Source organism: Flavobacterium ammonificans, assembly GCF_020885975.1.
GTDB classification, from domain to species: domain Bacteria; phylum Bacteroidota; class Bacteroidia; order Flavobacteriales; family Flavobacteriaceae; genus Flavobacterium; species Flavobacterium ammonificans.
The window spans coordinates 173,014-403,699 of the sequence record NZ_AP025183.1 but is presented as its reverse complement, the minus strand read 5'-3'; the positions used below and the strand labels follow the sequence as shown (position 1 = coordinate 403,699).

General features: G+C 33.9%; 212 protein-coding genes and 5 tRNA genes (2 of these 217 running past the window's edge). 114 read left to right on the top strand and 103 right to left on the bottom strand.

Going from position 1 to position 230,686, the window contains the following annotated elements; genetic code table 11:
• The 5 genes from LPC23_RS01880 to LPC23_RS01860 all read right to left on the bottom strand — a co-directional run.
• Positions 1 to 1,124, bottom strand: the 5' portion of a protein-coding gene (locus LPC23_RS01880) for an aminopeptidase P family protein (protein ID WP_229330621.1). 169 nt of this gene lie to the left of the window's left edge; 1,124 of the gene's 1,293 nt are visible here — the first part of the coding sequence; the start codon lies at positions 1,122 to 1,124; the stop codon falls past the left edge of the window.
• Between the two features lie 195 nt (positions 1,125 to 1,319).
• A complete protein-coding gene (locus LPC23_RS01875) occupies positions 1,320 to 1,640 on the bottom strand; it encodes a type II toxin-antitoxin system RelE/ParE family toxin (protein ID WP_229330619.1) in 321 nt (106 codons plus the stop codon).
• Positions 1,637 to 1,867, bottom strand: a complete 231-nt coding sequence (locus LPC23_RS01870; protein ID WP_229330617.1) for a hypothetical protein — start codon at positions 1,865 to 1,867, stop codon at positions 1,637 to 1,639. The genes LPC23_RS01875 and LPC23_RS01870 overlap by 4 nt, the downstream gene beginning before the upstream one ends.
• 188 nt (positions 1,868 to 2,055) lie before the next feature.
• Positions 2,056 to 2,697, bottom strand: a complete 642-nt coding sequence (locus LPC23_RS01865) for an IPT/TIG domain-containing protein (protein WP_229330615.1) — start codon at positions 2,695 to 2,697, stop codon at positions 2,056 to 2,058.
• A 243-nt stretch (positions 2,698 to 2,940) separates the two neighbouring features.
• Complete coding sequence (locus tag LPC23_RS01860; RefSeq protein ID WP_229330613.1) at positions 2,941 to 4,302, bottom strand: hydroxymethylglutaryl-CoA synthase family protein; 1,362 nt, start codon at positions 4,300 to 4,302, stop codon at positions 2,941 to 2,943.
• Positions 4,303 to 4,651: 349 nt separating this feature from the next.
• Between LPC23_RS01860 and LPC23_RS01855 the strand changes: the two genes are divergently transcribed.
• Genes LPC23_RS01855 through LPC23_RS01845 form a run of 3 tightly spaced genes read left to right on the top strand, consistent with a single transcriptional unit; the run spans position 4,652 to position 8,277 of the window.
• Positions 4,652 to 5,479 carry a succinate dehydrogenase cytochrome b subunit gene (locus tag LPC23_RS01855; protein ID WP_229325984.1) on the top strand — a complete coding sequence of 276 codons (828 nt, stop codon included), beginning with the start codon at positions 4,652 to 4,654 and terminating at the stop codon, positions 5,477 to 5,479.
• Positions 5,480 to 5,498: 19 nt separating this feature from the next.
• Positions 5,499 to 7,508, top strand: coding sequence for a fumarate reductase/succinate dehydrogenase flavoprotein subunit (locus LPC23_RS01850; protein WP_229330611.1), 2,010 nt, complete (start codon positions 5,499 to 5,501; stop codon positions 7,506 to 7,508).
• Positions 7,509 to 7,515: 7 nt separating this feature from the next.
• On the top strand, positions 7,516 to 8,277 hold the full coding sequence (locus LPC23_RS01845; protein ID WP_229325980.1) for a succinate dehydrogenase/fumarate reductase iron-sulfur subunit: 762 nt from the start codon (positions 7,516 to 7,518) through the stop codon (positions 8,275 to 8,277).
• 57 nt (positions 8,278 to 8,334) lie between these two features.
• Here LPC23_RS01845 and LPC23_RS01840 read toward each other — a convergent pair whose 3' ends face one another.
• Positions 8,335 to 8,895 (bottom strand): hypothetical protein, encoded by a 561-nt coding sequence (locus tag LPC23_RS01840; protein ID WP_229325979.1) that lies wholly within the window; start codon positions 8,893 to 8,895, stop codon positions 8,335 to 8,337.
• 73 nt (positions 8,896 to 8,968) lie between these two features.
• Here LPC23_RS01840 and LPC23_RS01835 point away from each other — a divergent pair, with 73 nt between their 5' ends.
• Positions 8,969 to 9,733, top strand: coding sequence for an amidohydrolase (locus LPC23_RS01835; RefSeq protein WP_229330609.1), 765 nt, complete (start codon positions 8,969 to 8,971; stop codon positions 9,731 to 9,733).
• Between the two features lie 79 nt (positions 9,734 to 9,812).
• Here the strand turns inward: LPC23_RS01835 and LPC23_RS01830 are convergent, their stop codons facing one another.
• The gene (locus tag LPC23_RS01830; protein WP_338032150.1) at positions 9,813 to 11,507 is read right to left on the bottom strand and encodes an Ig-like domain-containing domain; all 1,695 of its coding nucleotides are present in this window, start codon (positions 11,505 to 11,507) and stop codon (positions 9,813 to 9,815) included.
• A gap of 114 nt (positions 11,508 to 11,621) precedes the next feature.
• Here LPC23_RS01830 and mce point away from each other — a divergent pair, with 114 nt between their 5' ends.
• Both mce and LPC23_RS01820 read left to right on the top strand, forming a co-directional pair.
• Positions 11,622 to 12,026: a methylmalonyl-CoA epimerase gene (gene mce, locus LPC23_RS01825; RefSeq protein ID WP_229330607.1), complete on the top strand. Its 405-nt coding sequence runs from the start codon at positions 11,622 to 11,624 to the stop codon at positions 12,024 to 12,026.
• Positions 12,027 to 12,145: 119 nt separating this feature from the next.
• Positions 12,146 to 12,219: transfer RNA gene (locus LPC23_RS01820), tRNA-Ile, on the top strand.
• A gap of 184 nt (positions 12,220 to 12,403) precedes the next feature.
• Here the strand turns inward: LPC23_RS01820 and LPC23_RS01815 are convergent.
• Positions 12,404 to 12,991: a riboflavin synthase gene (locus tag LPC23_RS01815; protein ID WP_229330605.1), complete on the bottom strand. Its 588-nt coding sequence runs from the start codon at positions 12,989 to 12,991 to the stop codon at positions 12,404 to 12,406.
• 61 nt (positions 12,992 to 13,052) lie between these two features.
• Between LPC23_RS01815 and pdxA the strand changes: the two genes are divergently transcribed.
• The 8 genes from pdxA (at position 13,053) to mtgA (ending at position 19,431) form a co-directional block, all read left to right on the top strand.
• Entirely contained in the window at positions 13,053 to 14,117 is a 1,065-nt protein-coding gene (gene pdxA, locus LPC23_RS01810; protein WP_229330603.1) for a 4-hydroxythreonine-4-phosphate dehydrogenase PdxA, read from the top strand.
• A 66-nt stretch (positions 14,118 to 14,183) separates the two neighbouring features.
• Positions 14,184 to 14,726 (top strand): YceD family protein, encoded by a 543-nt coding sequence (locus tag LPC23_RS01805; protein WP_229330601.1) that lies wholly within the window; start codon positions 14,184 to 14,186, stop codon positions 14,724 to 14,726.
• A gap of 9 nt (positions 14,727 to 14,735) precedes the next feature.
• The gene (rpmF, locus tag LPC23_RS01800; RefSeq protein ID WP_031455170.1) at positions 14,736 to 14,930 is read left to right on the top strand and encodes a 50S ribosomal protein L32; all 195 of its coding nucleotides are present in this window, start codon (positions 14,736 to 14,738) and stop codon (positions 14,928 to 14,930) included.
• Positions 14,931 to 15,101: 171 nt separating this feature from the next.
• On the top strand, positions 15,102 to 16,100 hold the full coding sequence (locus LPC23_RS01795; protein ID WP_229330598.1) for a beta-ketoacyl-ACP synthase III: 999 nt from the start codon (positions 15,102 to 15,104) through the stop codon (positions 16,098 to 16,100).
• A gap of 23 nt (positions 16,101 to 16,123) precedes the next feature.
• Complete coding sequence (accB, locus tag LPC23_RS01790) at positions 16,124 to 16,612, top strand: acetyl-CoA carboxylase biotin carboxyl carrier protein (protein ID WP_229330596.1); 489 nt, start codon at positions 16,124 to 16,126, stop codon at positions 16,610 to 16,612.
• A gap of 98 nt (positions 16,613 to 16,710) precedes the next feature.
• Positions 16,711 to 18,057 (top strand): acetyl-CoA carboxylase biotin carboxylase subunit, encoded by a 1,347-nt coding sequence (accC, locus tag LPC23_RS01785; protein WP_229325930.1) that lies wholly within the window; start codon positions 16,711 to 16,713, stop codon positions 18,055 to 18,057.
• A 206-nt stretch (positions 18,058 to 18,263) separates the two neighbouring features.
• The gene (locus tag LPC23_RS01780) at positions 18,264 to 18,731 is read left to right on the top strand and encodes a hypothetical protein (RefSeq protein ID WP_229330594.1); all 468 of its coding nucleotides are present in this window, start codon (positions 18,264 to 18,266) and stop codon (positions 18,729 to 18,731) included.
• A gap of 22 nt (positions 18,732 to 18,753) precedes the next feature.
• Positions 18,754 to 19,431 carry a monofunctional biosynthetic peptidoglycan transglycosylase gene (gene mtgA, locus LPC23_RS01775; protein ID WP_229330592.1) on the top strand — a complete coding sequence of 226 codons (678 nt, stop codon included), beginning with the start codon at positions 18,754 to 18,756 and terminating at the stop codon, positions 19,429 to 19,431.
• Positions 19,432 to 19,613: 182 nt separating this feature from the next.
• Here mtgA and LPC23_RS01770 read toward each other — a convergent pair whose 3' ends face one another.
• The 3 genes from LPC23_RS01770 to LPC23_RS01760 form a co-directional block, all read right to left on the bottom strand.
• Positions 19,614 to 20,105, bottom strand: coding sequence for a hypothetical protein (locus tag LPC23_RS01770; protein ID WP_229330590.1), 492 nt, complete (start codon positions 20,103 to 20,105; stop codon positions 19,614 to 19,616).
• A gap of 33 nt (positions 20,106 to 20,138) precedes the next feature.
• Positions 20,139 to 20,630: a DUF4468 domain-containing protein gene (locus LPC23_RS01765; RefSeq protein WP_229330588.1), complete on the bottom strand. Its 492-nt coding sequence runs from the start codon at positions 20,628 to 20,630 to the stop codon at positions 20,139 to 20,141.
• 161 nt (positions 20,631 to 20,791) lie between these two features.
• Complete coding sequence (locus LPC23_RS01760) at positions 20,792 to 21,130, bottom strand: hypothetical protein (RefSeq protein WP_229330586.1); 339 nt, start codon at positions 21,128 to 21,130, stop codon at positions 20,792 to 20,794.
• A 600-nt stretch (positions 21,131 to 21,730) separates the two neighbouring features.
• Between LPC23_RS01760 and LPC23_RS01755 the strand changes: the two genes are divergently transcribed.
• Entirely contained in the window at positions 21,731 to 22,783 is a 1,053-nt protein-coding gene (locus tag LPC23_RS01755; RefSeq protein ID WP_229330584.1) for a tyrosine-type recombinase/integrase, read from the top strand.
• 43 nt (positions 22,784 to 22,826) lie between these two features.
• Here the strand turns inward: LPC23_RS01755 and LPC23_RS01750 are convergent, their stop codons facing one another.
• The gene (locus LPC23_RS01750) at positions 22,827 to 23,060 is read right to left on the bottom strand and encodes a helix-turn-helix domain-containing protein (RefSeq protein WP_229330582.1); all 234 of its coding nucleotides are present in this window, start codon (positions 23,058 to 23,060) and stop codon (positions 22,827 to 22,829) included.
• Between the two features lie 112 nt (positions 23,061 to 23,172).
• On the opposite strand from LPC23_RS01750, the gene LPC23_RS01745 reads away from it, so the two are divergent.
• Complete coding sequence (locus tag LPC23_RS01745) at positions 23,173 to 23,760, top strand: hypothetical protein (protein WP_229330580.1); 588 nt, start codon at positions 23,173 to 23,175, stop codon at positions 23,758 to 23,760.
• A 126-nt stretch (positions 23,761 to 23,886) separates the two neighbouring features.
• Positions 23,887 to 24,924, top strand: a complete 1,038-nt coding sequence (locus LPC23_RS01740; RefSeq protein ID WP_229330578.1) for a type I restriction enzyme HsdR N-terminal domain-containing protein — start codon at positions 23,887 to 23,889, stop codon at positions 24,922 to 24,924.
• A 368-nt stretch (positions 24,925 to 25,292) separates the two neighbouring features.
• On the opposite strand, the gene LPC23_RS01735 is transcribed toward LPC23_RS01740, so the two are convergent.
• Both LPC23_RS01735 and LPC23_RS01730 read right to left on the bottom strand, forming a co-directional pair.
• Positions 25,293 to 25,700, bottom strand: coding sequence for a hypothetical protein (locus tag LPC23_RS01735; RefSeq protein WP_229330576.1), 408 nt, complete (start codon positions 25,698 to 25,700; stop codon positions 25,293 to 25,295).
• Between the two features lie 343 nt (positions 25,701 to 26,043).
• Positions 26,044 to 26,117: transfer RNA gene (locus LPC23_RS01730), tRNA-Ala, on the bottom strand.
• Positions 26,118 to 26,244: 127 nt separating this feature from the next.
• On the opposite strand from LPC23_RS01730, the gene LPC23_RS01725 reads away from it, so the two are divergent.
• From LPC23_RS01725 to LPC23_RS01710, 4 genes are all read left to right on the top strand, one after another.
• Positions 26,245 to 27,012 (top strand): enoyl-CoA hydratase/isomerase family protein, encoded by a 768-nt coding sequence (locus LPC23_RS01725; RefSeq protein ID WP_229330574.1) that lies wholly within the window; start codon positions 26,245 to 26,247, stop codon positions 27,010 to 27,012.
• A 258-nt stretch (positions 27,013 to 27,270) separates the two neighbouring features.
• Complete coding sequence (locus LPC23_RS01720; protein ID WP_229330572.1) at positions 27,271 to 27,438, top strand: hypothetical protein; 168 nt, start codon at positions 27,271 to 27,273, stop codon at positions 27,436 to 27,438.
• Positions 27,439 to 27,473: 35 nt separating this feature from the next.
• Positions 27,474 to 27,926: a 6-pyruvoyl trahydropterin synthase family protein gene (locus LPC23_RS01715; protein ID WP_229325923.1), complete on the top strand. Its 453-nt coding sequence runs from the start codon at positions 27,474 to 27,476 to the stop codon at positions 27,924 to 27,926.
• A gap of 10 nt (positions 27,927 to 27,936) precedes the next feature.
• Positions 27,937 to 28,692 carry a UDP-2,3-diacylglucosamine diphosphatase gene (locus tag LPC23_RS01710; RefSeq protein ID WP_229330570.1) on the top strand — a complete coding sequence of 252 codons (756 nt, stop codon included), beginning with the start codon at positions 27,937 to 27,939 and terminating at the stop codon, positions 28,690 to 28,692.
• 9 nt (positions 28,693 to 28,701) lie between these two features.
• Here the strand turns inward: LPC23_RS01710 and LPC23_RS01705 are convergent, their stop codons facing one another.
• The 8 genes from LPC23_RS01705 to LPC23_RS01670 all read right to left on the bottom strand — a co-directional run bounded on the left by LPC23_RS01705 (position 28,702) and on the right by LPC23_RS01670 (position 35,929).
• Positions 28,702 to 29,064, bottom strand: a complete 363-nt coding sequence (locus LPC23_RS01705; protein ID WP_229330568.1) for a DUF2200 domain-containing protein — start codon at positions 29,062 to 29,064, stop codon at positions 28,702 to 28,704.
• Positions 29,065 to 29,087: 23 nt separating this feature from the next.
• A complete protein-coding gene (locus LPC23_RS01700; protein ID WP_229330566.1) occupies positions 29,088 to 29,747 on the bottom strand; it encodes a hypothetical protein in 660 nt (219 codons plus the stop codon).
• Between the two features lie 132 nt (positions 29,748 to 29,879).
• A complete protein-coding gene (locus LPC23_RS01695; protein WP_229330564.1) occupies positions 29,880 to 31,151 on the bottom strand; it encodes an MFS transporter in 1,272 nt (423 codons plus the stop codon).
• Entirely contained in the window at positions 31,151 to 32,839 is a 1,689-nt protein-coding gene (recJ, locus tag LPC23_RS01690) for a single-stranded-DNA-specific exonuclease RecJ (RefSeq protein WP_229330562.1), read from the bottom strand. The genes LPC23_RS01695 and recJ overlap by 1 nt, the downstream gene beginning before the upstream one ends.
• Before the next feature lie 19 nt (positions 32,840 to 32,858).
• Entirely contained in the window at positions 32,859 to 33,203 is a 345-nt protein-coding gene (locus LPC23_RS01685) for a HopJ type III effector protein (protein WP_229325911.1), read from the bottom strand.
• Between the two features lie 12 nt (positions 33,204 to 33,215).
• Positions 33,216 to 34,271 carry a flavin monoamine oxidase family protein gene (locus LPC23_RS01680; protein WP_229330560.1) on the bottom strand — a complete coding sequence of 352 codons (1,056 nt, stop codon included), beginning with the start codon at positions 34,269 to 34,271 and terminating at the stop codon, positions 33,216 to 33,218.
• Positions 34,272 to 34,985 (bottom strand): 16S rRNA (cytidine(1402)-2'-O)-methyltransferase, encoded by a 714-nt coding sequence (rsmI, locus tag LPC23_RS01675; RefSeq protein WP_229330558.1) that lies wholly within the window; start codon positions 34,983 to 34,985, stop codon positions 34,272 to 34,274. It abuts the gene before it with no gap.
• A 32-nt stretch (positions 34,986 to 35,017) separates the two neighbouring features.
• On the bottom strand, positions 35,018 to 35,929 hold the full coding sequence (locus LPC23_RS01670) for a hypothetical protein (protein WP_229330556.1): 912 nt from the start codon (positions 35,927 to 35,929) through the stop codon (positions 35,018 to 35,020).
• 191 nt (positions 35,930 to 36,120) lie between these two features.
• Between LPC23_RS01670 and LPC23_RS01665 the strand changes: the two genes are divergently transcribed.
• Positions 36,121 to 36,711 carry a thymidine kinase gene (locus tag LPC23_RS01665; protein ID WP_229325904.1) on the top strand — a complete coding sequence of 197 codons (591 nt, stop codon included), beginning with the start codon at positions 36,121 to 36,123 and terminating at the stop codon, positions 36,709 to 36,711.
• Positions 36,712 to 36,860: 149 nt separating this feature from the next.
• Here the strand turns inward: LPC23_RS01665 and rpoN are convergent, their stop codons facing one another.
• The 3 genes from rpoN to LPC23_RS01650 all read right to left on the bottom strand — a co-directional run bounded on the left by rpoN (position 36,861) and on the right by LPC23_RS01650 (position 42,421).
• The gene (gene rpoN / locus LPC23_RS01660) at positions 36,861 to 38,327 is read right to left on the bottom strand and encodes an RNA polymerase factor sigma-54 (RefSeq protein ID WP_229330554.1); all 1,467 of its coding nucleotides are present in this window, start codon (positions 38,325 to 38,327) and stop codon (positions 36,861 to 36,863) included.
• A 68-nt stretch (positions 38,328 to 38,395) separates the two neighbouring features.
• Entirely contained in the window at positions 38,396 to 39,829 is a 1,434-nt protein-coding gene (asnS, locus tag LPC23_RS01655; protein WP_229330552.1) for an asparagine--tRNA ligase, read from the bottom strand.
• 171 nt (positions 39,830 to 40,000) lie between these two features.
• Positions 40,001 to 42,421, bottom strand: coding sequence for an efflux RND transporter permease subunit (locus LPC23_RS01650; RefSeq protein WP_229330551.1), 2,421 nt, complete (start codon positions 42,419 to 42,421; stop codon positions 40,001 to 40,003).
• Between the two features lie 190 nt (positions 42,422 to 42,611).
• Here LPC23_RS01650 and LPC23_RS01645 point away from each other — a divergent pair, with 190 nt between their 5' ends.
• Positions 42,612 to 44,882: a cation:proton antiporter domain-containing protein gene (locus LPC23_RS01645; RefSeq protein ID WP_229330549.1), complete on the top strand. Its 2,271-nt coding sequence runs from the start codon at positions 42,612 to 42,614 to the stop codon at positions 44,880 to 44,882.
• Here LPC23_RS01645 and LPC23_RS01640 read toward each other — a convergent pair.
• The 3 genes from LPC23_RS01640 to pyrH form a co-directional block, all read right to left on the bottom strand.
• Positions 44,871 to 47,357: a DUF5686 family protein gene (locus tag LPC23_RS01640; RefSeq protein WP_229330547.1), complete on the bottom strand. Its 2,487-nt coding sequence runs from the start codon at positions 47,355 to 47,357 to the stop codon at positions 44,871 to 44,873. The genes LPC23_RS01645 and LPC23_RS01640 overlap by 12 nt on opposite strands.
• A 93-nt stretch (positions 47,358 to 47,450) precedes the next feature.
• Positions 47,451 to 48,014, bottom strand: a complete 564-nt coding sequence (frr, locus tag LPC23_RS01635) for a ribosome recycling factor (RefSeq protein ID WP_229325893.1) — start codon at positions 48,012 to 48,014, stop codon at positions 47,451 to 47,453.
• Between the two features lie 81 nt (positions 48,015 to 48,095).
• A complete protein-coding gene (gene pyrH, locus LPC23_RS01630) occupies positions 48,096 to 48,803 on the bottom strand; it encodes a UMP kinase (RefSeq protein ID WP_229330545.1) in 708 nt (235 codons plus the stop codon).
• A 155-nt stretch (positions 48,804 to 48,958) separates the two neighbouring features.
• On the opposite strand from pyrH, the gene LPC23_RS01625 reads away from it, so the two are divergent.
• Entirely contained in the window at positions 48,959 to 49,552 is a 594-nt protein-coding gene (locus LPC23_RS01625) for a thioredoxin family protein (protein ID WP_229330543.1), read from the top strand.
• Between the two features lie 17 nt (positions 49,553 to 49,569).
• Here LPC23_RS01625 and LPC23_RS01620 read toward each other — a convergent pair whose 3' ends face one another.
• The 6 genes from LPC23_RS01620 to LPC23_RS01595 all read right to left on the bottom strand — a co-directional run bounded on the left by LPC23_RS01620 (position 49,570) and on the right by LPC23_RS01595 (position 52,823).
• Entirely contained in the window at positions 49,570 to 49,902 is a 333-nt protein-coding gene (locus LPC23_RS01620; RefSeq protein ID WP_229325886.1) for a type II toxin-antitoxin system RelE/ParE family toxin, read from the bottom strand.
• Complete coding sequence (locus LPC23_RS01615) at positions 49,878 to 50,042, bottom strand: hypothetical protein (protein WP_229325884.1); 165 nt, start codon at positions 50,040 to 50,042, stop codon at positions 49,878 to 49,880. Before LPC23_RS01615 ends, LPC23_RS01620 begins: the two co-directional genes overlap by 25 nt.
• 55 nt (positions 50,043 to 50,097) lie before the next feature.
• Positions 50,098 to 50,805: a tRNA pseudouridine(55) synthase TruB gene (truB, locus tag LPC23_RS01610; protein WP_229330541.1), complete on the bottom strand. Its 708-nt coding sequence runs from the start codon at positions 50,803 to 50,805 to the stop codon at positions 50,098 to 50,100.
• Between the two features lie 5 nt (positions 50,806 to 50,810).
• A complete protein-coding gene (locus LPC23_RS01605) occupies positions 50,811 to 51,620 on the bottom strand; it encodes an undecaprenyl-diphosphate phosphatase (protein WP_229330539.1) in 810 nt (269 codons plus the stop codon).
• Positions 51,621 to 51,866, bottom strand: a complete 246-nt coding sequence (locus tag LPC23_RS01600; protein ID WP_229330537.1) for a DUF3098 domain-containing protein — start codon at positions 51,864 to 51,866, stop codon at positions 51,621 to 51,623.
• 81 nt (positions 51,867 to 51,947) lie between these two features.
• Positions 51,948 to 52,823 (bottom strand): cell division protein FtsX, encoded by an 876-nt coding sequence (locus tag LPC23_RS01595; protein ID WP_229330536.1) that lies wholly within the window; start codon positions 52,821 to 52,823, stop codon positions 51,948 to 51,950.
• Positions 52,824 to 53,018: 195 nt separating this feature from the next.
• Here LPC23_RS01595 and leuS point away from each other — a divergent pair, with 195 nt between their 5' ends.
• On the top strand, positions 53,019 to 55,895 hold the full coding sequence (gene leuS, locus LPC23_RS01590) for a leucine--tRNA ligase (RefSeq protein ID WP_229330533.1): 2,877 nt from the start codon (positions 53,019 to 53,021) through the stop codon (positions 55,893 to 55,895).
• 105 nt (positions 55,896 to 56,000) lie between these two features.
• Here leuS and LPC23_RS01585 read toward each other — a convergent pair whose 3' ends face one another.
• From LPC23_RS01585 to LPC23_RS01575, 3 genes are all read right to left on the bottom strand, one after another.
• The gene (locus tag LPC23_RS01585; protein WP_229330531.1) at positions 56,001 to 56,471 is read right to left on the bottom strand and encodes an Lrp/AsnC family transcriptional regulator; all 471 of its coding nucleotides are present in this window, start codon (positions 56,469 to 56,471) and stop codon (positions 56,001 to 56,003) included.
• A gap of 243 nt (positions 56,472 to 56,714) precedes the next feature.
• The gene (locus LPC23_RS01580) at positions 56,715 to 57,464 is read right to left on the bottom strand and encodes a uroporphyrinogen-III synthase (protein ID WP_229325870.1); all 750 of its coding nucleotides are present in this window, start codon (positions 57,462 to 57,464) and stop codon (positions 56,715 to 56,717) included.
• A 13-nt stretch (positions 57,465 to 57,477) separates the two neighbouring features.
• Positions 57,478 to 58,149 (bottom strand): DUF4271 domain-containing protein, encoded by a 672-nt coding sequence (locus tag LPC23_RS01575; RefSeq protein ID WP_229330529.1) that lies wholly within the window; start codon positions 58,147 to 58,149, stop codon positions 57,478 to 57,480.
• A 105-nt stretch (positions 58,150 to 58,254) separates the two neighbouring features.
• Here LPC23_RS01575 and LPC23_RS01570 point away from each other — a divergent pair, with 105 nt between their 5' ends.
• The 3 genes from LPC23_RS01570 to LPC23_RS01560 are packed head-to-tail and all read left to right on the top strand — an operon-like array spanning position 58,255 to position 60,791.
• Positions 58,255 to 58,980, top strand: a complete 726-nt coding sequence (locus LPC23_RS01570; RefSeq protein WP_229325866.1) for a polyprenol monophosphomannose synthase — start codon at positions 58,255 to 58,257, stop codon at positions 58,978 to 58,980.
• Positions 58,981 to 58,992: 12 nt separating this feature from the next.
• Complete coding sequence (locus LPC23_RS01565) at positions 58,993 to 60,333, top strand: dihydroorotase (RefSeq protein ID WP_229330527.1); 1,341 nt, start codon at positions 58,993 to 58,995, stop codon at positions 60,331 to 60,333.
• A 5-nt stretch (positions 60,334 to 60,338) separates the two neighbouring features.
• The gene (locus LPC23_RS01560) at positions 60,339 to 60,791 is read left to right on the top strand and encodes a DUF4296 domain-containing protein (RefSeq protein ID WP_229330525.1); all 453 of its coding nucleotides are present in this window, start codon (positions 60,339 to 60,341) and stop codon (positions 60,789 to 60,791) included.
• A gap of 33 nt (positions 60,792 to 60,824) precedes the next feature.
• Here LPC23_RS01560 and LPC23_RS01555 read toward each other — a convergent pair whose 3' ends face one another.
• Positions 60,825 to 64,106 carry a glycosyltransferase family 117 protein gene (locus LPC23_RS01555; RefSeq protein ID WP_229330523.1) on the bottom strand — a complete coding sequence of 1,094 codons (3,282 nt, stop codon included), beginning with the start codon at positions 64,104 to 64,106 and terminating at the stop codon, positions 60,825 to 60,827.
• Between the two features lie 226 nt (positions 64,107 to 64,332).
• Here LPC23_RS01555 and LPC23_RS01550 point away from each other — a divergent pair.
• Positions 64,333 to 64,403, top strand: a tRNA-Gln gene (locus LPC23_RS01550).
• Positions 64,404 to 64,436: 33 nt separating this feature from the next.
• On the opposite strand, the gene LPC23_RS01545 is transcribed toward LPC23_RS01550, so the two are convergent.
• On the bottom strand, positions 64,437 to 65,438 hold the full coding sequence (locus LPC23_RS01545; protein WP_229330521.1) for an NAD-dependent epimerase/dehydratase family protein: 1,002 nt from the start codon (positions 65,436 to 65,438) through the stop codon (positions 64,437 to 64,439).
• A gap of 224 nt (positions 65,439 to 65,662) precedes the next feature.
• Here LPC23_RS01545 and tyrS point away from each other — a divergent pair, with 224 nt between their 5' ends.
• Positions 65,663 to 66,958 carry a tyrosine--tRNA ligase gene (gene tyrS, locus LPC23_RS01540; RefSeq protein ID WP_229330519.1) on the top strand — a complete coding sequence of 432 codons (1,296 nt, stop codon included), beginning with the start codon at positions 65,663 to 65,665 and terminating at the stop codon, positions 66,956 to 66,958.
• Positions 66,959 to 67,206: 248 nt separating this feature from the next.
• Here tyrS and LPC23_RS01535 read toward each other — a convergent pair whose 3' ends face one another.
• The gene (locus LPC23_RS01535) at positions 67,207 to 68,550 is read right to left on the bottom strand and encodes a deoxyguanosinetriphosphate triphosphohydrolase (protein ID WP_229330517.1); all 1,344 of its coding nucleotides are present in this window, start codon (positions 68,548 to 68,550) and stop codon (positions 67,207 to 67,209) included.
• A gap of 82 nt (positions 68,551 to 68,632) precedes the next feature.
• On the bottom strand, positions 68,633 to 69,016 hold the full coding sequence (locus LPC23_RS01530) for a DUF3127 domain-containing protein (protein WP_229317761.1): 384 nt from the start codon (positions 69,014 to 69,016) through the stop codon (positions 68,633 to 68,635).
• A gap of 162 nt (positions 69,017 to 69,178) precedes the next feature.
• Here LPC23_RS01530 and LPC23_RS01525 point away from each other — a divergent pair, with 162 nt between their 5' ends.
• A complete protein-coding gene (locus LPC23_RS01525) occupies positions 69,179 to 70,333 on the top strand; it encodes a sensor histidine kinase (protein WP_229330514.1) in 1,155 nt (384 codons plus the stop codon).
• A 21-nt stretch (positions 70,334 to 70,354) separates the two neighbouring features.
• Here LPC23_RS01525 and LPC23_RS01520 read toward each other — a convergent pair whose 3' ends face one another.
• Together LPC23_RS01520 and greA are read right to left on the bottom strand one after the other, a co-directional pair.
• Complete coding sequence (locus LPC23_RS01520) at positions 70,355 to 70,744, bottom strand: HIT family protein (RefSeq protein WP_229330512.1); 390 nt, start codon at positions 70,742 to 70,744, stop codon at positions 70,355 to 70,357.
• A gap of 10 nt (positions 70,745 to 70,754) precedes the next feature.
• On the bottom strand, positions 70,755 to 71,231 hold the full coding sequence (greA, locus tag LPC23_RS01515) for a transcription elongation factor GreA (protein WP_229325848.1): 477 nt from the start codon (positions 71,229 to 71,231) through the stop codon (positions 70,755 to 70,757).
• 168 nt (positions 71,232 to 71,399) lie between these two features.
• Here greA and LPC23_RS01510 point away from each other — a divergent pair, with 168 nt between their 5' ends.
• Entirely contained in the window at positions 71,400 to 71,813 is a 414-nt protein-coding gene (locus tag LPC23_RS01510) for a Rieske (2Fe-2S) protein (RefSeq protein WP_229330510.1), read from the top strand.
• A 39-nt stretch (positions 71,814 to 71,852) separates the two neighbouring features.
• Here LPC23_RS01510 and LPC23_RS01505 read toward each other — a convergent pair whose 3' ends face one another.
• The 5 genes from LPC23_RS01505 to LPC23_RS01485 all read right to left on the bottom strand — a co-directional run bounded on the left by LPC23_RS01505 (position 71,853) and on the right by LPC23_RS01485 (position 76,703).
• Entirely contained in the window at positions 71,853 to 73,988 is a 2,136-nt protein-coding gene (locus LPC23_RS01505; RefSeq protein ID WP_229330508.1) for a TonB-dependent receptor, read from the bottom strand.
• A 272-nt stretch (positions 73,989 to 74,260) separates the two neighbouring features.
• Positions 74,261 to 74,665: an alternative ribosome rescue aminoacyl-tRNA hydrolase ArfB gene (gene arfB, locus LPC23_RS01500; RefSeq protein WP_229330507.1), complete on the bottom strand. Its 405-nt coding sequence runs from the start codon at positions 74,663 to 74,665 to the stop codon at positions 74,261 to 74,263.
• Positions 74,666 to 74,827: 162 nt separating this feature from the next.
• Positions 74,828 to 75,457 carry an AAA family ATPase gene (locus LPC23_RS01495; RefSeq protein WP_229330505.1) on the bottom strand — a complete coding sequence of 210 codons (630 nt, stop codon included), beginning with the start codon at positions 75,455 to 75,457 and terminating at the stop codon, positions 74,828 to 74,830.
• A complete protein-coding gene (pnuC, locus tag LPC23_RS01490) occupies positions 75,409 to 76,041 on the bottom strand; it encodes a nicotinamide riboside transporter PnuC (RefSeq protein WP_229330503.1) in 633 nt (210 codons plus the stop codon). Before pnuC ends, LPC23_RS01495 begins: the two co-directional genes overlap by 49 nt.
• Before the next feature lie 2 nt (positions 76,042 to 76,043).
• Positions 76,044 to 76,703, bottom strand: a complete 660-nt coding sequence (locus tag LPC23_RS01485) for a 4'-phosphopantetheinyl transferase family protein (RefSeq protein WP_229330501.1) — start codon at positions 76,701 to 76,703, stop codon at positions 76,044 to 76,046.
• A gap of 244 nt (positions 76,704 to 76,947) precedes the next feature.
• On the opposite strand from LPC23_RS01485, the gene ahcY reads away from it, so the two are divergent.
• Positions 76,948 to 78,264 (top strand): adenosylhomocysteinase, encoded by a 1,317-nt coding sequence (gene ahcY / locus LPC23_RS01480; protein ID WP_229330499.1) that lies wholly within the window; start codon positions 76,948 to 76,950, stop codon positions 78,262 to 78,264.
• A 156-nt stretch (positions 78,265 to 78,420) separates the two neighbouring features.
• On the opposite strand, the gene rpmA is transcribed toward ahcY, so the two are convergent.
• A complete protein-coding gene (rpmA, locus tag LPC23_RS01475) occupies positions 78,421 to 78,681 on the bottom strand; it encodes a 50S ribosomal protein L27 (RefSeq protein ID WP_007805051.1) in 261 nt (86 codons plus the stop codon).
• Between the two features lie 25 nt (positions 78,682 to 78,706).
• On the bottom strand, positions 78,707 to 79,150 hold the full coding sequence (gene rplU, locus LPC23_RS01470) for a 50S ribosomal protein L21 (protein WP_229325831.1): 444 nt from the start codon (positions 79,148 to 79,150) through the stop codon (positions 78,707 to 78,709).
• Positions 79,151 to 79,404: 254 nt separating this feature from the next.
• Here rplU and LPC23_RS01465 point away from each other — a divergent pair, with 254 nt between their 5' ends.
• Together LPC23_RS01465 and LPC23_RS01460 are read left to right on the top strand one after the other, a co-directional pair.
• Entirely contained in the window at positions 79,405 to 80,730 is a 1,326-nt protein-coding gene (locus LPC23_RS01465; RefSeq protein WP_229330497.1) for a M16 family metallopeptidase, read from the top strand.
• An 8-nt stretch (positions 80,731 to 80,738) separates the two neighbouring features.
• A complete protein-coding gene (locus LPC23_RS01460; RefSeq protein WP_229330495.1) occupies positions 80,739 to 82,787 on the top strand; it encodes a M16 family metallopeptidase in 2,049 nt (682 codons plus the stop codon).
• A 47-nt stretch (positions 82,788 to 82,834) separates the two neighbouring features.
• Here LPC23_RS01460 and LPC23_RS01455 read toward each other — a convergent pair whose 3' ends face one another.
• Positions 82,835 to 83,701, bottom strand: coding sequence for a DMT family transporter (locus LPC23_RS01455; protein ID WP_229330493.1), 867 nt, complete (start codon positions 83,699 to 83,701; stop codon positions 82,835 to 82,837).
• Between the two features lie 95 nt (positions 83,702 to 83,796).
• On the opposite strand from LPC23_RS01455, the gene LPC23_RS01450 reads away from it, so the two are divergent.
• Positions 83,797 to 84,174: a heavy-metal-associated domain-containing protein gene (locus LPC23_RS01450; protein ID WP_229330491.1), complete on the top strand. Its 378-nt coding sequence runs from the start codon at positions 83,797 to 83,799 to the stop codon at positions 84,172 to 84,174.
• 48 nt (positions 84,175 to 84,222) lie between these two features.
• Here the strand turns inward: LPC23_RS01450 and gldD are convergent, their stop codons facing one another.
• Genes gldD through mutY form a run of 3 tightly spaced genes read right to left on the bottom strand, consistent with a single transcriptional unit; the run spans position 84,223 to position 86,284 of the window.
• Entirely contained in the window at positions 84,223 to 84,783 is a 561-nt protein-coding gene (gene gldD, locus LPC23_RS01445) for a gliding motility lipoprotein GldD (protein ID WP_229330489.1), read from the bottom strand.
• 24 nt (positions 84,784 to 84,807) lie between these two features.
• Complete coding sequence (locus LPC23_RS01440; protein ID WP_229330486.1) at positions 84,808 to 85,221, bottom strand: single-stranded DNA-binding protein; 414 nt, start codon at positions 85,219 to 85,221, stop codon at positions 84,808 to 84,810.
• Positions 85,222 to 85,252: 31 nt separating this feature from the next.
• Entirely contained in the window at positions 85,253 to 86,284 is a 1,032-nt protein-coding gene (gene mutY, locus LPC23_RS01435; protein WP_229330484.1) for an A/G-specific adenine glycosylase, read from the bottom strand.
• A gap of 134 nt (positions 86,285 to 86,418) precedes the next feature.
• Between mutY and LPC23_RS01430 the strand changes: the two genes are divergently transcribed.
• Positions 86,419 to 86,709 (top strand): HU family DNA-binding protein, encoded by a 291-nt coding sequence (locus LPC23_RS01430; protein WP_039112429.1) that lies wholly within the window; start codon positions 86,419 to 86,421, stop codon positions 86,707 to 86,709.
• A gap of 381 nt (positions 86,710 to 87,090) precedes the next feature.
• Positions 87,091 to 88,635 (top strand): Rne/Rng family ribonuclease, encoded by a 1,545-nt coding sequence (locus LPC23_RS01425; RefSeq protein WP_229325816.1) that lies wholly within the window; start codon positions 87,091 to 87,093, stop codon positions 88,633 to 88,635.
• 178 nt (positions 88,636 to 88,813) lie between these two features.
• Here LPC23_RS01425 and LPC23_RS01420 read toward each other — a convergent pair whose 3' ends face one another.
• A complete protein-coding gene (locus LPC23_RS01420; RefSeq protein WP_229330482.1) occupies positions 88,814 to 89,257 on the bottom strand; it encodes a nucleoside deaminase in 444 nt (147 codons plus the stop codon).
• A 37-nt stretch (positions 89,258 to 89,294) separates the two neighbouring features.
• On the opposite strand from LPC23_RS01420, the gene LPC23_RS01415 reads away from it, so the two are divergent.
• Both LPC23_RS01415 and LPC23_RS01410 read left to right on the top strand, forming a co-directional pair.
• A complete protein-coding gene (locus tag LPC23_RS01415) occupies positions 89,295 to 91,067 on the top strand; it encodes a 1-deoxy-D-xylulose-5-phosphate synthase (RefSeq protein ID WP_229330480.1) in 1,773 nt (590 codons plus the stop codon).
• A 19-nt stretch (positions 91,068 to 91,086) separates the two neighbouring features.
• Positions 91,087 to 92,040 (top strand): DUF3078 domain-containing protein, encoded by a 954-nt coding sequence (locus LPC23_RS01410; protein ID WP_229330478.1) that lies wholly within the window; start codon positions 91,087 to 91,089, stop codon positions 92,038 to 92,040.
• Here the strand turns inward: LPC23_RS01410 and LPC23_RS01405 are convergent.
• The 4 genes from LPC23_RS01405 to LPC23_RS01390 all read right to left on the bottom strand — a co-directional run bounded on the left by LPC23_RS01405 (position 92,026) and on the right by LPC23_RS01390 (position 95,339).
• On the bottom strand, positions 92,026 to 93,006 hold the full coding sequence (locus LPC23_RS01405) for a LuxE/PaaK family acyltransferase (protein ID WP_229330476.1): 981 nt from the start codon (positions 93,004 to 93,006) through the stop codon (positions 92,026 to 92,028). The genes LPC23_RS01410 and LPC23_RS01405 overlap by 15 nt on opposite strands.
• Before the next feature lie 81 nt (positions 93,007 to 93,087).
• Complete coding sequence (locus tag LPC23_RS01400; protein WP_229330474.1) at positions 93,088 to 94,077, bottom strand: glycosyltransferase family protein; 990 nt, start codon at positions 94,075 to 94,077, stop codon at positions 93,088 to 93,090.
• A 5-nt stretch (positions 94,078 to 94,082) separates the two neighbouring features.
• Positions 94,083 to 94,904, bottom strand: a complete 822-nt coding sequence (locus tag LPC23_RS01395) for a UDP-2,3-diacylglucosamine diphosphatase (protein ID WP_229325805.1) — start codon at positions 94,902 to 94,904, stop codon at positions 94,083 to 94,085.
• 102 nt (positions 94,905 to 95,006) lie between these two features.
• Positions 95,007 to 95,339: a T9SS type A sorting domain-containing protein gene (locus LPC23_RS01390; RefSeq protein ID WP_229330472.1), complete on the bottom strand. Its 333-nt coding sequence runs from the start codon at positions 95,337 to 95,339 to the stop codon at positions 95,007 to 95,009.
• 261 nt (positions 95,340 to 95,600) lie between these two features.
• Between LPC23_RS01390 and LPC23_RS01385 the strand changes: the two genes are divergently transcribed.
• Positions 95,601 to 95,945, top strand: a complete 345-nt coding sequence (locus LPC23_RS01385) for a toxin-antitoxin system YwqK family antitoxin (RefSeq protein WP_229330470.1) — start codon at positions 95,601 to 95,603, stop codon at positions 95,943 to 95,945.
• 77 nt (positions 95,946 to 96,022) lie between these two features.
• On the opposite strand, the gene LPC23_RS01380 is transcribed toward LPC23_RS01385, so the two are convergent.
• The gene (locus LPC23_RS01380; protein ID WP_229330468.1) at positions 96,023 to 97,183 is read right to left on the bottom strand and encodes a hypothetical protein; all 1,161 of its coding nucleotides are present in this window, start codon (positions 97,181 to 97,183) and stop codon (positions 96,023 to 96,025) included.
• Between the two features lie 166 nt (positions 97,184 to 97,349).
• Positions 97,350 to 100,118 (bottom strand): TonB-dependent receptor, encoded by a 2,769-nt coding sequence (locus LPC23_RS01375; RefSeq protein ID WP_229330466.1) that lies wholly within the window; start codon positions 100,116 to 100,118, stop codon positions 97,350 to 97,352.
• Between the two features lie 203 nt (positions 100,119 to 100,321).
• On the opposite strand from LPC23_RS01375, the gene LPC23_RS01370 reads away from it, so the two are divergent.
• From LPC23_RS01370 to LPC23_RS01345, 6 genes are all read left to right on the top strand, one after another.
• On the top strand, positions 100,322 to 101,005 hold the full coding sequence (locus LPC23_RS01370; protein ID WP_229325794.1) for a response regulator transcription factor: 684 nt from the start codon (positions 100,322 to 100,324) through the stop codon (positions 101,003 to 101,005).
• Between the two features lie 66 nt (positions 101,006 to 101,071).
• Complete coding sequence (locus LPC23_RS01365; RefSeq protein ID WP_229330464.1) at positions 101,072 to 102,142, top strand: sensor histidine kinase; 1,071 nt, start codon at positions 101,072 to 101,074, stop codon at positions 102,140 to 102,142.
• Positions 102,143 to 102,233: 91 nt separating this feature from the next.
• Positions 102,234 to 102,515, top strand: a complete 282-nt coding sequence (locus tag LPC23_RS01360; protein WP_229325790.1) for a hypothetical protein — start codon at positions 102,234 to 102,236, stop codon at positions 102,513 to 102,515.
• Positions 102,516 to 102,605: 90 nt separating this feature from the next.
• Positions 102,606 to 104,246, top strand: a complete 1,641-nt coding sequence (locus LPC23_RS01355) for a SulP family inorganic anion transporter (RefSeq protein ID WP_229330462.1) — start codon at positions 102,606 to 102,608, stop codon at positions 104,244 to 104,246.
• A gap of 33 nt (positions 104,247 to 104,279) precedes the next feature.
• Entirely contained in the window at positions 104,280 to 104,915 is a 636-nt protein-coding gene (gene can, locus LPC23_RS01350) for a carbonate dehydratase (protein ID WP_229325785.1), read from the top strand.
• 4 nt (positions 104,916 to 104,919) lie between these two features.
• Complete coding sequence (locus tag LPC23_RS01345; RefSeq protein ID WP_229330460.1) at positions 104,920 to 105,399, top strand: hypothetical protein; 480 nt, start codon at positions 104,920 to 104,922, stop codon at positions 105,397 to 105,399.
• 56 nt (positions 105,400 to 105,455) lie between these two features.
• On the opposite strand, the gene LPC23_RS01340 is transcribed toward LPC23_RS01345, so the two are convergent.
• The 3 genes from LPC23_RS01340 to LPC23_RS01330 all read right to left on the bottom strand — a co-directional run bounded on the left by LPC23_RS01340 (position 105,456) and on the right by LPC23_RS01330 (position 107,842).
• Positions 105,456 to 106,709 carry an aspartate kinase gene (locus tag LPC23_RS01340; protein WP_229325781.1) on the bottom strand — a complete coding sequence of 418 codons (1,254 nt, stop codon included), beginning with the start codon at positions 106,707 to 106,709 and terminating at the stop codon, positions 105,456 to 105,458.
• A gap of 10 nt (positions 106,710 to 106,719) precedes the next feature.
• Positions 106,720 to 107,199 (bottom strand): GNAT family N-acetyltransferase, encoded by a 480-nt coding sequence (locus LPC23_RS01335; protein ID WP_229330458.1) that lies wholly within the window; start codon positions 107,197 to 107,199, stop codon positions 106,720 to 106,722.
• Positions 107,200 to 107,410: 211 nt separating this feature from the next.
• The gene (locus LPC23_RS01330; RefSeq protein WP_229325777.1) at positions 107,411 to 107,842 is read right to left on the bottom strand and encodes a TerB family tellurite resistance protein; all 432 of its coding nucleotides are present in this window, start codon (positions 107,840 to 107,842) and stop codon (positions 107,411 to 107,413) included.
• 170 nt (positions 107,843 to 108,012) lie between these two features.
• Here LPC23_RS01330 and LPC23_RS01325 point away from each other — a divergent pair, with 170 nt between their 5' ends.
• Both LPC23_RS01325 and LPC23_RS01320 read left to right on the top strand, forming a co-directional pair.
• Positions 108,013 to 108,606 carry a HupE/UreJ family protein gene (locus LPC23_RS01325; protein WP_229330456.1) on the top strand — a complete coding sequence of 198 codons (594 nt, stop codon included), beginning with the start codon at positions 108,013 to 108,015 and terminating at the stop codon, positions 108,604 to 108,606.
• A gap of 2 nt (positions 108,607 to 108,608) precedes the next feature.
• Entirely contained in the window at positions 108,609 to 109,040 is a 432-nt protein-coding gene (locus LPC23_RS01320; protein WP_229330454.1) for a deoxycytidylate deaminase, read from the top strand.
• On the opposite strand, the gene LPC23_RS01315 is transcribed toward LPC23_RS01320, so the two are convergent.
• The 3 genes from LPC23_RS01315 to LPC23_RS01305 all read right to left on the bottom strand — a co-directional run bounded on the left by LPC23_RS01315 (position 109,041) and on the right by LPC23_RS01305 (position 110,536).
• The gene (locus tag LPC23_RS01315; RefSeq protein ID WP_229330453.1) at positions 109,041 to 109,664 is read right to left on the bottom strand and encodes an FAD-dependent oxidoreductase; all 624 of its coding nucleotides are present in this window, start codon (positions 109,662 to 109,664) and stop codon (positions 109,041 to 109,043) included.
• On the bottom strand, positions 109,657 to 109,854 hold the full coding sequence (locus LPC23_RS01310; protein ID WP_229325769.1) for a hypothetical protein: 198 nt from the start codon (positions 109,852 to 109,854) through the stop codon (positions 109,657 to 109,659). Before LPC23_RS01310 ends, LPC23_RS01315 begins: the two co-directional genes overlap by 8 nt.
• Positions 109,855 to 109,954: 100 nt before the next feature.
• On the bottom strand, positions 109,955 to 110,536 hold the full coding sequence (locus LPC23_RS01305; protein ID WP_229331609.1) for a MarC family protein: 582 nt from the start codon (positions 110,534 to 110,536) through the stop codon (positions 109,955 to 109,957).
• A gap of 158 nt (positions 110,537 to 110,694) precedes the next feature.
• Between LPC23_RS01305 and LPC23_RS01300 the strand changes: the two genes are divergently transcribed.
• The 4 genes from LPC23_RS01300 to aat all read left to right on the top strand — a co-directional run bounded on the left by LPC23_RS01300 (position 110,695) and on the right by aat (position 115,804).
• Complete coding sequence (locus tag LPC23_RS01300) at positions 110,695 to 111,261, top strand: DUF3109 family protein (RefSeq protein ID WP_229330451.1); 567 nt, start codon at positions 110,695 to 110,697, stop codon at positions 111,259 to 111,261.
• Between the two features lie 267 nt (positions 111,262 to 111,528).
• Complete coding sequence (locus tag LPC23_RS01295) at positions 111,529 to 112,506, top strand: ribonucleotide-diphosphate reductase subunit beta (RefSeq protein WP_229325765.1); 978 nt, start codon at positions 111,529 to 111,531, stop codon at positions 112,504 to 112,506.
• 110 nt (positions 112,507 to 112,616) lie between these two features.
• Positions 112,617 to 115,043 (top strand): ribonucleoside-diphosphate reductase subunit alpha, encoded by a 2,427-nt coding sequence (locus LPC23_RS01290; protein ID WP_229330449.1) that lies wholly within the window; start codon positions 112,617 to 112,619, stop codon positions 115,041 to 115,043.
• 125 nt (positions 115,044 to 115,168) lie between these two features.
• Complete coding sequence (gene aat / locus LPC23_RS01285; RefSeq protein WP_229330447.1) at positions 115,169 to 115,804, top strand: leucyl/phenylalanyl-tRNA--protein transferase; 636 nt, start codon at positions 115,169 to 115,171, stop codon at positions 115,802 to 115,804.
• Positions 115,805 to 115,935: 131 nt separating this feature from the next.
• Here the strand turns inward: aat and LPC23_RS01280 are convergent, their stop codons facing one another.
• The 6 genes from LPC23_RS01280 to rplM form a co-directional block, all read right to left on the bottom strand.
• Positions 115,936 to 116,496 carry a DNA-3-methyladenine glycosylase I gene (locus LPC23_RS01280; protein ID WP_229330445.1) on the bottom strand — a complete coding sequence of 187 codons (561 nt, stop codon included), beginning with the start codon at positions 116,494 to 116,496 and terminating at the stop codon, positions 115,936 to 115,938.
• Position 116,497: 1 nt separating this feature from the next.
• Positions 116,498 to 117,154: a queuosine precursor transporter gene (locus LPC23_RS01275; RefSeq protein WP_229330443.1), complete on the bottom strand. Its 657-nt coding sequence runs from the start codon at positions 117,152 to 117,154 to the stop codon at positions 116,498 to 116,500.
• A 115-nt stretch (positions 117,155 to 117,269) separates the two neighbouring features.
• On the bottom strand, positions 117,270 to 118,094 hold the full coding sequence (tsf, locus tag LPC23_RS01270; RefSeq protein ID WP_229325755.1) for a translation elongation factor Ts: 825 nt from the start codon (positions 118,092 to 118,094) through the stop codon (positions 117,270 to 117,272).
• Between the two features lie 110 nt (positions 118,095 to 118,204).
• Positions 118,205 to 118,999 (bottom strand): 30S ribosomal protein S2, encoded by a 795-nt coding sequence (gene rpsB / locus LPC23_RS01265; protein ID WP_229325753.1) that lies wholly within the window; start codon positions 118,997 to 118,999, stop codon positions 118,205 to 118,207.
• 173 nt (positions 119,000 to 119,172) lie between these two features.
• The gene (gene rpsI, locus LPC23_RS01260; protein ID WP_229317674.1) at positions 119,173 to 119,559 is read right to left on the bottom strand and encodes a 30S ribosomal protein S9; all 387 of its coding nucleotides are present in this window, start codon (positions 119,557 to 119,559) and stop codon (positions 119,173 to 119,175) included.
• Positions 119,559 to 120,014 (bottom strand): 50S ribosomal protein L13, encoded by a 456-nt coding sequence (gene rplM, locus LPC23_RS01255; protein ID WP_229317673.1) that lies wholly within the window; start codon positions 120,012 to 120,014, stop codon positions 119,559 to 119,561. The genes rpsI and rplM overlap by 1 nt, the downstream gene beginning before the upstream one ends.
• Before the next feature lie 302 nt (positions 120,015 to 120,316).
• On the opposite strand from rplM, the gene LPC23_RS01250 reads away from it, so the two are divergent.
• Positions 120,317 to 121,345 (top strand): LacI family DNA-binding transcriptional regulator, encoded by a 1,029-nt coding sequence (locus LPC23_RS01250; protein WP_229330441.1) that lies wholly within the window; start codon positions 120,317 to 120,319, stop codon positions 121,343 to 121,345.
• 40 nt (positions 121,346 to 121,385) lie between these two features.
• Here LPC23_RS01250 and polA read toward each other — a convergent pair whose 3' ends face one another.
• Positions 121,386 to 124,214 carry a DNA polymerase I gene (gene polA, locus LPC23_RS01245; RefSeq protein ID WP_229330439.1) on the bottom strand — a complete coding sequence of 943 codons (2,829 nt, stop codon included), beginning with the start codon at positions 124,212 to 124,214 and terminating at the stop codon, positions 121,386 to 121,388.
• A gap of 154 nt (positions 124,215 to 124,368) precedes the next feature.
• Between polA and LPC23_RS01240 the strand changes: the two genes are divergently transcribed.
• The 5 genes from LPC23_RS01240 to infB all read left to right on the top strand — a co-directional run bounded on the left by LPC23_RS01240 (position 124,369) and on the right by infB (position 130,769).
• Positions 124,369 to 125,592, top strand: a complete 1,224-nt coding sequence (locus tag LPC23_RS01240; RefSeq protein ID WP_229330437.1) for a metallophosphoesterase — start codon at positions 124,369 to 124,371, stop codon at positions 125,590 to 125,592.
• A 74-nt stretch (positions 125,593 to 125,666) separates the two neighbouring features.
• Entirely contained in the window at positions 125,667 to 125,963 is a 297-nt protein-coding gene (locus tag LPC23_RS01235) for a thioredoxin family protein (protein ID WP_229325738.1), read from the top strand.
• Between the two features lie 216 nt (positions 125,964 to 126,179).
• Entirely contained in the window at positions 126,180 to 126,644 is a 465-nt protein-coding gene (rimP, locus tag LPC23_RS01230) for a ribosome assembly cofactor RimP (protein WP_229325736.1), read from the top strand.
• Positions 126,645 to 126,657: 13 nt separating this feature from the next.
• Entirely contained in the window at positions 126,658 to 127,905 is a 1,248-nt protein-coding gene (gene nusA / locus LPC23_RS01225; protein ID WP_229325734.1) for a transcription termination factor NusA, read from the top strand.
• A gap of 89 nt (positions 127,906 to 127,994) precedes the next feature.
• The gene (gene infB / locus LPC23_RS01220) at positions 127,995 to 130,769 is read left to right on the top strand and encodes a translation initiation factor IF-2 (RefSeq protein ID WP_229330435.1); all 2,775 of its coding nucleotides are present in this window, start codon (positions 127,995 to 127,997) and stop codon (positions 130,767 to 130,769) included.
• A 54-nt stretch (positions 130,770 to 130,823) separates the two neighbouring features.
• On the opposite strand, the gene LPC23_RS01215 is transcribed toward infB, so the two are convergent.
• Complete coding sequence (locus LPC23_RS01215) at positions 130,824 to 131,213, bottom strand: SPOR domain-containing protein (protein WP_229330433.1); 390 nt, start codon at positions 131,211 to 131,213, stop codon at positions 130,824 to 130,826.
• 217 nt (positions 131,214 to 131,430) lie between these two features.
• Between LPC23_RS01215 and LPC23_RS01210 the strand changes: the two genes are divergently transcribed.
• From LPC23_RS01210 to queG, 10 genes are all read left to right on the top strand, one after another.
• Positions 131,431 to 132,753: a c-type cytochrome gene (locus LPC23_RS01210; RefSeq protein WP_229330431.1), complete on the top strand. Its 1,323-nt coding sequence runs from the start codon at positions 131,431 to 131,433 to the stop codon at positions 132,751 to 132,753.
• A 29-nt stretch (positions 132,754 to 132,782) separates the two neighbouring features.
• Complete coding sequence (locus tag LPC23_RS01205) at positions 132,783 to 135,836, top strand: TAT-variant-translocated molybdopterin oxidoreductase (protein WP_229330429.1); 3,054 nt, start codon at positions 132,783 to 132,785, stop codon at positions 135,834 to 135,836.
• Positions 135,837 to 135,874: 38 nt separating this feature from the next.
• Positions 135,875 to 137,275, top strand: coding sequence for an NrfD/PsrC family molybdoenzyme membrane anchor subunit (nrfD, locus tag LPC23_RS01200; protein ID WP_229325724.1), 1,401 nt, complete (start codon positions 135,875 to 135,877; stop codon positions 137,273 to 137,275).
• On the top strand, positions 137,268 to 137,792 hold the full coding sequence (locus tag LPC23_RS01195) for a DUF3341 domain-containing protein (RefSeq protein ID WP_229325722.1): 525 nt from the start codon (positions 137,268 to 137,270) through the stop codon (positions 137,790 to 137,792). Before nrfD ends, LPC23_RS01195 begins: the two co-directional genes overlap by 8 nt.
• A gap of 8 nt (positions 137,793 to 137,800) precedes the next feature.
• Positions 137,801 to 138,346 (top strand): c-type cytochrome, encoded by a 546-nt coding sequence (locus LPC23_RS01190; RefSeq protein ID WP_229325720.1) that lies wholly within the window; start codon positions 137,801 to 137,803, stop codon positions 138,344 to 138,346.
• 27 nt (positions 138,347 to 138,373) lie between these two features.
• Positions 138,374 to 139,783 (top strand): cation-translocating P-type ATPase, encoded by a 1,410-nt coding sequence (locus LPC23_RS01185; RefSeq protein ID WP_229330426.1) that lies wholly within the window; start codon positions 138,374 to 138,376, stop codon positions 139,781 to 139,783.
• Positions 139,784 to 139,803: 20 nt separating this feature from the next.
• Complete coding sequence (locus LPC23_RS01180; protein WP_229330424.1) at positions 139,804 to 140,958, top strand: cytochrome c oxidase subunit II; 1,155 nt, start codon at positions 139,804 to 139,806, stop codon at positions 140,956 to 140,958.
• A 30-nt stretch (positions 140,959 to 140,988) separates the two neighbouring features.
• Positions 140,989 to 142,773, top strand: coding sequence for a cytochrome c oxidase subunit I (locus tag LPC23_RS01175; protein ID WP_229325714.1), 1,785 nt, complete (start codon positions 140,989 to 140,991; stop codon positions 142,771 to 142,773).
• Between the two features lie 92 nt (positions 142,774 to 142,865).
• Entirely contained in the window at positions 142,866 to 143,888 is a 1,023-nt protein-coding gene (gene ruvB, locus LPC23_RS01170) for a Holliday junction branch migration DNA helicase RuvB (protein WP_229325711.1), read from the top strand.
• Between the two features lie 10 nt (positions 143,889 to 143,898).
• Entirely contained in the window at positions 143,899 to 144,822 is a 924-nt protein-coding gene (gene queG / locus LPC23_RS01165) for a tRNA epoxyqueuosine(34) reductase QueG (protein ID WP_229331607.1), read from the top strand.
• A 1-nt stretch (position 144,823) separates the two neighbouring features.
• Here the strand turns inward: queG and LPC23_RS01160 are convergent, their stop codons facing one another.
• The 7 genes from LPC23_RS01160 to LPC23_RS01135 all read right to left on the bottom strand — a co-directional run bounded on the left by LPC23_RS01160 (position 144,824) and on the right by LPC23_RS01135 (position 152,118).
• The gene (locus LPC23_RS01160; RefSeq protein ID WP_229330422.1) at positions 144,824 to 145,846 is read right to left on the bottom strand and encodes a LacI family DNA-binding transcriptional regulator; all 1,023 of its coding nucleotides are present in this window, start codon (positions 145,844 to 145,846) and stop codon (positions 144,824 to 144,826) included.
• A 232-nt stretch (positions 145,847 to 146,078) separates the two neighbouring features.
• Positions 146,079 to 146,426: an alpha-glucosidase C-terminal domain-containing protein gene (locus tag LPC23_RS10285; protein WP_338032148.1), complete on the bottom strand. Its 348-nt coding sequence runs from the start codon at positions 146,424 to 146,426 to the stop codon at positions 146,079 to 146,081.
• Positions 146,401 to 147,831 carry an alpha-glucosidase gene (locus LPC23_RS01155; protein WP_338032147.1) on the bottom strand — a complete coding sequence of 477 codons (1,431 nt, stop codon included), beginning with the start codon at positions 147,829 to 147,831 and terminating at the stop codon, positions 146,401 to 146,403. Before LPC23_RS01155 ends, LPC23_RS10285 begins: the two co-directional genes overlap by 26 nt.
• Before the next feature lie 21 nt (positions 147,832 to 147,852).
• Positions 147,853 to 148,269, bottom strand: a complete 417-nt coding sequence (locus LPC23_RS01150) for a VOC family protein (protein ID WP_229330420.1) — start codon at positions 148,267 to 148,269, stop codon at positions 147,853 to 147,855.
• Positions 148,270 to 148,272: 3 nt separating this feature from the next.
• Positions 148,273 to 149,172 (bottom strand): carbohydrate kinase family protein, encoded by a 900-nt coding sequence (locus LPC23_RS01145; protein ID WP_229330418.1) that lies wholly within the window; start codon positions 149,170 to 149,172, stop codon positions 148,273 to 148,275.
• Positions 149,169 to 150,497 carry a sugar porter family MFS transporter gene (locus tag LPC23_RS01140; RefSeq protein ID WP_229330416.1) on the bottom strand — a complete coding sequence of 443 codons (1,329 nt, stop codon included), beginning with the start codon at positions 150,495 to 150,497 and terminating at the stop codon, positions 149,169 to 149,171. Before LPC23_RS01140 ends, LPC23_RS01145 begins: the two co-directional genes overlap by 4 nt.
• 46 nt (positions 150,498 to 150,543) lie before the next feature.
• On the bottom strand, positions 150,544 to 152,118 hold the full coding sequence (locus LPC23_RS01135) for a glycoside hydrolase family 32 protein (protein ID WP_229330414.1): 1,575 nt from the start codon (positions 152,116 to 152,118) through the stop codon (positions 150,544 to 150,546).
• Between the two features lie 488 nt (positions 152,119 to 152,606).
• Here LPC23_RS01135 and LPC23_RS01130 point away from each other — a divergent pair, with 488 nt between their 5' ends.
• The 23 genes from LPC23_RS01130 (at position 152,607) to LPC23_RS01020 (ending at position 186,430) form a co-directional block, all read left to right on the top strand.
• Positions 152,607 to 155,600 (top strand): SusC/RagA family TonB-linked outer membrane protein, encoded by a 2,994-nt coding sequence (locus LPC23_RS01130; RefSeq protein ID WP_229330412.1) that lies wholly within the window; start codon positions 152,607 to 152,609, stop codon positions 155,598 to 155,600.
• Between the two features lie 11 nt (positions 155,601 to 155,611).
• The gene (locus LPC23_RS01125; protein WP_229330410.1) at positions 155,612 to 157,129 is read left to right on the top strand and encodes a RagB/SusD family nutrient uptake outer membrane protein; all 1,518 of its coding nucleotides are present in this window, start codon (positions 155,612 to 155,614) and stop codon (positions 157,127 to 157,129) included.
• Positions 157,130 to 157,320: 191 nt separating this feature from the next.
• Positions 157,321 to 160,620: a CRTAC1 family protein gene (locus LPC23_RS01120; RefSeq protein WP_229330408.1), complete on the top strand. Its 3,300-nt coding sequence runs from the start codon at positions 157,321 to 157,323 to the stop codon at positions 160,618 to 160,620.
• Positions 160,613 to 163,867, top strand: a complete 3,255-nt coding sequence (locus LPC23_RS01115) for a VCBS repeat-containing protein (RefSeq protein WP_229330406.1) — start codon at positions 160,613 to 160,615, stop codon at positions 163,865 to 163,867. Before LPC23_RS01120 ends, LPC23_RS01115 begins: the two co-directional genes overlap by 8 nt.
• Positions 163,868 to 163,876: 9 nt before the next feature.
• Complete coding sequence (locus LPC23_RS01110; RefSeq protein ID WP_229330404.1) at positions 163,877 to 165,235, top strand: vanadium-dependent haloperoxidase; 1,359 nt, start codon at positions 163,877 to 163,879, stop codon at positions 165,233 to 165,235.
• A gap of 13 nt (positions 165,236 to 165,248) precedes the next feature.
• Entirely contained in the window at positions 165,249 to 166,160 is a 912-nt protein-coding gene (locus LPC23_RS01105) for a GyrI-like domain-containing protein (RefSeq protein WP_229330402.1), read from the top strand.
• 137 nt (positions 166,161 to 166,297) lie between these two features.
• Positions 166,298 to 167,605 carry an MFS transporter gene (locus tag LPC23_RS01100; RefSeq protein WP_229330400.1) on the top strand — a complete coding sequence of 436 codons (1,308 nt, stop codon included), beginning with the start codon at positions 166,298 to 166,300 and terminating at the stop codon, positions 167,603 to 167,605.
• A 27-nt stretch (positions 167,606 to 167,632) separates the two neighbouring features.
• Positions 167,633 to 168,571 (top strand): carbohydrate kinase family protein, encoded by a 939-nt coding sequence (locus LPC23_RS01095; RefSeq protein ID WP_229330398.1) that lies wholly within the window; start codon positions 167,633 to 167,635, stop codon positions 168,569 to 168,571.
• A 62-nt stretch (positions 168,572 to 168,633) separates the two neighbouring features.
• Entirely contained in the window at positions 168,634 to 169,059 is a 426-nt protein-coding gene (locus LPC23_RS01090; protein ID WP_229325686.1) for a CBS domain-containing protein, read from the top strand.
• Positions 169,060 to 169,184: 125 nt separating this feature from the next.
• On the top strand, positions 169,185 to 171,455 hold the full coding sequence (locus LPC23_RS01085; protein ID WP_229330396.1) for an NADP-dependent malic enzyme: 2,271 nt from the start codon (positions 169,185 to 169,187) through the stop codon (positions 171,453 to 171,455).
• 31 nt (positions 171,456 to 171,486) lie between these two features.
• On the top strand, positions 171,487 to 172,068 hold the full coding sequence (ruvA, locus tag LPC23_RS01080) for a Holliday junction branch migration protein RuvA (RefSeq protein ID WP_229325683.1): 582 nt from the start codon (positions 171,487 to 171,489) through the stop codon (positions 172,066 to 172,068).
• A gap of 24 nt (positions 172,069 to 172,092) precedes the next feature.
• Complete coding sequence (gene sov / locus LPC23_RS01075) at positions 172,093 to 179,256, top strand: T9SS outer membrane translocon Sov/SprA (protein WP_229330394.1); 7,164 nt, start codon at positions 172,093 to 172,095, stop codon at positions 179,254 to 179,256.
• Positions 179,257 to 179,332: 76 nt separating this feature from the next.
• Positions 179,333 to 179,713 carry a glycine cleavage system protein GcvH gene (gene gcvH / locus LPC23_RS01070; protein WP_229325679.1) on the top strand — a complete coding sequence of 127 codons (381 nt, stop codon included), beginning with the start codon at positions 179,333 to 179,335 and terminating at the stop codon, positions 179,711 to 179,713.
• Positions 179,706 to 180,110, top strand: a complete 405-nt coding sequence (locus LPC23_RS01065) for a VanZ family protein (RefSeq protein ID WP_229330392.1) — start codon at positions 179,706 to 179,708, stop codon at positions 180,108 to 180,110. Before gcvH ends, LPC23_RS01065 begins: the two co-directional genes overlap by 8 nt.
• A 24-nt stretch (positions 180,111 to 180,134) precedes the next feature.
• Positions 180,135 to 181,274 (top strand): MFS transporter, encoded by a 1,140-nt coding sequence (locus LPC23_RS01060; protein ID WP_229330390.1) that lies wholly within the window; start codon positions 180,135 to 180,137, stop codon positions 181,272 to 181,274.
• Between the two features lie 81 nt (positions 181,275 to 181,355).
• Entirely contained in the window at positions 181,356 to 182,258 is a 903-nt protein-coding gene (cyoE, locus tag LPC23_RS01055; RefSeq protein ID WP_229331605.1) for a heme o synthase, read from the top strand.
• A 3-nt stretch (positions 182,259 to 182,261) separates the two neighbouring features.
• Entirely contained in the window at positions 182,262 to 182,843 is a 582-nt protein-coding gene (locus LPC23_RS01050; protein WP_229330388.1) for a cytochrome c oxidase subunit 3, read from the top strand.
• 43 nt (positions 182,844 to 182,886) lie between these two features.
• Positions 182,887 to 183,864, top strand: coding sequence for a cytochrome c oxidase subunit 3 (locus LPC23_RS01045; RefSeq protein WP_229330386.1), 978 nt, complete (start codon positions 182,887 to 182,889; stop codon positions 183,862 to 183,864).
• A gap of 18 nt (positions 183,865 to 183,882) precedes the next feature.
• Positions 183,883 to 184,233 carry a cytochrome C oxidase subunit IV family protein gene (locus tag LPC23_RS01040; RefSeq protein ID WP_229325671.1) on the top strand — a complete coding sequence of 117 codons (351 nt, stop codon included), beginning with the start codon at positions 183,883 to 183,885 and terminating at the stop codon, positions 184,231 to 184,233.
• A 73-nt stretch (positions 184,234 to 184,306) separates the two neighbouring features.
• Positions 184,307 to 184,948: a hypothetical protein gene (locus LPC23_RS01035; protein WP_229330383.1), complete on the top strand. Its 642-nt coding sequence runs from the start codon at positions 184,307 to 184,309 to the stop codon at positions 184,946 to 184,948.
• Between the two features lie 9 nt (positions 184,949 to 184,957).
• Positions 184,958 to 185,641: an SCO family protein gene (locus tag LPC23_RS01030; protein WP_229330381.1), complete on the top strand. Its 684-nt coding sequence runs from the start codon at positions 184,958 to 184,960 to the stop codon at positions 185,639 to 185,641.
• 2 nt (positions 185,642 to 185,643) lie between these two features.
• Positions 185,644 to 186,189, top strand: coding sequence for a DUF420 domain-containing protein (locus LPC23_RS01025; RefSeq protein ID WP_229325665.1), 546 nt, complete (start codon positions 185,644 to 185,646; stop codon positions 186,187 to 186,189).
• A gap of 25 nt (positions 186,190 to 186,214) precedes the next feature.
• On the top strand, positions 186,215 to 186,430 hold the full coding sequence (locus LPC23_RS01020; protein ID WP_229330379.1) for a hypothetical protein: 216 nt from the start codon (positions 186,215 to 186,217) through the stop codon (positions 186,428 to 186,430).
• Between the two features lie 2 nt (positions 186,431 to 186,432).
• Here LPC23_RS01020 and LPC23_RS01015 read toward each other — a convergent pair whose 3' ends face one another.
• Positions 186,433 to 187,830, bottom strand: coding sequence for a DUF4403 family protein (locus LPC23_RS01015; RefSeq protein WP_229330378.1), 1,398 nt, complete (start codon positions 187,828 to 187,830; stop codon positions 186,433 to 186,435).
• A gap of 181 nt (positions 187,831 to 188,011) precedes the next feature.
• Between LPC23_RS01015 and LPC23_RS01010 the strand changes: the two genes are divergently transcribed.
• From LPC23_RS01010 to tsaB, 3 genes are read left to right on the top strand one after another with little or no spacing between them, the layout of a single operon-like run.
• Entirely contained in the window at positions 188,012 to 189,376 is a 1,365-nt protein-coding gene (locus LPC23_RS01010; RefSeq protein WP_229330376.1) for a TolC family protein, read from the top strand.
• Between the two features lie 6 nt (positions 189,377 to 189,382).
• Complete coding sequence (locus LPC23_RS01005) at positions 189,383 to 190,663, top strand: efflux RND transporter periplasmic adaptor subunit (protein ID WP_229330374.1); 1,281 nt, start codon at positions 189,383 to 189,385, stop codon at positions 190,661 to 190,663.
• Positions 190,664 to 190,669: 6 nt separating this feature from the next.
• Entirely contained in the window at positions 190,670 to 191,344 is a 675-nt protein-coding gene (gene tsaB, locus LPC23_RS01000; protein ID WP_229330372.1) for a tRNA (adenosine(37)-N6)-threonylcarbamoyltransferase complex dimerization subunit type 1 TsaB, read from the top strand.
• Here tsaB and LPC23_RS00995 read toward each other — a convergent pair.
• Positions 191,322 to 193,343 (bottom strand): thioredoxin domain-containing protein, encoded by a 2,022-nt coding sequence (locus LPC23_RS00995; protein ID WP_229330370.1) that lies wholly within the window; start codon positions 193,341 to 193,343, stop codon positions 191,322 to 191,324. The two genes, tsaB and LPC23_RS00995, sit on opposite strands and share 23 nt — an antisense overlap.
• Positions 193,344 to 193,395: 52 nt before the next feature.
• A complete protein-coding gene (locus LPC23_RS00990) occupies positions 193,396 to 194,295 on the bottom strand; it encodes a NifU family protein (RefSeq protein WP_229331603.1) in 900 nt (299 codons plus the stop codon).
• A gap of 117 nt (positions 194,296 to 194,412) precedes the next feature.
• Between LPC23_RS00990 and LPC23_RS00985 the strand changes: the two genes are divergently transcribed.
• Both LPC23_RS00985 and LPC23_RS00980 read left to right on the top strand, forming a co-directional pair.
• On the top strand, positions 194,413 to 195,396 hold the full coding sequence (locus tag LPC23_RS00985) for a PorP/SprF family type IX secretion system membrane protein (protein WP_229330368.1): 984 nt from the start codon (positions 194,413 to 194,415) through the stop codon (positions 195,394 to 195,396).
• 19 nt (positions 195,397 to 195,415) lie between these two features.
• Positions 195,416 to 195,931: a gamma carbonic anhydrase family protein gene (locus LPC23_RS00980; protein WP_229330366.1), complete on the top strand. Its 516-nt coding sequence runs from the start codon at positions 195,416 to 195,418 to the stop codon at positions 195,929 to 195,931.
• A gap of 7 nt (positions 195,932 to 195,938) precedes the next feature.
• Here LPC23_RS00980 and murI read toward each other — a convergent pair whose 3' ends face one another.
• The 8 genes from murI to LPC23_RS00940 all read right to left on the bottom strand — a co-directional run bounded on the left by murI (position 195,939) and on the right by LPC23_RS00940 (position 204,383).
• Positions 195,939 to 196,715: a glutamate racemase gene (gene murI / locus LPC23_RS00975; RefSeq protein WP_229330364.1), complete on the bottom strand. Its 777-nt coding sequence runs from the start codon at positions 196,713 to 196,715 to the stop codon at positions 195,939 to 195,941.
• Positions 196,716 to 196,825: 110 nt separating this feature from the next.
• On the bottom strand, positions 196,826 to 197,323 hold the full coding sequence (locus LPC23_RS00970) for an OmpH/Skp family outer membrane protein (RefSeq protein WP_229330362.1): 498 nt from the start codon (positions 197,321 to 197,323) through the stop codon (positions 196,826 to 196,828).
• 20 nt (positions 197,324 to 197,343) lie between these two features.
• Positions 197,344 to 198,549 (bottom strand): OmpH/Skp family outer membrane protein, encoded by a 1,206-nt coding sequence (locus LPC23_RS00965; RefSeq protein ID WP_338032145.1) that lies wholly within the window; start codon positions 198,547 to 198,549, stop codon positions 197,344 to 197,346.
• A gap of 34 nt (positions 198,550 to 198,583) precedes the next feature.
• Complete coding sequence (locus LPC23_RS00960) at positions 198,584 to 201,253, bottom strand: BamA/OMP85 family outer membrane protein (protein ID WP_229330360.1); 2,670 nt, start codon at positions 201,251 to 201,253, stop codon at positions 198,584 to 198,586.
• A gap of 7 nt (positions 201,254 to 201,260) precedes the next feature.
• The gene (locus LPC23_RS00955; protein ID WP_229330358.1) at positions 201,261 to 202,001 is read right to left on the bottom strand and encodes an isoprenyl transferase; all 741 of its coding nucleotides are present in this window, start codon (positions 201,999 to 202,001) and stop codon (positions 201,261 to 201,263) included.
• Between the two features lie 2 nt (positions 202,002 to 202,003).
• Complete coding sequence (gene porG / locus LPC23_RS00950; RefSeq protein ID WP_229330357.1) at positions 202,004 to 202,690, bottom strand: type IX secretion system protein PorG; 687 nt, start codon at positions 202,688 to 202,690, stop codon at positions 202,004 to 202,006.
• Between the two features lie 126 nt (positions 202,691 to 202,816).
• A complete protein-coding gene (locus tag LPC23_RS00945; RefSeq protein ID WP_229330355.1) occupies positions 202,817 to 203,701 on the bottom strand; it encodes an NAD kinase in 885 nt (294 codons plus the stop codon).
• Between the two features lie 22 nt (positions 203,702 to 203,723).
• A complete protein-coding gene (locus tag LPC23_RS00940; RefSeq protein ID WP_229325634.1) occupies positions 203,724 to 204,383 on the bottom strand; it encodes a CBS domain-containing protein in 660 nt (219 codons plus the stop codon).
• Positions 204,384 to 204,497: 114 nt separating this feature from the next.
• Here LPC23_RS00940 and LPC23_RS00935 point away from each other — a divergent pair, with 114 nt between their 5' ends.
• The 7 genes from LPC23_RS00935 (at position 204,498) to serB (ending at position 211,404) form a co-directional block, all read left to right on the top strand.
• Positions 204,498 to 205,211 carry a pyridoxine 5'-phosphate synthase gene (locus tag LPC23_RS00935; RefSeq protein WP_229330353.1) on the top strand — a complete coding sequence of 238 codons (714 nt, stop codon included), beginning with the start codon at positions 204,498 to 204,500 and terminating at the stop codon, positions 205,209 to 205,211.
• Between the two features lie 137 nt (positions 205,212 to 205,348).
• On the top strand, positions 205,349 to 206,110 hold the full coding sequence (locus tag LPC23_RS00930) for an alpha/beta fold hydrolase (RefSeq protein ID WP_229330351.1): 762 nt from the start codon (positions 205,349 to 205,351) through the stop codon (positions 206,108 to 206,110).
• A 9-nt stretch (positions 206,111 to 206,119) separates the two neighbouring features.
• Positions 206,120 to 206,464, top strand: a complete 345-nt coding sequence (locus LPC23_RS00925) for a phage holin family protein (protein ID WP_229325628.1) — start codon at positions 206,120 to 206,122, stop codon at positions 206,462 to 206,464.
• Between the two features lie 114 nt (positions 206,465 to 206,578).
• The gene (locus tag LPC23_RS00920; RefSeq protein ID WP_229330349.1) at positions 206,579 to 207,904 is read left to right on the top strand and encodes a trigger factor; all 1,326 of its coding nucleotides are present in this window, start codon (positions 206,579 to 206,581) and stop codon (positions 207,902 to 207,904) included.
• A gap of 122 nt (positions 207,905 to 208,026) precedes the next feature.
• Entirely contained in the window at positions 208,027 to 208,701 is a 675-nt protein-coding gene (gene clpP / locus LPC23_RS00915) for an ATP-dependent Clp endopeptidase proteolytic subunit ClpP (RefSeq protein ID WP_229330347.1), read from the top strand.
• 76 nt (positions 208,702 to 208,777) lie between these two features.
• Complete coding sequence (gene clpX, locus LPC23_RS00910) at positions 208,778 to 210,010, top strand: ATP-dependent Clp protease ATP-binding subunit ClpX (protein ID WP_229330345.1); 1,233 nt, start codon at positions 208,778 to 208,780, stop codon at positions 210,008 to 210,010.
• Positions 210,011 to 210,168: 158 nt separating this feature from the next.
• Complete coding sequence (serB, locus tag LPC23_RS00905; protein WP_229330343.1) at positions 210,169 to 211,404, top strand: phosphoserine phosphatase SerB; 1,236 nt, start codon at positions 210,169 to 210,171, stop codon at positions 211,402 to 211,404.
• A 59-nt stretch (positions 211,405 to 211,463) separates the two neighbouring features.
• On the opposite strand, the gene LPC23_RS00900 is transcribed toward serB, so the two are convergent.
• Entirely contained in the window at positions 211,464 to 212,975 is a 1,512-nt protein-coding gene (locus LPC23_RS00900; RefSeq protein ID WP_229330341.1) for a GH3 auxin-responsive promoter family protein, read from the bottom strand.
• Between the two features lie 197 nt (positions 212,976 to 213,172).
• On the opposite strand from LPC23_RS00900, the gene LPC23_RS00895 reads away from it, so the two are divergent.
• On the top strand, positions 213,173 to 213,967 hold the full coding sequence (locus LPC23_RS00895) for a DUF2797 domain-containing protein (protein ID WP_229330339.1): 795 nt from the start codon (positions 213,173 to 213,175) through the stop codon (positions 213,965 to 213,967).
• Between the two features lie 42 nt (positions 213,968 to 214,009).
• Here LPC23_RS00895 and sppA read toward each other — a convergent pair whose 3' ends face one another.
• Positions 214,010 to 215,770, bottom strand: coding sequence for a signal peptide peptidase SppA (gene sppA / locus LPC23_RS00890; RefSeq protein WP_229330337.1), 1,761 nt, complete (start codon positions 215,768 to 215,770; stop codon positions 214,010 to 214,012).
• Between the two features lie 123 nt (positions 215,771 to 215,893).
• Here sppA and folK point away from each other — a divergent pair, with 123 nt between their 5' ends.
• Positions 215,894 to 217,033 (top strand): 2-amino-4-hydroxy-6-hydroxymethyldihydropteridine diphosphokinase, encoded by a 1,140-nt coding sequence (gene folK / locus LPC23_RS00885; RefSeq protein ID WP_229330335.1) that lies wholly within the window; start codon positions 215,894 to 215,896, stop codon positions 217,031 to 217,033.
• Between the two features lie 2 nt (positions 217,034 to 217,035).
• On the opposite strand, the gene LPC23_RS00880 is transcribed toward folK, so the two are convergent.
• From LPC23_RS00880 to LPC23_RS00870, 3 genes are all read right to left on the bottom strand, one after another.
• Complete coding sequence (locus tag LPC23_RS00880; protein ID WP_229330333.1) at positions 217,036 to 219,168, bottom strand: T9SS type B sorting domain-containing protein; 2,133 nt, start codon at positions 219,166 to 219,168, stop codon at positions 217,036 to 217,038.
• 36 nt (positions 219,169 to 219,204) lie between these two features.
• Complete coding sequence (locus tag LPC23_RS00875; protein ID WP_229325608.1) at positions 219,205 to 219,741, bottom strand: RNA methyltransferase; 537 nt, start codon at positions 219,739 to 219,741, stop codon at positions 219,205 to 219,207.
• 67 nt (positions 219,742 to 219,808) lie between these two features.
• Positions 219,809 to 220,237, bottom strand: coding sequence for a DUF1573 domain-containing protein (locus tag LPC23_RS00870; RefSeq protein ID WP_229325606.1), 429 nt, complete (start codon positions 220,235 to 220,237; stop codon positions 219,809 to 219,811).
• A gap of 161 nt (positions 220,238 to 220,398) precedes the next feature.
• Here LPC23_RS00870 and mutS point away from each other — a divergent pair, with 161 nt between their 5' ends.
• The 4 genes from mutS (at position 220,399) to LPC23_RS00850 (ending at position 223,754) form a co-directional block, all read left to right on the top strand.
• Positions 220,399 to 223,005: a DNA mismatch repair protein MutS gene (gene mutS / locus LPC23_RS00865; RefSeq protein WP_229331601.1), complete on the top strand. Its 2,607-nt coding sequence runs from the start codon at positions 220,399 to 220,401 to the stop codon at positions 223,003 to 223,005.
• Positions 223,006 to 223,150: 145 nt separating this feature from the next.
• Positions 223,151 to 223,226, top strand: a tRNA-Gly gene (locus tag LPC23_RS00860).
• 12 nt (positions 223,227 to 223,238) lie between these two features.
• Positions 223,239 to 223,324, top strand: a tRNA-Leu gene (locus LPC23_RS00855).
• 82 nt (positions 223,325 to 223,406) lie between these two features.
• A complete protein-coding gene (locus LPC23_RS00850; RefSeq protein WP_229325604.1) occupies positions 223,407 to 223,754 on the top strand; it encodes a DUF1508 domain-containing protein in 348 nt (115 codons plus the stop codon).
• Between the two features lie 104 nt (positions 223,755 to 223,858).
• Here LPC23_RS00850 and LPC23_RS00845 read toward each other — a convergent pair whose 3' ends face one another.
• Both LPC23_RS00845 and LPC23_RS00840 read right to left on the bottom strand, forming a co-directional pair.
• Positions 223,859 to 224,041 (bottom strand): hypothetical protein, encoded by a 183-nt coding sequence (locus tag LPC23_RS00845; protein WP_229325602.1) that lies wholly within the window; start codon positions 224,039 to 224,041, stop codon positions 223,859 to 223,861.
• Between the two features lie 171 nt (positions 224,042 to 224,212).
• Positions 224,213 to 225,439: a 3-deoxy-D-manno-octulosonic acid transferase gene (locus tag LPC23_RS00840; RefSeq protein WP_229330331.1), complete on the bottom strand. Its 1,227-nt coding sequence runs from the start codon at positions 225,437 to 225,439 to the stop codon at positions 224,213 to 224,215.
• Positions 225,440 to 225,594: 155 nt separating this feature from the next.
• Between LPC23_RS00840 and LPC23_RS00835 the strand changes: the two genes are divergently transcribed.
• The 4 genes from LPC23_RS00835 (at position 225,595) to LPC23_RS00820 (ending at position 228,354) form a co-directional block, all read left to right on the top strand.
• Positions 225,595 to 226,728 carry a DegT/DnrJ/EryC1/StrS family aminotransferase gene (locus LPC23_RS00835; protein WP_229330329.1) on the top strand — a complete coding sequence of 378 codons (1,134 nt, stop codon included), beginning with the start codon at positions 225,595 to 225,597 and terminating at the stop codon, positions 226,726 to 226,728.
• A 23-nt stretch (positions 226,729 to 226,751) separates the two neighbouring features.
• Positions 226,752 to 227,765 (top strand): UDP-glucose 4-epimerase GalE, encoded by a 1,014-nt coding sequence (gene galE, locus LPC23_RS00830; RefSeq protein ID WP_229330327.1) that lies wholly within the window; start codon positions 226,752 to 226,754, stop codon positions 227,763 to 227,765.
• Between the two features lie 86 nt (positions 227,766 to 227,851).
• Positions 227,852 to 228,046, top strand: a complete 195-nt coding sequence (locus tag LPC23_RS00825) for a hypothetical protein (RefSeq protein WP_229330325.1) — start codon at positions 227,852 to 227,854, stop codon at positions 228,044 to 228,046.
• Positions 228,031 to 228,354: a hypothetical protein gene (locus LPC23_RS00820; protein WP_229330323.1), complete on the top strand. Its 324-nt coding sequence runs from the start codon at positions 228,031 to 228,033 to the stop codon at positions 228,352 to 228,354. Before LPC23_RS00825 ends, LPC23_RS00820 begins: the two co-directional genes overlap by 16 nt.
• A gap of 10 nt (positions 228,355 to 228,364) precedes the next feature.
• On the opposite strand, the gene LPC23_RS00815 is transcribed toward LPC23_RS00820, so the two are convergent.
• The 3 genes from LPC23_RS00815 to LPC23_RS00805 all read right to left on the bottom strand — a co-directional run.
• On the bottom strand, positions 228,365 to 229,039 hold the full coding sequence (locus tag LPC23_RS00815) for a peptidoglycan DD-metalloendopeptidase family protein (protein WP_229330321.1): 675 nt from the start codon (positions 229,037 to 229,039) through the stop codon (positions 228,365 to 228,367).
• Between the two features lie 82 nt (positions 229,040 to 229,121).
• Complete coding sequence (fabD, locus tag LPC23_RS00810) at positions 229,122 to 229,994, bottom strand: ACP S-malonyltransferase (protein WP_229330319.1); 873 nt, start codon at positions 229,992 to 229,994, stop codon at positions 229,122 to 229,124.
• A gap of 96 nt (positions 229,995 to 230,090) precedes the next feature.
• Positions 230,091 to 230,686, bottom strand: the 3' portion of a protein-coding gene (locus LPC23_RS00805; RefSeq protein ID WP_229330317.1) for a pirin family protein. Its footprint extends 121 nt past the window's final position; 596 of the gene's 717 nt are visible here — the last part of the coding sequence; the start codon falls outside the window, past its right edge — the gene reads right to left on this strand; it ends in the stop codon at positions 230,091 to 230,093.

The following is a 230,686-nucleotide window of genomic DNA, read 5'->3' as shown; positions in this document are numbered from 1 at the left end:
ATTGGCTCTGTTAAGATTCCGTAATCGTGTGTGTCCAATCCCATATGATGGGAAGTGCCGTGCATAAAATATTTTTTGTAAGCAGGCCAATCAGGATTTTCGTTTTGCACATCGGCTTTGTCAATTAAACCTAAGCCTAATAGTTCAGACGTCATTACTTTGCCTACTTCAATATGGTATTGTTTCCATAAAGCGCCTGGAGTTAGCATTTGTGTTGCTTCGTTTTTGACACGTAAAACAGCATTGTAGACTGCTTTTTGTCTTTCGGTAAATCGACCCGAAACTGGAATTGTTCTGGTCATATCACTTGAATAATTAGCATATTCAGCAGCAACGTCTAGTAATATCAAATCACCCGCTTTGCACACTTGATTGTTCTCGATATAATGCAACACATTGGCATTATTTCCTGAAGCAATAATAGGTGTATAAGCAAAACCTTTGGAACGATTGCGAAGGAATTCGTGAGCAAATTCGGCCTCGATTTCATATTCGGTTACGTCAGGTTGAACAAAAGATAAGACTCTTCTAAATCCTTTTTCGGTAATGTTGCAGGCTTTTTGGATTAACTCCAATTCTACATTTTCTTTTACCGAACGAAGGCGTTGTAATATCGGATTGCTTTTGGCTACAGCATGTGCAGGGTATTTCTCTTTCCACCATTTTACAAAACGGGCCTCACGAGTTTCGGTTTCAACTGTGGCGCGATAGTGTTCGTTGGTGTTAATGTAGATGGTTTCAGAATGTGTCATCAATTCAAACAACACTTTTTCAAATTCAGTTAACCAATACACGGTTTTAATTCCAGATACTTCAAAAGCACGTTCTTTGGTTAGCTTTTCACCTTCCCAAACAGCAATATGTTCGTTGGTTTCTCTCAAGAAAAGCATTTCTCTTTGATGCTCGTAAGGCGCATCTGGGAAAAGCAACAAGATACTTTCTTCTTGATCCACACCACTCAAATAAAAGATGTCTCGGTGCTGAGCAAAAGGCATCGTACTATCAGCACTGATAGGATAAATATCATTCGAATTGAAAACCGCTACACTTTTTGGCTTCATTTGAGCCGTGAATTTAGCGCGGTTTTTTATAAATAAATTGCGGTCTATTGGATGGTATTTCATAAAAAATAGAAATTATTAGATTACAAATCTAATCAATCCATTTGTATTAGCGCAATCTGTTTTTCGATTTGTTAAATGCTGAAATTCTTGTTTTGAACTAAGCTGTAAGGTTTTTTGAACCTTGTGGCTTTTGATTATATAGTACACTATTTTAGTTCGAAGTCGGGAGACTTCGAAGATCTGGGGCGGAAGGTGTTATTTAGTTCGTTTGATTTTAATAGGGTTTTGTCTAGAATCAAATACGTCAGCAATTTTGATTTGTTTTGCGTTTGTATCTACGGAGTAAATGATCTTATAATTTTTACAAACCAAATACCTGTATTCATTTTCTCTATCCAAAAGCAGTTCTTCTCTTTGGCTGATTTCTGGATTTAAAAGTAATTTGTTTGGTTCTGCAAGAATGTCTTGAATCAGTTTTTTAGCGACACGAACGCTGGCAAATTCTGAATAATAATTGAATATGGAGTCCAATTCATTTTCAGCATGATTGGACCAAATTATTTCAAAAGATTTCATTTGTATTTGGCCAAAAGTTGCTCGGTGGTTTTGAATTTCCCATTTTTAAAATCAACTTCTGAAGCGTCAATTCTTGAATTTAATTTCTTGATTGACATGGGTTTTACGCTAGTTTTTTCAGGAACAGACTTATTTTTCAATAAACTCTCCAATTGAGCAATGAGTTCTTCGCTTTGAAGTTTCAAAAACTCTTGAATAAATTCGTTTTTTCTAGTTTGTAAATCCATCTTAAAAATATTTGATTCAAATATACAAAATTTACCGTTTTGTAAAAACTCATTGTACAAAGTTAGGAAAAGGAGGGCTTGTGGAGTAGAAAAGCTCCCAGCTTTTGAAGGCTGGAAGCTTTGGTTTTAAACTTACTTTAGTTCGAAGCTGGGAGACTACGAAGAGCGGGTTACGAATTTGAATAATATTATTTGTTTAATAATAAACCTGCATATTTTGAATTTTCGCCTACATTATTCAGATTTATAATTGAAGTATTTCCGTTTGCAAGATCTACCGTTAATAGTGATTGCGAAACATTTCTGTCGTCTACATCATAAATTCCAATGATTTTATTTGTCGAACTATCAAAAACGAGATTTTCAAGATAAGTACTATTAATGTTAAGTGTAGCGATAATTTTAGAAGAACCATTTGCTTTGTCAATTTCTACAATTTGTTTTTTTTCAGAACTGTTACCTGAAGGTGCTCCAAAATATTTGTATCCATAAACTTTTGTAATATTAATTTTTATATTTCCAATAACTGTTGAATTTTTGTCATAAAGTAATACAATATTGCCTGATGTTGCTCCGTCTGGGATTTTAACTTTTATAAAAGTAGAACTTATTTCAGTTATTATTCCATCTATACCATTAATCTGTACTTTATAATTTATTTTTGGGTTAAAGTTTTTACCACTAATAGTAAATATATCTCCGACATTTCCAATTTCAGTTGAAATGTTACTGATAGATGGCGATTCAATTTGATTAATCTCGGAGTTATTATTACTTGAGCAACTAATAAATAAAATTACTAAAGCGATAATTGATAAAATTTGTTTCATTATAGATAAAGGTTTAATATGTTACAACTTTCTATAAGCCATGTAAACACTAATCTTATTCAAATGAATAGATCAGGAGTAGTATTTAAATACGACTAAAATTTAATTTTTTTGTCTGTAAAGGAAATTGATTTGGGGTCTATTGCAGTTACAGGGCATCACAAATGTAGGAAATTAATTGAATAATTCCCTACATTGAAAATGAATTAATATGAAAATTTGAAAAGGGGGAAAACTAAGAAATTACTCCACCCATTCGTAATATCTAGCACCGATTAAATTTGGATTTTCATTTTCTATACGGTCTAATACCCATTCGCTTTTAGGAGACTTGATACTTTGTCTCTGCTCTTTTTTATGCAGTTTTTCGTAAGTAATAAAATCAATTTCATGGCTTACTTCTAATATTTCAAACAATTTTGCTTTGGCTACAGCTAATTGCCAATCGGGTTGAATTGTACCTTCAAAAACTTTGGATTTTGACCCACTTCCGTAGGCTAAGAAACCAAATTTCTTTCCTGAAATTGGTGCGTTTGTATTGGCAAAATGCGCCAAAGTAGACAGGAATCCCATGAAAATGGAACCCGTATATAAATTTCCAATTAGTGAAGAAGCAATTTCTGCAGGCTGTAATTTTTGCATTACAAAAGCACGATACTCATCTGATTTGCTTACTTCTTTCAATTTGTTTTGGTAGTCAGCAGGAGCTTCATTGCCTGAAAGAATTGGAGTAGCGGCATCTAGCGCATAAATTTCAGTCAACATGCGGCGTCCTTGAAACGAATACGGCAAGTGCATGATGATGCTTTCCCAAGTATTGTAAATTGTTTCGGTAGTGTTTTTTAGTTTTTTGAATGAAAAATACGCATTGCGCGTACGATCCATATAGCATTGGTTGGAATATTGTCCGTCAAAAACCGGTTGATCTTTGTGAATTTCTATTTCGGCTTCTAAATTATTAAACCAAGAATCATTTAATTGGTTGCCAGTTATATCTTCTTTGGAAAGAGTTCGGTAGGGCTTGAAAAAATCAAAAACCCCTTTAGTACTGGTTGCCCATTCGTTTTCAAAAGCAATTATTTTAGGATTTGAAGTCACTAACATCGCTACAGCTCCTGCACCTTGGGTGTATTCGCCTGTCGAATTCAAATCGTATTTGGCAAAATCAGTGGTAACGACAATGGCTTTTTTATTTGGATTGAGTTGTACGAAGTCCAAGCAGTTTTGTAAAGCATCCACTCCGCCAATACAGGCAAAAGTAAAATCGACCACATCGCATTCGGCTAAAATTCCTTCGCCAAATTTTTGCTCCATCAAGGCAATTAAAAAGGAACTAATGGGTTTTGAACTATCTATCGCACTTTCAGTACCGACATAAATTCTGGAAATTTCGTTTAGATTGATTTGGTTTTCTAAAACTAATTTGGTCAAGGCATTAGCACCAAAAACAACAGTATCTTGATGTACATCGGGCAATGTCATTTTAAGTAAGCCTAGCCCTTTTTCTAGTTTTTCGGGTTCAATATTTCGCCCTTTTGCCAAAGATTTTATCGGTAAATGTAGTTGAGCAACGTCAAAAGCAATAGCGTCAATTCCTGTTTTCATTAGTTTTTTTAGTTTGTGTAAATTTAAAATTAGGGACTCAAAAAACAATTGTTTTTGACTATTAAAATCGGCGGTTTTATAATTTTTACGGATAATAAAATTAAAAGTAATTTAAACTACTAAATCTATAATTTTAGGCGCTTTCATTGCTGTATTTATAAGAATTATTAATTTAGATAGTTTTGTGAAATGTTTATGTATTGATAGGATTTAAGTCTTATTTTTATTGATTTGTTAGTATATTTTATAGAACACTTTAAAATCATTATAAATAAGAACGAAAAGGTTGTAGTTGAATTTGATTTCTCCTATTTTTGTACAACTTTTAATAAAATTTATATAAATTATTATGGCAAAATCTGCAATTCTTAAGTCTTCTATTGCTAAGAAATATTGGATGGCTTTTACAGGTTTATTTTTATGTGTGTTCTTACTAGGGCATTTAGCAGGGAATCTTCAATTAATATTTAGTGACGCATTACACTTTAATCAGTATGCGTTGTTTATGACGACCAACCCCGCTGTAAAAATTTTATCTTACGTTACCTATATTTCTATTTTATTCCATGCTATCGATGGAATTGTTTTAACTATTCAAAACAAAAAAGCAAGACCTGTTGCTTATGCGAAAACAGATGGTTCTTCCAGTTCATTTTCTTCAAGAAATATGGCGGTTTTAGGAACTATTATTTTGGTTTTTATAGTTACGCACATGGTCAATTTTTGGGCTGTAATGCATTTTGATAAAAATATGCCGTTGCAAACCATTTCGATTGGTGTTCAAGGCCAAGAACAGGAGTACTATTTAACTACAGACGGAGGTTATCTTCCAAAAGCTCAAGTAGATCAAAAAATGATTAAGATTGAAAACAGAACTGAATTCTTTGATGCTGCTGCCAATGTTAAAATTAAAGAAGGATATAAAGATTTGCACAAAATTACTGTAGCGTTCTTTAAAGATCCAAAAACAGGATTGATTGCTACTATTTTATATGTTTTGGCAATGTTTACTTTAGCATTCCATTTATTACACGGATTTCAAAGTGCGTTTCAATCGATTGGTTTGAATAGTCCAAAATATACGCCAACAATCAAAAAAGCAGGAGTTTTATTTTCAATTATTGTTCCGCTATTGTTTGCTATTATTCCTGTTTACATTCACTTTTTCTTAAAATAAATCAACATCAGAAGATATTATGAAGTTAGATTCTAAAATACCAGAAGGTCACATTTCACAGAAATGGACTGATTATAAAAATCACTTAAAATTAGTTGCTCCAAACAATAGACCAAAAATTGATATTATTGTTGTAGGAACTGGTTTGGCAGGTTCATCTGCTGCGGCATCGCTTGCAGAAATGGGTTACAATGTTAAAGCATTTTGTTTCCAAGATTCACCACGTCGTGCGCACTCTATTGCAGCACAAGGAGGAATCAATGCAGCGAAAAACTATCAAAATGATGGAGATAGTATCTATAGATTATTTTATGATACCATTAAAGGTGGAGATTATAGAGCGCGTGAGGCTAACGTTCACCGTTTAGCTGAAGTATCTGGAAATATTATTGACCAATGTGTAGCACAAGGAGTTCCTTTTGCAAGAGAATATGGCGGAATGTTAGACAACCGTTCTTTTGGAGGAACACAGGTACAACGTACTTTTTATGCTGCAGGTCAAACAGGACAACAATTATTACTAGGAGCTTATTCAGCTTTATCAAGACAAATAGGTTTAGGACGTGTTGAAATGTTCAATCGTCACGAAATGTTAGACTTAGTAAAAGTAGACGGAAAAGCTCGTGGAATTATCGCTCGTAACTTAGTTACAGGAGAAATCGAAAGGCATTCAGCTCATGCAGTAGTAATTGCTTCTGGAGGATATGGAAATGTTTATTTCCTTTCTACTAATGCGATGGGAAGTAACGTAACAGCAGGATGGAAAGTACACAAACAAGGGGCTTTATTTGCCAATCCTTGTTATGTTCAAATTCACCCAACCTGTATTCCTGTTCACGGAACTAACCAAGCGAAATTGACTTTGATGTCAGAGTCTTTGCGTAACTCAGGTCGTATTTGGGTACCTAAGAAAAAAGAAGATGCAGAAGCGGTAAGAGCAGGAAAGTTAAAGCCTTCAGATATCGCTGAAGAAGATAGAGATTATTATTTAGAGCGTAAATATCCTTCTTTTGGAAATTTAGCTCCACGAGATATTTCTTCAAGAGCCGCAAAAGAAGTGTGTGATGAAGGAAGAGGTATTGAATCTAACGATACTAATGAAGGCGTATTTTTAGATTTCTCTTCTGAAATCCAAAACAAAGGAAGACAAGCGGCTTTCGCCAAAGGAAATCATAACCCAACTGCGGAAGAAATTACTACTTTAGGAAAAGAATGGTTGAAAGAAAAGTACGGTAACTTGTTTACTATGTACCAAAAAATCACCGATGAGAATCCATATGAAACGCCAATGAAAATCTATCCGGCAGTTCACTATACTATGGGTGGAGTTTGGGTGGATTATAACTTACAATCTACTATTCCAGGATGTTTCGTTGCTGGAGAAGCTAACTTCTCTGACCACGGAGCGAATCGTTTAGGAGCTTCGGCTTTAATGCAAGGTTTGGCTGATGGTTATTTTGTATTGCCTTATACTATTTCAAACTATTTAGCAGATGATATTCGTACAGGTAAAATCTCAACTGACTTACCAGAATTTGCTGAGGCAGAGAATAGGGTGAAAGAAACAATCAACCAATTCTTGAATAATAAAGGTTCTAAATCAGTGGATCATTTCCACAAACGTTTGGGATTAATTATGTGGAATAAAGTGGGTATGAGTAGAAATGAAGCAGGTTTGAAACAAGCAATTGAAGAAATATCAGCTTTGAAAGCAGAGTTCTACAAAGAAGTAAACGTACCGGGAAGTGCAGACGAGTTAAATCCACAATTAGAGAAAGCACTTCGTGTAGCTGATTTTATTGACTTAGGATTATTGATGGCTATGGACGCTCTACAACGTAACGAATCTTGTGGAGGTCACTTCCGTGAAGAATACCAAGATGCCGAAGGTGAAACACTACGTGATGATAAAAACTTCTCATTTGTAAGTGCTTGGGAATACAAAGGGGACGATATTACGAAGGCGGAGCTTCATAAAGAAGAATTGAAATACGAGTTTATCAAAATTGCAGCTAGAAATTATAAATAATAGAATTATGTCTTCAGCAAAAAACATCAATATAACCCTTAAAATTTGGCGTCAAAAAGACTCTAAAGCAAAAGGACAATTAGAAACGTACAAATTAAATGACGTTTCTACAGCAAGTTCATTCTTGGAAATGTTAGACCAATTGAACGAGCAATTAATCAATGAAGGGACAGAACCAATTGCATTTGATCACGACTGTCGTGAAGGTATTTGCGGCATGTGTTCGTTATTTATCAACGGACGTGCTCACGGACCCGATTCAGGTGTAACTACTTGTCAATTGCACATGCGTATGTTCAATGATGGCGATACTGTTTTTGTTGAGCCATGGAGAAGTAGAGCGTTCCCAGTTATTAAAGATTTAGTAGTAGACAGAAGTGCATTTGATAGAATCCAACAAGCTGGTGGTTTCGTATCTGTAAATACTTCTGGAAATACTATTGATGCTAATGCAACGCCAATTCCTAAAGAAGATGCAGATAAAGCGTTTATGGCAGCAGCTTGTATTGGTTGTGGAGCTTGTGTAGCAACTTGTAAAAATGGTTCAGCTATGTTATTTGTTGGTGCTAAAGTATCTCAATATGCATTATTACCACAAGGTAAAGTAGAAGCAACCACTCGTGTATTGAATATGGTACGCCAAATGGACGAAGAAGGTTTCGGTAACTGTACGAATACAGGAGCTTGTGAAGTAGAATGTCCTAAAGGAATTTCACTAGAGAATATTGCTCGTATGAATAGAGAATACTTGGTAGCAAGTGTAATCTAACTCAATACCGCTTACAATAAAAAAACGCATTCCGTAATTGGGATGCGTTTTTTGTTATTAGTCTTTCCAACCCCAAGGCGCGGGAGGATTCGGAACTGTTTTTGTCAAATCAAAATGCACTGTAAATAATCGATCTGAGCCTATGCGTCTCAGATTATAAGTAAATGAAGTTTCGCTTAGAGTAATCCACCAAACGTTAGCAGCAGCATTTGGGATAGTATTATACGTTTCCTGGTCAGCTGGAAAAATTTGTACCGAAGCAGAACCTGGATTTGTACTCGTACCACCATATTGTGTTACTTTATCTTCTGATCCATCTTCATGACGGTGATCGTGTTTTAATTTGATTCGGTTGTTTTCTAATGTTAGCACCCATGTTCTGGATCTATCTTCACCAACAAAAAACGGAATTCGGATGGTTTTTGCATCACAATTTCGAACGTGCATAACGAGTTTTTTATCTTTAAAAGTGTCGTTGTTTCCTTCCTTAACTTCTCCTTCAAACGATTTTCCGCATTGTTTTTTTAGGTTTTCGAAAAATAATTCAGCACCTGATTTTTCTTGAGCAGTAAGAAATACAGTGCTTAACATTAGTAAAGCCAATAGAGTTTTTTTCATAGTATAATTTTTTACTAATATAAGTAAGTTTTAGTTAGCTGACATTTCTTATTTTTATAGAAAATAAAAAAGTATGAAAGTAGCAGTCATTCAATCGTCATTGGCTTGGGAAGACCCAAAATCCAATAGAAATTATTTCGAAGCCAAAATCAACGGAATTGCCTCGGCCGTCGATATAATCGTACTTCCTGAAATGTTTACCTCTGGATTTACCATTAATCCTCAAGTTGTAGCCGAAACTATGCAAGGCGAAACGATTTTATGGATGCAATCTTTGGCAAAAGCCAAAAACTGCGCCATTACAGGCAGTTTAGTTATAGCCGAAGGTGCTACTTTTTATAATAAAATGGTGTTTGTTTTTCCTACGGGCGAAATTCAACAGTACGACAAACGCCATTTGTTTACTTTGGCAGATGAACATGAAGTATATACGGCGGGAACACAAAAAACAATTATTGACTACAAGGGATGGAAAATTTGTCCACTCATTTGTTACGATTTGCGTTTTCCTGTTTTCTCACGCAATGTTGAGAATTACGACTTGCTGATTTATGTAGCTAGTTGGCCAAAAACTAGAATTGCCGCTTGGGATACTTTATTAAAAGCGCGCGCTATAGAAAATATGAGTTACACTATTGGTGTGAATCGTTTGGGAGTTGACGGTAATAATTTAGAATACCTTGGACATAGCCAAGTAGTTGATTATTTAGGAAATTTAGTACTAGAGCCTCAAAAAGAAGAGGGTGTTTTTATTGCGGATTTAAACAAAGAAGCGATGTTGGACACACGAAAAAAATTAGATTTTCTTAAGGATAAAGATACATTTGAATTAAAGTAAATTCGGATTTAAAATAATACTACCGCAGATTCACAGAGTATCAAAAATTTGCGAATTTGCGGTTTTTTTTAGAGGTTAATTATTTACGATTGGTATCTGTTTTCTTTTTCTCCGTTTTCTTTTTTGGTTCTGGAGCGTACGTAATACTTAAATCAAAAGCTTGCACGACATCCCAATTAGCCCGAACTTCTACTTCCTTGGAGAAGTAAATAACTTCTTCTGCGTATTGTTTTGCCAAGAAATTTCCTGGGTCGTATTGCTTATTTTTATTGTCGTCATATATAGCACGCAAAGTATATTTAGCTGGCTGAATCAAGCTAAAATCTAGTGTAGTCTCTTTTTCAGTATAGTTCGAAACGATAGTTTCGCCTTTGTCATTAGTTAATTCTACAAGAACAGGAAAGCGTTTCACGTTTTGAAGATTAACAATCAAATTACCATAGTTTTCTAGTGAATTACTATTGATTTTAAAATCCAAACTATCATTTACTTTATCGAATAAATCAGTTACTGCTCCGGGTGATAATTTGAATTGGTAGGCCTCATCTGCTTCCCGTTTAAAATTCAAATAGAGTAATTGATGGAACTCATCGTAATCAGTGGTAAACGGAATGGCTTTTGATAGATTGTTTACTAAGCTCATTTTGCTTTTGTCAAATTGGACTAGTGGTGTTGCGCTTTCAAGAGCAAAACGTTCTTTAGGATTCAAGCTACCTTGTTGGTTTATTTTGATATCCAAAGTGTCTTTTTTGAGTTCCCTGTATTTGAAAGTAAAACTATTTTTATACTTATTTTGTTTCACTTCTATGGTTAAAGAGTCAGCTTTAATAGGACGGTACCAAACCTGTAATGAATCTTTTTTAGGAAATTGAGTGATTATAGTTGGTATGATTTGTCCTTTATTTTTTAAAGTAATGCTGGGTCTATTTTCTTTTAGTTTTAAATTCCCTTCGTAAGCCATAAGTAAACGATTTCCTGACGCTAGTGCAGGTTTGAATGCTTTAAAAGGCAAGTTCTCTTTGAATAATTCCAATTCGAATACCGTATCATTTGGCACCGAAATGAATTGTTTCAAAAACCCAATTTTGTCTTTTTTTGAATCGAATTTATTGTTGGAATTGTAATCCTTCATAGCGACCAAAAGGTATTTTCCAGCTTTAAGATTTTCCAAACGAAAGATTTTCAAACTGTCTAACGTATTGGTAACATAACGCGGCGTTTGTTTGTAAACAATTGAGTCGTTATAATTGGCATTTACATCATACAACATAACAGAAACAAAGGACTCTACTTCTTTAAAGTAAGCGTCTTTTACTTTGCCACTAATGGCAAGAGAGTCGATCGTTTTTCCAGTAGAAAAGACATATTTAAATTGGTTCAAGGCATTTCCCTCGTTGTTATCTGTAATTCCTTGACCAAAGTTAAAACTGTAGGTTGTATTCTCTTGTAAGGTGTCTTTGATTGCAATTGTGATAATTTTACTTGCGGTACTAGGTAAAATCAAGGGCTCATTTTTCATGGGCGGCGAAATAATAAGCTGCTTTTTCAAGTCTTTTAACTTGATGAATTCATCAAAAGTTAATTTAATGGTGTTGCCTTTAAATTCGGTAGTAAAGTTTTTTGGAAAACTGGCTTTCAATACTGGAGCAATAGTGTCTTTTGCACCGCCAGTAATGTTCCCTCTTTTAGCACAACTAGCCAGAAGAACTAACAATAAAGCAATACAGTAATTTAAAAAGGACTTGCCCATAACGAATTGAAAATTTGATGTCACAAAATAACAACTATATTTAATGGAATGGAAACTTTTTAGCGAAATATTATGGGGTTGTGATTCGGAATTTGGTTTGGAATTCTGTATTTTTAAACCGAAATAGAAGTCAATACCATGAGAAAAATAGAACATATCGGAATTGCAGTAAAAGATCTAGACGTATCTAACGCGCTTTTTGAAAAGTTGTTTGGAGCGCCAGCCTACAAAGCGGAAGAAGTTGCAAGTGAAGGCGTAACCACTTCGTTTTTTATGAACGGCCCAAACAAAATCGAATTGTTAGCAGCAACTAATCCAGATAGTCCAATAGCAAAGTTTATCGAGAAAAAAGGCGAGGGGATTCATCACATTGCGTTTGATGTAGAAGATATTGTATCCGAAATTGCCCGACTGCAACAAGAAGGGTTTGTGGTATTAAATGAAATACCTAAGAAAGGTGCCGACAATAAGTTAGTAGCCTTTTTACATCCCAAAAGCACCAATGGCGTCTTGATTGAATTGTGTCAAGAAATTCCGCAATAGTACGCTCACAATCAGGAGGTTTCTTATAGACCCCAATAGAATTAGTTAGTTTTTTTAAAACTGCTTTAAAAATAGTTGCGGCAAATTAAAAATAGTAGTAATATTGCACACTCTTAACTGGTCCTATAGCTCAGTTGGTTAGAGCACCTGACTCATAATCAGGTGGTCCCTGGTTCGAGCCCAGGTGGGACCACAAAAAGCCTTTCAAGTAATTGAGAGGCTTTTTTTCTTTTTTTCCAACAGATTAAAATCCGTTGTTACGATATGGGTCGTTGCCTTCGAGAGCCTCAGGCAACGTGAAAGAGCCATAGGCTCGATTGATTTTAGAACCTGAAACGAGTTCAGGTTGACAAAAGTTCTTTTCGGTCGAAATTGCGTTATCGGTTCCCGTACAAACGACTTACATATTTCCCAATCACGTCAAATTCTAAATTAATAACAGTACCAATTTGAAAGGCATTGAAATTAGTGTGTTCATAGGTATATGGAATAATCGCTACACTAAATTGATTTTGCTTGGAATTAACTACGGTCAAACTTACTCCGTTTACGGTAATCGAACCTTTTTCGATAGTAATATTGTTCGCCGCTGAGTCATATTCAAAAGTGTAGTGCCAACTTCCGCCAGCTTCTTCAATTGCAATACAGGTTCCGGTTTGATCCACATGTCCTTGAACAATGTGGCCGTCCAAACGATCACCCAGTTTCATGGCGCGTTCTAAATTGACAGTATCGCCCACTTTCCAATGCGATAAATTGGTTTTATTGATGGTCTCTGCAATCGCGGTTACAGTATAGGTGTTGTCTTTAATCGCAACCACCGTTAGGCATACGCCATTATGCGCCACACTTTGGTCAATTTTCAACTCGCCAGTGATGCTTGATGCCACCCTAATATGAACATTTTCTTGGTCTTTTTGTATTTCTTGAACCCTTCCGAGTGTTTCTATAATCCCTGTAAACATTTCTTGTTTTATTTTACTAAATTTGCACTTCAAAATTAGTAATAAATAACCTCAGGGCAGTATGAAAAAAGCAGAAAATATAATTGTTGGAATTTCGATAGGAGATTTAAACGGTATTGGAAGCGAAGTCGTTCTAAAAACATTCGAAGATGCGAGAATGTTAGAATTGTGTACGCCGGTTATTTTTGCCAATGTAAAACAACTTTCGTTCATCAAACGCAACTTGGAATCAGAGATTCATCTTCACGGAATTGACCGTTTGGATCAATTGGTTCTTGGAAAAGTGAATGTACTCAACGTTTGGAGAGAAGGTTTTGATTTGAATTTAGGAACTAATGATGAAACGGTTGGCGAATATGCAATCAAATCATTTGTAGCAGCTACTCAAGCTTTGAAAGAAGGTAAGGTAGATGTTTTGGTCACTGCGCCAATTAACAAATACAACATACAATCAGATACGTTTAAATTTCCGGGTCATACCGATTATTTAGCACAAGAATTAGAAGGCGATGCGTTAATGTTTATGGTGCAAGACAATCTGCGCGTAGGATTATTAACGGATCATATTCCGGTGAGTGAAGTAGCTTCGCATTTGACAGAAGCCTTGATTACTAAAAAAATCGAAACGATTAAACAATCTTTGATTCAGGATTTTAGCATCAACAAACCCAGAATTGCAGTTTTAGGAGTGAATCCCCATTGTGGTGATGGTGGAGTAATAGGGAATGAAGACGATGCGATTTTAAAACCTACTTTGAAAAAGATTTTTGAAAAAGGCACTTTGGTTTTTGGACCTTTCCCGGCTGACGGATTCTTTGGAAGCAACCAATATGAGAAGTACGATGCAGTTATTGCTACCTATCACGATCAAGGCTTGATTCCGTTCAAGACCTTGTCTTTTGGTAATGGGGTGAATTATACCGCAGGATTGAATAAAATTAGAACGTCTCCAGATCACGGAACGGCATACGATATCGCTGGAAAAGGAATTGCAGATTTCAATTCGTTCAAAGAGGCGGTTTATTTAGCGATTGATATTTTTCATTCGAGAAATCAATACCATGAAATCAGCCAAAATCCTTTAAAAATAAGACCGAAACAAGAGTTTTCAAAAAAAGGAGAATAAGGCTATTGGATTTATAATAATTTTATATCTTTGCGCTCCCGTAGTTCAGGGTAAAATGTTGTTTAAATGAAGAAGACTAAAGAATATTTAATTCCGTTTGTAGGATTAAAGCTAGGGAAACATCATTTTGAATATCAAATAGACAATGCGTTCTTTGACATCTTTGATTATGACGAATTTCAAAATTCAAGTATCAAAGTAAATGTAGTTTTAGAGAAAAAGTCCAACATGCTGGAAATCAGTTTTAAGCATGAAGGAATAGTAAATGTACCCTGTGATGTAACAGGAGAAGATTTTGATTTGCCAATCAAAAGCAAAATGAAATTGATTGTTCGCTTTGGTGAAGAATTCAATAATGATAACGAAGAGTTATTGATTTTGCCTTTCGGCGAATTTGAAGTCGATATTGCACAGTATATTTATGAGATGATTGTACTTTCAGTACCTCTAAGACGAGTTCATCCAGGAGTTAAAGATGGGACTTTAGAGTCAGAAGCTTTAAAAAAACTGAATGAATTAGCAGTCAAAGAAACCAAAAAAGAGAATAAACAAGAAGAAAATATTGACCCTAGATGGGACAAATTAAAGCAACTATTAACGGATAAATAATATAGTAAAATGGCACATCCTAAGAGAAAAATCTCGAAAACAAGAAGAGATAAGAGAAGAACACATTACAAAGCAACTGTAGCTCAAATCGCTACTTGTCCTATTACAGGAGAAGCGCACTTATACCACAGAGCGTATTGGCACGAAGGCAAAATGTACTACAGAGGGCAAGTGGTTATCGATAAATCAGAGGCTGTTGCTTAATACATTTTTGTAGCTAAAATAGAACTCTCACGATGTGAGAGTTTTTTTTGTTGCCTATTATTTTCTACAAATTAGACTGTTTAAAGATTCGGATTAGAAAATTTTTTGTAATTTTCAATTCTTTTACAATTTCTCAAATGCCTAGCATTTGATAGTAATAAATGAATACTAATGAGTACAATTACAGCCGCAATTACCGCTGTTGGAGCTTATGTTCCTGATTTTGTTTTGACCAACGATATTTTACAAACGATGGTAGATACAAATGACGAATGGATAACTGCTCGTACAGGAATTAAAGAAAGACGTATTCTTAAAGACGATAGCAAAGGAACTTCCTACCTTGCTATTATGGCTGCTAAAGATTTAATGGCCAAAGCCAATCTAAATCCATTAGAAATAGATTTAGTAATTGTGGCAACTGCCACTGCCGATATGCCCGTAGCCTCAACGGCTGCTTATGTGGCAACTGAAATAGGTGCAACTAACGCATTTGGTTACGATTTACAAGCCGCTTGTTCTAGCTTCTTATTCGGAATGTCAACTGCCGCCGCCTACATTCAATCTGGAAGATATAAAAAAGTATTACTTATTGGAGCCGATAAAATGTCGTCTATCGTTGATTACACAGATCGTGCTACTTGTATCATATTTGGTGATGGTGCTGGTGCTGTTTTGTTTGAGCCTAACCATGAAGGTTTAGGTTTGCAAGACGAATACCTACGTTCTGATGGTGTGGGCCGTGATTTCTTAAAAATTACAGCTGGAGGTTCTCTAATGCCAACTACAATAGATACAGTAAAAGATAAAAAGCATAACATTATTCAAGACGGGAAAACTGTTTTTAAATATGCTGTGACTAATATGGCAGATGCCAGTGAACAAATCTTGAAACGAAATAACTTGACGAATCATGATGTTGATTGGTTAGTGCCACACCAAGCTAATAAGCGCATTATTGATGCTACTGCTCAAAGAATGAACTTAGAAGATAGTAAAGTGCTAATGAATATTGAAAGATACGGCAATACAACTTCAGCTACCCTACCGCTAGTATTGAGTGATTTCGAAAAACAATTTAAAAAAGGGGATACAATAATATTTGCTGCTTTTGGTGGTGGATTTACTTGGGGTGCTATTTACTTAAAATGGGCCTACGACAAAAAATAAATGTAAACTAAAAACAAATCATTATGGATTTAAAAGAAATTCAAAACCTAATCAAATTTGTTGCAAACTCAGGTGTTGCAGAGGTAAAGTTGGAAATGGACGATGTAAAGGTAACCATCAGAACCACTTTAGAAGGAAACACTACAGAAACTACTTATGTGCAGCAAATGCCAGCACAACCTGTTCTTCAACAAGCTGTAATACCTCAAGCGATTGCTCCAGCAGCAGCTGCTCCAGCTACTCCTGCTGCTCCAGCAGCCGAAGATTCAAAATATGTTACAATTAAATCACCAATTATTGGAACTTTCTACAGAAAACCATCTCCAGACAAACCAGTTTTTGTTGAGGTGGGAAGTACTATCGGAAAAGGAGATGTTTTGTGTGTAATTGAAGCTATGAAATTATTCAACGAAATCGAATCAGAAGTTTCAGGTAAAATCGTTAAAATTTTAGTGGATGATATGTCTCCAGTAGAATTTGATCAACCATTATTCTTAGTAGATCCATCATAATTTAATAGTTTAAAAGTTTAGGAGTTTAGAAGTTTAAGTGTTTTTTTAACCTATTTCTACTAAACCCCTAAGCCCATAAACTTCTAAACTAACAAAGTATGTTTAAAAAAATATTAATTGCAAATAGAGGAGAGATTGCACTTCGTGTTATTCGTACTTGCAAGGAAATGGGAATCAAAACAGTTGCTGTTTATTCTACTGCAGATGCGGAAAGTTTACACGTAAAATTTGCAGATGAAGCAGTTTGTATTGGCCCTCCACCAAGTAATTTATCCTATTTGAAAATGTCCAATATTATTGCAGCAGCAGAAATTACCAATGCTGACGCAATTCATCCAGGATACGGTTTCCTTTCTGAAAATTCAAAATTCTCAAAAATCTGTCAAGAGCACGGTATCAAGTTTATTGGTGCAGCTCCTGAAATGATTGACAGAATGGGAGACAAAGCTTCGGCCAAATCAACTATGATTGAAGCAGGAGTTCCTTGTGTTCCAGGTTCTGTTGGAATTTTAGAATCGTACGAACAAGCAGCTGAATTAGCAAACCAATTTGGTTACCCAGTAATGCTTAAAGCTACCGCTGGTGGTGGTGGAAAAGGAATGCGTGCGGTTTGGGCAGAAGAGGATCTATTAAAAGCGTGGGAAAGTGCGCGACAAGAATCGGCAGCTGCTTTTGGAAATGACGGAATGTACTTGGAGAAATTAATCGAAGAGCCGCGTCACATTGAAATCCAAATCGTTGGAGATTCATACGGCAAAGCTTGTCACCTTTCTGAAAGAGATTGTTCTGTACAACGTCGTCACCAAAAATTAACTGAAGAAACCCCTTCGCCATTTATGACCGATGAATTGCGTCAGAAAATGGGAGAAGCTGCTGTGAAAGCAGCTGAATATATCAAATATGAGGGAGCTGGAACAGTAGAATTTTTGGTAGACAAACACCGTAATTTCTATTTCATGGAAATGAACACGCGTATTCAAGTAGAACACCCAATTACTGAACAAGTAATAGATTACGACTTGATTCGTGAGCAAATATTAGTAGCAGCTGGTGTGCCAATTTCTGGTAAAAATTATTTGCCACAATTACACGCTATAGAATGTCGTATCAATGCCGAAGATCCATATAACGATTTCCGTCCGTCACCAGGAAAAATTACCACCTTGCACATGCCAGGAGGACACGGTGTACGTTTAGATACGCACGTATATTCAGGCTATTCTATTCCGCCAAACTACGATTCGATGATTGCTAAGTTGATTACCACAGCGCAAACACGTGAAGAGGCAATTAGCAAAATGAGAAGAGCTTTAGATGAGTTTGTGATTGAAGGAATTAAAACTACAATTCCGTTCCACAGACAGTTAATGGATGATCCTCGTTATATTGCTGGGGATTATACTACAGCGTTTATGGATACATTTAAAATGAATGATCCGGAATAAAAGACACTTATATTACATTTAAAAACCTTGCAGTAATGCAAGGTTTTTTGTTTTAAAGCATATTATTTTTGTAGTTTAAGTAAGCTTTTCAATCTTTTTGTTGTGTCTTGAGTTGCGATTGGATGACCGAATCAATTTTTCTTTTTTATATTCAACATTTTCGTATTTTTGATTGGTATACAAATCAATAGTTTACCAATTTTATTATGAAAAATAGCCTAGAATCACTAGTTGATGATGTAGCAACCTATATTCCAGGTTATACTTTTTCAAACGATCAAATTTCAAAAGTAGATATTGGTTGGCACATCGAACATATATTATTAACTATTAATGGTGTTATCAGTTCATTAGCACAATCGAACCCGACGAACTTTTCTTCTCAATTTAGTTTGCTCAAAAATATAGTTTTGTTAACCAATAGAATCCCAAGAGGAAAAGGCAGGGTGCCAAAAGTAGTAAAACCACAAGTAGCTTATACTGAAGATAGTTTGGAACAACATATAATGGCTACTAAAGAAAAAATCAGTCAATTGGAATTGATATCAGAAGATCATTTTTTTGAACATCCTTATTTTGGCAACATGAAGAAACGTCCAACCGTTCATTTTTTAGAAATACATACAAAGCATCATATTAAAATCATTCGAGAGATTGTTGCTGCTATCAAATAAGAAAAACCAAACGCCTTTATTTATGATGAAATTGAAGCGAATTCTGTATACAACAATTGTCTGGTTTTTTGGACTCTCGGTGGGTTTAGTAGTCTTTTTTAAATTTGTTCCTGTACCATTTACTCCTTTGATGGGCATTCGAATTATTGAAAATAAGTTGGATAAAAAACCCATTTATTTTGAACACAATTGGGAGCCTATTGAAAACATTTCGATGAATTTGCAAAAAGCCGTAATTGCTAGTGAAGACGGAACTTTTTTACACCATCATGGATTTGATTTTAGTGCGATGCAAAAAGCATTTCAGAACAATGCAAACGGCAAAAGGATTAAAGGCGGAAGTACCATTTCACAACAAACAGCTAAAAATGTGTTTTTATGGCAAGGCCGAAGTTATTTTAGAAAAGCCTTGGAAGCTTATTTTACGGTTTTAATCGAATTGATTTGGGGAAAAGAACGCATTATGGAAGTCTATTTAAATAGCATTGAAATGGGCGATGGAATTTATGGTGCGCATGCGGCAACCCAATATTGGTATGGTAAAGATGCTTCAAGTTTAACTAAAATGCAAGCAGCAGGAATAGCAGCTATTTTGCCCAACCCAAGAAAATACAAGGCCACCAATTCTTCCTCTTACATCAATAGAAGAAAAGATCGAATTGTCAGGGTAATGCGTCACATTGGGACAATTGAATACTAAATAATTATTTTCTAAAATTTTTAACAGACAAAGTATTTTTATTAAAAGTCAGAGAGCAGCTAAATACTATTTATACCTCCAGTTTTTTAAAAAAAGTTGGCATCTCCTATTAATAAAAATCAAGCATAAAAAAAGTCGCTTTTTAGGCGACTTGATTTTACATTATGCTCTTAATTTCAATATTATTTTTTTTTGACTTTGGGAGTAGTTAATAAGATTTTAGCGTCTTCTAAAATAGTATTGCTTTCGCTTTCAGTTATGTCTGCATCATAAATGTATAATTTTACATAAGTTATTTTTTGGGTTTTTAATAGATTAATTTCATTAAGTGTTGGCACAAAAAATGCTTTATATTGCCATCCACTGTCATTGTAGTCACTGTCTACATTTTCTTTACTTCTAATTATTTTTTTTCCATTTTCAAACAAAATAGACACGCCGTAGCAACCATAATTTAAAGTACTTCCTTTAACCCTTATTGAAACATACTGTTCAGAATTTCTTTTTCCTACTACTTTCATAAAAGAAACTATAGTTCCTCCTCCATAATATGTTTTTTCTCCACTAATTTTATCTGTTTTACTTAAATAATTGTCTAATGGATTTATTATTTCTTCTTGAGAAAACAGTATTAAATTACTCAACAATAACATACCACATAATACTTTTTTCATAATTTCTTGTATTAATTTAATTGGAAATTAAATTTACCAATCCTGTTTACTTGCAGGAATACCGTTCTCTATGTAATCTTTTAAACTTTTATTTAAATCATTTATTCCTTTAATCATTCGTTTATGGGCTCCATAAATCCATTTTACTTTACCTTCATCATTAAGCATATTTTTTATATCCATTAGAGAAACAACTATCCCTGCTGAATTAGCTTGATATGAAAGTAAACTGAATTTATACTTCCCGTCTTTAACAGCAATTTCAAAAAGAATTTCATTACCCTCATTGATTCCATTAACTCTAATTAATTCATTTTCTTTTTTTGCTGTAATAACTTTATCAGGATTTTTGTATGTAACTAAAATCCAATCTAATGCTTTAGAATATATTTCTTCTTTTTTAAGATTTTGTATTTCTTCAACTACAAATTTTGAATATCCTTCATTCGTAATAACAAATTCTTTTTCTTGAGAATAAGTATTTACAATGGCTAAAAGCATAAGAGTTAATAGTAATTTTTTCATTTTTTTTGTAATTAAGTTTCTCAAATATACATTTTTAAGTATTGGCAGCACATACCAACATTTAGTGATATTCAATTGATTAAAATATTGATTTATTAGCTAATAAAATTTTCACACTATTTCTAAATATTACTTTTGTGACACTTATTTTAATAATAAAGCTAATCATTTTCGTTTTTAAATATTAACATTCCGTCTTCATCACGAAGAAATTTAATATGATAAAAAGATGTACATCTATTAAAACTTACTGATCTTTCGCAATTTTTAATTGGAATTGGCATTTTTTCTATAGCATCTTCAAAACTCATTTGAAGACCATTTAATTCTTTACATTTACTACAAGAACCGGAATTTTTATTTGTTGAATTTACAATTTCAGCCATAGATTTTATAGGGCTTTCGAAACTTTTTAATTGTAAATTTAATAATTCTGCCCTATAGCTTTCCTTTAATAATGGGAAAAAGTCTTTTCCTTCATTATATAAAAAGCCAGCCATAGATAAATATATTTTAGATTGATTATAAAAATTGCTTGAATTCGACATGAGTAATTCATTAAAAAGTGACCAAATTACGTCATTGTCATTATTTTCTATACCTGATTTCGAGAATAATTCTTTTTTCTAACACTAAATTCTTGGTCACTTATACCAAATTCTTTTAATTCATTCAAAAACATATTTTTTGTAGATTTTTCGCTTCTCATATTTTATTTTTTAAGCTTTATTCAAATATAATTTATTTAAACCTCTAACAATCCGTTAAAGTATAATATTGTATAATAACTACTAACATTTTTTGTTGAAATTAATAAAATAGATAAGTCTTTTAGGTTACTTTTTGCCTCAATTAAAAATTGGTTTAAATCGCCATAAAATAATTAGCGCCAAATCACTGCCAAGAAATTATCTTGAATTATAATACTTGTATAGTTATTTTAAAATAAAAAAGCCTTTCAATTACTTGAAAGGCTTTGAAAGTGGAGAAGATGGGGCTCGAACCCACGACCTCTTGACTGCCAGTCAAGCGGTCAGACCTATTTAACTGACTGTTTTTAAAGTAATTAAAAGTTTTATTAATTACTAATTGCCAAATCAGTGTCAAAAACGAGTTTAAATTACCCTAAAGTTTGTAAAAGAATTGACAATACATTTTACATCGATTTTAAATTATTTGATAAACGTTATAGACTATTTAATGGAAATAAAATAGGAAGTAATCTAAATCCAAATACATTTCCTTTAAACGAAAGAAGAAAACAAGCACAAAACCTTGCTAAAGAAGTGTATAATTATTTGGTGGCTAACAACTATTCTTTTGTTAAATACACACCTAAATCTAATTTAGAATTATTTGATAGTTTAATTGCTAAAAAGCTTTCTGAACCTATGTCAAATAGTTATTCAAGAACACTAAGAGGATTAGCTAATATTATCCGAGTAGAATTAGTAGTAAAGGGAATTATTTCCTCATCTTTTATCGATTCTATATCTTTAAAACACAACAATAAAACAAGCTATAACACTACAAGAAGGCATACTAATGTGTTGGTGAATTACTTAAATTCAAATGGGTATGCTATTGAAAAATCTAAACTAAAAACAAAGAAACAAGTTGAGGTATTGAATAAGCCAATACAAGACATTGAGGGGACTTTAAATGAAATAAAGGGTTTCAATTACAATCTCTATTTATGTTGCCTTCTAACCTATGGTTGTTTACTAAGACCTCATCAAGAAGTTAGGTTACTTAAGTGGAAAGATTTTAGTCACGACTTGACTTCTATTAGTTTATCAGGAGATAGAAATAAATCTCAAAGAAATAGAATAGTTCCTGTCCCTAAATTTATTAGGGAGAACCTAATCAAAGGGTATGATGATGATAATATATTTTCAGGTAGTCAAATACCATTTAATGAGAGCTATTTTAAAAACGTTTGGAGGCGATTTAAGGCATTAAATAAATGTATAGATAAAGATGTTACGATATACTCATTTAGACACACAGGGGCTATAAATGTTTATAAGAAATCAAACTCAATATATCTCCTTAAAGAAGTAATGGGGCATTCCGATGTTAAAGTGAGTTTAACCTATTTGAGGGGGTTAGATATTCCAAAGATAAATGAAAAAGATATGCCCGAATTATAATTTAATTTTAAATGTGTATATATGATTATTATATCTGCAAAACTTAATCTTTTATATTAAAATACAACAAATCTTTGGGCTCAATTTCTAAGGCATTCGCAATTTTTATTAGTGTCCTAACAGTTGTGTTTATTTTTGCTCTCTCTATTCTTGCTATTTGAGATTTAGTAATACCACTATCATCAGCCAAATCTTGTTGAGACATATTTTTCTTTTCACGTAATTGTCTTATGTGAATTCCAAGATTTACGATAAAGGTTTCTTCTGAAATATCCATATTTCAAAAGTCAAAAGATTTATTTTTTGATTGAACTCATATATGCCTACAATTTGTTATATTTGAAAATTCATACAAAATCCTAACCTATATTATTTATAAATTAAAAATTATGAGAAATTTTATTTTAGCCTTGACTTTATTAGTAGCAACAATTTCAAATGCTCAAACTCCATTGATTGATAATGCAGTTACTTTTGAACAAGTAAAAGCAATAAAAGAAAAGAGTGAATCAAAAACATTAAATGGCTCAGGTATTACCCAATATACCGCTTTAAATGGTTCGATAATTAAGATTGGTGATAAGTTTCATATTAACAGACCTGAAGGAGGTTCTAAAGTATTTGTTTCAATTACAAATAAACCAACTGTAATGGATGATTTAAGCGGCACTTTTAACCCTTCAGTACTAACAAATATGAGTAATACTGAAATTACAATAAAGAAACTATATGTATGGGGAATGAAAAGAACAGGATTTAAAATGTTTGCGGAATTAGAAACTTGTGGCACTTGTAATAATTTATTAGTTGATATTGAATTAGCTATTGAAACTAAAGAAATTAGAAGTAATGGAATGACTAAAGAAGAAGCTATTGCAAAGTTAAAAGAGTCTAAAGATTTACTTGATTTAGGAATGATTAAGCAAGAGGAGTTTGACAAATTGAAAGCTGAACTTACACCAATAATAATGAAATAATCTTCTTAAAAAATTAATAAATAATCATTAATGATTTATTCAACCTATAAAGTTTAATAAATAACAACTTGTATACTTAAACTTTAAATGGATAAATATTACAGAAAAGGAATTAAAATTGATTAAATGGATAGTAAAAAATTAAAGCAGATAATAAACCAACTTAAAAAATCATTTGATAATTGGGACTTCAATAAAGCTATTAACCATAGTAAAGACGAAACTCAAACAAGAGATAATTTAATTCATCCTTTTTTTAATATTTTAAATTACTCAAAATTAGATGACTATACTCACGAGTATATCTCAGATATGGGTGATAAAAAAGGTCGTAAAGTTGATATTGCTATAACACTTGGTAAAAAAGAACCTTTAATACTTGTGGAATGTAAAAGTGCGACTGCTAAGCTAAACGACAATCATTTTAGACAATTGAACGAATATTGTTTGTATTCTCCATCTGCAAAAGTCGGTATATTAACTAATGGTATTATTTATAATTTCTACACAGTAAATTCAAGAGAAAAAAAAGGATTAAATACTAAACCATTTTTCACTTTTGATTTAACTAACTATGATAATTCTCAACTTGAAATGTTGGCTTTGTTTAATAGACAATCTATAGAAATTAGCGAAATCTTACAAGAGGCAGAGGACGTATATTTTTTAGATAATTTTGATAATGCATTGTTCAAAACATTGGTTGAAACTGATGAGTTAGTTAAACTGATATTTAAAAATATGGGTGGATTGAGGTCAACTGAAAAGGCATTATCTCAAATTAAAGGATTGGTTAATTCAATATCTATAAAAACTGCATTAGATAAAATTGTTCAAAAAGAAATTTCGGAATCAAATAGTGGAATAATTACTACTGTTGAGGAAATAAAGGCTTATAATGTAATTAAGACTATTCTTGCAATGTCATCAAAAATTAAAGCTGCAGATTTAGAAAGAATTAGTTATAGAGATTTGAAAAATTCGTTTTTGATAATAGTTGATGATAAACAAACAAAGAATATTTGCTCTTTAGTATTCAAAGATAAATTAAAAGCTATTGATATTAGTGGAAATAGATTTGAATTAGATGATGTTTCCGTTACATCAATTACTAAACTTAAAAAAGAACTTACAGAATCTGCCTTAAGTAATTTGTTTTCTTAATTTAACCAATATGCATATAGGTGTATTTTGATTAATCAAGTTAATTTCAAATATTGTTTTTTAATCTCATATTTAAAAAAACATTATTAATGATTATTTAATTATTCATCAAGAATTTAAAAGTCATTTTAATTTTTTTTAATTCTATAGAACCTTTAATTTAATATGTTTCTAACTAAAGTAATTTAGTTTTAATTTTATTCTTGAATTATAGGTTATAAATTTTTAGTTATTTATAGTAAATTAATTTTAAATTTTTAACTAACTGATTTTAAGGTATTTATATATAAATTGGTTTACTAACTTTAAAAAAAAAAGTAAACTAAAAAATACATATTAGATTGAAATGGATTAAGACTTTTTATTATTTAACTTTTTCTTACTTTTTTCAATTGCTTACTAATTGCCATTTTCGAAATATTTAGATATTCACCTAATTCAATTTGCGATAAAAATGGTTTAATTGTATATATTTCAAAGATTTTATCAATTGTTTTCATATTTGAATTCACGATATCATAAATCCTAACTTGGTCTATTACATCGTTTGTAATTTTATCAATTGATTCATTATCATTTGAAATCATTAAGACATATTTATTAAGCCAAAATTTAATATATTCAATTGCTTTTGAATAGTTTTTAAAAGGTTTGATACAATGTAATTCCCATTTATCTTTTTTATATGAGTACCACCAAAAATCATAACCATCAAACTCAATTTTATGGTTATAAGTTCTGCTTAAATTATCTATTTCTTTATTGCTAAATTTCATTTTTAAATATTTTATTATCAGTTTAACCAAAATAAATCAATGCAATTTGAGATTTAGTTATTAACAATTTAAGTATTACACAATAAAGTTATTATCAATATTTTTTGGAACGGTTTCTCTCAGATTTAGATTATTCTTTAAAACTTGTAAATAATATCGTTTGAAATTAAGTTGTATAAAAAAAGCCACCATTGAGATGACTTATTGACTTAATTTAAATTATTTCACATAGCCTAAAAATAATTAGTGCCAAATCACTGCCAAGAAATTAGCTTTAATTATTATATTTGTAATGTTACTTAAAAACAAAAAAGCCCTTCAATTACTTGAAAGGCTTTGAAAGTGGAGAAGATGGGGCTCGAACCCACGACCTCTTGACTGCCAGTCAAGCACTCTAGCCAACTGAGCTACATCCCCAATACAGGCAGCAAATATAGGTTAATTTGAGTTTAATTTCTTGAATGTTTGAAAAAAACCATCCCATTCTTCTTTAAAAAAGAGCAAACTAACAGAATAGTTTTAACTTTACAGTAAAATTTCTGCTATGTCATTACAAAATGCAACAGGTACTATAACCGTTTCTATCGATGCAAAAATCGGCACGATTGAATTTGGCCATCCTGCTAGTAATTCATTTCCAGCACAGTTGCTACAAGAACTAACCAAAACTATTGATGATTTAGGACATAATTCAGAAGTAACTGTATTAGTTTTAAAGAGTCAAGGGACTGCTGCTTTTTGCGCAGGGGCTTCCTTTGACGAATTGTTAGCGGTCACAAACGAATCCGAAGGGGAATCGTTTTTTTCTGGCTTTGCTCACTTGATCAATGCGATGCGAAAATGTCCAAAACTCATTATAGGCCGAGTGCATGGAAAAGCAGTTGGCGGCGGAGTTGGTATTGCCGCAGCTTGTGATTATATTTTGGCAAGCCAAGAAGCCAGTATTAAATTATCGGAATTGGCGATTGGTATCGGACCTTTTGTAATCGAACCTGCAGTGTCCAGGAAAATAGGGAAAACAGCTTTAGCCGAACTAACTTTAACCGCACAAGAATGGAAACCGGCAGCTTGGGCTCATGAAAAAGGATTGTATGCCAAAACCTTTGAATCAATCGAAAAACTAGATAAAGCATTACTAGAATTAGCACATCAAATAGCATCCTATAATCCTGAAGCTTTATCGGCAATGAAAAAAGTGCTTTGGGAAGGAACAGATCATTGGGACGATTTACTGCTTGAAAGAGCATCGATTTCTGGGAAATTAGTACTTTCTGAAGCGACTAAAACCGCATTAGCCGCTTTTAAAAAATAAGATAATTATACCCAACGGTTTATTTAGTTACAAATTATTTTAAAATATTTCCTAATTTTCGAAATGATAAATAAAATTTTAACCACATAGAAGCATAGGTTATTAATTAAACAAAAAGAATGTATAGAAACAGTACTATTTTTCACATAGCTATGTGGGTAGTGAAACGTCTATCCCCATCTTTGTAAAACTATCAAGTCTATGTTTCTATGTGGTAAAAAAAATATAATAATTTCACCCAACGGGTAAGAGAATAGTATGTTAGTAGCATTACAGCAAGCAAATATTGCACAAAAAATAAAACAAGCTCCCGATGGAGATTACCAAATAGGAGTTCTGATAGGTTCTTTTATACCGTTTGTAATTTTGGTAGTACTAGCCTATTGGATGTATAGTCATGCCAAAAAAAGAGACCAAGACCTTTAATTATTTCGTAAGTTTGCAGTCAAATACACAATGGAATGAGCAATATTAGAATCACCAAACAATTCAGTTTCGAAACCGGTCACGCTTTATATGGCTATGATGGCAAATGTAAAAACGTACACGGACACAGTTATAAATTATCTGTAACTGTTATTGGGAAACCTATTTTGGATCGTTCCAACGTCAAATTTGGTATGGTGATTGATTTTACTGATTTGAAAAAAATCGTGAAAGAAGAAATTGTGGACCAGTTTGATCACGCTACAGTATTTAATGAAACAACCCCTCATATTGAGTTGGCAAACGAATTAAAAACCCGTGGTCATCACGTAATTTTAGTCGATTACCAACCAACAAGCGAAAATATGGTGATTGATTTTGCGCAACGCATTAAGAATAGATTGCCAGAAGGAATTGCTCTTTTTTCGTTAAAACTTCAGGAAACCGAGACTTCATTTGCAGAGTGGTTTGCCAGCGATAATTTGTAATTCTACACGGATGTCATTAACTAACAATAAAAAAATATATTTTGCTTCTGATCAGCATTTTGGAGCGCCAACAGCCGAACTGAGTTTTCCTAGAGAACAAAAATTTGTGGCTTGGCTAGACGAAGTAAAACAAGATGCCGAAGCTATTTTTTTATTGGGAGATTTGTTTGATTTTTGGTTTGAATACAAAACGGTAGTTCCCAAAGGATTTGTACGTATTTTGGGCAAATTAGCTGAAATTCGCGACAGCGGAATCCCAATCTATTTCTTTGTGGGTAACCACGATCTGTGGATGGAAGATTATTTTCAGAAAGAATTGAACATCCCGGTATACCGCGACAATCAAGAATTTACTTTTGGCGACAAAACTTTTTTGATAGGGCATGGCGATGGCAAAGGACCTGGCGATAAAGGGTACAAACGCATGAAGAAAGTGTTTACTAATCCAGTGGCTAAATGGTTTTTCCGTTGGTTGCATCCGGATTTAGGTGTGGGCTTAGCGCAATACCTTTCAGTGAAAAACAAATTGATTTCGGGTGCTGAAGATGTAGTATTCTTGGGCGAAGAAAACGAATGGCTGATTCAATATGCCAAGCGCAAACTCGAAACCAAACACTACAATTACCTTATCTTTGGTCACCGCCATTTACCAATGGTATTTCCTGTAGGTGAAAATTCCGATTATGTCAATTTAGGCGATTGGATTTCCTATTTTACCTATGGCGTTTTTGATGGAGATACCTTCGAAATTAAAAAATACGAGTAAGTAAGCGATTTACGCTCTTAGAATTTTTTCCATTTTTTTGCCTTTAGCCAATTCATCGACTAACTTATCCAAATACCGGACTTTTTTTGTCAAGGGATTTTCAATTTCTTCAATTTTATAACCACAAATGGTCCCTGTAATTAATTCTGCTTTTGAGTTCAACTGCGCTCTTTTAAAAAAGGTTTCAAAAGTGACTTTTTCGTTTATGAGTTGAAGAAGTGTAGTGTCGTCAAACCCCGTCAGCCATCTTATTACTTGATGTAATTCTGCTTTAGTTCTAGCTTTTCGTTCCACTTTTGCAAGATATAGTGGATAGACTGAAGCAAAAGTCATCTTGGCAATTCTTTCGTTGTGTTCTGGTGTGGTGTTCATAGTTATTTATATAAATATAAAAGCTAAACAATTTCAAAAAATTCAACATAGACACCTAAAAGAATATGCCAAAAAAGGTAATGCCCAAGTCGAATAAAAAGACAGCTTAAAAAGCCATATTTTTTAAAGTAAATAGCTTGTAAAAAGTTCATTAGAAAACCTGTAAATAAAGAATATATAATGAGAAAAGTACCCTCTGATGGTAATTGCTCTAACGGTTCTCTAATTGCAGTTAATACAGCAGCAATCCAAAAGAAATAATTGGAATAGCTATTCTTTTTTATAACTAAAGAGAGCAATAAGATTAGTGATATCGGAATTAATCTATAAAAAACCTCAATTTCTAATGCGCCTGAAAAAAATAAAAAGAAAGAATAGGGAAAAGGCTGTAAGTAAGGAGGAAGAGATGAATAAGGCTCTGGATGCATTAAAACTTTTATCACAAAAATGTCAAGTAAGCCGAAAATAGCACCAATTGCAATTGGAAGATAAAGCTTGTGTTTGATTGCAATTTTGTTCTCCCAAAAATTTGGTATGTGCAAACGTTCAAATAAAAATAAAAAAGGAACTCCTAAAAGCAGCAACAGAATATTTGAAGTGTCCCAAATACGTAAAAATTCAAATTCGATTTTAATGGAATTACCATAGAAAATACCAATAAGTGCAATTAATAAAAAACTCAAATAAACAAATAAATTCTTAGTTCCTTTTTCAGGAAGGTCCAAATTAAATTTCATAAATAATAATTTTTTAAGATTGTGCAATTAGTATTTCTTTACTACAAATTGTTACATTCCAACTAAATTTAAATCAATCTACTCCTCTTTTCGATGCTCTTCTAAGTCTTTTTCTAAATCCAATTTTCTAAAGGTAGGCGAAGATATTCCTGTAATCAAAACAGTCAGTAATGTCATGCTTCCGCCAAAAACCACTGCGGTAACTGTTCCCATTAATTTGGCGGTCAAACCACTTTCAAAAGCCCCTAATTCGTTTGACGAACCCACAAAAATAGAATTTACAGCCGCTACTCGTCCGCGCATATGGTCTGGAGTTTTAAGTTGTAAAATAGTTTGACGAATCACTACCGAAATGCCATCTACCACACCGCTCATGAACAAGGCAAAAACCGACAGCCAGAAAATAGTAGATAATCCAAAGACAATAATGCACACGCCAAAAGCGAAAATAGCAACCAACAATTTCATACCCGCATTTTTATTCATTGGCACATAAGCCGACACGAACATCGTTAAGAAAGCTCCAATAGCGGGTGCCGCGCGCAAAATTCCAAAACCTTCCGAACCTACATTTAAAATATCTTGGGCGAAAATGGGCAATAAGGCTACTGCACCACCAAATAATACGGCTATCATATCTAATGAAAGCGCGCCTAAAATCACTTTATTTTGGAACACAAATTTGACTCCTTCCTTTAAACTTTGCATCACTGGTTCGCCAATTTTTGGATTCATAATAGGTTTGGTGCCAATTTTTGCTAAAGCAATTAATGCGATTACCGAAAATCCTAATACAATACTCATTGACCAATGAATGCCAATCCAAGTAATCGAAAATCCAGCAATGGCAGGCCCTAAAATGGAAGCTATTTGCCAAACCGAACTACTCCAAGTGGCCGCATTAGAATAGGCTTTTTTAGGGACAATTAACGATAGTAGTGAAAATATGGTAGGGCCTAAAAAAGAACGAACTATTCCACCCAAAAAAACCAAGAAATAAATAGTGTACAATATGGTTTGATTTGACCAATCTTGTACAACTGCGGGCCATGTCACTAAAAATAATCCCAAACTAATTACCGAAAAACCCATAATGCATTTGAAGAGCATGCTTTTTTTCTCCTTTTGATCGACAATATGCCCCGCAAATAAAGCCATTCCTATTGCTGGAATAATTTCCATTAGCCCAATAATTCCTAATGATAAGGCGCTTTTGGTCAAACTATAGACCTGCCATTCAATGACAATAAATTGCATTGACCAAGCAAAAACCATGGCGAAACGCAAGATTAAAAAAACATTGAATTCGCTATAGCGTAAGGCTTCGTATGGGTCGTTTTTTACTTTCATTATTGAATATCTTTTAGTCGGAGTTGTAGGCTCAATTGGCCGTTCCATTCGTTTTCATCGATGCAATACGCCATTTGAAATGGATTCCTATTGGCGACTATATCTTTTTTATGGGCTAGGTTAAAACCAATGGCAGCAAAACCTTCTGAATTATTTTGCTTTACAAAAAGGCGAATGTGTTCTAGATTAGCGCCCATGAATTTTGGATAACCCGTATCAATTGCATTTTTAGAAACAAAAACGGGCGTCATATTTTCTGGTCCAAATGGCTCAAACTGTTTTAAAATCCGAACGAGTTTTGGAGTAATTTCTGAAAAATCAATTTCGGCATCTAGCTCGATCTCAGGAGTAAGCAATTCAGGGTCAATGGTTTCTTGTACTACTTTTTCAAAAGCATTTTTGAAAGCCTCATAATTTTCAGCTTTCAAAGTCATTCCAGCCGCATACATATGTCCGCCAAATTGCTCCAAATGTTCCGAACAAGCTTCCAATGCATTGTACACGTCAAAACCTCTTACAGAACGCGCCGATGCGGCATAATAATCGCCACTTTTGGTAAAAACTAAAGTAGGTCGGTAGTAGGTTTCAATCAATCGAGAAGCGACAATCCCGATAACTCCTTTGTGCCAATTTTCTTGAAAAACTACTGTGGTAAAACGGTCTTGTTCTTGGTTTTCTTCGATTTGTAGCAGTGCTTCTTGTGTAATTTGTTTGTCCAAACCTTTGCGTTCTGAATTGTAGTCTTCAATTTCTTTGGCAAATTGTTGGGCTTGTTCCAAATTAAATTCGGTCAATAATTCTACCGCATGATTCCCGTGTTTAATACGTCCCGCTGCGTTAATTCGGGGAGCGATGACAAAAACCACATCGGTTATGGTGAGCGTTTGTTTTTTAATTTGTTGAATCAGCGCTGCAATTCCAGGGCGTGGCGCTTCGTTGATTACTTGCAAACCAAAATGCGCTAATACTCGGTTTTCACCAGTCATTGGAACAATATCGGCGGCAATAGCTGTGGCGACTAAATCCAAATACGGAATTAAATCATCAATAGTTTTATTGCGATTTTGGCTCAAGGCCTGAATCAATTTGAAACCTACACCGCAACCGCACAATTCGTCATAGGGGTAAGTACAATCGTCTCTTTTTGGATCCAAAATAGCAACGGCATCGGGCAAGGTATCTCCTGGTCTGTGGTGGTCGCAAATGATAAAATCGATATTTTTTTCTTTGGCGTAGGCCACATGATCAATGGATTTGATTCCGCAGTCTAGCGCAATGATTAACGTAAAACCATTGTCTTCGGCAAAGTCAATGCCTTGAAACGAAATTCCGTATCCTTCGGCATAGCGATCCGGAATATAAGTCGCAATATTAGGATAAAAACTTTTTAAGTAGGAAGCAACCAGGGATACCGCAGTCGTTCCGTCTACATCATAATCGCCAAAAACTAAAATATTTTCTTGGTTGGCAATGGCTTTTTCTATTCGGTTTACGGCAACCTCCATATCTTTCATCAAGAACGGATCATGCAAATGATCTAGCGATGGGCGGAAAAAAGTTTTCGCTTGGTCAAAAGTGGTAATGCCACGCTGAATCAATAAAGTAGCAACCAAAGAATCAACATTTAATTCTTGGGCGAGTTGATCTACTTGTTCTTTTGCAGGTTTTGGTTTGATTGTCCAGCGCATAGTGATTTGGGATTTGGGTTTACTTCAATGTTAATGCTTCTCCTTCAAATTGGATTCCGTTCCAGCCTGATTGCATAAAATTACGAATATTTTGGTGGTTGGTTCCTTCTGGGTCGCCCAAGACTTCTTCAAAATAATAGGCGCCAAAGCAAGCTAAAGTTTCCACTTGGGTCAATTTTTGGATTTTGGCGAAAGCAAATAACTTACAAGAACCTGAATTTTCTCCTGCGCCATTGTGTTGGTTGCCATTCTGAAAAGCAGTAGGCGTAAACTCATAATTACTTTCAATCGTTGCAATAGTCTCTGCAAAAGTAATGGCTTCAGGGGTTTGTTTTAGTTTTTCTAAAAAGGCTTGTATTGTCATGATTTCTATATTTTATGAAAATTGTGAGGCTATATTTTTTGCTGCAATTATCGCACCTTCCATATATCCTGGATGTTGCGTAGCCGTTTCGGAACCCGAAATATATAATTTATTATTTAAAAATGAATTTTGATAGAGTTGATGTCCGTTATTTTGGTGTGCCATGACTAAATGTTCGTAGTTACTAAATGTAAGCGGTTCATTGCGCCACACTTTTTCATGGTATGCCACAAAGTTTTCAGCATCTGAACCGAATAATTTTTTCAATTGCGAAATCACTTTTGTTTTTCTTTCTTCTACTGAAAGTAGGTTAGTAGCACCATTTAAAAATCCTTTCAACGCATAACCTGTGTTGTCAAATGTACTATGGTCATACATCTCGGTAATGATGCTGGCTTGGCTAAATAAGGTGCCAGAAAAATTATTTTCTTTCCAAAAAGGGGAGGCGTATTCTACAGCAAATTTTATAGATTCTCCCATCCAAGTATGGGTTTTTTTGGCCAAATTTACTAGGTTTTCTGGAAGTGGTGGGCTGAATGATAAGGTATTTGCCATTAAGTTGGGTGGTAAAGTAGTAATCACACAATCAGCGATATAGGCTGTTCCATTTTGATCCAATACTTCCATTTGATTCTCAACTTCGTTAACAGCATTTACTTTTGTTTGTGTTTTTATATTTTCATGCCCAATTCTTTCAGCTAGTTTTTCAATTAATTTTTGGGTACCTCCTTCAATGCGAAAAGAAGGTTCTTCAAATTCTGAAATTTCAAATTTTTGAGGGGGTACAAAAGACATCGTTTCAAACAAAGAAATGCCTTGAGTATGTTGTTTAAAATAGCCTAATTCTAATTCGTCTAACAATTGAAAAAGGTTGGGGTGCAGTTTGCTAAACCAGGTTGCTCCCATTTCAACTGTTGCGTCTGTTGAACCTTTTCGAGTTTCGATTCGCCCACCAATTCGTGTGTTGGCTTCCAAAAGGGTAATATGAATACCTTTTTTCTGTAATAAATAACCACATGTAAGTCCACTTAATCCAGCTCCTATGACGATTACTTTAGGGATATTCATTTATTCTTCTTCTGAAAATTTATTTTTCTTTGCTTCTTTCATTACTGGTTTCCCTCCTACCACCACAACGATTTCGCCTCTTGGAGCTGTTTTTTCGAAGTGCGTTAAGACTTCTCTAACCGTCCCTCTGACATTTTCTTCGTGGAGTTTGGATAATTCTCTTGAAACCGAAACAGGTCGGTCTTCGCCAAAGTAGGTAACAAATTCAACCAATGTTTTTACTAATTTGTGTGGCGAAACATACAAAATCATCGTTCGGGTTTCTTCGGCCAAAGCCAAAAAACGAGTTTGTCTTCCTTTTTTGTCAGGCAAAAAACCTTCAAAAATGAATTTGTCATTGGGCAAACCGCTATTCACTAAAGCAGGGACAAAAGCTGTGGCACCAGGCAAACATTCTACTTCAATGCCCTTTTCAATACACGCACGGGTCAATAAAAAACCAGGATCTGAAATGGCAGGTGTTCCCGCATCGGATATCAAGGCGATATTTTCTCCCGCTTGTAATCGCGCAATGATATTTTCCACCGTTTTGTGCTCATTGTGCATGTGGTGGCTGTGCATATGGGTGCTTATCTCAAAATGCTTTAATAATTTGCCACTCGTACGAGTATCTTCGGCAAGAATTAAATCCACTTCTTTCAAAATGCGAATGGCACGAAAAGTCATGTCTTCGAGATTGCCAATAGGCGTTGGGACAATGTATAATTTTGACATTCGGTGCTAAAAATTCAATTGATAAAAGGGAATTACAAGAATTTTTTCTCGATAATTTCCATAAAACGTTCTTCGTATTCTTCTTTTCCTTCCCAGTTATTGTAGTCTGGTTTTACCATATCTCTAATGAAATCTCGGGTTTCATAAAAGGTGTTAAAAGTGATTAATTGGTTCAACACTCGGTTGTAATCTTCAGGATCGTTTCCAAAAAGATGTTTGGTAAAAGCGATTCTATCATTCAAATCAATGTTGATTCCTTTGGCTAATTTTTCGTTTAGCGATACCGATTTAGACGTTTCTTCTTCAGGTAGTTCCATTTCGTCAAGATCAAATGCAACAGCTTCTATTTCTACCTCCTGCTCTTCTTCAATTGGAGTTTCAAAAGTGTTACTTTCTACTTTTACAAAAAGATCGTCACTAAAATCACCGCCAATTAATTCTTCGAAAGAAATTTGAACTGCTTCTTGTTTTGGCGCTTCCTCGATTAATTCTTCCTCTTCCTCTTTTTCTAATTCAAAAGCAGGGATGAATGGCATTTCGGTTTCTTCTTCATCTTCATGCTCCTCGTCTTCATCTAAGGTTTGCAAATCTTCGCTTTCTTCAAAAATAAGCTCCTCCATTTCGGTGATTGCCTCTTGTTCTTCTTCTTCCAAAATGAATTCAGGGGTAGTTTCTATTTCAAGAGTTTGAATTTCTTCTGTAGTTATGGTAGCAGGAATTTCGTTTTCGATAGTTTCAAAAGCGGCTTCCAATTTTTCTTCTATTGCTGCTTGCCCAATGGTAGGTTTGCTATCGCCAAAATGCTCGTCAACAAAACGCAATAACGCTAGTTTTTCATATAATTTTTGCGATTCCAAATACAATTGATTGATATCAGACTTGTTTTTTAATTGTAAAATTCGGTGTGCAATGCTGATTAAATCGGCTTCCAATCTTTTTTTCATCTCGTAAAAATTAAACTATATGGCTTGTTTGGTTTGAGTACTATTTTTTGTTTTTATTTCGGTAAACTAGGGACGGTGCTTTAGAATTTTTTTTTACATTTGGAATCACGTAAAAGTATAAAATTTTACAATCAATTGAAATCCTAAATAGGAATTAAAACGATTCCTTTTTTAAGTTATAAAAATAGCGCATGTTTCTTGAAAATACAGTAAATCATAAAGAACAATTTGGTTGGATTGAAGTCATCTGCGGCTCTATGTTTTCGGGTAAAACAGAGGAATTGATCCGCCGATTAAAGCGCGCTCAATTCGCCAAGCAAAAAGTAGAGATATTCAAGCCTGCTGTCGATACTCGTTATCATGACGAAATGGTGGTGTCACACGACTCTAATGAAATTCGTTCTACCCCAGTTCCAGCTGCAGCTAATATTGCGATTTTGGCTCAAGGTTGTGATGTGGTTGGTATTGACGAAGCCCAGTTTTTTGATGATGAAATTGTACGTGTTTGCAATGATTTAGCTAACCGCGGAATCCGTGTGATTGTGGCGGGTTTGGATATGGATTTTAAAGGAAATCCTTTTGGGCCTATGCCAGCTTTAATGGCTACTGCCGAATATGTAACCAAAGTACATGCAGTCTGCACCCGAACAGGGAATTTAGCCAATTATAGTTTTAGAAAAACCGATAATGATAAATTAGTGATGTTGGGTGAAACCGAAGAATACGAACCCTTAAGCCGCGCAGCCTATTTTCATGCAATGAAAAAAAATGAGGAGAAGTAAATAGTCTTCTTTTAATTATAATCAAATCTTGTACAAAAAAACTTAAAATTGTCATTCCGAATTTATTTCGGAATCTATAAATTACAATTAAATCAATTATTTATAGAAACTGAAACAAGTTCAGTTTGACAAGAATAATACTTTTCAGATTACATTTTCTTCCGCATTCTCGCCACTGGTATATCGAGTTGTTCACGATATTTCGCAATGGTTCTACGGGCAATAGGGTAGCCTTTTTCTTTTAGAATTTCAGCCAATTGATCGTCGGGAAGCGGTTTGTGTTTATCTTCTTCTTCAATGACATTTTGTAAAATCTTCTTAATTTCTAGGGTAGAAACATCTTCCCCTTGGTCGTTTTTCATGGCTTCAGAGAAAAACTCTTTAATCAATTTGGTACCATAAGGCGTTTCCACATATTTGCTATTGGCAACCCGAGAAATAGTCGAAATATCCAAGCCAACTAAATCAGCGATGTCTTTTAAAATCATCGGTTTCAACTTGGTTTCGTCTCCTTCTAAAAAGAATTCTTCTTGGTAATGCATAATCGCATTCATCGTCACAAAAAGGGTTTCTTGGCGTTGGCGAATCGCATCGATGAACCATTTAGCCGAATCTAATTTTTGTTTGATGAACTGTACCGCTTCTTTTTGCTGATTCGATTTATCTTTGGAAACCTTGTACGTCTGTAACATTTCTTGGTAATCTCTAGAAACGTGCAGGGAAGGGGCATTTCTACCATTTAAACTCAATTCGAGTTTACCTTCTACAATTCGGATAGCAAAATCTGGGACTACATTTTCAGTTATTTTATTGTTTCCTGTAAAAGAACCTCCTGGTTTTGGATTCAGTTTTTCAATTTCGTGAATCGCTTTTTTCAGTTGGTCGTTAGAAACATTGTATTTCTGTAATAGTTTGTCGTAATGTTTTTTGGTAAAAGCATCAAATTGGTTTTCGATAATATCAGTGGCCAGTTCGATGTTTTCGGTTGGAGTTTTGTGTTTGAGTTGCAACAACAAACATTCTTGTAAATCACGTGCTCCAACACCAGAAGGTTCTAATTCGTGAATCACGTGCAAGAGGCGCTCAACGGTTTTTTCATCGGTGTACACCGCTTGGGTAAAAGCCAAATCATCCACAATATCTGAGATGCTTCTGCGAATGTAGCCCATATCGTCAATGCTTCCCACTAAGAATTCTGCTATTTCTCGGTCGGCTTCCGTTAGGATAAACGTATTGAGTTGATTGATTAAATCTTGGTGAAAACTAATAGGTGCAGCAAAAGGCGCATCGTGGTCTTCATCATCATCACTGTAGTTGTTCGTTTGTGTTTTGTAATCGGGAGTATCATCGTTGCTTAAATAATCGTCTATGTTGATTTCTTCGGCATCGATGCGTTCCGATTCGGCTTCGTCATAATCGTCATAGTCTTCCGTTTCAAACTCGTCCTTTACATATTCCTCTTCTTCTTTACCCGCTTCAAGTGCTGGATTTTCGTTCATCTCTTCCAATAAACGTTGCTCAAAAGCTTGCGTAGGCAATTGAATTAACTTCATCAACTGAATTTGTTGAGGAGATAATTTCTGGGATAGTTTGAGATTTAGGAATTGCTTTAGCATTTATTTTGTTTAAAAGTTTAAAAGTCTAGCAAAATTAAACTTATAAACTATTCAACTTTTACCTTTTTTTAGAACTCCGCACTACCTGGCGTTCTTGGGAAAGGAATTACGTCACGAATATTAGTCATACCCGTTACAAACAACACCAAACGCTCAAATCCAAGTCCGAAACCAGAGTGTACCGCTGAACCGAATCGGCGGGTATCTAAGTACCACCACAATTCTTCTTCGTCAATCCCCAATGCTTTCATTTTTTCGACCAAGACATCGTAACGTTCCTCACGTTGCGAACCTCCTACAATTTCTCCAATACCTGGAAAAAGGATGTCCATAGCACGAACGGTTTTTCCGTCTTCGTTCAAACGCATGTAAAAAGCTTTGATATTCGCCGGGTAATCAAATAAAATTACCGGGCATTTAAAGTGTTTTTCTACCAAATAACGCTCGTGTTCTGATTGTAAATCGGCACCCCATTCGTCAATGATATAACTGAATTTTTTCTTCTTATTTGGAGTAGATTCTCTTAAAATTTCGATAGCCTCTGTATAAGAAACGCGTTTGAAATTGTTTTCCAAGACAAAGTTTAATTTGTCTAACAACGCCATTTCGCTACGTTCGGCTTGTGGTTTTTGTTTTTCTTCCTCTAACAAACGACTTTCTAAAAATTTCAAATCATCTGGACATTTGTCCATCGTGTATTTAATTACATACTGAATGAAATCTTCCGCCAAATCCATGTTGTCATCCAAATCATTGAACGCAACTTCTGGTTCAATCATCCAAAATTCAGCCAAGTGGCGAGACGTATTCGAATTTTCAGCTCTAAAAGTAGGTCCGAAAGTATAAATTTGGCCCAAAGCCATCGCAAAAGTTTCGCCTTCTAATTGTCCAGAAACGGTAAGGTTCGTTTCTTTTCCAAAAAAGTCTTTTTTGTAATCTACTTTTCCTTCTTCAGTTCTTGGTGTATTGTCAAAAGGCAAAGCCGTTACTTTGAACATTTCTCCTGCTCCTTCTGCATCTGACCCTGTGATGATTGGTGTATTCACATACACAAATCCTTTTTCTTGAAAATAGGTATGAACGGCATGTGCCAAAACAGAACGCACACGCATAATAGCGCCAAAAGCATTAGTACGAACTCTTAAATGCGCATTTTCACGCAAGAATTCCAAGGAGTGTTTTTTAGGTTGCATCGGAAATTTTTCTGCATCTGAGTCACCTAAAATTTCCAATTTTGAAACTTGAATTTCATATTTCTGTCCAGCTCCTTTGCTTTCTACCAAAGTTCCCGTAACCGACACCGAAGCGCCTGTTGTAATGCGTTTCAATGTTTCTTCAGCCGTGTTTTCAAAATCGACTACACACTGAATATTGTTGATTGTTGAACCATCGTTCAACGCAATAAATTGATTGTTTCTAAAAGTTCTTACCCATCCTTTTGCATTTACTTCTTGAAGTGTCGATGAACTGTTTAGTAAGTCTTTAACTTTTGTGTGTTTCATTTTTATGGTATTGATATTAAAAATCAGCTTTATAAGCTGCAAATATAATTGTTTTTGTTTTTTTATAGAAGCTATTTCCCGCTATCCGCTGTATCTTTTTATTGCGTAACCTTCGAGAACCTCAGTTTACTCAATAAAAAGGATACCGCTCCAGAGGCTTCGGGATAGGGGCTAGCGTTCTTGTTTTTCGAGATTATCTATTTCTTCATCAGAATGTTCAATGATATCGATTTTGGGTTCAATAAACTCTTGTTCGTTGGCCAAGGTTTTATTTAATGTCAAAACCAATGCCGGTAACAACATTAAATTAGACAACATTCCAAATAATAAAGTTAAGGAAATAAGTCCGCCTAAGGCAATTGTACCGCCAAAACTCGACAACATAAATACTGAAAATCCAAAGAACAAGACGATCGAAGTATAAAACATGCTTAACCCAGATTCGTTAAAAGTAGCATAGACCGACTTGCGAATTTTCCAATTGTTTTTCTTTAATTCCTCACGGTATTGAGCCAAAAATCGCAGCGTATCATCTACGGAAAGTCCAAACGCAATTCCAAAAACCAAAATAGTTGAGGGTTTTAACGGAATGTCCAAAAATCCCATAATCCCAGCCGTTAATAATAATGGTAATAAGTTTGGAATAATAGAAACCAAAACCATTTTGAACGAGCGAAACATGAAGGCTACCAAAAGTGCCGTCAAGAAAAAAGCAAAAATCAAGGAAGAAAGTAGGTTGTCTAAAAGGTAACCCGTTCCTTTTTGGAACACCAATGCTTTTCCAGTGATTGTCACATGATAACGATCAGGTGGAAACAATTTATCTGCTTTTTTGCGAATTTCTTCTTCAATTTCAGGTATTTTGCCGCCATTCTCATCGCGCATAAATGTGGTAATACGAGCATATTGACCCGTGGAATCCACATAACTCTTCATCAAATTATCTTTGTTATTTTTAGTCGCATTTTTGGCATACGATAAAATAAACGCCTGCTCTTGCGAAGTAGGCAATTCGTAGTATTCGGGATTACCGTTGTAATACGCTTGTTTCGAATATTTGACCAAATTGACAATCGACATGGTTTTGGATAATTCCGGAATTTCTTCAATGGTTTGTTCCAATTCTTCCATTCGCTTGAGGGTGGATAATTTCATTACCCCTTTTTTGCGTTTGGTATCAATCATTATTTCCAAAGGCATTACGCCGTCAAATTCTTTTTCGAAGAAAATAATATCTTCAAAGAAAGGTTCTTTTTTAGGCATGTCTTCAATCAAACTGCCTGAAATACGCATTTGGAACACTCCGATTATTCCGAAAATAAGCAACACAATTGCCGCTACATATATCGAAAAGCGATTGTATTTTACATTACGTAAAATCCAGTCCATAAAACGTTTTACGGAGCCTCGCTCTAAATGTTTGGTATGACGGTCTATAGGAGCTGGTATATAACTGTGAAAAATAGGAATTACAATAATGCACAAAAAGAAGAGTCCAATAATGTTTATCGAAGTTACAACTCCAAATTCTAATAAAAGTTGGTTGTTAGATGCTACAAAAGTGGCAAAACCGATTGCAGTGGTCACATTGGTCATTAAGGTAGCCATACCAATTTTGGTTGTAACCCGTTGTAATGCCTTGGCTTTATTGCCGTGAACCTTGTATTCTTGATGGTATTTATTGGTCAAGAAAATGCAATTCGGAATTCCGATTACAATTATTAATGAAGGAACTAAGGCCGTTAAAACCGTAATTTCATAATTGAATAGTCCTAAGAAACCAAACGACCACATTACGCCAATAATTACAATAATCATCGAGATTAGAGTAGCTCTAAAACTTCTAAAGAAGAAAAAGAAAAGTAATGAAGTTATCAATAAAGAAGCACCAATGAAAAGGCCAATTTCTTTTACAATTGTTTCTGCGTTTAAGGTTCGGATATAGGGCATACCCGATACGCGTAAATCAATATTGGTTTCTTTTTCAAAAGCTTCAACAGCAGGAACCAATCGTTTAATAACAAAATCTTTTCGCGCAGGCGTATTCACAATTTTTTTATCCAAATAGATTGCCGAACGAATACTTCCTGATTTTTTATTAAAAAGAAGACCTTCGTAAAAAGGTAAATCGTTAAAAAGTTCTTTTTTTATTTTTGAAAGATAGGCTTCGTTTATGGTTTTGGAAGGATCAACAAAAGGTACTAATTCAAATTTTTCAAGAGAATCATTGCGTTGTAATTGTTGGAGATCGTTTAACGAAATGGCTAAATCAACTGCTTGGTCATCTTTTAATTGGTTCATTAATTTGGTCCAAGAAGCAAATGCTTTGGGCGTAAAAATCGCATCATCTTTGATTCCGATAATGATAAGGTTGCCTTCTTCTCCAAATTTATTTAGGAATGCACTGTACTCAATGTTGACTACATTGTCGTCTGGCAACATATTCGCTTCGGTATGCGTAAAATGAATGTTTTTCCATTGTGTTGCCAATAATCCCGTTATTACTATCACGATAGATAGCATTAAGACCCTATTTCTAAGGACAATTCGGGCAAACAATTCCCAAAAACCGATACTAAACCACTTGATCATTAATTTGTAATTTTAACGATGCAAATGTAGGTAAATAGGCTTGATTTTCTTTATTTTGATTGGTTTGATTTTATTCTTTCAAAGATAGTAAAGTGTGTTGTATTAAATTTAGGTTACTATTTATATTACTATAATAATTGCTATATTTGATTTTTACATCTTTGTGTAGATTAAAGTAGTTTTAAGAGGTATGAAAAATTATAAAAACGGAGCATTTTACATCGCTGTAACTGGTGGGTTTTCAGCTTTGATATATTGGATAATTTCAGAAGGAAAATTTCTTGAAGCAAATAAAGAAATAAATACCGCATCAAGTCAAAACGGGTCTTGGAATGATTTTGTAGCCTCCATGGTACACAACCTACAAGATCCTTTAGCGATACTATTAGCTCAAATAGTGACAATAATTATTGTAGCTCGTTTTTTTGGTTGGGTATTTAAAAAGATTGGTCAACCTACTGTTATTGGAGAAATTATTGCGGGAATTGTTTTAGGCCCATCTTTATTGGGGATGTATTTTCCAGAATTTTCAGCTACTTTATTCCCTGCTGAATCATTAGGTAATTTAAAATTTCTTAGTCAAATAGGCTTAATTCTATTCATGTTTGTTATTGGAATGGAATTGGATTTGAAAGTATTAAAAAATAAAGCAAATGAGGCGGTTGTAATAAGTCATGCCAGCATCATGTTCCCATTTGCATTAGGAATTGGGTTAGCTTACTTTGTCTATGATAAATTTGCGCCAGAAGGAGTTAAATTTCTTTCTTTTGCTTTGTTTATGGGAATAGCTATGAGTATTACTGCTTTTCCTGTATTAGCACGAATAGTTCAGGAACGGGGATTACAAAAAACCAAACTAGGAGCTATAGTTATAACATGTGCTGCGGCAGATGACATTACAGCATGGAGTTTGTTGGCAGTGGTAATTGCTATTGTAAAAGCGGGCACTTTTGTGAGTTCGTTATATATTATTGCTTTGGCAGTAGTCTATGTTTTGGCTATGTTGTATGTAGTTAAACCTTTTTTAAAGCGTATAGGCGAGCTGTATGTTACTAAGGATACTTTGGTAAAACCAGTAGTAGCTATTTTTTTTCTTACACTAATAATCTCTTCATACGCTACAGAAGTAATTGGTATTCACGCACTTTTTGGAGCCTTCATGACTGGAGCAATTATGCCAGACGTTCCTAAATTCAGAACCATTTTTATAGAAAAAGTAGAAGATGTTTCTTTGATTTTACTCTTGCCTTTATTTTTTGTTTTCACGGGTTTAAAAACCGAAATAGGATTAATTAATGATCCTTATTTGTGGAAAGTAACTGGTTTCATTGTCTTGGTTGCTGTAGTTGGTAAATTTTTTGGAAGTGCTTTAGCGGCGAAGTTTGTGGGGCAGTCATGGCGGGATAGCTTTACGATTGGAGCCCTAATGAACACTCGTGGGTTGATGGAATTAATCGTATTAAATATTGGATTGGAACTTAAAGTATTGACTCCTGAAGTATTTACCATGATGGTTATTATGGCTTTGGTAACTACATTTATGACTGGTCCAGCTTTGGACTTCATTAATTTTATTTTCAAACAGAATGAAGCTGAAGTGCCTGAAATCATTGTGAATAGTAATAAATACAAAGTATTAATTTCTTTTGGAAATGACGAGAAAGGAAAATCATTGTTGCGCTTGGCTAATAGTTTAACAAAAAAACAAAAAAAGACTACCTCAGTAACAGCGATGCATTTATACTTAAGTGACGAAATGCATACGTTTAATACTGAAGAAATTGAAAAAGAGAGTTTTGTAAGTTTGCTTGAAGAATCGAAATCGCTAAACCAAGAAATTGATACTTTATTTAAAGCTACATTGGATATCGAAAATGAAATTACAGAGGTTGCTAATCAAGGAGATTATGATTTGTTATTGGTTGGTTTAGGGAAGTCAATTTTTGAAGGTACGCTTTTGGGGAAAGTAATTGGTTTTACCACCCGAATTATTAATCCGGATAGATTAATAGACAAGTTTACAGGAAAAGAAGGACTGTTTGAAAATTCTCCTTTTGACGAAAGAACCCGACAAATTATATCCAAAACGAAAATGCCTCTTGGTATTTTAATTGATAAAGATTTACAAAATGTAAATGAAGTTTTTGTGCCAATTTTTACTTCTGAAGACTCTTTCTTGCTAGATTATGCTCAAAAATTGATTTTCAATAACAGTTCTAAAATTGAAATTTTAGATGTTAATGGCGACGTTCAAAACAATTTTGTAATGCAAAGCGTTGTAGAGTCTTTAGAAAATAAATATCCCAATAATATTAAGTTGATGCAGGAAGATGGTGTAAAAAAAGAGTTTTTAGCTTCAAAGGATATTATGATAATTAGTCTTGAAAGTTGGAAATCGCTAGTTGATTCTCAAAGTGATTGGTTGAGTGGAATTCCTTCGGTGTTAATTTTAAAACCCTAAATTCAAGACATAACTTATTTTTATTGCGATATTATCTTCGAATTTTACCAATCCATTCGGGCCGTATCGATAAAAACCAACTAAACCAATTCCTTTATAAATTTGGTTTAATTCAATTCCGGATTCAAAATAACCTTGATTGAGTGTCTTAAAGTCTAGTCCAATATGACGCTCTTCATGATGCAAATTTCCCCACGCCATTCTGGTTACAAACACAAAAGAAGGTTTTACTTTCTTGAAAAGAGTGATGCGTTGAAAACCGTGCTTCAATTGAAAATAAACATATTCGCTGGAGAAAAATTCATTATAAAACATCGTTTCAAAACTGTTTTTACCTGCAAAAGTAACGCGCTGAATAATCGTTTCTCTTGTAATATTATTTGGTGAAATACTATATAAATGGGTAAGGGGTAATTCGCCAAAAGCATAGCCAGACTGAATAAACACACTGGTTTTTTGCCCATTAAGATGTTTTCTTTCCAACTCTGTTTTGAGGTCAATTTTTCCAAAAGAGAAATCGTTGAGTGTGCCGTTTGCTATAGATTTAGTGAATTGAAAGGTAAAATTTGGAAATCGTTTTTCTACTTCCACTCTTCCATTTGGGGTTTGCATATAATCACTAAAAGGACTCCATTTTAAAGAAACCATAGCCGTGGTCATGGCGAAGTTAGTGTATGTCTTTCCATTCAATAAATAGGCATAGTTGAATTTTGGCTCTACTTTAGCTGTTGCAATTTCCCAAATGCTTTCTGTCTTCGGAATGAATTTGGTTTCTACAAAAGCTTTCCAACTTTTGGAATTGTAAAAGGTGCTTATGTTTAATGGTCTTGGGTCATAGATTTTAAATCCTTGTTTGTCTATAGCGTAAACGGTACTTGCAATTTCCCTCACATCGTCTGTGTAGGAAACTCCAATCCAAGAATTAGTTGGTTCACTTAGTCGAGTCCCAACTCCTAAATGATATTTAAAATTACCGTCTTTTGTTCCGTAAGCGGTGTATCCATCTATTTTTAATCGTTTTGAGAAGCGATCATTAGTTACTCCTCCTAGACCAATTCGAAATCCTTCGTAGTTATTAAAACTAAACAATTTTCGCAAATCCAAATCGAAAGCACCCGTTGGTAGGAATCCATTTATTAGTCGGCGACCAATGGTAATTTTACGCTCTAGTTGATTTTTTATTGCAATACTATCTAATACAGTGTAAGTTCGTTTACTTCGAATGTCTAAGCTGTCTTTTCGGTAGGTATTCCAAAACTCATCCGTCCTGTTAATGGCATCTTTGCTAATTTCCAATGCAATAGCACCTTTTTTTAATTCGACTGGCTGATTCAATTGAATCTCGAAATTGGCACTTTTAGAAAATAAATAAATATAATCCGAAGCTCCTTTTTTTCTTGGCTTAAAATCTTTTTCAGTATCGCCCTCAAACTCAATAGTTCCTCCTAAAAGTTTTAAATCATCATCATTATTTCCCTTTACGATTTTAAATGATTTACTAGACGGGAACCAAACTTTTTCTAGAGGTAAAAAGTTAAAATCATGCGTGCCACTAATATCTAATACTCCTTTAATGCGCATTATTGCTTTGGCAATCCCAAAGGTATTTTGATCGATATACAGTACACCTTCAAGTCCCTGTGATTTATTTTTTTTCTTGTTTTTAAAATGAATTAGGTACAAATTTCTTCCGTCAATTGCAGTAGAGTCAAGCAATTGGTACTTGTACTCTTTAATGGCATCATTTGCAATTGGACTGTTGTATTTTGTTTCAAAGAGTTCGTAATTGGAATCATAAATAGAAAAAGATTGGAGTTTAAAACCTAAAATTTCATAAATAGGTTGTTTTAAACCGGCCATTTTAGAACCTAAAATAGTTTCTTTTAGGTGATTATTTTTATATTGGTAAAGGGACACTTTTTCAGTTTGAAACAAATGTTGTTTCTGAATCATTTTTTTGAATTTGTAATTCGAAGAGTCCGCTTTGACACTGTTTTTACTAGTGATTAATGTGTCGATTTTAGCACTAATTGAATCAGGATTGGCTGTAATTACTAACGAATTATAACATTTGAATTCAAAAGCAGTTACGCGTTTTTGTGGATTATTTTGCTCTTTTAAAGCAATTGTTTTTCTAATAATAGCTACTGCAGGATTTTCTCGCGGAATGATTACTTCTTGCAAATCATTGGTATTTTGTTGCAAGGAAACAAGATAAAATGACTTTCCATTTTCGATTAAAACTCTTTTTCTATCATAACCAATGTAGGAAATGGAAAACTCGTTTATTGGTGCTATGGAAGAAATAGAAAACTTTCCATCCACATCAGCAATGGTATTCTTGCCCGAAGGAGTTGTAATTGAGGCAAATGGCAATACTTTAGCAGTTGCTGCATCTTTCACAATTCCATTCAATTGAAATTGTGCATTGATAGACAACGAAAATAATATAATAATGCAATACCAATACTTCATAAACAGCGCTTTATATTTAAGCAGTACAAAAGTAAGCATAAAAAAATCCGCCTAACAACTCAGGCGGATTTTAATTTTACAGTAAAAAAGGGATTATACTTTCATGATTTCAGCTTCCTTTTCAACTAGAAGTTCGTCAATTTTTTTGATGAATGCGTTAGTTAAGTTTTGAACTTCGTCTTCGGCACTTTTGCAAATATCTTCTGAAGTCCCTTCTTTTTCTAATTTTTTAATATCAGTATTAGCGTCTTTACGCGCATTTCTAATTCCGATTTTTGCGTCTTCAGCTTCAGCTTTAGCTTGTTTCGCTAATTCTTTACGTCTTTCTTCTGTCAATGGCGGTACGCTAATAATTACCATATCTCCATTGTTCATTGGATTGAAACCTAAGTTAGCAATCATAATTGCTTTTTCAATAGGCTGCAACATATTTTTTTCGAATGGCTGTAAAGTAATTGTTCTAGCATCAGGAACACTGATTTTAGACACTTGTGAAAGTGGCGATGCCGATCCGTAATAATCAACAAACACACTTCCTAACATAGCAGGAGAGGCTTTTCCAGCACGAATATTTTGAAATGCTTTTCCTAAATGTTCTATAGAACCCTCCATAGATTCTTTAGTACTATCTAATATAAATTCAATTTCTTCAGTCATTTTTAGATTATTTAGATTTATAGATTATTTAGATTTTTAGATTCTTTTGGTCTAACTATCTAAGAAGTCTATTCTATCTTATTAAATATTTACTACAGTTCCAATGTTTTCGCCTTCGCAAATTTTGATCAAGTTGCCTTCTTTATTCATGTCAAAAACTACAATTGGTAATTGATTTTCCTGACTCAAAGTAAAAGCAGTAGTATCCATTACATTCAATCCTTTGCTCAATACATCTTCAAAAGAAATATAATCGAATTTTACGGCAGCAGCATTTTTCTCAGGATCACAATCATACACCCCATCCACACGAGTTCCTTTTAAAATTACGTCAGAATTCACTTCAATTCCACGTAATACAGCTGCAGTATCTGTTGTAAAGTAAGGGTTTCCTGTTCCTGCTCCAAAGATTACAATTCTGCCTTTTTCAAGGTGGCGAACAGCTCTCCTTTTGATATAAGGCTCTGCAATAGATTCCATTTTTAAAGCAGTTTGCAAACGCGTTTTCATTCCTTTGTCTTCCAAAGCGCCTTGCAAAGCCATGCCGTTAATAACAGTCGCTAGCATTCCCATATAATCTCCTTGCACGCGATCCATCCCAGAACTTACGCCAGCAACTCCTCTAAAAATGTTTCCTCCGCCAATTACAATGGCAATTTCCACACCTTTGTCATGAATCATTTTGATCTCATCAGCATATTCTGCTAATCTTTTAGGGTCAATTCCATAATTTAAATCGCCCATTAAAGCTTCACCACTTAATTTTAGAAGAATTCTTTTGTATTTCATGAGTTGGTTGAGTTATTTGCTGCAAATATAGTTATATTCTCATTTTTTGAAATAGTGTTTTAAAAAAATAATTGATGGTTTTTCTGTATAATGTAATAATTGTTACAGACAATATGAATACTATCGACTATCTTCGGTATATTAAAAGTAGAAAAATGAAAACATATATTGCCAAAGCTTTATTTAATAGCTATTCGTATTTAGAATACAGAAAATTAACGGCCGATTTATTGAAAGAAGGAAAATCTACAGCAACAGTACAAACAGAAGAAATGACTCATTACAGCGAATTGAATGAGTCTAGAATGCGTCGATTGGATAAGACCATTAAAATTTCTGATGAGACTATAGTTAAATTAAACAGTTTAAACCATTATTATATTTGGCTTGTGCTTACTGAGAGTTGGTGTGGAGATGCAGCTCAGATTCTACCAATTTTGAATAAAATGGCTGTAGCGTCTAATGGAAAAATCGACATGAAATTAGTGCTGCGCGATGAGCATGAAGAATTAATGAATCATTTTTTAACCAATAAAGGCAAAGCTATTCCAAAACTAATTTGTATTGATAAAGCAACAGGGTCAGTAGTTGCAGATTGGGGACCAAGACCTCAAGGAGCGGTTAATTTGATTAAAGAGTACAAAGAACAATTTGGAACTATTGATGAAACTGCTAAAGCCGATTTGCAATTGTGGTATTTACACGATAAAGGGATAAGTATCCAGAATGAAATTATGGAATTGATATGAAATAATTTATCGGGACTTTATATTTTAATCTTTTTTACAGATTTAATACTTTTCGGAGAACGACTACCATGAAAAGCTCGAAGCACTTCAATTCGGCTAGGTTTAATTCTATAAATGATTAAATAAGCACCTAAAATGATATTTCGATATAATTTAGATTTGGTTTCTAAATGCCGACACTCTGGATGAAGAAGGTATTGAGTTTCGAGATTTTTAACGATTAATTTTAAATCTTCATAAAAATTTAAAGCTGCATTTTCGCCAAATGTAATTTCTCCATATTCAAAAATATCTTGTACATCTAATAAGTAATATTTGGAACGTATTACTTCTTTTTTTCCGATCTCCATTTTTTAAATCTTTCGTCAAACTCCTTTTCAGAAATAAACTCCCCTTCCTCCGCTTCTTTAATTAAAGAAACAAATTCGTCTTGGGACATTGGTTTGCCTGGAGTTGCTAGATTTTTGGGTTTTTTGATAGATGTTTTCATTGGGATGGAGTTTTAATAATAAAGTAAAAATAAGAAAAAACGTTTTACAAAGTTCTTATTCAGTGGATTTTAACTCATATTTTTTCTCAAACTCCTCAGGGGTCAACGCATTTTGAACATCGTAGTTGCCAATTTTTGTTCTTCGTAAAGCCGTTAAATGGGAACCTGATTGCATTGCTTTTCCAAAATCAAAGGCTAACGAACGAATATAAGTTCCTTTGCTGCAAACGACTCTAAAATCAATTTCAGGCAATGCAATTCGGGTGATTTCAAATTCGTAAATCGTCGTTTTTCTCGAAGCAATTTCTATTTCAACACCCGCTCTTGCATGTTCGTAGAGGCGAACCCCCTCTTTTTTAATTGCTGAAAAAACAGGTGGTTTTTGGTCAATTTCGCCTAAAAATTGTTCTACAGTTTTATGGATAAGACTTTCATCAATATGAGAGCTAGGGTAGGTTTGGTCAATTTCGGTTTCTAAATCATAGGAAGGTGTTGTGGCTCCAATGAAAAAAGTACCTGTATATTCTTTAGGTTGTGCCTGGATTTCAGTGATTTTTTTGGTGAATTTTCCTGTGCAAATAATCAATAAACCCGAAGCTAAAGGGTCTAAAGTTCCAGCATGTCCAATTTTGAATTTTTTGGGTAAATCAAAACGACGCTTTAAAATGTATTTCAATTTATTTACAGCCTGAAAAGAAGACCAAGTTAAAGGTTTGTCAATTAAAATAACTTGACCGTTTAGTACTTCTTCAGCTGTTTTCAAAGGGACTATTTTATAAATGAAAAATAAAACAATAAGAAAGTTCCAACAACAATTCGGTACCAACCCCAAGGTTTGAATCCGTATTGTTTGATAATTTCTATAAAGAATTTGATAGCTAAAATTGCGACAACAAAAGCCACAATATTGCCAATTAGAAACAATTGAATGTGGTTGTCCGATTTTAAAATTAATTCATAGCCTTTCATTTGAGAAGCTTCGTATGTTTTTAAAAAAACCGAATAACAAGTAACCGCAAGCATAGTTGGAACCGCAAGGAAGAAAGAGAATTCTGCTGCCGCATGACGACTTAAACCTTGTTGCATTCCGCCAATAATGGAAGCTGCAGATCTGCTGGTGCCTGGCATCATGGCTAAACATTGCCAAAAACCAATGGTAACTGCTTTTTTAATTGTGATATTTTCTTCTTGCAAAACAGTTGGGTTCTGAAATTTGGAATCGATAAAAAGCAATACGATACCTCCAACAATTAATACAATGGCAATTGGAATCGGGTTGCCTAAAACAGCTTCAATAGCATCGTCAAATAATTTTCCTAATACTAAAGCAGGTAATACTGCAAAGGCTAATTTGATAAAAAAGTTGAATTTAGAAAAGTCAAAAAATTTTCTCCAATACAATGCAACAACAGCCAAAATAGCACCAAATTGAATGGAAACCTGAAAAAGTTTTACAAAATCATCTTCTTGGATTCCAAAATACGAACTCAAAAAAACCATGTGTGCTGTAGAAGAAACAGGAAGATATTCTGTTAATCCCTCAATTATAGCAATTAAAATAGCTTGTAAGGTATTCATTTATGCTTTTTTTGGATTTTTCAAAATAGCATAAATGGTAATTCCAAAACCAATTAAAACAGTAGTTGGAGCCAATCGAATGCGTCTAAAACTAAACACATCTTCGTTAAACACATTTGGATCATCACTACCTCCGCCAGACATTAGAATAAATCCCAAAGCAATTACGGCAATACCAATTAGTAAGATTTTATAATTTACTTTTTCAAAAAGAAATTCTTGTTTGTGTTCGCTATTGTTTTTCATTGACATTGAAAATTATTTTTTTAAAATAGTGACTAGAATTGGTTGAAATAACCAACTAACCCAATCAACAACTACACTTTTTTAGTACAAATCGTCTGTTCGTAAATTCAAGAAGCGTTGTGTTGCAAAATAGGTACTCAACCAAGTGATCAATACTCCAATTGCAAATACAGCAACCAAAACTAGAGCAATCAGTAATTGATCATCAAGTAGTCCAAGGTCTGGGAAATTACTTTCCAAATAAATTAATACTCCGATTAGCGCTATAATTGCTAATCCAGCACCAATCATTCCTAGACGAACACTTCGCAACACAAATGGTTTTCTAATAAACGCTTTGGTAGCACCTACCATCTGCATGGTTTTAATGATAAAGCGATTCGAATGAATTGACAATCGCAATGAGCTATTGATTAACAATACAGCAATAATGGTAAAAAATCCGCTTATGATTAGAATCCACATGCTGACTTTCTTGATATTGTCATTAACTAAATTGACTAATTGTTTGTCGTAAACAATATCTGAAATCATTGGGTTTTTTCGCAATTGACTTTCCACTTTTGCAATACTGTCTTTGTAGACATAGTCGGCCTTTAAGTGAATGTCAAAGGAGTTCTGCAAAGGATTTTCACCAAGAAAAGTCACAAAATCTTCTCCAATAATATCGGTATGTTGTTTAGCAGCAGCATCTTTTGAAACGTATTCGAAAGTTTTTGCAAATGGCGCTCTTTTTAATTCGGCATTAAAGGATTTGATAATAGTATCATTAGCTTCATTTTTAAAGAACACAGTCATTGCAATGTTTTCTCTAAAATCGTCGGCTAATTTTTTAGAATTGATAATGAAAAGCCCTAACATTCCTAATAAAAAAAGTACTAAGAATACACTTAACACTACTGAAAAATAAGAGGAAATTAAACGGCGTTTTTGAAATTTATCGTAAGAAGAACTCATAGTTTGTGAAAATTATGTGGTAAAAATAATAAAGAATTTCTTTATTTAAAGTTAATATCGTTCAAAGTTTTAACTTTCGTACAATAAACGTAAATTTGGCAGCTGAAATGGTAAAAGTAATAGCAACCTTTTCTTTTATATTTAAAAACCAACACATTTTTAGTTGACTCAACAACTGAGATAAATTGATATACAATGAAATACAATCCGAACGAAATTGAAGCGAAATGGCAAAAGTATTGGGCAGAAAATCAAACTTTTGCAGCGCAAAATAATTCTGATAAACCCAAACATTATGTGTTAGATATGTTTCCTTATCCATCAGGAGCAGGCTTGCACGTAGGACATCCTTTAGGGTATATTGCTTCAGATGTGTATTCAAGATACAAAAGACACCAAGGATTTAATGTGTTGCACCCAATGGGGTATGACAGTTTTGGACTACCAGCAGAGCAATATGCTATTCAAACGGGGCAACGTCCAGAAGATACTACTTCAGTAAATATTGATGGTGGTGTTGACAAAGAAGGAAATCAAATTGCGGGTTACAGAAAACAGTTGGATAAAATTGGATTCTCGTTTGATTGGAGTCGTGAAGTGCGTACGTCTAATCCCGATTATTACAAACACACCCAATGGATTTTCATTCAATTATTTAATTCTTGGTACAATAAAAATTCAGATAAAGCAGAAGACATTTCGACTTTAATAGCTGTATTCGAAAAAGAAGGGAATACAAATGTCAATGCGGTATGTGATGATAACATTGCTCCATTTTCAGCTTCAGAATGGAATGCATTCTCAACAGAAGAACAACAAAAAATACTCTTGCAATACCGTTTAACTTACTTGGCAGAAACTGAAGTAAATTGGTGTCCAGGATTAGGAACCGTTTTGGCGAATGACGAAATAGTAAATGGCGTTTCTGAACGTGGTGGTTTTCCGGTGATTCGTAAAAAAATGACCCAATGGAGTATGCGAATTTCAGCCTATGCTGAACGTTTATTGCAAGGTTTAGATACCATTGATTGGACCGAAAGTATCAAAGAAAGTCAACGCAATTGGATTGGGAAATCGGTTGGGGCTATGGTCTCTTTTGGCCTTGTGCCTACAGCTCACAGCTCTGAGTCGAAAGCCATAGAAGTCTTTACTACTCGTCCTGACACTATTTTTGGAGTAACGTTCATGACTTTGGCACCAGAGCATGAGTTAGTAGCTCAAATTACAACTCCAGAACAAAAACAAGCAGTTGAAGAATATATTGAAAAAACAGCCAAGCGTTCTGAGCGTGAAAGAATGGCTGATGTGAAAACTATTTCAGGTGTTTTTACTGGAGCTTATGCTGAACATCCTTTTACAAAAGAGCCGATTCCGGTTTGGATAGGCGATTATGTATTGGCAGGATATGGAACAGGAGCAGTAATGGCTGTGCCTTGTGGAGACGAAAGAGATTATGCGTTTGCTAATTTCTTCAAAGGTCAAAACGGAATGCCAGCGATTAAAAATATTTTTAACAAAGACATATCAGAATCTGCTTATGGAGACAAAGGCGGCTTTGAATTAGTAGATTCCGACTTTTTAAACGGTTTAGGATACAAAGAAGGAACGAAAAAAGTAATTGAGGCTTTAGAAAAAATTGGACATGGAAAAGGAAAAACAAATTACCGTTTGCGTGATGCTGTTTTTTCTCGTCAGCGTTATTGGGGAGAACCATTTCCAGTTTATTATGTCAATGGATTACCTCAGATGATTGACGCACAACATTTGCCTATTATTTTACCTGAAGTGGCTAATTATTTACCTACCGAAGACGGTTTGCCTCCTCTTGGGAACGCAACTACTTGGGCGTGGGACAGTGTTCAGTGTTCAGTAGTTAGTAATCAGTCGATAGACCATAAGACAGTTTTCCCTCTTGAGTTAAACACCATGCCGGGTTGGGCCGGAAGTTCTTGGTATTGGATGCGTTATATGGATGCACACAACGAAAACGAATTTGCAAGTCAAGATGCTTTGAAGTATTGGGGAAGTGTGGATTTGTACATTGGTGGAAGCGAACATGCAACAGGACATCTATTATATTCTCGTTTTTGGAACAAATTTTTAAAAGACAAAGGGTTTGCGCCAACAGAAGAACCGTTCAAAAAACTGATTAATCAGGGGATGATTTTGGGAATGAGTGCTTTTGTATATCGTTTGGACGGAACGAATACCTATGTTTCGAAAAATCAGATTAAAGGTCAAAATGTACAACCCATTCATGTGGATGTTACTTTGATTAACAGTTCTGATGAGTTGGATATTGAAGCGTTCAAAAATTGGAGAGAGGATTATGCAAATGCTGAATTTATAACAGAAGAAAATGGGAAATACATTGTAGGTCGCGAAATCGAAAAAATGTCTAAATCCAAATACAATGTCGTTACGCCTGATTTGATTTGTGCCGAATATGGTGCTGATACCTTGCGTTTGTATGAAATGTTTTTGGGGCCATTGGAACAAGCCAAGCCGTGGAATACTGCTGGAATTTCAGGAGTTTTTGGTTTTTTGAAAAAACTATGTCGTTTGTATTTTGACGATAATGGTTTGATCGTAACGAACAATGAGCCAACAAAAGACAATTTAAAATCCTTACACAAGACAATTAAAAAAGTCGCCGAGGATATTGAGAGTTTTTCATTCAATACGTCTGTTTCACAATTTATGATTTGCGTAAACGAATTGTCTACTCAAAATTGTCACGAAAGAGCGATTTTAGAGCCATTAGCGATTTTAATTTCTCCCTATGCACCCCATATAGCAGAAGAATTATGGTCATTATTGGGTTATACTGATTCAATTGCAACAGTAGCTTTTCCTGAATTTGAAGCGGCACATTTGGTTGAGAGTAGTAAAGAGTATCCAGTTTCTTTCAACGGAAAAATGCGTTTTACAATTGAATTGCCTTTGGATTTAACCAAGGAACAAATCGAAGAAATTATAATGAAAGACGAACGCACCTTGCGTCAGTTGGATGGAAGAACGCCAAACAAAGTAATTATTGTGCCTGGAAAAATTATCAATTTAGTAGGGTAGAAAATTATAGCTTATAAATTAATCTGCGAATTTGTGGTTCAAAATTGACCTCAGATTCGTAGATTTTTTATTTTCAAATAACCCATCAATCCATAACCCAATAACCTACAACTGGATTTGCCTGTCGATTTGTTGGTCTAAAGAAATAAAGGTTTCTGTTCTGGAAACGCCTTCAATTGCCTGAATTTTGGTATTTAATAAATGCATCAAATGTTCGTTATCCGAACAGATGATTTTAATTAAAATCGACCAGTTTCCAGTGGTATAGTGACATTCCAAAACTTCAGGAATTTTCTTTAAGTCGCGAACGGCCTCCGAATTTCGTGCTGCTTTGTCTAAATAGATTCCAACAAAAGCCATAGTATTGTATCCTAAAACTTTTTGGCTGACAACGAATTTAGATCCTGAAATCACCCCAGATTGTTCTAGTTTTCGCAAACGTTGGTGAATGGCAGCGCCTGAAATCCCTATTTTATTGGCAATTTGGAGAATGGGTTTGCGAGCATCTTCCATTAAATCGCGCAAAATTTCTTTGTCGATTCCGTCTATTTCTACTTGAAGTGAATTGATTTTCATAAATGTAAAAGTTATTGATTAGCGGTCATATAAGTTATCGCTTTTTTATTTTAAGGTGTTTGCATGTACAAACTTATTTTTAATAGCGATTTGATAAATTGATAATTGTAACCAAATTTCATTTTTTGGTTTGGATTGAAAATCAAAAATAGATAATTTTAATGAATTATATTGTTATTGATCGTTTTAGCTTATAAAAAAACCATCCGAAAGGGATGGTTTTTAAATTGTATATGTGGATTTTTATTTTCCTTTATTTGCTTCAGCGACATATTTTTCTAGAGCCATTGTCATGGAGGGTGTTCCAGGAGTTGGAGCCATAATGTCAATTCGCAATCCGTGATCTAACGCTTCTTTTTGAGTTGTACTTCCAAAAACAGCAATACGAGTGTCATTTTGTTTGAAATCAGGAAAATTCTTGAATAATGATTTTATTCCTGTTGGACTAAAGAATGCTAAAACATCATAATAAACGTCGGCCAAATCAGATAAGTCACTCATTACTGTCTTATAAAAAGTAGCTGGAGTCCAATCTACTTTTAAACCGTCTAAAGTAACCGGAATATCAGCATTCAATTGGTCTGAAGCAGGCAATAAGAATTTTTCGTCTTTGTATTTTTTGATTAACGGAGATAAATCGGCAAAATCTTTTGGTCCTACGTAGATTTTACGTTTTCTGTAGACTACATATTTTTGTAGGTAAAACGCAATGGCTTCTGACTGACAAAAATATTTTAATCCTTCAGGAACTTTATAACGCATTTCTTCAGCCACTCTAAAAAAGTGATCTACTGCATTTTTACTTGTCAAAATAATCGCACTGTAATTATTCAAGTCAATTTTTTGCAGTCTAATTTCTTTTGCATTAACTCCTTCTACATGAATAAAAGGTCTGAAATCAATTTTTACTTTATGCTTTTGTTGCAGCTCAAAGTAAGGAGAATTCTCCACTTTAGGCTCTGGTTGCGACACCAAAATTGTTTTCACTTTCATACTATAACTTTTTCTATGCGACTCCTTTTGTAAACCAATAATAAATGAAATAGTAAGGAGCTATTTCAAGAGCGCAAAGATACAAAATAAAATAAAACAACTTGCTGAATATTAAATTTTGATAGTTTTTAACAGAAACCACGTAAGTTGCTAGGTTTGCAGCTATTACGATGCCAATAATTATAGTAGGTAACACTGTAGAAGTGTTTTCGTAATAGAAAAATAACATATTAATTGGCAATAAAATAAGGCCAATATATGTGCGGTAGGTTACCTTTTGATGATTGAATTGTTCTACAAATTCTTCAATATGGAATGAGGTCGCTATTATTTTTTCGACTAACACTTTTGATAAAATGAAGAAAAGTAAAAAATTAGCAATCTGAATGTATTGCATCCAATCGTTTTTTTCTCCAAAACCAAAAATGTAAAGTGAAAGCTGAATGAAAAATGTAAATGAAATTATTTGAACAAAAAACAAGGCTATAGTGAAACCATTTTTTAAGTTGCTACTTTCTCGATGTATTTTAATGTATTTGTCTGAAAAAAGTAAGTTGGCAAAATCGCTAAATCGATTTTCAAAAACAGATTTTGTGATAGCGATAGTTGCAAAACAAATCAAAAACAAGAGTGTGACCCAGTCAGAGTTGTCAGTTAATCGGGGATGAAGTACAAATTCATTCATAGTATCGCAAAATTACTAATTTTTTATTTCATTCTTTTTATTATAATTTTTTTATGATTCAAATGGCATAAAAAGCTTACTTTTGCACTGAAATTACTCAAAATTATGAATGATTCCCTAGTTATAATCCCTACCTATAACGAAATCGAGAACATTGAAAGCATCATTAGAACGGTGCTCACGCTACATAAGCCTTTTCATGTTCTGATTATCGATGATAATTCGCCAGATCATACTGCGGATAAAGTCATTGCTTTACAGTCAGAGTTTTCAGGGAAGTTATTTCTAGAAAAAAGAGCTAAAAAATCGGGATTAGGTACAGCCTATGTTCATGGTTTTAAATGGGCTTTAGCCAATAAATACGACTATATATTTGAGATGGATGCTGATTTTTCTCATAATCCAACCGATTTAGAAAAATTATACCAAGCGTGTCACCTTGGAGATGCTGATTTAGCTATAGGTTCTCGCTATGTTACAGGAGTAAATGTGGTGAATTGGCCTTTAAGCCGTGTATTATTGTCTTATTTTGCTTCTGTATATGTTCGTTTTATAACCGGAATGAAAATTCACGATGCTACAGCAGGTTTTGTTTGTTACAAAAGACAGGTTTTAGAAAGTATTCATTTGGACCAAATCAAATTTGTAGGCTATGCATTCCAAATTGAAATGAAATACCGCACGTTTTGTAAAAAATTTAAAATTTCTGAAGTTCCAATTATATTTACAGATCGTACAAAAGGGCAATCAAAAATGAGCAATTCGATTATTGTAGAAGCCGTTTTTGGAGTTATTGCGCTTCGATTAAAAAGATTAGTCAACACATTATAAGAAAAAGATAGAATGAATAGGGTTTTAATTAAGAATGCCAAAATAGTAAACGAGGGAAGGATTTTTGAAGGCGATGTTTTAATAGAGGACGACTTAATTGTTGAAATCGCTGAAACAATTAGTGCTAAATCTGCTGATTGTAAAATTGTGGATGCCGAAGGGAACTATTTAATGCCCGGTGCAATTGATGATCAAGTGCATTTTAGAGAGCCAGGTCTAACTAATAAAGGAGATATAGAATCGGAATCTAGAGCTGCAGTTGCAGGAGGAATCACCTCATTTATTGAACAACCTAACACGGTGCCTAATGCTGTCACTCAAGAAATTCTTGAGGAAAAATATGAAATAGCTGCTCAAAATTCATTTGCGAATTATTCGTTTATGATGGGAGCAACAAACGATAATTTGGAGGAGGTATTAAAAACTAATCCAAAAAATGTAGCTGGAATTAAAATCTTTTTAGGTTCATCTACTGGGAATATGCTAGTAGATAATGAAGCTGTTTTAGAAAAAATATTCTCAAGTACACCCATGTTGATAGCAGTTCATTGTGAAGACGAAACAACTATAAAAAATAATTTGGCACAATACAAAGAAGAATATGGTGATGAGGTTCCGGTAACGGCTCATCATCTAATTCGAAGTACTGAAGCCTGTTATCTTTCGTCTTCAAAAGCAATTGCTTTAGCAAAAAAAACGGGAGCGAGATTGCACATATTTCATTTGTCAACGGCAAAAGAAATGGATTTGTTTACCAATAAAATTCCATTGGAAGACAAAAAGATTACTGCTGAGGTTTGTGTACATCATTTGTGGTTTACCAATGACGATTATGCTACCAAGGGTAATTTCATCAAATGGAATCCTGCGGTGAAAACGGCTAAAGATAAAGAAGCACTTTGGAAAGCGCTGTTAGATGACCGAATAGATGTTATTGCAACAGATCATGCGCCACATACGTTAGAAGAAAAACAACAATCGTATTTAAATGCTCCTTCTGGTGGGCCTTTAGTTCAACATGCAGTAGTTGCATTGTTTGAAGCCTTCCATCAAGGTAAAATAAGTGTAGAAAAGATTGTCGAGAAAATGTGTCACAATCCTGCTAAAATCTTCAAGATAGAAAAGCGCGGTTTTATAAAAGAAGGTTATTATGCCGATTTAGTAATTGTGAATGCTGGTTTGCCTTGGAGTGTAAAAAAAGAAAATATTTTGGCTAAATGTGGGTGGTCTCCTTTTGAAGGCTATACTTTTAAATCAAGAATTACGCATACATTTGTAAACGGACAATTGGTTTACAATGCTTTTAAAGTAAAAGACATTCGTGCTGGAAAGCGTTTGTTATTCAATAGATAAAATAGATGAAAAAGAGTATTTCATTATTGGCGATTTTAGCTCTTTTAGGGTGCAAAGAAGATTTGGTTAAAAAACCAGACCTGCTTATTGAGAAATCGAAGATGATGAATATTATGTATGATTTAGCCTTATTAGAGGCTATTAAATACCAAAATCCAGCTGTTTTGGATTCTAATCAAATTCGACCAAAGCAATTTATCTATAAGAAATACAAAATAGACAGCCTGCAATTAGCGCAAAACAATAGGTATTACGCTGCCGATTATAAAAGCTATAAGGCAATGTTTGAATCAGTAGTTAAGCGAATCGAAAATGAAAAGAAACGAGCAAATGCAATTATTAAATTAGAAGAGAAAAAGAGAAAAATCAAAATCGCTCAACTAAAAAAGAAAAGACAGCTTGCTAAAAAAAGTAAAGATTCAATTACAGTAGTTAAAACAAAAAAAGGCAGTATTTAAATACTGCCTTTTTTTGTTTTACAAGGATTTACCTTATTCTTTATCTCTTCCAAAGCGTTCAAAAATACTGATGTAATTGTTGAATGTCTTTTTCGATTTTTCGTATAAAGCAGTGTCACCACTTTCTTTCATAATTTCTAATAACCCACGATAACGCTCTATATCGGTTACAATTTCTATAGCTATGTCCACTTGCTCTGTTGAAGACAAATGGCTGTAATAGTTTAAGTTTTCAGTGTATTTACCAATCAATTGATTTAATAGCTTTTGCGCTTTAGCCTTTTCGCCCACATCATAATAGCCTTTTGCAAAAGGATCCACTAATGAATAGTACTCAAATTGATCTACAGGCATTTTTGTCATTGCTAAATCAATTACTTTTTTAGCCTTGTCCATTTTACCTTCTGCAATAAGTCTAGTCATTAATCGAGATAAATTCATTCGATAGGTAATGCTATTTCTTCGTGTTTCTGGATCATGATAAATAGATAAACTTTCACTGTTACCCCATTCCCATTGCATTACTTTATCAAACATGATATCAGTATCAATTTGACCCATGTCAATTTGGCTAGAACCTTTTGGTAATCGTGTTCTAACAGGAACTAATTTATAAACCATTCCTTCTAATTGAAGGAATTCTTTCATCCAAAGGTAATCTTCGTTATCAAAAGCCCCGCCGCTAAAATAAATTGGACGTTTCCAATTATTATTAGCCACAATATCTAACATCATTAACCTGTTTTTGTAAACAGCATTTCCTTTAATATCAATATCAATCGCCGATACGATAGAGTCATTGTATTTTGGATTCACCACTTTGTTTTTAATAATGGTGTTTTTATCAATAGGAATTCTAATTTTATTAGTTGGATAAAAATGGATAGTTTGCCCATTTTGCATTTCAACGGTTGACTTAGGGTTTTTAATAAACGAAATAAAATCTTTAACCTCCCAGCGCGTTTCGATTTTTGGGATATGCGCTACATAATCTAATTTATCACCAACATATTCGTTATGCGTAAATGAAATTGGAAGCGGATCTGATTCGTAACTTTTCATTTTCATTTGGTCTATGTACCAATCAGTCATAAAAAGACTTGTATTGACAATCTTAACATCCGTTCTGAAATTTTCAATTTCTTGTGCATACCAAAGTGGAAAGGTATCATTATCTCCAATAGTAAATAAGATGGCATTTTTATCACACGAACTTAAATAGGCTTTAGCCATTGCAACTGCCGTATATTTATCAGAACGGTCGTGGTCATCCCAATTTTGGAATCCCATTAAAATAGGTGCAGCTAATAAACTACCAGCAATAATAACCGGTCCAGCAATTTTTGGTGCCAAATATTTTTTGGCGCTTTCATATAGTGAATACACACCAAAACCAATCCAAATAGCAAATACATAAAACGATCCTACTAAGGCATAATCGCGTTCACGAGGTTCGAATGGTCTTTCGTTTAAGTAAATTTTTAAGGCTATTCCTGTAAATAAGAATAAGGATAGTAATACATAAAAACTTTTTCGGTCTTTGCTAGCGTGGTACATCAATCCAATTAACCCTAGGATAAAAGGCAAGAAGAAATAAGTGTTACGTCCTTTGTTGTTCAAAACATCGGTTGGTAAATTGTCTTGAGAACCAAGATGTATGCTATCCATAAACGGTATACCACTAATCCAGTTTCCATTCAAATTGTCGTAACGCCCTTGAATATCATTTTGGCGACCTACAAAATTCCACATCAAATACCTCACATACATATAGCCAAATTGGTATTCAAACATAAAACGGAAATTATCAACCGTTGATGGTTTTTCAACAATCAAATAATCGCCATAGTTTTTTAAGAAAGCAACATAACCTTCATTGTCAATTTCTTTTTGAGCGTAAGCTTGTCTAAACTCAAGCACTACTTTTTCAATTTCGCCTTTTAGTTGGGCTATGGCTTTATTGTACTCTTCTTCGCTTAATTGTCCTGCTTCGATTCCGTATTTGGCTAAATCCTCTTCGAAAGGATAGTCGTAATTAATTCTAAACTCAGGCGGATTAGTGAAGTTGATATAATTTTCTACATGATCTCCACTCCATAATCTTGGTAAAATGGTCTTGTGACTATCATCGCTATTTTGCACAGCATTTTTGAAATTATTAGTAATTTCATATTTGCCTGTGGTGTAGTCTCTTTCGTAGTTTGGCGCTTTATCTAAATACGGCTTGTCTTTATCTAAACCTGCAAAAGCTTCTGTGTATTGTGGTCCGTAAAAAAGGGGATTGACACCATATTGTTCTCTGTTGTAATAGGCAAGTACTTCGGCAGCATCCGAAGGTTTATTTTCGTTAATTACAGTATTAGCATTAGCACGAATAGGCAACATCATCCAAGTGGAAAATCCAATTAAAATGAAAAGTGTACAAAGGATAATGGTATTATAGAAAACTAAACCTTTTTGTTTGGTGTAACGCAATCCAAAATTGAAAAATGCAATTAGCAAAAGGGTTACAAAAATAGTTCCTGAATTAAATGGTAATCCCATTTCATTAACCATGAAAATTTCGGTTTTTCCAAAGAAAGCCATAGTTAACGGCAATAACATTTTGAAGATGAACAACAAAATTGAAATTACTACCACATTGGCAATGATGAAATTCTTAACGGTAACGGTTTTGTAATTTTTGAAAAAATATAAAAATCCAATCGCTGGAATTGTCAATAAAGCCATAAAGTGAACTCCAAATGAAAGTCCGATAACAAGTGAAATGATCAACAACCATTTATCGCCTCTTGGCGTATTCATTTCTTGTTCCCAACGCAATCCCAACCATAGCAATAAAGCAATTAATAAGGATGCCATAGCATACACTTCGGCTTCTACAGCATTGTACCAAAAACTATCTGAAAACGTATAAGCCAATGCACCCACAAACGAACTTCCTAGAATAACAATCGAATTGTCTTTATTAATTTCATTATACGAACCAATGATTTTTTTCAAAATCATACTCGATGACCAGAATAAAAACAAAATGGTGAAAGCACTAGAGACTACTGAAGTCATATTAACCATCAAGGCAATATGCTCATTGTCTATGGCAAACAGTGCAAAAAATGCCCCAATCATCTGAAATAAAGGCGCTCCAGGAGGGTGACCCACTTCTAATTTTGCAGCTGTAGCAATGTATTCTCCACAATCCCAGAAACTCATCGTTGGTTCAACGGTTAGGGTATAGGTTATTAATGCTATTGCAAATGCAAACCAACCTAAAATAGTATTCCATTTATTAAAATTGAAATCGGCCTTATTCATGATTCAAATTGGGTTATTATTTAAAGATGCAAAGAAAATGTTTTTTTGCGTAATGAGACGAGCATTAACAAAAAATTCTATTAATGAAAATTGAGTAGTAATGAATTGGTTTTTAGTTGGTTTCTTCTTGCCTTTTGGCGAAGCCAAAAGTTTTTTGATAAAAACAATCCAAAAGTTTGCGCAAAATAAAATTTGTATTAAATTTGCACTCGCTTAACAGCACTGCTGGTCTATGGTGTAATGGTAACACAACTGTTTTTGGTGCAGTCTTTCTAGGTTCGAGTCCTAGTAGACCAACATAAAGCCTCTCAATTTCTTGAGAGGCTTTTTTTATTTAACAAAATGAATTGGAGCAATTGTTTCAATATATTCGGTTACCGATTTAAATTCAATATTCAAAACAGCTTTTATTTTAGAATTATCATAGTTGCTTTTCGAAAACGAAGCTTTAGCACTATCTCGAGACAGTTTTCTTTTTTGAAAGAAAAAAGTAGATAATAACCAATCGATTCTCCAAAATAGATTCACTAAAAATGGAGTAGCATGCCATTTAGGTCGTTTCACATTGAAACTTTCAGCGATACAATTCAGGATTTCTCTGAATGAATAATTATTTTCTATCAAGGTAAATCGTTCGTTTTTGATGTCGCTATTCATCAATTGAACACTTGCTTTAACAACATCAGTAACCGCAATAAATCCTGTTGTACCAAGAGTGTAAAATGATAATCCTTTGGCAACAGCCGAAAACAAAGCGCCACTTCCTTGTTCTGGAAATCGAGGGCCTAAAATAATTCCTGGATTGACAATGACTACGCTTAAGCCTTCTTGTTGACCACGCCAAACTTCCATTTCGGCACCGTATTTAGAAATGGCATAATCGCTATGTGGTTTTTCGGGATTCCATTCGGTGGTTTCTGAAATAGTGGTTTCAACTGCATTTGGATCTCCCAAAGCGGCAATTGAACTCACAAATAGCATTTTTTTAATTCCGAATGCCAAGCAAAAATTAACGATGTTGGCCGTTCCTTCAATATTAGTCTTCCGAATCGCATCTTCCTCTTTTGGATCGAAAGAAATCAAAGCAGCACAATGGTAAACGAATTCAATATTTTGAAAAGCGATTTCCAAAGAAGGAATGTCAAGAATATCGCCTTCGATCCATTCAATTTTTTCAAATAAATGGGGTTTGTGGTAAAGGGAAAATAAATTTTCGGTTTTCTCAATGGAAGATTTAGTTCGACACAAGGCACGAACATTTTCTCCTTGCTCCACTAAATGAAGTAAGAGATGTGCGCCTACTAAACCCGTTCCACCTGTGACTAAAATCATGTGGTAAAGATACTTTTTTTTGGTATTGCCACGAAGACGCAAAGCCGCAAAGTTTATTTGTCATTGCGAGGAGAACCGACGAGGCAATCTTTTTAGTCACTGATTCACAGATTTTCATTTTGTTTTTTGCCATTGAAATTGATTTTTGAAATTGCCCTTGATTTTTGATGTTGCAATTGCCATTGCCATTGAAATTTCTATCTTTGCTCAAATTGATTATAAAAATGAAAAATTTAGTAGAAGAATTACAATGGCGTGGCTTGGTTCATGATATCATGCCGGGAACTGAAGACCAACTTTTGAAAGAAATGACAACGACCTATATTGGATTTGATCCAACTTCAGATTCGTTGCATATTGGTAGTTTGGTTCCGATTTTATTGTTAGTTCATTTGAAAAATTTTGGACATAAACCGATTGCTTTGGTTGGTGGTGCAACAGGTATGATTGGAGATCCATCAGGAAAATCAGACGAAAGAAATTTGTTGGATGAAGCTACGTTGGCACACAATGTAGAAGGCATCAAAGCGGTACTGTCTCGTTTCTTAGATTTTAATTCAAAGGATGTGAATGCACCTGTTTTAGTGAATAATTACGATTGGATGAAGGATTTATCATTCATCAATTTTGCGCGTGATGTGGGTAAACGTATTACCGTAAACTACATGATGGCAAAAGATTCGGTTAAGAAACGATTGTCTGGAGAAGGCGAAGGAATGTCGTTTACGGAATTTACTTACCAATTAATTCAAGGATACGATTTTTACCATTTGCATAAAGAATACAACTGTTTGCTACAAATGGGAGGATCGGACCAATGGGGAAATATTACTACGGGAACCGAATTAGTTCGTCGTATGAATGCCGAAGGAGCCAAAGCGTATGCGATGACTTGTCCTTTGATAACTAAGGCAGATGGTTCTAAATTCGGAAAATCAGAGGGCGGGAATGTGTGGTTAACGGCTGATAAAACTTCGGTGTATAAATTTTACCAATTTTGGTTGAACACGACTGATGTAGATGCAGAAAAATACATTAAGATTTTCACGTTTTTAGATAAAGCAACTATTGATGCTTTAATTGTTGAACATCAAGTAGCGCCTCATTTGAGAGTGTTGCAAAGAAAACTAGCGGAAGAAGTTACCACTTTGGTGCATTCTAAAGAAGAGTTAGAAAAAGCAATTAAAGCTTCGAATATTCTTTTCGGAAATGCTTCGGCGGATGATTTGAAGCAATTAGACGAAGCGACTTTCTTAGAAGTTTTTGATGGAGTTCCACAAGCTGAAATTGCTAAAAACGAAATCGAAAACGGATTGGATATTGTAACCGTTTTGAATGAAAAAACAGGTTTCTTTAAATCCAACGGAGAGGCAAGAAGAGCTTTGACAGCTAATTCAATTTCGGTAAATAAAGAAAAAATCACTGAAGAATACCAACTTTCAACTAACGATTTAATTAACAACCAATTTGTGCTTTTGCAAAGTGGAAAGAAAAATTATTTTATTGTAAGAGTGAAGTAATTCATTAATTTGGTTATTTAACCACAAAGTGCACTAAGAAGGCACGAAGTTAGCTAAGTAAATTTTAAGAGATCGAAACGAATGCTAAGCAACACAAATTAGGTTAGATTTTTATAATAGATATTTCGTGGCAAATCTTAAAAAAAATCTGCGAATCTGCGGTGTAAAATAGATTACTACGTTCTCATCACAATGATTTGTGAAATTTGTGAAATCTGTGTTTAATGAATTTGTTCTTGTGGCAAATACTATTTTTTTGTACCGTTTATCGTTTCAAATAATTCCAATGCATTTCCATCAGTGAGCATCGAAACGTAGTGACAAATGTGTAGCAATCTGTCGTATAGATTTTCTTTTTCTATATCGTGTTTTTCGGGCAACATTTTCAGAATCAATTGGTCATAATTAGAAGCCGTGCCATTGAATTTGTTGTTGTATGCCGAAATGAATTTGTCCAATAAGGTTTGGATAATTTGGTAGCCCACAATTTCTTTTTCGATTACTTCGCGACTTTGATAAATGTTTTTCACACTCAATTTAATAATGTCATCCATTTGCGCTTTGTACTTGCTTTTGTCGGTTAGCGCATACGGAAATTTTCCAGCCAAAATAGCTTCTTCGTTTTCAATAAAAACGCGTACCGCATCATTTATTAAACTGCCAATCGCTAATGCTCTCAAGTAACTGATTCGGTCTTCTTTTGTGTTTAATGTACTGTATTTAGCGCTGTCTATAGAATCTTTAACTAGTTTGATTAAATATTCTAGAGCATATTCTTCTTGGACTAAACCCAAATTGATGCCGTCTTCAAAATCAATAATGGTGTAACATATGTCATCGGCTGCTTCGACCAAATAGGCAAGCGGATGTCTTTCGAATCCAATATCTTTTCCTGATTTATTTGGAATTAATCCCATATCTGCAGCGACTTCTTCAAAGAAATTTTTATCACTTTGGAAGAAACCATATTTTTTATCAGCAATATTTTTGGTTGGTTTTTTAGGTAAACTTTCTTTTGGGTATTTCATAAAAGCACCAAGTGTAGCGAATGAAATTCTCAAACCTCCTTCTATTCCTGGACGATCCGCTGTCAAAACTGAAAATCCGTTAGCATTGCCCTCAAAATCAATTAAATCTTGCCATTGTTTAGGAGTGAGTTTGTCTTTGTATTGCTGTCCTTTTCCTATAGAAAAATATTCGCCAATGGCTTTTTCTCCCGAATGACCAAAAGGCGGATTTCCGATGTCGTGTGCTAATGATGCAGCGGCAACAATGGCACCAAAATCATTCATGTGGTAGCCGTGAACTTCTTTTAAATGCGGGTATTTTTCTAGGATTTTTTTTCCAACTAATCGACCTAAAGAACGTCCCACAACCGATACTTCTAAACTATGCGTTAATCGGGTGTGAACAAAATCGGTTTTAGAAAGTGGGATGACTTGGGTTTTATCTTGCAAACTTCTAAACGCCGCTGAAAAGATAATACGGTCGTAATCTACTTCAAATCCCAAACGGGTATCGTCTTGTTCTACGCGTAATCTTTTGCCTTTGTCGCCTTGTCTTTTTAATGATAAAAGTTGTTCCCAGTTCATCGCTTGGTGTTAATTGTGAATTACAAATGTAAATAAAAAACCCGACGCATAAGAGTCGGGTTTTGATGTATATGTAGAAAGATTAAAACGGTAAATCGTCTGGCTCTTCTTCATTTAAATTAGTAGCTGGAGCAAAAGTTTCTGCTGCTGGCATTGGAGGAGTTTGCGGAGCAGCTGCTGGAGCCTCTGCTTGTACTTTTCCAATTCTCCATCCTTGGATAGTATTGAAATAAACGGTTTCTCCTTGTTGGTTGGTCCATTCACGACCTCTTAGATTGATGTCGATTTTAACTTGGTCACCTACTTGGTAATTGTTTAATAAGTCACATTTATCTTGAACAAATTGCACCAAAATATGTTGCGGGTATTGTTCGTCAGTAGTAACAACAATATCTCTTTTTTTGAAACCACCAGAACCTACTTCTTTAGTTTGGTCAATCATTTTTACTCTTCCTGTAACTTCCATCTGTATTATTTTTTAGTTTATTTCTACTTTAGATTTACAAATATACTAACTTCTTCTAATTTAGGCAATAGGTCTTTATTTGCCAATATTAATTTTTTCATAGGCTTTGCACTAAAATTTTTTTCAAATTATTTCGTTACATTTATAATCTAAATTGAATCTATGTTTTTTTCGGATAGACGCAACACTACGCCCTGGTTCATTATCTTGGCTTCTTTTTGTATTATTTCATTAATACTTTGGAATACCTATACTTTTTTTCAAATATTTAAGAATGAAGAGCGTTTGAAAATGAATCTTTGGGCCAAAGCTCAGAAAACATTGATCAATGCGGATGAAAATACGGATGTGGAATTGCCACTGCAAATTTTCAGCACCAATTCCTCTATTCCAATTATTTTGACTGAAAACAACAAGATAATCAATGCAGTAAATGTTGAGGATAAAATAATCGCTAGTAATATAGAATCCGCTCGTTTTTTAGCCAATCTTAAAAATGAAAATGACCCTATTGTAATTGAGTATTCTCCTGGCAAGTTTCAAAAGTTGTATTATGGAAATTCGGCTTTGTTGAATAAATTAAAATACTACCCAATTGCACTGTTGCTGATTATCGTTTTGTTTGCCGCTTTGGTGTATAATTTTTATCGCAGTACCAAGATGGCGACTCAAAACAAACTTTGGGCGGGAATGGCTAAGGAAACCGCGCATCAAATAGGAACGCCTTTATCGTCTTTAATTGGTTGGATTGAATTATTGAAAGCCGAAAATGTTGCTGAATCCACTACTATAGAAATTGAGAAAGATATTGAGCGTTTGCAAACGATTACGGATCGTTTTTCTAAAATTGGGTCGGAACCCAAATTAGAGAATCAAGATATTATTGCAGCAACAAGAGAAACCTTTGATTATTTACAATCACGATTTTCAAAGCAAGTCGTGTTTTCTTTTCAAGCTCCTGACTTGCCTATTTTTGTTTTGATTAATCCTACTTTACACAGTTGGACCATTGAGAATTTGGTTAAAAATGCCATTGATGCAATGAAAGGCAAGGGTAATTTAGATTTGGTTATTGAGCAAGAAGGGGATTCGGTAAAAATTAAGGTTTCCGATACTGGAAATGGAATATTAAAAAGCCAATTCAAAAAGATATTTGAACCTGGTTTTACAACTAAAAAAAGAGGTTGGGGTTTAGGACTTTCTTTGACTAAGCGAATTGTGGAAGAATACCATAAAGGGTTTATTAAAGTAGTTCAGTCCGAAATTGGAAAAGGAAGTACGATACAATTGAGTTATAAAAAAAGCGAATCCGTTTAAATTGATTCACTTTTTTATATTTTACAAATGGCTCTGAATTTCTTTGGCTAAAGCCTCAAATTCTTCTTTGCTCATTGTTACTTTATTTTGGAAACGCATTTCATCCATTTCGTTCAATGGAATTAGGTGAATATGGGCGTGAGGTACTTCTAAACCTATTGCCGCCATTCCGATGCGTTTGCAAGGCACTGTTTTTTGCAAGGCTGTAGCTATTTTTTTAGAAAATTGCATCAAACCCAAATACAGTTCATCGTCTATTTCAAAAAGTTGGTCAATTTCTTGTTTTGGAATACACAGCGTATGTCCTTTTGCATTGGGATTGACATCCAAAAATGCCAAGAAATTAGCGTCTTCTGCAATTTTGTAACAAGGTATTTCTCCGTTTACAATTTTGGTAAAAATAGAACTCATAGGATTCAATTTAGTCTCTGGTAATTTCTAAAATATCAAATTTTAAAACCCCATTAGGAACTGTAATTTCAGCCACTTCGCCAACTGATTTTCCTAATAATCCTTTCCCGATAGGTGAGGTCACAGAAATCTTTCCAGTTTTTAAATCGGCTTCGCTTTCAGCTACCAAAGTATAAATCATTTCCATTCCGTTAGTTTGGTTTTTGATTTTTACTTTAGACAATACCAATACTTTGGAAACGTCTAAATGAGTTTCGTCTATCAAACGTGCGTTAGAATGGATTTCTTCTAATTTGGCAATACGCATCTCCAGCATACCTTGCGCTTCTTTGGCTGCATCGTATTCGGCATTTTCAGATAAATCTCCTTTATCTCTTGCATCAGCAATATCTTGTGATGCTTTTGGGCGCATAACATTTTTTAAATAATCTAGTTCTTCTCTTAATTTTTTTAATCCTTCTGCGGTGTAATAAGATACTGTGCTCATAACTTCATTGTTTATATAAAATAGAAAAAATCCCATCGGGACGGGATTTCTTTTCACAAAGATACTATAATTTTAATTAGTTCATAATTAAATTCTTTGTTACCATCTATATCAAAAGTAAATAATTTAAATTTGTTTCACTAATACTATGGTGCAAAAATGGTTGAAATGAAAAAACGCGTCTTATTGATCTATCTTTCCGTATTGTTTTTTTCTTGTTCAGATAATGGTCCAGTGAACAATAATCCATTCCTACAAAATGTTTCGTTTTCTGTAGATATCAATATGAATTTGCCGCTGTACTCTAATCTTTTATATCCTAGTAATGCAGTGTATTTTGCAGGAAGAGGAGTCAAAGGGCTAATTATTTTTAATACCGGTAGTGGCTATAACGCCTTTGACGCAGCTTGTCCAAACCAAACCCCAACAGCTTGTTCTACATTGACAATTAACGGAATTGAAGCTGTTTGCCCGTGTGATAATAAATCCTATAATTTATTTTCCGGACAAGGAAGTTTACAGTATCCAATGAAACAATACCGTGTACAAGTAAATGGAAATGTGTTGCGAGTTTATAATTAAAAAAATCCTGACATTGCTGCCAGGATTTTCAAAAATAATCTAGAATTTAAAAGTAACTCCCGCCAAAAAATTAGTTCCTGCTTGAGGGTAGTAATAAGGATAGATGTCCCACATATAACCGTTAGATACATATTTTTGGTTGAAGATATTGTTGATTAAAGCATTGAATTCAATAGTTTTAAATATTGTTTTCGGTTTTATTTCATAAGAAATGTTTAAATCGTTTACGAAATAGGCATCGAGTATAGCAACTGATGATTCTATATTATTCATAAATTGCGAACCCACATATTTTTGCAACCAAACGATTTGAACTTGATTTACGGGTTTATAAATAATGCTATTTCCTGCAATTAATGAAGGAGAAAAAGAGATGTCTGTGGTACCAAAATTTTGTCCGTCAACATTTAAGTCAATATTTTTATTGCGACTTAATGTAAAATTAGGACGCACACTTAGCTGCTCGCTAAACATCCAATTCGCATCAACTTCTAATCCTAAACGAAAACTTTTCTCACTATTGGATCGAATCGGATTTCCTACATCATCAAGGGTTCCAGTTAATATCAATTGGTCTCGGTACGCCATATAATACAAGTTAGAATTCAATTGAAATTTGTTTGAGACAAATCGCCAACCTAATTCGTAATCATTTAATTGTTCTGGTCTCACATTGCCTCCAATATAATCTGAGCGGTTAGGCTCTCTGTTTGCTCTAGCAAATGAAAAATACAAATTGCTATTACTATTTACTGTATAGTTTAATCCAGCCTTTGGATTAAAAAAAGTAAAGCTATCATTGACTAAACCTGTTTCAATAGCATTGGCTCTGTAGTGTACGTTTCTAATTTGTAGATCACCAAAGAGGCTTAATCTTTCAGTAGCTTGGTAGTTGATTTTGGAGTATAAATTACCGTCCGTTTTTGTTGCTACATCATCATAATAGCGATCGCCTAATTCTGATTGCGACGCAAAGCGAGCCCAAATTACGTTTCCGAAGTGATCTCCCTCATATTTATTAATTCCTCCTCCTAAAAATAAATCTACTTTTTCGGACTCATAATTGGCAGAGAATGTGGTTCCGTAAAAATCATTATCCAACCATTTTCGACGAACTAGGTCGGTTGTATTCATAGTTGAACCATTGATTGTAAAGGGATTTAAACCATATTCACTAAAATCAGCATCTTCTTTATAGTTTTCAAAGTAGCCTCTTCCTTTAGTGTAGTGAAATGCAAGATTCGTATTCCAGTTTTCGGATACTCTTTCGTTCCAATGCAATTGGTAGTGATCTTGTTGGTAATTGTCCGTTTCATTGTCATAAAAGCGTGTTTGTCCTGTTTCGTCAGTGAATATTCCAGCCGAATTAAAAGTTCTATTAGTTAACAATGTTTCTCCGTCTATTCCATTCCACGATTGGTAGGTTTTTTCATTTCCGCCAAAAACAAGTGCTTTTATCAAACTTGTTTTACCAACATAAGTTCCTTGTAAGAAATAGGATTTTAAATCCGAACTTGCTCTGTCAATATAACCATCTGATTCCAATTTAGACAATCGTCCGGCTATTTCAAACCGATCGTTGAGTAAGCCCGTGCTGAATTTCACAGTATGTTTCTTAGTATTGAAACTACCAAATGAATTCGAGATTTCCCCATACGCTTTCTCTGAATAGGAATCAGTTAGCATATTCAAGCTGGCGCCAAAAGCTCCTGCACCATTGGTAGAAGTTCCAACCCCACGCTGTAATTGAATACTCTGAAGTGAAGAGGCAAAGTCAGGCATATTGACCCAAAATGTTCCATGACTTTCTGAATCGTTGTACGGAATTCCGTTGATGGTTACATTGACACGAGTTGCATCGCTTCCACGAACACGAATCCCGGTATAACCCACTCCGTTTCCAGCGTCTGAAGTAGTTACCACTGATGGCATATAGTTCATTAAAATAGGAATGTCTTGCCCTAAATTACGGGTCTTAATTTCCTTTTGGGAAAGGTTGCTAAAACTAACAGGAGTTTTAGAGGTTACTCGAATTGCTGAAACTAACACTTCATCGAGTTGATTCACCTTTGTTGTGTCTTTTAGCTTTTCTTGTGAGAATGCTGCTAAAGCAAACAATAGGAAAGAGCCTAAAAATAATTGCTTTTGACTCCTTTTGAATAATACATTTTTCATTCGTAAAAAAAATTACGAATAACAGGGGTAAATTATTCTTAGTTAATAAATAAATTGGTTACTCCAAACCATAATTTAACGTGCACTTTAAATGTATGATTTGCTTTTCCCTTAGCAGCATTACCTGCCCAGGTTCATTGGGTATAATCTCAGCTCGTTATTTAGAGCACCCCGTGAGACGATGCAAAGATAAAACTAAAAACGGCAATTACAATATCAATTTAAAAATTCAAAATCAAACTTTGAGTCCTTGTGTCTTTGCGGTAAAATAGCTAATCTAAATCAGGTTTTCTCCTTGATTTTTTAATTTCGCCAAGGTTCTTTTTGTCTTTTATTCTTTTTCGGATGGCTGCTTTAGGAATTTTGGTTGCTTTACGCTCTTTGGGTACAAAAAGCCCTTTTTTCAATAATTCAAAAAAGCGTTTGATTACAATTTCCTTGTTTTTGAGCTGGCTTCGGTCTTCGTCACAGTTTAAAATTAAAACGTTTTCTGAAGTTAATCGTGAACTGAGTTTGGTAACTAATAGTGTTTTTTCTTCTTCTGATAGTCCTTGTGATTTTGGAATGTCAAAAGTTAGAACGATTTTTGAAGAAACTTTATTCACGTTTTGCCCGCCCGCTCCACTACTGCGAACGGCTTTAAAACTAAGTTCGGTAAAAAGTTGTTCTCTGTTCATTTTTTATTTATTGCCGCGAAGTATCTAAGACCAAAAGATTTTTATAAAATGTATATGTCATATAAGTTTTATCACATTGCGAACTTCGTGCCTACTTTGTGTTCTTTGTGGTTAGGTTATTTATCGTAGATTCGACTTGATGTTATTGGTTAAAAATAAGGATTATTTACTAATTCCGTTAAGATACATTTGAATAAACTCTAAAGAAGTTTGTCCATTTTGTAATGCAACGGTTAAGTCATCTATTATAGAAACTGCTTTTTTAAGTCGTAAACTAGCATCCCCTGAAAGGGTAATAAATGGTTTGTTGTTGTCGATTAAGGACTGTTTGAAAACGCTAAAAACCGTTTCACGACCTTCAGGTTTGTCTCGCAAATCATCTTTCTCCCACGGCACATCGATATCGGTTAGAAAAAACAAATCGTATTCGTGTTCGCGAGCTGCTTGGTCTAATAAAGGATCACAATAGTTGTAGTATACTTCGGAGAAAACTTTGGTCACCATTAAATTGGTGTCGCAAAACAGATACTGATTAGCAGTTGCCATTTTTTCGTTTTCGAGTTGGGTTTGGCCGTAAGCAATAGGTAACATATCATTTACATCACAAATGGCTTGTTGTTTATCCCATTTTTCTTGAAGATAGTCGCGTGCAAATTCTGGAACCCAATCGGTTTGGTAGTATTCCGCCAGCTGTTTTGCCAAGGTCGTTTTGCCGGTACTTTCGGGACCAAATAAGGCAATTTTTAGTATTCTTTTAGCGCCTGTTGGGAGCTGTTTAAGGTTTTCTTCCATTCTAAATAGCCGTATACGGCAACAATTGTAAATACTACATATTGAAAACTTGTAAAGAATAATCCTTTACCAAAATATAAAGGAATTGAGACTAGATCTCCAATAATCCAAAATACCCAATTTTCTATTTTACGTTTGGCCATAAGCCACATTCCAATAAAGAAAATTCCAGTAACAAATGTGTCCACATAGGCATACCATGTATTAAACTTATCAAAATAAAGATAAACCGCGACTACAAATGCGGTAGTAAAGATAAAGATTAAAAGGGACATACGCTTCTCGGCATTCGAAATGACAGAAATAGGAAATTCAACAATGCCGTCTTTTTTTCGTGTCCAACAATACCAACCGTATACACTCATAGTAAAGTAGTAGCCGTTAATCATCATGTCTCCCCAAAGGGTCCATTTCCAAAGTAGATACACATAAATAAACGTGCTAATCATTCCGGTTGGGAATACTAAAATATTATCCTTTTTAGCATACCAAACACTGGCAATTCCTAAAATGACGGCAATTATTTCTAAAACAATGTCGTAGGTTTGATAGTCTTTATATTGCGAAAAGAAGAATTCTATCATAATTAATGTTCTTGAATTGTGTCGTTATTCTCAAAAGCATATACTAGTGTAAAATTAGTATCCAATTCTGAAAAATGGATGTTGAATTTTTGTTCGGCTCCATTAAAATTTAAATCGGCAGTAGTTTGAGTTTGGTTTAATTCGAAAGGAGCTACTTGAATATGGTCTTTAAAACTGATTCCTTTTTCATTTTTAATTTTGAAAATAGCTTCTTTAGCGCCCCATTTTACGGTTAGTTTTTTGATATAATCGGTAAGATCTGTTTTCTGAAGTCGGCTCAATTCTTCGTCATTGACAAATTTATGAGCGATTTTTAGAATGATATCGCGTTGCATTTCAATGTCGATACCTACAGCTTCGTTACTTATAATGATAGCCGAAAAATGATGGGAATGGGTAATGGAAATCTGTTTTTCGTCTATTAAATGTGGTTTTCCAAATTCATCATAATACAAGTCGAAATCGGAATAACCTGCTAACGCCAATAATTTGCGTACGCTCAGAAAGGCACGTTGGTGCATCTGGGATTTCATACCGTTGAGGCGCAGTTGACTTTTTTCGTTCAATTGGACTTCTTGGTTCAATTGCTCGAAGGATTCGGTGATGTTCCAAATCAGGATTTGTGTGTTGGAATTGTGGTGAATGGTTTTATATAATGGCATACCGAAAACGTGTTTTAGCCCCGACAGTAGCGACATCCTTTGTTGCTGACTGAGGCTCTTGAAGGCAGTAGCAAAGATAAAGCGAATGGCGGGAATAGCTCCAAAAAGAATTGAATTTCAATTATTTTGTTGATTTTTAAAAGATTAGCGCCCTAAACAATTCATAAATGTAGGGTAATGTTTTTAAAATCATAAGTTATTATGTAATTTTGCAAAAATTTTTACAATAACAAATATACTATAAATGAGTACAGCAACGATGCCTTATGTGGCTTACAAAGTAAAAGACATTTCTCTAGCGGCTTGGGGAAGAAAAGAAATTGAATTAGCAGAAGCTGAAATGCCGGGATTAATGGCACTTCGTGCAGAATATGCAGCCGAACAACCGTTAAAAGGGGCTCGTATTGCTGGATGTTTACACATGACGATACAAACTGCGGTTTTGATTGAAACTTTAATTGCTTTGGGAGCTGAGGTAACTTGGTCTTCTTGTAATATTTTCTCTACTCAAGATCAGGCTGCCGCTGCTATTGCTGCTGCTGGAATTCAAGTATATGCTTGGAAAGGTTTGAACGAAGAGGATTTTGACTGGTGTATCGAACAAACTTTATTCTTTGGAGAAGATAGAAAACCATTGAATATGATTTTGGATGATGGTGGAGATTTGACTAATATGGTTATTGATCGTTACCCTCATTTAGTTGAAGGAATCAAAGGATTGTCTGAAGAAACTACAACTGGTGTACACAGATTATACGAAAGAGTAAAAGCTGGAACATTACCAATGCCAGCTATTAACGTAAATGACTCGGTTACTAAATCTAAATTTGACAACAAATACGGTTGTAAAGAATCAGCTGTTGATGCAGTTAGAAGAGCAACCGATATTATGTTGGCTGGAAAAAGAGTAATTGTTTGTGGATACGGTGACGTAGGAAAAGGAACAGCGGCTTCTTTTAGAGGTGCGGGTTCTATTGTAACGGTTACTGAAATCGATCCAATTTGTGCTTTACAAGCAGCAATGGACGGTTTTGAAGTAAAGAAATTAAATACAGTTATTGGTACTGCTGATATCATTATTACTACTACTGGAAATAAAGATATTGTGTTAGGATCTCACTTCGAACAAATGAAAGACAAAACGATTGTGTGTAACATCGGACACTTTGATAACGAAATTGATATGGCTTGGTTGAACAAAAACTTTGGTCATACTAAAAACGAAGTAAAACCTCAAGTAGATATCTACAACGTAAACGGAAAAGATATTATCATCTTGGCTGAAGGTCGTTTGGTAAACTTAGGTTGTGCTACAGGTCACCCAAGTTTTGTGATGAGTAACTCATTTACCAACCAGACTTTGGCACAAATCGAATTGTGGAAAAACAGTGCTAATTACAAAAATGAAGTGTATATGTTGCCAAAACACTTGGATGAAAAAGTAGCGGCTTTACACTTGGCTAAATTGGGTGTGGAATTAGAGACATTGCGTCCAGAGCAAGCAGCCTACATTGGTGTGGAGGTTCAAGGACCATTCAAACCAGAATACTATAGATATTAGTCAGACGGCTTAGACTTTTTATAAAGTTAGATTTTTAGATTGAAAAACCCTTACAGCAATGTGAGGGTTTTTTATTTTTGACACTGTATTAATTTTAAACAAAAAAACCTGTTTCGTGAGAAACAGGTTTTTTAATGATCTATAAAATCGTACAGATTATGCTTCGAATGGAAGGATAGAAACGTATGATTTGTTATCTCTTTTCTTTTGGAACTTAACAACTCCATCTACTCTTGCGTGTAGTGTGTGATCTTTACTGATGTAAACATTTTCACCTGGATTGTGTTTAGAACCTCTTTGTCTTACGATGATGTTTCCAGCAATAGCAGCTTGACCACCAAAAATCTTAACGCCTAAACGTTTTGATTCTGATTCTCTACCATTCTTCGAACTACCGACACCTTTCTTATGAGCCATGACGTATTGGTTTTAATATTGTTAATTATTCTTTAGTATCTTCTTTTTTAGCTTTTGGAGCTGCCTTTTTAGCTTTTGGAGCTGGTTTAGCTTCCTCAGTTGCTGGCGCTTCAGCTACTACTTTTTCTTTTTTAGGTGCTGCAGCTTTTTTAGCTCCACCTACTGTAATACCTTCAATTACAATTTGAGTAAGATATTGTCTGTGACCGTTTCTCTTTTTGTACCCTTTTCTTCTTTTCTTTTTGAAAATGATAACTTTGTCTCCTTTTAAGTGTTGTAACACTTTAGCTTCTACAGAAGCACCTTCTATAGCTGGGGCGCCTAAAGTTACATTACCTTTGTCATCTACTAAAAGAACTTTGTCAAAAGAAACTTTTGAACCTTCTTCGTTAGCCAAACGGTGAACATAAACCTTTAAGTCTTTGCTTACTTTGAATTGTTGCCCTGCTATCTCTACGATTGCATACATACGAAATTGTTTTTATTAATTTTAAGGTTGCAAATATACAATTAATAATTTACTGTGCAATCTCTCTGAATAAAAAGTTTTTGCATCCTGTATTTGCTAAAAAACGGATGTTAATTATTTATCAAAATGGTTGAGTTTTAGAAATACTAAATAAAAAAAACTATTTTTGATGTAACAATAGTTTCTTGGGAGTATCTAATTAGAATTCCTTAGGAGTATTAAAACCTAAATCTAACTTAAAATTATTAATCTTTATGAAAAAATCTATCATGATGTTGAGTGCTGCATTGATGCTTGGAGGAGTTGCTTCTGCTCAGAAAGTTGCTTTTGAAGAGTACAACTTAGACAATGGATTGCACGTAATTTTGCACAACGATCCTTCGGCTCCGACGGTGGTTACTTCGGTAATGTACCACGTAGGTGCTAAAGACGAACAACCAGATCGCACTGGTTTTGCACACTTTTTTGAACATTTGTTGTTTGAAGGAACTGAAAACATTAAACGTGGCGAGTGGTTTAAAATTGTTACCAGTAATGGTGGTGTAAATAATGCTAATACTACTGAAGACAGAACCTATTATTACGAGGTTTTCCCTTCAAATAATTTAGAGTTAGGTTTATGGATGGAAGCAGAGCGTTTGTTGCATCCAGTAATCAATCAAATAGGAGTTGATACTCAAAATGAGGTGGTTAAGGAAGAGAAAAGATTGCGTTATGACAATAGTCCGTATGGTCAATTGATTCCGCAAGTGAAAAAGAATATGTTTAAAAACCATCCGTACCGATGGACTACTATTGGTTCTATGGAACATTTAGACGCAGCTAAGCTAGAGGAATTCCAAGCGTTTAATAAAAAATTCTACATTCCAAACAATGCGGTTTTAGTTGTTGCTGGAGATTTCAAACCAGAACAAGCGAAAGAATGGATTCAAAAATATTTTGGGGTAATTCCAAAAGGAACACCAATTAAACGTGCCACTTTTGAAGAGGCACCAATTACCGAAACGATCAAAGCTAATTTTGAGGATCCAAACATTCAATTGCCAATGGTGGTAACTGCATACAGAACACCATCTATGAAAACTCGTGAAGCTAGAGTATTGGATATGATTTCGTCTATTTTGAGTGACGGAAAAAGTTCTAGAATGTACAAAAAGATTGTAGATGACAAAAAAATGGCCCTACAAATAGGGGCTTTCAATTATAGTCAAGAAGATTATGGAACATACATATTATATGGTTTACCTCAATCGCCATTTACTGCGGCTAATCTGTTGGCTGAAATAGACGAAGAAATAGTAAAACTTCAAACGGAGTTAATTTCTGAGAAAGATTTACAAAAATTACAAAATCAATTTGACAATCAATACGTGAATAGTAATTCAACTATTGAGGGAATTGCTAGTAATTTGGCAACCTATTATATGTTGTATGGAGATGTGAATTTAATTAATACTGAAATTGATATGTATCATTCTATTACTCGTGAAGAAATTAGGGATGTAGCAAAGAAGTATTTAAATCCAAACCAAAGAATGGTGTTGGATTATGTTCCAGTGAAAGATAAATCCCAAAACTAAGATACATCATGAAAAAATCAATTATAATTTTATCAAGCTTATTTATATCAGCGATAATGCAAGGACAAATCATTCCTCAACCCAAATCAGGACCCGCCCCAACTATTAAAATAGGGAAGCCAGAGTCGTTCCAATTAAAAAATGGGTTGAAAGTAATGGTGGTTGAAAATCATAAATTACCTAGAGTTTCATTTACACTTACTTTAGATAACGCACCCTATGCAGAAGGTGCTAAAAAAGGAGTGTCTGATTTGACGAGTAGTATAATTGGAAACGGCACCAAAAAAATCTCTAAAACCGCTTTCAATGAAGAAATCGATTTTATGGGAGCAAGTGTTAACTTTAGTTCCAACGGAGCTTCTGCAAACGCTTTGTCTAAATATGCAGCTCGTGTTTTAGAATTAATGGCAGACGGAGCTTTAAACCCAAACTTTACCCAAGAAGAATTTGACAAAGAAAAAGCCAAAATCATTGAAGGATTAAAAGCAGGAGAGAAAAGTGTGCCGGATGTTGCAGCTCGAGTTAATGATTTTTTAACTTTCGGAAAAGAGCATCCAAACGGAGAATATGTTAGCGAAGCCACCATCAATAATGTTACTTTAGCAGATGTTCAAGCCAACTATAACTCGTATTTTGTTCCAGAAAATGCCTACTTAATCATTGTAGGTGATGTTAAATTTGCAGAAACTAAAAAAGCAGTAGAAAAGTTATTTGGTTCATGGAAAAAAGCTTCGGCTCCAGTTCAGACTTATCCGGAGCCAAAAGACGTTGCTTTTTCACAAATTAATTTCGTGGACATGCCAAATGCGGTTCAGTCAGAAGTAGCTGTAGTAAACTTGGTTAATTTAAAGATGACCGATCCAGATTATTTTCCAGCTTTGGTGGCTAACCAAATCTTAGGAGGAGACTTCAATAGTTATTTGAATATGAATTTAAGAGAAGCACACGGATGGACTTATGGTGCAAGATCTAGTATTCGTGGCGAAAAACGTATTACAAAATTTGAAGCGTCTACTCAAGTTCGAAATGCAGTTACAGACAGTACGGTAGTTGAAATCTTTAAAGAATACAAAAAGATTAGAACTGAAAAAGTTACTGATGAAATGTTAGCAAGCGTTAAAGCGGGTTATATAGGACGTTTTGTAATGCAAATTGAAAAACCTCAAACTATTGCGGGTTACGCTTTACGTATTCAAACACAAAATTTACCAGCTGATTTTTACGAGAACTATATTAAAAACATCAATGCGGTAACTGCTGACGATGTTATGCGTGTGGCCAATAAGTATTTTATGGCTGACAATAGTCGTATTCTAATTGTAGGAAAAGGAGCTGATGTAGTTCCGGCACTAGAAAAATTAAAAATTCCAATTTTGTTTTTTGATAAATATGGCCATCCTGTTGAAAAACCCGTTTTCAAAAAAGAAGTTCCTAAAGGAATGACTGCTAAAACAGTTTTGGACAATTACATCAAAGCTATTGGTGGAGAAAAAGCGGCACTTGCAGTTAAAACAATTGCAATGACTGGATCTACATCTATACCACAAGCTCCTGCACCTTTGAGTTTCAATTCTAAGATTGACGTAAAAGGTAAATTAGTGGTTGAGTTGGCTATGGGTGGAATGAGTATTATGAAACAAGTAGTTAATGAAAAAGGAGGTTTTGTAATTCAACAAGGCCAAAGAATGGACTTGACAGGGAAAGATTTAGAAGAGATGAAAGCAGCTGCTACTCCAATTGAAGAATTGAATCTATTGAAAAAACCAGAAGTAACTTTGACTGGAATTGAGATGGTCAACGGAACAGAAGTTTATGCTTTGAAAAACGGAAATACCACTTTGTATTATGATGTTAAATCTGGATTGAAAATTGGGGATTTAATCACAATGGAACAAGGAGGACAAACGATGAATAAAACCAATTCTTATTTAGATTATCGTGAAGTAAAAGGGGTTAAAGTGCCATTTAACTTAGTTCAAAATGTAGGTTTTGAATTAAATATAAAAATGACTGATGTGAAGATTAACGAAGGTGTCTCTGATGCTGATTTTAAATAATAACTACTAATAAAACTTTTAAAGGCGGTCTGAAAAGACCGCCTTTTTTATTTTTTAGCAGATAGATAGACTCCTATTAGTATAATAAATGCGCCAATAAATTGGATAGGGGTTAGCATTTCGTTGTCTAACAATCCCCAGAAGAAAGCAACAATTGGAATTAAGTAGGTAACCGAAGTAGCAAAAACAGGAGAAGACAATTGAATCAATTTAAAGAAGATAATATTGGCAATTCCAGTTCCAATTACGCCTAAGATTACAATAAATAGCATTGAATGTTGAACTTGAGGCATACTTACAACATCTAAGAAGTCGGTAAAGTATAAGATCAAAGTAGCAGGCAATAGCATAACCAAAAAATTACCAGTTGTGATACTCAATGGTGCCATTCCAGACAAATGTTTTTTAACTAAATTCACATTTGTGGCATAACATACTGAGGCAATAATAACTAAAAGGGCATAATAGTAGTTTTGCTCAGGATGGTTCATTGCGCCATTCAAGATCAGTAAGGCACTTCCAATTAAACCTATGATTACACCAATAATTTGATTGCGTCTAAATTGCAATCCAAAGGCAAGGCTTCCTATGACTAAAGTGTTTAAAGGGGTAAGCGAATTTAATATTGAGCTTACGGAACTATCGATTTCGGTTTGTGCTATTGCAAAAAGGTAAGCAGGAATAAATGTTCCAAAAAGCGCTGTGAGTGCAATAAACTTCCATTGTTGAAAGCTTATTTTAGATAGGCTTTTGAATCCAACTAGTATCAAAAAAAGTCCGGCAAAAATGATTCGTAACGAACCTAATTGTATTGGTGTTAAACCGATTAGGCCTTTCTTAATTAGAATAAACGAACTCCCCCAAATTAAAGAAAGAATAGAAAGAAGTACCCATTTAAGTTGTTTGGATTCCATAAATTAAATTTTGGCTCAAAATTCTACTAATTTTTGAAATTGACCGCCTTTTTTTGATTAATTTTGTAATTATCAAAAAAATAAATTTACAGTATATGAAACTTACAAAAACAATATTGACATTTGCATTCGTTAGTTTGTTAACAGTATCATGCAAAAAAGAAGCCACTACAAAAGAAGTGACTGCTGAAAAAGAAGCGGGAGCACCTAAAAAAGAAGTAGTAATTGCTGCTGAAAATGTTCATACTGCTAGTTTTGAAATCGAAGGTATGACTTGCGCTATGGGTTGTGCCAAAACGATTGAAGAAGAATTAGGCGCTATGGAAGGCGTACAAAAAGCAACAGTGGATTTTGATTCAAAAAAAGCAACAGTGATTTTTGATAAAACAATCCAAAATCAAGACAATTTGACTAAAGTGGTTGAAGCGACTGCTGATGGGAAAACGTATAAAGTAGTTTTGCCAAAATCATAAACGAATTACAGTAATAAATTAAAAGCATCCGGAAGGATGCTTTTTTTGTTATTTCCATTTCAAAGTTTCCATAAGTCGTTGCATATCATTTTTGATATAACTAGCAGCTGGCATAATGGAATCGAAATTAGGTTTAGCATAAAAGTATACAGACCCAGTAACAAAGTTTTTAGTGCTGTCGGTGACATAAAACTGTGAATTGGTTGCCGCATTTCCATTAACTTGGTAAAACATTCCAAATACTCTTTGTTGGGAATTCAAATAGGGTTGTTCTACAATATCATCCGCTTTGATTACGTGTTCAAAGGTTAATTTTTGCGCATCACGCAGTAAATTATTGATATTTCCATTGACGCTTTTATGGGTAAGATAAATGGTGGCTTTCATCTTTGGATAAGTAATTGTAAATCCGCAATCTGTATTGCCTTTGATGATGGCATCGTTATTCATTTCGAAAGTAAACGGGCAATTGCTCTCAAATTGAGCATAGCTGGCTTCAGGGTAATCTAAGCGTAAATGACTCGAAGGTTTTGGTAATACTTCTTTTTTACAGCTTGAGATAGTCAAGGCTACAAGAATAAGTATAAAAGAATTTATTTTTTTTGACATAACAAAGTGGAGCGTGTTTAACAATTAAAAAGGTAAATCGTTAATTGGTAAATTCGTATTTTGAGGTTCTGAAGGAGTTGTTTTATTGTTCTCGGAATCTTTCTTTGTATTCAGAAAAGTAAATTCTACTACTTGAATTTCAGAAGTGTGTTTTGTAGTTCCGTCTTCGGCTTGCCATTGACGTGATTTGATGCGTCCTTCTATATAAATTTTATCTCCTTTAGAAAGGTATTTTTCGCATAATTCAGCGGCTTTATTACGCACCACTATAGTATGCCATTCTGTAGAAGTGATTTTTTCGTTAGTCGTTTTATTAATGTATACCTCGTGTGTTGCCAATTGAAATCGGCCAATACAATTACCTCCTTCGAAATAATGCAATTTCACCTCGTCTCCAAGATAGCCGATAAGAATCACTTTATTTACTGTCCCATTCATAATATAGTATTTGAATCAAAGATAGGATTTTTTATTTTGCTTCGATAAAATTGTGAAGCACTATAGGGAAAGGAAACGTTTTTAAATCGGTTGCATTAATACCATTTGGAATAGTTCCGGTAATTTTCACATTCCAAAATTTAATGTGTAAATGTTGGTGCGAAAGTTTATGAATAATGCTTTTTGGATTTTCTTCTCCTATACTTATGATATTCCAATGTTGAAAGTCGGATTTAATTTGCTTAGATATAGTGTTGAAATCTTCTTCCTTTTCGGTTTCGATTAAAGGGAATTCATATAAATTGTGCCAAATACCTTTATCTGTTCTTTTTTGGATAATGGTGTTTTCAACTTCGTCAGAAAAGATGAGGTAATTAAAGTATCGGTTTCTGACTTTTAGTTTTTTCAATTTTACAGGAAGTTGGTCTACTTTCTTTTTTTGCAAAGCAGCGCAACTTTCGTTAAAAATACAAGCTTCGCAGTTTGGACTTTTTGGAACACATTGCAAAGCGCCAAACTCCATTATAGCTTGATTGAATAAGGCTGGGTTATCTTTCGGAATCAATTCGAGAGCTATTGCGCTGAACTCCTTTTTAGCGGAAGCCGAAGCAATATCGGTCTCAATATCAAAATAACGTGACAGCACCCGAAATACGTTTCCGTCAACTACAGGAACGACTTCGTTATAAGCAAATGATGCGATGGCTGCAGCGGTGTACTCCCCAATTCCTTTTAATTGAAGTAAGTCTTTATAATTGTTTGGAAAAATACCTCCAAGTTCATTAGCAATATATTGTGCGGTTTGGTGTAAATTTCTGGCACGTGAATAATAGCCTAATCCTTGCCATAATTTTAAAACTTGTTCTTCGTGAGCATTGGCTAAATCAAAAACGGTAGGAAAGGCATTTGTAAATGAAAAAAAGTAGGGCATTCCTTGTGCTACTCTCGTCTGTTGTAACATGATTTCTGAAAGCCAAATCGGGTATGGATTGGTGGTATTTCGCCATGGTAAATCGCGTTTATTTTGTAAATACCAATCTATCAATAACTTAGAAAAATCCATTGTTAACTATTTCTTTGCAAAAGTAAAAGTTTATGTGATTAAAATTTAATCAATTAGCTTGAATAATTGTTTTTTTAATTCATATATTTGCAAACTCAAAAAAAATAGTACAACATTTATAAATAAGGAAGAAAATGACGAAAGCAGATATCGTAGCGAAAATTTCAGAGAAATTAGGTCTAGAAAAAGGAGATGTTCAAGCAACTGTAGAAACATTTATGAATGAAGTTAAAACTTCATTAGAGACTGGAGATAACGTATATTTAAGAGGTTTTGGAAGTTTTATTGTAAAAACAAGAGCTGAAAAAACAGGTAGAAACATTTCTAAGAATACAACAATTAAAATTCCTGCACACAATATTCCTGCTTTTAAACCGGCAAAAGTTTTTGTAGAAGGCGTAAAAATCAATAACGAAGCAAAATAAAATAGTAATTAATCATAAAATCTACAAGATATGCCAAGCGGTAAAAAAAGAAAGAGACATAAGGTAGCGACGCACAAACGTAAAAAAAGAGCGAGAGCTAACCGTCATAAGAAGAAAAAGTAGTTTTAAACTACTTTTTTCTTTTTAAAAGTTCATTGAAATCGAAAATTAGTAAACAGTCTTCAGTCTTTAGTATTCAGTATACTGACTTCTTAGAACTGTGCACTGCCAGCTAGTTTTCCCCGGGTTCAATACCTGTTAAAAATATTGTTTAATCCATCCTTACTAAATAGTTGATGGTTGATAGTTGTTAGCTGAAGGATTTACCAACAGCCAAAAATTTAATATCAACAACCAAAAGTTCGGATAAAAATGTACAGCGTGAATAAAGAATTAATCATTCGATCAAGTTCTGAAGCCGTAGATTTTGCCTTATTAAAAGATGGAAAACTAATTGAATTACACAAGGAAGAAGAAAAAAGCAACTTTCAAGTTGGCGATATTTTTATTGCCAAAATCAGAAAACCAGTTGCTGGATTGAACGCTGCTTTTGTAAATGTTGGCTTCGAAAAAGATGCCTTTTTACATTATCACGACTTAGGTCCAAATTTAGCTTCCCAACTGAAATTCATAAAACTTGTAAGCACAGGTAAATTAAAGGATTTCTCCCTAAAAACCTTTCAGTTTGACAATGAAATTGATAAAGATGGCACCATTATGGATGTTTTGAGTGCCAACCAATCGATTTTAGTGCAAGTCGTAAAAGAACCAATATCAACCAAAGGACCGAGAATTAGCGCTGAGCTATCTCTTGCCGGACGTTTTATTGTGTTAGTTCCTTTTTCTGATCGTGTTTCTATTTCTCAAAAAATAGAAGACAAGAAAGAAAAAGACCGTTTAAAAAGACTTGTGCAATCAGTTAAACCAAAAGGATTTGGTGTTATTGTTCGTACAGTAGCCGAAGGCAAAAATACAGCCGAATTAGAAAAAGATTTGCAGAACCTGCTCAGCAGATGGAATGCAATGTGTAAAAAATTACCAACCGCTCATCATCCGTCAAAAGTATTAGGAGAACTCAACAGAGCTTCATCTATCTTACGAGACGTATTTAACGATACCTTTAGTGGTATTCAAATTGATGATGAAGAGTTGTACCAACAAACCAAGGATTATGTGCAAGAAATTGCACCATCCAAAGAATCAATTGTGAAGTTTTATCAATCCAATGATACTCCCATTTTTGAGAAATACAATATAGAGAGACAAATCAAGACTTCGTTTGGAAAAACGGTTTCTATGAGTAAAGGAGCGTATCTTATTATTGAACACACTGAAGCTTTACACGTTATTGACGTGAATAGCGGAAATCGTTCCAATAAGGCTTCTAACCAAGAAGACACCGCCATGGAAGTGAATATGATTGCTGCCGCCGAAATAGCAAGACAATTGCGTCTTCGCGATATGGGCGGAATCATCGTAGTTGATTTTATCGATATGGCGAATCCTGAAAATCGCAAAGTATTGTTCGACTTCTTACGAGAAGAAATGAGCGATGATAAAGCCAAACACAAAATCTTACCGCCGAGTAAATTTGGATTAGTCCAAATTACACGTCAACGAGTAAGACCAGAAATGAATATTAAAACTAGAGAAGAAGATCCAAATAATGAAAGTGGCGAAATTGAAGCGCCAATTCTAATCATTGACAAGATTACTTTAGATCTAGAAAGAGTATTAAAAAGTCATTCAAATGTGGTGCTTAATGTACATCCATTTGTGGCTGCTTACCTTACCAAAGGTTTTCCATCGATACGTTCAAAGTGGTTCTTTGAACATAAAAAATGGGTGAAAATTATACCACGTGATGCTTACACGTATTTAGAATATCATTTCTTTGACAAAAAAGGGAATGGTATTTCAGAATAAAAAAGAAACCGCCTTTCGAAAGATAGGCGGTTTTTTTATGTCATATTGCGAAGAACGAATCAATCTTGTTTTAGGAGCTATTTCCAGCTATCCGCTCTATCTTTTTTGGTGCCTTCGAGAACCTCAGTCACCTAAAAAGGATGCCGCTTCTATCTGGGCTAGGATTAATTAGTAAAAATCACTTCCTGCGTTCCGCAAAAAAGCGTTTCATCAGTTCGGCAGCTTCTTCAGCTAAAATACCAGAAATTACTTCGGTTTTGGGATGCAATTGCGTTCCCATTGAAACAAATCCACGTTGCTCGTCGCTAGCGCCATACACTATTTTCGATATTTGGCTCCAATACAACGCCCCAGCGCACATTTGGCAAGGCTCCAAAGTAACATACAAAGTACAATCTTTTAAATATTTCCCACCCAAGAAATTAGCGGCTGAAGTGATAGCTTGCATTTCGGCGTGAGCTGTTACATCATGCAGTAATTCAGTTAGATTATGAGTGCGAGCAATGATGGTGTTGTTGATTACAATTAGCGCACCTACGGGAATTTCGCCTTTTTCAAAAGCCATTTCGGCTTCTTGTAAGGCTTTCTTCATAAAATAAGTGTCGTTGAAAGGGTTTTCCATTTAGCAAAAATATGAATTCAATTTGTACATTTGCACCATGTCAAACAATTTACTTTCAAGCATTAACAGTCCCGCCGATTTACGTCAACTCGATGTCAATCAATTGCCACAACTTGCTCAAGAGTTGCGCGATTTCATTATCGATGTGGTTTCGGTAAAAGAAGGGCATTTGGGTGCTAGTTTGGGAGTAGTAGAATTGACGATTGCTTTGCATTATGTTTTTGATACGCCTAACGATTCTTTGATTTGGGACGTAGGCCATCAAGCTTACGGACATAAAATACTTACTGGTCGAAGAGATCAATTTCACACTAACAGACAACTTCACGGTATTTCAGGTTTTCCAAAACGAGACGAAAGTGAATACGATGCTTTTGGCGTAGGTCATTCATCAACTTCCATTTCGGCAGCTTTAGGAATGGCTATTGCCGCAAATTTGAAAGGGAATATAGAACAACAGCATATTGCGGTTATTGGGGACGCTTCGATAGCCTCAGGAATGGCTTTTGAAGGACTGAATCACGCTGGAGTTACCGATGCTAATTTATTAGTGATTCTAAATGATAACGCTATTGGGATAGATCCAAGCGTTGGAGCATTGAAAAACTATTTGACAGCCGTTAAAGAAGGCAAAAATCCTAAGCAAAATAACATGATTAAGTCCTTGAATTTTGATTATTCAGGACCAATTGACGGACACAACATCCAGGCTGTAATTGAAGAATTAGAGCGACTTAAAAAAGTAAAAGGGCCAAAGTTTTTGCACGTAATTACTACCAAAGGTAAAGGACTGCAGCAAGCCGAAGAAAATCAAGTGCAATACCATGCGCCAGGAAAATTTGACGCTAATACAGGAGAAATAATTCCTAAATCGGAAGCTAATTTGCCGCCAAAATACCAAGATGTTTTTGGTGAAACGATTTTGGATTTGGCACAAAAAAACGAAAAAATCATCGGAATTACTCCAGCAATGCCTACTGGAAGTTCGCTTAAGTTGATGATGGATGCCTTACCCAACCGAGCTTTTGATGTTGGAATTGCAGAACAGCACGCGGTTACTTTAGCTGCTGGAATGGCAACACAAGGAATGGTCGTTTTTTGTAATATTTATTCCACTTTTTTACAAAGAGCCTATGATCAACTGATTCACGACGTAGCTTTGCAAAATTTACCGGTTATTTTCTGTTTGGATCGTGCGGGATTGGTAGGAGAGGATGGCGCTACACATCATGGTATTTTTGACTTGGCTTACCTTCGTTGCATACCTAATATGATGGTGTTTTCGCCAATAAATGAAACTGCTTTACAAAATATTTTATATACGGCTCAATTGGGATTGGAACATCCTATTGCGATTCGTTACCCTAGAGGTCGCGGACAAAATACAAATTGGAAAAGTCCATATCAAAAAATTACCATTGGCAAAGCCAACTGTTTAAAAGAAGGAACAAAAGTTGCGGTTGTATCTAATGGAACAATTGGCAATAATGTGATACAAGCTTTGGAAAATTTGCAAAATCCATCTGCTTTTGCACATTTTGATTTTCCGTTTGTAAAACCTTTGGATGAAAAGCTTTTACATACTATTTTTTCTAAATTTGAAACGATAATTAGCATTGAAGACGGGGTTATTTCAGGAGGTTTTGGAAGTGCAATTCTGGAATTCGCGGCAGCCAATAATTATCACAGTAAAATTCAAATTCTTGGAGTTCCAGATGTTTTTATCGAACAAGGAACTGTTTTGGAATTACAACAATATTGCAAAATTGACGTTTTGAGTTTAGAAAAGGTTTTTAGTCAATACCTATAATTCATTTTTTGTATTACATATGAAGCTTAAATTAAGTTGTTTGTTTTTTATTTTTTCATTGTCAGTCTTTAGTCAAGATACTATTCAATTACAACCTAAGGACTCTTTATCTCATTGGAGAAACAAAAACAAAGTTGGATTTGATATTTCGCAGATTGCCTTTGTAAACTGGAGTGCTGGAGGTAATAGTGCTATCTCAGGTTTAATAAAAGGAGATTTTTCTAGAGTGTACACCAAAGGAAATCAGAAATGGGTAAATGAATTAATTGTTCGCTATGGTCTCAACAAGCAAGATGGGGTTGATTTACGAAAAACGGATGATTTAATTCAATTGAGTTCCACTTTTGGTTATAGAAAAGACTCAATTACAAACTGGTATCATTCAGCTAAATTTAATTTTAACACACAGTTTAGTAATGGATATGCTTATCCTAATACTGAGAAAGCAATTTCTAGATTGTTTGCGCCGGCTTATATATTTTTAGGTGTGGGAACAGAAAATGCTAGTAAATCGAAACATAGAATATTTTATATCTCTCCTTTTACTTTTAAAACTACCTTTGTATTGGATCAAACTTTAGCCAATCAAGGTGCATTTGGTGTGACTGAGGCAGTTGTTGATTCGAATGGTTTAATTATTACAAATGGAAAACAAACTAGGACTGAGTTGGGTTTTTTGTTTTCAAGTTATTATAAAAAAGAAATTGCTAAAAATGTCGTTTGGGTAAATAAATTAGTCCTCTTTTCTGATTATATCAACAAATTTGGGAATATTGATATTGATTATGACTTTCGATTGGATTTAACCGTAAATCAACATGTAAAAGTAAATATTGGTGCGCAATTCATTTATGATGATGATATTAAAGCTAAAAAACAAATTGATGGCAAACAAGTAACATTGGGTCCAAAACTCCAGATAAGACAAATGTTAGGAGTTGGACTGGTTTATACATTTTTAAACCACCATTAAATTACACCCTCTAATATCAGAATGATCAAATCGGCCTAAAATTTCAAAACTACCATTAGGGTATTTTTTCCCTAAATCTTGAGTAGCAATAAATGAACAGGAATTGATATTGGCTAAATCAATTACGTTAATACCTCCAGTTTTACCCTCTCGAACATAAGATAATGCATCTTCAGTGTCTCGAACCAGAATTTGCATCCATGACGGACATTCGAAAATTCCTTCACCCAATGAATAAGCTTGTGACAATAGTTCGGTCATTCCATATTCGGAATGTATTGATTTAACACCAAATCCATTGCAGAGTTCTAGGTGCAATTCTTCGCGAATCATTTCTTTGCGTTTTCCTTTCATTCCTCCGGTTTCCATAATGATTGTGTTTTCTAATTGGAATGAATGTTTTTCAACCAAATCTAATAGGGCATACGTAACTCCAATTAAAATTACATTTTGTCCAGCATGATCTAGTTGAATTAATTTAGCAATGAGTTCGTCATAATTGTGAAGGTAAAAACCGCTTTCATCTTGATTGGAAAGTTGAATTAAATCATCAACCATATGAATTAAGGAAGAGCCTTCTCTTTCTAAATAAGACGGAAGCAATGCTACTACTACATAATCTTCAATGTTGCCATAGAATTGAGAAAATCCTTTGCGGTAGCTCTCTTCATAAATCCCTAGGTCAGTAACTAAATGTTTGCTCGTGATCATTCCTGTTGTGCCACTACTAGTAAAAGTAGTTTCTATAGGATTAGTAGAAGAAATCACTGAATGACTTTTGAAAAACTGAATGGGTAAAAACGGAATTTGCTCAATTGATTTTACTTTTTGGACATCCGTTTTTAAAAAATCACAAAATTCACGGTACACTAGATTATTCTCGTATTGAAAACGAAAAATTTTCAAAGCGATTTTGTCAAACTGCTTTTGATTACTAATGGTAAATATATCGTGAGATGAAATCAAGAATTATTTTTTCACAAAAGTAATTGAAATAAATGGGAAAATAAATGGGAATAAAAAAAGCCCCAAAAAAGGAGCTTGATTTTAATCTTTATAGGTGTCAAATAGATATTGTAATGTTGCATTGATTTCATTGGCTTGAATCAAAGGCATTGGAGTATCTGTATTTAGCCAATTTTCAATTACACTATCAAAGTCATCACCGACTTCATAAACTACTGGTACGCCCATTTTTTTCAATGCCGCAGCATTACATTCTTGTTCGTAGTGTTTTTGAATTGGGATACTCAGTATTTTTTTTCTAAGGAATAATGCTTCTGCTGGAGTCTCAAATCCCCCGCCAGTGATTATTCCATGACAATTGATTAGACTTTCATTAAAATCGGCTTGATTTACAGGATAGTATGTGATATTTCCTAATTTTTGTTTTGTTTTGATGTCATTCAGAAACCAATGAAATTCTTGGTTTGGCATATTCCGGAATGCTTTTTCTAAACAGGATATGTCAAATGAAGGTAAGTAAACAGTAATATGTCCTAAGTTTTTCGGCTTAGCTTGCTGAATTTCTTCTTTAATGATAGGAGGAACAATAAACGAATCGTATTTTTCAAAATGCAATCCAATATTTTTGGGTGCGGAAGCATAATGTTTTAAAATCATTTCGCCCATTATACTTTTCTTATCGGGTCTTGGGGTGTTTTTAGATACAAAACTGGCTTGGTGTCCCAATTGAACGGAATGTACTTTTTGCATTTTGCAAGCCAAAGAAGTAATGGAGTCAAAGTCATTGATGATTACATCATATTTCTTTAATGGTAGTGATTTGGCTTCTTTAATCATTTGTAAAGGGCGAACGTTTTTTGCGATTTTCCAATAATCCAAACCGCCACAGGTACTGTAAAATAAACTACAACCTGCACTTTTATATTTTACTGGCAGATCAATTGCAAGACTTGCATTACTACCGCTCATAAAAAAATCGACCTCTCCGAATTTCTGTAAATACGGATAGAGTTGCATCGCTCTACTAATATGTCCGTTTCCAGTAGCTTGTATGGCGTAAAAAATTTTCATAATTGTTATGCTAAAATTTTACTAACAATATCATTTATAATGCTATCCTCAATTGAGTCTTGTGTTTGATTGGTATAATCAATTTTTTGATACCGATAGATGCGCCACTTCTTTTTGTTGTATTCCAATGCACTCAAGTTTTCAACCCAGTCTCCACTATTTAAGTAAACTACTTTTCCGTTTTCGTTAGAAACCTCTTTCATTTGTGGTTTATGAATATGCCCGCAAACAACATAATCAAATTTCTTTTCGATTGCGATTTCTGCAGCAGTAGTTTCAAAATTAGAGATGAATGCCACCGCCTTTTTAACGCTGTCTTTGATTTTTTTTGAGAAGCTTCTTTTTTCTTTTCCGGTGAGAACTAATAACCAATTCACAAAACAATTGATGAGGATTAGTAAGTCATACCCTTTACCACCTAGTTTCGCAATTATTTTCGCATAGCCTTTAGTAGAAGAATCAAAAACATCTCCGTGAAAAATCCATACTTTTTTATCGTCAAGCTCTAAGATTAGTTTATCTACTAATTCAATATTACCTAAATTAGTGTCAGAATATTTTCGTAATGCTTCATCATGATTACCAGTAATATATACCACTTTGGTGCCTTGATTGGACATTTTTAAAATTTGTCGCAATACATTCATGTGAGCTGCAGGAAAATATCTTTTAGAGAAGTTCCAAATATCAATGATATCACCATTTAGAACTAGCATTTCAGGCTGAATGGATTTAAGATAATAGACTAATTCATTAGCATGACATCCATAAGTTCCCAAGTGTACATCACTTAAAACTACAAGAGGGAGTTTTCGTTTATTTTTCATGAGTTGTTTTTACGAATGTAAAAACATCATGTTAAAACTATGTTTTGTGAAGATTACTAAATCATTACAATTGTAACCTAATTGTTTAAGTTACTTCTAAATTTAGCGAATAATTAATTTTCGTGTAGCAGTATGTTCTTCCTCTCTAATCTTTATAATGTATACACCAGGAGAAAGGGATGAAAGATTTAATTCTTTAGAATTTAATTGAGTATGGATTACTTTCTTTCCTAATACATCAAAGATTTGAATTTCTTTGTCTAAATCATTTTTAGAAGAAATATATACTTTACCGTGAGTCACAGGATTAGGGTACAAGCTTAAACCTTCAATTGGTATTTCTTGAAGTTTAAATTGTTGTTTTGTTTCTTGAGCTACTATTTTTGAAGTAAACACAAGTAAAAACAAAAGACTAATGAAGTATAATTTTTTCATTTTGTTTAATTCTACATTATAAAAGTACTATTTTTTTCAACACCAATACTAAAATGAATAAAAAATCGTTTGTCGATAACATTATTTTTTTTGATAATTTAATGAATTAAATTACTGTGAATCAGTTTTTTATACTCACTAATTGAATATTTTATTAATTTTAAATTCCCCAATGTTACCAAATTGTTAAGTAAATGTTTGGTTAGTGTAAATTAATTTATATATTTGTTATGTAATTATTAACAATTAAAACCTAACAAAATGAAAAAATTAATGATGATCGCAGTGTTAGTGGTTTCTAGTGTAGCTTTTGCGCAAAATATAGAGCCTAAATTAGAAGATATTAATGGTACAGTTAAAGCAACTTATTACCATGAAAACGGTGAAATTCAACAAGAAGGATTCTTTATTGATGGAAAATTAGAAGGGAAATGGATATCCTATAATGCGAATGGTGTCAAAATTGCCATCGCTGAATATTCAAAAGGAGAAAAAGTTGGGAACTGGTTTTTTTGGAATAACGAAGGTTTATCTGAAGTAGACTACTCAAAAGATACTATTTTATCAATTAAAAAATGGAGTAAAGGGTCTGTTGCTTCAAATTAATTTTATTTAAATCAAAAAGAAAACCCATTTAGACGTTTTGTCTAAATGGGTTTTTTATTTATTATATACTAAGTATATTATTTAATAAGTGTAGCACCATTTACAGTCGCCCAGTTACCAGCTGTTAAGCTTGCTCCAGTTGCACTAGCGTTAATAGTGTAATTAGCAGTTGGAAAGTTTACAGATAGAGTTCCAGCTCCAGCAAACTGACTAGTACCATCATTTATTTTAACTGAAGTTAATTTTATTTTACCAGTATTAACTTGGTTAGTATTAGTTCTAGCATCTTGAATTCGAACTGCTGTTGCGCCAGAAGTAGTATATCCAGTAATTGTGATGTTAGTAAAATCACCATTTCCATCTTTTTTGAATTGAATCGCATCATATTCAGCTGCAGATGAACCACCTTCTGTTACTGTTCCAGGAGCTCTTTTTAAAGTGATATTAGCAATCTTTGGGAAGTAAGCGTTATCATTGTTAGATGCTTCAATCTCCATACCAAAATTTCCAATTCCTTCTTGGTAAACATACCAGTTTGAGTTATTTTGACCTTGCCATCCGTCTTGCCAGTCGAAAGAGTCATCGTAATTACCAAATGAAATTAAGTTTGTCCCACTAACAGTTCCGCCATACCACTCAAATCCATCGTCAGCACCTTTGTAAGATACTAAATGATCTAATACAGTTCCAGAACCTACTGAATAAAATGAGAAACCATTCATTTCACTTGTTCCATCAGTGATTTTTTTACCAGCATATTCCACACGAACATATCGTAATGCTCCTCCATTATGAGTAGGGTTTGAACCTCCATAAGGTAAATTTAATCCGTCTTCTGAAGTTCTTGTTGTTGTAGCACCAGAACCATTTATTGGAGCATCGCCATACATAATAATTCCGCCCCATGAACCTGGAGTAGCAGAAGGCTCAGTAAATACTACTGGTTGAGAAGCAGTTCCATTAATAATCAATTTTCCTCCTGCTTTTACAACTAATGCATCCACACCATTGGCTGCATTGGCAGTAATTTTTGAACCTGCATCAAAAGTAACTGTAACACCTGATTCAATAGTAACGATTCCACTTAGTGTGTAGTTACCAAAAGCATAGGTTTTGTTACTTGTTATTGATCCTGTGATTTCACCTTCTACTGGTTGTAATGTTTCTTCGTCATCAGTAGTTGAACATCCTGTAAATGTCAAAGCTAAAATAGATAAGCTTACAATTAATTTTTTCATTTTTGTATTGTTTATTTAAATTTGTTAAGGCAAATGTATGTTGCTAATATTTCCTTTTGATATCGAAATAGTTATAAAATTGTTAGCAGGTAATCATCAAATAGTTAATTCAATGTTTTCAAATTGTAAATAAAAAAGAGCAGTAAGTGAACTGCTCTTTATATATTTAGAATGTATAAGAAACGCTGGTAGAAAACCCTACGCCTCTTTGAAACGATTGAAGAAGTAAAGACGCTTCATCTATAGCAATCTTATTTTTAGTTCCTAGTTCTCTTCTATAAACTGGGTTTAAAATGTTATCTACTGAGAATTTTAAATTCCATTTTTTGTCAATAACACTACTCCAAACAAAGTCAAGTTTGTTAAATGGTTTTTCATAAATATGATCGTAACCAGCTACACCAACTGCAAATATTCTATCTCCATAAACACTGTAAACCAATGAAGCAGTATTTTTCCACTTATCATTGTTACTAAATTCGTATTTTAAATCAGAATTAATCAACCAATTAGAAGCACCTTGTAAATCTCTTTTTTCATAAGTATCAAAGTATCCTACACGATTTTTATTTACTACTGCTTCAGTAAGCATTAAAGAAGTATTGAACCCAAAAGACAACCCTTTTAAGTTTTCATTTATTCTTGACAATTGCAATAGTACTTCAAATTCAGCACCAAACAAAGTAGCGCTATCATTGTTAAAGTAGGTTATGGTTTGTCCACTTCCTGTTGCGCTTGCTTGAATGGTTCTTTCGATTGGATTGTCAATATATTTTGCGAATAAAGTAGCAGCAAACATTTCGTTTTTAGTTGGGAATAACTCAAATTTTAGGTCTGCATTGTAATTCTCACTATTAATTAAATTTGAATTACCAATTTCTGTAGTACCATCCGCATTAATAAGATTTATATCCAAACTTTCAAACAAAACTGGTTTTGTGTAGGTTTTAGACGCAGCAAAACGAATATTGCTTTTTTCTGTCGCTTGGTATTTTATATTTAAAGAGGGTAACACATATAATTTGTCAAGATTTTTCTTTCTGTATGGACTTGAAATTGGATCTGAAATGGTTCTGTATTTAAATTCTCTGATAGTATTTTCTAATCGGATTCCAGTGTTGAATTCTAGTTTTTCATTTAAATGAATTAACAAGTTGGTATACACCCCATCCGCTCTTTGAAAAACTTTAGTTTTATACTCACTAGAAGATTCTTCTTGGAAATAAACTCTATTTGCAGCAATGTCTTTTTGAATTTCTGCATCGATATTGTTAGCAGCAACGTTGTAAGGAATAGATGCTCCATTTGGTTTTCCAAAAGCAAAACGAAATTTAGAAATTAAATATTCTGCAAAACCATTATAACCAAAAGACAATTTGTTTTTTAAATCTTCTTTTTTACCAAATTTTAAATTGTATTCAAATTTTCCTGATAAGTGAAAATTATTATCAATATTAAAAAATTGTCTAATTAAATTATTACTTCCGTATTGGGTTTCGATTTGGTTTGCATTTACTAATCTACCAGTTACAAATTTTCTATCTGGCTGATTGTAATTTGTTCTTGTGTATGAAATACCAGCGTTTATAGAGTGCTTATCATCAGCCGTTATTTTATAATTACCAAATGCTTGGTTAGTAAAAAACTGTGTTTCTTCGTATTGATTTAGTCTAATAAATTCATTTGGATTTTGAACAGCAGTTCTTGTATAACCTACTTGATCTTGAATGATATTTTCGGTTGTTTTTAAAAACAAACTATTAGTAAACAAGTTTAAACGATCTGATTTGTACTGAAGACCAAATAAAGCAGAAGATTGTGTTTGAAATTTGAACTGTTTTCTATTTAAATTGTTATCATAAATTCCTTGTCCTTGAGAAAATGTACGATCAACACCTTCTCTAATTTGGTATTTATTTTCAAAGTTAGTAGAGAAATTATAGTACAATTTTTGATTGTTTTTGCCTATTTCAAATTTATCAGAATGACTTAAACCAAAACTTGTATTCAATGGCGACTGTTTTTTTGTTACGTCCCAAGTAGAGTCAAATTCATTGCTAATTCTAGCTGATGGAATTGTACCATATTCTTTTGGAATTGCTCTTTCTTGTCCCCCAAATCCAAAAAAACTTTTTGTGTTAGTTGCATCATTGGATAATAAAAAGTCACTTAAGTTATTGTTTGTTGTGAATCCGGTTCCAAATGAAATTTTAGTTTGACTTTCAGTTGGTTGAGATGTTGTTACATCGATTGTTGCACCTGAAAAATCCCCATAAATATCAGGATTGAATGTTTTGAAAACATCCATATAACCCACAACGTCTGTAGGTAATTGATCTAATGGAATAATTTTTTTAAATGGACTGTTAGATGGGACAGCTAAATTATTAATTAACAAGTTATTGTATCGATCTTCTAAACCTCTAATGAATAATCCTTTAGAATCTACTTTTGAAATCCCAGTAATTTTGGTTAGCCCTTCTTCTACATCGCTAATTCCTTTAGCTGATAATTCTTGAGCACCAATACTTTGTTTAATTGCAACGGCATTTTTTTGTTCTAGCAATAGAGCAGTTGCTTTTTCTCTATTTACTTTGGCACGTACTACAACATCTTTCAAGGTGTAATTCCCAGATCCCAAAGTTTTATTGATTACAACTGTTTCGTTTGATTTTATAGTTATTGGCACTTCAATATTTTCATAACCAACAAAACTAAATTGGATAATGTAATTTCCTTCATTAAGATTGATGGAATATTTACCATCCATATCTGTGTTTACGCCAATTGAAGTTCCTTTAATTACTACATTTGCAAATGGAAGAGGTTGGTTGTTGGATTCTTTATCAAGAATGGTTCCGCTAACTGTACCTTTAGATTGTGCCAAGCCTATGCTGCACATTAATAATGTAAATAATACAAATTTTAATTTCATTTTAAAGTCAATTTATTTTTTGCAAATAAACCGCTGCACTGTTATTTGTAAGTTACTAAGTTGTTATTTTTATGACAACTTAATATTACCAAATTGTTACTAGATTAAATTTAGGTTAATAAGATTTTCTGTATTTAAATTATCCTATATTTACACCACATTAAGTTTATAAAACAACAAATTTAACTGGAACCCACAACAAAATGACTAAGAGTAAAGCTAAAATCTTATTGGTAGATGACGAACCCGATATCTTGGAAATAGTTGGGTTTAATTTATCTCAAGAGGGATACAGAATAGTTACTGCAGCTAATGGCAAAGAAGCTATAACTAAAGCTAAAGCAGAACTTCCTAATCTAATCATTATGGATGTTATGATGCCTGAAATGGACGGAATAGAAGCTTGTGAGGCTATTAGAAAAATCCCTGAATTAGAGAATGTCATAATCACTTTCTTAACCGCTCGTAATGAAGATTATACTCAGGTTGCTGGATTTGATGCTGGAGCTGACGATTACATTAGTAAACCGATCAAACCAAAACTATTAGTAAGTAAAGTGAATGCTTTACTAAGAAGGTTTAATGAACAACAAAAAAGCACAGGTACATTAAGCGTGGGCGGAATCGAAATCAATCGTGAAGAATATAAAATAATTAAAAACGGTGTTGAGATTTCATTACCAAGAAAAGAATTTGAATTATTTTATTTATTAGCTTCTAAGCCAGGAAAAGTATTTAAAAGAGAAGAAATTTTGGATACAATATGGGGGAATGATGTTATTGTTGGTGGTCGTACCATTGATGTTCATATTAGAAAATTGAGAGAAAAGATAGGAGATGATTTTTTCAAAACAATTAAAGGAGTTGGATACAAAATAGAAGTCTAAACCATTTTAAAAAATAGTAGTACTTTAGACAACGCATTTTTTGCGTTGTTTTTTATTTATATGGATATGGTTGTTAAAAAAAGTTTTAAAAGAAATTATCGTTTTGCATTAAGATCTGGTTCTTTAATAAGTTTAGTAGCTACTTTATTTGGAATGATTTTGCTTCGATTTACTTTCAAAGAAGAAAAGAATGCGGTTTTATTGTATGGATTAATTTTCTTCTTGATTTTGTTTTCCTTCTCTTTTTTAGTCTTGCAATACAGAATCGAACGATTTATTTACAACAGAATTAGAAAAATTTACGACGATGTTGCAATGCTAGAATCGGCAACAGGGAATCAGCCCATAGCAACTGACATGGAGACACTATCCAGAAAAGTAAAGAAATTTGCTTCGGATAAAAAATTAGAGATCGAAATGCTTCAGGTTAGAGAACAATACCGAAGAGAATTTTTAGGCAATGTTTCTCACGAATTAAAAACACCTCTTTTTACAGTTCAGGGTTACTTATCTACTCTTAATGAGGGTGCAATGGAAGATAAGGCAATTTTAAAAAAATACTTAGAACGCGCTGAAAAAGGAGTTGAGCGTTTAATATATATAGTTGAAGATCTTGATATGATTAGTAAGTTAGAATCAGGAGAATTGAATCTAGAATTTTCCGATTTTGACATCGTAGAACTAGTTCAAAGCGTAATCGACATGCTTGAAATGAAAGCAGCAAAAAAGAACATTAGCTTAGTACTGGAGCATAATAATAAGCCAATGTGGGTATGGGCAGACAAAGATAAACTCCAACAAGTGATTATCAATTTAATTGTAAACTCTATTAAATATGGTAAAGTAGATGGAGAAACTGAAATTTCAGTTACTGGATTTACAAGCAAAAAATTGTTAGTACGATTTACGGATAATGGGGAGGGAATAGAATCGCAAAATATACCCCGTCTTTTTGAACGATTTTATAGAGTAAACAAGAGTGGCTCCAGGTCTGAAGGAGGTTCAGGGCTTGGACTCTCTATTGTCAAGCATATTATTGAAGCACATAAACAAAAAATTTATGTGGAAAGTGAGTTTGGCAAAGGTTCTGAATTTTCATTTACTGTCGATAGAGCGCACAAACAATTTAAAAAATAATTTAAGAATTAGCATTTTTTCATAAAATAATTTTATACTTATTTTAAATATTTTAAATGGTTTAAACAAGATTAATGTTAATTTTGTTTGAATGAAAAAACTGGCTAGTATATTTCTTTTTTTATTTGTTTTATTTTTAATTTCACCTACAGTTGTTAGTGCTATTGAAAATGATAGTAGTATTTCTATTGTCTGCGATTTTTCTGAAGAAGAACAAGTTCAGAAAGACATCAAGCTAGTTTTTTATTTTGAACAAATTCCCAATAGACTTTTTTTACCATCAACAATAAGCAAATTTGTATCCTCTGAAAACCCAATTAAACAAAAGGATGTTTCTTTAGGGATTTTTATACCACCTCCAGAACTAAGTTAAAATAGTATTTATTTTGAAACAAATCGTTTTAAAATCATTCTTTGCACTCTCAACCTGTGCTTTGTTTTATCTATAATTTAGTTCAATATCATGTCAAAAAAAATCAATCTTTTTTCTCACTTTAAATCCGATTTTGCCTCTGGTCTAGTTGTTTTTTTAGTAGCTCTTCCATTGTGTTTAGGAATTGCAATGGCTTCAGGTGCTCCATTATTTTCAGGGATTATTTCTGGAGTAATTGGTGGTATAGTAGTAGGCTTTTTAAGTCAATCACATATAAGTGTCTCTGGTCCTGCAGCTGGATTGACAGCAATTGTTTTAACTGCAATAACTGATTTAGGAAGTTTTAATTTATTTTTGACGGCTGTATTTATTGCTGGAATAATTCAATTAATTCTGGGGTACATAAAAGCGGGTACAATATCGAACTTTTTTCCTACTAATGTAATTGAAGGAATGCTCGCCGGAATCGGAATCATTATAATTATGAAGCAATTACCCCACGCAATAGGATTTGATAGCGATTTTGAAGGAGACCAATCCTTTCTTCAGTCAGACGGGAACAATTCAATTACATCATTACTCTCTATTTTTGATTTTATCCAAATAGGTTCAATAATAATTGCTGTAATTTCATTATTTGTTTTGATTATTTGGGATAAAGTTCCAGTTTTAAAACGATTAAAATTAATTCCTGGAGCATTAGTGGCTGTAGTTTTAGGTATAATTATCAATGAATTGTTTATTCGTTCTGGTAGTCACTTTGCCATTGGTAAAGAGCATTTAGTTTCTTTACCAGCACCAGCTTCTTTAGACGACTTTCAACAAATTATTGTGTTTCCTGATTTCACCGGAATTATGAATCAAAAAGTTTGGTTAGTGGGAATTACAATAGCAATTGTAGCTTCAATTGAAACATTATTGTGTATTGAAGCAGCTGACAGAATGGATGTGCATAAGCGCTATACAGATACTAATGTAGAGTTAAAAGCGCAAGGTGTAGGAAACATTTTAAGTTCATTAATTGGGGGGTTACCAATGACATCAGTTGTAGTTCGTTCTTCTGCAAATAGTACTGCTGGTGCAAAGTCTAAGCTGTCTGCTATCATCCACGGAGTTTTGTTATTTGTGAGTGTAATTACAATTCCTTTACTTCTCAATAAAATTCCATTAGCTACATTAGCAGCTGTATTACTTTTAGTTGGATATAAGCTAGCTAAACCAGCCACATTTATTCATTTTTGGAAAAAAGGAAAGTATCAATTTATTCCATTTATAGCTACTTTGATTGCAGTTGTTTTTACAGATCTTTTAAAAGGGGTAGTTCTTGGGATGATTATTAGTGTTATTTTTGTTTTGAAAGGAAATCTTAAACGGGCATATGTGTTTAGAAAAGAGGAGTATATCGACGGAGATGTTATTCACATTGATTTAGCACAAGAAGTTTCCTTTTTGAATAAAGCCGATATTAAAGAAACTTTAAAAAATATCCCAAATAATTCTAAGGTAATAATTGACGCATCAGATACCGTTTATATCGCTCATGACATATTAGATTTGATTCATGAGTTTAAGACAATTAGAGCTAAAGAAAATTCAATAAACGTTCAAATTAAAGGCTTTAAAAAGACTTATCAATTAGAAAACAGTGAAGAGAACCATGTCACTATTGAGCATTATTATGATGCTCTTAAAAGAAAAATGGTTGAAAAAAAAGTTGGTAATTTCAAATAGTAGGCTTTAAGTTTATTAATAACAACAATTATTATGATAGATTTTTATAAAAAGATTTTAGACAATAATGCCAAATGGGTTGAAGATTCACTTAAAAAAGACCCCAATTATTTTAAAGATTTAGCCAAAGGGCAAACCCCTCCATTATTATGGATTGGTTGTTCTGATAGTAGAGTGCCGGCTAATGAAATTATAGGAGCTAAACCAGGAGAAGTTTTTGTTCACAGAAATATTGCTAATATGGTAATTCATTCTGATATGAATATGTTAAGCGTTCTTGATTATGCGGTTAATGTTCTTAAGGTAAAACATGTATTAGTTTGTGGTCATTATGGATGTGGAGGGGTAAAAGCCGCTATGGGTAATGATTCTATTGGAATTATTGATAATTGGATCCGACACATTAAAGATGTTTATCGTTTGCATAATGAATATTTAGACTCTTTTCTCGATGAAAACGAAAGATTTAATAAATTTGTAGAACTCAATGTTAAGGAACAGGTTTTCGATTTGGCTAAAACCTCGATCGTTCAGTCTGCTTGGAGAAAAGGACAAGAATTAACTTTGCATGGCTGGGTTTATGGATTGAACTCAGGATTTGTAACTGATTTGCAAGTTAATATAAGTTCAGAGAAAGATTTAGATAATGTGTATCAACTTAAATTTTAAGAAAATGAAAAAGACAGGTATTGTATTGAGTTGTATGGTGTCGTTTTTTATGTCTGCTCAAACTCATGATTTAGTAAAGCATAATGGCGAAAAAATGGCGGTTAATTTGATTAAGCAAGAAACCAATTTGGTCTACTTTTCAATGCCAAATAGTACAGAAGTTGAAAAAATAAGCAAATATGCTGTTGCGTCACTCACAAATAAATCTAATGGAGAAGTCGCTACGATTTCAAATAGAATTAATTGTGAAGATAAAGCTAATTTTAACGAAGTTGTTTTCTTAGAACAGTCTCAAACTATAGGTTTAAAAAAAGGAGAATCAATTAACTCTTTTTTTGGCGTTACCAAAGGTCAAGCAGATTATGATGTGAAGAAGATGAAGAAAAGAAGACTTCAAGAAAAGGCAGCAAGTTTAAAAAGCCCTTTTGTAGTTATTGTATCTGAGAAACCTGACGAAACAAAAGCAGTTTTGTATCAGTATTAGTACATTTTAATAATTATAAAAAAAGCACCTAATAAGGTGCTTTTTTTATTAATGAATTATTCTTTAGTGACAATTTGCATTGTTTCTCTACTAATTTGTTTTAATAATACTGTTTTGTCTTTTTCAACAGTTGTAGCTGCCGATTCATCAAAGTGTCGAATGGTATACAAGGTAACATTTTCTTCAAAATCGACTTTAAACTTTTTAGAAAGTATAGCATTCAATTCATTGAATTGTCCAAATTTATCTTCGACACATACAGAAAAACTAATTGCCGAATTTTGAATTAGGTTCACTTTAATTTTGTGAGCATGAAATAATCCAAAAATTTCACTAATATTTTCTTCCATTATAAAAGAGAAATCAATGGAAGAAAGCGATATTAATAATTGGTTTCTTTTTACAATAAAACAAGGTAAATGCGGTTCGAGATCCACGCCTTTAGAAACACTTGTTCCTTTTAATAAAGGATTTAGAAATGACTTTACATACAAAGGAATTTCTTTTTTCTGTAAGGGTTGTAAGGTTTTTGGGTGAATTACAGATGCGCCATAAAAAGCCAACTCGATAGCTTCACGATAGGAAATTTGATTCAGTAAACTTGCGTTTTCAAAATAACGTGGGTCGGCATTCATTACTCCTGGCACATCTTTCCAAATGGTTACACTTTCTGCATTCAAGCAATAAGCAAAAATTGCTGCGGTATAATCAGAGCCTTCTCTCCCTAAAGTAGTAGTAAAATTATTTTCATCAGACCCTAAGAATCCTTGAGTAATATTTAGAATTTTTGGCGCGATATTTTTTGAAATGTTTTTTTGAGTCAATTCCCAATCTACTCCAGCATCTCTATAATTAGCATCCGTTTTAATGAAATTTCTAACGTCTAACCATTGCGTTTTTATACCCATGAAATTCATGAAGTGACTTAAAATGGTTGTTGAAATTAATTCGCCATAACTTACAATTTGGTCGTAAACAAAATTATAATTTGGGGATTTGTTGTGCGCTAAAAAATATTCTAAGTCTGAAAATTGTTCATTTACAGCAGCAAAAACTGGATCATTTTCGTTCTCAAACAAATCCAAAACAATCTGATTGTGGTACTTTTTTATTTCCTGAACAGATGAATTTAACTCATTCGATTTTTCGAAGTAATTTTTGATCACAACTTCCAATGCGTTAGTAGTTTTACCCATGGCAGAAACCACCAATAAAACATCTTCGTAGCCTGCTTTTTGTAATACGTCATACACGTTTTTGATACCATCGGCATCTTTTACAGAAGCCCCACCAAATTTGAATATTCTCATAGTTTATTTGCTATTTTAATTTATTCTCAACAAAATAATGAATACTTTCCTCATCCATTTGTGCTATTTTCCACTCGTCATAAACCTTCGCTCCAGAGTTTTTATAAAACTCAATAGCCGGTGTATTCCAATCCAGTACAGCCCATTCAATTCGTCTTACTTTATCTATTTTTCCCTGTTTAATAATTTCTGAATACAATGCATATCCAATACCTGTTCCTCTCACACTTTGTTTGACTACTAAATCTTCAAGATGAATTGTTTTGCCTTTCCAAGTAGAATAGCGGTAATAATACAAAGCAATGCCAACAATTGTTTGATCTACTTCGGCAACAAATACATGAAATAATGGATGAGATCCAAAACCGTCTCGGATTAAATCATCTACTGTAATCACTACAGCCTCTGGTTCTTTTTCAAATTCGGCTAATTCTTGGATTAAATCCAAAACCGCTTGCATATCCTCCGGTGTTCCTTTTCGTACGATCATTTTTTTTGGTTTTAGATTTAATTTTTAAAAACAAATTGCATCTTAATTGGAGTAACAAATATACAATGATAGGCCACTTCATACTATAATTTGTATCATTTTCACAAAAAACACACTATTTGTTACTTCCAATTTGAATTACTGCACTCGATTTCATTAAAAAAGCCCCTTAACTAAGGAGCTTTTGTTTTATATAATTTTTAAAATGGGATTATTTATACATATTTTTCATTTCGTATATAAAGGTATCTAAATCCGATTTTTTCTCAATTAGTTTCAATGCTTTTCTAACAATAAATTCTACGTTACTTGGAGTAAATCCTAAAGCAATTCCAAATTTTTCTAATAATTGTAATTGTCCTTCTCCTAATTCATCATCAATATAAACCATTCGGCCTAGATCAAATAAACGCTCCAATCGTTCATTGTAAGAATAAGGCGGATTTATTGGATACTTGGTTGGATTTTCTAAAATCTCCTCGTATTCTGAATTTGAAATTTCAAGATTAGCGGCTAGTTTGTCTAAAAATGTTTTCTCTTTAACTGATGAGTATCCATCAGCAAGTGCTACACGAGCTATTGCTGAAAAATGACCTTTGTTTCTTGTTTTGAATTCGCTATCAAATAAATCTGAAAATGACATAATAATTGTGTTTAATGATTACCATAAAGGTACAAATTTTTACAAAAAACAGACTACTTTCATTCGTAAATTCGGAATGTTTTTTATTTGTGAAACTATTTCTCGGGCTATTAAATTCACTTTTTCAAAATTAATTGTAAGTTTACCAATAATTAGAAATTTGAAAAAATATGTCAGAATTTTGGGTTTACTTTCAAATTGGGTTGCATCATGTTTTAGACATTCAGGCTTACGATCATGTTTTGTTTTTGATGGCCTTAGTAATTCCTTTTACTTTTAAGGACTGGAAAAAAATTATCCTCTCGGTTACTTTATTTACTCTTGGACATACCACTGCCTTGGTTTTTTCTGTGTACAAAATTTTAGGAGTCAAGGCCAGTTTTATTGAATTTCTAATTCCAATCACGATACTCTTAACCGCTATTTATAATTTAGCTAGTATTGGAAAATCAAATAAAAAAGGAAAGATTAATTGGGTTTTTTTAATTACGCTTTTTTTTGGAATCATCCATGGATTTGGTTTTTCTAATTACTTTAATACGTTGCTAGGAGGTAGCTCCAATTCTAAATTAGTTCCTTTGTTAGAATTTGCATTAGGAATCGAAGCGGCACAATTATCGGTTGTTTTGGCTGTTTTAGTATTGGCTTATATTGTGCAAACTGTCTTTAAATATTCTAGACGCGATTGGATATTAGTAGGTTCGGCATTTATCGTCGGAGTTGTATTACCGATGATTATAGAAAGTGTAATTTGGAATCAATAAAAATGGAAGATAAAAAATTAAACAAATACGATAAAGCGTATTTAAGGATTGCCAAAGAATGGAGTTTGTTGTCCTATTGTAAACGCAAACAAGTAGGTGCTATTATTGTAAAAGACCGCATGATTATTTCAGATGGTTACAATGGAACGCCTTCGGGTTTTGAAAATTGCTGCGAAGATGAAGAAGGTTTGACGCGTTGGGACGTTTTACATGCCGAAGCGAATGCTATTCTTAAAGTGGCACGTTCAACACAATCTTGTGAAGGAGCTACCTTGTATATCACTCTTTCTCCATGTAAAGAATGCAGTAAGTTAATTCATCAATCTGGAATTAAACGAGTAGTGTATCACAATGGATACCGCGATGATTCGGGACTTCAATTTTTAATTAAAGCCGGAATTGAAGTTGAACAAATTCCTGTTTTAGAACAATAATTACAGCTTTTTTTTAATGTTGTCATGTACTTGAACAGCTATACCATCATTCCATAGCGTTAGTAAATCGGTAGCTACTGCTGCTCCACTTCCTGCTGCAATTGTCAACTGACTTCGACAACCCGCTAAAGTTCCTATTACATAGATACCTTCAGTTACTTTATGGTCGGTATTTTGTAATTGAATTCGTTGTTTTTCAGCCAAAGATTTTTGGTGTGGCACCACAAATTCAGTAAGACCTTTAATATCAAATGTATTGGCAGAACCAATACCTACAATTATATATTTTGTCTGGTAAGTGTTTTTATTTGAAATAACGGTAAATTCAGGAAATTCTCCTTGAATTTCAATTATTTTTTCATTTGGAATTTGAATAATGTGCGGGTACAATTCAGAAAGATGTGCAGTACTTTCGTCTAATAATTCAGAACCTAATTTGCCTGGAGTAATTCCATAAGCATTATTGAAAACGGCTTCTTGTAATGCGGAAGATTTTTGGTGGGTAAAAATTCCAATTTTTTTATTTGAGGCAAAAGGTTTGTTTTTTGCCGAGCCTAAAACAAGTGCGCAAGATATCCCTGAAACGCCACCTCCAATAATTAGTGCGTCAAATTGATTATTCATTCATTCTTTTTTCAATATCCTTAGACATTCTGAAAATCAATAGAATTAGAATAGCACAGATTGAAGCTCCAATGCCGATTAAAGCATACATACTATCGCCTTCAAAAAAATGAGAAATATCAAGTCGGCTTATGTTAAACAATAGTAAAGCAGACGCTAAAAAAATCAAAATTGTTGTAAAAATCTTCATAAATAAAAAATTAGTAGTTAAAGATTGATGAAAATAAATCTGGAATAAACCAATTTATAATGGACTATCATCAAATACCGGTGTAAATTTATACTTTTTTTTATAAGGCAAACAAACCTTTAACATTAGCGGCAAATAATTTAACAGCAATAGCCAAAAGCACTACTCCAAAAGCTTTACGTATAACTCCCAGTCCATTTTTACCAAGCATTTTTTCTAATCTTGATGATAATTTCAATACTATATAGACTAATATTAAATTCAATATAATAGCAATAAGTATATTGATTGTGTTAAATTCAGATCGCAATGAAAGGAGTGTGGTCATTGTTCCTGCGCCTGCAATTAAAGGGAAGGCAATAGGCACGATAGAGGCAGAACTGGATTCTTCATCCCTATAGATTCGGATACCTAAAATCATTTCCAAAGCAATGAAAAACAAAACAAAGGATCCTGCAACTGCAAATGAATGGACATCGATTCCGATTATTTTCAAAAACTCTTCTCCAATAAATAAAAAGACAATCATAATTATTCCTGCAACTATTGACGCTTTTTCAGATTCAATGTGGCCGTGTTTTGTTCGTAAATCCACTATAATTGGAATACTACCTACAATGTCAATTACAGCAAATAATACCATTCCAACGGTTAGGATTTCTCTAAAATCAATTTCGAACATATCTTTTTTTTGCAAAGTTACACATTTAAAGAAATTAATGTATTGTGATACAATTAATTCACCCATAATTATACCATTTTTGTAATAGTGTTTATCAGGAGTATATTTCTTCGAGAGCTTTATTTACCTTTGCATTTCATTTGTTAATTAGGGATCCAATGTTTCAATTAGGTAAAACCATCGTTTCTGAAGAAATACTCGAAAGAGATTTTGTTTGTAATTTATCCGCTTGTAAAGGCAATTGCTGCATTGACGGCGATGCTGGCGCACCATTGAGCGAAGAAGAAACAAAAATTCTTGAGGAAATTTACCCAAAGGTAAAACCCTATTTGCGTCCTGAAGGAATTGCTGCTATTGAAGCGCAAGGAACATGGATTAAGGGTACAGACGGAGATTTGGAAACTACCTTAATTGAAGGCAAAGATTGTGCCTACGTTATTTTTGATGGCGCAACGGCTTTGTGCGGAATTGAACAAGCCTACAACGAAGGAATTGTAAGTTGGAAAAAACCAGTTTCCTGTCATTTATATCCTATTCGAGTGAAAGATTTTAGTGAGTTTACTGCTGTGAATTACGACAAATGGGACATTTGTGATGACGCTTGTAGTTTGGGCAAAGAATTGCAAGTTCCAGTCTATAAATTTGTCAAAGAAGCATTAGTTAGAAGGTTTGGCGAAGACTGGTATTTGGAACTTGAAAAAGTAGCAACAGATTTAAAAAAATAGATTATCTAACTCCTCTTTTCGCCGATAGCTAATTGCTCAGAAATCCTATATTTTACGGCACTACAACGATTTTTATTGGTTTTAAAACATTGATTTTTAGTAAATTATGTTTTTGGTTCAAAAACCCAGTTATTTTTAACTTTGTTAAAAACTAGGGCTGATTGTGAATAAGTTTGACTTTTAATAACCGCAATATTTCACAATCTTTGTAAACCCCAAACAATCCCAAATTTCATTTATTTTCAATCAAAAAAACAAACCATAATTATGTCTGCTATTGAACCAATTTTACAAGAAAACAAAGATCGTTTTGTTATTTTCCCAATAAAACACCAAGATATTTGGGAATGGTATAAAAAACAAGAAGCGTGTATTTGGACAGCTGAAGAAATTGACTTACATACCGATTTGAATGATTGGAACAACAAGTTAAATGACGATGAGCGCTATTTTATCAAGCATATTTTAGCATTTTTTGCTGCTTCTGACGGAATTGTAAATGAAAATTTAGCTGAAAATTTTGTGTCTGAAGTACAATATCCTGAAGCGAAGTTTTTCTATGGTTTCCAAATCATGATGGAAAATATTCATAGCGAAACCTATTCTTTGCTAATTGATACTTATGTGAAAGATGAAGCTGAAAAACACGAATTGTTTCATGCAATAGAAACGTTTCCAGCTATTAAAGAGAAAGCAGAATGGGCTTTAAAATGGATTAGCTCTGATTCTTTTGCAGAACGTTTAATTGCTTTTGCAGCTGTAGAAGGGATTTTCTTCTCTGGATCTTTCTGTTCTATCTATTGGTTGAAAAAACGTGGTTTAATGCCAGGTTTGACATTTTCAAATGAGTTGATTTCAAGAGACGAAGGAATGCACTGTGATTTTGCAGTTCATTTGCACAACCACCATTTGGTAAACAAAGTGCCAAAAGCTAGAATCACAGAAATTTTGACTGATGCTTTGGATATCGAAAGAAAATTCATAACAGAGTCGCTTCCAGCTAGTTTGATTGGAATGAATGCTAATTTAATGACGCAATACTTGGAGTTTGTTACGGATAGACTTTTAGTAGAATTAGGTTGTGAAAGAGTGTATAATTCATCCAATCCTTTTGATTTCATGGACATGATTTCGTTACAAGGAAAAACGAATTTCTTCGAGAAACGTGTTGGTGAATACCAAAAAGCAGGAGTTATGAATACCGATTCAGAAGCTCAAAAAATCACATTCGACGCCGATTTTTAATTCGAACTTGTTTGGATTCTAAATAGATTACCGCGCTGCGGCGCAAAAAAATAATAACAAATACTCGAAAGCAAAGAAGGGATTTTTTGTTTTCTTAAAACCACAAGATTATGTATGTAGTAAAAAGAGACGGCCATAAAGAGCCGGTAATGTTTGACAAAATCACAGATAGAATTAAAAAACTATGTTATGGTTTAAATGATTTAGTTGATGCTGTAAAAGTAGCAATGCGTGTGATTGAAGGATTGTATGACGGTGTTACTACATCAGAATTAGATAATCTTGCGGCCGAAACCGCAGCGTCGATGACGATAGCGCATCCAGACTATGCACAGTTAGCAGCGCGTATTGCAATTTCTAACTTGCACAAAAATACCAACAAATCATTCTCTGAAACGATGAATGAGATGTACCATTATGTTAATCCTAGAACCAACCAGGCTTCTCCTTTATTGTCAGAAGAAGTTCATAAAGTAATTCAAGAAAATGCCGAATTTTTAAATTCGCATATCATTTACAATAGAGATTTTAATTACGATTACTTCGGATTTAAAACTTTAGAGCGTTCGTATTTGTTGCGTATCAACGGAAAAATTGTAGAGCGTCCACAACATATGTTAATGCGTGTTTCGGTTGGAATTCACATGAATGATTTGGATTCTGTAATAGAAACTTACGACTTAATGTCGAAAAAATTCTTTACGCATGCAACTCCAACCTTGTTCAATGCAGGTACACCAAAACCACAAATGTCTTCTTGTTTCCTTTTAGCGATGCAAGATGACAGTATTGACGGAATTTACGATACCTTAAAACAAACCGCTAAAATCTCACAATCAGCTGGAGGAATTGGATTGTCAATTCACAATGTGCGTGCAACGGGTTCTTACATTCGTGGAACTAATGGGACTTCAAACGGAATTGTTCCTATGTTGAGAGTATTTAACGATACGGCTCGTTATGTAGATCAAGGAGGAGGAAAGCGTAAAGGAAGTTTTGCGATTTATATCGAAACTTGGCATGCTGATATTTTTGATTTCTTGGATTTGAAAAAGAATACAGGAAAAGAAGAAATGCGTGCTAGAGATTTATTCTTTGCCATGTGGACTTCTGATTTGTTCATGAAACGTGTGCAAGAAGATACTACCTGGACCTTAATGTGTCCAAATGAATGTCCTGGATTATATGATGTATATGGAGACGAATTTGAAGCGTTGTATACTTCATATGAAACTCAAGGTAAAGGTAGAAAAACGATTAAAGCCCGTGAATTATGGGAAAAAATCCTAGAATCTCAAATTGAGACTGGAACTCCTTACATGTTATATAAAGATGCGGCCAACCGTAAATCAAACCAAAAGAATTTAGGAACAATCCGTTCGTCTAACTTGTGTACCGAAATTATGGAGTACACTTCTAAAGATGAAATTGCGGTATGTAACTTGGCTTCGATTTCGTTACCAATGTTTGTTGAAAACGGAAGTTTCAATCACCAATTGTTGTTTGATGTTACTAAGCGTGTGACTCGCAACTTGAATAAAGTAATTGATAGAAATTACTATCCTGTGAAAGAAGCAGAAAACTCTAATTTACGTCACCGTCCAGTAGGTCTTGGTGTGCAAGGACTAGCAGATGCTTTCATCATGTTGCGTTTACCATTTACAAGTGATGAAGCTAAAAAATTAAACCAAGAAATCTTCGAAACATTATACTTTGCTGCAGTTACTGCTTCAATGGAAATGGCTAAAGAAGAAGGTCCATATTCTACTTTCAAAGGATCTCCAATATCTCAAGGAGAATTCCAACACAACCTTTGGGGAATGAAAGACGAAGAGCTATCTGGTCGTTGGGACTGGGCATCATTACGTAAAGAAGTGGTTGAACATGGAGTTAGAAACTCATTGTTAGTTGCGCCAATGCCAACGGCTTCTACTTCTCAAATTTTAGGTAACAACGAAGCTTTTGAACCATATACTTCTAACTTGTATACACGTCGAGTATTGTCAGGAGAATTCATTGTTGTAAATAAGCATTTATTGCACGATTTAGTGGAGCGTGGCTTATGGAATGAATCGTTAAAACAGCAAATCATGCGTGAAAATGGATCTGTTCAAAACATTGATGTGATTCCGCAAGATTTGAAAGAATTGTACAAAACCGTTTGGGAAATGTCAATGAAAGATATTATCGATATGTCACGTCACAGAGGGTATTTTATTGACCAATCACAATCGTTGAACTTGTTTATGCAAGATGCGAATTATTCTAAGTTAACATCGATGCATTTCTACGCTTGGCAATCAGGTTTAAAAACAGGAATGTATTATTTAAGAACGAAATCAGCAGTAGATGCGATTAAGTTTACTGTAAACAATGATAAAAAACAAGAGCCAGAAGCAGTAGTTGAATTAGAAGTGAAGGAACAAGCTGTTGCAGTAGTTAATGAAGCAGTTGAAATGACCGCCGATGAATACAGAGCGATGATTGAACAAGCGCGTAACGCAGGTCCTGAAGATTGCGAAATGTGTGGTTCATAATAATTACAATCTGCTTAAGGGCAAGTAAATAGTAAAACAGCTGTCATTTTTGATGGCTGTTTTCATTTCATCAAAAAAGCTTCCAGCCTATAAAGGTTTGTAGCTTTAAATCATTTATTTTCAAAATGCATTACCTTACTAAAGAATTAGTATTTCCTCCCGTTGCTACAGCTAGCGAAGACGGCTTTTTAGCTATTGGTGGAGACTTATCCCCTGAGCGATTAGTATTGGCATACAAAAGTGGTATTTTCCCTTGGTTTGAGCCGGGTGATCCTATATTGTGGTGGTCGCCCAATCCCAGAATGGTATTGTTTTTTGATGATTTAGTAGTTTCCAAAAGTATGCGAAACATTTTAAATCGAAACACATTTAAAGTAACCTTTAATCAAGATTTTAGAGGCGTGATTTCCAATTGTCAAAAAATTAAACGAGAAGGGCAACAGGGAACTTGGATAACCAATGAGATGATTGAAGCCTATTGCAAGTTGAATGAATTAGGCATAGCCAAATCCGTTGAGGTATGGCATGACGACGAACTAGTTGGTGGTTTGTATGGAGTTGACTTAGGAACTATTTTCTGCGGAGAAAGTATGTTTTCAAAAGTCCCGAATGCTTCCAAAGTAGCTTTTATTCATTGGTCACGCCATTTAAAAGCAAAAAATTATAAATTGTTGGATTGCCAAATTTACAATCCGCATTTAGAAAGTTTAGGTTGTCGTGAAATCGCAAGAGATGAATTCTTTGAAATTCTCAAAAGCTGAATTTAATGGTAAATAAAAATTTCAATATCAAATTGTGTTCTCGTAACTAGATGCTGAAACAAGTTCAGCATGACAAATGCGTAGTTTATACTTCACTTTGTACTTCGTATATCGTACCTCGTAAATCGTACTTAGTTAGTTCTTTTCCAACAATCCGCAACGTGATCGTCTACCATTCCGGTAGCTTGCATATGAGCATAAACTACCGTTGAACCTACAAATTTAAACCCCCGTTTTTTCAAATCTTTACTAATGGCATCCGAAAGTGGAGTAGTAGCAGAAATGTCTTTCATAGTCTGTGGTTGATTCACAATTGGCTTGCCATCTGTAAATTGCCAAATATACTTGCTGAAACTACCGAATTCTTTTTGAACTTCCATAAAAGCAATTGCATTAGTTATTGTAGCACGCACTTTTAATTGATTGCGAATAATTCCACCGTCTTGTAATAATTCTTGAATTTTTGTTTCGCTGTATAGCGCTATTTTTTGGTAATCAAATTGGTCAAAAGCCATGCGGAAGTTTTCCCTTTTTTTCAGAATGGTGATCCAACTTAGACCTGCTTGAAAGGTTTCTAGAATTAGAAATTCAAATAATTTTTGGTCGTCATAAACGGGAACTCCCCATTCGTGATCGTGATAGGCTTCGTAAATCGGGATGCCTACGCACCATTTGCATCTGTTTTTATCCATTTTAAGCTGGTAGATCGCTATCTAAATAGTTTTTTATAATTCGGTGTCCCAAATAAATTAAAGGCGTTAAAAGTATCGCTATGCCTAATTTAAAAGTATAGCCTGTTAATGCGGAGCCCATAAACGTTTCAAAGTCAATTTTTCCAGGTAGCCAAAATGCAATTCCCAATACAATAAATGAATCAAATAACTGTGACACTACTGTGGATCCTGTTGCTCTAAGCCAAATCCTCTTATCACCTGTTTTGTTTTTGAAAAACCAAAAAACAGTTACGTCAATTAATTGCGAAACTAAGAAGGCAATAATACTTCCGACAATAATCCACATGCTTTGTCCGAAAACGGCTTGAAATTGTTCGTCACTTACTGGGCTAATTCCTTTGGCAGCCGGAATGGCAATTCCAAGTAGTAAAATGATAAAAGCATAAGCGATTAAACAAGCGGTAAGAATAGACAGTCGGCGAACGCCTTTTTCGCCAAAGTATTCATTGATTAAGTCTGTAGTTAAAAAAACTATGGGCCAAGGCAAAATTCCAATACTCATGACAAATGGACCAATTTGAATTAGTTTTCCCCCAATTAATTCGGCAACCACGGCATTGGTAATGAAAATACCTGCTAAGATTACAAATACGATGTCTTTTTTGGATTTGAACATTGGTGCAGTGTTTAGTATTTCAAACTTACTATTTTTATTTTTAATTATTGCTACAAAAAAATCCCATTCCGTTAGGAATGGGATTTTATATTGGAGATTAAAAATCTACTTTAGATTATCCTAAAGCAGCTCTTTTAAATCCTGTAACAGTCAAGTTAGCATCTACTGATTTTACGTAAGCAGCAACATTCATAGCACCATCTTTGATATAATCTTGGTTTACTAATGTATTGTCTTTGTAAAAACGTTGGATTTTTCCTTTAGAAATGTTTTCCAACATTGCTTCTGGTTTTCCTTCAGCTCTCAATTGCTCTTTTGCGATTTCAATTTCTTTTTCAATAACAGCAGCATCAACACCAGCTTCGTTCAAAGCAATTGGGTTCATAGCAGCAGCTTGCATAGCTACGTTTCTAGCAGCTTCTTCAGCTCCAGCAACATTAGCAGATAATGAAACTAAAGTAGCGATTTTGTTTCCAGCGTGGATGTAAGAACCAACGAAGGCTCCTTCTAATCTTTCGAAAGAACTGATTTCAATTTTTTCTCCGATTACTCCTGTTTGCTCGATTAATTTGTCAGCTACAGTGATTCCGTGGAAATCAGTTGCTAAGAATGCTTCTTTAGAATCAAAGTTCAAAGCTAAAGCAGCTAATTCTTGTGCCAATTTCACGAAAGATTCGTTTTTACCAACGAAGTCAGTTTCACAGTTTAATGAGATAACAACACCTGATGTTTTAGCGTCGTTTACAACAGCGATAACAGCACCTTCTGTAGATTCTCTATCAGAACGGTTAGCCGCTACTTTTTGTCCTTTTTTACGTAGGTTTTCGATAGCTAAATCAAAATCTCCGTCAGCTTCAACCAAGGCTTTTTTACAGTCCATCATACCTGCACCTGTGATTGTTCTTAATTTATTTACGTCTGCAGCAGTAATTGTTGCCATAATTTTTTTAATTTAAAGATTAAAAGATTGAAAAATTTAAGGACTAAGTATCAATTGAAACAATTAATATTTTGTAATCTTTAAATCCTTCAATCTTTAAATGGTTTTATTTATTCTTCAGTTGCTGGAGCTTCAGCAGCAGGAGCAGCTTCTACTTCAACAGCAGCTTCTACCTCAGCAGCAGGAGCAGCAACTTCTTCAGCGTCTTTTTCAGATCCTCTATCAGAAAGACCTTCAACAACAGCTGCAGTAACTAAAGTTAAAATTTTATCGATTGATTTAGAAGCATCATCATTTGCAGGGATTACGTAATCAACCTCTCTTGGGTCTGAATTCGTATCCACCATTGCGAAAACTGGAATGTTTAATTTTTGAGCTTCTTTTATTGCGATGTGTTCTGCTTTGATATCAACTACGAACAAGGCTGCAGGTAGTCTAGACATGTCAGCGATAGAACCTAAGTTTTTCTCTAATTTAGCACGAAGACGATCTACTTGCAAACGCTCTTTTTTAGAAAGAGTCATGAATGTTCCGTCTTTCTTCATTTTATCAATAGTAGCCATTTTTTTAACAGCTTTACGGATAGTTACGAAGTTAGTCAACATTCCACCTGGCCATCTTTCAGTGATGTAAGGCATGTTTGCAGCTTTAGCTTTCTCAGCTACGATATCTTTTGCTTGTTTTTTGGTAGCAACGAATAAGATTTTTCTACCTGATGCAGCGATTTTTTTCAAAGCTTCATTAGCTTCTTCGATTTTTGCTGCAGTTTTATATAGATTGATAATGTGGATTCCATTACGTTCCATATAAATGTAAGGAGCCATGTTTGGATCCCATTTTCTAGTCATGTGTCCGAAGTGAACACCTGCTTCTAGTAATTCTTTTACTTCAACTTTGTTTGCCATTTTTTGTACTAGTTTACGTTCTGTTGATTAGCAATGTATAGATGGCGATTGCTCGGCTATATACATTTAGATGCTAAACTATTCCCTACCTCGGTAGGAGCAACAATAACTGTGTTTTTAAATTCAATAATAAATGAACGATGTCTTGTCCCATTTGAACAAGACAGGTAATATTAACGTTTAGAGAATTGGAATCTCTTACGAGCTTTCTTCTGACCGAATTTCTTACGTTCAACCATTCTAGGATCTCTAGTTAATAAACCTTCTGGTTTCAAGATAGCTCTGTTTTCAGCATTTACTTCACACATTACACGTGCTAATGCCATTCTTACAGCTTCTGCTTGACCAGTTGAACCACCTCCATAAACATTTACTTTTACGTCAAAATTGTTAGCGTTCTCTGTCATTGACATTGGTTGTAACACTTTGTACTGTAAAGTAGCAGTTGGAAAGTAAGTTGCGAATTCTTTTTTGTTTACAGTGATTACTCCTGTTCCTTCCGAAACATAAACACGTGCAACAGCGGTTTTTCTTCTACCGATTTTGTGAATAACTCCCATTACTTAAGATCGTTTAGGTTAACAGTTTTCGGTTTTTGAGCGCCTTGTTTGTGCTCAGAACCTACAACAACATTTAAATTTCTAAAAAGTTCTGCTCCTAATTTATTTTTAGGTAACATTCCTTTTACAGCTTTTTCTACTAATAAAGCTGGGTTTTTTGATTGCAATACTTTTGCAGTCAAAGTTCTTTGTCCTCCAGGGTAACCAGTGTGACGGATGTATGTTTTCTCATCCAATTTGTTACCTGTAAGGTTGATTTTCTCTGCGTTAATAACGATTACGTTATCTCCACAGTCCACGTGCGGGGTATAACTTGGCTTGTATTTACCTCTCAAAATCATAGCGACTTTTGAAGCAAGACGACCTAAGTTATGACCATCAGCATCAACAACAATCCACTCTTTTGATACAGTGGCTTTGTTAGCTGAAATTGTCTTGTAGCTTAATGTGTTCACAATTTTTATTTTTAATTAAACATTCCATCCCCAATAAAGGGGATGCAAAAGTACAATTATTTTTCTGAAATACAAATAGTCCTAAAATATTATTTGGTTCTGATTATCAGTAGCTAAAGGATTTGTTTTTAGGCTTTCATAAGTTTTTAATTTTTTTGAGCTTCTTTTTTGTTGAAATTGGCTTTGGTATTTCAAAAAGCATTGATTTTTCAGTGTTTTTTTGAATTATAATCTTTTGGTCATTGGTCCAATCGCGTCTTTCAACCAATTTTTTTCTTATTTTAGCATTTTAAACTCCACATATGAAAGCTAAAGCAACACTAAAACAAATCGCCAAAGAACTTAATGTTTCTGTTTCTACAGTTTCTAAGGCGCTGAATGATAGCCCAGAGATTAGCGAGCAAACTAAAATCAAAATAAAAGAATACGCTAAACTTAAAAACTACAAGCCTAACGTTATTGGTTTAAATCTAAAGAATAGAAAAACAAAAACAATTGGCGTTATTATACCCAATATTTTGAATTCGTTTTTTGCTAAAGTTTTTAGTGGAATTGAAAAAGTGGCTGACGAAAAAGGATACAATGTTATTATGTGTATTTCTAATGAGTCTTTGGAAAAAGAGGCGCATACATTAGAGATGCTGAGTAACGGAACCATTGATGGATTTATTTTGTCGGTTTCTGAAGAGGCGCAAAAGCAAAACAATTACGATCATTTTAAAGAAATTATTAATGACGGAACACCAATTGTGATGTTTGATCGAATTGCTGAAGGAATTGAGTGTGATAAAGTGGTAGTAGATGATTTCGATTCGGCTCTAAATTCAACCCAGCGTTTAATTGATTTAGGCTGTAAAAATATTGCCTTACTTTCATCAGTTGATAATTTGAGCGTTGGAAAATTACGTTTTGAAGGGTATTTAAAAGCATTAGAAAAAAATAATATCCCAGTAAACACAAATCTTATTGTGAGAACTGACTCAGAAGAGGATTTGAAAGTACGTATGGAGACGGTTTTTGCTAATAACAAAATTGATGGCATCTTCGCTTTGGAAGAGAACGATTCAGTTGCGGCTTTAAAAATGGGATTAAAAAAAGGTTATAAAATCCCCGAAGAGCTTTGTATTATTGGATTTGCCGATGGTATTTTAGCTTCAAGAAGGCTTTCGCCAAGTTTAACTACGGTAAGTCAACACGGAATAGAAATTGGTGAAGAAGCGGCTAAATTATTGATTAAACGTTTAGAAGACGATTCAGAAGAGGAACCGCCTTATGAAACGAAAGTCATTAAAACCGTTTTAAAAGAACGGGAGACTACTGCAAGAGTATAAAAACAAAAAATCCATTCATTAGAATGGATTTTTTATTGAATTAATGAGCTTCTAGCCAATCTTTCCCTATTCCGATTTCCACTTCCAAAGGAACACTTAAAACAACAGCTTGTTCCATTTCGTGTTTGATCATCGGTTGAATTTTTTCTAATTCACTATTGTGAACGTCAAATACCAATTCGTCATGGACTTGTAGTAACATTTTTGATTTCCAATTCTCAGCAATCAATCGTTTGTGAATGTTAATCATGGCAATTTTGATAATATCGGCAGCACTTCCTTGAATCGGTGCGTTGACCGCATTTCGTTCAGCTGCACCTCGCACAATAGCATTAGCCGAGTTGATATCTTTTAAATAGCGACGACGACCTAAAATAGTTTGCACAAATCCATTCTCTCTTGCGCTTTCAATTTGATCCTGAATGTAGGATTTTAGCTTTGGATAGGTAATGTAGTAGGCTTCAATTAATGCAGCACTTTCAGCGCGAGAAAGTGAAGTTTGATTGCTTAAACCAAAAGCTGAAACGCCATATATAATACCGAAGTTAACTGTTTTAGCATGGCTACGTTGTGATGCAGTTACTTCTTCTAAAGGCACATTAAACACTTTAGCAGCTGTACTTTTATGAATGTCTTCTCCTTGCTGAAAAGCTTTGATCATATTCTCCTCTCCACATAAAGCGGCAATAATTCGAAGTTCTATTTGAGAATAATCGGCGGAGAGTAAAGTGTAATTTTCATCTCTTGGAATAAATGCTTTTCTGATTTGTTTTCCACGTTCTGTTCGAATTGGAATGTTTTGTAAATTAGGGTTATTAGAACTCAAACGACCTGTGGCGGCAACGGTTTGCATATAATCGGTATGAACACGATTCGTTTTGGTATCTACTTGCAAAGGCAATGCTTCAACATAGGTGTTTTGTAATTTGATTAGTGAACGCCAATCTAAAATAGCACTTACAATTTCATTGTCTTTGGCCAAATAACTCAAAATTTCTTCACCAGTAGCATATTGTCCTGTTTTAGTCTTTTTTTGTTTTGCACCGCCAATTTTAAGCTTGTCAAACAAAATGTCTCCCAATTGTTTTGGAGAAGCCAAATTAAATTTTTCTCCCGCAATTTCATAAATTCGGCTTTCTAATTGAGCAATATCATCTCCTAATTCTTTTGAAAGTGATTGTAAGAAAGGAACATCCAGATTGATTCCTTCTTTTTCCATGCTTGCCAAAACTCCCACTAAAGGAATTTCAATTTCTTCAAATAGTTTTTTAGTATGTGTTTTGTCTAATTCGGAATTGAAAATTTCAGAAAGTTGTAAAGTTACATCAGCATCTTCAACTGCATATTCTTTGATTTCTTCCAAAGGAACATCGCGCATCGATTTTTGATTTTTCCCTTTTTTACCAATTAATGCCTCAATAGATTGTGGGGCATATTTTAAATAGGTTTCAGATAAAATATCCATATTATGACGCATATCCGGGTTGATCAAATAATGCGCAATCATAGTATCGAATAATTTACCTTTTACAGTAATGCCATAATTAGACAATACTTTTAAGTCGTATTTTAAATTTTGCCCTATTTTTTCAATGTTTTCATTTTCGAAAAAAGGAATAAATTTCTCAATTAAGGCTTGAGCTTCTGTTTGATTTTCTGGGAACGGAACATAGAACCCTTTTCCTTTTTCATATGAAAACGAAATCCCAACTAATTCAGCATGTAAAGCGTCTAATCCAGTAGTTTCAGTATCAAAACAAACTGATTTTTGGTTTTGTAGGTTTTGCAATAATAATTTGATTCCTAAATCGCCCTGAATAATTTGGTATGAATGTTCCGTGTTTTCTAATGAACTATAATATTGATGACGCGTTTCTTCTGAACCTTCATCGATAGCACTACCAAAAAGGTCAAATTGATCTTCGCTTTTTGGTTGCGGTTTTTTATAAAGTTTAGCTTCGTCAACTGCTGGTGCTGCTTCTCCTTTTCTAAAAATGACGTCAAATTGTTCAGCCATCCTACGAAATTCCAATTCGTTGAATAAAGCATCTGTTTTTTCTACATCGGGAGTAGATAATTCGTAATCCGTTTCGTTAAATTGGACAGGACAGTCTAATAAAATTGTCGCCAAAGTCTTGGATAAAAGCCCTTTTTCCTTATTGGCTTCAATATTGTCTTTCATCTTTCCTTTCAACTTGTCGGTATTAGCCAATAAGTTTTCCATGGAACCAAATTCCTTTAATAATTTTTTAGCAGTAACTTCTCCTACTCCAGGCAAACCAGGAATATTATCTGCCGCGTCGCCCATCATACCAAGAAAATCAATCACTTGCTCAGGTCTATCGATTTCAAATTTTGCTAAAACCTCTGGAATTCCCCAAATTTCGATTCCATTACCCATTCGGGCAGGTTTGTACATAAAAATATTTTCAGAGACCAGTTGAGCAAAATCCTTATCGGGCGTCACCATAAATACTTGGTAATTTTGTTTTTCGGCTTGTTTTGCAATAGTGCCAATTAAGTCATCTGCTTCATAACCGCTTACTTCTATAATAGGAATATGCATCGCTCGAAGTAATTCTTGTATATAAGGAACTGCAATTTTGATGGCTTCAGGTGTTGCGTCACGATGTGCTTTGTACTCTGGATAAATATCATTTCGTAAATCACTTCCGCCTCTATCAAAAGCAACGGCTAGATGATCTGGTTTTTCTCTTTTTATTACATCCATCAAGGAATTCATAAACCCCATTATAGCAGAAGTATCAAGCCCTTTAGAATTAATTCTTGGATTTTTTATGAAAGCATAATACCCTCTAAAGATTAAAGCATAGGCATCAAGAAGGAAAAGACGTTTTTGAGTTGACATTGAAAATTGATTCTAAAATTGAATTGGTAAAAATAAGTAAACCGAGCTAAAGTTTTCTTTAAGAGTTAAATTTTAATCAATAAAAATCTTTTTGAAAAAATTAAGTCGTTATTTTGTAAGCTAATTTTCGAAAATTATACTAATGGCTTTTGTAATGATCCTTTTTTTTCTCTTTTGGGGTGCAATTGAATGGTTTGCCTATCAATCGCTTCGTACACTATTGCAGCGAAAAAAAATACTAGTAGCATATCAAATTTTTTCCTTTGTTTTAGCTGTTTTCTTTTTGTACACTATATCGCAGTTCGATAGATCTGTAGGTCAAACTAGACAAACTATGCTGGTTTTAGCTGCTGCATTATTAGTTTACATTCCAAAAATGGTTCTATCAATAGTAATGATTGCAGAAGATTTTTTCAGAGTTGGAAAAGGCTCGGTAACCTATTTAGCTAAGAAAAATAGAGATCAACCATTTATGGCTTCACGAAGAAAATTTGTAAGTCAAATGGGATTAAGCTTGGCTGCAATTCCATTTATCTCAGTGTTGTATGGAATTTTCGAAGGGAAATATAATTTCAAGGTAATTAAACAACCGATTTATTTTCCGGATTTACCTGAAGAATTTGACGGTTTTAAAATCACTCAAATTTCAGACATTCACAGTGGTAGTTTTGATAATCCTGATAAAATTAACTATGCTATTGATTTGATTAACGAACAAAATTCAGATATGATTTTGTTTACTGGAGATATAGTCAATACCCACGCCAAAGAAATGCTCCCATGGATTGAAACATTTAATCGAATTAAAAAACCTAAATTCGGGAAGTATTCAGTTTTAGGGAATCATGATTATGGCGAATATGTTAGTTGGCCAACACCCGAAGCTAAGGAAGCTAATTTTCAAGCGATTAAAAATTTATACGGTCAGATTGATTTTGAATTACTTCTAAACGAACATAGAGTTATAGAAAAAGAGGGACAAAAAATAGCACTCGTTGGAGTTGAGAATTGGGGGCATAATTTTAAGCGAGCAGGCGATATTAATAAGGCTTCAAACGGCTTGTCAAATACTGATTTTAAAATTTTAATGAGTCATGACCCAAGTCATTGGGACTATGAAGTACAACATCATGAGAAAAATTTCCATTTAACATTGTCAGGTCATACCCACGGAATGCAGTTTGGAATTGAAATTCCAGGATATTTTAAATGGAGTTTGGCACAATATGTGTATAAACAATGGGCAGGTCTATATGAAAATAAAGGGCGATATGTCTATGTAAATCGCGGATTTGGCTTTCATGCTTATTCTGGAAGAGTAGGAATAATGCCAGAAATTACCGTGATAGAGCTAAAAAAAGGCAATAAATTAGTGTAATTAACTAAAAATACTACATTTGTATAATATTTGTTTCTTTTTAAGTGGATTATAATAATTAAATTTTTGGTTTTATGTCAAAATTTGGAGAACTTATAAATACTCAAATTCCAGTGTTAATTGACTTTTACACTGATTGGAATGAGTCTTCAGTATCAATGCATCCTGTGATAAGAGATGTGGCTGCTGCATTAGGAGACAAGGCTAAAGTAATTAAAATTGATGTTGATAAAAATCAAGAGCTTGCCGAAGCACTTCGTATAAAAGGGCTTCCAACTCTTATGATTTACAAGGAAGGTCAAATGGTTTGGCGTCAAGCAGGTGAATTAGATGCCAATGCTATTATTAATTTGGTACAAGAACAACTATAACATTCGTTAAAGTAATATTTTTAAAAAAAGTTTTATGATGTATTTCGTAGAACTTTTTTTAGTTATGATTAGTTGTTGTTTTGAGATTCTGTTAGGTAGATTTTATTTTTAAAGTATTCGATTATTTTAAATATTAAAAAAAACACTATATTTGCATCGTTATTTATTTAAATCTAGATAATGAGGGGACTAATCGTCCCCTCTTTTTATACAACTATGACGTTCAAAGAAAAAGTAAATACGCTAGTAGAAGAATGCCTTGTAGATAAGCCAAGTCTTTTTTTAATTGACTTGACTATTACAGATGCTTTCAAAATCATTGTCAATATAGATGGAGACAATGGAGTGGCGTTGCAAGATTGTATCGATGTAAGTCGAGCGATTGAAGGTAATTTAGATAGAGAAGAGCAGGATTATTCATTAGAAGTAGCCTCTGTAGGTGTAGGTTCGCCATTAAAATTGGTGAGACAATATAAAAAAAATGTTGGTAGAACACTGATAGTGAAGACATCAACTGAAAATATTGAAGCAGAATTGGTAGAAGCTAATGATGAATTTGTAATTTTGTCTTGGCTAGCAAGAGAACCAAAGAAAGTGGGTAAAGGAAAAGAAACTGTTCAAAAGAGATTAGAACTTCCTTACTCGGATATTAAAGAAGCAATTGTTACAGTAACATTTTAAATAAAGATTTCGCATGGAAAATTTAGCATTAATCGATTCATTTTCAGAGTTTAAAGATGATAAACTTATTGATCGTGTAACGCTTATGGCAATTTTAGAAGATGTATTTAGAAATGCATTAAAGAAAAAATACGGTTCAGATGATAATTTTGATATCATTATCAATCCTGATAAAGGAGATATGGAAATTTGGAGACGACGAGTTATCGTTGCAGATGAAGATTTAGATTTTGAAAACGAAGAGATCACACTCACAGAAGCTAGAAAGATTGAAGCCGATTTTGAAATTGGCGAAGAAGTTTCTGAAGAAGTGAAATTAATTGATTTAGGAAGAAGAGCGATTTTAGCTTTACGCCAAAATTTAATTTCTAAAATCCATGAACACGATAATACTAATTTGTACAAACAATTTAAAGATATTATCGGTGAGATATATACTGCTGAGGTTCATCATGTAAGACCAAGAGTTGTAATTTTGGTTGACGATGAAGGAAATGAAATTGTTTTACCTAAAGAAAAACAAATTCCTTCTGACTTTTTCCGTAAAGGAGACAATGTTCGTGGTATCATTGAAAGCGTTGAATTGAAAGGAAATAAACCTCAAATTATTATGTCTAGAACTTCAGATGTGTTCCTAGAAAAATTATTTGAACAAGAAATTCCAGAAGTTTTTGACGGTTTGATTATGGTTAAAAATGTAGTTCGAATTCCTGGTGAAAAAGCGAAAGTAGCTGTTGATTCTTATGATGATAGAATTGATCCTGTTGGAGCTTGTGTGGGTATGAAAGGATCACGTATTCACGGAATTGTCCGTGAATTAGGGAATGAAAATATTGATGTAATTAATTACACAAGTAATATTCAATTGTATATTACTCGTGCTTTAAGTCCTGCAAAAGTTTCGTCTATTAAAATCAATGAAGAAACGAAGAGAGCAGAAGTATTCTTGAAGTTAGAAGAAGTTTCAAAAGCAATTGGTAGAGGAGGGCATAATATTAAGTTAGCTGGGTTATTAACTGGATACGAATTAGATGTAATTCGTGAAGGAGATGTAGCTGGTGGCGAAGAAGACGATATCGAATTAACTGAATTCTCTGATGAAATTGAAGAATGGATTATAGACGAATTTGCTAAAATAGGTTTGGATACTGCAAGAAGTATTTTAAAACAAGATATAGAAGACTTAGTAAGAAGAACCGATTTAGAAGAAGAAACTATTCTAGAAGTAGTAAGAATATTAAAAGAAGAATTTGAAAATTAATCAAGTTCTCAAAATATCTCAGTCCCAATTGTAGGAAGTTACTAATGGGATTAAGAAACACAATAAAAAGATAATAATAAAAAGGTTTTATGTCTGAAGAGAGAGTAATAAGAATAAACAAGGTTTTAAGGGAATTAAATATTTCGTTAGAAAGAGCAGTAGATTATCTTAAGGATAAAGGAATTGCTATTGATGCAAATCCAAATGCTAAAATTTCTGAACGTGAGTTTGGTATCTTACAAAGTCAATTTGCGGGCGATAAGGGGAATAAAGAAGCTTCTAAAGAAGTAGGTGAAGAAAAAAGAAAAGAAAAAGAAGCTTTACGTATTCAACGTGAGCAAGAAGTAGAAGAAAAACGCAAACAAGAAGAGGAGCGTCAAGAAGTTATTAAAGCGAAAGCGGTAGTAACAGGTCCTATTCAAGTTGGTAAAATTGATCTTAACCCTAAGAAACCTGAAACTATTCCAACTCCTATTGAACAAAAAGTACAAGTTTCTCCAGTAGCTGTTGCACAAGAAAAAACTACTTCAGACAAAAAAGAGGCAAATCCAGTTGTGGTTAATGCACCGAAGGAAGACAAAAAATCTACTGCAGAAGTTGCTTCAGACGATGCTCCTGTAGACGAGACGATTACAACTCAGTACCAAAAATTATCAGGTGCTACATTAACAGGTCAGACAATTGACTTATCTCAGTTCAATAAGCCTAAAAAGAAAAAAGAAGATCCTAAAATTACTCCAAATAAATTAGGTGCTCCAGGAGCAGCAGGTGCAGGAGCTAATGCGGCTAAAAATAAGAGAAAACGAATTGTTGCTAAGCCATCAACTCCAGGTGAGCCAGGTGCTCCGAATCCAAATAAAATCACACCTAATTCAGGTGGTGGTTTTAATGCAAACAGAGGTTCTAAACCTGGTTTTGTTAAAGGAAATAGACCTGCTATTGTTGCTAAAGTAGAACCTACAGAAGAAGAGGTTAAAAACCAAATCCGTGAAACTTTAGAAAAACTTCAAGGAAAAGGAGGAAAATCTAAAGCAGCAAAATATAGAAGAGATAAAAGAGATACGCACCGTCAGAAATCTGATGAAGAGCAAAGAGCTATCGACGAAGGAAGTAAAACAATTAAAGTTACTGAATTTGTTACCGTTGGCGAGATTGCGATTATGATGGATGTGCCTATTACAAAAGTAATTGGTACATGTATGTCACTTGGAATAATGGTAACTATGAATCAACGTTTAGATGCTGAGACATTAACCATTGTAGCTGATGAATTTGGATATGAAGTAGAATTCATAACTGTTGATATTGAGGAAGCAATTCAAGTTGTTGAAGATAAAGAAGAAGACTTGATGTATAGAGCGCCAATCGTTACGGTTATGGGGCATGTCGATCACGGTAAAACATCTTTATTAGATTATATTCGTAAAGAAAATGTTATTGCAGGAGAGTCCGGTGGAATTACTCAGCATATTGGAGCTTATGGAGTTACTTTAGATAGTGGTCAAAAAATCGCCTTTTTAGATACACCAGGTCACGAAGCCTTTACGGCAATGCGTGCTCGTGGTGCTCAAGTTACAGATATTGCTATTATCGTAATTGCAGCCGATGATGATATTATGCCACAAACTAAAGAGGCGATTAGTCACGCTCAAGCTGCTGGTGTTCCAATTATTTTTGCAATCAATAAAGTAGATAAGCCAAATGCTAATCCGGATAAGATTAAAGAAAGATTAGCGGGTATGAACTTACTAGTTGAAGATTGGGGTGGAAAAATCCAATCACATGACATATCAGCAAAAACTGGTTTGGGAGTTAAAGAATTGCTTGAAAAAGTATTATTAGAAGCTGAAATTTTAGATTTAAAATCTAATCCAAATAAAGCAGCTCAAGGAACCGTAGTTGAAGCATTCTTGGATAAAGGTAAAGGATACGTTTCTACATTATTAGTGCAGCACGGAACTTTAAAAATCGGAGATTATATGTTGGCTGGAAAGCATCATGGTAAAATTAAAGCTATGCATGATGAAAGAGGAAATGTTGTATTACAAGCGGGTCCGTCAACACCGGTTTCAGTTTTAGGTTTAGATGGTGCAGCAACTGCTGGAGATAAGTTCAATATTTTTGAAGATGAAAAAGAAGCAAAACAAATTGCATCAAAACGTTCTCAATTGATGCGTGAGCAATCAGTTAGAACACAACGACATATTACTCTAGATGAGATTGGACGTAGAATTGCATTAGGTCAGTTTAAAGAATTAAATGTAATTCTTAAAGGAGACGTTGATGGATCTGTTGAGGCATTATCGGATTCGTTCTCTAAATTATCTACTGAAGAAGTTCAAATTAATATCATACATAAAGGAGTAGGGGCAATTACAGAAACTGATGTAATGTTGGCTTCTGCATCTGATGCAATTATTATTGGATTTAATGTTCGTCCAGCTGGTAACGCAAGACAACTTGCCGATAAAGAAGAAATTGATATCCGTTATTACTCTATTATCTATGCTGCTATTGACGACTTGAAAGATGCAATGGAAGGAATGTTAGCGCCAGAAATGAAAGAAGAAGTTCTTGGTACTGCAGAAATCAGAGAAATTTTCAAAATTTCTAAAGTAGGATCTATTGCGGGATGTATGGTTATGGATGGTAAGATTACCAGAAATGCTAAAGTTCGAATAGTAAGAGAAGGAGTTGTTGTTTTTGATGGTGAATTAGTAGCTCTTAAGCGTTTTAAAGATGACGTAAAAGAAGTAGCTAAAGGATATGATTGTGGTATTCAAATTAAAGGATACAATGACATTGAAGAAAGAGATGTTATTGAAGCGTATCATGAAGTAGCAATCAAAAAGAAATTGAAATAAAATTATATAGCTATAAAAAAACCCCGATTTATCGGGGTTTTTTGTTTTTAATTTTTATTTGCCAGGCTTTATTAGCAAAACATTTTTATACTTCTTCTTAATTTCAATTAAATTTCTTTCAGCTTCAATTCTAGTTTTAAAACTGCCTACCCAAACTTTATAGTTGGGTGTTTTAAAAATTATGGTTGCGTCCATATTTTTAAATTCTTGTTTAAATTGAATTATTGTTTTTTTTGCCTTTTCATTTTCTCCGTTAAATATTTGAATTTTATATCTTTCATTTAATGATATGGATGGGTTGACTTTTCTTTTTTCATTCACTAACTGCTCGAAGAATAGATTTGTGTTAATGTTAAATTTAGCATTTTGAGAAAGGCAAAAAGTACTTGTAAAAAAAGTAAGTACAATAGTAAGAGTAGTGATTTTATTTTCTAAAATTCTCATAATCTGATAGTTTTATACAAATGTAATATTTCAAATGGAAATGGAAATCAATAAAATTATTTAGAATCAATATAAATTAAAAATATACCTATTCTAGGGTTTTGAGAATAGTTCTTAAGTCGTATTTTTGTGCAAGTTTAAAAAGAATGTATGTATTTTTTGAATTTTTTTCAATGAAAAATACAGCACAAATTTTAGTAGATAATCTTTATACCATATGAAAAAGGTGAATAACCATAATTCGGTCTTTAAGAAATTTTATTTCTGTTTAGCCTTGTTGCTAATTACTTATTCAAATTCATTCGCTCAAGATGCGGCGGCACCTGCTGCTACGATGGGTGGAGATCCTGTTGCGGGTAAGGAACTTTTTAATGCTAATTGTGCTGCTTGTCATAAACTAGATGCAAAAGCCACTGGTCCTGCATTGCGTGGCGTTGCTGATAAGTATGATATGTCATGGATATACAAGTGGGTTAAAAATAGTTCTGAATTAATCAAATCTGGAGACCCTCAAGCGGTTAAGATATTTGAAGAATACAATAAGTCTGTAATGACTGCTTTTCCTCAATTATCTGAAAGCGACATTGATAATATTATAGCATATACTTCAACTCCAAAAGAGGAAGCTCCTGCAGCTGCTGCTGGTGCTCCTGCTGTTGATGGATCTGCTCCTGCTGCTACTAATGAAAGTAGGGTTACTAATAATTTAATTTTAGGAGCATTAGTTTTAGTATTATTGGTTTTAGTTGTTATGTTGTACTTGGTGAACAATGTGCTTCGAAAAGTAGCTAAAGCAAATAACATAGAAATAGCTCCAAAAGAAATAAAAGCTGGTATGCCAATTTGGAAAGCTTTTGTTAAAAATCAATTCTTAGTTTTTGTATCTGTAGTATTTTTATTGTTATCAGGTGCTTATTTGGTTTATGGTTTCTTAATGCAGGTAGGTGTTGATCAAGATTATGCGCCAATTCAGCCAATTCATTATTCTCACAGAATTCATGCTGGTGATAATGAAATTGATTGTAAATATTGTCACTCTGCTGCTAGGGTAAGTAAGAATGGAGGAATTCCTTCTTTGAATGTATGTATGAATTGTCACAAAAATATATCTGAAGTGGCTGAATCTACTGCAACTCCTGAATACAGCAAAGCATTTTATGACGAGCAAATCCAAAAATTATATACAGCTGTAGGTTGGGATCAAGCTACGCAGACTTATACAGGAAAAACACAACCTGTTAAATGGGTTCGTATTCATAATTTACCTGACTTTGTTTACTTTAATCACTCTCAACACGTAACTGTAGCAGGCATCGAATGTCAGACTTGTCACGGTCCGGTTGAAGAGTATGAGATTCAAAAACAATTTGCTCCATTAACAATGGGATGGTGTATTGATTGCCATAGAAAAACTGACGTTAAAATGGAAGGAAATGAATATTATACTAAAATTCACCAACAGCTTTCTAAAAAATATGGTGTAGAAAAGTTAACTGCTGCACAAATGGGAGGTTTAGAATGTGGTAAGTGTCACTATTAATTAATTTATTAAGTTTTTAATATTTATATATGTCATCAAACAAAAAATACTGGAAAAGTGTTGAGGAACTAGACGGAAATAGTTCTATTGTTGAGGCGCTTAAAAATAACGAATTTGTTGAAGAAATTCCTACTGATGAATTTTTAGGGAATAGTGATTCTTTATCTGCTTCTACAACACGTCGTGACTTTTTAAAGTACGTTGGATTTAGTACAGCTGCAGCAACTCTTGCTGCCTGTGAGGGTCCTGTTCATAAATCAATACCTTATGTGTTACAACCGGAACAAATTATCCCTGGTGTAGCAGATTATTATGCAACAACTGTTTTTGATGGTTTCGATTTTGCTAATTTATTAGTGAAAACTCGTGAAGGTCGTCCAATTAAAGTTGATAACAATTCAATTAGCGGTGCTAAGTTTGCTGCAAATGCTAGGATTCATGCTTCTATATTGTCTATGTATGACAGTATGCGATTGAAAGAGCCTAAAATTGCAGGAGCTAATGCAAGTTGGTCTGATGTAAATTCTAAAATTGCATCTAGTATTGTTGAGGCTAAAACAAAAGGAGGTCAAGTAGTTTTATTGACTAATACTTTAGCTAGTCCATCAACTGAAAAATTGATCGCTGAGTTTGTTGCTAAAAATCCAAATGCTAAACATGTTGTTTATGATGCAGTTTCGTCATCTGAAGCATTAGATGCTTTTGAAACAGTTTATGGAGAAAGAGCTTTAGTTGATTATGATTTTTCAAAAGCTTCTTTAATTGTATCTGTTGGTGCTGACTTCTTAGGAGATTGGCAAGGTGGTGGTTATAATGGAGGATATGCTCAAGGAAGAATTCCTAAGAATGGTAAAATGTCACGTCATTTCCAATTGGAAGCGAATATGACTTTATCTGGTGCAGCTGCTGATAAGCGTTTGCCTATGTCAACAGCTAATCAAAAACAAGCATTAGTTCATATATATAATATTGTAACAGGTTCTTCTGTTGCGGTAAGTTTAGATGATCAATTCAAATCAGAAGTTACAAAGGCAGCACAACAACTAAAAGCTGCTGGTTCAAAAGGGGTATTAGTATCTGGAATTCAAGATAAGAATGCTCAATTATTAGTTTTAGCTATCAATCAAAAATTAGCTAGTGAAGCTTTCACTACTTCTGGAACAAGACAAATAAGAAAAGGATCTAACGAAAAAGTAGCTCAATTGATTAACGATATGAAAGCAGGAAGTGTTCATACGTTAATTATGAGTGGTGTTAATCCAGTTTATACATTGGCAGACAGTGCTTCTTTTGTAGAAGGACTTAAAAAAGTAACTACTTCAGTTGCTTTCTCTTTGAAAGAAGATGAAACGGCTTCGGTAACTACTATAGCTGCACCAGTGCCTCATTATTTAGAATCTTGGAATGATTTAATTTTGACTAAAGGTACTTATAGCCTTACTCAACCTACTATTCGTCCACTATTCAATACAAAACAATTTCAAGATGTTTTATTGTCTTTGAATGGTAATGCAGGAACTTATTATGATTACATTAAAGGAACTGCTGCTTCAATAATTGCAGGTTCTACTTGGAATAAAGTGTTACATGATGGCGTATATGTTGGAGCTGTTCCAACTGCAACTGCAGGTTCTGCTGACTATACTGCTGCAGCGTCAGCTTTATCAAAATCAAAAGCTGCTGAAGCATTAGAATTAGTTTTATATACTAAAACTGGTTTAGGCGATGGTCAACAAGCTAACAATCCATGGTTGCAAGAATTCCCAGATCCAATTACAAGAGTATCTTGGGATAACTATGTTACTGTTTCTAATGCTGATGCTAAGAAATTAGGTTTAACCAATGAAATTGTTGCTAATGGTGGTTTGAATGGTAGTTATGCTACTATTACAACTGCTGATGGGGATAAGTTAGAGAAAGTGCCAGTAATCGTTCAACCAGGTCAAGCTGTTGGAACAATTGGTTTGGCTTTAGGTTATGGTCGTAAAGCAGCATTAAAAGAAGAAATGGCTGTAGGTTTAAATGCTTACGCTTTATATAAAGGTTTTAATAATGTACAATCTGTATCATTAGTTAAAGTAGATGGAGAACACGAATTTGCTTGTGTGCAAGGTCAAAAAACTTTGATGGGTAGAGGTGATATTATTAAAGAAACTACTTTAGAAATTTTCAACACTAAAGATGCCAAAGAATGGAATAAAGTTCCTATGGTTTCTCTAGATCACAAAGAGGTTGAAGCAACTAAAGTTGATTTGTGGGATTCATTTGATCGTTCAATCGGACATCACTTTAATCTTTCAATCGATTTGAACGCTTGTACTGGTTGTGGAGCTTGTGTTATTGCTTGTCATGCAGAGAATAATGTTCCTGTAGTTGGTAAGTCAGAAGTAAGAAGAAGTCGTGATATGCACTGGTTGCGTATAGATAGATACTATTCTTCTGAAAGCACTTTTGAAGGCGATAACGAAAGAAAAGAAAATATTGCAGGTTTGTCAAGTTCATTGTCCACATTTAACGAAATGGAAAAAGCAGGGGATAATCCTCAAGTAGCTTTCCAACCAGTTATGTGTCAGCATTGTAACCACGCGCCTTGCGAAACTGTTTGTCCTGTTGCTGCAACATCGCACAGCCGTCAAGGTCAAAACAATATGGCTTACAATAGATGTGTTGGTACTCGTTACTGTGCTAACAATTGTCCATATAAAGTGCGTCGTTTCAACTGGTTCTTATACAGTCAAAATGATGAGTTTGATTATCATATGAATGATGATTTAGGACGTATGGTAGTTAATCCAGATGTAAATGTTCGTTCTCGTGGTGTAATGGAAAAATGTTCTATGTGTATTCAAATGACACAAGCAACAATTCTAAAAGCTAAAAGAGAAGGAAGAGCAATTAAGGACGGTGAGTTCCAAACAGCTTGTTCAAGTGCGTGTTCTTCAGGAGCTATGGTTTTTGGTGATATTAATGATACTGAATCTAAAGTGGCTAAGTTAGTTGCAGATGATAGAATGTATCATTTATTAGAGCATGTTGGTACAAAACCTAATGTGATTTATCACGTAAAAGTTAGAAATACTTAGTTATTAAAAATATTTATTAAGAAACAAGATAAAGGATTATGTCGTCTCACTACGAATCAAGCATTAGAAAACCTTTAGTTATAGGTGATAAATCATATCACGATGTAACGGTAGATGTTGCAGCTCCTGTTGAAGGTAAGGCAAACAAACATTGGTGGATTGTGTTTTCAATCGCATTAACAGCCTTCCTTTGGGGACTAGGTTGTATTGTATACACTGTATCTACAGGAATTGGAACATGGGGATTAAATAAGACCGTTGGATGGGCTTGGGATATTACCAACTTCGTTTGGTGGGTAGGTATTGGTCACGCTGGTACATTAATCTCTGCGGTACTTTTACTTTTCCGTCAGAGATGGAGAATGGCAATTAACCGTTCAGCAGAGGCAATGACCATTTTCTCTGTAATTCAAGCGGGTTTATTTCCAATTATTCACATGGGTCGTCCTTGGTTGGCTTACTGGGTATTGCCTATTCCAAATCAATTTGGATCTTTATGGGTTAACTTTAACTCACCATTATTATGGGACGTATTTGCGATTTCTACCTATCTTTCAGTTTCATTAGTTTTCTGGTGGACTGGTTTGTTGCCTGACTTTGCGATGTTAAGAGATAGAGCTATTACACCTTTCAACAAAAGAGTATATTCTATATTAAGTTTTGGATGGAGTGGTCGAGCGAAAGATTGGCAACGTTTTGAAGAAGTATCTTTAGTTCTTGCAGGTTTAGCAACTCCTCTTGTACTTTCTGTTCACACTATTGTATCGATGGACTTTGCTACTTCTGTAATACCAGGATGGCATACTACTATTTTCCCTCCTTATTTCGTTGCAGGTGCTGTATTCTCTGGATTTGCAATGGTAAATACCTTGCTTATCATTATGAGAAAGGTATCTAATTTAGAAGCTTATATTACTATTCAACATATTGAGTTAATGAACATTGTAATCATGATTACAGGTTCTATTGTAGGAGTTGCCTATATTACAGAGCTATTTGTAGCTTGGTATTCAGGTGTAGAATACGAACAATATGCATTTTTGAATAGAGCTACTGGACCTTATTGGTGGGCTTACTGGTCTATGATGACTTGTAATGTTTTCTCTCCACAATTCATGTGGTTTAAAAAATTAAGAACTAGTATTATGTTCTCATTTATCATATCAATTGTCGTTAATATTGGTATGTGGTTTGAACGTTTCGTTATTATTGTTACGTCACTTCACAGAGATTATCTTCCATCTTCATGGACAATGTTCTCACCAACTTTCGTAGACATTGGTATTTTCATTGGAACAATAGGTTTCTTCTTTGTATTGTTTTTATTGTATGCTAGAACTTTCCCTGTGATTGCACAAGCAGAAGTAAAAACAATATTAAAAGCAACTGGAGATAATTACATTAAAGAAAGAGCAAATAAAGAATCACACCATGAGTAATAAAGTAATATACGCTATATATAATGATGATGATGTTTTAATGGACGCTGTAAAGAAAACACGTGCAGCTCATCATCACATTGAAGAAGTTTTTAGTCCATTTCCCGTTCATGGTTTGGATAAAGCAATGGGTCTAGCCCCTACACGTTTAGCAATTTGTGCTTTCTTGTACGGTTTATGCGGAATTTCATTTGGTACTTGGATGATGAATTATGTTATGATTCAAGACTGGCCACAAGATATTGGAGGTAAGCCAAGTTTTAGTTACATTGAAAACATGCCTGCTTTTGTTCCAATTATGTTTGAAGAAACTGTATTTTTTGCCGCTCATTTAATGGTTATTACTTTTTACATGAGAAGTAAATTATGGCCATTTAAAGAAGCAGAGAATCCAGATGTAAGAACTACAGATGACCATTTTTTAATGGAAGTTGCAGTTAATAATAATGAAGCTGAGTTAGTTTCATTCTTTGAAAATACTGGAGCTGTTGAAGTAAAAGTTATAGAAAAGCATTAATTAAAGTTATGAAAAGTATATTTAAAATAACGTTATTATTAGGTTTTGCCACAGTAATGGTATCGTGCCATGATAAAACTGCTCCTAATTATCAGTATTTTCCAAACATGTACGAAGCTGTTGGATATGAGACGTATTCTGAATCTGACGCTTTTAAAGATGGTAAAGAAGGTCAACTTCCTGCTACTGGTTCTTTAAAAAGAGGTTTTGATGTGTATGAATATGAAAATTCTACTGAAGGCTACGAATTAGCTAAAGCGAATTTGAAATCACCTTTAGATTCTATCCAAAAAGATATTGTTAAAGGGCAAGAGCTATATGAAATTTATTGTATCAGTTGTCATGGGGCATCTGGAAATGGTAAAGGGAAGTTAGTAGAGAGAGAAAAATTCTTAGGCGTACCTAGTTATGCAGACAGACCAATTACTGAAGGAAGTATTTTTCACGTAATTACTTATGGACTTAATTCTATGGGTTCTCATGCCAATCAATTGGATGCAAAAGAGCGTTGGTTAGTTGCTGACTATGTTCTTAAACTTAAAAGCGAATTATAATTGTTGAACAAACTGATCGTAAAAGATATGTATACATTTTCAAGTAAATTAAAAACTTTTTCTCTAATCCTTATGGCTGTTGGTCTTTTAGGTATTGGGTATGGTTTTTATACTGCTCCTAAAGATATTAAAGAAGTTGAGAAACTTTTAGCTGCAGATAGTCATGGTAGTCATGATGTTGCTAAACATGAGGCACCTGATTCTCATCCTGCTAAGGCTGAAAGTCATGAATCAAATTCTCATGCTGCACCTGCTGCTCACGAAGATAAAAGTCATGCTGCTGAAGCTCATGTGGTTGATGCTCATGCTGAACATGAAGCTCATTTGACTCATGTACTGCACCAATTACAAAATAAGCCTTGGGCTGCTTTATATGTTGCTTGTATATTTTTTATGTTAATTGCTTTGGGCGCTTTAGCTTTTTATGCAATACAACAAGTTGCTCAAGCAGGTTGGTCACCAGTATTGTTCAGAGTGATGCAAGGGATAACATCATACTTACCAGTTGGTTCGGTTTTATTTTTCATTTTATTGATATTATCTGGTTTACATTTTAATCATTTATTTGTATGGTTAGGAGAAGGTGTAACTGATCCTAATAGCAGTGCTTATGATCATATAATTGCTGGTAAAGCAGGGTATTTAAATTTTCCTTTTTGGATTGTTAGAGCTGCAATATTTTTATTAGGTTGGAGCCTTTATCAATACTATTCAAGAAAAAATTGTTTAGCACAAGATGAAGCTAATGATAACTTGTATTACAAAAAGAATTTTAAAATGTCAGCTGCATTTTTAGTATTCTTTATTGTATCTGAGTCAATTATGTCTTGGGATTGGATCATGTCTATTGACCCACATTGGTTTAGTACACTTTTTGGATGGTATGTTTTTGCAAGCTTCTTTGTAAGTGGTATTACAACAATTGCGATGGTTACATTATACCTTAAATCTAAAGGATATCTTGAACACGTTAACACAAGTCACATTCATGATTTAGCTAAGTTTATGTTTGGAATTAGTGTATTCTGGACGTACTTATGGTTTTCTCAGTTCATGTTAATTTGGTATGCTGATATTCCTGAAGAGGTTACTTACTATGTAACACGTATCCAATTGTATAATTTACCATTCTTTGGAGCAGTAGCTATGAACTTCTTGTTTCCACTATTAATTTTAATTAATACTGATTTCAAGAGAATTACTTGGGTATTGGTTATGGCAGGAATTGTAATATTATTGGGTCATTATGTTGATTTCTTTAACATGATTATGCCTGGTACAGTTGGTGACCAATGGTTTATTGGTGTTCCTGAAATTGCATCTATTCTTTTCTTTTTAGGTTTATTTATTTATGTTGTCTTTACTGCATTGACTAAAGCACCTTTATTAGCTAAAAGAAATCCATTTATAGAAGAGAGTAAACATTTTCATTATTAATAATATTTAAATAAAAACAGATGACAAGTTTGTTGGTAATTATAGTTTTAGTTTTATTGGCTGTTGCAATTTGGCAGTTAACCAAGATATTTGATTTAACTCAGGTAGGTAATTCAAATTCGAATGACTCACAAATAGCAACTGATAATGATAATAATGTTCAAGGATATTTAATGTTTGGCTTTTTAGCTTTCATTTATATTTTTACTATTTATGGTTTATTTAAGTGGGGAGACTTACCTCTTCATACTCCAGCTTCAGAACATGGAACAGATGTTGATAGATTGATGAATATTACTTGGGTTTTAATATTTATTGTTCAAGCTGTTACTCAAGTTTTATTGCATTATTTTGCTTTTAAATACAGAGGTAAAAAAGATCAAAAAGCGTTATTCTTTGCTGATAATAATAAGTTGGAAGCAATTTGGAGTTCTATTCCTGCAATTGTTTTAGCTGGTCTTATATTATATGGATTGTATGCTTGGAACAATATTATGTTTGTTGATGAAGATGAGGATGTTATTGTTATAGAGTTGTATGCTAAACAGTTTGGTTGGACTGCGCGTTATGCCGGTGCTGATAACGTTTTAGGTAAAGCAAACGTAAGATTAATTGACGGAGTTAATGATGTTGGAGTTGATTTAGCTGATCCTAACGCACAAGATGATTTTGTTGCATCAGAGTTACATATTCCTAAAGGAAAGAAAGTATTGTTTAAAATACGTTCTCAAGACGTTTTACACTCTGCCTATATGCCGCATTTTAGAGCACAAATGAATTGTGTTCCTGGGATGGTTACTCAATTTGCTTTTACTCCTACTTATACTACTTTAGAGTATAGAGAATTACCTTTTATGGTTGAGAAAGTAGCGCGTATTAATAAAATTAGAACTCAAAAAAGTGCTGAATTAGTTGCAGCAGGTAATACTGCTTTAGACCCTTACACTTTTGACTATTTATTGTTGTGTAATAAAATTTGTGGAGCTTCACATTACAATATGCAGATGAAGATTGTGGTTGATACTCCTGAAGACTATAAAAAATGGTTTAAAGAACAAGTATCATTAGTTCAGAAAGTTAAGGAGTCAAACGAGCCTGCTCCGGCTGCAGAGGGAACTGTTATTGATTCTACAGCAGTTTCTTTGGATACTGTTTCTAAGGTTGTAATGAAATAATTAATTTAAGAATATATAAAGTATATAATTATGTCAGTAGAAGGACACGGTCACGAACACGATCATCATCATAAAGAAACGTTCATTACTAAGTATATATTTAGTATTGACCATAAAATGATTGCTAAGCAGTACCTTATCACAGGTATCATCATGGGTATCATTGGTATTGGAATGTCTTTACTTTTCAGAATGCAATTAGCATGGCCAGAAGAGTCATTTAAAATTTTCAATGTTTTATTGGGTGACAAGTTTGCTCCTGATGGAGTAATGCGAAATGATATTTATTTAGCACTAGTTACCATTCATGGAACTATAATGGTATTCTTTGTACTTACAGCAGGTCTTAGTGGTACTTTCAGTAACTTATTAATTCCACTTCAAATCGGTGCACGAGATATGGCCTCTGGATTTATGAATATGATATCTTACTGGTTGTTCTTTTTGTCTAGTGTTATTATGATTTGTTCTTTATTTGTTGAAGCAGGTCCTGCTTCAGCTGGTTGGACAATTTACCCTCCATTAAGTGCATTGCCTCAAGCTATTCCTGGTTCAGGAACTGGTATGACACTTTGGTTAGTTTCTATGGCTATATTTATTGCATCTTCGTTAATGGGATCATTAAATTACGTTGTTACTGTAATTAATCTAAGAACTAAAGGAATGACAATGACTAGATTGCCTTTAACTATTTGGGCTTTCTTTGTAACTGCAATTATTGGGATTGTTTCTTTTCCAGTTTTATTGTCAGCTGCTTTGTTGTTGATTTTTGATAGAAGTTTTGGAACTTCATTTTTCTTATCTGATATTTATATTGCTGGAGAAGTTTTACATTATCAAGGAGGATCTCCTGTATTATTTGAACACTTATTCTGGTTCTTAGGACACCCTGAGGTGTATATTGTATTATTACCAGCATTAGGAATTACTTCTGAAATTATTGCAACAAATTCTCGTAAACCAATTTTTGGTTATAGAGCGATGATTATGTCTATTCTTGCAATTGCATTTTTATCTACAATTGTATGGGGTCACCATATGTTTATTTCAGGAATGAACCCATTTTTAGGGTCGGTATTTACATTTACTACTTTATTAATTGCAATACCTTCTGCTGTAAAAGCATTTAATTACATCACTACTTTGTGGAAAGGTAATTTACAATTGAACCCAGCTATGTTATTTTCTATTGGATTGGTTTCTACTTTTATCACAGGTGGTTTGACTGGAATTATTCTTGGAGATAGCACATTAGATATTAATGTACATGATACTTATTTTGTTGTAGCTCACTTTCACTTAGTTATGGGTATCTCTGCTTTGTATGGTTTGTTTGCTGGTGTGTATCACTGGTTTCCAAAAATGTACGGTAGAATGATGGATAAAAATTTAGGGTACATTCACTTTTGGGTTACAGCTGTGTGTGCTTATGGAGTTTTCTTTCCAATGCACTTTATTGGATTAGCTGGTTTACCAAGACGTTATTATACCAATACTAACTTCCCTTTATTTGATGATTTGCAAAATGTAAATGTTTTGATTACGACTTTTGCATTAATTGGTGGAGCATTTCAGTTAGTGTTTTTATACAACTTTTTTGCTAGTATTTTTTACGGTAAAAAAGCCGAACAGAATCCTTGGAGATCTAACACTTTAGAGTGGACAACCCCTGTTGAACATATGCACGGTAACTGGCCAGGAGAAATTCCGGAAGTTCATAGATGGCCTTATGATTACAGCAATCCTGCTCATGACGAAGACTTTGTTCCGCAAACTGTTCCGATGAAACCAGGTGAAGTTGTTTTGAATCACTAGAATTATATAAAAAGCCTCTATTTATAGAGGCTTTTTTATTTCAACTTTTATCTACTATAACTTTCTAAGTAATCTTTCTCTATCTTTGTGTTATGAACGAAAATTTAGATCCAACTACAAACGGATATAATCCAGAAGAACTTGATCTTGAAAAAAGATTAAGGCCGCTTTCATTTGATGATTTTGCTGGTCAGGATCAAATTCTTGAAAATCTAAAGGTATTTGTAGAAGCTGCAAATCAAAGAAATGAGGCTTTAGATCATACCTTATTTCATGGGCCTCCTGGTTTAGGTAAAACTACATTGGCCAATATTTTGGCTAATGAATTGCAAGTAGGTATCAAAATAACATCTGGACCAGTATTGGATAAACCAGGCGATTTAGCTGGCTTGCTAACCAATCTTGAAGAACGTGATGTCTTGTTTATTGATGAAATTCATCGTTTAAGTCCAATTGTTGAAGAGTATTTGTATTCTGCAATGGAAGACTTTAAGATCGATATTATGATTGAGTCGGGACCAAATGCTAGAACAGTTCAAATCAATTTAAATCCGTTTACATTAATTGGAGCGACTACCCGTTCTGGATTATTGACTGCGCCTATGCGCGCCCGTTTTGGAATTTCCTCTCGTTTACAATATTATACAACGGAACTTTTAACTACCATTATTGAACGTAGTGCTAGTATTTTAAAAATGCCTATTGATCTTGAAGCTGCAATTGAAATTGCAGGCAGAAGTAGAGGCACACCTCGTATCGCTAATGCATTGCTACGTAGAGTACGTGATTTTGCGCAAATAAAAGGCAATGGAACAATTGACATAGAAATTGCCAGGTATGCTTTAAAAGCGCTTAATGTTGATGCTCATGGTTTGGATGAAATGGACAATAAAATTCTAAATACTATTATCGATAAATTCAAAGGAGGTCCAGTTGGTTTAACAACTTTGGCTACTGCTGTTTCAGAAAGTAGTGAAACAATTGAAGAAGTGTATGAGCCCTTTTTAATTCAAGAAGGTTTTATTATGCGTACTCCACGTGGTCGTGAAGTAACCGATAAAGCATATCAACATTTAGGCAAATTGAAAATGAATATCCAAGGAGGTTTGTTTTAATTCTATTACTATTTCAAATAAATCAAAATATTCACAATTTATTAAATCTGAGGCCTTACGCCTGGGCTTTTTGTCCTGTGGTATATCCAAAGCTGATTTTTTGGAAGATGAAGCTCCCCGACTCGAAAATTGGCTTAAAAATAACCGTCATGGACAAATGTCTTATATGGAGAACCATTTTGACAAGCGTTTAGATCCTAGATTATTAGTAGACGGAGCCAAAAGTGTCATTTCGCTTTTACTCAATTACTATCCTTCTGAATTACAAAGAGAAGATTCGTATAAGATTTCTAAATATGCTTACGGGCAAGACTATCATTTTGTAATCAAAGAGAAGCTAAAAGAATTGCTAGATGCAATCCAAGACCAAATAGGTGAAGTTTCAGGTCGTGCTTTTGTAGATTCAGCACCTGTTTTAGACAAGGCGTGGGCTGCTAAAAGTGGCTTAGGATGGATTGGTAAAAACAGTAATCTTATCACTCAAAAAGTAGGCTCTTTTTACTTTATTGCAGAATTAATTGTTGATCTAGATTTAGATTACGACAATCCAACAACCGATCATTGTGGGACTTGTATTGCCTGTATTGATGCCTGCCCGACTCAGGCAATTATAGCGCCTTATCAGGTTGATGGAAGCAAATGTATTTCGTATTATACCATTGAATTAAAAGAAAATCTTCCTGAAGCAGCAAAAGGGAAATTGGACGATTGGGCATTTGGTTGTGATGTATGTCAAGACGTTTGTCCCTGGAATCGTTTTTCCAAAGCGCACAATGAACCATTATTCAATCCCAACCAAGACATATTATCTTTTTCAAAAAAAGATTGGGAGGAAATTACGGAAGAAGTTTTTTTGAAAGTCTTTAAAAATTCGCCAATTAAACGCACTAAATTTGAAGGGATAAAGCGTAATATCAATTTCTTAAAAAATTGATTTAGCTTTCACTTGATGTTCTTACCACAATATTGGTTTCAAGTTCAATTGTTTTTGGAACGAATTTCTCTTCCTCTTTTCTGCAGGTCATTTCTTCTAAAAGGAGATTAAAAGCAGTGATGCCCATTTCATAACTAGGTTGTTCTATAGTGCTCAAATTGGGTTTAATTACTTGAGACATAAACCAATTACTAAATCCTATAATCTTTAGTTCCTCAGGGATTTTTATTCCTTTGGAGTTACAATAGTCGATGGCGCCAACGGCAACTAAATCAGTTATAGCAAAAAGGCCGTCCACATCTGGATGGTCTTCCAAGAGTTGTTTTGCAAATTCTTTACCTTCTTCAAAGGAAACTTTTTCACAGGTGTAGACTAATTTTGAATCAAAAGGAATGTTGTTTTTTTCCAATGCTTTTTTATAACCTAAATAGCGATCTATTGAATTTTGAGGATTTAAAGGTCCGCGAATATGAGCAATTTTTTTACAACCACTATCTATCAAATGCTGCGTAGCGTCAAAACCTGCCTTTTGATCATCGATTATTACTTTTGAACATTTAGCAAGTTTGGCGATTTTATCAAACATCACAAGAGGAATTTTTCTATCTATTATCTCTTGGATGTGAGAATCATTGTTTGATTCATTGGATAACGAAATTAAAATCCCATCTACCCTTTTATTGATTAATAACTCGACTTGTTTTTTTTCTAATTCAAGACTTTCGTTAGATTGTAAAATAATAACTAAATAACCATTCTTTTCTGCCTCTTCAATTATTGATTTAATAATGTTTGAAAAAAAATAATGGGATACTTCGGGTATGATTAAGCCTATTGTTTTAGACTCTTTAGTTCTTAAATTAACTGCAAAACTATTCGGCGTATAATTGAGATTCAACGCCAACTCCTTAACCGCTTTTTTAGTTGTTTCACTTACATCAGAATAATCTTTAAGCGCCTTTGAAACGGTCGTTATAGAAATTCCTAAGGTGGTTGCAATTTCTTTAAGAGTGATATCTTTCATTATCTTGATGTTTCTTAGTAATTAGTTATAGCAGATTGATTCTGTTCTACCTCAATTTAAAGCTTGTTTTTGGTATACAAATTTATCAACAATATTATTGATTTTTATCAAATGATTAACCAATAAATTAAATAATTACAAATTATAAATCTAACGTTATATTTTAAACATTATAAGAGTTCTTAATAAAAAAGCGGTTTCCATTTGAAACCGCTTTTATTAAGATTATCTTTTATTTTAACTCTAAAATCACAGCCTCGTACGGTCGTAATGTATTGTTTTTTATAGATTTAGACTTTGGGTAATTGGCTAATAAAATTCTTGATTTTTCTGTTGAAAATCCTAAACTATACGAACTTTCTTTTTCCGTAAAGTTCAATACAATTACTATTTTTTTGCCATCAAGTTCTCTTAGGTATGAAAATACATTTGGATTTTCTCGGTCTAAAAGAGTGTATTTTCCATATTGAAGCACAGGATTTGCCTTACGAACTTTTACTAATTTTCTGTAATAATTCAATACTGAATTTGGATCTTTTTCTTGTGCTTCGGCATTAATGAATGTATAGTTTGGATTCACTTTTAACCAAGGTTTTCCTGTTGTAAACCCCCCCATTTGCGCTAGCATTCCACTGAAATGGAGTTCTTCCATTCTCTCTTGATGTTTGTTTCTTGTTTTCTAAAAAGGCATGTAAATCACCACCTGCGTTTTTAAGCTCTTCGTATTTGTTTCGAGTATCAACATCGTTGTAATCCTCGATTTTGTCAAAACGAATATTTACCATTCCAATTTCATCTCCATTGAAGTTGTAAGGAGTTCCTCTCATAGTCATGACAAAAGTGGAAAGCATTTTGGAAGAAATAGCTCTAAATTGCGGAGTGTCATTTCCAAATTTACTTACCATTCTGGGTTGGTCATGGTTTGCTAAAAAGATAGAAAGCCATCCTTTGTCTTTAAAAACTTCATCATATCTTGAAAATATGTCTTTGTATTTTACTAAGCCAAATTCACGAACATGATTCCCAATATCGACACTTTCAAAGTGATAAGCTAAATTCAACTCTTTACGAGCTGGATCAACAAACTTCATTGCCGCTTCTGGAGAATCTCCTGCTCCTTCTGAAACGGTCATAGCATCTGGGTATTTGCTAAGGACCTCGCGGTTCATTTCTTGAATGTGTTCATGGAGCCTTGGTCCGTTTCCGTAAAATTTGATAATTTCAAGCGTGTTTTTAACAATTTCTTTTGGTAATTCAGGGAAAGTATCATCTTTTGAAATAAATTGGAAAGCATCCATTCTAAATCCGTCGATTCCTTTGTTCAACCAAAACGCCATGATGTCATAAATTTCTTTGCGAAGTGCAGGGTTATTCCAGTTTAAGTCAGGTTGTTTTTGAGAAAAATAGTGTAGGTAATACGCATTGGTTGTGGCATCGTATTTCCATGCATTACTTTTTACGTCAAAAAAGCTCCAACGGTAGGGAGGAGTTCTTTTTTCGGCAGGCCACCAATAGTAGTAATCACGGTATTTATTGTCTCTAGAACTTTTGGATTGTTTGAACCATTCGTGTTCATCACTGCTGTGATTTACCACCATATCCATGATTAATTTGATGTTTCTTTTGTGCATTTCTTTTAACAAAAGATCAAAATCTGCCATCGTTCCAAAATCCTTCAAGATTTCTCTGTAGTTGCTAATATCATAACCATTATCATCGTTTGGAGAATCATAAATAGGGCTTAGCCAAACCGCGTCAATTCCTAAACTTTTCAGGTAATCTAATTTTGAAATAATCCCTTTAATATCGCCAATTCCATCTCCATCGCTGTCTTTAAAACTTCGAGGGTAAATTTGGTAAATCACGGCTTCTTTCCACCATTTTGCATCGCTACTTTTAACAATAGTAGTTTTGTTTTCTTGTGCTGTCATAGAAGCCAAAGAAGCAAAAAATAAGGCAATTAATAGTAATTGTTTTTTAATCATAAGTAAGTCAAAATTTAGTTTTTATTTAATGATTTCGTTGAACTCCAAACGTTCTCCGTCAGGACCTAAAATATTGAAATATTTACAGCCTTTATTCCAAAAATCCAGGAAAACAGGTTCTGTTTCAAGAATGGTGAAATTGTTTTCTTTCAGTGTTTTGAAAGTTAAATCAATATCATCTACATCAAAGGCAACGTGGTCAATATGTCCGTCTTTTCTATTAGCAATTTCGGACAGGTGAGAGGCTGGCATTTGGTATAATTCCAAAATCATAGTGCCACGTTGCATCATGGCGACAATTCCACCTTTTTCACCTTCAATTTCAAAGGTTGATGGCATGACATTTTTAAAACCGAATTGCTCATAAAAAGCAATTGATTTTTGAAGGTTGGAAACTGGAATTCCAATGTGTTGTATGTGGTTTATTTTTAAATCCATGGTCTAGATTTGCATAAATTCAGCAATAGCTTCAGGTGAAATTTTTGGATTTGCCCCTTCTTCTTGAGCTACTAATGCTCCTAAAGCACAGGCGAAATTAATGGCCTCTTGTGGTGCAATTCCTGCCAATAATTTGGACAACAATCCAGCCAAAAAAGAGTCGCCTGCGCCCACAGTATCAGCCACCGTTATTTTGTAGCCGCTATTGTAAAATAGTTGATCGTTATAAAATAATACCGCCCCGTGACTTCCTTTAGTGACACAAATATGTTGGGTGTTTGTTTTCTCAGCAATAAACAGCATGTTTTGTTCCAATGAATGATATGGAGAACCTAAATTGGCGCTAATTTCATACAATTCATCATCATTAAATTTGATAAAATCAGCTTTGTTCATTAAGTCTGAAAGCAATTCTTTGGTATAAAAAGGCGCTCTTAAATTCACATCAAATATTTTGTATTTAGCAACGTTTAATAAGCTTAATAAACTTTGATAAGAAGCGGTGTCTCGACAAACTAAACTACCAAAAACGACTGCATCTGCTAAGGAAACAATATCGTGTGCTTCAGGTGTAGCTTCGATTTTGTCCCAAGCTACAGGATAATTGATGGTGTAAGAAGCGGATCCTTTTTCGTCAAGTTTTACTGTAACTTCCCCGGTTGAAAAGTGGCTGTCGGTTTGAATATAAGTTGTACTTACATCATTTGCTTCGATAAAATCTAAAAGCTCCTTTCCTTTTGCATCCTGACCAATTCGACTGATAATTTTGGTTTCGATTCCAAGTGAAGCCAATCGTAAACCAACATTTAGAGGGGCTCCGCCAATTTTTGTATGAGTTGGGAATACATCAAATAAAACCTCGCCAAAGCAAACTATTTTTGATTTGTTTATTGTTGAATTCATTTTTTAAGCATTTTATGTTCTAATTCCTCTAGCGATAATCCTTTGGTTTCTGGCATCATAAACAAAACAAAAATCAATTGAAGTACCATCATAAAAGCGAAGAAAGCAAAAATCGGCCACGGATTCTCTTTAAAAATATCAATCACTACAGGACCAGCTAAAGTGATTAATGCTGCAAAAATCCAGTGAATTCCTGTTCCAAAGGATTGTCCATTAGCGCGAACATTATTTGGAAATATTTCCGAAATAAAAACCCAAATTACAGCTCCTTGTCCAATGGCGTGCGAGGCAATAAATACCATTATTGATACCATTAATACTAGTGAACCTAGGTTGTTATGAAAAGCTAAAGCTACCATTCCTAAACTCAATATGTAACCTACGGAACCAATGAGCATTAATTGTTTACGGCCCAAGACATCAATCAAACGCATCCCTGCAAGAGTAAAAACGAGATTTGTAACACCAATTAAAATCGAATTTAATAATGACTCTTTGGAACCTAAACCTGCCATTTCTAAAATTTCTGGAGCATAATATAAAATGAAATTAATTCCTGAAAGTTGGTTAAAAAAAGCTAATAAAAAAGCTAATATAATAGGTAACTGGTATTTTTTTGAAAAAATAGTTTCTTTTACCTTTGTTGCTACAACATCTTTTTTGATTTCATTAAAATTCTCTAAAGCTTCTTCCTTATTATAAATCATTTCAAGCACCTGCAATCCAACAACATCATCTCTTTTTTTAAGAATCAACCACCGTGGACTTTCAGGTATTTGCAAAACAATAATGCTGTAAATTAAAGCTGGAACTGCTACAATTCCCACCATCCATCTCCAGTCGTTTATTCCTCCAATCCCTTCAAATAAGTAATTTGAAAAAAAGGCGATTAGGATTCCAAAAACAATATTAAATTGAAATAATGTACCTAGCTTTCCTCTGTTGGCTGGTGTTGAAATTTCTGAAATATAAATGGGTGCCGCTACTGATGAGGCTCCAACTCCAATACCGCCAATGAATCTAAAAAATGAAAATACATATGGATTGGGTGCTAGTGCAGAACCTAAAGCCGAGACCAAAAACAATATACCAATCCAGAATAAAGTTTTCTTTCGCCCCCATTTATCGCAAGGAAAGCCTCCAAGTAAAGAACCTAAAACGGTACCCCATAAAGCCATTGACATTATAAAAATTCCATGAAACAATGGTGTTGTGTGCCACAATTCCTTGATAGGTAAGTTAGCGCCTGAGATGACAACAGTGTCAAATCCAAATAAAAATCCCGCAACAGCTACGGTAAGTGACCAATTTCTAACGTTATTCATTTTATTTATTTTTGGTTGAGTTAATTTTGAATTGAAAAAATGCAATTTACCAAACTCCTTTTAGAGAGTCGATAGTTATATTTTTAATTACTTGCTTGTCGTTGGACTGAATAGTAAGTTTGTTGTAAGGTTGAATGGGGAAAATTTGTTCTGTTAGCGAATATACTCCTCCGTTTAAGAAAATTTCAATAGACGACCAATCCACTACAATTTGAAAATCGATTATTGCAGTGGTTAAATTTTCAGTGGGAGCGGTATGAATCTTTTCGCCAAAACTTTTTTCAAAATCCACTTTTCCTGACTGACGTCGATCAACAGAAAACAATTTGTTTTTTGCATCATATTCTAAAACCAGAGAGTCGTTTGCATCATTTGAAAAAACAATTTTAAGGTTTTTATTTTCTGCTGTAAAATGAATTTGAGATTGGTTTAAATTGCTGTAATTTAAAGTAGTTGCGTTTTCTTTGGAGACAACCATTTTTTTGGCAGAATAATCAGTAGTCTTTATTGTGTTGATTTGTGCAACGGGTTTGCTTTGCAGTACATAATCTCCATTTATTTTTGAAAGAGAAAGGGTTCTTGGCAAAGTCATAGCACTTCTCCAATTGGTGGTTGGTGTGTTTCGAGCATAATTCCAATTACTCATCCATCCTACAAATAGTCTCTCACCGTTGGGAGCATCATTATAGGTGACTCCAGCATAATTGTCAGTACCATAATCCACCCATTTCGTTTCTTTTTGATTGGTAGTAAATTTTTTTCCATCAAAATCCCCTACAAAATATTGTGTGGCTGAGCCTCCATTAGGACCGCCAGGATTGATACTAACTAAGAGTACCCATTTTTCTTCTTTTGTACCGTTGATTTTAAGAGGAAATACATCTGGACATTCCCAAACACCTCCATGAGCACCTTTATCTTGACCAAATTCACTTTCCAATTTCCATTGTAATAAATTGGAAGAAGTGTAAAATTGTGCACGATCTCCAGCAACCAGAACTAAATTCCACTGTTTCGTTGCTGCATTCCAAAATACTTTTGGATCTCTGAAATCCTTAAGAGTAGTATTATTGATGATAGGATTTGCTTCATATTTTTTCCAGGTTTTTCCTTCGTCTAAACTGTAAGCCAGTCCTTGAGTTTGAGTATTTATTTTACCTGCTTTTTCAAACTCCATATTATGATAGGTAAAAACTGCAATCATCGCTGGATTTTCCTTAGTGCCAAGACCAGAGGTGTTTTCAATATCCATTACAGCACTCCCTGAGAAAATATAACCTAATTCATCTGGGTACAAAGCGATTTGTTGATGCTTCCAATGAATTAAATCAGAGCTAGTTGCATGTCCCCAATGCATAGGACCCCAAACAATGTCTTCGGGATAGTATTGATAAAATAAATGGTAAACCCCTTTATAGTATACCATTCCGTTAGGGTCATTCATCCATTTCTTTTCTGGAGAAAAATGAAACTGTGGACGGTAAGGCTCTTTGTGCCATAGAGAGGAATTAGTAGCTATTGTATTTGAGCTTGAGATTTCTATGGTTCTATTTTTCTGGGCTGAAAGACAGTTTGCTAGCAGAGATAAAACAATAAAGCAATTCAATGTTAGTTTTTTCATGTTTAAAATTTAAAGTGTTTAAAAATAATATTCTTTTACATACAATTGACAAAACGAAATGAGTATCGTTTCATTACATAGTCGAAAACGTTGTCGAAATTGTCATTTGGATTCATTTTAGAAATGGATTGATTAGAACAAAAAATCAAGACCTAATAATTTTCGTTTTTTTTACTTTAAGCACCTTTTTTTGCGTTTTTGAAGAATTCGCAATAATCGCAACTATTTTATTGAATTGATAAAGAAAATTCATTGATTTGTCAATACATCTAAATAAATCTTATTAAATGTGTTTTTTTAGTCGTTTTTTTTTGCAATAAGTGTATTTTTAAAACTCTTTTTTTGCGATATCAATTTTTAATCGAAAACGTTTTCGATACAGCGAAATCGATATAGTTGCATTTTTCTTAATTTTTTCCCAAAAAATATAGTATGTTTGACTCCATAATTTAAAACAAACCATTTATTAACCAACTTATTTATTACGTATGAAAAATAGTCTACTTAAAGGCTTGATGGTTTTTCTAACCATGCTATGTACAAGTTTGACATACTCGCAAGATGTGTCAGGTACTGTTTCCGATGCTAGCGGACCTCTTCCAGGGGCTTCTGTATTAGTTAAAGGAACTACAAAAGGAGCACAAACTGATTTTGATGGAAAATTTACTATCAAAAATGTTGGCTCAAACGCAGTTTTAGTTTTTAGTTACATTGGTCTTAAAACTCAAGAAGTAAATGTAGCAGGAAGAAGTAATGTAAATGTTACTTTAAAAGAAGATTCAGCAGAATTGAAAGAAGTAGTCGTAATTGGTTACGGTTCTGTGAAGAAAAAAGATGCAACTGGTGCAGTTGATCAATTGAGTTCAAAAAGCTTTGACAATGTTGGAGCGCCTAACCCTGCTGACTTATTAAGAGGTAAGGTTGCTGGTGTTCAAGTAACGCAGTCAAGTGGTGAGCCAGGAGCTGCTGCTAGCATCAGAATTCGTGGTAATTCATCTATCCGTTCTGGAAATGGACCACTTATCGTTGTTGATGGTGTGCCTTTGGATGGTGGAGATGTTTCTCCAGGAAATGATGTTGGTTTAGGAAGTCAATCTGCAAGAAACCCATTGAACTTTATCAACCAAAATGATATCGAAAGTTTGACTATCTTAAAAGATGCGTCTTCTACAGCTATCTATGGTTCTCGTGGAGCAAATGGTGTTGTAGTTATTACTACTAAAAAATCAAAATCGAAAGAGCCACAATTAACTTACTCTAATTCATTTACTTTCAGCTCATTGGCAAGTAATTTGGAGTTAATGTCAGCCAACGAATTTGTAGCTAAGGGTGGAAAAGATAACGGGTCAAGAAGTTACAACTGGGAAGATGCTATCATGAGAAATGCATTTTCATCAAACCATGATGTGTCTTTCACTAAGTCAACTGAAAACTCATCTACACGTGTGTCCATCGGCGCTTCTAACACAGAAGGTATCGTTAACAAAACTGGTTTAGACAAATATACTTTTGCTTTAAACAACTCAAACGATTTCTTTGGAGGCGCTTTAAAAGTTGATACTAAAGTAAATTATTCTAATTTGAGAGACCAGGCAGCTTTGATTTCAAATGATGCAGGTTTTATTGGTAACTTAATCGGTGCTGCAATGTACTGGAACCCAACGGATAGATTAACTAACACTGATGGTTCATATAATATGTCACCTAATGGTGGGTCTGGAATTAACAACTCTTTCTTGAATCCAGCTTTATTATCTGATGCTTACACAGATTATACAAATACTAACAAATTGTTAGCGAGTATTAAATCTACTTTGAAAATCAACGATAACTTGAACTACCAATTCCTATTTGGTGTGGAGACTTCTAATTCTACAAGAAAATCTCAATTGTCTCCAGGTATTCAAATTCAAAACGTTGCACAAGCAACTGCTCCAGGTTCTTCTGTAGTTAAATTTGGACAAGCTGGTGTAACTCAAATCGAAAGAATGAGTAGAACTTTTGAGCATACTTTGAATTACAATAAAACATTCAACGATAATTTTATTTTTGATGCTTTGGCAGGTTATTCTTACTATGATTACACTGCAAGTGGAAGTAATTTTTCTGCAAAAGGTTTTGATCCAAAACAAACTAACTTAATCGATAATATTGAAGGAGGTTTGCAAAATGAATACCGTGCGTCTTCATTCAGAAATAGAAACGAATTACAGTCTTTCTTTGGAAGGGTTAATGCCACTTTATACAAGAAATTCTTAATTACTGCATCTTTACGTTCTGATGGTTCGACTAAGTTAGGAGCGAACAACAAATACGATTATTTCCCTGCAGTAGGTTTAGGATACAAAGTATTTGAAGACAAAGTTGGTTTAGTAAACAGTATTAAATTAAGAGCTAACTACGGTATTACTGGTAACCAAGAGTTTGCAGTGAATTCTGCAGTCGCTCGTTCAACTTACCTTATAAACGGAAAGTTAGAAAGTGATTCTGGAGCTAATGCAAACTTGATATGGGAAACTACTACATCTTCAGGTTTGGGAGTAGATTTTGCTTTATTCAATAATAGATTTACAGGTTCTGTTGATTATTTCATGAGAGATACACAGGATTTGATTTTCCCTGTACCTGCGGCTACTTCTCAGCCAGGTCCACCATCTCCACGTTTTGTAAATTTGGCAGGAAATTTGATTAACAAAGGTTTAGAAGTAAGTGCAAATTACAAATTGATCGATACACAAGATTTAACTTGGGATATCTCTGCTAATGCTTCTTTCTTATCTAATACAATGGAAAACTTTGCTGGATTTCTTGAAGCAGGTGGCTTGAATGGTCAAGGTTTAACTGGAGCATTTTCTCAAGTTGTAACTAACAATGAGCCAATTTACAGCTACTATATGTATGAGTTTAGAGGATACGATGCAGCTGGAGCTTCAATCTATGCAGATGCTGCTGGTGCGGATGCTACTTTAGGTTTAGCGGCTAAAAAGTTAGTGGGAAAACAAGGTTTGCCAAAAATGAACTTAGGTTTCTCTACTAATGTAGCTTACAAAAACTTTGATGCAGCGGTTTCTTTCTACGGAGCTTTTGGTCACTATTTGTATAACAATACGGCTAATGCATACTTCTTTAAAGGAGCTTTCAATGGTGGAAGAAACGTACCTGCTAGTGTAGCTACTTCTCCACAAGATGCTGGAGATCCAAATTCACCATCTACTAAGTACTTAGAAAAAGGAGATTTCTTAAGAATGGGTAACTTGACTTTTGGATATACTTTTACAGGGGCTGCTTTAGAGAAAATGAAAATCAAATCAGCACGTTTCTTTGTAAACGGTCAAAACTTGTTGTTGTTTACTAACTATTCTGGATTTGATCCTGAGGTAAACACTGACAAAACATTAAATGGAGTTCCTTCTGCTGGTATTGACTACTTGTCTTACCCACGTTCAAAAGCATTTGCTTTAGGTCTTAATGTAACTTTTTAATACTTTTAATCATGAAAAGAAATAATTTAATTAAAGGATTTTTATACTTAGGTATAGCTTCTTTTAGTATTGGTTGTACAAATCTAGATGAAGAAATCTTAGATGGTGTACCCACTAAAGATTCTGCCGGTAATGCAACAAATACTGCTGCTTCATTAGTAGCTGCTTACGAGGGGTTGAGAGACTTCAATGGGCAAGGTGGTGTGTATGCAATGGATGAAATGTCAACTGACGCGATGGTTGGACCTACGCGTGGAGGTGACTGGGATGATAATGGTGCTTGGAGACAAATCCACACACATACATGGGCTCCAGATCATCCAGAAGTACGTAATGCTTGGAATTCTTTATTATCAAATGCTTACAATTGTAATTTAGTAATTGAGAATGGTGGTACTGCTGCTCAAGTAGTTCAAGCTCGTTTCTTACGTGCTTGGTACTACTATAATGTAATTGATTTGTTTGGACAAGCGCCTTACAGACCAGCTGGTTCAGCTTTGACTGACGATCCTAAAGTATGGAAACGTGCTGAAGCAACTGAATTTTTTATTAAAGAATTAGAAGCTATTATTGGTGCTTTACCTGCAAGAACTGCTAACGATGCAAGTATTGCTAACAAAGATGCTGCACATTTTTTATTGGCAAAATTCTATTTGAACAAAGCCGTATTTACTGCTGCTGATCCAGCAGGACCATACACATTTGCTGCTGCTGATATGACTAAAGTAGTTCAAAATGTAGATGCTATTTCAAATACTTTAGCTGCTAACTATTGGTTGAACTTTTCACCTAATAACAATACTTCTTCCGAAATTATTTTTTCTTCTAAAAATAATAAAGGGGGAGACGGTGGAAACATGCAGTCTAAATGGAGAATGTCTAATCACTACAACCAAACTCCAGACGGATGGAATGGATTTGCGACTGTAGCAGATTATTACAGTAATTTTAATGCAGCTGATGCTCGAAGAACTTACAGTACTCCTGATATTATCAGAAACTTTGGTAACCCTGCTGGATTCTTGGAAGGACAAATGTTCAAACCAGGCGGAACAGAGGCTTTAAAAGATAGAAATGGAAACAATCTAGTTTATTCTAAAGAAGTGACTTTGATTACTTCAGGTAAATCTTTAGAAACTGCAGGTGTACGTGCTTTTAAATATGTGCCAGATTTTGATAATATTGGTCAACCAGATAATGATTTAATCTTGATGCGTTATGCAGATGCTTTGTTAATGAAAGCAGAAGCCATAGCTAGAGGTGGTTCAGGATCAGTTGGAGACATTATGACGCGTTTAGCTACTAGAGCTGGCGTTGCTCCTGCTCCTGCTACGTTGGATGGTATTTATGCTGAAAGAGGTAGAGAATTATGGTGGGAAGGTTGGAGAAGAAACGATGCTATTCGTTTTGGAAAATTCCTTGCTGCTAGAGGTTTAAAACCATATACTTCTGATAAGAAATATGTTTTATATCCAATTCCTGCTCAGGCATTATTTAATGCTAACTTAACTCAAAACCCTGGTTATTAATAATCTTGATTTTGATTGAATAGAATGAGGAGGGTAAGTACCCTCCTCATTTTTTTTAGAGCCTTAGGGCTCTTTTTTTGTAAATTGTAGTTTAGTTTTAGTACTTTTTAAGCTATTTTTAATTTTTTTATCTACTCCTTTTTACATAAATTGCTCCTTATTATAGTTATAAAATAAATCTTCATTTGACCATGTTGTACCGCCTGCTTTTGTTTGTTTCTTTATCTGTTTTTGTGAGTTGTTCTAAGGGCAATTCTGATTCTTTGTTTACGCTATTGGATGCATCTCAAACGGGTATCGATTTCACCAATGAGGTCAAAAATGGAGAGAATATGAACATTTTTAAATACCGAAATTTTTATAATGGAGGTGGTGTAGCCATTGGGGACATCAATAATGATGGATTAGCCGATGTTTTTTTTATTTCAAATCAGGGTGCTAATAAATTGTATCTCAATAAAGGGGAGTTCAAATTTGAAGATATCTCAGTTGCATCAGGCATTCAAGGGAAAAAGGCTTGGTCAACCGGTGTGGTGATGGTCGATATTAATGGTGATGGGTTTTTAGATATTTATGTTTTGGATGCAGGAAGCAATATTGATGCCATTCGAAAAAGCCAATTGTATATTAACAATGGAAACAGCACTTTTACAGAAAAAGCGGCTGAATACAATTTAGCAGATACTGGAATTACTACTCATGCCGCTTTTTTTGATTACGATAAAGATGGCGATTTAGATTGCTATATTTTAAATAATAGTTTTATTCCAGTGAGTTCTTTGAACTATTCTAATAAAAGAGAGTTGCGTGACAAAGATTGGAAAGTGGCTGACATTTTAAAAGGCGGTGGCGATAAGTTACTACGCAATGATAACGGAAAATTTGTTGATGTCAGTGAGACTTCGGGTATTTTTGGAAGTTTGATTGGTTTTGGATTAGGAGTTACTGTTGGTGATGTCAATGGGGATTTGTATCCAGATATTTATGTATCCAATGACTTTTATGAAAGAGACTATTTGTATATTAATAATAAAAACGGAACATTTTCTGAACAAATTCAAACCTGGGCAACTCACCTGAGTCAGTCTTCTATGGGTGCTGATTTAGCTGATATCAATAATGATGGAAGAGCTGATATCTTCACCACCGATATGCTACCAGAAGGCGATGAGCGTCTTAAAACGACTACTAGTTTTGAAAATTATGATTTATTACGACGAAAATTAAACATGGATTTCTTTAATCAGTACATGTCTAATGCTTTGCATATCAATAATGGAACTCATTTCACTGAAATCGCCAACTTTGCTGGAGTTGGAAAAACAGATTGGAGTTGGGGTGCATTAATTTTTGATATGGATAATGATGGGTTCAAAGATATTTATGTATGTAATGGTATTTACCACGATTTGACTAATCAGGATTTTATGGACTTTTTTGCCAATGAATTAATGCAAAAAATGGTTGTGACGGGTCAGAAAGAGGATATAGAAACGATCATTGCTAAAATGCCAAGTACTCCAATACCTAATTATGCCTTTAAAAACAATGCCAATTTAACCTTTGATAACAAAGCGACTAATTGGGGCTTGGATACGCCAAGTTTTTCTAATGGGGCAGCGTATGGTGATTTAGATAATGATGGCGATTTAGATTTAGTAGTGAATAATGTGAACATGGAATCTTTTGTTTACAGAAATAACTCGGAAAAAAATAAAGCCAATCGCTTTTTAAAAGTGAAACTTAAAGGTGATCTTAAAAATAAATTTGCAGTAGGAAGTGTTGTAGAATTGTATTCTGGTAAATCAATTATTCGTCAGGAGTTAATACCTTCGAGAGGTTTTCAATCGTCTGTAGATTATGTAATGACGTTTGGTTTAGGAACCAAAAAAGTGGATTCAATGCAGGTTATTTGGCCAAATGGCAAAACGCAAATGATTAGAAAAGTTGCTTTAAACACCACTGTTAATTTATCAATTGCGAATGCTACATCAGACTATGTAGTTAAAACAACAACTACAAAACCACTATTAAAAGAAGTTGCTTCCAACTGGGTAGCGCACAAAGAAAATGATTTCATTGATTTTGATTATGAAGGATTGATCTCTAAAATGCTTTCTCAAGAAGGCCCCTCATTAGCTGTTGGGGATGTTAATGGCGATGGAAATGAGGATGTATTTATTGGCGGAGCCAAAGGACAATCTGGAAAACTATATATAAATAAAGGAACTAATTTTAGTCTAACTTCCCAAGCAGCTCTAGAAGCTGATGCCAATTTTGAAGATACTGCCGCTAGTTTTCTCGATGTAGACGGTGATGGTGATTTGGATTTAGTAGTAGGTTCTGGTGGCAATGAAAGAACCAGTCCAGAAAATTTTAAAAGTCGTTTGTATTTGAACAACGGAAAAGGAGTTTTTACAAAATCCAAAACTGCGATTCCTTCTGCAAATGCCAATGTTGCCGTTATTGCTCCTTACGATTATGATCAAGATGGTGATGTAGATATTTTTATAGGTAGTAGAAGTGTTCCCGGAGTGTATGGTATCGACCCAAAACATTTATTATTAGAAAATGACGGAAAAGGAAATTTCATTAATGTTATTGATAAAAAAGCTTTTAAGCTAAATACTGCAGGAATGATTACAGATGCCGGTTGGGAAGACATTGATAATGACGGGAAGAAAGATTTAATCGTTGTTGGCGATTGGATTGCGCCTCAAATATTCAGAAATTCAGGAAAACGTTTGACTGTTTTTAAATCCAATTTAACGGACTACACTGGGTTTTGGAATTCAGTACAATGCGTTGATTTAAACAAGGATGGCAAAAAAGATTTCATTCTAGGGAATAAAGGAACAAATACATCGTACAAAGCAACAGCTAAAAATCCGATGCGATTGTTTACTAATGATTTTGATAGTAACGGAACGATTGAACAAATTACTACACGAACAATCGATGGAAAAGACATGCCAATTAATTTGAAGCAAGAATTGGCAAAACAAATCCCTTCTATCAAGAAGAAAAACTTGAGTTATGGCGATTATGCTAAGAAATCCATTCAAGAGATTTTTTCGCCAGAAGTGATTACTAATTCCTTACAAAAAGTGGCAGTTATTCAAGAAAGTATCATTGCTATAAACAAAGGCAATGGTCAATTTGAAATACAGATAATGCCTCAAGAGGCGCAGTTGTCATCTGTCAACACTTCTTGTGTGATGGATATCAACAAAGATGGAATTTTAGATATTGTTTTAGGAGGCAATCAATACGAATTCAAACCTCAATTTGGTCGTTTGGATGCCAGTCACGGAAGTGTTTTATTGGGAAATAAAAAAGGAAAATTTAGTCTAGTATCATACCCAAAATCAGGACTATTTATTACTGGCGAAGTACAAAAGATGAAAACTATTCGAACTAAAAATAAAACCACTTCATTTATAGCGGTAGTGAATAATGGCTCACCTAAACTGTTTACTATCAATGAATAATTTCATCAAAATAGTTGTAGCCTCACTTATTATTTCGGGCTGTTCCAAAAAAGAAAAACAATTGTTTGACAAATTGTCTCCTGACGAAAGTAAGGTGCAGTTTGTGAACCAATTGGATGAATCTAAAGGGATTTCTATTTTAGATTATCTGTATTACTATAATGGGGGCGGAGTGGCGCTAGGCGACATCAATAATGACGGTTTGGTAGATATTTATTTTACGTCTAACCAAGGGAAAAACAAATTGTACCTGAATAAAGGCGGAAATAAATTTGAAGATATTTCTATCAAAGCGGGTGTTGAAGGCGAAAGCGATTGGAACACAGGGGCTGTAATGGCGGATGTTAATGGCGATGGTTATTTGGATATTTATGTTTGTGCTGTAGTAGGAATCAACGGCTTTGAAGGGCACAACGAATTGTACATTAACAACAAAGACAATACGTTTACTGAACGTGCTGCAGAATATGGCCTAGACTTAGACAATTTCAGTACATCGGCTGCATTCTTTGATTATGATAATGATGGAGATTTGGATATGTATTTGTTGAATCATGCGATTCATTCAGAGTCCTCTTATGGAAAAGCGGATATTAGAAATAAAAGAAGTTACGAAAGCGGTGATAAGTTGTTTCAAAACAACAACGGTCATTTTGTGGACGTAAGCGAAAAAGCAGGAATTTTTGGTGGAGCAAACGGATATGGTTTAGGAATAGCTATTGCTGATTTTAATTTAGATGGCAATCCAGATATTTATGTTTCTAATGATTTTCACGAAGATGATTATTATTATTTGAATAATGGTGATGGGACTTTTACCGAGTCTATGAAAAGTTATTTTGGACATACCAGCCGCTTCTCTATGGGTGTAGATGCTGCCGACATTAATCACGATGGATTTCCAGATTTAATGACTTTGGACATGCTTCCTGAGGACGAAACTGCTTTAAAATCATCTGCAGGTGATGACAACCCACAAATGTTAAAATACCGTACAGAAAAGTTAGGCTACCACTATCAGTATACTCGAAACATGTTGCAAATCAATCAAGGAGGTAAGCATTTTACTGAAACTGCGCTTTTGAGTGGTGTAGCAGCAACTGATTGGAGTTGGAGTACTTTATTTGCTGATTATGACCAAGATGGTGAACAAGATATTTTTGTATGCAATGGAATCCCAAAAAGACCAAACGATTTGGATTACATCAAATACTATTCGAATGCAAGTATAAAAACCAAGTTAAGTTCGACTAAATTGTTAGACAAACAAGCTTTGAATAAAATGCCTTCGGCTAATGTTACTAATTACATCTTTCAAGGGTCTAAAGATTTACAATTTAAAAATCGTTCTAACGATTGGATAGAAAACGATTCCATTATTTCTAATGGAGGTGCGTATGCCGATTTAGATAATGATGGTGATTTAGACGTTGTGACTAATAATTTAAATAGTGTTGCTTCAATTTATATCAATACCACTAACGAAAAAGCGAATTATTTAAAAATTAAACTACAGTTTGGAGGGAAAAACACTTTTGGTGTTGGCGCTAAAGTCATCTCATATGTCAAAGGACAAAAGCAGTTTAAAGACATTCAAACGGCACGTGGATTTCAATCCAGTTCAGAACCTATAGCCCATTTTGGTTTTGGAAATAGCACTCAGGTTGATTCTGTTAAAATCATTTGGCCCGATAAAACATACCAAACGCTAACAAAGGTAAAAACGAATCAAACTCTTACGGTTAAGCCCAGTAAGAATAGAAAATCATTTAATTATGCAACCTTACAAGCTGGAGTGCTACCTGTTTTTAAAAAATCAACCACCAATTTAGGAATTGATTTTATACATCAAGAAAATGATTTTGTTGATTTTACAGCCCAAAAATTGATTCCATACCAACGTTCGGATCGCGGACCTGCAACAGTTATTGGCGATTTAAATAATGATGGAAAAAGTGATGTTTTCTTTGGAGGGGCACAAGGAAAACAAGCGGCAATATACCTTCAAAATGGGAATGGATTTACAAGAAAGAAGTATACATCTATTGTTTCCGATTCTATTTATGAAGATGCGTCAGCAGTTATTGCTGATTTTAATGGGGATCGTCAAAACGATTTAATTGTAGCTTCAGGAAGTGGACAATTTGCTGCTGATTTGGTTCATCGTCTGTATTTAGGAGCTAGTTTGACTAAAAGTATTTTTCCTGAAACGAAGGCAATGAATGCATCGGTGATTAAAGCGTTTGATTACGATAAAGACGGTGATTTAGATTTGTTTATTGGGAACAATTCAAAGTACAATAGTTTTGGAAAGATGCCAGACTGTTATTTATTCAATAACAATAAAGGCATTTTTACTATTGTGCAAGCGGCCACTTTTTCTGGAATTGGAATGGTTACAGATGCTATTGTAACTGATTTTAATAAAGATGGAAATCTAGATTTAATTGTTGTTGGCGAATGGATGAAACCTAAATTTTTCGCCAATAGTAAAGGGAATTTCAAAGAAATTACAGATAGTGTATTGCCTGAAAAATTGAATGGTTTATGGCAATCAATAGCTGCATTTGATATTGATCAAGATGGCGATCAAGATTATGTAGTGGGTAATTGGGGAATGAATTCCAAATTTAAATCATCAAAAGAATTTCCTATGAAGATGTACTATGATGATTTTGACCTCAATGGAACATTTGAAACCATAGTGGCCATAGAGAAAAATGGGAATTATTATCCTACAATGGGATTAGATGAATTAGTAGAAGAATTCAGCGGTATGTTGAAGAAAAAATTCAATAATTATAAATCTTTTGCAGGTAAAAAAGTCGAAGAAATTTTTGATGTGTCGCTTTTAGAAAAAGCAGCCTTGTATGAAGTGCATAATTTACAATCGGGATATTTGAGAAATGACAAGGGAAAATTTACCTTTGTGCCGTTTTCTAACAAAATGCAGGTAAGTCCAATTACAAGTTTTGTTGCATCAGATTTTGATGGTGATGGAAAACAAGAGATTTTTGCAGCAGGGAATTACTTTGGTGTAACGCCTTATCATAGTCGTTTCGATGGATTTTCTGGAGCTCTAATCAAAAACCATAAAACCATTTATTTGGGTCACCAACTTGGAATAGATTTGTCTCAAAAAGCAGTTCGCCATTTAGATATTATTCCGTTTAATGGTAAGAAATACCTTTTGGTAACTATCAATAATAAGAAAGCAGAAGTATACGATCTGCCTCGAAATAAATAAATAAATAATATGAAAATTAAAATTACTCTTTTGGGATTATTGTTGGTTCTTTTTAGTGCTTGTAAAAAAGACCAACCCATAGTAGTAACTACCGATGATTATTGTGCTGCGGTAGATACTGTAACGGGAATTATGGTTCATGATATTTTTTCTCCACCCGTTGCGGCTAGAGTATATGTATATCCAAATATTGCCGCTTATGAAATTATCGCTCAAAACAGTACTGAGTTTGAAAGTTTACAAGGACAATTGAACGGTTTGGATTCTATTCCAACTTTAGATAAAAAGTTAGGAGTGAATCAAAAGCTAGCAGCATTAATTGCTCATATGGAAGTAAGTAAACAATTAATTTTTTCAGAACAAGCATTAGAACAATACAGAGACAGTTTGTATGAAAAGTGGACCTCTGAAAATAAAAAAGAGTTTGAAGTTTCTAGAGATTACGCTTTGAAAGTAGTAGATAGAATTAAAATCTGGATGAGTAAAGATAATTACAAGCAGTCACGAACTTTTCCTAAGTTTTCAGTTCATACGGATCAACCAGGCAGATGGCAACCTACTCCTCCTGCTTATATGGATGGAGTTGAGCCACATTGGGGAACAATTCGAACTTTAGTAATGGACTCTGCAGCACAATTCAAGCCAAAAGCACCACATCCATTTTCTACAGACAAGAATTCGTTGTTTTATAAAGAAGCCAAAGAGACCTATGATGTAGGAAATAAAATGTCTGAAAAATTAGTAGCAATTGAAAATGCGAAGTCGAACGAAATTCCTGAAGAATCAGCAATTGCTACTTTTTGGGATTGTAATCCATATGCTACCGTAACGCAAGGTCATATGATGTTTGCTAAAAAGAAAAATACTCCGGATGCGCATTGGATTAACATCGCTAAAATTGCATTAAAGAAGACAAAATCAAATTTTGAGACCACTGTTTTTACTTTTACCAAAACATCTATTGGGATATTTGAAAGTTTTATTAGTTGCTGGCATGAAAAATACAGAACGAATGTGATTCGTCCAGAAACCTATATTAATTTATACATAGACGAGGATTGGAAACCGCAGTTGCAAACACCGCCATTTCCGGAATATACGAGTGGACATTCTGTGGTATCGTCTTGTTCGTCAATAATTTTAACTTCAATATTTGGGGATAATTTTAGTTATACAGATGATTCTGAAATTCCTTTTGGATTGCCAAAAAGAGATTTTAAGTCATTCAAGCAAGCTGCTTCCGAAGCCTCTATTAGCAGATTGTATGGCGGAATTCATTACCGTGCTGCAATAGAAAATGGCGTTGATCAAGGCACAAATATTGGGAACTACATCAACAATGAACTACGTTTTTTTAAATCAAAATAATTTTAAATTGAATATGAAGAAGAATATTTTAATGGTAATAGGAGTTGTTTTTATTTTGTTTATGGGCTGGTATTTTTTAATTAAATCAGCCGATTATACTATTACTTTTAATGTCAAAGCGGCCACTGGACCAGTTTTTCAAGGAATTGAAGAATGGTCAACTGCCCAAACAAAAAATAATCAAGAGAATTATGAAGTAGTTGAAAAGAAAAATTATGAATTAATCCGTCAAAAAATTAGCAAAGGAAGTAATCAATTAGAATACACTTGGAATATTAAATCTCTTAATGACTCTACAACAAAAGTGGTAATTGATATCAAAGACCATAAAAATAGCTGGTATAATAAGTTAACAGTACCTTTTATGGATACACCTTTTAAACAATCTCAAATTAAGAGGATTAAAGAATTTAAAACTGGACTTGAAGATCATTTGAAGTTGTTTAAAGTTAAATTAGAAGGAGAGGGAGAGACTGCACCTGTTTATGTGGCCTATTTAAGTTTAAAAAGTGTGATGCAACAAAAAGCACAAACTATGATTGCCAATGATGGAATAATTACTGGCTATTTGCACAATAATAATATCAAAATTATAGGAAAACCCTATGCTGAAATTACTCGATGGGATAGGGATAAAGAACTTGTCGAATTTAATTATTGTTTTCCTGTCTCAAAGCAGGCAAAAGTAGTTCCGCACCAACAAGTTAAATTCAAAACAATTGAGTCTGTTAAAGGTTTAAAAGCGACCTATTACGGTAATTTTAGAACCTCTGATCGCGCTTGGTTTGCTTTGTTAGATCATGCTAAGAGAAATGGAATTGAATTAGAAAATAGAGTGCTAGAGAACTTTTTAGCAAATCCATTTAATGGAGGTAATGAATTAGAGTGGGAGACTAAAGTTATTATTCCTTTTTCAGCGAACTAGGTCATTATTTTTCCTTCAGTATAACAACATATCCGAAAACGTTTTCGCCTAAACCGAAAACGTTTTTTGTTTATTTTAAGTTCAAATTTGAGATATTACAATTACATTTATGAGCTAACTAATTAAACCAAGATCCAATGTTAAAAAAAATCAAACTCAATTTCTGGCAAATAATTAACATGAATGTTGGATTTTTTGGGATTCAATATAGTTTTGGTTTGCAACAAAGTGCGGTGAATCCTATTTATGATTTCTTAGGAGCCAATCCAGATCAAATTCCAATTTTAAATCTTGCAGGCCCATTAACGGGATTGATTATTCAACCCATAATAGGTGCTATGAGTGACAAAACTTGGCATCCACGTTGGGGAAGACGAAAGCCTTATTTTTTTATTGGTGCCATGATTTGTAGTGTTGCGTTATTACTCTATCCTTTTAGTAGTTCGTTATGGATGGCAGCTAGTTTGCTTTTACTTTTGGATGTTGGAAACAATACTGCGATGGAACCTTACAGAGCTTTTGTTGCTGATACATTAGATGAAGAACAGCAACCAATGGGCTTTCAAGCGCAAAGTTTTTTCACCGGTTTCGGACAGTTTTTATCCTATATTTCACTTTTCTTATTTCCAATTGTTTTTGTAGGATATACGGGTTCATTGCCTAATTGGATATATGCTTCCTTTTTCCTTGGATCGGTATTGTCAATTACTTCTATATGGTGGAGTATGAGAAAAACCCCTGAAATTCCTCCCACACCAGAGGAGTTAGCACTTTTAAAATCAGAACCTTTAAATATTTTTTCACCTTTTATTGATATTTATAAGGCGGTATTAGAAATGCCTAAAGTAATGTGGCAGTTGTTCTTAGTGTATTTATTTCAGTGGTACGCTTTAATGTGTTATTGGCAAAATAATGCCAAAAGTATAGCGCTTTCAGTTTGGAATACTACACCAAAAAACAAATCACTGTATGAAAATGCTGTAGAATGGAACGGATTAATCGGAGCCTTTGGTTTCGTAATCACTTTTTCGGTTGCGTTTTATTTGGCTAAGTTGGCTAAAAGATACAGTCCAAAATTAGTTCATTTTGCTTGTCTAGTTTTAGCAGCAATTTGTTTTTTAGTATTTCCAACGGTTCAAAATGAATACCTGTTTTTTGCAATCATAATTGGATACGGAATTGGTTGGGCAAGTATGATGGGAATTCCCTATTTAATAATTGTAAATCACATACCAAAAGAACGTTATGGAGTTTACATGGGAATAATCAATATGATGATTGTAATTCCAATGATATTTCAAAATTTGACTTTTGGCTATATTCTTAAAAACTTTTTAAACAACGATGCTCGATTGGCAATAACTTTTTCGGGTGTATTGTTACTAATAGGTGCGGCTTGTACTTTATTAATTCAATCCAAAAAAAGCACTCAATACAATAATTAGATTCAACTATTAAATAGAACGTTACAATTGAAAAAAACAGTAGACTTGATATGTGCAGGTGAAGTCCTTATTGATTTTATAGGGCATGAAGTGAATACCTCCATCAATAGAACTAAAGATTATCACCGTTTTCTAGGTGGATCACCAACAAATGTTGCAGTAAATGCCACTCGATTAGGATTAAAATCGGTTATTGTTGCCACCTGTGGCGAAGATGGTTTGGGAGAATATATTGTGAGAAAATTGAAAGATAATCATGTGATCACATCGCAGGTTAGACGCTCAGAAACAGAACCCACTTCGGTTATATTTGTTTCAAAATCTACAGGAACTCCAGACTTTATTCCATACAGAGAAGCAGATTATCAAATTTTACCTTCTCAAATCCCATTGGATTTACTTGAAAGTGCTAAAATTTTCCATACCACTTGTTTTGCATTAAGTAAAAATCCTGCCCGAACTACTATAGTTGAAAGCGCTAAAAAAGCTAAAGAATTAGGATTGTTAACGAGTATTGATATTAATTTTTCAGAGCGAATTTGGCCTGATAGAGAAGAAGCCAAGTTGGTGTTGAAAGAGTATTTATCTACCAATCCACTTGTAAAATTAAGCGAAGACGATTGTTACCGACTTTTTGCTGCATCTAAAACGGAAGACTATATTTTTGATTATTTTCATAATTTAGGTGCTTCCACCATTTGTTTAACCAAAGGTAAAGATGGAGTCGTTTTATCAGATAAAGAGTTTGGAATGGTGCACCAACAAGCAACTCATATAGATGAAATAAAAGATACTACAGGAGCTGGAGATGCTTTTTGGACCGGTTTTTTATATGCCCGTTTGTTAGGAAAAGACTTCGAAGAAACCATTACAATTGCTCAAAAGTTAGCCGTCCTTAAATTACAAAATGTGGGTCGATTACCTGAGGGAATTAATATTAAAGAATACTTAGCTTCAAGTAATTAGTCGCAGTTTTGTGCTTCGAATGAATATTTTCTTAACTTTAGGGTTCACTAAATCTTAAAATTATGACTGTAAATCAAATTCTTAGTTCAAAAGGGAATGAAGTGTATGCTGTATTACCAACCAATACAGTGTATGAGGCCCTAACAGCGATGAGCGAAAAAAATATTGGAGCTATCCTAGTGATTGAAGACACAATCTTAAAAGGAATTTTATCGGAAAGAGATTATGCCCGTAAAATTGTGTTAAAAGAAAAAACTTCAAAAAACACTTTGGTTAATGAAATTATGGTGAGTGAGGTTATCTGTATAAAGCCCTCTGATAATCTTGATTACTGCATGGAATTAATGAATTCAAAGAAAATTAGACACCTACCTGTAATGGAGAATAATGTTGTGGTGGGAATAATTTCAATCAGTGATGTAGTAAAAGCAATTATTGAAATTCAAAAAGACACTATTAATCATTTGAACTCGTACATTTCTCAATAATTATTAAATTATTTTAAAAAAAAGCTGCAATCGATGCAGCTTTTTGTGTTTTGAAAAGACTCTATTTAAAACCACTTTTTTTGCATAAGAATTCTATCTTTGCACATCTTTAAATTCAAATTGAAATGGATAAAAACAATAAAAAAAGCGACGCATTATTTTATCATTCACATCCTCAACCAGGAAAAATTCAAGTAACCCCAACTAAAAAGTATGCTACACAAAGAGATTTGTCATTAGCCTATTCTCCTGGTGTTGCTGAACCTTGTTTAGAAATTGCGAAAGATGTTAATGACGTTTATAAATATACAACAAAAGGCAATTTAGTAGCTGTAATTTCTAATGGAACTGCAGTTTTAGGACTTGGCGACATTGGCCCTGAAGCTTCCAAGCCAGTAATGGAAGGAAAGGGAGTGTTGTTTAAAATATTTGCAGGAATTGATGTGTTTGACATTGAAGTAGACACGAAGAATGTAGAAGAATTTATCCAAACGGTTAAAAATATTGCGCCAACTTTTGGAGGAATCAATTTGGAAGATATCAAAGCTCCAGAGTCTTTTGAAATTGAGCGTCGTTTAGTTGAAGAATTGAATATTCCGGTAATGCACGATGATCAACATGGTACTGCGATTATTTCGTCTGCGGCTCTTTTGAATGCATTAGAATTAGCAGGAAAAAAAGCAGAAGATATGAAAATGGTGGTTTCAGGAGCTGGTTCTGCAGCCTTGGCTTGTGCTAATATGTATGTGCTTTTAGGAATTAAATTAGAAAACATCTTGATGTTTAACAGTAAAGGTTTGTTGACTAAAGACAATCCGTCTTTATCACCTTTACAACTTCAATATGCTAAAGATATGCCGCAAATGAGTTTGGCTGAAGCTTTAGTTGGTGCTGATATCTTTTTAGGTTTATCATCAGGAGATATCATGTCTCCAGAGATGTTGTTATCTATGGCGGATCATCCAATCGTTTTTGCTATGGCAAATCCGACACCCGAAATCGATTATAATCTTGCAATAGCAACAAGAAAAGACGTTATTATGGCTACGGGAAGATCTGATTTTCCTAATCAAGTAAATAATGTTCTTGGATTTCCCTACATATTTAGAGGAGCTTTAGACGTTCGTGCTACCAAAATTAATGAAGCTATGAAAATGGCGGCAGTAAGAGCATTGGCAGCATTGGCAAAAGAGAATGTCCCAGAGCAAGTTAATATAGCTTATGGAGTTACTAAACTTACTTTTGGTAGAGATTATATTATTCCGTCTCCATTTGATCCACGATTGATTACGGTTGTAGCACCTGCAGTTGCTAAAGCAGCTATGGATTCAGGTGTGGCATTAAACCCAATTACAGATTGGATCGAATATGAGGAAATGCTTTTAGAGCGCCTTGGACATGATAATAAAATGGTTCGATTAATTACCAATAGAGCCAAGATAGATCCAAAACGTATTGTTTTCGCTGAAGCAGATCATTTAGATGTGTTGAAAGCAGCTCAAATTGTTCATGAAGAAGGAATAGGGTATCCGATTTTATTAGGAGACAAAGAAGTTATTTTGGAATTAAAGGCAGAGATAGGTTTTGATGCTGATGTAGTAATTATTGATCCAAAAGTGAATGAAGAAGAACGTAGAAATCGATTTGCTTCAGCCTATTGGAAAACGAGACAAAGAAGAGGTATTTCTTTTTTAGATGCTCAAAAATTAATGCGAGAAAGAAATTATTTTGCCGCTATGATGGTCAACGAAGGTGAGGCTGATGCACTTGTTTCCGGTCACTCTAGAAGTTATCCGTCAGTAGTAAAACCGATGTTGCAGTTAATTGATAAAGCACCAAATGCTTCTATTGTAGCTACAACCAATTTAATGCTAACAACTCGCGGACCTATGTTTTTGTCTGATACCGCAATTAATATCAATCCTTCAGCAGATGATTTGGCTAAAATTGCTGTAATGACTGCAAAAACTGCCAGAATGTTTGGTATTGAACCAGTAATTGCGATGGTATCTTTTTCTAATTTTGGTTCTTCTACTAATGAAAGTGCTGCAAAAGTTAGAGAAGCGGTTGCTTATTTACATAAAAATCATCCAGAACTAGTTGTAGACGGAGAAATTCAAGCCGATTTTGCTTTAAATCAAGAGATGTTAGAGAAAAAATTCCCTTTTTCTAAGTTAGCTGGAAAAAAGGTAAATACTTTAATTTTTCCGAATTTAGAATCAGCTAATATTACGTACAAACTTTTAAAAGAACTAAATAGTATTGAATCTATTGGTCCAATTATGTTAGGAATGGGTAAACCAGTTCATATTTTTCAATTGGGTGCCAGTGTTGAAGAAATGGTAAATATGGCTGCAATTGCAGTAATTGATGCTCAAGAAAAACAGAAAAAATAAGTACTAATTCTATACAATTCCCCACTAAATTATGATAGCGCACATACAAGGAAAATTAGTTGAAAAAAATCCAACCGAAGTTGTAATTGATTGTGGTGGGGTAGGGTATCATATCAATATATCGTTACATACGTATTCTTTACTTCCGAGTACTGACCAAATTAAATTGTTTACTTATCTTCAAATTAAAGAAGATGCACACACACTTTTTGGTTTTTTTGAAAAATCAGAACGTGAAATTTTCAAAATGCTATTATCGGTATCGGGTATAGGAGCAAGTATAGCCAGAACGATGCTGTCTTCATTAGAACCAAAGCAAATAATTCAAGCTATTGCCTCTGGAGATGTTGGAACTGTGCAATCAATCAAAGGGATTGGTGTAAAAACGGCTCAGCGGGTTATCTTAGATTTACAAGATAAAGTGCTTAAACTATATGATTTAGATGAAGTTTCTATGGTTTTAAACAATACAAACAGAGATGAAGCGTTATCTGCTTTGGAGGTTTTAGGTTTTGTTCGTAAATCGTCTGAAAAAGTGGTTGAAAAAATCATCAAAGAAGATCCAGATGCTTCCGTAGAATCGATTATTAAAAAGGCATTAAAGAGTTTGTAATTGTTTAGTAAAAAGTTTAAATTAATGAATAAAATTTGTCATCTAATGCTTTTGCTAATTGCGATAAACGCAGTTCAAGCACAAGAGACAACTTCTGTTCAAGATACTGTTAAAAAAGGGTTTTCGGTTGGTAAAATTGCAATTAAAAACCCCAAGAGCGTTCTGTCAGGTTACAGCTACGATCCTATCTCTGATAGGTACATTTACAAAAACTCTGTTGATGGGTTTACTGTAGACTATCCTATTATCTTAACACCGCAAGAGTACGAAAAGTTAATGCTCAAGGAATCCATGCGTTCTTACTTTAGAACAAAAGCAGATGCTGTTGATGGCAAAAAAGAGGGAGCAGATGCTGCAAAAAAAGATTTATTACCTAGATATTACGTTAAGTCAGGTCTTTTTGAAACTATTTTCGGAGGAAATACAATTGATGTAAAACCAACAGGTTCAGTTGAAATGGATCTGGGAATTCGACATACAAAACAAGACAATCCCGCATTTTCGCCAAGAAATAGAACCAATACTACTTTTGATTTCAACCAGAGAATCAGTTTAGGATTAACAGGTAAAGTGGGTAAGAGGTTAAATGTAACCGGAAATTACGATACGCAATCTACTTTTTCATTTCAAAATTTATTTAAAATTGCTTACGACCCAACCTATAGTGCGAGTGATGATGCCATCATTCAAAATATAGAAATAGGAAACGTAACAATGCCGTTAAATAGCACATTAATTCAAGGCTCTCAAAGTTTATTTGGAGTAAAGACTAAATTGCAATTTGGAAGAACTTCAGTTACTGGCGTATTTTCTGAACAGCGTTCACAAACCAGAAGTTTGATAGCTGAAGGAGGTGGAACTGTTCAAAATTTTGATCTCTTTGCTTTAGATTACGATGCCGACAGACACTTTTTTTTATCGCAATATTTTAGACACAAATACGATGCGGCTTTAAAGAATTATCCATTTATTGATAGTAGAGTCCAAATTACAAGGCTAGAAGTTTGGCTGACCAATAGACAAAATCGTGTCACGACTACGAACAATAATATTAGAAATATAATTGCAATACAAGATTTAGGAGAAGGTCGATTATCAGGAGTTCCTGATAACGAAATTGTAGTTTTAAATCCTTCTGCATCAATGTTTAACAATCCTATTGATTCGCCTACAGACAATACTAATAATGATTATGATCCTGATTTAATCAAAGTCAGTTCGGGCTTGCTGAATTCAAATATTCGTGAAATGGCGACAGCAAATTTGGGCTTTAACGGAACTGTAAGCGAAGGTCAAGATTATTCAAAGTTAGAGAATGCCAGAAAATTAAATCCTAATGAATATAGTTTTCATCCGCAGTTAGGCTATATATCGCTGCAACAAAAATTAGCAAATGATGAGGTACTTGCTGTAGCTTACCAATATACTATTGGAGATAAAGTGTATCAAGTTGGAGAATTTGGAAACGATGGTATTGATGCAACTACTGTTGTTGGAGATACTCCTGCAACACAAGCTATAATTACACAAAGTTTAGTGCTTAAAATGTTGAAAAGCAACTTAACTAATGTAAAAAATCCGATTTGGAACTTGATGATGAAAAACATTTATCAAATTCCTGGAGGTTATCAATTAAAGAAAGAAGATTTCAGGTTTAATATTTTATATTCAGACCCTTCGCCATTAAATTATATAACTCCTGTTGCGGGTTCGCCTTTTCCAGTAAATCCATCAATAGAGGACAGAATAGCCGAAACCCCATTGTTAAAAGTATTTAATTTAGATAAGCTAAATTTCAATAATGACCCTCAAGTTGGTGGTGATGGTTTCTTTGATTTTATGCCGGGCTTAACAATAGATGCGCAGAATGGCCGAATAATATTTACCGTTAAAGAGCCATTTGGAGAACTTTTATTTAAAAAATTATCCAATTCAGGATCGGGTGAAAGGTACAGTGATGTTGATAGTTACAACCCCAATCAAAAGAAATATGTTTTTCAAAACATGTATCGCAATACCCAAGCAGGGGCATTACAAGACAGTGAAAAAAATAAATTTTTATTGCGCGGTAGATTTAAATCATCAACAGGTGATGGAATTCCTATCGGTGCATTTAACGTCCCACAAGGTTCAGTGAGGGTTTCGGCTGGAGGAAGACTTTTGGTAGAGGGTGTGGATTACAGTGTAAATTACCAATTGGGTAGAGTGCAAATTCTTGATGCATCCCTCCAAGCTTCTAATACTCCAATTGAGGTTTCGTTGGAAAATAACTCTGTTTTTGGCCAACAAACAAGACGTTTCATGGGTGTTAATTTGGAGCACAAAATTTCAGAAAATTTTTTAGTAGGAGCTACTTTTTTAAAGTTGACGGAGAGACCGTTTACTCAAAAGTCAAGTTTTGGTCAAGAGTCGGTTAATAATTCCATTTTTGGTTTCAACACTAATTTTTCTGCTGAGGTGCCTTTTTTGACTCGTCTAGCCAATAAATTACCGAATATTGACACTGATGTTCCTTCTAATATTTCAGTAAAAGGAGAGGTTGCCTTTTTAAAGCCAGATACGCCTCAAGCAGATAGGTTTGAAGGAGAGTCTACCATTTATGTAGATGATTTTGAAGGATCTCAGTCAACTATTGATATGAGATCACCTCTAGCTTGGTCCTTGTCTTCAACACCTGCAAATGACGCCGAAAGCAGGTATAATTTTAACGAAAAGGCAAATGATTTGTCCTATGGATTTAAAAGAGCAAAGTTGTCATGGTATTCAATTGATCCTGTTTTTTATACGCAACGTCCTGCTGGTTTGAGTTTAGATGATTTGTCATTAAATGCTACTAGAAGAGTTTTTAGTCAAGAATTATTTCCATTAACCGATATTGCTCAAGGCCAAACCCAAGTAATTAATACTTTGGACTTAAGTTATTTTCCGAATGAGAGAGGACCCTACAATAACAATCCCAATTTTCTAGCAGATCCAAAATCTAATTTTGGGGGAATTATGCGAGCTATTAATTCTACTAATTTTGAGCAGGCTAACGTAGAATACATTCAGTTTTGGGTATTAGACCCTTATGTGGGAGAAGGAGCTACACCAATTTCAAATTCTGGTAAAATATATTTCAACTTAGGAGAGATATCCGAGGATGTTTTGAAAGATGGTAGAAAACAGTATGAGAATGGATTGGGCCCAGATCAGGTTTTAGCTAATCCAAAACCTATATGGGGAAATGCACCAGCATCACAATCTTTAATTTATACCTTTGATAGTAATCCTACAAACAGATTCAATCAAGATATTGGTTTAGATGGTTTAAAAAATGATGATGAGGCAACGGTTTATTCTAATTATGCAACAGAAACCGACCCGGCTGCGGATGATTATAATTTTTATTTGAATTCTTCAGGTGACGTAATCGAGCGATACAAAAATTACAATGGAACAGATGGAAATTCTGCAGTTTCAATCGATACGCCCAATAGAGGAGCAACTACTTTTCCAGATGCTGAAGACATCAACAGAGACAATACCATGAATACTATCAACGCCTATTACGAATACGGAATTGATATGAAGCCTAACATGCAAATAGGCGAAAATTACATTACCGATATTAGAAATACTGAGGTTGAATTACCAAATGGAGAGTCAACTCAAGCAAGATGGATTCAATTTAAAATTCCAGTAACGCAACCCCAAAACACAATTGGAAATATTTCTGACTTTCGATCGATTCGTTTTATGAGGATGTTTATGACTGAATTTTCATCTCCGTTAACAGTTCGATTTGGAGCCTTAGATCTCGTGAGGGGAGAGTGGAGACGTTTTACAAACACCCTTGATTTAAGAGATACAAATGTAGATGACGATAGAACAGAATTGGATGTATTGGCAGTTAATTTACAACAGAATAATGAAAGATGTCCAATTAATTATGTTACGCCTCCAGGAGTTGTAAGAGAACAATTATTCAACAATAATACTATAATTAATCAAGACGAACAATCGCTATCGTTGCGAATAGGTGGTGACGGACTAGAAACCGGGGACGCTAGAGCGGTATTTAAAAATGTAAGTGTGGACATGCGTCAATTTAACAAGTTGAAAATGTTTTTACACGCTGAATCATTACCAAATGAAATTGCAATTAGGGACAATCAAATGATAGGTTTTATTCGAATAGGAAATGATTTCACTCAAAATTTCTATCAAATTGAAATTCCGTTAAAAGTTACATTACCTTCTTCGTCAACAAATTCAAATTGTGCGCCTTCAAGTCCAGAAGCAGTTTGGCCTGAAGAAAACGAAATAGATTTAGCACTAGAGCTTTTGACTAAGTTAAAAATTCAATATATGAATATTGATCCGACCACCTTACCATTGGACGGAATTTATTATCAAACTGAGGATGAATTAGACCCTAGATTAAGTAATAAAACGAATAAACTACGATTAGGAATTAAAGGAAATCCCAACTTTGGGTTGGTCAGAACCTTAATGGTTGGTGTAAAAAGCAATGAAGATAGCCGACGTATTAAAGGTGAAGTTTGGTTTAATGAATTACGCTTGTCCGATATGGATAATAAAGGCGGTATGGCAGCCATTCTAAACATCGATTCCAATATGGCTGATTTTGCAACAGTTTCTGCTTCAGGTAGGAAAAGTACAATTGGTTTTGGTAATTTAGAACAAGGGCCTAATCAGCGATTACGTGAAGATATGTTACAGTACGCAATTGTCTCTAATTTTAATCTAGGAAAATTACTGCCGAAAACTTGGGGAATCAATTTACCGTTTAATTATGCTGTTGGGGAAGAAATTATTACTCCTGAATACGATCCTTTTAATCAAGATATCCGATTAAATCAGTTGATTGATAATACGCCAAATGAAGCTAGTGTGCGAAATATTAGAAATAGAGCTATTGACTATACTAAAAGATCTAGTATTAACTTTATTGGTGTACGTAAAGAGCGTGCTTCAGAAAAGAAAGCGCATTTGTACGATATTGAAAACTTTACTTTTTCTCAGTCAATAAATGAAGTTCAACGACACGATTTTGAAATTGAGGATTATGTTGACCAGCAAACATCAACTTCTGTAGATTTTGCATATACGTTTAATTCAAAACCAGCAGAGCCATTTAAAAAAGCTTCCTTTATGAAAAAAAGTAGTTATTGGAAGCTATTGCAAGACTTTAACTTTAATTATTTACCCTCAAATATTTCTTTTAATACCGATATAATCAGACAATACAACCGTCAGCAATTTAGACAAGTCGAGGGTATTGAGGGTATAGGTTTAGATCCATTGTTTAGACGAAACTATGCATTTAATTACCAATACGGTTTTAATTTTAATTTTTCAAAATCACTAAAATTAAATTACACAGCAGCATCTGGTAATATTGTAAAAAGCTATTTGAATCCAGACAATACCTTAATTGAAGACCTAACGGTTTGGGATGATTATTGGAATATTGGTACGCCGAATCAGCATATGCAACAAATGATTATTAATTACGAATTACCAATCAATAAAATACCACTTTTTAGTTTCATTAAGGCAAATTACGCTTATACGGCTGATTTTAGTTGGCAACGTGCCTCGGAGGCTTTGTCGAGAATTGAAATAGACGGAGCTACTTTTAATTTGGGGAACACCATTCAAAATGCTAGTTCCAACACCCTAAATACAACATTCAATATGGAAACGCTCTATAAGTATTTAGGTCTTACAAAATCTAAAGGGGTTTCCAATGCACGTCCGAGATCAGGACCACCAAAGCCAGGGGAGAAAATTGTTAAGGCACCTGCAGCGCAACAAAGTAAAGAAAATGCTTTTATGGATGGATTGATAGGAGTCTTGACAAGTTTAAAAAATGTTCAAATGAATTACACCGTTAACAGCGGAACGGTTTTACCAGGTTATACTCCAGGTATTGGTTTTTTTGGAACTACTCGACCTTCATTGGGTTTTGTCTTTGGAAGTCAAGATGATATTCGTTTTGAAGCTGCAAAAAACGGTTGGCTTACTAATTATCCAGAATTCAATCAAAATTTTACTCAAGTTCAAAATAAAATTTTTAAAGCAACAGCCAATATGGATGTTTTACCCGATTTAAAAATTGATTTAAGTTTAGACCGATCGTATTCATCTAATTTTACTGAGCAATTTGATGTGGATAGAGGAGTCTATAACTCTCGATCTCCTTTTAATACCGGAATTTTTTCTATTTCTACAGTACTAATTAAAACGTCTTTTTCTACAACTGACGCTATTTCATCTGATGCATTTAATGATTTTAGAGAAAACCGATTAATAGTGGCCAATCGCTTAGCAACTGAAAGAGGTATTGATATTACAAACCCAATTAACATTGATCCTGACGGATTTCCATTGGGCTATGGTAAAAATAACCAAGCAGTTTTATTGCCAGCATTTATTGCTGCTTATTCTGGAAGTAGTGCCTCTGATTCCTCACTTGGAATATTTAAAAATATCCCTTTACCTAACTGGTCGTTAAAGTATAATGGATTTATGCGTTACGAATTTTTCAAGAAAATCTTCAGACGGGTTTCTTTACAACATAATTATAGAGCATCTTATACCATAAATGCATTTCGATCCAATTTTGAATACGATAAGGATCCAAATGGATTGGATAAGAACAATAATTTTTTTAATGCAACAATTATGTCCAACGTTAATTTAGTGGAACAATTTAGTCCGCTAATACGAATGGATTTTGAACTAAAAAACTCGCTTAAGTTGCTAACCGAAGTTAAAAAAGATAGAGCTTTGTCAATGAGTTTTGACAATAATTTATTAACCGAAGTTAAAGGGGTAGAATATATAATTGGACTTGGATACCGTTTTAAGGATGTTATTTTCTCATCTCGTTTAGCGGATAATCCAACTGGAATTATAAAAAGCGACATCAATCTAAGAGCTGATTTTTCATTACGAGATAATCAAACTATCGTGAGGTATTTAGATTATGATAAAAACCAGTTAGCAGCAGGGCAGAATATTTGGACATTAAGATTAACTGCGGATTATGTTTTGAGTAAAAACTTAACGGCTATTTTTTATTATGATCATTCATTTTCACAAGCCGTGGTTTCAACAACATTTCCACTAACCAATATTCGATCTGGGTTTACATTACGATACAATTTTGGAAATTAAATTGAAAAATTAATTTAATTTTCCAATGAAGATGTTACCTTTGTTTTAGTTAAAAAATAAACAATTTAATACTATTATGAATATACCAGTACATTTAAAGTATACAAAAGATCACGAGTGGGTTAGCATCGATGGAGATGTTGCAACAGTTGGAATTACTGATTTTGCTCAAAAAGAATTAGGAGACATAGTTTATGTTGAAGTAGAAAGTTTGGATCAAACTTTAGCAAAAGATGAGGTATTTGGTACGGTTGAAGCTGTAAAAACAGTCTCTGATTTATTTTTACCTGTTTCTGGAGAAATTATTGAGTTCAACGATGCATTGGAGAGCGCACCTGAGAGTGTTAATTCAGATCCCTATGGAGCGGGTTGGATGATTAAAGTGAAAATTTCTGACATGACTGAATTAGATACGTTGCTTACTAGTGATTCTTACAAAGATTTAATTGGTGCTTAAAAATTATTTTTTTTGGATTGCATTATTTTGGTCCTTCCTAGTTAGTTATTTGTGTTTAACACCTTCTAGTGATATTCCAACTGTTTCGATTCCACATTTAGATAAAATAGCGCATTCATTTTTTCATTTTGTATTTACAGTGCTTTGGTATTTGTTTTTTGAAAAACAAGTTAAGAAAAGTAATCAACAGAAACTTCTTTTTATTTCAGTCGTACTTTCATTATTATTTGGAATAGTAATTGAAATTTTACAAACTAAAATAACTTTGACACGAAGCGGAGATATTTATGATATAATGGCAAATTTTGTTGGCTCAATACTTGCTTTTGTATTTATAACTGTTGGTAAGCGTTCAAAATATATTCAAAATTCATCCGATATAAAATCCCGCTTTTAAGTGGGATTTTTTAGTATTTATAAAATGAAAATTCATCCAAAATCAATTGTTTCGTTTTCACTTTTCTTAATCACCTTGGCGGTCAATATAGCCATGCCTCTTTTTAGACCGTATGCTGAAAATGACGGATTAAATAATGGACAAACCTCCCTAGTTTTAGCAACTTATATTTTAGGGATGTTACCCTGTTATATTTTTTTAGGAGGTATTTCGGATAAATTAGGTCGGAAACCGGTTTTGTTGTTTAGTTTGGTTTTGGCATTTTGTTCTACTTTGATAATTACAATTTTTCCGTCAGTAATAGCATTGATCTTCTCTCGATTTTTTCAAGGAGTAGCTTTGGCTTTGAGTATGGGCACAGGAACAGCGTATATTGCAGAACTATTGAAAACAGACCCCAAAAGCTCTGTGAAAGCAGCTAATGCTACTTCTATGGCAACTGCAATAGGATTTAGCGGTGGGGCATTCATGACAAGTATCGCTTTACTAATTCATTTTTCACTTACGCCAATTACCTATTTTATAGCGCTTTTCATTACGGCTATTGGGATAATCCTTGCATTTTTTCTTCCTGCTATTCCGCCAATAGGCGGCTCTTTAGTTCGATTGCCTTATTTTCCAAAAGGTTATTTTCCGGTAAATTTATCTATTGCCATTTGCTGGGCTAGTACGGGAGTCGTAATTGCTATAATTCCATCTCAATTAGCTTTATTTAATCTTACTCCTTATGCGGGATTTTGTTTGGTTTTAATTAATTGGACTGGTGCTTTTTTACAACCTTTTGTTCGAAAATATTTTCAACCCAAAACAAGTTTGAAACTTGGGTTTTTACTAATTCCACTTGGTTTTAGCTTGGTTATTCTAGGTTGCTACTTAGGGCAATTGGCTATTGTGCTGACCGGAACTGCATTAATTGGGTCGGCTGCATACGGGTTTAGTTACCAAGGCGGGTTGGCTATTATTGCTCATTTAGGAGGTGTTCAAAAAGCAAGATCGATATCAGGATACATGTTTTTTGGATATATTGGATTTGGCATTCCTGCAATATTTTTAGGGTATTTAGCCGATTGGATAGGCATTATCCAAGCCTTGATTTTTTTTGAGTTAGTAATAGTGCTATTGAGTGCTTATTTATATATCACATTTGATAAATCTACCGACTAAATATTTTGTTTTTTTTAACGTATAAATCTAAAATAGATGTGATTTATTTCACAATCTAATTTGTATCTTCGCGCCTGATTTATACAACAAACATTGAGTACCATTACAATTAAATCCGTTTATTTAGATTTCAAAGCGATCACGAAAGCCGGTCTTGCAGTGAGTGTTGTTTTCTCATCAATAGCTGGTTTTGTTCTTGGTTTGCCAGAATTTCACACTTCAGATTTTTTTGTTTTGTTGAAACTAGCAGCCGGTGGGTATTGTATGGTAGGTGCGTCTAACGCATTTAATCAAGTGATTGAAAAAGATATTGATGCGTTAATGGATAGGACAAAAAATAGACCTATTCCCGCAGGAAGAATGAGTTCTAATGTTGCTGTTGCAATAGCTCTTTTGCTGACTATTATTGGTATTATTTTATTGTATACAATTAATCCGAAAACAGCCATGTTTGGTGCTATTTCGATATTTTTATATACTAGTTTATATACCCCATTGAAGACGGTTACTTCATTATCAGTTTTCGTTGGTGCATTTCCAGGAGCTATTCCTTTTATGTTAGGCTGGGTAGCTGCATCGGGTGAATTTGGTATAGAAGCAGGAACACTTTTTTTGATTCAGTTTTTTTGGCAATTCCCTCATTTTTGGGCTATTGGTTGGTTCTTATATGAAGATTATGAGAAAGCGTCCATTTTTATGTTGCCTACAGGGAAAAAAGATAAAGGAACTGCACTTCAAATAATTTTGTATACGGTTTGGTTAATTATAGCTTCATTATTACCTGTTCTAGGTTTTACAGGGCAATTGTATTTAACCCCTTGGGCCGCATTATTTGTTTTTTTATTAGGTATTTGGATGTTAGTTTACGCAATACGTTTGTATCAATTACGAACCCCAAAATCAGCAAGAACATTAATGTTAGTAAGTGTTGCCTATATTACGTTATTACAATTGGTTTATATAGTAGATAAATTTTTAAGATAAATTATGGAATTATCAGTTTTAGAAGAAAAAAAACGAAAAGAACGATCTGCCAAACTAATTTTATTATTTGCTATGGCAAGTATGACAATGATGTTTGCTGGAATTACAAGTGCCTTTGTTGTAAGTAAGTCAAGAGCTGACTGGTTGAAAGACTTTCAATTGCCAACAGCCTTTTATTGGAGTACTTTGGTAATAATTGGTTGTAGTGTAACATTTCACCTGGCTAAATTAGCAATTAGAAAAGATCAAAATAGTAAGACATCTATGTACTTATTGTTAACACTTCTTTTAGGTTGTTCTTTTGTGGGACTTCAGTTTTTGGGATTTAATCAAATTATTGCTGAGGGTTATTATTTTACTGGACAAGCTAGTTCAATAACTACAACTTTCCTTTACATAGTAACTTTAGTCCATTTGTTGCACTTGGCTGGAGGGATTATTTCACTTTTAATTATAATTTATAATCATTTTAAACAAAAATACAATTCAACTCAAACTATTGGAATTGAACTAGGTGCGATGTATTGGCACTTTCTTGATGTTCTGTGGGTTTATTTATTTTTATTTTTATTTTTCTTTAAATAAGAAAAAAACGTAAATTTGAAAACTTTTTAACGAATTAACTTTTATGGGAGCGACAGTTACTACTGCAAACAGTGAAGAAAAAACTTGGGGAGGCGGAAATGAGCCAATGGGAGCAAGTTATGGTAAATTAATGATGTGGTTTTTTATCGTATCAGATGCCTTGACTTTCTCTGGATTTTTAGCAGCTTATGGTTTTTCAAGATTTAAGTTTATTGAAACATGGCCTTTGGCTGATGAGGTGTTTACACACTTTCCTTTTTTACATGGAGTTACTGCTCCTATGTATTATGTTGCGTTAATGACGTTCATATTAATATTTTCTTCTGTTACAATGGTTTTGGCCGTAGATGCTGGACATCAATTGAACAAAAAGAAAGTGACAATTTATATGTTTCTTACCATTATTGGAGGTTTAATTTTCGTTGGTTCTCAAGCTTGGGAATGGAAAAATTTTATTAAAGGTGAATACGGTGCAGTTGAAACTAAAGGAGGAAGTATTCTTCAATTTGTGGATAAAGATGGGCATAGAGTTGCTTTAGCAGATTTTGCCGTTACACTTCCTGAAGAAAGAGAGCAATTAACTAGAAACAAAGCCAAATGGTTTATGGAAGAGCCTACATTGCCTTCTTATTCTGTGGCTGAAGTTCAAGCTGGTTTTGAAGCTCATCCAGATTTATTGATTAGAACGGAGACTATTACAAAAGAAAAAAAGAAAGAAGTTTTATCACGTCAAGAATCTATAGCTAGACTTAAAGATGCTACTTATGTAGTGGAAGGAGCTAACCTTATTCGTAATGAATATGGAAGTAAGTTATTTGCTGATTTCTTCTTTTTCATTACTGGTTTCCACGGTTTCCACGTATTTTCTGGAGTTATAATTAACATTATTATCTTTTTTAATGTTTTATTAGGAACTTATGAAAAGAGAAAAAGTTACGAAATGGTAGAGAAAGTAGGTTTATATTGGCACTTTGTTGATTTAGTTTGGGTGTTTGTATTTACAGTATTTTACCTTGTTTAATTTTTAATAACAATAACAATGTCACACGATCACGTATCAAATACAGCTAGAATTTGGAAAGTTTTCGGAATTCTTTCACTTGTAACTATAGTTGAAGTAATTTTAGGGATACTAAAACCAGATTCACTTTTTATGAATAATGTTTTAGGAATGAATTTATTGAACTGGATATTCTATGCATTAACAATTTTTAAAGCATATTATATTGTATGGGCTTTTATGCATATTGAAGGCGAGACAAGTTGGTTAAGAAATTCGGTAGTTTACCCAGTTGTTTTTTTAGTAATTTACCTACTCTTTATTCTTTTAACAGAAGGAGATTATATTTATGAAATATTTAAAAATTCTACAATTAAATGGAATTTTTAACATGATATTAATTAATGAAAGAGGTACGCATTGCGTGCCTTTTTTTATTTTTGTAATCTAAATTTAATTCAAGATGAAAAAAAATACTGTTCTCTTTATTCTTTTTATTTTACCTATAGTCGCTTATTTGTTTTTTGCTTCGGGAGTGAATAGCTATACTAAACTTCCAATAATTACTCCAAAAACAAATGATTTTGGCAACTGGACATCCTTAAGTGGAGATAAGGTAAGCTTGAAGGGTAAGGTTACTATTTTAGGTTTTGGCGGAAACGATTTGCTTAAAAACAGAGGTAATTTATTTAATTTAAATCAAAAGGTTTATCAAAGATACCACGGATTTAAAGACCTTCAGTTTGTCTATCTTTGTCCAATTGGGACTGAGAAAGACGCTGAATCAGTTTTGAAAGCTTTGGGAGCATTTACAAATACATCCCAATGGCAATTTGTCTTTACTTCGCCAGAAGAAATCAATTCCTATTATAATCAACTGCGTTTAGCTGAAAAATTAGATGCGAATTTTGGCACATCAAATGTTTACATTTTAGACAAAGAAATCAATTTGAGAGGAAGAAAAGAAAAAAAAGAATATAAAGAAGGTTATGATACATTTCATCCAGCTGAATTGAGTAATGAAATGTTAGATGATTTTAAGGTGATTTTATATGAATATAGAGCTGCATTAAAAAAGAATAATAATGCTTCTAGAAAAATTTAATAAAACGAGATGAAAAACAAATCGTATATCGGGATATCCTTTATAATTTTAGTTTTTGGGATTTTAGTAGTTCCTAAAATTGTTGAACGTATTCAAAATGGTTCAGTTACTTCGGCAGATCGATTGGATAAAGTCCAAATTGGAAATGTAGAAGATACAAGTTTGGTAAAAATTGGTCCTTGTCCAAAATTTGAATTGATTAGCCAAGACAATGCTTCTGTTTCTAATGCTACTTTCAAAGGAAAGGTTTTTGTATTAGAGTTTTTCTTTACTAGTTGCCCAACTATTTGTCCAAAGATGAACCAAAGTATGCTTGGGATTGAGAAACAATTTTTTGGCAATCCTAATTTTGGGATAGCTTCAATAAGCATTGATCCTGTTACAGACTCACCTAAGGTTTTAAAAGAACATGCAGAGGCTTTGGGTGTAAAGTCCTCTAATTGGTATTTTCTGACAGGAGATAAAGATTATATTTTTAATTTAGCCAACAAAGGTTTTAATTTGTACGCTGGCGAAAATAGTAAAGTGAGCGGTGGATTTGAACACTCTGGACTTTTTGCTTTAATTGATAAAAATGGAATTATTCGTTGTCGTCGTGACCAATTCGGGAATCCAATTTTATATTATGATGGATTAGAGGCTAAAGGAGTAAAAGATATTCAAGAAGACATTAAAAAATTATTAAAAGAATAGATATGAAAGATATTTCTAATGTAGATAAGAAGTACAATACGTTAATTGTGTTTGTTTCGGTTTTAATCCCTATAGTTGTGGCTATTTTGTTCACGGTTAAATTGAAAGACTTTGGCTTTGAAGTGGAGCCCCTTTCATTTTTACCTCCAATTTATGCAACTATTAACGGAATTACTGCTGTAGTTTTAGTTGCTGCTGTATTGGCTATAAAAAAAGGGAACAGAAAAGTTCATGAACGTTTGATGACTTTTGCAATTGCATTATCATTAGCATTTTTAGTAATGTATGTAGCTTATCATATGACTTCGGATTCTACTAAATTTGGTGGAGAAGGATGGATTAAATTTGTATATTTTTTTATATTGATTTCCCATATCCTGCTTTCAATTGCGGTAATCCCATTAGTGTTATTCACTTATGTACGTGCGTTAGCAGCAAAGTTTGACCAACATAAGAAAATTGCAAAGATTACGTTCCCTATTTGGTTGTATGTTGCAGTAACAGGGGTTGTTGTATACCTAATGATTGCACCGTACTACACCCATTAAGTTAATGAATTTATTTACATTCAAAATGCGATATTTTAAATTCAAATTTGTTGTTCTATTTTTTTTGCTTTTTTCAAGTTATACCTATGCACAATGTGCTATGTGTAGGGCTTCATTAGAAAGCGAAGGCAATAAAACGAAGTCTGAAGCTGTAAATGATGGGATTGTATATTTAATGGCAATTCCCTATTTATTAGTAGGCGGAATAGGATACGCAATTTATAGGATGAAGAAAAAATAGCTTTACTTAAAACCGTCAACGGTAATGTTTACCTCTCCGTTGATAGTTAAGAATGCAATAATTGCTTGGTTAGTTAATTGAATTTTATTGAATTCAAAATTATCGAGTCTTCCATTAACATATACCCCGGGAATTGGGCTGTAATTTTTCAAATATCCTGACAAATTTTTAACGCCTTCTTCTAAGTTTGGACGAATTGAATACTTGCAGTTTGATTGGATATTTTTAAGAATCAAACCCTGAGCTAACCAACTTGCTGTTTGCAATAATTTGTTTTTAGTCTCTAAAGCATAATCCATTTCGTCAAAATAAAGCTCTTTTGTTACTTCATTGTATTTGGGAATACCGGTTAAATAGATTGTCCCATTAACACTGCCTTTTACTTCTAGCGCAATTGACATTTTATTTTTTTTATGCCAAATGGTTGTATTGAGTACTTTTATTTTCCTTCTTCCAGAAGCAAATTCTTTGTCCCTAAAGTTTTGAGTGATTATTCTAGATGCATCCTGATAATTTGAAACAGCAACAACACTAGCCTTAATAGCACTGGGCATAGATGTCACGGGTTTCAAAATAAGAGTACTCGAATTGAATTTTGATTCCGGTTTTTTTCCAATTAAAGTCTCCATAAAACATTTTACACCCATGTTGATATGTATTGAATTCCCTATCAATTCCGCATTGGTAGTGTAAATTTCTATGGGAGTAACTCTGAGCCAACTTTCGTATTCTTGACTCATTTGGAACGGCCTGCATATTTTTTCTAGCGCATCTAAAACATTAGGTTTAAAATCCATCGATTTTGCAATAGATTCATCTATCTTTTTTTCGATTTTTGATTTGAAAAGAGGAAGGCTAGAATTAACTAAAAAGGTAATTGGAATATTTTTACCTAATAAAGACATGGTTGGACTTTCATTCCAATCAATAGACTGAAATTGAGTTTTAGTTTGTAATTTCCAATTTATCAAGTTCACTTCACTTGTCAAAGTAACCATACCGTTCAAATTAAATTCCTTTGTATTATAGAGTTGAACCCCTAATTTTTTCGTGCCTATTCGGTAACGAATAGTTGCTTTTAATGGTAAAATAGTTTTTATTTTCCCTAGGTTATTTTCAAATTGAATTGGCGCAAGCTTCCAAATTTTTATTTCAATATTATCATCTTCGATATTGGAATCATCATAAATTAAGTCAGTTAAAGCACTATTTGTTTTATTTTCAATGTCCTTTAATTTTATTTTGATAGGTAAATTGAGAAACGAAGGGCTATTGTCATATACCAATGGAATGGCATCATCAGGTTCGGGTTGAAAATTAGTAATTTTGCTAGCGCTAGTACATCCAGTAACAAAGAGGTACATACAAAGCAAAATAAAAGGGAAATTGATTTTTTTCATCGAACAACTTTTGAACGACAAAAGTACTAAAAGAAACAAAAAAATAATTTTATTTGTAACAATTGGAAAAAATTGGAGTCTAATGGTTTTTGATTGTTGTGAAAAATTTAAGATTCAAGAGTGACAATTGAGAAAACATAAAAATAGAATAGTATCTTTACCTCATACGATTTAATGAATTATGAAAAAATATAATTGTTTCAGTCTTATTTTAATTGTCCTATTTGGAGTTGTAGCGCAGGCACAAACCAAGAAGTGGACTTTAGAAGAATGTGTACAATATGCATTAGAAAATAACATTTCAATCAAGCAAACGGAATTAGATACTAAAACGGCTACTATAGATAAGCAAACTGCAGTGGGTAACTTTTTACCTTCTTTAAATGTTGCCTCTAATCATTCTTGGAATATTGGATTGAACCAAGATATTACTACAGGTTTGTTAAGGAATCAAACCAATCAGTTTACTTCAGCAAGTGCAAATGTTGGAATTGATATATATAAAGGTTTGCAAAATCAAAATAATTTGAGAAGAGCTAATTTGGCATTAGTTGCATCTAAATATCAATTATTGAAGATGCAAGAAGATGTAGCTTTGAATGTGGCTAATGCTTTTTTACAAGTATTATTCAACAAAGAAAATTTAAAAGTGCAACAAGAACAACTTTTAAATAATGAAAAGCAGCTTAATCGTTCCATTGAACTCGTTAATGCAGGTTCAATTCCTAGAGGGGATATGCTAGATATCAAAGCAAATTTAGCTCAAAACCGTCAGAATTTAGTTGTTGCACAAAATAACTTATTAATTTCTAAATTGAGTTTAGCCCAACTTTTACAGTTAAAAGAGTTTGAAACTTTTGATGTTGTTGATGAGACTTCTATGGGTCAGAATAACACTATTTTAGCTCAATCACCTTTGGAAATTCTTGAAAAAGCTAAAGAGTCTAGAACTGATTTAAAAATAGCTCAAACGAATCTTGAAATAGCCCAAAAAAATCTAGCCATTGCTAAAGGAGCCTATTTACCAACGCTTCAGGGTTTTTATGGATTTAATTCTAGAATTTCATATGCTGATGCCGCCGCTATTGTAGGAGGTAATTTAGTAACAAGACCTGCAAATCCATTTTGGACACAATTTCAGGACAATAAAGGACAATCTTTTGGTGCACAGTTGACTATTCCGGTTTTCAATGGATTCTCTGTTAAGAATAATGTAGAGCGTTCAAAAGTGGCGCTTGAGCGATCTAAAAATAATTTACAACAACAAAATTTAGACTTGCAAAGGACTATTTATGCCGCATTTACAGATGCTAAAGGGGCTTTGAATGCTAATGAAACTGCGATTACTTCTTTTGAAGCTAGACAAGAAGCCTATCTTTATGCCAAGGAAAAATTTGATGTAGGATTATTGAATTCATTTGACTACAATCAAGCGCAAACCTTAATGATAAATGCTCAATCTGAAGTGTTAAGAACTAAATACGACTCTATTTTTAAAATCAAAATTCTTGAATTCTATTTTGGAATTCCAATCATTAAAAACTAATTTATTATGTCAAAAAAGACCGTATACATCTTAATCGGTGCAGCAGTAGCTTTAATTACTTTACTAATTGTTTTATCTAAAACGGGTGCAATTGGTAATAAAGATGAAGGAAAAGAAATTGAAACAGCAAATGTTGATGCTTCGACAATTATCGAAACGGTTTCGGCAACAGGAAAAATTCAACCTGAAATTGAGGTTAAAATAGCTTCTATGGTTTCAGGAGAAATTATTGAATTGCCAATCAAAGAAGGGCAAGTTGTTAAGAAAGGTGATTTGTTAGTTAAAATCAACCCTGATTTATATACTTCTGGATTGAATAGAGCTCAAGCAAATTTGTCTGGAACTAAATCTGGTTTGCAACAAGCAGATGCTAGTTTCAACGAAGCCAGAGCCAATTATGAAAGAAACAAAGTATTGTTTCAAAAAGGGATTATTTCTAAAGCAGATTGGGATAGATCTATCGCTGCATTTGAAGTAGCTAAATCAACTAAGGAATCCGCTTATTTTAATGTAAAAAGCGCTTCGGCTACTGTAATTGAAGCTAAAGATAATTTAGGTAGAACAGTAATTTATGCTCCTGCAGACGGAACTGTTTCTGTACTTAATGTTGAATTAGGTGAGCGAGTTTTAGGTACGCAACAAATGGCTGGAACTGAAATATTAAGAGTGGCTAACTTGAATAATATGGAAGTGGAAGTTGATGTTAACGAAAATGACATTGTCAAAATCAAAGTAGGTGACGAAGCCAAAGTGGAAGTAGACGCGTATCTGAAAAAGGATTTTAAAGGAGTAGTTACGAGTATTGCTAATTCAGCAAGTTCAGCTTTGACAGCCGATCAGGTAACTAATTTTAAAGTTAAAGTGAGAATTTTGAAAGAATCGTACCAAGATTTATTGGAAGGAAAACCATCAACGTATTCACCATTTAGACCCGGAATGACTGCCACAGTTGATATTATTACCAAAAAGAAAAAGAATGTGTTAGCTGTGCCAATTAGTGCAGTTGTTGTGAAATCAGATACAGCTGCAGTAAAGGAAATAAAAGTAGACGATCCAGAGGCAGAAAAATCAGCTCCGAAAAGTGATAAAAAATTTGAATGTGTTTTTGTTAAAGTTGGAAATAAAGCTAAAATCCGTGTAATAAAAACAGGAATTCAAGATGATACTAATATTGAAGTTTTAACAGGACTTAAAAAAGGAGATGTTGTAATTACTGGTCCTTATACTATAGTTTCTAAAGAATTAAATTCTGGAGATAAAGTAAAGTTAAAAACAGATAAGAAGTAAATTGCATTGAGTTACATTTTAAACATTGAAACAGCTACCAAAAACTGTTCTGTTGCATTAGCCAAAAATGGAGAAACAATCCTTTGCAAAGAGATTGCAGAGGAAGGTTATTCTCATGCGGAACGATTGCATGTTTTTATTGATGAAGTTTGTAAAGAATCAGGAATTAGCTTTCAAGACTTATCCGCTATTGCAGTTAGTCAAGGCCCGGGTTCTTACACTGGACTTCGTATCGGTGTGTCAGCCGCAAAGGGCTTGTGTTATGCGTTGAATATCCCATTGATTGCAGTTGATACCTTACAAGTCTTAGCATCAAAAGCTACTATTGCTGAAGGATTGATCATTCCAATGCTTGATGCTCGGAGAATGGAAGTATATAGTGCTATTTTTGATTTTAAGTTGGTAAAACAAAGAGAAGTTCAAGCGGAAGTCATCACAGAGAATTCCTTTGAATCAATTACTGGAACAGTCTATTTTGTTGGAGATTGCAGTGATAAATGCAAATCCGTTTTAACAAAATCTAATTTTAATTTTTTGGAAGAGGTAAAATATCCATCTGCAAATGAGATAAGTGCTTTAAGTTTTCAAAAATTTCAAAAAGAAGATTTCGAAGATGTAGCCTACTTTGAACCTTATTATTTAAAAGATTTCATGATAACTACTTCAAAACAAGCTGGCTAATTACCTCTTGAATAGATCTACTAGGTAATTGACATGTTTTATTTTGACAAACATAGTAGTTGTTTTCACCCGCTATAAATCGGTCTTTTAGAAAAGGCAAATTCGAAGTCTTTTCAGTTCCTGCTATAATGACATTTGGTAAATACAAAGCTGTAATAATTTTGTTTGATTCTTTGGCATTAGGTTCGCAAATAGCCAATTCTTTATTTTGTTCTGAAAAAGACAGTATCAAATCCAACCAATTGGAATAAGCCGATGGGTAGTCCATATTAGGCAAGAGTATGGAAAGCATTTTTTGGGTTACTTTATCATAATAAGAGTTGTCAAAATAAATACTAAGTTGGTATAAATTTTTTGCCATAACTGAATTAGAAGCAGGAATAACATTATCTTCTATTTCAAAATGAACACTAATTAATGCTTCATCTTTATCTGAGGTAAATCTAAAGAATGAATGTTGTTCATCATAAAAGTGTTCTAAAGTATAATCGGTTAGTTGCTTGGCGTCGTGAAGCCATTTTTCTTCAAAAGTAACTTCATATAATGCAATAAAAGCGGCAATCACAAAACAATAATCTTCTAAATAGCCATTAATGGTAGCTTTGTCATTTTTAAAATTGTGCCATAAGTTCCCATCATTTGACCAAAGTTTTTTGATTATAAAGTTTGCGTTTTCAAGCGCCTTAGTAAGGTATTCTTCGTTATTTAAAGCTTTGTAAGCGTCAACATAACCTTTTAACATAATAGCATTCCAAGACGTCAAACATTTATCATCTAGTCTTGGTTTAGCTCTTTTTTCTCTTTTTAAATAAAGAGTTTGCTCCCAAACTCTCTTCTTTAGTTCTAATTCGACCGTGGTAATTTGATTCAGTTTGGCAATAGATTCAAGGTTTTGGTTTTGAATTAGCACATAATTTCCATCTTCCCATAAGCCAAATGAATTGATATTAAATATCTGGCTGAAAAGATCAAAATCTTCGTGGAGAATTGACTTTAATTCTTCCATAGTCCAAACATAAAAAGCACCTTCTTCTAAATGCTTTTCTTTATTCAAACTATCTGCGTCAAGAGCAGAATAGAATCCTCCTTCAGAAGTTCTCCACTCCTTTGAAACAAATTGTAAGGTTTTTTCAATGACTTCCTTGTAAATCGGATTTTGGGTTAATTTATACGCTTCACTGTATAAAGAAATCAATTGTCCATTATCATATAGCATCTTTTCAAAATGCGGAACGTGCCATTTCATATCGACAGAATAGCGTGAAAATCCGCCATCAATGGTGTCGAAAATACCGCCAAAAGCCATTTTGGTTAATGTCAAATTTACAAATGATAATAACTCGGCATCTTGATTTTGATAGGCGTAACGAAGTAAGAATTGATAATTGTTTGGCATCATAAATTTTGGTGCTCGTGCCATTCCGCCAAATTCCAAATCAAAACTTTTTTTCCATTTAGAAATCAAATGGTCAAGTATTTCTTTCTGATTGGAATTTTCATTGTCTCCTTTTTGAATTATGGAAATAGCTTCAATTCCTTGATGTAATTTCTCGGCATAATCAATCATTTTTTCAGGAGCCGATAAGTACATTTTTTGCAATTGATCTAAAGTTTCTGTCCATTCTTCTTTTCTAAAATAAGTTCCGCCCCAAACCGGTCTTCCGTCAGGTAAGGCTACAATATTTAATGGCCAGCCGCCATGACCTGTCATAATTTGTACTGCTTTCATGTACACTGCATCAATGTCTGGACGTTCTTCCCGATCTACTTTTATGTTTACAAAATGAGCATTCATTACAGATGCAACAGCTTCGTTTTCAAAACTTTCTTGTTCCATTACGTGACACCAATGACAAGCGGAATATCCAATACTAATAATGATAAGTTGGTTTTTTTCTTTGGCTTCAGCCAAAGAAAGAGCATTCCAAGCTTTCCAATGCACTGGATTATTGGCGTGTTGTAAAAGATAAGGACTTGTTTCTAAGTGAAGTTCGTTCATTTTGAGTAGCTAAAAAAAGCGTCTCATAAAGAAACGCTTTTTAGTGTAATGTTTAAGCGTTTGCCGCTTCGACTATAATACTGTCATCGTTAAGCATACTTTTGAGCAAGCCTTCAATGCCGCTTTTTAATGTGAATGTAGAAGATGGACAACCGCTACAAGCACCTTGTAAAATGACTTTCACGATTTTATTTTCTTCGTCAAAAGATTCGAAAGCAATATTTCCCCCATCAGCAGCAACGGCTGGTTTTACATACTCTTCTAAAATATTGATAATTTTCTGAGAAGTAACATCTAAGTTGTCGAATTCTTCTGTCTTTTTTGTTTCTTCAACAAGTGTTTCTTGAATAAAATTTTCTTCTAAAACTGTTCCGCCATTTTCAATGAATTGTTTAATGAAACTGCGAATTTCTAGCGTAATTTCATCCCAATTATTGATGTCGTATTTGGTTACCGATATATAATTTTCATCAATAAAAATCTCTTTTACATATGGAAATTTGAATAATTCTTTAGCAAGAGGTGATGAACTTGTTTGGTCTATATTTTTGTACTCAACCGCTGTTTTAGTCAACATTCTACTCACCACAAATTTTAATGCTGACGGATTTGGAGTTGTTTCTCCATAAACAGTAATGGGTTGTTTCTTTGTTTTGTTATCCTCTTGTTTAACAATGACACCACCTTCATTCACGTGTTTTTCAATTTGTTCTGCAACAGCTTCTTTAACATCATCCCATTCTACAATGCTAAAGCGTTCAATAGCTATAAAATTCCCTGAAATGTAAACTGTTTTAACAAATGGAAGATAAAAGAGTTGTTGCGCTAAAGGAGAATTCCCCGCTTCATCGATATTTTTAAATTCAAAGTTTTCATTTTGCGTAATAAAATCTGGGAATTCAAATTTTAGTATAGTTGGATTCTGAGTCTCTTTTATAGTAACTTTCATAATGAGTTTTAATTTTTTGCAAATTTACTAAAGTTATTTTCTTTGAATAGTTATATTTGGTAATTAAATGCAGTACTAACATACAATTAACGTTAGTTTAAGTAATTTAATACCATTAGAATGTATAATAAATTGAAATTTTTAATTTTATTTTTATTTCTTTCATTTACATCTTTTTCACAGGATGGTATCCCTGTATATTCTGATTATTTAACTGATAATTATTATTTACTTCATCCATCAATGGCTGGAGCATCTAGTTGTGATAAATTAAGAATTACCGGGCGTAAACAATGGTTTGGTCAAGATGAAGCTCCTGAACTTCAAACTGCCAGTCTTAATATGCGGGTAACTGACAAATCAGGATTAGGTGTTATTATTTTTAATGACAAAAATGGATACCATTCCCAAAAAGGAGCTAAAGTAACCTATGCACATCATATTATGTTTTCCAGAGATGATATCGATTTGAATCAGCTTTCTTTTGGAATTAGTACGGGTATGGTTCAAAGACAATTAGACGAAACTAGTTTTACAGAATACGATCCATTAAATACAGGGGAGATACAAAGAAGTTCCAATTTTAATGTGGATGTAGGGGTTTCCTATAACTTTCTTAATTTTTATGTTCACGCAACAGTGCTGGGGGCAGTTGAATCTAAAAGAAAAATATACAGTGATTTTGAAAGCAGGAATATTAGGAGGTATATTTTCAGTACTGGCTATGCCTTTGGGGATAAACAAAAAATACTCTGGGAGCCGTCTATTTTGTTTCAAATGATTGATGCTACAAAAGAGAAATTAGTTGATTTTAATTTGAAAGTACATAAAGATTTACTTCAAGGAATTGGATCTTTATGGGGCGGACTATCGTATAGACGAAGTTTTGAAGGAGCACAATATTTAAACGGAACAGCTGTTTCAAGTCAAAAACTGCAATACATTACTCCTTTTTTTGGCGTAACTTACAAACAATTAATGATAGGATACACGTATTCAAGAGTTTCAGGGCCTATCTTATTTGATGAAGGGGCGTATCATCAAATTACTTTAGGTTTTAATTTTAATTGCAAACAAGAGTATTATATTGGAACCACTTTATAAATTTGTTTAATGTCTTTTTATGTTAGTTAAATCCGTTAATGGGAAATCACCCGTAATTCCTGAAGATTGTTATGTTGCTGAAAATGCAACCATTGTAGGTGATGTTAGTTTTGGACATTTGTGCAGCGTTTGGTTTAATGCCGTTATTAGGGGAGATGTTAATTTTATCTCTATTGGTAACAAAGTTAATATTCAAGATGGTGCAGTGGTGCATTGTACCTATCAAAAGCATCCAACAATTATTGGTAGTAACGTATCTATTGGGCATAATGCTATTGTTCACGGCTGTGTGATTAAAGACAATGTATTAATTGGTATGGGAGCTATCGTAATGGATAATTGTATTATTGAAAGTAATTCAATTGTTGCGGCAGGTGCTGTGATTACCCAAAATACTGTTGTAGAATCAGGGACGATTTGGGCGGGTGTTCCTGCTAAAAAAGTGAAAGATATTGATCAATCCGATTTTGCAGGCGAAATTGAAAGGATATCAAATAATTATGTAATGTATTCAGGTTGGTTTAAAGACGAATAATATTCGCTTAAAAGTCAATTTTTTCTATTCTATAGTTATCCATTAAAATAGCTGATAAGACTTTAGGATCTGTATTTGAATAAAAAATCGGATCGGGTAATTTTAAACTAGAAAACCCAACTTTTTCTTCTAAAACTTTTTGAGTTTGCCTAGCAACAGCCTGTCCTGAATCAATAATTTGGATATGTGCTGGAAGTATTTTTTTAATTTGAGGAATCAGATAAGGATAATGACTACATCCCAGTACCAAATAATCGATATTAGCCTCAATCATCGGTTGAAGATAGGAGTGAAGTAGTTGTTCCATTTCTGTAGAGTTGATTTGTCCACCTTCAATAAGTTGAACTAAACCATGTCCTACTTGTTCCACTATTTTGGTATCCTGATACATTTCTGTTGCCTTATGGAAAAGCTCACTATTTAGAGTGCCTTTGGTAGCTAATATTCCTATTGTTTGTGTCTTTGAGTTAGTTGCCGCGGGTTTAATTGCAGGTTCTATGCCAATGAAGGGAATAGTGTATTTGGCTCTTAATTCTTGAATAGCATTAGTTGTAGCAGTATTACAAGCTACTACGATTAGCTTGCAATCCCTATTTAAAAGGAATTCTGTGTTTTTGCAACTTAAGTCAATTATTTCTTGCTTTGATTTTTGACCATAAGGAGCATTTATACTATCAGCAAGATAGATAGTTTTTTCATTAGGTAGTAATTGATGTATTTCTTGCCAAATGGATGTCCCTCCAATGCCTGAGTCAAAAATACCGATAGGTTGGTTATTCTCCATAAAACAAAGTTACCTACTACAATTTAATTTTCCTATATATTTTATTAATGCATAAAAAAAACTGCTCCTTGTTGTAAGGAGCAGTTGAGATAAATAGTGTAAGGTTTGAATTAGAAACCTAAATCTTTTTTAACATCAGCAGTTAAGTTGGTACCATCTGCTAAAAGTAGAGAAGAACCATCTAAAACATATTGGAATCCTTTTGCTTTTCCAACTTTTTGGATAGAAGCTCTCACTTTTTCCATTAATGGTTTTACGATATCCGATTCTTTTTGTTGTAATTCTTTTTGAGCATTATCTCTATAGTCTACAATTCTTTTTTGCATATCTTGTACTTCTTTAGAGCGCTCTCCATTAACAGCTTCAGTTACAGTAGCCGCTTCTGCTTCGTATTTTTTTAACTTACCTTGGTATTCCTCAACCATTTTTTTGTATTCAGAATCGTAAGTAGCACTCAATTTTTCTAATTGTTTTTGAGCATCCAACATAGCAGGCATTTTAGCCATAATTTCGTTTACGTCTACGTGAGCAGTTTTAGTTTGTGCCGAAATTTGATTAGCTCCTAAGAATACTATTGCTGCGATTAATAAAGTCTTGATTTGTTTCATTTTCTAAAAGTGTTTAATAATTAATTTTTGTTTGTATTTGATTTTAATTTTTCTTCTGCTGCTTTTTTTGCTGCAGCTCTTTCTTCCATAATTTTATTTCTTTTTTCTTCTGCGGCTTTTTTATTTTCCTCTAAAAGTTTTTTACGATCCTCAATAGCTTTTTGTTTTGCATTCGCTTGTTTGAGTTTAGCTTCTTCAATTTTAATTTTGGTTGAGTCAACTTTACTTACATCAGTTGTAACTTTTTCAGAAACCGTGCCATTTTTTTTATTTTCACGATCTTCAATTGCCTTTTTTCTTTTTTCCTCTAACGCTTTTTTGTTATCCTCAATAACCTTCTTACGTTCATCAAGAAGAATTTGTTTTTCTTCTCCTTGTTTTTTTCTTGCTAATTCTGCCGCTTGCATCTTTTCTTTTGAAGCGTTGTCATTAGCAGCTTTTTCAGTACCTGTATTCGAAGAAGTACTACTATTCTTTTTTGCTATTTTTTCTTCAGCTAATTTTTTTCTTCGATCGTCAAACTCTTTTTTCTTTGCTTCTTGAAGTTGTTTTCGATCAGCAAGTATCTTTTCTCTTTCTTCTTTTCTGGCATCTAAAATCTTTTGTCTCTCTTTTAAAGTGTCATTTTCATCAAGAGCATCTTCTTTATTTTCTTTATCTTCTAAGTTTTTTTGCTGCTTTTTGGTTAACTGTTCCCGTTTTTCGGTTCGGTTAATTACACGTAACACCTGATCACTTATATCGAATTTCTTAGCAGCAAATAATATGGTTAAATCAGAAGATTTGTCAAAAATAAAATCAAATTGTTTGGCTTCAGCAATATCTTGTACCGTTGTAAAAACTTGATCTTGAACAGGCTTGGTTAAAATCAACTTTTGCTGCATTAAATCCCCATTGGCACCAAACCTTTTTTGTTGAAATTCTAAAACTTCTTTTTCAAGATAGTGTATTTCTGCTTCACGCTCCTCTATTAATTCTTTCGTTAAAAGGGCCTTTTCTGTTTTTAATTCATCAACAAGCTTTTGAATGCTATTCTTTTTTGTTTCTATTTCTTGTTTCCACTTAATTGCTTTCTCCTCTAATTGATTTTGTGCTTCTTTATAATTGGAAACATTTTGTAAAATATATTCCATATCTATATAACCAATTCTTGGACCTTTCACTTGTCCCGCTAGAGAAAAGAAAGCATTCAGGGTTAAAAATAGAAATAATATTTGTTTTCTCATAATCTTTTTAAAAAATCAAAACAGATAATTTAAATTAAAATTGTTGACCAATAATAAAGTGGGTTTCCCATCCATTTGGTGCGCTTTGTCCTGGCAATGCATCAAAACCTTTTGCAAAGTCAATACCAAGTAGACCAAAGGCAGGCATAAATACTCTTAATCCGACTCCTGCTGAACGGTTTAAAGCAAAAGGATTGTAATTTCTAAACGAATCATAAGAAGATCCTGCTTCTAAAAAGGCTAAGGCATAAATTGAAGCTGAAGCTTTCAATGTAATCGGATATCTCATTTCTAATGAAAATTTATTATAGATAGTTGCACCTAATTGTTCTCCATTACTATTAATTGGCGTAATTGAGTTGTTTGGATAACCTCTCAGCTGAATCGTTTCACGACCATCCATGGCAAACATTTGCATTCCATCTCCTCCAAGGAAAAAACGTTCAAATGGAATAGATCCTCTACTCTGATTATAAGCCCCTAAAAATCCAAATTCTGATAAACTTCTCATAACGAGTTTTCCAAATAGTTTAGTATACCAATCTGCTTTAAATTTAACTTTATAGTACTCTAACCAATTAAATTTTTGTTGATCTACTTTTGAAGGATCAGCTGCTCCATCTTGAAATCTTGCTACTCTATTTGGGAATGGATTTGTTGAGCTTGGTAAACTTTCTAAATAGTCTCCTTCATTAACTAAAATTCCATTAGGTCCTGTATAAGGTGATCCAGTATACTTAAATTTATATTCTTCTTGAGAACCAATAGTGGCATAGTTAACATTATCAAATAAAGAATAGGGAGGTGTAAATTTAGCAGAGAAACTAAATTCTGAACCATAAGTTGGAAAGATTGGATTTACCCCTTTGTTATTTCTAGTTATTCCTATTGTATAGGCTAAATTTCTAGAAGTTCCATCGCCAAAAGTAAATAGTCCAGTATTGTAATTGTTCAATTCATAGTGTTGGTAACTTACAGACTGTGATAGTACAAAAAAGTCATCAGGTACGGTTAACCTTTTTGCAATTCCAACAGAAAGTGTAAGAATGTTAAAGCTTTTTGTTCTGTCTACTTCAAAGGTTATAAAATTATTCAAGTATTGTTGGCTATACGAAATCGAAGAATTGAATTGAACTGGTTTTTTTCCACCAAACCAAGGCTCTGAAAAAGAAGCGCTATAAGTTCTAAAGAAAGTACTTGCTTGTAGTCTTAGCGATACCTTTTGTCCGTCTCCCATAGGAAGAGGTCGGTAAGCGGACTTATTAAACATATTCTTTGCTGAAAAGTTATTAAAGGACAAACCAAGTGTTCCAATGAATCCACCGCCTCCATAACCTCCTTGGAGTTCAATTTGACTAGCGCCTTTTTCGGCTAGATTGTATTCAATATCTACTGTTCCTGCTCCTGAATCAACATTTTTAAACTTAGGATCTATGGTTTCAGGATCAAAGAAACCAAGTTGACCTATTTCTCGAATTGTTCTAACAAGCTGTTCTTTACTGTATTTTTCACCTGGTTTAGTTCGTAATTCACGATAAATAACTTGATCATTTGTTTTGTCATTTCCAACAACTGTTATTTTATTAAAATAGGCAATAGGTCCTTCTGTTACTCTGATTTCAAAATCAATGGTATCATTAGCTGTTTTAACCTCTACAGCGTTAATACTAGAAAATAAGTAACCGTTATTTTGATATAAATTAGTTATATCTTCTCCGTCAGGTTTAGTTTTATCTGCAATTCTTTTTTCAAGTAACACCCCGTTATAAACATCTCCTTTTCTTAGTCCTAGCGCTTTGCTCAAGCCTTGGTCAGAATACACAGTATTTCCTAAAAACTTAATATCTCCAAAATAATAACGATTTCCTTCCTCTACTTTAATTCCAACAGCAAGTGCATTTTTTTCTTTGTTGTAAGAGACAGTATCAGAAATTATACGCGCATCTCTGAATCCTTTTTCTTTGTAGACATCAATAACTTTTTCTAAGTCTGTTTTGTACTTGTCTTTTATAAATTTAGAAGCTTTAAAAATTCGTGTAAACTTCTTTTGTTTAGTATCTTTCATGGCTTTTTTAAGCGCCTTGTCAGAGAGTTTAGAGTTTCCTATAAAGTCAATTTTATCAATTTTGACTTTAGTTCCTTTATCAATGGAAACTAACATATTGACCTGATTTACTGTCGAGGTATCTTGAACGGTGTTTACATTTACTTTAGTATTGAAAAAACCGTCTTTTTTGTATTTGTTTTCAATGTAGTTTTTAGTGGTTGTGATTAAGTTTTCGTTGACTACTTTGTTTTCCGTCAAGCCATTATCTTTGATAAGTCCTTCAATTTTGTTCTTTTTAACACCTACAATTCTAACTTTATTTAATTTTGGAAGTTCCTCTAAGTGTAAGTCTAAATAAATACTATCATTCTCTACTTTATTAACGTAAAAAGAGATTTCATTGAACAAGCCAAGTTTACCTAGCTTTTTGATTGCCGAACTAATTTCTTCACCAGGAACGCTAATTTCGCTCCCTTTTTCAAGTCCAGTAAAAGTAACTACTGTTTGAGTATTAAAAGTAATCTTACCAACAACATTGACATCAGCAAGAAAATATTTTTTGCCTTGATCAAATGGGACTCTTTCTTGCGCACTAGCTTGGAAAAAAAATCCAAATAATACTAGGCTAAGAACTAATTGTATGCTTTTATGTAACACTAAAAAATTATTTAATTTGTTCGCTTGTTTTTCCAAATCTTCTCTCTCTTTTTTGATAACTTAGTATCGCCTCGTATAAATCACTTTCTTTGAAATCGGGCCATAAAATATCTGTGAAATATAATTCAGCATAAGCAATTTGCCAAAGAAGAAAATTACTTATCCGATGTTCCCCACTTGTTCTGATTAACAAGTCTACATCTGGGAGGTTTTGTGTGTAAAGATGCTCATTTATAACTGAATCGTCTATTTTGTCAACTGAAATTATATTATTTTTAACTTTATCACTTATATTTTTCACTGCATTTACTAGTTCCTCTCTTGAGCCGTAACTTAATGCAAGTGTTAAAACTAATTTAGTGTTTCCAGCCGTTTTATTGATTACATCTTGTAATTCTTTCTGAGCTTTTACAGGTAATTTTTCAAGATTACCTATGGCATTTAATTTAATATTATTTTTTTCAAGTGTAGGTAATTCTTTAATTAATGAATTAACTAATACTTTCATTAAAGCTTCAACTTCAATTTTAGGTCTATTCCAATTTTCAGTAGAAAACGCGTAAAGTGTTAAATTTTCAATTCCAAGGTTAGAACAGGCTTCTATAATTTTTTTAACAGATTTTGTACCACTTTCATGGCCTAATGTTCTAAATAATCCATGTTTTTTAGCCCAACGACCATTCCCATCCATAATTATGGCGAGATGTTTTGGAAGATTATTTTTATCAATTAAATTAACTGTACTCATATTTATTCTGCGCAAAAACAGGGTTTTTGACCAAAGGTATAGGTTAAGGTTAAACCCGAAAACACATACCAATCATTGTTGTTTAAATTTCCGAAATTAGGCACTGAAATTGTTGTATTCTCACGAAAACTTCCATCAATTGCATCCGTTAACGCATAACGTGCGCCAATTTCAAAACCGACCACAAAATTAGAAGTTAAATTGGATTTTACACCTAAAATTATGGGTAATACTACACTTTTTTCATTTATATCCACATTAGGCTTCGATTTAGGTCTCAAAGTACCGTTATAAAAGCCCATGTTAATGCCTGTAAATACGTATGGAGTTAGCTTTCTTTCCAATGGATTATTGATGTCAAAATCGAAAAAGTTAAATTCAATTCCGCCACCTATTTCTTTAATTGTAGTATCAAATTCATAACCTCTTGCTTTTCTACTATTGTCATTAGAATTTGCATCTTTTGAAACTATATTGGACTGAGTGTAAGAAAATCTCCAAGAATGTCGCGGTGTTTTGTTCCATTTGTAAATGAACCCTATGGCAGGACTTTCAGGATGTATGTATGTGGTAGAGCCTACATCTCCAACAAAATTACTGCCGCCAACAAATAGTCCAACTTCATTAATTTGAGAATGACTATTAGAACCGTAAAGTAAAATTGTAAAAAGAAAAAGAAATTTATTCATTATTTTAAATTGCAGGCAAATATAATTAAATCAGAAACAAGTCATTTAAAGATATGATTTGTTATTCGTCTTAGCTAAAGTTCTTATTTTAAACGCTAAAAATGAAGGATTCGTATTGACTTAATTTTAATTTCTTTTGTCTTCTCCCCAAAGTAGTTTGTTGCGTAAGGTTTTCAGAAATGTTTCTTCCTGAATTTCTACCATATTGATTTGGAATGGCGTTTTCTTAATTATTAAAATAGATTCATTTGCAATGGTAGTGACTCTAGAATCTAATGAAACTAAATAATTTTCTTCACGACCCGAAACGCGTAATTTAACTTCGGTATCATCTGGGATAACAAGTGGTCTGGCATTTAAATTGTGAGGTGCTATTGGCGCAATTACTAAACTTTTTACATTGGGAGTTAAAATAGGTCCGCCGCAACTCATAGAATATCCTGTAGACCCTGTAGGTGTGGAGATAATTAATCCGTCCGCCCAATAGGAGTTTAAAAATTCTCCATCTAAATAGGTTTCTATAGTGATCATCGAGGTAGTATCTTTTCTACTCACCGTGATTTCATTCATTGCAAAATTGATTTCTTTAATGGCATCGTTTTCAGGAGAACAATCCAAACTTAGTAGCGTTCGTTTTGAAATACTGTATTTTTTATCCATTACAAATTGCAAAAAAGAATCAATATTGTCTTTTTGAACCGAAGCTAAAAAGCCTAAACGACCCGCATTTATTCCTAAAATAGGAATGCCTGAATTGCGAACTAAAGTAGCGGCTCTTAAAATGGTTCCGTCTCCACCAATACTTATTAGTAAGTCAAAACTACTATCCAATTCCGTATGCGATGAAAATGTTTGGTAGGTTTCGTGAATTAGGTTTTTCTCGTAAAGCATTTCTAAAAAAGCTGCTTCAATAATCAATTCAGTATTGTTCTTTTTGAAAAAAACAAAAATGTCTTTAATTATAGGTTCGGTGCTATTAAGATAATATTGTCCGTATATTGCTATTTTCATTTTTTGTAGTTCTAATGCAAAGTTATATATTCAAATATTTATCTAAATAATCCGAGCGCTCTTTTAGCGTATTAATGTAATTATCATCATTATGCTCCGAAATAATTTCATAATTGTAGCGTCTAAAGGTTTGAATAATATCATTCATAACTCCTAAAGTTACCTTAATTGTAATTTCAATTGTATCATTATCGGACTTGGATACAAATAACCCTAATAATTTACCATTATTACTTTCAACTATTTGAGAGACTTGGCTCATTGAATAATCAACTAGTGCTTTTTTTACAATGATAATACCTCCTGCTTCTTTAATAAATGGGGTTTCATTTAAAAAACGCATACTATCGGTAAGTTCGTAATAACCTAAGTAATGGTTGTTTTCATCCAAAACAGGAACAATGTCTGTATGATTTTTTCCGAAAACTTCTAGAACATCTAGCCAATTCATCGAAGAACGAACAAAAAATGGCTCCAATGTATATTTGTAATTGCTTATTTTTTTATCAGTATCAAATGTTTCTATGTCTTCAGCAACGATGCTTCCTAAGTAAATTCCGTCTTCTAAAACAGGGAAATGAGAAAAAGATACATCCATAAAAAAATCTTGGGCAGCTAGAATAGTTTCTTCGCTGTCCATAGCCCTGAAGTCGTTATTGATGTAATCTGTAATTGTTGTCATAAAGTCAATACTCAATAGTTAACGCAAAATAATCAAAAAAAGGCAAAATCACCTACATTTAACTTTGTATTTTTGTATCCGAAAAATAGTTTTTCTAAAATCAATTCAATTATTATGACAAAGTTAAGTGTAAATATCAATAAAATAGCAACTTTACGAAATGCCCGAGGCGGAAATGTACCGGATCTATTAAAAGTTGCAACTGATATTCAAAAATTTGGCGCGCAAGGCATCACGATTCATCCTCGTCCAGACGAGCGTCACATCCGTTATCAAGATGCACGCGATTTGAAGTCTATCGTTTACACAGAATACAATATAGAGGGCAATCCGCAACATAATTTCATTGATTTGGTTTTAGAATGCCAACCAGAACAAGTGACTTTAGTTCCAGATGCCATCGGAGCAATTACGTCTTCGGCAGGTTGGGATACGGTAAAAAATCAAGCCTACCTGACCGAGATGATTCAAGAATTTCAACGCAACGGAATTCGAACTTCTATTTTTGTGGATCCTGTTCTCGAAATGATTGAAGGAGCAAAAAAAACAGGTACTGACCGAATCGAGTTGTACACAGAGGCCTTTGCACATCAATATGGTTTAGGCAACGAAAAAGGAATTGAACCTTATGTAAAGGCTGCAGTTTTGGCTAATGAAATGGGATTAGGAATTAATGCTGGACACGATTTGAGCTTGGGTAATATTCAATTTTTCAAACAAAATATTCCAGGTTTATTAGAAGTTTCCATTGGTCACGCATTGATTTCCGAAGCCTTATATTTAGGCTTGGACAATGTGGTTAATATGTATTTGAACAAACTGAAATAATCTTCGTTACCTAGATTTGTAACACAAATATGCGCTAAGATTTCACAGAGAAACTCAAAGTTTTAGTTTTAGAATCCTTAGTGCAACTTTGAGATTACTTTGTGAATCTTTGTGGAATAATTATTAAAATATCAAAAATGTTATATTCAAAAATAGAAGGTTCAGGCAAGCCACTTTTAATTCTTCACGGATTTTTAGGAATGTCTGACAATTGGAAAACGTTAGGAGTGCAATTTGCCTCTGAAGGGTTTGAAGTCCATATTTTGGATTTGCGCAACCACGGACGTAGTTTTCAGTCCGAAGAATTCAGTTATGAGTTAATGGTGCAAGATATTGTGCAGTATTCTGAAGAACATCAGTTGGAGAAAATTAATGTAATTGGTCATTCAATGGGCGGAAAAACAGCGATGCTCCTAGCAACGCGTTACCCGGAATTGGTCGATAAATTAATTGTTGCCGATATTGGTCCTAAATATTATGCGCCACACCATCAGGATATTTTAGCGGGTTTGAACGCTGTTGATTTTTCTCAGAAACCAAGTCGTAATGAAGTAGAAGCTACACTTTCGAACTATATTCCTGATTTTGGGACTCGCCAATTTTTGCTTAAAAATTTATATTGGCAGGAGCCAGGGCAGTTGGCGTTCCGATTTAATTTAGCTGTTTTCAATAAAAAAATCACCGAAATTGGAGTTTCTTTGCCCTCGGATTTAGTTTTTGAAAAGCCAACACTTTTTATTCGTGGAGGTAATTCGAATTATATTTTGGATGAAGATATTGAAGCTATTAAAGTTCAATTTCCAAAGGCTAGTTTTGAAACTATTCCAAACGCAGGTCATTGGCTTCATGCCGAAAATCCTGCCTTGTTTTATCAATTGAGTTTGTCGTATTTAAATTAATATATAGTTATGAAGTTATTTATTAGAATATTGGTGACTGCCATTTTAGTGATGGTTTTGTCTTATTTTATGAAAGGTGTTCGCGTAGATGGTGTGTTAACTGCACTAACGGTTGCAATCGTTTTGGGATTGTTGAATGCTTTTATTAAACCTGTTTTGGTGTTTTTTACACTGCCCTTTACGATTTTTACGTTGGGTTTATTTTTAATTGTGATTAATGGAATATTGATTTTGGTGTGTACTAAGATTGTAGGTGGATTTCATGTAGATTCGTTCTGGACAGCTACCTTATTTAGTATCATTTTGTCCCTTTCTCAATCTATTATGTATAAAATTACAGGAGGTTCCAAATAATATGGAATACTAGGCTAGTTTTAGCCTAATGTATTGCTTAAATTAAAACTTGTTTGGGTTGTAAAATTTTTATAATTTTGCAACCCAATTTTATTATGTAAATTAAAGAACAAGATGGATATCAAAAGAGTAGCTATAGATGCTGTAAATGAAACGATTGTCATGACTGTGGTTCATATGGATTACAAAGGTCAAGTAGCAAAAAGAATCAATGAAAAAATGCCTTTGGCTACCGTAAAAGGATTTAGAAAAGGACAAGTGCCTAAAGATCTTGTAGAAAAACAATACGGAAAAGCCATTAAAAAAGAAGAGGTTAAAAAAGTAGTTGATTTGGCTTTAGAGCGTTTCATTCAGTCTGAAAGATTGAACCTTTTAGGTACTCCATTAGCTAAAGAAAATGAAGAGTTGGATTGGGATGCTGAAGAATTGGTATTCGAATACGAAATTGGTTTAGTGCCTAATTTCGAATTGGACTTAGAAGCAAAAAACAATATCATCAAGTATGTCGTTAAAGCTGATGACAAATTAATTGACGGTCAAGTAGCTCGTATCCAAAAACAATTTGGTAAAGCGATTCCTCAAGAAGTTGTTGCTGAAGGTTGTGATGTAACAGGAACTTTTTCGAATGAAGAAAAAGGAATCAACAATAAAACCGTTTTGGCTTTAGATGTTTTTAAAGATAAAAAGACAGCTAAAAAATTCATCGGGAAAAAAGTAGGTGATGTAGTTACTGTAAACACAAAAGGTTTATTTGAAGACGATCACCAATTAATGGACTACCTAAAAGTAGGACACGATGAGGTGCATTCTTTAGCAGTAGACATTGACTTTACTATTGAGTCAATCAACTCAACTGAATTGGCTGAATTGAACCAAGAATTGTTTGATAAATTATTCGGAGAAGGAAGCGTAGCTACTTTGGATGAATTGAAAGCAAAAATCAAAGAAGATGCTGAAAGCCAATTCGCGCAACAAGCAGATCAAAAATTATTAGGTGATGTAACAGAGTTTTTAATTGAAAACACCAAATTCGATTTGCCAGCTGAATTCTTGAAAAAATGGTTGCAAACTGTTGGAGAGAAAAAATTAAATGCAGAAGAAGCGGAAGCAGAATATATTCGTTCTGAAAAAGGATTGCGTTTCCAATTGATCGAAGGTAGAGCTTTGGCTCAAAGTAATATTCAAATTACTTTCGAAGATTTAAAATCATTTACTTCTAATGCCATTAGACAACAAATGGCTCAATTCGGACAAACAAATCCAACTGATGAAGAAGTTCAAGGAATTGTAGCTAGAGTTTTATCGAACCAAGAAGAAGTAAAACGTTTATCTGATCAAGTTGTGGCAGCTAAATTATTGGAAGTATTCAAAGAAAAAGCAAACCCAACTACAAAAGAAGTAACTTACGAAGAATTTATTGCTGCGTCATACGGAGAATAATTTCTAAAAAATTGAGTATATTTGAGCGTCAATTGAATTTTCTTTTGACGCTCTTTATTTTGTTTAAAGCTGAGGTTCTAGTTGAGCAACTTTAAACTTTTAAACTTTTTAAACTTAAAAAAATGAACTACGGTAAAGAATTTAGAAAATTTGCTACAAAGCACCAAGGAGTAAACGCCATGTATTACGATAAAATCGTAGGGGCAATGACGCCAAAAAATATGACTCCCTATATTATTGAAGAACGTCAATTGAATATTTCTCAATTGGATGTATTTTCAAGATTAATGATGGATAGAATCATCTTTTTAGGAACAGGAATTGATGATCAAATTGCCAATATTGTACAAGCACAATTGTTATTCTTAGAAAGTGCTGATGCTTCTAAAGACATTCAGATTTATTTGAATTCTCCAGGTGGTAGTGTATATGCTGGACTAGGAATTTATGACACTATGCAATACATCAAACCTGATGTAGCCACGATTTGTACAGGAATGGCTGCTTCTATGGGAGCTGTTTTGTTATGTGCAGGAGCGCCAGGAAAACGTTCAGCATTACCCCACTCAAGAGTAATGATCCACCAACCTTCAGGAGGCGCTCAGGGTGTTGCGACTGATATGGAAATCAACTTGCGCGAAATGTTGAAATTGAAAGACGAATTGTATAATATTATTTCACACCATTCAGGACAAACTTTTGATAAAGTACATGCGGATAGCGAACGCGACTATTGGATGATTGCTCAAGAAGCAAAAGAGTACGGAATGATTGATGAAGTTTTAGTAAGAGGATAAATTAAAGTTTGAAGTTAGGGGATAGAGTTACGAAGAGTAATTCTAACTTCTAATGTCTAACTTCTAAGCTAACAAAATGGCAAAACAAGTATTAGAATGTTCTTTTTGTGGTAGAAAAAAGCCAGAAACCAATTTATTGATTGCAGGTATTGATGCACATATTTGTGATAAGTGTATTGAACAGGCGAACGGAATTGTTTTAGAAGAATTAAAATCGGGTGGAAGCTCAAAACTGGTTGGAGATTTAATTCTTAAAAAGCCAAAAGAAATCAGGGCTTTTCTAGATCAGTATGTTATTGGTCAAGACCAAACCAAAAAAGTAATGACGGTTGCGGTTTACAATCACTACAAACGTTTGATGCAACAGCAATTAGACGATGAGGTAGAGATTGAAAAAAGTAATATCATCATGGTAGGTCAAACTGGAACAGGAAAAACATTGGTAGCAAAAACTATCGCTAAAATGTTAGATGTTCCTTTGGCAATTGTGGATGCCACAGTACTTACGGAAGCAGGTTATGTGGGAGAAGATGTTGAAAGTATTTTAACGCGCTTACTTCAAGCAGCGGATTATGATGTGGCTAAAGCTGAAAGAGGGATTGTATTTATTGATGAGATTGATAAAATTGCTCGTAAAAGCGATAATCCATCTATCACTCGTGATGTTTCAGGAGAAGGAGTACAACAAGCCTTGTTAAAACTGTTAGAAGGAACGGTTGTTAATGTGCCACCAAAAGGAGGTCGTAAACATCCGGATCAAAAATTTGTTGAGGTGAATACCCAAAATATTCTGTTTATTGCAGGAGGTGCTTTTGATGGTGTAGAACGTATCATTTCGAAACGTTTGAATCGTCAAGCAGTAGGGTACAGTACTTCAAAAAATGTGGACAATATTGACAAAGACAATTTGTTGCAATACATTATTCCAAAAGATATTAAAGATTTTGGGTTGATTCCAGAGATTATTGGTCGTTTACCTGTATTAACGCATATGGATCCATTGGATAAAGAAACTTTACGCGCTATTTTAACACAGCCTAAAAATGCGTTAATTAAGCAATATGCTAAATTATTTTTGATGGATGAGGTGGAATTCACTATCACAGACGATGCTTTAGACTTTATCGTTGAAAAGGCTTTGGAATACAAATTAGGCGCTCGTGGATTGCGTTCGTTATGCGAGGCCATTTTAACCGATGCTATGTATGAACTACCAAGCTCTGAGGATAAAAAACTAGCGATTGATGTTGATTATGCTAAAGAAACCTTGAATAAAAATTTATTAAAGCGTCTGGAAATAGCTTCATAAATTATTCATTTTTTAAATAACAATAACCTGCTACTGTATTGAAGCAGGTTTTTTTATGCCGAGTTGTGCCCTCTTGTTAGCTTATAAAAAAACAACATTATTCTTTTTTATCAGCGATAGAATGTCGATTTTTGCCTTTCTAACTAACAACACTACAAATGACCATAGAAGACAAAGAGATTATTTTGCTGAAAGTTTCGGGTCAAGATAAACCTGGAGTAACAGCGGGTTTAACTTCTATACTAGCTAATTATGATGCCGTTATTTTGGATATTGGCCAGGCCGACATTCACGATACGCTGTCTTTAGGAATTTTATTCCAAATAAAAGCGGGGTCTTCTTCAGGACCTGTACTGAAAGATTTGTTATTTAAAGGCTATGAATTAGGAATTAAAGTAAAGTTTATTCCGATTTCTATTCCTGATTACGAAAATTGGGTAAAAGCGCAAATCAAGCAACGTTATATTATCAATATTTTAGGAGAAGAGTTAACAGCTGCTCAATTGGCAGCGGTTACAAAAATCATGTCCAATCAACATTTGAACATTGATTCGATTATTCGATTAACCGGAAGAACTTCAGTAGTGGACAAAGAAGAATATCCACGTTCCTGTGTCCAATTATCGGTAACGGGTATTATTGAGGACAAAACAGCAATGACAGCAAGTTTCATGGAAATTTCCCGAACTTTAAATGTCGATATTTCGTTCCAAGAAGACAATATGTACCGCAGAAACCGCCGTTTGGTTTGTTTTGATATGGATTCTACGCTAATTCAAACCGAAGTAATTGATGAGTTGGCTGATCTAGCAGGAGTAGGAGAGCAAGTACGTGCAATTACCGAATCAGCAATGAATGGCGAAATTGACTTTAAAGAAAGTTTCAAAAAACGCATGGCTTTGTTAGAAGGTTTGAGTGAAGAAGTATTACATAATGTAGCTATCAATCTACCTATAACTAAAGGAGCACATCGTTTGATGAGAGCTTTGAAATACTATGGTTATAAAACCGCTATTTTATCAGGAGGGTTTACCTATTTTGGTGAGTATTTGCAAAAAGAGTTGGGAATTGATTATGTTCATGCCAATCAATTGGAAATCAAAGACGGAAAATTAACGGGTAAATACTTGGGTGAAATTGTCGACGGTCAAAAGAAAGCCGAATACTTACAAGCAATTGCGGATAAAGAAGGAATTCACATTAACCAAACGATTGCAGTAGGTGATGGTGCCAATGATTTGCCAATGCTAAATTTAGCAGGTTTAGGGATTGCTTTCCACGCCAAGCCTACGGTAAAAGAAAATGCTGCTAGTTCAATTTCTAGTTTAGGTTTAGATGGGGTTTTATATTTGTTAGGCTATCACGACCGACATATCGATATGATGGAGGAGTAAAAATTCTATTGATTAAAATTATAAAAGCCCAACACTAGTTGGGCTTTTATATTTATACTTTACTGCAATTCTTTCAACTGCTCCAAATACTCTCGTTGATTGGATAATCTAGGGATTTTGTGTTGACCACCTAGCTTATCTCGCTCTTTAAGCCAATCATAAAATAGATGGGGCCGAGCTAAATTAATAATCAAAGGATTTAAAGTCATGTTATTGTACCTTTTGGCTTCGTAATCAGAGTTGAGACTTTGTAAGGTATCGTCCAAAACGGTTTGAAATTGATTTATGTCTTTCGGATTCTGTTTGAACTCAATCATCCATTCGTGAGCGCCTTTTTCTTTTCCATCCATAAATATTGGAGCTACGGTATAATCCACCACTTCGGTTTGGGTAAGTTGACAAGCTTTGGCGATAGCCTGATCAGTGTTTTCTACCATAAGTTCTTCGCCAAAAACGTTGATATGATGCTTGGTTCTGCCCGAAACACGTATTCGATACGGATTTAAGGAAGTAAATCGAACAGTATCGCCAATTAAATAGCGCCATAATCCAGAATTAGTAGTAATTACGATAGCATAGTTTTTAAATAATTCTACATCAGCCAAACGGATTATTTTTTGATTGGGAGTTCCAAAAGTATCCATTGGAATGAACTCATAGAAAATCCCGTAATCAAGCATTAATAGTAAATCACTAGAATCATTCAAATCTTGTATAGCAAAGAATCCTTCGGAGGCATTGTAGATTTCGTAGTACTTAAAATCAGATTTTGGCAGTAGTTTTTGATATTGTTCGCGGTAAGGTTCAAAACTTACTCCTCCGTGAAAATAAACCTCTAAGTTTGGCCACACTTCCAATAAATTGCCTTTTCCAGTTTCTTCGAGCATTCGGTTCATTAAAACCAACATCCATGAAGGAACTCCTGCAAAGCTGGTTACATTTTCGTTTTTGGTTTCGTTGATAATAGCAGTAAGTTTGGTCTCCCATTCGCTCATCAACGAAATTTTATTACTTGGTGTACTACTAAATTCGGCCCAAATAGGCATATTTTCAATCAGAATAGCTGATAAGTCACCAAACAGCGTTTCTTTATCTTCGTATATCTGAGAGCTTCCGCCTAAGCGAAGACTTTTTCCCAAAAACAGTTCAGAATCTTCATTGTTATTCAAATACAAACACAATAAATCTTTACTTCCTTTGTAATGACAATCTTCTAAAGCATCATTACTAACAGGAATAAATTTACTTTTAGCATTGGTAGTACCACTTGATTTGGCAAACCATTTAATTTGGGCATCCCAAAAAACATTTTGTTCACCTTGGCGTGTGCGTTCAATTAAAGGTTGTAAATCTTCATAACTAGAAACAGGAACTCGTTCTGAAAATGTGGTATAGGATGTTATGGAACTAAAATCGTATTGGGCTCCAATTACTGTATTTTCTGCTCGCCGAATCAAATTCATCAGTAATTCCTCTTGCACCTCATGAGGGTACTTCAAGAAAAGCTCGATTTGGTGAATCCGTTGCTTTAGAACCCAAGAGGCAATGGAATTGATTATTGGAATGGGCATAGCGATTTATAATTTTATAATGCTGATTCTAGATTTGGTTATAGATGGACAAATACTAACTTTGCATCAATATCAAAAATAGTGTTTTTTTTCATAAAAAATAGATTCTCATCAAAATCCGATTGAGATGAGTTGTAATAAAAAAGTTATATTTCAAATCTGAATTCATAAATCGTTAATCTGAAATTTCAAACCATATGACATACGAAGGGGTTTTAACTAAAATGCAAACTGAATTTGGAGACCCAATTCAGTATTACCTTGTTTTTGAAGACAGCTTTTTGAATGTCAATCAATTATTGGGGAAACCAATGCAGATTAATTTTGTGGGTTTTCAATGTTTGAATTGCGGGAAGAAGAAAAAAATATTCCGACAAGGATTTTGTTATGATTGTTTTTATTCCAGTCCTGCTGTGGGAGATTGGATTATGAAGCCCGAATTGAGTACTGCACATCTTGGAATTGCTGATCGTGATTTAGCGTATGAAGAAAAGGTTCAATTGCAACCGCATATTGTGTATTTGGCTTTGTCAAGCGAAGTGAAAGTTGGCGTTACCCGAAAGACACAAATGCCTACACGATGGATTGACCAAGGAGCCAATCAAGCCATCTCGATTGTTGAGGTACCCAATCGTTATTTAGCAGGAATAACAGAAGTCGCTTTGAAAAATCATTATGCTGATAAAACGAATTGGCGAAAAATGCTTACTAATGACATAGAACCTGTTGATTTAATTGCAGAACGGCTGAAAGTTGAACAATTAATTCCAACCGAAGTTCAGGAGTATTTTTACAATCAGAATAATGATTTGTATGAAATGCACTATCCTGTTCTAGAATATCCTAGTAAAGTAACAAGTTTAAGTTTGGATAAAACGCCTAATTTTCAAGGAAAATTAATTGGGATCAAAGGACAATATTTACTTTTTGAAGGCGGAATAGTTTTTAATATTCGTAGTTCAGAAGGCTATGTTGTAAAAATTGAGATTTAAAAAAAGCTTCTAATCTTTTATAGTTTAGAAGCTTTTTTAAATTTATTGAATACTAATCTCAAACGGCATTCTTGCTTGTATTCCTTTGTAGTTTTGAGCTCGTTTGATTTGCTCTATCATTCGGTAATTTTCTTCGCCAATTTCCTCTTTTATAAAACGTTCTCTGGTTCTTGCAAAAGGGAAGTTTTCTAAAAACTCATCAAAATCCTTTTCAAATTCGGGATAATTTTTGGTGCTGTAATTTTTGGTTTTAGACAAGCGCGCTGCTTCTGTTATAGCGTCATCTAAACCGCCAATTTTGTCAACTAAGCCCAATTTCAAAGCCTCAGATCCCGTCCATACTCTTCCTTGTGCAATGGCATCGACTTGTGCAAAAGTCATTTTTCTTCCTTTGGCTACGTGCGATACGAATGTGGAGTACACTTTCTCTACTCCTTCTAATGTAACGGCTTTGAATTTTTCATCGATTGGTGAAAAAGGATTATAGTTTCCAGCATTTTGATGTGTATTCACTTGTTCGGAATAAATCCCCATTTTAGTGCTTAAACCGCTAAAGTTGGGTAAAATTCCAAAGACACCAATAGATCCTGTAATTGTATTATTTTCTGCAAAAATTTTGGAAGCATTACACGCTATATAATATCCGCCGGAGGCAGCATAATTACCCATCGAAACTACTACAGGTTTTACTTTTTTAGCCAATTCAATTTCTCTCCAAATTAAATCAGACGTTAACGCACTTCCACCAGGGCTATCAATTCGTAGCACAATAGCTTTCACATCTTCATTATCACGAGCTTCAATTATTGAGCGTCGCATAGATCCTTCGCCAATGACATTGACATCGCCTTCGCCACTTTCAATATCCCCTTGTGCATAGATAATGGCAATTTCATCAGAGGTATCTGTTGGAATGGATGTTGTAATGAAATTTTGTGTGTAATCTAAAATAGAAACCGATTCATAATCTTCCTTTGAATCTACTTTTAATAATTTTTTAATAGCATTGTGGTACACATCTTCATAGGCAATTATATCTACTAATTTTTGCGCTTTTGCCATTTCAGGTGTTCGAGCTAAAAGACCGTTTGCTATTTCATTGAGTTTTTGTACAGATACATTTCTGCTTTTGGCAATGTCTACCACTACTGAATTCCAAATGGAATTCAATAAAGCCGTAATTTGTTCTCTATTGGCATCACTCATTTTATTTTCAAGGAAAGGCTCTACGGCACTTTTGTATTTTCCGTGACGAATCACCTCCATTTTAACTCCTGTTTTTTCTTGAAAATCTTTAAAGAATAAGACATCTGAAGACATACCTTTGAACTCCATTTCGCCTACTGGATTGAGATAAATAGTATTGGCTACAGAGTTTAAGTAATAATCTTGTTGGGAGTACGAATTGGCATAAGCCATTACAAACTTTCCTGATTTTTTGAAGTCTTCTAAAGCATCTCTAACAGCTTTGCTTTGAGCCATTCCAAGTGAAGAATAGTTGTTCAAAATAGAGATTCCTTTAATGTTTTCATCGTTTTTTGCAGCCTTAATGGCAGCAATAACATCGGTCAAGCCAATTTGTGTTTCATTAGAAAAGGCAGTAACCCAAGGATCTGAAAACTTTCCGGCATAATCGTATTGGATTTGTGATAAATTCAATTCAATTACTGAATTCTCTTTTACTTCGACACTTTGTTCATCGCCGCCAAAAACAGCACCAATAAATAGTATTCCGAAAAAGAATAATAAGGTGAAAACAAAAATTCCAACAATAGTAGCTAATACATTTCCTAAAAATTTCATAACAATCTTTTTTTATAAGTAGTATTTGGGATTAAAATGTTACATCACTTAATTTTTTTATTGAAATTTAGTTATGAACACCTCACACAAATATAACATTCTTTTAGTTAATTTGCAGCTGTTATGAAATCACAGCATCAAGTCGTTTTATCTATTGGATCAAATTATGGGAATCGTTTTGAAAACATCGAAAGTTGTTTGCAATTGATTCATCATCAAGTTGCTACTGTTGTTAAAGTTTCGAAAGTATATGAATCGCCTTCTTGGGGATTTGAAAGCGATCCTTTTTATAATATTGCAGTCGTGGTGCATACCTACGATTCGGCCGACATTATTTTGAATAAAGTCTTAGCAATTGAAACTCAGATGGGGCGTGTTCGAAATGAAAATTCGGGATACCAATCACGTAGTATTGACATAGATATTATTGCGTTTGATAATGAAATTATTAATACGGCTCAGTTGAAAGTTCCTCATCCATTAATGCAAGAACGAATTTTTGTGTTAAAACCGATGCTCGATTTGAATTTAGAATGGATTCATCCCATCTTAAATCAAACGGTAGCCGAGTTATTATTCGCTACAGATGATAAAAGTGATTGTATTGCCGTTAAAAGTATAGCAAGTCCGTTGCAGAATATCGCCTTAGAACATTTTAATTATGTAGCTTTTGAAGGAAATATTGGCGCTGGGAAAACGACTTTGGCAACTAAAATAGCGGAAGATTTTAATGCAAAATCTGTCTTGGAACGTTTTGCAGACAATCCTTTTTTGCCTAAGTTTTACAAAGACCAAAATCGCTACGCCTTTCCGTTAGAAATGTCATTTTTAGCCGATAGGTACAAACAATTGTCAGATGACTTGTCCCAATTTGATTTATTTAAAGACTTTGTTGTTGCTGATTACCATATTTTTAAATCGTTGATTTTTGCTAAAATTACCTTGGCTGAAGATGAATACCGATTGTACAGTAATCTGTTTCATATCATTTATAAAGAAATGCCTAAGCCAGATTTGTATGTGTATTTGTATCAAAATTCAGAGCGTTTGTTGCAAAATATAAAAAAACGGGGTAGAAGTTACGAACAGGAAATCGAAGCGGACTACCTTGACAAAATTAATACAGGTTATTTGGATTACATTAAATCACAACCTGATTTGAATATTCTAATTATCGATGTTTCAGACCGAGATTTTGTTAAAAATCATGAAGATTATCTTTTCATATTAAGTGAAATTCAAAATAAGATTGAATCAAAATAGGACTATCTTTTTAATGTAAAATGACCTCTTTTTTCGGGTGAATTGGAATCACTTTTAAATACATACCAATAATCAGATGCGGGAAGTTGATGCCCATTAAAAGTGCCATCCCATCCCAAACTATTGGTTCGTAACTCTTTCAGTAATTTTCCATAGCGATCAAATATGCGAAGTTCGGCATTAGGATAAAATGACATTCCTTTTACTATCCAAAAATCATTATAGCTGTCGTTGTTAGGAGTAAAAAAGGGTGGTGCAAGTAGGATTACAAATTCTTTTGTGGCAATCCCACAGTTGTTAACTTCTCTAATTGAGGCAGTTTGTAACCCGCCAGGTGTATTTAAGAATAATGGCGAAATTTGAAAATTGATGCCATCAATGGAATATTCAAAATAGGATTGTTGGTTTTTAGGAATGATTTCAACATTGGTTTCCTCTACTTTAACAGACATTATTTCTGGAATTTCATGTTCAATGACTATAATTTTTTTTGTGCTTGTACATAAGTACGAATTCGTGATAGCCACCTCGTAGTTCCCTGAAGAGCTTATGTTTATAGTTTTTGTCGTTTCAGAGGTTGACCATAGATAAGTCATTCCATTGATTGTCGCATCTAGTGTAAGATTGCTATTTTGACAAAGAATTAAATTCTCATCCGTTACTTCAGGCACAGGATTGATAATAGTGCTAATCGCAATTCGGTTAGGACTTATACAGCTATTATTATTGGCTTCAGCATAGAAAAAAGTATTGGTTGACAGTGATGGCGTTGTAAAAGTTGTACCTGATGAAATTGAAGTTCCGCCATTAGCCTCATAGAACCAGTTGACATTGCCAATACTTGGCGTGGCTTCTAAAATAAGGGTGCCTGTTCCGCATCTAGGAACTATTGGTTTAATTGTGCTAATAGTTGGAGTAGTATTTATGGTAGCAGCTATTACCGTTCTAGTACTTGTACAACCTGAAACTTCGGCATAATAGTTTTTTGTACTTGATAAAATTGGGGTTGTAAAATTATTCCCAGAAGCAATACTAGTTCCGTCTGAAGCATCATTATACCAATAAATTGATCCAATTGAAGCGGTTGCGTTTAATGTAATTGAACCTGCATCACATCTTGATGCAGCTGTTGTAGTCAATATTTTCGCTATGGTTAAAGTAGTACTTGCGGATAATTGTAAATTGGGTTCTCCCGGCATGCCGCCATACTCCACAATATATCCTTTGGGTTGGTAATTACCACTTGTTGCACCAGTATTTGATAAATCATTCCACGAACCGGGAATACCTAATCCTGGAGCTGTTATGTGTGCATAATCTTCATCACCTGATTGGTTAGGCTCATTAGTATTCCAAAAAGCAAAATTAGGAGAATTGCCATTGGCAGTCCCATTCCAAAAAATTGTTCCTGCTTCAGGTCCAGTTACCCATTTCCAAACTCCTTCAGTTTCTTCATCTGTTCCACCAATCCATCCTGTTCCAGGAGCTTGCTTGCCTGCTAATTGCGCTTCGTCGGCAGCAGTTAAAGTGGCTAAATAGCCTTGAAGCCCATAAAATGTTTTTAAAGCTGCAGCTGCTTTTGCGTTTGTCCAAGTAATCCCTAAATTAGGAACATATTCATAATAATGTCCATTTCGGGGAAGATAATTTGCTTGACCATTCCCCAAAGAAATAGAGAAATTTCGAGTTCCAGATGGAGAAGGATTGGAATTGTAATACACAACATCTCTAATCGCTTCTTCAAAATCTGAATAATTGACTTGAGTGCCTGTTGTGGGACTTGATAGTTTTAACTTTCCTTCTAAAGCATTCCAAAAAGCTTCAATAGATGGATGTGAAGCTTTATTTGTTAACAAAAGTTGGTCATCTCCAATAACATATCCTGAAGCAATCTGGATGTAAATAGCTTCAGTGGTTAAATCCGATGGATCGTGTGAAATAGTTACTGTAGAAACTATTTTGGTTTCTGAAAGAGGACAATAAGTTAAATCTCCAGTTGCTGTAATTGAAGGGGCTGTAGTAGTTACTGATTTTTTTGTAGGTGGATCTAAAGTGAGATGTGATGAATATCCCAATTGGGTTCCAAATAATAGTAATAGTGTTAAGAAGAGTATTTTGGCATTTCTTTTCTTCATGCTATAAATATACTATTTTCGGTTGATTAGTAGGATTTATTTGGTGAAATGTAACTTCTTAAATAAATCCCAAACTACAATTCCGGCACTTACTGAAATATTCAGTGAGTGCTTAGTTCCTAATTGCGGAATTTCAATAGCTCCGTCACAAAGAGCGACGGCTTCTTGGGCTACGCCAAAAACTTCATTACCAAACACCAATGCATATTTTTGATTTTGTTCAACTTCAAAATTTTGAAGAAAAATAGCGCTTTCTACTTGTTCAATAGCGTAAGTCTGAATTTTTTCTGCTTTCAGTTTTTGAATTACTTCCAAAACATTTTCAGCCTGTTCCCATACTACAGTTTCTGTAGCACCAAGTGCGGTCTTGTGAATTTCTTTATTGGGAGGAGTTGCTGTAATTCCGCACAAATAGATTTTTTCAATCAAAAAAGCATCAGCGGTTCTGAACACTGATCCAATATTATGTAAACTGCGAATGTCATCTAAAACTAAAATCAAAGGTGTTTTTTCAGAAGCTTTGAAATCATCAATGGATTTTCTGTCGAGTTCGCTGTTTTCTAATTTTCTCATAGCAAATTAAATGTAAAAAAAAAGCTTCCGTAAAAGTAGGAAGCTTTTGAATGTATTGTAAACAAAATTAGCTTTTTGCTGTTGCGGCAACCACATTTCCTTTAATAGTCAAAACTTTAGTTGGCTGACCAGCTGCATTTGACGAAATTGTTACTGTTTTTGTAAATGGACCTACTCTGGTTGTATCGTATTTTACACCAATAGTTCCTTTTGCTCCTGGAGCAATTGGTTCTTTTGGAGTTGAAGGTACAGTACACCCACAAGAACCTTGTGCATTTGTAATCACTAATGGAGTAGTTCCATTATTTGTAAATACAAATTCACGTTTACCTTCTGCGTTTTGAGTAATTGTACCGTAATCAATCACTTCATTAGCAAAAACCATTCCTGCTCCAGTTACTTTTGCAGTTGCAGCTTTTCCTTTTTTAGATGTTTCTTGTGCGTTGGTAGCCACTGTTCCTAGAACTAATAGGGCTAAAACAAGTATTTTTTTCATAACGATTTAAGATTTAAATTTTGAAATACAAATTTATATAAATTTTCGAAAACAGCCGTGCAATTTCAACTAAAAATAGGTTTATGTCTAAGAACTGTTCTTTATTCGCTATAAAATCTATAAATTCGCTGACACATTAAGAATTGATTAATACATCTGATTTGGCAGCAAAAGAAAAAGTAGCAAAGGAAACTCCGTTAATGAAACAATACAATGAAATCAAGGCAAAATACCCTGATGCTTGCTTGTTGTTTCGTGTAGGAGATTTTTATGAAACCTTTGGTGAAGATGCAGTAAGAGCTTCTAAGATATTAGGAATTGTTTTGACAAAGAGAGGAGCGGGGTCCGAAACCGAAACTGCCTTGGCAGGATTTCCTCATCACTCTTTAAACACCTATTTGCCAAAATTAGTAAAAGCAGGTTTGCGTGTAGCTATTTGTGATCAACTCGAAGATCCTAAAATGACCAAAACCATCGTAAAACGAGGCGTAACTGAGTTAGTTACTCCCGGTGTTTCTATGAATGATGAGGTACTACAAGCTAAGCTTAATAATTTTTTAGCTTCCGTTTATTTTTCAAATAAATCAATCGGAATTTCGTTTTTAGATGTCTCTACTGGCGAATTTTTGACTGCTCAAGGGAATGCGGAATATATTGACAAACTACTTCAAAATTTTAGCCCTAGTGAAGTTCTAGTTCCAAAGAATAGCAAAAACGATTTCAAAACTGCTTTTGGAGAAGATTACCATAGTTTTTATTTAGAAGATTGGTTGTACAAAGAAGATTATGCCTTTGAGACTTTAACGAAGCATTTCCAAACGGTTTCTTTGAAAGGTTTTGGAGTTGAAGAATTAAAAGAAGGTGTCATTGCAGCAGGAGCCATCTTATATTATTTATCTGAAACACAACATAATAAAGTACAGCATATTACATCTATTCAGCGTATTGCAGAAGATGCTTACGTTTGGATGGATCGTTTTACTATTCGCAATTTAGAATTGTATCATAGTTACAATCCCAATGCGGTTACTTTGCTAGATGTTATAGACAGAACGCTTTCGCCAATGGGAGGGCGCTTGCTCAAACGTTGGTTGGCATTACCATTAAAAGATGCTACTAAAATTCAAAGTCGTCACCAAGTAGTGGCCTATTTGAAAGACAATCAAGAAATATTAAAAAAGATACAATCTCAAATCAAGCAAATTTCCGATTTGGAACGATTGATTTCGAAAATAGCCGCAGGAAAAGTATCGCCACGTGAAGTCGTATATTTAAAAGAATCCTTAGACGCTATACTTCCAATCAAAACCTTGGCTTTACAAAGTCCGCAGGAAGCGGTGAAAGTGATTGGCGATAGTTTGCATAGTTGTGATTTATTGCGCGAAAAAATTAAAACTACCCTAAATCAAGAAGCGCCTGTGGCTATAGCTAAAGGAAACGCGATTGCTGTGGGTGTGAATGCAGAATTAGACGAATTACGCGCCATTTCTACATCTGGAAAAGAGTTCTTGGAAGGAATTGAAAGAAGAGAATCGGAAAGAACAGGAATTTCGTCTTTAAAAATTTCCTTCAACAATGTTTTTGGGTATTATATTGAAGTGAGAAATACGCACAAAGATAAAGTTCCTGAAGAATGGATTCGCAAACAAACCTTGGTAAATGCAGAACGTTATATTACCGAAGAGTTAAAGGAATATGAAACGAAGATTTTAGGTGCTGAAGAGAAAATACATAAAATAGAATCGGAATTATTTGAACAATTGGTACAATGGATAAGTACGTATATCAAACCGGTTCAGATGAATGCCAATTTAATAGCGCAATTGGACTGTTTGTGTTCGTTTACTCAATTGGCTATTGAAAATAAATACGTTTGCCCTGAAATTGATGAAAGCTTTGAATTGGAAATCAAAGAAGGAAGACATCCTGTAATTGAAAAGCAATTGCCTGTTGGAACGCCCTACATTTCTAATGATGTGTTCTTGGATAGAGAAACCCAGCAACTGATTATGATTACTGGACCTAATATGTCTGGTAAATCAGCTATTTTGCGTCAAACGGCTTTAATTGTACTCTTGGCACAAATGGGAAGTTTTGTTCCTGCAGAGAGTGTTCGAATGGGAATTGTAGACAAAATTTTTACTAGAGTAGGTGCAAGTGATAATATTTCGATGGGCGAGTCGACATTTATGGTCGAAATGAATGAAACGGCTTCGATCTTAAATAATATTTCCGACCGAAGTTTGGTGCTTTTAGACGAGATTGGAAGAGGAACAAGTACTTATGATGGAATATCGATTGCTTGGGCTATTGCTGAGTTCTTACACGAGCATCCGGCACAGCCAAAAACGCTTTTTGCAACTCATTATCACGAATTAAATGAAATGAGTGAATCGTTACTGAGGATTCAGAATTACAATGTAGCTGTCAAAGAACTAAAAGATACAGTTCTTTTTGTTAGAAAGTTAGTTAAAGGAGGAAGTGCTCATAGTTTTGGAATTCACGTAGCTAAAATGGCCGGAATGCCGCAGATTGTAATTTTGAAAGCGCAAAAGCTATTAAAAAAATTAGAAAAAAATCATTCCAGTGATGCGCTCAATGGTATCAAGGAAGTTAAAGATGAAATGCAAATGAGTTTCTTCAATCTAGACGACCCGCTTTTGGAAGAAATTAAAGATGAAATTCTGAATTTAGATATCAATACCATTACACCAATGGAAGCTTTGATGAAGCTGAATGAAATAAAAAGAATGCTAAGCAAAAAATAGTTTTGATTTTAAAGTTTACGTTATCAGAAGATTACCTTTGTCGGGCTATTTTTTTATTGAAAAGGCTTGTGTAATTGAATTAATGTATTAAATTTGCATCCGCAATACAGAACAAGTATCGTGATTCTTTTATAGAATTGAAAATGCGAAAATAGCTCAGTTGGTAGAGCGCGACCTTGCCAAGGTCGAGGTCGCGGGTTCGAGCCCCGTTTTTCGCTCCAAAACCATACAATGCTCGGATGGTGAAATTGGTAGACACGCTGGACTTAAAATCCAGTGAACAGCAATGTTCGTGCGGGTTCAAGTCCCGCTCTGAGTACTAAAGCCTCTTCAATTGAAGAGGCTTTTTTTGTTTTATAAATAATAATAAATGAGCACTAATTGTTAGTGCGATCAAGAATATGGGGACTTTTGTAATTACGAAGCGATTTAACGACGAATACAAGTTTGTATTTGCTTCTAGAAAGGGCAAAACAATTTTTACTAGTTTGAGTTTTGAACTTAAATTTGAAGGAGAAGAAGCGATAGAAAAATTTAAAGCTAATACTGATTTGGCTACTTTCTTGAAATTCAGATCAACTAATGGAAGGTATTACTTTAAAGTATTGTTAGAGGGTGTTCACTTTGCAACAAGTAGAAAGTATACTACGGAACTTAGATTGGAAAAAGGAATCAATGAAATAGTCAAATATGCATCAACCTCAGAAGTGCTTGATTTTTCAGCTAATGATGTTATTTTTTCAGATTAAAATAAATAACAATGTTAAAGGAGTTGTCAATTAAGATATAGCTATAAAATAAAAAAAGCCGTTACACCAAGTGTACGGCTTATTTTTTTCTCTGTAGTAATTAATTACTTTGCAGCAGCAGCAGTATCAACAGCAGCAGTATCAACAGCAGCAGTATCAACAGCAGCAGTGTCAACAGCAACAGCAGTAGTATCAGCAGCTACTTCTTCAGCAGGAGCTTCAGCTTTTTTACAAGATACAACAGTTAAAACAGCAACAACAGCTAAACTTAAAAATACTTTTTTCATCTTAATTTATTATAAAAGGTTAATTATTAATTCGTGGCAAAGATATAAAATTTTTAATATGTAAAATATTTTTTCATTTTTTTTTTAAATAATATTTGGCAATTTTCCTTCTTTTTATCAAAAACGGGCAAAAACCAGCAAAATAACCTCAATTTAATTTAAAAAGTACAACTAAACAGCACTCATTATTTTAGCAACTGCGCCTTTGTTTTTTTGAACAAATGAAGCGCTAATTGCACCTCTTGATTTTCGAATTTCAATATCGCCAATTAATTCATTTAATAGTACTTCTAAACTATCATTATTATCTACAGAAATGCATCCTCCTAAGCGAGCTAATTCTATAGCTTCAGCAAAATGAGAATAATTGGGTCCAATCACAATTGGAATTCCAAAAGTAGCAGGTTCTAGGATGTTATGAATTCCTGGATAACCAAAACCACCGCCAACATATGCGATATCGGCGTAACTATATATTTTAGTTAATATTCCTACTGTGTCTATAATAAAAACATCATAATCGGCTAGATTTTTGTTTTCTTTTTCTGAAAATAAAATTACTTTTTTGGTACAACTATTTTTTAGTTGTTGTATTTGATCCGGTTTTATATTATGTGGAGCAATGATGAAATTAGTATCTGTAGTGTTGGAGTTAATATAATTCAGTAACAATTCCTCATCTTTGGGCCAAGTACTTCCCGCAACGAAAGTTGTTTTATTGTTTTTAAATTCAGCAATAAAATCTAATGTATTGTCTTTTTCTAAAATACTAGCTACTCTATCAAAACGAGTATCTCCCGACACAATACAATTCGATTTGCCAAGTTGGAGTAAAAGCTGTTCTGATTTTTCATTTTGTACAAAAAAATAGCTGAACGCATCCAATGCTTTTCTGTAAAAATCGCCATACCATTTAAAAAACACCTGATTTTCTCTGAAAATTCCAGAAATCAAGTAGGTTGGCGTATTTCGCTTTTTCAATTCGTTCAAATAATTCGGCCAAAACTCATATTTGATAAAGAATACCATCTCTGGATGCACTAAATCAATGAATTTAGTAGCGTTTTTTTGTGTGTCTAATGGTAAATAAACTGTAGTGTCTGCTATGGTATTATTTTTGCGGACTTCATAACCTGAAGGGGAAAAAAAACTGAGCACGATTTTATGGTTGGGGTATTTCTCTTTTATTTTTTCAATAACAGGTAATCCTTGTTCGTATTCGCCTAAGGATGCAGCGTGAAACCAAATGGTTTTGTCATTAGGTTTGATTTTGGAAATTAAAGTTGGAAATACGTCTTTTCTTCCTGCAACAAAAAGTTTGATTTTTGGCACAGAAAAAGCGATGATTTGCAATAACAACCCTGCTATTGAAACAATTATACTATAAATAAAAAGCATACCCGATATTTTGGTGCTAAAATACAGTTTCTTTATTTTATTTTGATTGGTTAGAACTCATTAAATACCTATTTTTGTTTTTCGTTTTACAAATGGACTCACTTTAATTGGAATTTTATATTATTCAATCTTTCCAATCATTAAACAAAAAGTAAATGAAAAAAATACAAATGGTTGACTTGAAAGGTCAATACGATGCAATAAAAGAAACAGTAAATACTTCCATTCAGGAAGTTTTAGATACCAATGCCTATATCAATGGACCTCAGGTGCATTCTTTCCAAAAATCATTAGAAACTTATTTAGGGGTAAAACACGTAATTCCCTGTGCTAATGGAACCGATGCTTTGCAGATTGCTATGATGGGATTGGGATTACAACCAGGTGATGAAGTAATAACGGCTGACTTTACTTTTGCAGCAACTGTTGAAGTTATTGCATTATTGCAGTTGACCCCTGTATTAGTAGATGTTGATATGTACAATATGAACATCAATATTGACAAAATTAAGAAAGCAATCACACCAAAAACAAAAGCCATTGTTCCAGTTCATTTATTTGGACGTGCGTCTAATATGGAAGCGATTATGGCATTAGCCAAAGAACATAATTTATTTGTGATTGAAGATAATGCACAAGCTATTGGAGCGAATTGTAAATTTTCAGATGGTTCCAAAAAGAAAGCAGGAACGATAGGTCATGTGGGTGCAACTTCTTTTTTTCCTTCAAAAAATTTAGGCTGTTATGGAGATGGGGGAGCAATTTTTACCAATGATGATGCTTTAGCGCATACTCTTCGCGGAATTGTCAATCACGGAATGTATGAAAGATACCATCACGATGTAGTGGGTGTAAATTCTCGTTTGGATAGTATCCAAGCTGCCGTTTTAAATGCCAAATTACCCTTATTAGACCAATACAATGCAGCCAGACAAAACGCTGCAAGAAAATATACTGCAGCATTAGAAGGGCATAAAAACATTATCGCGCCAAGTATTTGTGATATCTGTGATTGCCATGTTTTTCATCAATATACATTACGTATTATTGATGCCGATAGAAACGGTTTGATGCAACATTTGTTAGACAAAGGAATCCCGTGTGCAATTTACTACCCAATTCCATTGCACAGTCAAAAAGCCTATGCAGATGCACGCTATAAAGAGGAAGATTTCCCAGTTACGAATCAATTAGTAAAAGAAGTGATTTCGTTACCAATGCATACAGAATTAGATGATGAACAGATTAAATTCATCACGGATAGTATTTTGGAATTCTTAAATAAATAGTTGGTTCAATACCCTAAAAGCAAATGAAAATACTAGTAACAGGAGGTTTAGGATTTATAGGTTCGCATACAGTGGTAGAATTGCAAAACGAAGGTTTTGAAGTCATTATAATCGATAATTTGTCCAATACTTCATTATCTGTTTTGGACGGAATTCAAAATATTACGGGTAAAGTTCCTGTCTTTGAGCAATTGGACTTACGAGATAAAAATAAAGTACAAGATTTTTTTAAACGCCACGCTGATATTGAAGGCGTAATTCATTTTGCAGCTTCAAAAGCGGTTGGGGAAAGTGTAGGAAATCCATTGTTGTATTATGAAAATAACATTAATGTGTTAGTATATATTCTACAAGAGTTGGAGAAAAAGCCTACTGCTAATTTGATATTTAGTTCGTCTTGTACTGTTTATGGTCAAGCTCAAAAAATGCCAATTACTGAAGATTCATCGGTCCAAACTGCGATGTCTCCTTATGGTAACACGAAACAAATTGGAGAGGAAATTATCATTGATGCCGCAAAAGCGTCTAGTATTAATGCTATTTTGTTGCGTTATTTTAATCCAATTGGTGCTCACCCTTCAGCTGAAATTGGAGAGTTACCTTTGGGAGTTCCGCAAAATTTAGTACCATTTATTACGCAAACTGGAATCGGATTACGTCAAGAATTATCCGTTTATGGGGATGATTATCCAACTCCAGATGGAACTGCGATTCGCGATTATATTCACGTAGTGGATTTGGCGAAAGCCCACGTTATTGCGATGCAACGTTTATTGAGTAAGAAAAATCAAGATAAAGTAGAAACCTTTAATTTAGGAACAGGGACTGGAAGTTCGGTTTTGGAAGTGATTCATGCTTTTGAAAAAGTAAGCGGTCAAAAATTACCTTATAAAATTGTAGCACGTAGAGAAGGTGACATTACTGAGGCCTACGCCAATACTCATAAAGCCAACACCATTTTGGGATGGAAAGCCCAATCTTCTTTAGAAGAAGCAATGGCTAGCGCTTGGAAATGGGAGCAGAAAATTAGGAGTTAGATCTTTAATTTTTAATTCAAATTAATATAAGTGATCCCAAATGAGCAGTTTGGGATTTTTTGTACATTAGCTAAAAAAATAAACCCATGGATCCCAAACAACCTAAGTCTAAAATTAATAAAGTAGAGGAACCAAGTGTTTCTTATCCTATCTCACCTTTAACTCAAAAAGGAATTGATACAAAAACTTTTGATTTTCAAATAGAAATCCAATCTGGATTATCTATTGAAACTGCAAAACAAGAGTCTGTCAAGAGAATTAGGGGATGGTGGGAGAAATAAAAGTATTAATAAGTCCTGCCGTAGTTGATTATTTAGATACTTTAGTGTATCAACTATATAAAAAAGAATATTTCGGATTTTTATCTTCAGCAGAAGAATATGTTATATCGATATATGAGGCAATTAATTCCAACATTCATTTAAACAATAAATTAACCACAGAAAAATTACTTTATTTAGGAAGTAATTATATTTTTTTTAAGCCAAATAAGAGAACTACTTGGTATATTTTCTTCGAGAAAAAAGATACTACTTATTTAGTTACAGGAATTTTAAATAATTACTCTGAAGAAATTCGACATTTGTAATATGATAGGTTTAAATTTTTAAAAGCACATTTGGATCGGGACAATTTGTACTATAATGGTCTAGAGTTCTTGGACTGCAAACACCTGGATAATCCCCAAATTTATTTTCCATATCGATAATTATCTGAAAATGTAAATGGGGAGCATAATCACCGTTGATTGGTGGCAAACCCAAATTTCCGATTTGCTCACCCTGAGATACAGCATCACCAACTTGTTTTCCTATTAAACTTTCTTCGCTTAAATGTCCGTAAAGGGTGTGGAAAACATGACCATCTAATTGATGTTGAACAATAATTGTAGGGCCATAATCACCTAAAGCAGTATTGTTTTGAAAACTATGAATTCTGCCCTCTAATGCTGCATGAACGCTAGCTGATTCATTGATCCATAAGTCCAATCCAATATGAATGTTACGTTCTTCAGAATTTTCAGCATTAAATACCGTACTTCTTTTGTATAGATTTCGAATTTCTTGATAGCCTCCAAAAGCTATTTTCCCTTTATTGTCATCCAAATGCTTTTGAATGAAAACTTTATAATCTTTTGCAGTTTCTAACTTTGATGAAAGAATTTCATCGTTTGAAATGGATAAGTCGAGCGGCACATATTCTGAATATGAAATATGGGGTGCTATCACTTTTGATGGTTCGCAAAGACTAAGTAATTCGATTATTGCTGTCATATCTTTTATACTATTTTCAAAAATAATAAATCCTCATAAAATAATGTTCTATGAGGATTTAATTTTAATTTATAATTGCAAATTAAGCATTAGCAGTAACTGCTTCTTTGTCAATTTTACCAATTAAACCAGCTAATACTTTTCCAGGACCCACTTCAGTAAAACTAGTAGCGCCATCTGCAATCATTTTTTGAACAGATTGTGTCCATTTTACAGGAGCCGTCAACTGAATAATTAGGTTTTTCTTAATTTCAGCTGGATTAGAAACAGCACTCGCAGTTACATTTTGGTACACAGGGCAAATAGGAGTAGAGAAAGTAGTCGCTTCAATTGCGGCTGCAAGTTCTTCTCTAGCAGGCTCCATCATTGGCGAGTGAAAAGCACCACCAACAGGTAAGATTAAAGCTCGTTTTGCTCCCGCTTCTTTCATTTTTTCGCAAGCCAATTCCACCGCTTTGTATTCGCCAGAAATTACCAACTGTCCAGGACAATTATAATTAGCTGCTAATACAACACCGTCAATGGAAGCACAAATATCTTCAACGATTTTATCTTCTAAATTCAATACTGCTGCCATGGTTGACGGAGTTATTTCACACGCTTTTTGCATGGCTAAAGCTCTTTGTGAAACTAATTTCAATCCGTCTTCAAAAGACAAAGCACCATTGGCAACTAAAGCTGAAAATTCTCCTAAAGAATGACCAGCTACCATTTCTGGTTTGAAATCAGCTAAGGTTTTAGCTAAAATAACCGAATGTAAAAAAACGGCAGGTTGCGTAACTTTAGTTTCTTTTAATTCTTCAGCAGTTCCTTCAAACATGATGTCTGTAATGCGAAATCCTAAAATCTCATTGGCTTTTTCGAAAAGTTCTTTTGCCAAAGGCGAATTTTCATATAGTTCTTTACCCATTCCGGTAAATTGTGCTCCTTGTCCAGGAAATACATATGCTTTCATAACGTTTGTTTCAAGTTTAGATTTGAGTATTTTGTTTGAATCACAAAAATAACAATTTTTTTAGCTGAACACTAAAATCCGAATACTGAATACTATTTACTGTTCCATCGGAATTTCCATGATTAAAAAACGAGAATCCGAATTGGCTTTAATTTCCAATTCATTGGTTTCCCAAATTCCAATAGCATCTCTTTTTTCTAGTTTTTCACCATTCACTTGGATTTCACCTTCAATATTCATGATATAGAATCCGTTACCCTCTTTTTTTAAACCTAATTTTTTAGAAAAATCTTTATCGAAATCACTCAAATAAAACCAAGCATCTTGATGGATCCAAACCCCTTCATCGTCTTCATTAGGAGATAAGATTTGTGCGAAATTATTTTTTTGCTTTGCAATATCTAAAGTAATTTGTTGGTAACGCGGTTCTACATTTCTGTATTTTGGAAACAACCAAATCTGAAATAATTTTGTCTGTAAGTCTGCATTCGGATTGAATTCGCTGTGTTGTATTCCTGTTCCGGCGCTCATCACTTGTACATCGCCAGTCTTGATAGTGGACGAATTGCCCATACTGTCTTTATGCGCCAAATCTCCTTCTAATGGAATGGTGATAATTTCCATATTATCGTGTGGATGCGTGCCAAAGCCCATTCCAGCCGCAACTGTATCGTCATTCAAAACGCGAAGCA

What these genes read in the sequence shown, in the direction of transcription:
- LPC23_RS01875 (WP_229330619.1), bottom strand. Translation starts at nt 1,640, where the DNA reads ATGAAATCTTTTGAAATAATTTGGTCCAATCATGCTGAAAATGAATTG.
- LPC23_RS01870 (WP_229330617.1), bottom strand. Translation starts at nt 1,867, where the DNA reads ATGGATTTACAAACTAGAAAAAACGAATTTATTCAAGAGTTTTTGAAA.
- LPC23_RS01865 (WP_229330615.1), bottom strand. Translation starts at nt 2,697, where the DNA reads ATGAAACAAATTTTATCAATTATCGCTTTAGTAATTTTATTTATTAGT.
- LPC23_RS01860 (WP_229330613.1), bottom strand. Translation starts at nt 4,302, where the DNA reads ATGAAAACAGGAATTGACGCTATTGCTTTTGACGTTGCTCAACTACAT.
- LPC23_RS01855 (WP_229325984.1), top strand. Translation starts at nt 4,652, where the DNA reads ATGGCAAAATCTGCAATTCTTAAGTCTTCTATTGCTAAGAAATATTGG.
- LPC23_RS01850 (WP_229330611.1), top strand. Translation starts at nt 5,499, where the DNA reads ATGAAGTTAGATTCTAAAATACCAGAAGGTCACATTTCACAGAAATGG.
- LPC23_RS01845 (WP_229325980.1), top strand. Translation starts at nt 7,516, where the DNA reads ATGTCTTCAGCAAAAAACATCAATATAACCCTTAAAATTTGGCGTCAA.
- LPC23_RS01840 (WP_229325979.1), bottom strand. Translation starts at nt 8,895, where the DNA reads ATGAAAAAAACTCTATTGGCTTTACTAATGTTAAGCACTGTATTTCTT.
- LPC23_RS01835 (WP_229330609.1), top strand. Translation starts at nt 8,969, where the DNA reads ATGAAAGTAGCAGTCATTCAATCGTCATTGGCTTGGGAAGACCCAAAA.
- mce (WP_229330607.1), top strand. Translation starts at nt 11,622, where the DNA reads ATGAGAAAAATAGAACATATCGGAATTGCAGTAAAAGATCTAGACGTA.
- LPC23_RS01815 (WP_229330605.1), bottom strand. Translation starts at nt 12,991, where the DNA reads ATGTTTACAGGGATTATAGAAACACTCGGAAGGGTTCAAGAAATACAA.
- pdxA (WP_229330603.1), top strand. Translation starts at nt 13,053, where the DNA reads ATGAAAAAAGCAGAAAATATAATTGTTGGAATTTCGATAGGAGATTTA.
- LPC23_RS01805 (WP_229330601.1), top strand. Translation starts at nt 14,184, where the DNA reads ATGAAGAAGACTAAAGAATATTTAATTCCGTTTGTAGGATTAAAGCTA.
- rpmF (WP_031455170.1), top strand. Translation starts at nt 14,736, where the DNA reads ATGGCACATCCTAAGAGAAAAATCTCGAAAACAAGAAGAGATAAGAGA.
- LPC23_RS01795 (WP_229330598.1), top strand. Translation starts at nt 15,102, where the DNA reads ATGAGTACAATTACAGCCGCAATTACCGCTGTTGGAGCTTATGTTCCT.
- accB (WP_229330596.1), top strand. Translation starts at nt 16,124, where the DNA reads ATGGATTTAAAAGAAATTCAAAACCTAATCAAATTTGTTGCAAACTCA.
- accC (WP_229325930.1), top strand. Translation starts at nt 16,711, where the DNA reads ATGTTTAAAAAAATATTAATTGCAAATAGAGGAGAGATTGCACTTCGT.
- LPC23_RS01780 (WP_229330594.1), top strand. Translation starts at nt 18,264, where the DNA reads ATGAAAAATAGCCTAGAATCACTAGTTGATGATGTAGCAACCTATATT.
- mtgA (WP_229330592.1), top strand. Translation starts at nt 18,754, where the DNA reads ATGATGAAATTGAAGCGAATTCTGTATACAACAATTGTCTGGTTTTTT.
- LPC23_RS01770 (WP_229330590.1), bottom strand. Translation starts at nt 20,105, where the DNA reads ATGAAAAAAGTATTATGTGGTATGTTATTGTTGAGTAATTTAATACTG.
- LPC23_RS01765 (WP_229330588.1), bottom strand. Translation starts at nt 20,630, where the DNA reads ATGAAAAAATTACTATTAACTCTTATGCTTTTAGCCATTGTAAATACT.
- LPC23_RS01760 (WP_229330586.1), bottom strand. Translation starts at nt 21,130, where the DNA reads ATGGCTGGCTTTTTATATAATGAAGGAAAAGACTTTTTCCCATTATTA.
- LPC23_RS01750 (WP_229330582.1), bottom strand. Translation starts at nt 23,060, where the DNA reads ATGGATATTTCAGAAGAAACCTTTATCGTAAATCTTGGAATTCACATA.
- LPC23_RS01745 (WP_229330580.1), top strand. Translation starts at nt 23,173, where the DNA reads ATGAGAAATTTTATTTTAGCCTTGACTTTATTAGTAGCAACAATTTCA.
- LPC23_RS01740 (WP_229330578.1), top strand. Translation starts at nt 23,887, where the DNA reads ATGGATAGTAAAAAATTAAAGCAGATAATAAACCAACTTAAAAAATCA.
- LPC23_RS01735 (WP_229330576.1), bottom strand. Translation starts at nt 25,700, where the DNA reads ATGAAATTTAGCAATAAAGAAATAGATAATTTAAGCAGAACTTATAAC.
- LPC23_RS01725 (WP_229330574.1), top strand. Translation starts at nt 26,245, where the DNA reads ATGTCATTACAAAATGCAACAGGTACTATAACCGTTTCTATCGATGCA.
- LPC23_RS01720 (WP_229330572.1), top strand. Translation starts at nt 27,271, where the DNA reads ATGTTAGTAGCATTACAGCAAGCAAATATTGCACAAAAAATAAAACAA.
- LPC23_RS01715 (WP_229325923.1), top strand. Translation starts at nt 27,474, where the DNA reads ATGAGCAATATTAGAATCACCAAACAATTCAGTTTCGAAACCGGTCAC.
- LPC23_RS01710 (WP_229330570.1), top strand. Translation starts at nt 27,937, where the DNA reads ATGTCATTAACTAACAATAAAAAAATATATTTTGCTTCTGATCAGCAT.
- LPC23_RS01705 (WP_229330568.1), bottom strand. Translation starts at nt 29,064, where the DNA reads ATGAACACCACACCAGAACACAACGAAAGAATTGCCAAGATGACTTTT.
- LPC23_RS01695 (WP_229330564.1), bottom strand. Translation starts at nt 31,151, where the DNA reads ATGAAAGTAAAAAACGACCCATACGAAGCCTTACGCTATAGCGAATTC.
- recJ (WP_229330562.1), bottom strand. Translation starts at nt 32,839, where the DNA reads ATGCGCTGGACAATCAAACCAAAACCTGCAAAAGAACAAGTAGATCAA.
- LPC23_RS01685 (WP_229325911.1), bottom strand. Translation starts at nt 33,203, where the DNA reads ATGACAATACAAGCCTTTTTAGAAAAACTAAAACAAACCCCTGAAGCC.
- LPC23_RS01680 (WP_229330560.1), bottom strand. Translation starts at nt 34,271, where the DNA reads ATGAATATCCCTAAAGTAATCGTCATAGGAGCTGGATTAAGTGGACTT.
- rsmI (WP_229330558.1), bottom strand. Translation starts at nt 34,985, where the DNA reads ATGTCAAAATTATACATTGTCCCAACGCCTATTGGCAATCTCGAAGAC.
- LPC23_RS01670 (WP_229330556.1), bottom strand. Translation starts at nt 35,929, where the DNA reads ATGAAAAAAAGATTGGAAGCCGATTTAATCAGCATTGCACACCGAATT.
- LPC23_RS01665 (WP_229325904.1), top strand. Translation starts at nt 36,121, where the DNA reads ATGTTTCTTGAAAATACAGTAAATCATAAAGAACAATTTGGTTGGATT.
- rpoN (WP_229330554.1), bottom strand. Translation starts at nt 38,327, where the DNA reads ATGCTAAAGCAATTCCTAAATCTCAAACTATCCCAGAAATTATCTCCT.
- asnS (WP_229330552.1), bottom strand. Translation starts at nt 39,829, where the DNA reads ATGAAACACACAAAAGTTAAAGACTTACTAAACAGTTCATCGACACTT.
- LPC23_RS01650 (WP_229330551.1), bottom strand. Translation starts at nt 42,421, where the DNA reads ATGATCAAGTGGTTTAGTATCGGTTTTTGGGAATTGTTTGCCCGAATT.
- LPC23_RS01645 (WP_229330549.1), top strand. Translation starts at nt 42,612, where the DNA reads ATGAAAAATTATAAAAACGGAGCATTTTACATCGCTGTAACTGGTGGG.
- LPC23_RS01640 (WP_229330547.1), bottom strand. Translation starts at nt 47,357, where the DNA reads ATGAAGTATTGGTATTGCATTATTATATTATTTTCGTTGTCTATCAAT.
- frr (WP_229325893.1), bottom strand. Translation starts at nt 48,014, where the DNA reads ATGACTGAAGAAATTGAATTTATATTAGATAGTACTAAAGAATCTATG.
- pyrH (WP_229330545.1), bottom strand. Translation starts at nt 48,803, where the DNA reads ATGAAATACAAAAGAATTCTTCTAAAATTAAGTGGTGAAGCTTTAATG.
- LPC23_RS01625 (WP_229330543.1), top strand. Translation starts at nt 48,959, where the DNA reads ATGAAAACATATATTGCCAAAGCTTTATTTAATAGCTATTCGTATTTA.
- LPC23_RS01620 (WP_229325886.1), bottom strand. Translation starts at nt 49,902, where the DNA reads ATGGAGATCGGAAAAAAAGAAGTAATACGTTCCAAATATTACTTATTA.
- LPC23_RS01615 (WP_229325884.1), bottom strand. Translation starts at nt 50,042, where the DNA reads ATGAAAACATCTATCAAAAAACCCAAAAATCTAGCAACTCCAGGCAAA.
- LPC23_RS01605 (WP_229330539.1), bottom strand. Translation starts at nt 51,620, where the DNA reads ATGAATACCTTACAAGCTATTTTAATTGCTATAATTGAGGGATTAACA.
- LPC23_RS01600 (WP_229330537.1), bottom strand. Translation starts at nt 51,866, where the DNA reads ATGAAAAACAATAGCGAACACAAACAAGAATTTCTTTTTGAAAAAGTA.
- LPC23_RS01595 (WP_229330536.1), bottom strand. Translation starts at nt 52,823, where the DNA reads ATGAGTTCTTCTTACGATAAATTTCAAAAACGCCGTTTAATTTCCTCT.
- leuS (WP_229330533.1), top strand. Translation starts at nt 53,019, where the DNA reads ATGAAATACAATCCGAACGAAATTGAAGCGAAATGGCAAAAGTATTGG.
- LPC23_RS01585 (WP_229330531.1), bottom strand. Translation starts at nt 56,471, where the DNA reads ATGAAAATCAATTCACTTCAAGTAGAAATAGACGGAATCGACAAAGAA.
- LPC23_RS01580 (WP_229325870.1), bottom strand. Translation starts at nt 57,464, where the DNA reads ATGAAAGTGAAAACAATTTTGGTGTCGCAACCAGAGCCTAAAGTGGAG.
- LPC23_RS01575 (WP_229330529.1), bottom strand. Translation starts at nt 58,149, where the DNA reads ATGAATGAATTTGTACTTCATCCCCGATTAACTGACAACTCTGACTGG.
- LPC23_RS01570 (WP_229325866.1), top strand. Translation starts at nt 58,255, where the DNA reads ATGAATGATTCCCTAGTTATAATCCCTACCTATAACGAAATCGAGAAC.
- LPC23_RS01565 (WP_229330527.1), top strand. Translation starts at nt 58,993, where the DNA reads ATGAATAGGGTTTTAATTAAGAATGCCAAAATAGTAAACGAGGGAAGG.
- LPC23_RS01560 (WP_229330525.1), top strand. Translation starts at nt 60,339, where the DNA reads ATGAAAAAGAGTATTTCATTATTGGCGATTTTAGCTCTTTTAGGGTGC.
- LPC23_RS01555 (WP_229330523.1), bottom strand. Translation starts at nt 64,106, where the DNA reads ATGAATAAGGCCGATTTCAATTTTAATAAATGGAATACTATTTTAGGT.
- LPC23_RS01545 (WP_229330521.1), bottom strand. Translation starts at nt 65,438, where the DNA reads ATGATTTTAGTCACAGGTGGAACGGGTTTAGTAGGCGCACATCTCTTA.
- tyrS (WP_229330519.1), top strand. Translation starts at nt 65,663, where the DNA reads ATGAAAAATTTAGTAGAAGAATTACAATGGCGTGGCTTGGTTCATGAT.
- LPC23_RS01535 (WP_229330517.1), bottom strand. Translation starts at nt 68,550, where the DNA reads ATGAACTGGGAACAACTTTTATCATTAAAAAGACAAGGCGACAAAGGC.
- LPC23_RS01530 (WP_229317761.1), bottom strand. Translation starts at nt 69,016, where the DNA reads ATGGAAGTTACAGGAAGAGTAAAAATGATTGACCAAACTAAAGAAGTA.
- LPC23_RS01525 (WP_229330514.1), top strand. Translation starts at nt 69,179, where the DNA reads ATGTTTTTTTCGGATAGACGCAACACTACGCCCTGGTTCATTATCTTG.
- LPC23_RS01520 (WP_229330512.1), bottom strand. Translation starts at nt 70,744, where the DNA reads ATGAGTTCTATTTTTACCAAAATTGTAAACGGAGAAATACCTTGTTAC.
- greA (WP_229325848.1), bottom strand. Translation starts at nt 71,231, where the DNA reads ATGAGCACAGTATCTTATTACACCGCAGAAGGATTAAAAAAATTAAGA.
- LPC23_RS01510 (WP_229330510.1), top strand. Translation starts at nt 71,400, where the DNA reads ATGAAAAAACGCGTCTTATTGATCTATCTTTCCGTATTGTTTTTTTCT.
- LPC23_RS01505 (WP_229330508.1), bottom strand. Translation starts at nt 73,988, where the DNA reads ATGAAAAATGTATTATTCAAAAGGAGTCAAAAGCAATTATTTTTAGGC.
- arfB (WP_229330507.1), bottom strand. Translation starts at nt 74,665, where the DNA reads ATGAACAGAGAACAACTTTTTACCGAACTTAGTTTTAAAGCCGTTCGC.
- LPC23_RS01495 (WP_229330505.1), bottom strand. Translation starts at nt 75,457, where the DNA reads ATGGAAGAAAACCTTAAACAGCTCCCAACAGGCGCTAAAAGAATACTA.
- pnuC (WP_229330503.1), bottom strand. Translation starts at nt 76,041, where the DNA reads ATGATAGAATTCTTCTTTTCGCAATATAAAGACTATCAAACCTACGAC.
- LPC23_RS01485 (WP_229330501.1), bottom strand. Translation starts at nt 76,703, where the DNA reads ATGCCATTATATAAAACCATTCACCACAATTCCAACACACAAATCCTG.
- ahcY (WP_229330499.1), top strand. Translation starts at nt 76,948, where the DNA reads ATGAGTACAGCAACGATGCCTTATGTGGCTTACAAAGTAAAAGACATT.
- rpmA (WP_007805051.1), bottom strand. Translation starts at nt 78,681, where the DNA reads ATGGCTCATAAGAAAGGTGTCGGTAGTTCGAAGAATGGTAGAGAATCA.
- rplU (WP_229325831.1), bottom strand. Translation starts at nt 79,150, where the DNA reads ATGTATGCAATCGTAGAGATAGCAGGGCAACAATTCAAAGTAAGCAAA.
- LPC23_RS01465 (WP_229330497.1), top strand. Translation starts at nt 79,405, where the DNA reads ATGAAAAAATCTATCATGATGTTGAGTGCTGCATTGATGCTTGGAGGA.
- LPC23_RS01460 (WP_229330495.1), top strand. Translation starts at nt 80,739, where the DNA reads ATGAAAAAATCAATTATAATTTTATCAAGCTTATTTATATCAGCGATA.
- LPC23_RS01455 (WP_229330493.1), bottom strand. Translation starts at nt 83,701, where the DNA reads ATGGAATCCAAACAACTTAAATGGGTACTTCTTTCTATTCTTTCTTTA.
- LPC23_RS01450 (WP_229330491.1), top strand. Translation starts at nt 83,797, where the DNA reads ATGAAACTTACAAAAACAATATTGACATTTGCATTCGTTAGTTTGTTA.
- gldD (WP_229330489.1), bottom strand. Translation starts at nt 84,783, where the DNA reads ATGTCAAAAAAAATAAATTCTTTTATACTTATTCTTGTAGCCTTGACT.
- LPC23_RS01440 (WP_229330486.1), bottom strand. Translation starts at nt 85,221, where the DNA reads ATGAATGGGACAGTAAATAAAGTGATTCTTATCGGCTATCTTGGAGAC.
- mutY (WP_229330484.1), bottom strand. Translation starts at nt 86,284, where the DNA reads ATGGATTTTTCTAAGTTATTGATAGATTGGTATTTACAAAATAAACGC.
- LPC23_RS01430 (WP_039112429.1), top strand. Translation starts at nt 86,419, where the DNA reads ATGACGAAAGCAGATATCGTAGCGAAAATTTCAGAGAAATTAGGTCTA.
- LPC23_RS01420 (WP_229330482.1), bottom strand. Translation starts at nt 89,257, where the DNA reads ATGGAAAACCCTTTCAACGACACTTATTTTATGAAGAAAGCCTTACAA.
- LPC23_RS01415 (WP_229330480.1), top strand. Translation starts at nt 89,295, where the DNA reads ATGTCAAACAATTTACTTTCAAGCATTAACAGTCCCGCCGATTTACGT.
- LPC23_RS01410 (WP_229330478.1), top strand. Translation starts at nt 91,087, where the DNA reads ATGAAGCTTAAATTAAGTTGTTTGTTTTTTATTTTTTCATTGTCAGTC.
- LPC23_RS01400 (WP_229330474.1), bottom strand. Translation starts at nt 94,077, where the DNA reads ATGAAAATTTTTTACGCCATACAAGCTACTGGAAACGGACATATTAGT.
- LPC23_RS01395 (WP_229325805.1), bottom strand. Translation starts at nt 94,904, where the DNA reads ATGAAAAATAAACGAAAACTCCCTCTTGTAGTTTTAAGTGATGTACAC.
- LPC23_RS01390 (WP_229330472.1), bottom strand. Translation starts at nt 95,339, where the DNA reads ATGAAAAAATTATACTTCATTAGTCTTTTGTTTTTACTTGTGTTTACT.
- LPC23_RS01385 (WP_229330470.1), top strand. Translation starts at nt 95,601, where the DNA reads ATGAAAAAATTAATGATGATCGCAGTGTTAGTGGTTTCTAGTGTAGCT.
- LPC23_RS01380 (WP_229330468.1), bottom strand. Translation starts at nt 97,183, where the DNA reads ATGAAAAAATTAATTGTAAGCTTATCTATTTTAGCTTTGACATTTACA.
- LPC23_RS01375 (WP_229330466.1), bottom strand. Translation starts at nt 100,118, where the DNA reads ATGAAATTAAAATTTGTATTATTTACATTATTAATGTGCAGCATAGGC.
- LPC23_RS01370 (WP_229325794.1), top strand. Translation starts at nt 100,322, where the DNA reads ATGACTAAGAGTAAAGCTAAAATCTTATTGGTAGATGACGAACCCGAT.
- LPC23_RS01365 (WP_229330464.1), top strand. Translation starts at nt 101,072, where the DNA reads ATGGTTGTTAAAAAAAGTTTTAAAAGAAATTATCGTTTTGCATTAAGA.
- LPC23_RS01360 (WP_229325790.1), top strand. Translation starts at nt 102,234, where the DNA reads ATGAAAAAACTGGCTAGTATATTTCTTTTTTTATTTGTTTTATTTTTA.
- LPC23_RS01355 (WP_229330462.1), top strand. Translation starts at nt 102,606, where the DNA reads ATGTCAAAAAAAATCAATCTTTTTTCTCACTTTAAATCCGATTTTGCC.
- can (WP_229325785.1), top strand. Translation starts at nt 104,280, where the DNA reads ATGATAGATTTTTATAAAAAGATTTTAGACAATAATGCCAAATGGGTT.
- LPC23_RS01345 (WP_229330460.1), top strand. Translation starts at nt 104,920, where the DNA reads ATGAAAAAGACAGGTATTGTATTGAGTTGTATGGTGTCGTTTTTTATG.
- LPC23_RS01340 (WP_229325781.1), bottom strand. Translation starts at nt 106,709, where the DNA reads ATGAGAATATTCAAATTTGGTGGGGCTTCTGTAAAAGATGCCGATGGT.
- LPC23_RS01335 (WP_229330458.1), bottom strand. Translation starts at nt 107,199, where the DNA reads ATGATCGTACGAAAAGGAACACCGGAGGATATGCAAGCGGTTTTGGAT.
- LPC23_RS01330 (WP_229325777.1), bottom strand. Translation starts at nt 107,842, where the DNA reads ATGTCATTTTCAGATTTATTTGATAGCGAATTCAAAACAAGAAACAAA.
- LPC23_RS01325 (WP_229330456.1), top strand. Translation starts at nt 108,013, where the DNA reads ATGTCAGAATTTTGGGTTTACTTTCAAATTGGGTTGCATCATGTTTTA.
- LPC23_RS01320 (WP_229330454.1), top strand. Translation starts at nt 108,609, where the DNA reads ATGGAAGATAAAAAATTAAACAAATACGATAAAGCGTATTTAAGGATT.
- LPC23_RS01315 (WP_229330453.1), bottom strand. Translation starts at nt 109,664, where the DNA reads ATGAATAATCAATTTGACGCACTAATTATTGGAGGTGGCGTTTCAGGG.
- LPC23_RS01310 (WP_229325769.1), bottom strand. Translation starts at nt 109,854, where the DNA reads ATGAAGATTTTTACAACAATTTTGATTTTTTTAGCGTCTGCTTTACTA.
- LPC23_RS01305 (WP_229331609.1), bottom strand. Translation starts at nt 110,536, where the DNA reads ATGTTCGAAATTGATTTTAGAGAAATCCTAACCGTTGGAATGGTATTA.
- LPC23_RS01300 (WP_229330451.1), top strand. Translation starts at nt 110,695, where the DNA reads ATGTTTCAATTAGGTAAAACCATCGTTTCTGAAGAAATACTCGAAAGA.
- LPC23_RS01295 (WP_229325765.1), top strand. Translation starts at nt 111,529, where the DNA reads ATGTCTGCTATTGAACCAATTTTACAAGAAAACAAAGATCGTTTTGTT.
- LPC23_RS01290 (WP_229330449.1), top strand. Translation starts at nt 112,617, where the DNA reads ATGTATGTAGTAAAAAGAGACGGCCATAAAGAGCCGGTAATGTTTGAC.
- aat (WP_229330447.1), top strand. Translation starts at nt 115,169, where the DNA reads ATGCATTACCTTACTAAAGAATTAGTATTTCCTCCCGTTGCTACAGCT.
- LPC23_RS01280 (WP_229330445.1), bottom strand. Translation starts at nt 116,496, where the DNA reads ATGGATAAAAACAGATGCAAATGGTGCGTAGGCATCCCGATTTACGAA.
- LPC23_RS01275 (WP_229330443.1), bottom strand. Translation starts at nt 117,154, where the DNA reads ATGTTCAAATCCAAAAAAGACATCGTATTTGTAATCTTAGCAGGTATT.
- tsf (WP_229325755.1), bottom strand. Translation starts at nt 118,094, where the DNA reads ATGGCAACAATTACTGCTGCAGACGTAAATAAATTAAGAACAATCACA.
- rpsB (WP_229325753.1), bottom strand. Translation starts at nt 118,999, where the DNA reads ATGGCAAACAAAGTTGAAGTAAAAGAATTACTAGAAGCAGGTGTTCAC.
- rpsI (WP_229317674.1), bottom strand. Translation starts at nt 119,559, where the DNA reads ATGGGAGTTATTCACAAAATCGGTAGAAGAAAAACCGCTGTTGCACGT.
- LPC23_RS01250 (WP_229330441.1), top strand. Translation starts at nt 120,317, where the DNA reads ATGAAAGCTAAAGCAACACTAAAACAAATCGCCAAAGAACTTAATGTT.
- polA (WP_229330439.1), bottom strand. Translation starts at nt 124,214, where the DNA reads ATGTCAACTCAAAAACGTCTTTTCCTTCTTGATGCCTATGCTTTAATC.
- LPC23_RS01240 (WP_229330437.1), top strand. Translation starts at nt 124,369, where the DNA reads ATGATCCTTTTTTTTCTCTTTTGGGGTGCAATTGAATGGTTTGCCTAT.
- LPC23_RS01235 (WP_229325738.1), top strand. Translation starts at nt 125,667, where the DNA reads ATGTCAAAATTTGGAGAACTTATAAATACTCAAATTCCAGTGTTAATT.
- rimP (WP_229325736.1), top strand. Translation starts at nt 126,180, where the DNA reads ATGACGTTCAAAGAAAAAGTAAATACGCTAGTAGAAGAATGCCTTGTA.
- nusA (WP_229325734.1), top strand. Translation starts at nt 126,658, where the DNA reads ATGGAAAATTTAGCATTAATCGATTCATTTTCAGAGTTTAAAGATGAT.
- infB (WP_229330435.1), top strand. Translation starts at nt 127,995, where the DNA reads ATGTCTGAAGAGAGAGTAATAAGAATAAACAAGGTTTTAAGGGAATTA.
- LPC23_RS01215 (WP_229330433.1), bottom strand. Translation starts at nt 131,213, where the DNA reads ATGAGAATTTTAGAAAATAAAATCACTACTCTTACTATTGTACTTACT.
- LPC23_RS01210 (WP_229330431.1), top strand. Translation starts at nt 131,431, where the DNA reads ATGAAAAAGGTGAATAACCATAATTCGGTCTTTAAGAAATTTTATTTC.
- LPC23_RS01205 (WP_229330429.1), top strand. Translation starts at nt 132,783, where the DNA reads ATGTCATCAAACAAAAAATACTGGAAAAGTGTTGAGGAACTAGACGGA.
- nrfD (WP_229325724.1), top strand. Translation starts at nt 135,875, where the DNA reads ATGTCGTCTCACTACGAATCAAGCATTAGAAAACCTTTAGTTATAGGT.
- LPC23_RS01195 (WP_229325722.1), top strand. Translation starts at nt 137,268, where the DNA reads ATGAGTAATAAAGTAATATACGCTATATATAATGATGATGATGTTTTA.
- LPC23_RS01190 (WP_229325720.1), top strand. Translation starts at nt 137,801, where the DNA reads ATGAAAAGTATATTTAAAATAACGTTATTATTAGGTTTTGCCACAGTA.
- LPC23_RS01185 (WP_229330426.1), top strand. Translation starts at nt 138,374, where the DNA reads ATGTATACATTTTCAAGTAAATTAAAAACTTTTTCTCTAATCCTTATG.
- LPC23_RS01180 (WP_229330424.1), top strand. Translation starts at nt 139,804, where the DNA reads ATGACAAGTTTGTTGGTAATTATAGTTTTAGTTTTATTGGCTGTTGCA.
- LPC23_RS01175 (WP_229325714.1), top strand. Translation starts at nt 140,989, where the DNA reads ATGTCAGTAGAAGGACACGGTCACGAACACGATCATCATCATAAAGAA.
- ruvB (WP_229325711.1), top strand. Translation starts at nt 142,866, where the DNA reads ATGAACGAAAATTTAGATCCAACTACAAACGGATATAATCCAGAAGAA.
- LPC23_RS01160 (WP_229330422.1), bottom strand. Translation starts at nt 145,846, where the DNA reads ATGAAAGATATCACTCTTAAAGAAATTGCAACCACCTTAGGAATTTCT.
- LPC23_RS01155 (WP_338032147.1), bottom strand. Translation starts at nt 147,831, where the DNA reads ATGATTAAAAAACAATTACTATTAATTGCCTTATTTTTTGCTTCTTTG.
- LPC23_RS01150 (WP_229330420.1), bottom strand. Translation starts at nt 148,269, where the DNA reads ATGGATTTAAAAATAAACCACATACAACACATTGGAATTCCAGTTTCC.
- LPC23_RS01145 (WP_229330418.1), bottom strand. Translation starts at nt 149,172, where the DNA reads ATGAATTCAACAATAAACAAATCAAAAATAGTTTGCTTTGGCGAGGTT.
- LPC23_RS01140 (WP_229330416.1), bottom strand. Translation starts at nt 150,497, where the DNA reads ATGAATAACGTTAGAAATTGGTCACTTACCGTAGCTGTTGCGGGATTT.
- LPC23_RS01135 (WP_229330414.1), bottom strand. Translation starts at nt 152,118, where the DNA reads ATGAAAAAACTAACATTGAATTGCTTTATTGTTTTATCTCTGCTAGCA.
- LPC23_RS01130 (WP_229330412.1), top strand. Translation starts at nt 152,607, where the DNA reads ATGAAAAATAGTCTACTTAAAGGCTTGATGGTTTTTCTAACCATGCTA.
- LPC23_RS01125 (WP_229330410.1), top strand. Translation starts at nt 155,612, where the DNA reads ATGAAAAGAAATAATTTAATTAAAGGATTTTTATACTTAGGTATAGCT.
- LPC23_RS01120 (WP_229330408.1), top strand. Translation starts at nt 157,321, where the DNA reads ATGTTGTACCGCCTGCTTTTGTTTGTTTCTTTATCTGTTTTTGTGAGT.
- LPC23_RS01115 (WP_229330406.1), top strand. Translation starts at nt 160,613, where the DNA reads ATGAATAATTTCATCAAAATAGTTGTAGCCTCACTTATTATTTCGGGC.
- LPC23_RS01110 (WP_229330404.1), top strand. Translation starts at nt 163,877, where the DNA reads ATGAAAATTAAAATTACTCTTTTGGGATTATTGTTGGTTCTTTTTAGT.
- LPC23_RS01105 (WP_229330402.1), top strand. Translation starts at nt 165,249, where the DNA reads ATGAAGAAGAATATTTTAATGGTAATAGGAGTTGTTTTTATTTTGTTT.
- LPC23_RS01100 (WP_229330400.1), top strand. Translation starts at nt 166,298, where the DNA reads ATGTTAAAAAAAATCAAACTCAATTTCTGGCAAATAATTAACATGAAT.
- LPC23_RS01090 (WP_229325686.1), top strand. Translation starts at nt 168,634, where the DNA reads ATGACTGTAAATCAAATTCTTAGTTCAAAAGGGAATGAAGTGTATGCT.
- LPC23_RS01085 (WP_229330396.1), top strand. Translation starts at nt 169,185, where the DNA reads ATGGATAAAAACAATAAAAAAAGCGACGCATTATTTTATCATTCACAT.
- ruvA (WP_229325683.1), top strand. Translation starts at nt 171,487, where the DNA reads ATGATAGCGCACATACAAGGAAAATTAGTTGAAAAAAATCCAACCGAA.
- sov (WP_229330394.1), top strand. Translation starts at nt 172,093, where the DNA reads ATGAATAAAATTTGTCATCTAATGCTTTTGCTAATTGCGATAAACGCA.
- gcvH (WP_229325679.1), top strand. Translation starts at nt 179,333, where the DNA reads ATGAATATACCAGTACATTTAAAGTATACAAAAGATCACGAGTGGGTT.
- LPC23_RS01060 (WP_229330390.1), top strand. Translation starts at nt 180,135, where the DNA reads ATGAAAATTCATCCAAAATCAATTGTTTCGTTTTCACTTTTCTTAATC.
- LPC23_RS01050 (WP_229330388.1), top strand. Translation starts at nt 182,262, where the DNA reads ATGGAATTATCAGTTTTAGAAGAAAAAAAACGAAAAGAACGATCTGCC.
- LPC23_RS01045 (WP_229330386.1), top strand. Translation starts at nt 182,887, where the DNA reads ATGGGAGCGACAGTTACTACTGCAAACAGTGAAGAAAAAACTTGGGGA.
- LPC23_RS01040 (WP_229325671.1), top strand. Translation starts at nt 183,883, where the DNA reads ATGTCACACGATCACGTATCAAATACAGCTAGAATTTGGAAAGTTTTC.
- LPC23_RS01035 (WP_229330383.1), top strand. Translation starts at nt 184,307, where the DNA reads ATGAAAAAAAATACTGTTCTCTTTATTCTTTTTATTTTACCTATAGTC.
- LPC23_RS01030 (WP_229330381.1), top strand. Translation starts at nt 184,958, where the DNA reads ATGAAAAACAAATCGTATATCGGGATATCCTTTATAATTTTAGTTTTT.
- LPC23_RS01025 (WP_229325665.1), top strand. Translation starts at nt 185,644, where the DNA reads ATGAAAGATATTTCTAATGTAGATAAGAAGTACAATACGTTAATTGTG.
- LPC23_RS01020 (WP_229330379.1), top strand. Translation starts at nt 186,215, where the DNA reads ATGCGATATTTTAAATTCAAATTTGTTGTTCTATTTTTTTTGCTTTTT.
- LPC23_RS01015 (WP_229330378.1), bottom strand. Translation starts at nt 187,830, where the DNA reads ATGAAAAAAATCAATTTCCCTTTTATTTTGCTTTGTATGTACCTCTTT.
- LPC23_RS01010 (WP_229330376.1), top strand. Translation starts at nt 188,012, where the DNA reads ATGAAAAAATATAATTGTTTCAGTCTTATTTTAATTGTCCTATTTGGA.
- LPC23_RS01005 (WP_229330374.1), top strand. Translation starts at nt 189,383, where the DNA reads ATGTCAAAAAAGACCGTATACATCTTAATCGGTGCAGCAGTAGCTTTA.
- LPC23_RS00995 (WP_229330370.1), bottom strand. Translation starts at nt 193,343, where the DNA reads ATGAACGAACTTCACTTAGAAACAAGTCCTTATCTTTTACAACACGCC.
- LPC23_RS00985 (WP_229330368.1), top strand. Translation starts at nt 194,413, where the DNA reads ATGTATAATAAATTGAAATTTTTAATTTTATTTTTATTTCTTTCATTT.
- LPC23_RS00980 (WP_229330366.1), top strand. Translation starts at nt 195,416, where the DNA reads ATGTTAGTTAAATCCGTTAATGGGAAATCACCCGTAATTCCTGAAGAT.
- murI (WP_229330364.1), bottom strand. Translation starts at nt 196,715, where the DNA reads ATGGAGAATAACCAACCTATCGGTATTTTTGACTCAGGCATTGGAGGG.
- LPC23_RS00970 (WP_229330362.1), bottom strand. Translation starts at nt 197,323, where the DNA reads ATGAAACAAATCAAGACTTTATTAATCGCAGCAATAGTATTCTTAGGA.
- LPC23_RS00965 (WP_338032145.1), bottom strand. Translation starts at nt 198,549, where the DNA reads ATGAGAAAACAAATATTATTTCTATTTTTAACCCTGAATGCTTTCTTT.
- LPC23_RS00955 (WP_229330358.1), bottom strand. Translation starts at nt 202,001, where the DNA reads ATGAGTACAGTTAATTTAATTGATAAAAATAATCTTCCAAAACATCTC.
- porG (WP_229330357.1), bottom strand. Translation starts at nt 202,690, where the DNA reads ATGAATAAATTTCTTTTTCTTTTTACAATTTTACTTTACGGTTCTAAT.
- LPC23_RS00945 (WP_229330355.1), bottom strand. Translation starts at nt 203,701, where the DNA reads ATGAAAATAGCAATATACGGACAATATTATCTTAATAGCACCGAACCT.
- LPC23_RS00940 (WP_229325634.1), bottom strand. Translation starts at nt 204,383, where the DNA reads ATGACAACAATTACAGATTACATCAATAACGACTTCAGGGCTATGGAC.
- LPC23_RS00935 (WP_229330353.1), top strand. Translation starts at nt 204,498, where the DNA reads ATGACAAAGTTAAGTGTAAATATCAATAAAATAGCAACTTTACGAAAT.
- LPC23_RS00930 (WP_229330351.1), top strand. Translation starts at nt 205,349, where the DNA reads ATGTTATATTCAAAAATAGAAGGTTCAGGCAAGCCACTTTTAATTCTT.
- LPC23_RS00925 (WP_229325628.1), top strand. Translation starts at nt 206,120, where the DNA reads ATGAAGTTATTTATTAGAATATTGGTGACTGCCATTTTAGTGATGGTT.
- LPC23_RS00920 (WP_229330349.1), top strand. Translation starts at nt 206,579, where the DNA reads ATGGATATCAAAAGAGTAGCTATAGATGCTGTAAATGAAACGATTGTC.
- clpP (WP_229330347.1), top strand. Translation starts at nt 208,027, where the DNA reads ATGAACTACGGTAAAGAATTTAGAAAATTTGCTACAAAGCACCAAGGA.
- clpX (WP_229330345.1), top strand. Translation starts at nt 208,778, where the DNA reads ATGGCAAAACAAGTATTAGAATGTTCTTTTTGTGGTAGAAAAAAGCCA.
- serB (WP_229330343.1), top strand. Translation starts at nt 210,169, where the DNA reads ATGACCATAGAAGACAAAGAGATTATTTTGCTGAAAGTTTCGGGTCAA.
- LPC23_RS00900 (WP_229330341.1), bottom strand. Translation starts at nt 212,975, where the DNA reads ATGCCCATTCCAATAATCAATTCCATTGCCTCTTGGGTTCTAAAGCAA.
- LPC23_RS00895 (WP_229330339.1), top strand. Translation starts at nt 213,173, where the DNA reads ATGACATACGAAGGGGTTTTAACTAAAATGCAAACTGAATTTGGAGAC.
- sppA (WP_229330337.1), bottom strand. Translation starts at nt 215,770, where the DNA reads ATGAAATTTTTAGGAAATGTATTAGCTACTATTGTTGGAATTTTTGTT.
- folK (WP_229330335.1), top strand. Translation starts at nt 215,894, where the DNA reads ATGAAATCACAGCATCAAGTCGTTTTATCTATTGGATCAAATTATGGG.
- LPC23_RS00880 (WP_229330333.1), bottom strand. Translation starts at nt 219,168, where the DNA reads ATGAAGAAAAGAAATGCCAAAATACTCTTCTTAACACTATTACTATTA.
- LPC23_RS00875 (WP_229325608.1), bottom strand. Translation starts at nt 219,741, where the DNA reads ATGAGAAAATTAGAAAACAGCGAACTCGACAGAAAATCCATTGATGAT.
- LPC23_RS00870 (WP_229325606.1), bottom strand. Translation starts at nt 220,237, where the DNA reads ATGAAAAAAATACTTGTTTTAGCCCTATTAGTTCTAGGAACAGTGGCT.
- LPC23_RS00850 (WP_229325604.1), top strand. Translation starts at nt 223,407, where the DNA reads ATGGGGACTTTTGTAATTACGAAGCGATTTAACGACGAATACAAGTTT.
- LPC23_RS00845 (WP_229325602.1), bottom strand. Translation starts at nt 224,041, where the DNA reads ATGAAAAAAGTATTTTTAAGTTTAGCTGTTGTTGCTGTTTTAACTGTT.
- LPC23_RS00840 (WP_229330331.1), bottom strand. Translation starts at nt 225,439, where the DNA reads ATGCTTTTTATTTATAGTATAATTGTTTCAATAGCAGGGTTGTTATTG.
- LPC23_RS00835 (WP_229330329.1), top strand. Translation starts at nt 225,595, where the DNA reads ATGAAAAAAATACAAATGGTTGACTTGAAAGGTCAATACGATGCAATA.
- galE (WP_229330327.1), top strand. Translation starts at nt 226,752, where the DNA reads ATGAAAATACTAGTAACAGGAGGTTTAGGATTTATAGGTTCGCATACA.
- LPC23_RS00825 (WP_229330325.1), top strand. Translation starts at nt 227,852, where the DNA reads ATGGATCCCAAACAACCTAAGTCTAAAATTAATAAAGTAGAGGAACCA.
- LPC23_RS00820 (WP_229330323.1), top strand. Translation starts at nt 228,031, where the DNA reads ATGGTGGGAGAAATAAAAGTATTAATAAGTCCTGCCGTAGTTGATTAT.
- LPC23_RS00815 (WP_229330321.1), bottom strand. Translation starts at nt 229,039, where the DNA reads ATGACAGCAATAATCGAATTACTTAGTCTTTGCGAACCATCAAAAGTG.
- fabD (WP_229330319.1), bottom strand. Translation starts at nt 229,994, where the DNA reads ATGAAAGCATATGTATTTCCTGGACAAGGAGCACAATTTACCGGAATG.